Raw genomic sequence first — 230,686 nt, forward strand, 5'->3', positions numbered from 1 at the left:
GACGAGCGCGAGGACCGCGACCCACGGCGTGAGGGTCGCGCCCGGAACCCTGCTCAGGGCGCCGAACGACAGGTCGTTCGCGGCACCGACGGCGAGCGTGCCGCCGGTCAGGGTGGCGACGAGCGCGGCGACGCCGCCGAGCGTCCACCACGCGGCCGCGGCGGGAGCGATCCAGCGGCCTCGGGACGCGCGCCCGGGACGGGCGGGTGGCCCGCCGCGGGTCGACGGTCCACGGTCGCGGCCCGACGGCGCGGGTGCGGGCGTGCGGTCGGACAGGGGCGGGTGCGGTGTCGAGGTGGTCATGCCTCGACGCTCCCGGACCCCGCCCTGCGGCGGATCCCCCGGCACGGCGAGCCCGCTCCCCCGCGCGGGTGACCGCGCTCCGGCGCGAGCGGTCCGACAGCGACGGTCCGGCAGCGACCGGCCGGCGCGTCAGGGGATCAGTCGCGCGGGCGCGCCCGACGCAGCGCCCGGAGGGCGCCCGTGGACCACAACGCCCACGCCACGAGCACGGGCTGGAAGAACAGGCGCCCGAACCGCTTGGCGTCGGTGTCGAGGCCGAACCCGTCCTGGTGCTCGAGCCACTGCCCGACGTTGCCCGGGAAGATCACCACGAAGAACGCGGCGGCGACGAGCCCGACGGCGACGCGCCACCGGGGCAGCACGACGAGCGACCCGCCGAGCGCGATCTCGACGGCGCCCGACGCGAGCACCGTCACGTCGTCGTCCACGGGGAACCAGGACGGGACCTGCGCCTGGAACTCCTCGCGCGCGACCGTGAGGTGGCTGATCCCGGCCCCGACCAGGGCGAGCCCCAGCGCGACGCGCGCGACCGTCGCGACGGGCGGCACGGGCGGGGCGGGGCGGGTGAGCACGGAGAGGTCCATGGCGCGATCGTCGCACCGGGGCGGTCGGCGCGCGCGTCAGCCCGCCCGCACGAACCCCGACTCGTACGCGCGCACCACGGCCTGCGTGCGGTCCCGGACGCCGAGCTTGGCGAGGACGTTGCCCACGTGCGTGCGCACGGTCTCGACGCCGAGGTAGAGCTCGGCCGCGATCTCTGCGTTCGACAGCCCCTGCGCGACCAGCCGCAGCACCTCCCCCTCCCGCTCGGTCAGGCGCGCGCCGCGCAGCGCGTCGCCCGTGGGCGGGTGCGCCGTCGCGAGGCGTCGCACGGCGTCGGGGAAGAGCAGCGACTCGCCGCGCGCGACGACGCGCACCGCCTGCGCGACCTCCTCCGGGCGAGCGCGCTTGAGCAGGAAGCCGTGCGCCCCGGCCCGGAGCGCGTCGAGCACGTGGTCGTCGTTCTCGAAGGTCGTGAGCACGAGCACGCGCGGAGCGCCGTCGCGCGCGAGCAGCGCCCGCGTCGCCGCGATCCCGTCGACGCGCGGCATCCGCACGTCCATGAGCACGACGTCGGGCCGCGATCGCGCGACGACGCCCGGCACCTCCGCGCCGTCCCCCGCCTCGCCGACGACCTCCAGGTCCGGCTCCGCGTCGAGGATGACGCGCAGCCCCGCGCGCACGAGCGGCTCGTCGTCGACGAGCACCACGCGGACCGTCCCCGTCACGGGACCGCTCCTGCCGGGGCCCGCGCTCATCGCGACGACCCCGCGCGCGGGAACGTCGCGCGCACGACCCAGGCGCCGCCGTCGGGCGCGGGACCGGCCGCGACCTCCCCGCGCAGCAGGTGGGCCCGTTCGCGCATGCCCGCGAGGCCGCGGTGCTCGCGCGCGGCGCCGTCGGCTGCCCGACGCCGTGTCCCCGCCCCGAGCGGGTTGCGCACCTCGACGACCAGCGCGTCACCGGGACCGGGCGCCACCTCGACGGCGACGGGCTCGCCGGGCGCGTGGCGCAGCGCGTTGGTCAGCGCCTCCTGCACGACGCGGTACGCCTCCTGCGACACGGCGCGCGGGACGTCGGGCAGCGCGGCACCGTCCCGCGCGAGCCGCACGTCGGCGCCCGTGCCGCGCGCGTCGTCGAGCAGGGCGTCGAGGTCGGCGAGCGTGCGGGCCGGGGCGCGGGGCGGCGCCCCCGGGACGTCCGCGCGCAGGAGGCCGAGCACGTGGTCGAGGTCCGCCATCGCGCTGCGGCCCGTCTCCTCGATCGCGGCGAGCGCACGGCGCGCCGCGGGCGGGTCGGAGTCCAGCAGGCGTGCCGCCGCGGCCGCCTGGAGCGTCGTGACGGTCAGCGCGTGGCCGACCGAGTCGTGCAGCTCGCGCGCGAGCCGGCCCCGCTCGGCCGCACGGTCTGCGGCCGCCTCGAGCTCCGCGATCTGCTCCGTCTGGTCCGGGCCGAGCAGCGGGAGGGCCGCCTGGCGCAGCACGGCGCGCGCGAGCGCCACGACGTACGGGACGGCGAGTAGCACGAGCACCGCGGTGAGCAGCCACGTCCACGCGGGCAGCGCCTCCCACGGTCGCCAGTCGGCGAGCAGCACCGGCTCGACGCCCGTCGCGGACAGCACGAGCTGCGTCGCGACCGGGACCCCGAACAGCACCACGACCACGACCGCCGCCCCGAGGGCCAGGTGCAGCGCGTACCAGGCCGCGGCCCGCCAGCGCGTCGCCGCCCCCGGCGGGGCGGCGCCGGCTGCGGGGAGCGGCACGTCGACGTCGAGGAACGTCCGCGCCGCCGCGATCTCGAGCGTCCGCACGGGCGCGAGGAACGGGGGCGCGCTCGCGAGGACCGCCGTCACGAGCGCCAGGACGACCGTCGCGACGCGCGGCGTCTGGAGGGACGCGAACATCTGCGCGAACCCCGCGACGAGTGCCGCGTACGCCCCGGCGACGACGCCGCCGACCACGAGGAGCACCCCGGCGCGCACGGTGGCCGTGCTGCGCAGCGGGGCGAGCACCCGTCCCCACCCTCGCGGCGGGCGCGCGTCGGTCGTCATGGCCCCCAGTCTCACCGCGCCGCCCGCGCGGCACATCCCCTCGACGGGGGAACCGCGGCGTGCGCGACGCCGCGCGCCCCGGCACGCCCGCTGGTCCAATGGGAGCGTGATCGGGTTCTGGTGGGGCCTCGTCGGGGCGTCGTCGCTGCTCCTCGGGGCCGCGCTCGTCTTCTGGCGCCCGCCGGGCCAGCGGCTCGTCGGGCTCGTCATGGCGTTCGGCTCGGGCGTGCTCATCAGCGCGGTCGCCTACGACCTCGTGGAGGACGCGTCGACCCGCGCGAGCGGGCTCGTCCTGCTCGCGGGTCTCGCGGGCGGGGCGCTGACGTTCTTCGTCGGCGACCGGATCATCGACCGGATGGGCGGCGAGGGCCGCAAGCGCTCCACGGGCGTGCAGAAGGAGTCGGTCCAGGCCGCGGGCGGGACCGGCGGCGCGGCGATCGCGCTCGGCACCGTGCTCGACGGCATCCCCGAGTCCGTGGTGCTCGGCGCGACGCTCATCGGGGGCGGCGGGGTGAGCGTCGCGATGCTCGCCGCCGTCTTCGTGTCCAACCTGCCCGAGGCGATGTCGGCGACGGCGGGGCTGCTCAAGGCCGGCACGAAGCCGTCGCGGCTGTGGGTGCTGTGGGGGTCGACGACGCTCGTCTCGGCGCTCGCGGCCGGGATCGGCTACCTCGCGCTCGACGGCGCGTCGCCCGCCGTCGTGGCGGTCACCCAGGCGTTCGCCGCGGGGGCGCTGCTCACCATGCTCGTCGACACGATGATCCCCGAGGCGACGGAGTTCGGCGGCCCGGTCACCGGCCTCGTCACCGTGCTCGGGTTCGCGACGGCGTTCGGCCTGAGCTCGATCGGCGGCTGACCGCCGTCAGGCCGCGAGGTCCTGGCCGCTCATGCGGTGGATCGACGCCATGACCTCGTCCGTGAGCTCGCGGCGCGCCTGCGCCGGCTTGGTCCCGGCCGTGATCTGGCGCTGCGGGTCGATGGGCTTACCGAAGTGCACCTCGACGCGGTGCAGGCGCGGGATCCGCTTGCCGACCGGCTGGACCTTGTCCGTGCCGCGCACGGCGACGGGGACGACGGGCGCGTGCCCGGCGAGCGCGAGCCACGCGACGCCCGTGCGGCCCGGGTGCAGCTTGCCGTCGCGCGAGCGCGTGCCCTCGGGGTAGATCCCGAACGCGCCGCCGCGCTGGAGCACCTCGAGCGCGTCCTCGAGCGAGCGCTGCCCGGCGCGCGGGTCGTCGCGCTGGACGGGGATCATGCCGATCGTCGTGAAGAACCACCGCGACAGGCGGCCCTTGATCCCGCGGCCCGTGAAGTACTCGGCCTTGGCGAGGAACGTCACGTGCCGCGGCGCGACGATCGGGATGAGCAGCGAGTCGATGAACGACAGGTGGTTGCTCGCGAGGATCACCGCACCGTGGCGCGGGATGTTGTTGCGACCTGTCACCTGGGGCCGCAGCAGCACGTAGGCGAGCAGCGACAGGATGAGCCTCAGGACGCGATAGGTCATCCGTTCATTGTGCACCGTCCGGGGCGCACGTCCGTGCACGCCGTGGGCGACGGCTCACCCGTCGGCGCGCGCCCCCGCCGCCGCACCGCGCCCGGCCCCGCCGGGTGACGAGGTACACCGCGAGGATCACGACCACGAGCCCCGCGGTGGACACGAGCTGGGCGCGCGCGGCGGCGTCGGTCAGCATGAGGACGGCGAGCGCCGCGAGACCCACGAGCACCGCCCACGTGAGCCACGGGAAGCCCCACATACGCAGGGTCATCGGCTCGCCCGACGCGCGGGCCTGCGCCTCGATCCGCCGACGGAGCCGCAGCTGCGAGACGGCGACGAGGACCCACACGACGAGCAGCGCGGCGCCCACGGCGTTGAGCAGGATGCCCAGCAGCGCCTCCGGCAGGAGCCAGTTCAGCCCGACCGCGACGAGCGCGAAGAACACGGAGACCAGCACCGACACCCAGGGGACGTCGCGCCGCGACACGCGCCGCAGCGCGCGCGGGCCGTCGCCGCGCCCGGCCAGCGAGTAGGCCATGCGCGACGTGCCGTACACGTTCGCGTTGAACGCCGAGAGCAGCGCGACCACGACGACGACCTCCATGACGCGCGCCGCGCCCGGCAGCCCGGCGAGGTCGAGCACCGCGACGAACGGGCTCTCGGCGAGCAGCGGCGAGTCCCACGGGAGCACGAGCACCATGATCGCGACCGAGCCCAGGTAGAACACGAGGATCCGCCACACGATGCTGCGCGTCGCGCGCGCGACGGCGGTGCGCGGCTCGCGCGCCTCGGCCGCGGCGATCGTGACGATCTCGATGCCGCCGAACGCGAAGACGACGACGAGCAGCCCCGCCGCGATGCCGCCCCACCCCTCCGGGGCGAAGCCGCCCTGGCCGAGCAGGTTCGACGTGCCGACGGGCTCCGTCCCGGGCAGCAGGCCGAGCACGAGCAGCACGCCGACGACGAGGAACCCGACGATCGCCGCGACCTTGACGAACGCGAACCAGAACTCGAGCTCGCCGAACTGCCGCACGCCCCACAGGTTGATCACCGCGAACACGACGACCACGGCGAGCGCGACGCCCCACTGCGGCACGTCGGGGTACCAGCCGGTGACGATGCGCGCGGCCCCGGTGATCTCGGCGCCGAGCACCATGACGAGCATGAACCAGTACAGCCAGCCGAGCAGGAACCCGGCCCACGGCCCGAGCGCCTCCTCCGCGTAGACGGAGAACGACCCGCTCGCGGGGCGCGCGCTCGCCATCTCGGCGAGCATCCGCATGACGAGGATGACGACGACGCCCGCGATCGCGTACGACACGAGCACGGCCGGGCCGGCGGTGGCGATCCCGACGCCGGAGCCGAGGAACAGCCCGGCGCCGATCGCGGAGCCGAGGCCCATCATCGTCAGGTGCCGCGTGCGCAGCCCGCTGCCCAGGTGGTCGGCGCTCGGGTCCGCGCCGCTGTCGACGGTCGCGTCGCCGGTCGGCCCGGTCGTGGACGGTGCCCCGCTCGCGGACGGTGCCGGGCGTTCGGGCGTGGGGGTGCTCATGGTGCGGTCCTGCGGTCGGGGTCGGGACGCCGTGCTCGACGCCGACCCACGACGCTACACGGCCCGAGCGCGACGACACCCCGCACCCGGCGTGAGGGACGCTCGGGGTGCGGGGCGGCGTCGGGCACGACGCTGTGCCGTCGCTACGGGGTCGCGGTCCGCGGGAGCGGGGCGACGGCGTGCTGGCGCGGCGCGGCGGTGCCGTCGCCGGGCGCGGCCGGGTCGTCGGCGCGGTCGCCCGCTCCGGCGGCGGTGCCGGCCTGCCGTCCGTCGCCGTCCGGCGCCGGGGCGCCGGGCGTCGGCGCCGTGGCGTCGACGGCGACCGGTCGGCGCGTCGAGCCGTTGAGGACGCCGTCGTCCTGGAGGTCCTCCAGGTCCTCGTCGTCCACGGCGTTCGCACCGTGCTCCGCCCCGGCGGCGAACACCGACGGGTCGGGCGGCGTGCCGAACTTCAGGTGGTTGAAGAGCAGGTTGAGCAGGATCGCCATGACCGCGGCCGAGCTGATGCCCGAGTGGAAGATGATCCCGAACCACGTGGGGAACTGGTCGTAGAAGTCGGGCTTGGCGATGGGGATCATGCCGAACGAGATCGACGCCGCGACGATGATGAGGTTCATCGGGCGCGAGTAGTCGACCTTGGCGAGCGTGCGGATGCCCGACGCCGCGACCGAGCCGAACAGGACGACGCCCGCGCCGCCGAGGACCGGCGTCGGCACCGCGGCGACGACGCGGCCGAGGACCGGCAGCAGGCCGAGGATCACGAGGATCGCGCCGCCCGCCCCCACGACGAACCGCGACTTCACGCCCGTGATGGCCACGAGGCCGACGTTCTGCGCGAACGCCGACTGCGTGAACGACCCGAAGAACGGCGACACGATGGACGACGCCATGTCGGCCCGGAGGCCGTCCGCGATGCGCTTGCGGTTCACCTTGGTGCCGACGATCTCGCCGACGGCGATGATGTCGGCCGTCGTCTCGGTGAGGGTCACGAGGATGACGATGAGCATGGAGATGATCGCGGCGATCTCGAACGTCGGCGCCCCGAAGCCGAGGAACGACGGGAACGCGGCGACGGGGCCGTCGCCCACGCCGGAGAAGTCGGCCTTGCCGAGCGCGAGCGCGATGAGCGTCCCGACGACGATCGCGATGAGGATCGACAGGCGCGAGATCGTGCCGCTGCCGACCTTGGACAGCAGGATGACGATCGCGAACGTCAGCGCGGCGAGGCCGATGTTGCTCACCGAGCCGTAGTCGGGCGCGCTCGCGTTGCCGCCCATCGCCCAGTTGGCCGCGACGGGCATGAGCGTGAGCCCGATCGTCGTGATGACGACGCCCGTCACCACCGGCGGGAAGAACCGGATGATCTGCGCGAAGAACGGGGTGATGAGCAGGCCGATCACGGAGGCGACGAGCACCGCGCCCAGGACGCCCGGGATCCCTCCCCCGCCGTTGACGATCGCGACCATCGTGGACACGCCCGCGAAGGACACGCCCTGGACCAGCGGCAGCTGGGACCCGAAGAAGGGGATGCCCACCGTCTGCAGGATCGTCGCGAGGCCGCCGATGAAGAGGGACGCCGCGACGAGCATCCCGATCTCGGCGCCGGTCAGGCCCGCGGCGCTCCCCACGATGAGCGGGGGGGCGATGATGCCGCCGTACATCGTGAGCACGTGCTGGAACCCGTACCCGAACGTCGACCCGATGGGCAGCCGCTCGTCCTCGGGGCGTACCGGACGCCGTTCGGCGCCGTCCGTGGCCCTCGTGGCTCGCGCATTCATAGCGGACCTCCTCGTCAGCTATCGTTCCGCTTGGCGGAAAACTACTTCCACTATTCGAACGCCTCGTGTGACCTGTGTCAAGTCCCTGCCGCAACTCGTGCGTGGCCAGCAGGGACGGTCGCGACCGCCCGACGTCGCCCGTCCGCCGCCGCCCGTGACGTCGCCCGTGCGACGCGGCAAAGCGCTGGCACCGCGCCGCGCGTCCTCCCTACGCTCCACCGGTGACCACGACCCTGCGGCCCTACCGCCCCGCCGACCTCGACGCGGTCGTCGCGCTGTCGCTGCGCGCGTGGGAGGGCGCGTTCGCCTCCTGGCGCGAGACCCTCGGGGAGCGCCTCTACGACCTCGCCTACCCCGACTGGCGCCGCAGCCAGGCGGCGGAGGTGCGGGGCGCGTGCGAGAAGCACCCCGCGACGACGGTCGTCGCGGAGCGCGACGGCCGGGTCGTCGGGTTCGCCACCACGGTGCTCGGCGAGCCCGCGCCGGAGGGCGCGCGCACCGCCGACCTGGAGATCATCGCCGTCGACCCCGACGTGCAGGGCGACGGCATCGGCCGCCGGCTCGTGGACGCTGCCCTCGCGCTCATGCGCGACGCCGGGTGCGCCTACGCCAACGTCTGGACCGGCGGCGACCCGGGCCACGGGGCAGCGCGCGCCCTGTACGAGTCGAGCGGCTTCACCGCGCTGCCCGTCGTCCACTACTACCGCGAGCTCTGAGCCGGCGGGGGCGCCCCGGGCGTCGGCCCGGCCCGTCCCCGCCGGCCCCGGCTCACCCCGCGACGAGGCGCCGGGCCGCCGCCGAGTGCTCGGCCGCGAGGGCGCCGAGGTCGAGCCCGGGGATCGCGCCGTCGACGACGCGCCACGCGCCGCCCACCATGACGCGGTCCGCGCGGTCGGCGCCGCACAGCAGGAGCGCGGCGACCGGGTCGTGGGCGCCGGAGAAGCGCAGCTCGTCGAGCCGCCACAGCGCGAGGTCGGCCTGCTTGCCGACCGCGAGCACGCCGACGTCGTCCCGCCCCAGCACGCGCGCCGACCCGCGCGTGCCCCAGCCGAGCGCGCGGGTCACGGGGATGTCCGCGCCGTACCGGAGGCGCTGGAGGTAGAGCGCCTGGCGCGCCTCGAGGATCATCGTCGAGGCGTCGTTCGACGCCGAGCCGTCGACCCCGAGCCCGACGGGCGCGCCCGCGTCCTCCAGCTCCACGGCCCGGGCGATGCCCGACGCGAGGCGCATGTTCGACGTCGGGCAGTGCGCGACGCCGGTCCCCGCCGCCCCGAGGCGGCGCACCTCGTCGTCGTCGAGGTGGATGCCGTGGCCGAGCCAGGCGCGGTCCGTGAGCCAGCCGACGGACTCCAGGTAGTCGACCGTGCGCATCCCGAAGCGCTCGCGGCAGAAGTCCTCCTCGTCGATCGTCTCGGCGAGGTGCGTGTGCAGGCGGACGTCGAGCTCCTCCGCGAGCGCCGCGCTCTCCCGCATCGCGTCGGTCGTCACGGAGAACGGCGAGCAGGGCGCGAACGCGATCTGGACCTGCGCCCCGGCACCCCGCTCGTGGTACGTGTCCACGAGCCGCTGCGAGTCCGCGAGGATCGTGTCGAGGTCCTGGACGACCGACTGCGGCGGCAGGCCGCCGTCGTCCTGGCCGAGAGTCATGGAGCCGCGCGTGAGGGTCGCGCGCATCCCGAGCCGCCGGACGGCGGCGACCTGGAGGTCGATCGCGTCGTCGAGACCGGCGGGGAAGACGTAGTGGTGGTCGGCCGCCGTCGTGCAGCCGGAGAGCAGGAGCTCCGCGAGGGCGACGGTCGTCGCGAGCTCGTGGTCGCGCGGCGTGAGGCGCGCCCAGACCGGGTAGAGGCGCTGCAGCCAGGGGAAGAGCGGGGCGTCGGCGACCGGCCCCCAGGCCCGCGTGAGCGTCTGGTAGAAGTGGTGGTGCGTGTTGATCAGGCCCGGCGTGAGCACGTGCTGCGACGCGTCGAACGTCTCGTCGACGGGAGCGGACGGCTGCGCGCCGGCCGCGACGAGCTCGACGACCACCCCGCCCTCGACGACGAGGCCGCCGCGCGCGTCCGGGGCGCCCGGGGAGTCGTCGGCGGTGAACACGCCGAGCGGGTCGCGGACCCACGTCCTGGTCGCTGCGTCGGTGCTGGTCATGGTGCCTCCTGGTGGCTCGTCGCTCACCGGGGCGCGGCTCCGGCGCCACGGTGCGCCGGCTCAGTGGTCCTGTCTGCCGATCCAGGTGCCGCGCGTCACGCGGCCCGGCCGACGCTAGGCCGGGCCGCGACCGCCGTCAAGATGCGCCCGCCGCTTCCCGCGCGCGACCTCGGCCGCTGCGCCATCCTGGTGCTCGCCGCCGCCGACCACCGGGAGCCGTCCGTGAACGTCTACGCCCCGCTCGTGCCGGTGTTCGTCGTCGCCCTGCTGGCGCCGCTGCTCACGGGCCTCATGCCCGTGCGGTCGCGCGTCCCGCAGGTCGTCGTGCTGCTGCTGGGCGGCATCCTCGTCGGGCCGTCCGCGCTCGACCTCGCCACGCCCGACGACGTCACGCTCCTCTCGGACCTCGGCATGGGCTTCCTCTTCCTGCTGGCCGGGTACGAGCTCGAGCCGAGCCTCCTGCGCGAGCGCGTCGGACGGCGGGCCGGAGCGGCGTGGCTGACGTCGCTCGTCGTCGGCGCCGTGCTCGTCCTCGCGATCGTCGGTCACGACTCGCCGCACGCCGTCGCGGCGGGGGCGATCGCGCTCACGACGACGGCGCTCGGCGTGGTGCTCCCCATCCTGCGCGACGGCGGTCAGCTCGGCTCGCGGCTGGGCCGCGCGGTGCTCGTGGTCGGGGCGGTGGGCGAGCTCGGCCCGATCGTCGCCATGGCCGTGCTGCTCGGGACGCGCGAGAGCGGGGTCGCGGCGATCCTGCTCGTCCTGTTCGCGGTCGTCGCGGTCGCGCTGTCCGCGCTGCCGGGCCGGCTGGGGCGCCTCAAGGCCCTCGGCGGCGACCGCCTCTTCAGCGCGGCGGAGCACGGGACCGGCCAGAGCACGCTGCGCCTCACGGTGCTGCTGCTCGTCGTGCTGCTCGCGCTCGCCGCGGGGCTCGGGTTCGACGCGGTGCTGGGCGCGTTCGTCGGCGGCATGGTGCTGCGGCGCTGGGCGCCCGGCGACGTCGAGGCGCTGGAGAAGAAGCTCGACGCGGTCGCGTGGGGCGTGTTCGTGCCGGTGTTCTTCGTGAGCTCCGGCATGGGTCTGGACATCGACTCCATCGTCGCGTCCCCGCTGCTGCCGCTGACGTTCTTCGCGCTCATGGTGGTCGTGCGGGGCGGCCCGGTGCTCCTGTGGTTCCGGCGCGAGCTGCCGTCGGTCGAGCGCGTCCAGACCGCGCTCTACGCGGCGACCGCGCTGCCGCTGCTCGTCGCGCTCACGGAGATCGCCGTCGAGCAGGGCGCCATGACGTCGCAGGTCGGGGCGGCGCTCGTCGGCGCGGGCGTGCTGTCGGTGATCGTGCTGCCGATGGTCGCGAGCCGGTTCGGCCCGCGCGAGCCGGGCGGCCGCCCATCCGGACCGGGCGAGCAGGGCGAGCCGGGCCCGCGCGTCGACCCGCCCGACGACGCGGCGACCGCGCGCGGGTGACGCACCCCGGGGTGCCCCTCCCGCGCGGCCGGTCGCCGCGGTCGCCAGGTCAGCCGGCCGTCACACCGTCCACTGCTGCGCGGTCGTGCCGTTGCACGTCCAGGTCTGCAGCCGCTGGCCGTCGTGCAGGGGCGCGCCGCCCGTGGCGTCGAGGCAGAGCCCGGACTGCGGGTTGCGCAGCGCCTTGCTCCCCGCGTCGTACGCCCACTTCTGCGCGCCGGTCCCGTTGCACGTCCACACCTGCACGGCGGCGCCGCGCGTCGTCGCGCCGTCGCGCACGTCGAGGCACTTGCCGAGCGCACGGACGGTCCCGTCGGAGCCGCGCGTCCAGGTCTGCGCGGCGTTGCCGCTGCACGTGACGATCTGCACCTGGTTGCCGTCGGTCGGGTCCGCCCAAGGGACGTCGACGCACATGCCGTTCGCGGCGCGCACCGCGCCGGTCCCCGTGGGCAGGCCGGTGCCGGGGTTCCCCGGGTTCGACGAGCCCGAGCCGTTGTCGTAGACGCGCACGTAGTCGACCTTCATCTGCTGCGGGAGCTGGGTCGTGCCGTCGGGGTAGCCGGGCCACTGCCCGCCGACCGCGACGTTGAGGATGAGGAAGAACGGCTGGTCGAACACCCAGGCGTTCGCGCCGACGCTCGCGCGCGTGACGCGGTGGAACTGCTGGCCGTCGACGAACCACGTGATCTCCCCCGGCTTCCAGTCGACCGCGAACGTGTGGAACGTGTCCGCGAACGACCAGCCCTGCGGGTGCTGGTACATGCCCGTGATGCCGGAGCCGCCGGAGTACCCCGGGCCGTGCACCGTGCCGTGCACGCGGTGCGGCTCGAACCCGACGTTCTCCATGATGTCGATCTCGCCCGACGACGGCCACGGCGTCCCGGGGAAGCTCCCGCCGAGCATCCAGAACGCCGGCCAGATCCCCTGGCCGCGCGGGATCTGGATGCGCGCCTCGATGCGCCCGTACTGCGGCTGGTACTTGCCCTGGGTCGTCATGCGGGCCGACGTGTACGACCCGTCGCCCTCGCGACGCGCGGTGATGACGAGGTTGCCCTGGCCGTCGAGCGCGGAGTTGGCGCGCGAGGCCGTGTAGTTCTGGAGCTCGGCGTTGCCCCACCCGTGCGCGCCGGTCTCGTGGTTCCAGACGGCCGGGTTCGGCGCCGAGCCCGCCGCGCCGTCGAACTCGTCGGACCACAGGAGGTCGCCGGGTGCGGCGGCGGCCGACGTCGCGGGCACGGTGACGGCGAGCGCCGCGGCGGCCGCCGTGAGCGCGGCGACGAGCGCGCCCGCGAGGCGCCGCCGGGTGCGGGGTCGGGGCCCGGCCGGGGTGCGGGGCGGGGTCAGGGAGCGGTGACGTGCGAGGTCCATCGTTCCTCCAGGTCCGGCGGCGGTGCCGCCTGCGTCTCGCCACGGTGCGCGACGTGCTCTCGGCGCGACTCTGCACCGGGGCGGGGGCCGTTCCTCGGCCCTCCGTCGCGAACCTACGGCGGCGGGATCATGCCGAGCAAGCGCTCTCTCGGCGTGTCGTGGGATCGCTCCCATATCGCTTCTCCGACACCACGGGCGAGCGAGCGACCCGAACGCCCCCGGAAACGCCTCGGGACGTCACACCCTCGCAGGGACCGCCGCGTCGAGGATCGCCTCGGCCGCCCGGCGCGCCTGGCGCGCGACGTCGAGGTCCTGCGTGATGGCCGCCGTCGTCTGCGCGCCCTCGGCGAGCAGCACGACCTGGAGCGCGACGTCGTCGGGCAGGCCCGCCTCGCGCACGACGTCGCGCGCGTACCGCTGGAACGACTCCTTGTGCTCGCGCACCGCGGCGGCGACCCCGGGCGACGTCGCGCCGAGCTCGCCGAACGAGTTGATGAACGCGCACCCGCGGAAGCCGTCCTCGCGGAACCACGCGTCGAGGAAGTCGAACACCGCGAGGAGGCGGTCGCGGGGCGTGGCCGCTCCCGCGGCGGCCTGCGCGATCCCCTCGTCCCACCGGCGCGTGCGCTGGCGCAGCACGGCCACGACGAGGTCGTCCTTGGACGGGAAGAGCGAGTAGATGCGCTTGAGCGACACCCCGGCCTCGGCGCGGACGGCGTCCATCCCGACGGACTGCACGCCCTGGGCGTAGAACAGCCGGTCGGCCGCGGCCACCACGGCCGCGCGGGCGCTCACGTCGTCGAGCATCGCTCATCTCCTGTTCACGTCGTACCGCTTGCGCGGAGAACCATCGTTCTCTAGTGTAGCGACTCACGGGAGAACGACCGTTCTCCCGACGCCGCGAAGGGAGCACGACCATGGGGTACATCACCGTCGGGCAGGAGAACTCCACCGACATCGAGCTCTACTACGAGGACCAGGGCACCGGGCAGCCGGTCGTCCTCATCCACGGCTACCCGCTCGACGGCCACAGCTGGGAGCTGCAGAAGCGCGAGCTGCTCGACGCCGGCCACCGCGTCATCACCTACGACCGCCGCGGGTTCGGTGCGTCGAGCAAGGTCGGCAGCGGCTACGACTACGAGACGTTCGCAGCCGACCTCGACACCGTCCTCGAGACGCTCGACCTGCGCGACGTGATCCTCGTCGGCTTCTCCATGGGCACCGGCGAGCTCGCCCGCTACGTGAAGAACCACGGCCACGAGCGCGTCGCCAAGCTCGCGTTCCTCGCCTCGCTCGAGCCCTTCCTCGTCCAGCGCGACGACAACCCGGAGGGCGTCCCGCAGTCCGTGTTCGACGGCATCGTCGAGGCCGCGCGCTCCGACCGCTACGCCTGGTACACGCAGTTCTACAAGGACTTCTACAACCTCGACGAGAACCTCGGGACGCGCATCAGCGAGGACGCCGTGCACGCGAGCTGGATCACCGCGATCGGGTCCGCGCCCGTCGCCGCGTACGCGGTCGTGCCGACCTGGATCGAGGACTTCCGGGCCGACGTCGAGGCCGTCCGCGCGGCCGGCAAGCCGACGCTGATCCTGCACGGCACGAAGGACAACATCTTGCCGATCGACGCGACCGGGCGCCGCTTCCGCCAGCTCGTGCCGGACGCCGAGTACGTCGAGGTCGATGGCGCTCCCCACGGCCTGCTCGTCACGCACGCGGCCGAGGTCAACGAGGCGCTGCTCGCCTTCGTCGGCCGCTGACCGCGACGCCGGTCGGCAGGTCCGGGCGCCGCGTCCGGGCGCCGGGGTGGTCTCCGGCGCCCGGCGCCACGGGCGGGCGGGAGCGTCAGGCGACCGTCACGCGGTAGTCGTCGGCGTCGTCGTCCCACGCGAGGTCGACGGCGCCGGCGGCCTGCGCCGCCTTGCAGAACTGCAGGAACCCGCGGTACCCGAGCGCCTTCTCGCTGAAGTCGGGGCGCTTCTTGCGGATCGCGTTCTTCAGCCCGGACAGGACCGTCGAGCCGCCCTCCTCACGGACCACGTCGCGCACGAGCGCGAACGCCTGGTCCGTGTCGCCCTGCGCGGGCAGCGACACCTCCGGGTCGCCCGTCGCGGGGCCGGGCGCGAGCTCCACGAAGCTCCGGTCGGCGAGGAACCGCAGGAACTCGCCGAAGTTGCGGAACCCGTAGTCCGCCTCGCTGAACGTCGGGTCCTTGCGCAGCAGCGTGCGCTTGAGCACCGACGCGGTGACCGGGCCGCTCGTGGACGCCTCGAGGTCGGCCAGGGTCTGCGCGACGCGCACCTCCATGGGGACGTCCTCGCCCGACGGCGCGTCGTCGTCGGCCTCGGGGGTCGTCGCGACGAGCGCGGGCTCGTCGGCCGGCTGCTCGACGGGCGTCGTCTCGCCGTCGACCTCGGCGTTCTCGGTCACGACGGGCTCGCCCCGGCGCGACGAGCGCCCGACGGCCTCGCCGAGCTCCGCGAGCGCCGCCGCTGCCGGCGTCTCGACCTCCGGCTCGGCGATCTCGGTCGCCTTGCGGCGCCCGGACGTGCGCCCGCCGGCGCGCTTGGCCTTCGCGCCGCCCGACGCCGCCCCGGCGCGCCCGCCGCGGACCGAACGAGGCTCCGGCTCGTCGGGGACGTCGACGCCCTCGAGCCGGTCGTAGAAGAGGAACTCGTCGCACGCGGGCGGCAGGAGGCGGGACGTCGACTTCTCGACGCCGACGCCGATGACGCGCTTGTTCAGCTCGCGCAGCTTGTGGACGAGCGGGGAGAAGTCGCTGTCCCCCGTGCACATGACGAACGTCGAGATGTAGTCGCGCTCGAACGCCATCTCGATCGCGTCGACGACCATCTTGATGTCGGCGGCGTTCTTGCGGGACGCCCCCATGCGCTGGGGCATCTCGATGAGCTCGACCTGGTGGCGCGTGAGCGAGCGGCGGTCCTCGTCGAAGTACGACCAGTCCGCGTACGCCCGCCGCACGACGACGCGCCCGCGCACGGCGAGCGCGTCGGCGATCGGGCCGAAGTCGAACGTCATGCCGCCCAGGTGCTCGCGCGCCCCGAGCGCGAGGTTCTCGTAGTCGATGAAGACGGCCAGTCGCTCCTCGGTGTCCATGCCCGCCAGCCTAGGCGCAGACCACGGCCCCGACCCCGCGGGGATGTGTACGGGCGTACACATCGTGTGTACGATCGTCCGCATGCCGCCCCCCACCCTCGCGGGCCCGGCGCCGGACGTCCGGCGTGCGCGGGTCGCCGTCGCCGCGCTGTTCCTCACCAACGGCGCGCTGTTCGCGAACCTCGTGCCGCGGTACCCCGAGATCAAGGCCGGGCTCGACCTGGGCAACGCCACGTACGGGCTCGCCGTCGCGGCGTTCCCCGCGGGGGCCCTCACCGCCGGGCTCGCCGCCGCGGCGCTCGTCCGCCGGTTCGGGTCGGCGCGCGTCGCCGTCGCCGGCACCGTGCTCACCGCGGCCGGGCTGCTGCTCGCGGGCCTGGCGCCCGCCCTGCCGCTGCTCGTCGTCGCGCTGTTCGCGGCGGGGGCGATGGACGCGGTCACCGACGTCGCGCAGAACGCGCACGGCCTGCGCGTGCAGCGCCGGTACGGCCGCTCCATCATCAACGGCTTCCACGCGCTGTGGTCGGTCGGCGCCGTCGTGGGCGGCGGCATGGCGGCCGCCGCCATCGCGCTCGGCCTGCCCCTCGGCGTCCACCTCGCGATCACGGGCGCGCTCTTCGCGGTGGTCGCGCTCGTCGCGCTGCGCTGGTGCCTGCCCGGGCTCGACGGCGAGGCGCCTGACGCCGTCGCGGCGGAGGCCGTCGCGACCCCGGCCGGTGCCCCGGCAGGCGCGGAACCCGCAGGGGCCGGCGCAGCACTCGCGCGCACGTCCCGGGGCCGCACGGCCGCCGTCCTCGCCGCGCTCGTGCTCGTCGCCGTCGCGGGCACCCTCGTCGAGGACGCGGGCAGCACGTGGGCCGCGGTCTACCTGTCCGGGTCGCTCGGCGCCCCCGCGACGCTCGCCGCCGCCGGCTTCGTCGCGCTCGTCGGCGCCCAGTTCGTCGGGCGCCTCGTCGGAGACCGCCTCGTGGACCGCTTCGGCCAGCGCGCCGTCGCCCGGACCGGGGGTGCGCTCGTCGCGCTCGGCACGGGCCTCGCGCTCGCGTTCCCCTCCGTGCCAGGCACGATCGCCGGGTTCGCCGCCGCCGGGTTCGGCGTCGCGACCCTCGTCCCGGCCGCGATGCAGCAGGCGGACGAGCTCCCCGGGCTGCGCGCGGGCACGGGCCTCACGCTCGTCTCGTGGCTCATGCGGCTCGGGTTCCTCCTGTCGCCGCCGATCGTCGGGCTCGTCGCCGACGCCACGAGCCTGCGGACCGGCCTGCTCGTGCTCCCGCTCGCGGGCGTCGTCGTCGTGCTGCTCGCCGGCGTCCTCGCACCGCGCCGCGCCACCAGCTCGCCGCACCACCCCGCCCCCCACGACCGCACCCTCGAGTCCCAGGAGACCAGCGCATGACCACCGACTACTTCGCCGGCGACGACCGCACCAGCTACGAGCGCATGGCGGCGGGCGACCTCTACGTCGCCGACGACCCGGAGATCGCGCGCGGCGTCCAGCGCGGCCTGCGCCTCGTCGACGCCTACCACCGGGCGGTGCTCGACGGCGACGACGACGGCGCCCGCGCGATCCTCACCGACCTGCTCGGCTCGCTCGGCGAGGGCGCGTCGGTGAAGCCCCCGCTCGCGGTGGACTTCGGCAGCAACGTGCACCTCGGCGACCGGACGTTCGTCAACTCCGGGCTCACCGCGCTCGACGTCGCGGCGATCACCATCGGCGACGACTGTCTCCTCGGGCCGAACGTCCAGCTCCTCACCCCCACGCACCCCGTCGACCCCCAGCCGCGGCGCGACAAGCTCGAGGCCGCCGAGCCCATCACGCTCGGCGACAACGTGTGGCTCGGCGGCGGCGTCGTCGTGTGCCCGGGCGTGACGATCGGCGACAACACCGTCGTGGGCGCGGGGTCCGTCGTCACGCGCGACCTGCCCGCGAACGTCGTGGCCGTCGGCAACCCGGCGCGCGTGATCCGCGAGAACATCTGACCCGTGACCGAGACCCCCGCGCCTCCCGGCCCGACGGGCCGCGCGCGCCGCCACGACCCGGAGCGCCGCGACCGCATCATCGACGCGTGCCTCGACGTCATCGCGGAGCACGGGGTCGAAGGGACCTCGCACCGGCGCGTCGCGGCGGCGGCCGACGTCCCGCTCGGCTCCATGACGTACCACTTCGCCGGGATGGACGACCTGCTGCGCGAGGCGTTCGGCCGGTTCACGCGCGAGGCCGCCGCGCAGTTCGAGCGCCGCATGGGCGACGCGCGCACGCCCGAGGAGGCCGTCCAGGCCGTCACGACGCTCATCACGCACGACGTCTTCGCGACGCAGCGCGACCTCGTGCTCTCGCACGAGCTCTACACGCTCGCGGCGCGGGACCCGGCCTACCGGACGCTCACCAACGACTGGATGCGCCGCAGCCGCGCCGCGCTGGGCCGCCACTTCGACCCCGCGACATGCCGCGTGCTCGACGCGTTCATCGAGGGCATGACGATCCACCGCGCGCTCGACACCGAGCCGCACGACGAGGTCGACGTCCTCGGCGCGGTCCGCCGCCTCACGCGGGTCGGGCCGCCCGCGCCCTCTCCGCCGCGGTGACGTCGAACAGCTCGCACGTCACGCCGTAGTACGCGTCGGTCCTGCCGCGGGGGGTCATGCCGATCCGTCGGCACACCGCCTGGGACGCCGCGTTGTCGGGGTGCGTCACGGCGACGACCCGGTCGAGGCCCCGCGCGAACGCGTGCGCGAGGACGGCCGAGGCCGCCTCCGACGCGTACCCGCGGCCCCACGCGGCGGGGTGGAAGTGCCACCCGATCTCCGTGTCGCCCGACGGCTGCAGCGGCTCGCCCGTGCCCGACGCCGGGATCGACTTGAGCAGGATCGTCCCGACGGGTGCGCCGTCCGGCAGACCGGCACCGTCGTCCTCGCGCGGGACGACCGCCCAGACGCCGTGCGTGCCGTCGTCGACCTCGGCCCACGCGGCGACGCGCGCGAGCGCCTCGTCCCGGTGCTCCAGGACGCGCGGCGTCGTCCCGACGTACCGCATCACGTCCCAGCGGGAGTAGATGTCGAGGACGGCGTCGGCGTCGTCGGGCTGCCAGGGGCGGAGGGTCAGTCGGGGCGTCGTCAGCGTCTGCACCGCCCCAGGCTACGAGCCGGTGCGGGCCCTGGCCGAGGGCGTCAGACGATCTTGGGGAAGGTGAGGAGGAAACCCACGCCCACGACGAGCACCACGCACGCGAGCCCGACCATCGCCCACGAGGCGCGCTCCGAGCGGAACCGGCCGGCGAACGCCCCGAAGAACAGCACGAGCGCGAAGAGCACGGTCGTGAGGGTGTAGTTGTCGCCGCGCTGGTTGTTCACGAGCGCCTGCGCGAAGAGGGCGTCTGCCCGCTCGTCCGCCGCGGCGGCCTCGACCTCTCCCGGCGGGACGTACGCGTCGAGCGCGAACGGGCTCGGCGCCGCCGCGGGGTTCTGCAGCGGGCGGGACGCGAGCCACTCGTCGAACGCGGGCCGGAAGTGGTCGGTGAACCGCGCGCGCGTGAACTCCTCCAGCTCCGTGTCCCCGGTCGCGTACGCCTCCAGCCACAGGCTGAAGACCTGCAGGTCGATCGACCGGGCGGTGTCGGCGTGCGCGCGCTGCGTCGACGCCTCGATGCGCTGGGTCGACGCGCGCGAGAACGCGATCGACATCTCGCCGCCCCACTTGCTCGCCTCGAACCCGCTCCACGCGGTGAGCACGGCCGTCACGGCGAGCAGCACGACCGTCACGGTCTCCCGCAACGACCTGCCGCCCTTGCCCTCCGCGCCGTCGTCGGCCACGGCAGGACACTAGCCCTCCGCTCAGGGGTCCGCGCGGCGACGCCGCACGCCCAGCAGCACCCCGCCCAGGACCAGCGCGACGAGCGCCACCGCGAGCAGCGCCGCGACGGAGGAGCCCGTCGTGGCGAGGCCGTCGTCGGGGGGCGCGGCGGGGGCCGACGGTCCGTCGCCCCCGGGCGCGCCCGGCGTCGATCCGTCGGTGGGTGGGGTCGGAGGACCGGTCGGGGTCGGAGGGTCGGTCGGCGTCGGGGTCGGCGTGTCGAGGACGGTGTTCGTCACGGTGCAGACCGCGTCCGCCCCGTCGTCGACCCGGATCGTCGCGCCGTCGACGAGCTCGGCCCCGTCGCACGCCCACCCCACCTGGTCGTAGTCCCACGCGCTGTCGGACTCGGACAGGCGGTACGTGCCCGCGGCGACGGGCACGGCCGTCACGTCCGGGCTGCCGTCGTGGCCGGAGAGGGGCGTCGGCCCGACGGCGGTGAGCTCCCAGTCGTCGGCGGGCGCCACGTCGTCGACCACGTCCTTGTGGAGCGTGAGCGTGCCCGCGAGCCAGTGGTTCGTCACCGTGCACACGACGTCCGCCCCGGGCGGCACGATCACCGTCGACCCGGCGACGCGCGCCCCCTCGCACCGCCAGCCGAGCGCCGTCCAGCCGTCCGGGCCGCCGCTCTCGGCGAGCGCGTAGCGCCCGGGCTCCACGCTCACGTGCGAGACGGCGGCGCTCCCGCTCGGGCCCGAGGCCGAGAGCCCCGCACCCTCCGCCGACAGGGTCCAGTCGGTGACGTCCACCTCGCCGGTGAAGCCGCGGTCGTCGAGCGCCTTGACGAGCGTGAGGTGCGGGAGCTGCGCGACGTTCGTCACCGTGCACGTGGCGACGCCGCCGCGGGGCAGGGAGACCGTCGAGCCGGTGAGCGTCGCGTCGCCGGTGCAGGTCCAGCCCGCGCTGTCGTAGCCGCCGAACCCGCCCGTCTCCGCGAGGTCGTAGTCGCCCGCCGGAACGTGCCGTCCCGTCGTCGCGGGCGCGCCGCTCGCGCCCTCGACCACGACGTCGCCCGCGGCGCCCGTCGCGGTGAGCGTCCACGCGGCCGGGTCCGCGGACCCGCCCTGCACGTCCTTGACGAGCGTCAGCGTCGCGCCGACGTAGGTGTTCGTCACGCGGCAGACCACGTCGTCGTCGGGCGCGATCGTGACGACGGACCCGGACTGCCCCGTCGCCCCGTCGCACGCCCACTCGCCCGCCTCGTGGTCGGCCCGTTCCGTGAGCTCGGCGAGCGTGTGGTCACCGGCCCCGACGTGCACGTGGGACACCTCGACCCCGCCGGAGGGACCGCTGATCGTCCCCGTCCCGCCGTCGGGCTGCGGCCCCGTCGCGGCGAGCTCCCAGTCGGCGGGCTCGGTCGGCCCGCCGGCGAGCTCCTTGACGAGCGTGAGGTGCGGCAGCACGACGGCGTTCGTCACGGTGCACACGACCGTCGCGCCGGGCGCCACGGTGACGACCGCGCCGTCCAGCGCGCCCCCGGTGCACTGCCACGGACCCGGGTCGAACCCGGTCCACCCGGACTCCGACAGCGTGTAGCCGCCGGGCGGGACGGGCACGCCCGTGACCGCGGGCGAGCCGCTCGGCCCCGTGACCGTGGTCCCGTCGCCCGCGGCGGTGAGGGTCCAGTCCGCGGGGACGGCCGTCGTCGTGCCCTCGAGCTGCTTGACGAGCGTGAGGGTGCCGCCCTGCCACGTGTTGGTCGCGGTGCACGTGACGTCCTCCTCGAGTGCGAGGGTCACGCTGCCGCCGGCCCCGTCGCCCGCCGCCGCGCCCGTGCACGACCACGCCGCCGCGTAGCCCGCGGGACCCTGCTCCCCGAGCACGTACTCGCCCGGCTCGACCTCGGCCGCCGTCACGGCCGGGTCGCCGGTCGCCCCGGACACCTGCTCCGGCCCGACGGCGCTGAGCGTCCAGTCGGGGACGGCGGACGGACCGCCGACGACCTCCTTGACGAGCGTGAGCGTCGGGTCCGGCGAGCCGCCCCCGCCGCCGTCGAACACGTTGCGGACGGTGCAGGTGACCGACCGGCCGAGGTCGAGGGTCACGACGTCGCCGGACAGCGGCGCGCCGTCGCAGGTCCAGCCCTCGCTCCGGTAGCCGGGAGCGCCGCCCTCCTCCGAGAGCGTGTACTGCCCGACGCGCATCGGCACGTCCGTCACGGCGGCGCTGCCCGACGGCCCGGCGATCGACTCAGGGCCCTGCGCGCGCAGCGTCCAGTCCGCAGGCGACGCGACGCCGCCCACGACCTCCTTGACGAGCGTGAGCCCTGGACGGATCGCCTCGTTGTCGACGGTGCACTGGACGGTGCCGCCGGGCGGGACGACGACCTCGGGCGTCGGGTCGAGGATCTCCGCGCCGCCGCAGTTCCAGTCCTGGAAGCGGTAACCGGGCACTCCCCCGGACTCCGAGATGCGGTACGTGCCCGCGGGGACCTCGAGCGACTGCACCCCGTTGAGGCCGTCGCCCTCGATCGTGGCGCCCGTCGCGACGTTCACCGCGTGCATCGTCCACAGCTCGCGCCGCCCCTCCGAGGCGCCGGTGTCGAGGTTCTCGATCCGCTTGAACAACGACAGGCGACCGGTCTCGGCCTGCGCCGCGTCGGCTCGCGCACCCGTGACACCGAGCACGACGGCCACGGCGAGCACGAGCAGGGCGGCGAGGGCGGGGGCGGTCGCGCGCACGCGGGCGACGGAGCGAGGGGACGTGTGCACGGACACTCCTGCGAGCTCGGGGCGCGGTCGTCACCGACGCTAACCCGGCCCGACCCGCGGCGCCCGGCGACCCGGACGGCCCGACGGCGCGCCGTTCGTCGCACACCGACCACCGTTCGTCGCACACCTCGACCGCCCGCCGCCGTGACGTGGATCACGGTCCGCCGCGGTTCCTAGCCTTCCGTGGTCGGACCGCAACGACGCGACCCTGGAGAGGCTCGATGACGACAGACACCCGCGCGGCGCGGAACGCCGCGGACGACGACCCGGAGATCGTGCCGGACCCGTCCCTGCCCCCCACCGCGGTGCCCGAGGAGCTTCCCGGAGCACAGGCGCGCACCCGCTGGACGCCGCAGAAGATCGCCCTGTGGGCCGCGATCTCGCTGCTCGGCGGCATCGCGTGGGTCATGCTCGCGGTCGTCCGCGGCGAGACCGTGAACGCGATCTGGTTCGTGTTCGCGGCCGTGTGCACGTACCTCATCGGGTACCGCTTCTACTCCAAGGTCATCGAGCGCTACATCACGCGCCCCGACGACCGCCGCGCCACCCCCGCCGAGGCCCGCGAGGACGGCAAGGACTACGTCCCGACCGACCGGCACGTGCTGTTCGGCCACCACTTCGCCGCGATCGCCGGCGCGGGCCCGCTCGTCGGCCCGGTGCTCGCCGCCCAGATGGGCTACCTGCCCGGCACGATCTGGATCATCGTCGGCGTCGTGCTCGCCGGCGCGGTGCAGGACTACCTCGTCCTGTTCTTCTCCATGCGCCGCGGCGGGCGGACCATCGGCCAGATGGCGCGCCAGGAGCTCGGCCGCGTGGGCGGCACCGCCGCGATCGTCGCGTCGCTGCTCATCATGATCATCATCGTCGCGATCCTCGCGCTCGTGGTCGTCAACGCGCTCGGCGAGAGCCCGTGGGGGGTGTTCTCCGTGTCGATGACGATCCCCATCGCGCTGTTCATGGGCGTGTACCTGCGGTACATCCGGCCCGGGAAGATCACCGAGGTCTCGGTCATCGGCTTCGTCCTGCTGCTCGCCGCGATCGTCGGCGGCGGCTGGATCGCGGACACCGCCTGGGGCGCCGAGCTCTTCCACCTCGACCGCACGACCATCGCGGTCGGCGTCATCGTGTACGGCTTCGTCGCCGCCGTCCTGCCCGTGTGGCTCCTGCTCGCGCCCCGCGACTACCTCTCGACCTTCATGAAGGTCGGCGTCATCGTCGTCCTCGCGGTCGCGGTGATCGTCGTGCGGCCCGAGATCACGGTGCCCGCGATCAGCGAGTTCGCGAGCGGCGAGACGGGCCCGGTCGTGTCCGGGGCGTTGTTCCCGTTCCTCTTCGTCACCATCGCGTGCGGCGCGCTGTCCGGCTTCCACGCGCTCATCGCGTCGGGCACGACGCCGAAGCTCGTCGAGAAGGAGCGCCAGACGCGCTTCATCGGCTACGGCGGCATGCTCATGGAGTCGTTCGTCGCGATCATGGCGCTCGTCGCCGCGATCTCCATCGACCGCGGCATCTACTTCGCGATGAACTCGTCCGCCGCCGCCACGGGCGGCACGGTCGAGGGCGCGGTCGCGTTCGTCAACGGGCTCGGCCTCATGGGCGTCAACCTCACGCCGGACATGCTCACGTCGACCGCGGAGGCCGTCGGCGAGCCGTCGATCGTGTCCCGCACGGGCGGCGCCCCGACGCTCGCGCTCGGCCTCGCGCACATCATGCAGCAGCTCGTGGGCGGCACCGCGATGATGGGCTTCTGGTACCACTTCGCCATCATGTTCGAGGCGCTGTTCATCCTCACCGCCGTCGACGCCGGCACGCGCGTCGCGCGGTTCATGCTCCAGGACACCCTCGGCAACGTGTCGCCGAGGTTCCGCGACGTCACGTGGCGGCCAGGCGTGTGGTTGTGCACCGCGATCATGGTCGCCGGGTGGGGCAGCATCCTCTACCTCGGCGTCACCGACCCGCTCGGCGGGATCAACACGTTCTTCCCGCTGTTCGGCATCGCGAACCAGCTCCTCGCGGCCATCGCGCTCGCCGTCGTGCTGGCGATCGTCGCCAAGCGCGGGCGCAGCTACCAGCGCTGGCTGTGGATCGTCGCGGCGCCGCTCGCGTTCACCGCGGTCATCACCATCTGGGCGTCGATCGAGAAGATCTTCTCCCCCGTCCCCGCGGTCGGGTACTGGGCCAACCACAACGCGTTCAAGGACGCGCTCGCCGCCGGCGAGACGTCGTTCGGCACCGCCGGCTCGGTCGAGGCGATGGAGGCGGTCGTCCGCAACACGTTCGTCCAGGGCACGCTCTCGATCGTGTTCGTCGTCCTCGCGATCGTCGTCATCGTCGCGTCGGTCCTCGTGACCGCGAAGGCGCTGCGCGACGGCGGCGGCGCCAACCACGAGGACCCGCCCGTCGCGTCGCGCCGGTTCGCCCCGGCCGACCTGTTCGCGACGAAGGCCGAGAAGGCGATCCAGAAGGAGTGGGCGGCGCTGCCGCCCGAGAAGCGCCCTGCCGCGACGGGGCACCGGTGACGGTGCGGCAGGGGACGCAGGGTCCCGCCACGACGGTCCGTGCGACCGTCGTGGCGGGGCTCCGCACCGCGGCGGCCCGCGTGCACGACGGCGCGGCCCACGTCCGCTGGTACGTGCGGCAGGTGATGGGCGACGACGCGTACGCGACCTACGCCGCGCACCAGCGCGCGGTGCACCCGGGGGGCGTCGTCATGACCGAGCGCGAGTTCTGGCGCATGCGGCACGCCGAGCAGGACGCCAACCCGGGGTCGCGCTGCTGCTGACGGCCTAGGCTCGGCGCCGTGCTCCGCGTCCCCCTCGACCTGCTCCTGCCGCGGGTCTCCGTCGCCGACGTCCGGCAGCGCGCCGCGGAGCTGCCCCGCCGCGGGCAGGAGGTCCGGGTCCGCGTGCGCGACGACGTGCTCGTCGCCCGCCGCTGGGCCCCCGGCGCGCACGCGAGCGGGCACAGCGTGCTGCGCGCCCGGCTCACCGAGGAGCCCGACGGCGTCCGCGTGCGCGGGACGGTCGCCCCGAGCGGGCTGGACCTCGTGCTGGTGGCGATCTGGCTCGCCGCGGCCGCCGGGATCGCGACGCTCGGCGCCGTCTACCAGAACGGGGTCGCGTGGCTCGTCGCGCTCCTCCCGCTCGCCTTCGGCGCGGTCTTCGCCGCCTGGCTGCCCGGGGCCGCCCGGTCCGGTCACGACGTGCTGCTGCGGGGGCTCGCCGCCCTCGGCGAGGGGCCCGACCCCCACGGGCTACGGTGACGGGCGTGGCCCGCCCTCCCGTCCGCATCACGTCCGACCCGCCGCGGGGGACCTTCTCAGCGTGCACCCTCGTGCTCGGGACCGACCCCGAGACAGCGGCCGGGTGGGTCGCCGCCGCGTTCGGCGCGCTGCGCTGGAAGCGCCGGGCGTCCGACACCGCGCACCGCGAGGGCGCGTCGTTGTGGGAGGTCGGCGGCGCGGCCCGCGCGTTCTTCCTCGACGACCTCGACGTGCTCCGCCTCGTCACCCCGCGTGCGGCGGCGTTCTTCTCTCACGGGCGGGCCGTCGCGACGGTCCAGCCCGACGCCGCCGCGCACCGCACCGTCGTCACGCTCTCCCTCGTCGAGGGCCAGCTCTCGTGCCGCGAGAGCTTCGGCGCCGTCGCGCGGCACCTGCACGAGGCTGCGGTCCGCGCCGGGGCGCTCCCGCCCCACGACGTCCCGGTGTGGACGAGCGCCTACGACCTGCCGGCCGGCTCCCCCGGCCACCCGCGGTCGCGCAAGCGCCTGTTCCGCGGTTCCTGAGCACCCGTACCGACCAGATGGACACCGAGAAGGCGCCTCATCTTCAGACTAGAATTCGAGTCTGAATAGAGACTAGAATCATGGGGTGCAGACCTATCCCATGAGCGAAGCGAAGACCAACCTGTCCGCCCTGGTCGACGAGGTGGAGAGCACCCACCAACCGGTGACGATCACCCGTCACGGGAAGGCAGCGGCGGTGCTGATCGCGCCGGAAGACCTGGCGACGCTCATGGAGACGCTGGCATGGCTGTCCGACCCTGACCACGCGGCCGAGATGGCCGAGGCCGAGGAGGCGGTGGCGCAGGGCCGCACCCTGAGCCTCGCTGAGGTGCGCGAGCAGCTGGCCTCGCGACGGTGACCGACGTCGACGGTGGGTGGGAGGTGCGCCTGAGCCCACCGGCCGCGCGCATGCTCTACCAGCTCCCACCACGCCTGGCCGACGCCGTGATCCGCTTCTGCGACGAACCACTTGCGTCGAACCCCTACCGGGTGACGAAGGCGCTCGGGGCCGAGCTCGCCGGCCAGCGCGCCGGGTACGTCGGGATCGGGTTCCGCGTCCTGGTCCGCATCGACGACGACCAGCGTCTGGTCACCGTGATGCGGATGGCCTACCGGGCCGACGCCTACCGGTAGCCCAGGACGGGCGGTACGAGAGTCAGCCCCGTTCCAGCCGCGCGAGCTCGACGCCGTCGTGGTCGACCAGCACGAGCACGGCACCGTCGAGCCCGGCGCGGGAGGAGCGGGCCAGGAGATCCGGCACCGGCTCGCCCTCGCAGCCGATCTCGGTATGCCCGCCCGAGGTGACGAGCAGGCGCCCCTCGGCGCCGACTCGCCAGGTGCCGTCCGCGACGTTGCACCCGTCGGTCCCGGTCCACGAGCCGTCCTCCGCGAGCGCGACGTGCGGGTCCGTCACGTAGTCGGTCCCGGGCTGCCAGCGGCCGACCAGGTCGCCCGCGGTGGCGGGCGCCGTGCCGTCGGGCAAGGGTGCGGCCGTCGTCGGCGCCGGCCCGGCCGTCTCCCCCGGGCGGAGGGGCGCGTCGGCGCCCGGCCCGGCGCACGACGCGAGGAGCGCCACGGCGAGCACCGGGAGGGCCGTCGTCCTGCGCGGGGGACGTCGTCGGGTCATGTCTCGAAAGTGTCGCCCGGTGGGCGAACCTTGCACCGCCCGGGCGGGCCGCCCCGCGCGAGGACGCGGTGCCGTGGGACGATGCCGCCCGTGACGGAGCTGACCTTGCACGACGACGCCAAGCGCCGCGTGGTGCGCGCCAACCTCACGTTCGCCGCGGTCCTCGTGCCGATCCTCGGGCTCACGGCGGTCTCCCTGGGGATCAGCACGCGCAACCTCGCCCTCGCGCTCGGGTACGCGTGCGTCGTGCTCGCGATGATCCCGCTGACGTACGTGCTCGCGCGCCGCTTCACCGACCGCTCCCGCGTCACGTTCGGCGACGGGTCGGTGACGGTCCAGGGCTGGGGCCGACCGCGGCGGTTCACGGTGGCCGAGATCGAGCGCGTCGTCACGGTCGACAGCATGGGGTTCGGGGGCATGACGCCGACGCACCACCTCATCGTCGTGGGGCCGACGAAGCGCCTCGCCCTGCTCGTCGGGCAGATGTGGGACCGCGACCAGCTCTCGACCGTCGCGCTCGACCTCGCGCACCGCGGCGTCCCCCTCAACCCGGTCCACCAGCCGGTCACTCCCGTGCAGCTGCGGGCGATGGACCCCCGGCTCGTGCCGTGGCGTCAGGCGCACCCGGTCGCGCTGGGCCTGCTCGTCGGGGTCGGCGTGCTGCTGTTCTTCCTGGTCGCGTTCGTCGTCATGGTCGCGTTCCTCGTCTGACCGTCGCGTCCGGCCGGGCGCGGTCGTGCCAGTAGCCCTGGGCGTGCACGCGCGACCGCGCCACGCCCGCCGCCACGAGCTCGGCCCGGACGCGCGCGACCGTGGCGCTCTCCGTCGCGCACCACGCGTAGAAGCCGTCACCCGCGGAGGACGCGCACCGGCCGTGCTCCGCGACCCAGTCGCGGACGGCGCCCAGCACCGCCCGCTCGGCGCCCCGGCGTCGCGCGCGGGGCACGCGCTCGACGTGCACGGTCGCGGGCACCTCACCGAGCGGGGCGTCCGCCGGGTCGTCGGCCTCGACGAGCACGTGGGCCCGGACGTCGGGGCCGAGGCTCGCGAGGATCCCGCGCACCGCGGGCGCGGACGTCTCGTCCGCGACGAGGAGCACGTGCCCGACGGCGGGCCCCGGGTCCCACTGCGTGCCGTGGTCGGTCACGCCGTACCGCGCGTGCGGCGCGGACAGCAGGACGCGGTCCCCGGCCGCCGCCCGCCGCGCCCAGGCGCTCGCCGGGCCCGCGGGCTCGTGCAGGTACAGGTCGAGGTCGACCTCGGCGGCCTCCGACCGCACGGCCACGGGCGTGTACGAGCGCATGACGGGGCGCTCGTCGTCGTCGAGCGCGGACCACTCACGGCGCCACGTGCTCTCGTCCGCGAGGCGCGCCCGGCGCGCGAGGCGGTCCGCGCCCGGCCCCGGGAGCAGGATCTTCACGCGCTGGTCGAGCCCGACGTCGGCGCACCCGGCGAGGTCCGGACCGGCGAGCGTCACGCGCACGAGGCGCGGGCCGACGTCGTGCACGCGCGCGACCGTCGTCGGGAAGAGCACGTTGGGCGACCGGTGGAACCGGCACCCGGCGTCAGGAGCCGGCACGGTCCTTCAGGAAGCGCTCGACGTCGTCGAGCACGGCCTGCCCGCCGAGCGGCCCGACGCCGCTGATCCAGGAGGACTGGTCCACGACGCGCACGTCGGGGAACGACGCGGCGTTGAGCGGGATCTCCGCGGGCACCGCGGACGCGTCGTCGGGGTCGGCGGCCGAGACGAGCACGAGGTCGGCGGCGGCCTCGGTCACGCGCTCCGGGGACAGGTCCACGGAGATGTCCTCGCCCCACTCCTGCTCCGGCGTCGTGAACCCGACGCACTCGAGCGTGCTGCCCGCGAACGACCGCGGCCCGTACGCGGACACGATGCCGTCGCGCGGGCGCAGGAGCTGCGCCGTGCCGGAGACGCCGTAGTCCTCCTGGAGCTGGGCGCACCGCGCGTCGTAGGCGTCGAGCAGGGCCTGGGCGTCCGCCTCGCGGCCGAGCGCGCGGCCGACGAGCAGCACGTTCTCCTGCCACGGGTCGGTCTGGGTCGCCATGAAGACGGTCGGCGCGACGCTCGCGAGCTGGTCGTACAGGTCGGAGTGGCGCGACTCCGTGCCGAGGATGAGGTCCGGCTCGAGCGCCGCGATGGCCTCGAGGTTCGGCTCGGGGACGGTCCCGACGACCTCGATCGCCTGCGCCTCCTCGCCGAGGTACGCGGGCACGCCCGCCTCGACGCTCAGCACGGCGGCGCCCACGGGGACGACTCCGAGCGCGACGGCGGTGTCCGTCTCGACGGGCTCGAGCGTCACGACGCGCTGCGGCGCCGCGTCGAGCTCGGCGGTCCCCCGCGCGTGCTCGACGGCGTACCCCGCCGCGGTGTCGTCCGGCGCCGGCGCACCGGTCGCCGCGGGCTCGGGGTCGGACGAGCACGCCGCGAGGAGGGTCGCGGCGAGCACGAGGGCGGTGGTGGTGACGCTGCGGCGCACGCGCGGGCTCGACGTGGTCCGGGAGATCGGCACAGGAGGGTTCCTCCGTCGTGGGATAGGGTCGCCTAACCTTACCTGCCCACCGGGGCGGGTGACGCCGCGCTGGATACGATCACTGCATGTCCGGGCCCGTGTTCGCCGGCGCCGCCGCCGGTCTCGTCGTGGGCGTCCTGCTCACCCTCGGGCTCGTGCTCGCCTGGCGGCTCGCGCGCGGGTCGCGCGAGCTCGGGAGCGACTCCGACCGGGCGACGTTCCGCACCCTCCACCTCGCGTCGCGCGCCGCGACGCACCTGCGCGACGGGCTCGACGGCGACGACGTCGGCCGCGCGGCCCGCTCCCTGCGCCAGCTCCTCGGCGCCGACGCGCTCGCCGTCGTCACGGCGGACGGGGCGGTCGCCCTCGACGGGAGCTCGACGCTCGAGCCCGACGCGCGGCGCGTCGCCGAGCGCGTCCTCGCCACGGGGCGGCGCCACGTCGAGAGCGGCGACGTCGAGGACGCCGTCGGGGCGCCCGTCGTCGCGGGCGGGCGCGTCGCCGGTGTCGTCGTCGCGTTCGCCGACACCGTGCGGCCGCCGCTCGTGCGCGCGACGGGCGAGGTGGCGCAGTGGTGCGCGGCGCAGCTCGAGCTCGCCGAGCTGGAGGCGTCGCGCACGGCGCTCGCGCAAGCCGAGCTCCGCGCGTTGCGCGCACAGATCAGCCCGCACTTCGTCTACAACGCGCTCGGCGCCATCGCGTCGTTCATCAGCACCGACCCCGAGCGGGCGCGCGACCTCGTGCTCGACTTCGCCGACTTCACGCGCTACTCGTTCCGCGGGCGCGGCGACTTCACGACCCTCGCCGACGAGCTGCGCTCGATCCACTCCTACGTCGAGCTCGAGCGCGCCCGGTTCGGCGAGCGCCTCGCCGTCACCCTGCAGATCGCGCCGGAGTCGCTGACGGCCGTCATCCCCTTCCTCTCCGTGCAGCCCCTCGTCGAGAACGCGGTGCGCCACGGCCTGGAGCCGCGCGAGCACGGCGGCACGATCGTCATCACCGCGCGCGACGAGGGCACCCAGACGGAGATCACGGTCGAGGACGACGGCGTCGGCATGGACCCGGCCGTCGTGCGCGAGCTCCTCACGTCGCGCGACACGACGCACGTGGGCCTGCGCAACGTCGACACCCGCGTGCGCCAGCTCTACGGCGACGACCACGCGCTCGACATCGAGACCGCGCCCGGCTCGGGCACGCTCGTGCGGCTGCGCGTCCCGCGGTCGCAGCCGCTGCACGAGACGGAGGTGAGCGTGCCGTGACCACACCGGACCCGGCTCCGGCCGGCGGTCTCCCCGGCGGGGCGGGCGACGCCGTCGGGCTGGACGTGCTCGTCGCCGACGACGAGCGGCCCGTGCTCGACGAGCTCGTGGCCCTGCTCCGCCGGGACCCGCGCGTGCGCACCGTGCGCGGGGTCGCGAACGGCTCCGAGGCGCTGCGCGAGCTCTCGTCGCGCACGGTGGACGCGGCGTTCCTCGACATCCACATGCCGGGGCTGACCGGCCTCGACCTCGCCCGCGCGCTCTCGCGGTTCGCCGACCGCCCGGCGGTCGTGTTCGTCACCGCCGACGAGGCGCGCGCGCTGGAGGCGTTCGACGTCGAGGCCGTCGACTACGTGCTCAAGCCCGTGCGGCGCGAGCGGCTCACGCGCGCCGTCGACCGCGTCGTCGAACGGGTCGCGGAGCGCACCGCGGCGGGGCGCGCCCCCGCGACCGACGCGGCGGCACCGTCCGCGAGCGCCGCCGCTCCCCCGCCGGTTGCCGGCGACCCGGCGGGAGGTGCTGCCCCGGCCGACGAGACGCTCGTCGTGACGGTCGGCACGACGACGCGCCTCGTCCGGCGCAGCGCGGTGCGGTGGGTGCAGGCGCAGGGCGACTACTCCCGGCTCGTGACGGACACCGAGCAGTTCCTCGTGCGCGAGCCGCTCTCCGATCTCGAGGAGCGGTGGGCGCCCGCGGGGTTCCTGCGCGTGCACCGGTCGTACCTCGTGGACCGCGCGGCCGTGACGGCGGCGCGGTTCGGCGGGGCGCAGCCCGCGCTCGTCGTCGCCGGGCACGAGGTCCCGGTGAGCCGCCGCATGGTGCCCGCCGTGCGCGAGGCGCTCCTCGGGCCGCACCGGGGCGCGCCGTGACGGGCACCGACCCGCGTCGTGACGCGCGCGTGCGCGTCCGGTCCACCGACCTCCCCGCGGCGCGCCCCGGCCCTCGCCCCGGCCCCGGTGAGGGCGCCGTCCCGGAGGGCGGGGCGCCGTCGGGCACGGCACGGACCGGTGAGCCGGACGACGCCGCGACCGCCTACACGCGGGGGCTCGTGCGGGCCCAGCTCCGGCTCGGGCTGGCGTGCGTGGCGTCGTTCCTCGCGGTCGTCACGCTGCTCACGGTGACGATGAGCGGCGTGCCCGCGCTGGACGGCGTCGTGCTGCTCGGCGTGCCGCTGCCGTGGCTCGTGCACGCGTACGGCTTCTACCCGGTGATCGTCGCGTTCGCGGTCGTGTTCGCGGTCGCGGCGGCGCGCAACGAGCGCCGGTACCGCGCGCTCGCCGAGGGCGCGGGCGCGCCCGACGAGCCCGGCCCCGACGACGGCGGTGCGCCGTGACGAGCGCGCTGCCCCTCGTCGCGATCGCGCTGCTCCTGCTCGCGACCGGGCTCATCGGGTTCTACGGCCTGCGGATCTCGCGCACCACGAGCGACTTCTTCGTCGCGTCGCGCACCGTGCGGCCGGTCTGGAACGCGTCGGCGATCAGCGGCGAGTACCTGTCCGCGGGCACGTTCCTCGGGCTCTCCGGCCTCGTGCTGCTGTCCGGCGCGGAGGCGTTCTGGTTCCCCGTGGGGTACGCGGCGGGCTACCTGCTCGTCCTGCTGTTCGTCGCGGGCCCCCTGCGGCGCAGCGGCGCGTACACGATCCCCGACTTCGTGCACGCCCGGCTCGACTCCGTGGTCGCGCGCCGCGTGACGAGCGTGCTCGTGCTCGTCATCGGGTGGCTCTACGTGGTGCCGCAGCTCCACGGGGCGGCGCTCGTCATCACGAGCGTGGCCGCGGTGCCGCCGTGGGTCGGCTCGGTGGGGATCGCGGTCGTGGTGAGCGCCGTCGTCGCCGCGGGCGGGATGCGCTCCATCACGTTCGTCCAGGCGTTCCAGTTCTGGGTCAAGCTCACCGCGCTCGCGGTGCCGCTCGTCTTCGTGCTCATGGCGCTCGGCGGGGCGTTCGAGCCCGGCGGCGCCGTCGTCACGTTCGACCCCGCCGCCGTGTTCCCCCACGAGGCCGGGCCGGGCGGCCTCGACGCGTACGCCACCGTCTCGCTCCTGCTCGCCCTCCTGCTCGGCACGACCGGCCTGCCGCACGTCCTCGTGCGCTTCTACACCTCGCCCGACGGCGGCTCGGCCCGCCGCACGACCGTCGTCGTGCTCATCATGATCAGCGTGTTCTACATGGTGTCGAGCACGCTCGGGCTCGTGGCGCGGGTCGTCGCGCCCGACCTCGCGGCGCCCGGGGTGGCGGACACCGTCGTCCTCGCGCTGCCGACCCGCCTCGTGCCCGGGCTCGGCGGCGAGCTCCTCGCCGCGCTCGTCGTCGCCGGGGCGTTCGCCGCGTTCCTCGGGACGTCGTCGGGGCTCGTGGTCGCGCTGGCGGGCGTCGTGAGCCAGGACCTGTTCGGCGGCACCGTGCGGTCCTTCCGCTGGTCGGCGGTCGCGTGCACGCTCATCCCGCTCGCGTTCGCGCTCGTCACCATCCCGCAGGGCCTCGTGACGAGCGTCGGGACGGTGTTCGTCTTCGCGGCGTCGGCCCTGTCCCCCGTGATCCTGCTCGGCGTGTGGTGGCGCGGCCTCACCGCGCGCGGCGCGGTGGCGGGCATGGTCGTGGGCGCCGTCCTGTGCGCGACGGCGCTGCTCGCGTCGTCCGCGCTCGTCGCCGCGGGGTACGGGAGCCCGTCCGGCGACACGGCCGACGGCGTCCCCGGCGTCGTGCGCGCCCTGCTCGCCCAGCCCGCCGCCTGGACCATCCCGCTCGCGACGGCGACCGTCGTCGTCGTGTCGCTCCTCGACCGGCGCGGCCCGCCGCTGCGCACCGACCGGTTCCTCCGCCGCCTGCACGTGCCCGAGCGCCGTCGGGCCTGAGACTCGTCGCACCGGGAGCTCCGACGACCCTCCGCATCTCACCTGGCGGGCACTCTCGACCGCATGTCGGATGGGTCGTAGGATCGTGGCAACCATCCAGAGCGGTCGAGAGTCCTGGCTCGACGACACCGCAGCAACCCGCCGACGGAAGCCTCCCGAGGACAAAGGTGCTAACGCCAGGGTCGATGGAGTGACGCATGACCTCAGAGGCATCCTTCGCGCACCGTCCGGGCCGTCCTCGGCCGACGGTGTCGTTCGAGCTCATGCCCCCGCGCCGACCGGACGCGGCCCCGAAGTTCTGGGAGACGGCACGCCGTCTCGTCGCGACGCACCCCGACTTCGTGTCCGTGACGTACGGCGCCGCGGGCACCGACCGCGCGACCGCGCGCCAGGTCGTCGGACGCCTGCTCCAGGGCACGCCCGTGCTGCCGATCGCGCACCTCACGTGCGTCGGGGCGTCGCGCGAGGACGTCGAGTCGGTCATCACCGACTTCCTCGACGAGGGCGTGCGGAGCTTCCTCGCGCTGCGGGGCGACCCGCCGCGCGACCAGCCGGACTGGCAGCCCGCGCCCGACGGCGTCCGGTCGTCGACCGAGCTCGTCGCCCTGCTGCGCGAGGTCGAGGCGTCGCGCTGCGCGTCCGACCCGGCCGTCGCGCTGCGCGGCGCGGCCCGGCCGCTGACGATCGCCGTCGCGACGTTCTGCGACGGCAACCCCGCCGCCGGCACGACGCGCACCCAGGAGGTGCGCCGCCTCTGGCAGAAGCAGCAGGCCGGCGCGAGCTTCGCGATCACGCAGCTCTTCTACGACGCGTCGTCGTACACCGACTTCGTCGCCGAGGCCCGCGCGGCCGGCGTGACGATCCCCATCCTCGCCGGGCTGCTGCCCACGACGGAGCCCGCGCGGCTCCGTCGCGTCGAGGAGCTCACGGGCGTGCGCGCACCCCAGCACCTGCTGGACGCGCTCGACGCCCTGCCCGACCCGGAGGCGCAGCACGCCTACGGGATCGCGTACTCGGTCGACCTCGCGCAGCGCGTCCTCGACGCGGGCACGCCCGGTCTGCACGTGTACACGTTCAACAAGCACCGCGCCGCTCTTGACCTGCTCGAGGGTGTCCACCTCGGCGGCGGGTCGGTCGGGACCGGGGGCGGCGCCAGCGCCGCCGCCGCCCCGCTCGTCCCGGACCTGGCCAGCGGGCCGTGGGTCACCGGCACCTCCCTGCCCACGACGAGCGCCGCCACGCACGGCGCGCCCGTCTGACCGGTCCTCCGGACCAGCAAGAGGTTTCGATCATGGCCACTTCCGTACCCTCCCCTACCCAGAACCCGGTCGGCTTCCCCGCCGGCACCGTGCTCGGCTACCCGCGCATCGGCCGCCGCCGCGAGCTGAAGAAGGCCGTCGAGGCGTTCTGGGCCGGCAAGACCTCGGCCGAGGAGCTCGAGGCCACGGCCCGCGAGCTGCGCCTCGCGACCGTCCGCCGGCTCGTCGACCTCGGCCTCGGCGCCGACGACGCGTCCGTCCCCGGCTCGTTCTCCTTCTACGACCAGGTGCTCGACGTCGCCGCCTCCCTCGGGGCGGTCCCGTCGCGGTTCGCGTCGCTGACCGACGACGCCGGTCGCCTCGACCTCGCGGGCTACTTCACCGTGGCGCGCGGCCAGGGGGACGACGCCCCGCTCGAGATGACCAAGTGGTTCGACACGAACTACCACTACCTGGTCCCCGAGATCGGCCCGGACACCCCGATCCGCTTCGTCGACGACCGCGTCGTGCGCGAGTTCGTCGAGGCGAAGGACGCCGGCGTCGTGACGCGGCCCGTCGTCGTCGGGCCGGTGACGTTCCTCGCGCTGTCCAAGGCCGCGGACGACGCGCCCGCCGGGTACTCGCCGCTCGACCGCCTCGACGACGTCGTCGCCGCCTACGCCGACCTGCTGCGCGCGCTCGCCGCGGCGGGGGCGCCGTGGGTCCAGCTCGACGAGCCGATCCTCGTCACCGACTCGGTCGACGTGCCGTTCACCGAGCTCGCCGCCGCCGTGGGGTCCGCGTACCGCGCCCTCGCGACCGACCTCCGCCCGGTGCCGAGCCCGGGGTCTTCGGCGGCCTCGTCCGCAAACCCGGCGGCAACCCCTGGTTCGGCGCAGGACGCGCGGCCCGCGATCCTCGTCGCCACGCCGTTCGGCGGGCTGGAGACGTCGCCGGACGGCGACGGCGCGACCTTCGACTTCCTGGCGACCCTCGCGGGCACGGACGTCGAAGCGATCGCGATCGACGCCGTCCGTGCGGACCTTCCGGACTCGCCCTACGACGACCTCCTGACGAAGACGCTCGTCGTCGGCGCGATCGACGGGCACAACGTGTGGCGCGCCGACCTCTCGGCAAAGCTCGACACGCTGACCGCCGCGCGCAGCCTCGGTGCGGGCGCGGTCGCCGTCGGCACGTCGACGTCGCTGCTGCACGTGCCGCACGACGTCGAGGACGAGACGTTCGCCGAGCCCGGCACGGCGTCGGGCACGACGCTCGACCCGCGCCTGCGCGACTGGCTCGCGTTCGCGGACCAGAAGGTCGGCGAGGTCGCGACGCTCGCCCGCGCGCTGACCGAGGGTCGCGACGCCGTCGCGGAGGAGATCGAGGCGTCCCGCGCGGCGGTGGCGTCGCGCGCGGAGGCGAGCGGCGTCGTCGTGCCCGCGGTGCGCGAGCGTGCGGCCGCGCTGACCGACGCGGACTTCGCGCGCGGTGACTACGCCGAGCGTGCGGCCGCGCAGCAGGAGCGCCTGAACCTGCCGCCGCTGCCCACGACGACGATCGGCTCGTTCCCGCAGACGCCGGAGATCCGCCGCGCCCGCGCGCTGTGGACGAAGGGCGAGCTGTCGGACGCGGACTACACGACCGCGATGCGTGAGGAGATCGCGCGCGTCGTCGCGATCCAGGAGGAGCTGGGCCTCGACGTCCTCGTGCACGGCGAGCCCGAGCGCAACGACATGGTGCAGTACTTCGCGGAGCACCTCGACGGGTTCGCGGTCACGGCGAACGGCTGGGTGCAGTCGTACGGGTCGCGCTGCGTGCGCCCGCCGATCCTGTGGGGCGACGTGACGCGGCCCGCGCCGATCACGGTCGAGTGGTCCGCGTACACGGCGTCGCTCACCGAGAAGCCCGTCAAGGGCATGCTCACCGGGCCCGTGACGATCCTCGCGTGGTCGTTCGTGCGCGACGACCAGCCTCTCGGCGACACGGCGAACCAGGTGGGCCTCGCGCTGCGCGACGAGATCGCGGACCTCGAGGCCGCCGGCATCGGGATCGTCCAGGTCGACGAGCCCGCGCTGCGCGAGCTCCTGCCGCTGCGCCGCGCGGACCAGCCGGCGTACCTCGACTGGTCCGTCGGGTCGTTCCGGCTCGCGACGTCGGGCGTGGAGGCGGCAACGCAGATCCACACGCACCTGTGCTACTCGGAGTTCGGCGAGGTCATCGGCGCGATCGACGGCCTCGACGCCGACGTGACGTCGGTCGAGGCGGCGCGCTCGCGCATGGAGATCGTGCCGGAGCTGCGCGACGCCGGGTACTCGCGCGGCATCGGGCCGGGCGTCTACGACATCCACAGCCCGCGCGTGCCCTCGACGGAGGAGGTCACCGAGCTGCTGGAGCTCGCCGTGAAGTCGATCGACCCGCGCGTCGTCTGGGTCAACCCCGACTGCGGCCTGAAGACCCGCCGCTACGAGGAGACCGTGCCGTCGCTCGAGCACCTCGTCACCGCGGCGAAGGCCGTCCGGGCCACGCTCGGCTGACCCCGGAGACGCCGGAGGCCGGGTCCCGTCAGGACCCGGCCTCCGTGTCGAGGGTGTCAGCGCTCGGTCGTGCCCGTGCCCGCCATCGGGAGGGCGAAGGCGAGCGTCGCCGCCGCGAGGCCGCCCACGAAGAGCCACACACCGCCGTCGACGCCGGACATGCCCGACCCCATGAGCACGAGCCCGCCGACGAACAGCGCGAACGCCACGACGAACCGTGCGACCGCGCCCGCGTGACCGGGGATGTCGCGCCCTTCGGTCCCGGTGGGGAGGGGGCTGTGCGCCGCCTGCTCGCTGGACGTGGTCATGGGGTTCTCCTTCTGAGGTCGGAACGGGAGCCGGACGTCGCCGTCGGCGATCAGTCCAGGTAGTTCTCCACCGTACCGGGGTCTCGCACCGTCGCCGCATCGGGGTCGCCGCCGAACTCCCGGGCGGCGCCACGCTGGCGCAGCAGGTCCCAGCACTGGTCGAGCTCGACCTCGATCGCGCGGAGCCGCTCCTGCTCCTGCGGGCCCGAGATCTCGCCCCGGGCGAGCTGCCCCCGGAGCCGGTGCTCCTGCGCCACGAGCTCGCTGATCGTGCTGCGGATGCCGCCGTCGGTCGTCATGCCGTCCACGGTATGCCCGACGGCGCGGGCGCGCCCGGGAGGCCGGGCCCCACACGGGCGCGGCGTCGGCGGTGCGCCCTAGGCTCGTCGCATGACGACCACGATCGGGCGCACGGTCCTGCTCTGCCGCGACCTCGACGCGAGCGCCGCGTTCTGGGCCGACGGGTTCGGCTTCCGCACGTTGTTCCAGGGGGAGACGGAGGGGTTCCCCCTGCTCCACGTCGGCCCCGGACGCGTCGACGAGCCCGGCCTGTGGCTCGTGCCGCTCCCCGAGGGCGGCGCCCCGCTCGTGCGGCACGGCCTGCCCAACCTCGTGCTCTACGTCGACGACCTCGACGCGACCCTCGGGCGCCTCGCCGCGGCCGGGGTCGAGCCGTTCGTCGGGCCCGACGCCGACGCCGACACCGGCGACCGGTTCGCGCACGTCCACGACCCCGACGGGCACCGGGTCGTCGTCGTGCAGCTCGGGACGACGACCGACCCCGCGTAGCGGGCTAGCGGGCCGGCACCCACGTCGCGTCGTCGGCGAGGATCGTCACCTCGTCCTGGTCGACGACGAGGAACCCGCCCCCGATCCGCAGCTCGGCCGTCGGGCGGTCCGGGGTGCGCAGACGCACCCGGCCCGCCGTGAGCGACGCCGCGACCGGCTGGTGCCGCGGCAGGATGCCCAGCGTGCCCGACGCCGCGGGGACCGTCACGCTCCGCGCCTCCCCCGCCCAGAACACCCCGGACGGCACCACCACCTCCACGGACACCAGCCGCTCCCCGGCGGGTGCGGCGGTCTCGGACGGGGACGGCAGGGCGACGGGCACGGAGTTCCTCCCGGACGGTGGACGGCGGAACCCCCGAGTCTGGCCGGGCGACCCGCTCGCCGGGCCCGGCACTTCGTCACCCGGTCGGGGTCGAAGGTCACCGGGGAAGCGCCCGCCGCGGTGGTGCCTGCGAGCGGCCCGCGGGCGGCCCGCGCGGCGACCGTGGGTGGCCCACGTCACGATGGGCGCATGAGCACCCACGCGCACGGCATCCACCACTCGATCGACTACGTCGAGCTCCCCGTGACCGACCTCGCCGCCGCGCAGGCTTTCTACGGCGCGGCCTTCGGCTGGGAGTTCGTCCCCTACGGCCCCGGGTACTCCGGGATCCGCACGGCGGCGGAGTCCGGCGCGGACGAGGCCGGCGGTCTGCGTCTGGCCGAGTCCGACGGCGTGACCCGCGGCGGTCCGTTCGTCCTGCTGTTCTCCGAGGACCTCGACGCGACGCTCGCCGCCGTGCGGGACGCGGGCGGCGAGGTGGTCGAGGGCCCGTACGAGTTCCCCGGCGGCCGTCGGTTCCACTTCCTCGACCCGAGCGGCAACGAGCTGGGCGTCTGGGCGACGTCCTGAGGGACGGCGTCGGCCGGTCGAGCCAGCGGTGCGCGGCGGCCCGGGCGGCAATCACGTTGACGACGGCGGGTGCCGAGGCGCACCATCGAGGGTGACGGTTGCCGTGGGCAGCCGTCCGTCGTGCCGGACGGGCACGACCACGGATCAGGATCGCGCCGACGGCGCGCCGCACGGGACGAGGAGACGCGGATGCACGGCACCGCAGGCTGCGAGGTGGCCATGACGGCCTGCTCGGGCGCCCTCTCCCCCCGCACCGTCACCCGCTGAGACCACCGGGCCGCGGGCCGTCGTCCCCGACGGCCGCCGCGCTCCGGGGCGCACCGCCGTCCGACGACCCCGTCGTCGCCCGGCCGCGCCGGTCACGACGCGACGGCTGCGGGCACGCCGTCCTCCCCGCCCCCGGAGGCGCCGTCGTGCGCCCGGGCGAGCACGCGTCGTCGTGCACGCCCGCCGGGCCGCGGACCGTCCTGACACGGAAGCAGCGAACCCATGAACCCCCTGACCGAGAAGCAGATCCGCGCGTCGTTCGTCAACGCGTCCAAGCGCGAGGCCGCGCAGGCGACCCTCCCCGACCTCGACACGCTCGACTGGGACCGCCTCGACTACCTCGGGTGGCGCGACCGCAAGGCCCCGCTCCTCGCGTACGCCGTCGTGGAGGTCGACGACGATCCGCGCGGCGTCCTGCTGCGCTCGACCGACGCCAAGACGGGCGGACGGCGCAAGCGCGCCGTGTGCGCGTGGTGCGAGGACGTCGTCGTGACGGACGACGTCAGCCTCTACGTGGCGCGCCGCGCCGGGGCCGCCGGGCGCCGCGGCAACACCGTCGGCACCCTCATCTGCACGCAGTTCCTCTGCTCGCAGAACGTCCGCCGGGCGCCCACCCGCACCGAGATGGGCGACGACGAGTCGATGCGCGAGCTGTTCGTCGAGCTCCGCGTCGACGGCCTCCGCGAGCGCTCCGCGCGCTTCGTCACCGAGGTCATGCGCGACGTGTGACCGACCGCGGCTCTACCTCGGCGGACCCAGGCTCTCCCTCGGCGGACCCGGGGTCTCCCTCGGCGGACCCGGGCTCTACGTCGGCGGACCCGGGTTCTCCCCCGCGCCAGGAGGGCCACCAGTTCCACCGGCCCAGGAGCGTCATCGTCGCGGGCAGCAGCAGCCCGCGCACGACGGTGACGTCGAGGAGCACGGCGACGGCCATGCCGACGCCGACCTCCTTCATCGCGACGAGCTCGCCCGCCGCGAAGCCGAGGAACACGATGCCGATGGCGACGGCCGCCGTCGTGACGACCGGGCCGGACGCGGTGATGCCGCGGAGCGCGGCCCGGTCGTTCGCGACGCGCGGGTCTTCGCCGGGCGCGCGGGCGCGCCACTCCTCCGCGGTGCGAGACAGGAGGAACACCTCGTAGTCGGTCGAGAGGCCGAACACGAGCATGCCGACGAGCAGGGGCGTGGTGACGTCGAGCGCGCCCCACGGCTCGAACCCGAGGAGCGAGGCGCCGACGCCGTGCTGGAACACGGAGACGAGGACGCCGAGCGTCGCCGCGAGCGTGAGGAGGTTGAGCACGAGGGCCTTGAGCGGCACCACGAGCGAGCCGGTGAGCAGGAAGAGCAGCACGAAGGTCGCGAGCACCACGACCCCGGCGGCGAGCGGGAGCCGCTGCGCGAGGTGCTCCTGGGTGTCGACGACCTCGGCGGCCGGTCCGGCGACCCGCACCTCCAGGTCGGTGTCGAGGGCGCGCACGGCGTGCACGAGGTCCTGCGCCTCCTGGGCCGTCGCGTCGCCGCCCGGGCCGACGTCGGGCGTGAGGTCGACGACGGTGACCTCGGGCGGGTAGCCGGTGTCCTGCATGGCGTCCTCGACGCCGGGCAGGGCGGCGGCCCGGTCGAGCAGCTCGGGCACCGCCGGGTCGTCGACCGGGCCCTCCACGAGCACGGTGACGGGCGCGACGCCGAGGTCGGCGAAGCGGGAGGTGGTGGCGTCGGCGGCGAGGCGCGCCTCGGCGTCGGCGGGCAGCGAGCGGACCTCCGAGCTGCCGAGCGTGAGCGAGCCGAGGGGCGCCGCGAGGGCGAGCAGGAGCGCCGTCGCGCCGAGCGTGACGAGCACGGCGTGGCGCTGCGCGGTGCGCGCGAGCCGGCCCAGCGTGCCGGCGCCGCCGCGGCCCGTCCACGGGTGGGACCACGTGCGCGCGCCCGGCGCGGGGATCGCGCGGTGCCACGTCGCGACGAGCGCGGGGACGAGCGTGAGCCCGGCGACGGTCGCGACGAGCACGACGATCGCCCCGCCCACCGCCATGCCGGAGAGCAGGGAGTCGCCGAGCAGGAGGAGCCCGGCGAGCGAGATGGCGACGGCGAGGCCGGAGGCGAGCACGGCGCGGCCGGCGGTCGCCAGCGTGCGCCCGACGAGCTCGTCGAGCGGGAGGCCCGGAGACGCGGCGCGCTCCTCGCGGAAGCGCGCGAGCACGAGCAGCGAGTAGTCGACCGTGAGGCCGAGACCGAGCAGCGTCACGACGTTCACGGCGAACTCGTTGACGGGCACGACGCCGAGCAGCCCGCTGAGCACGAGCAGCGCGACCGCGATCGCGGCGAGCGCGGAGAGCAGCGGGACCAGGCCGGCCCGCAGGCCGCCGAGGACGACGACGAGCACGACGAGGAGCACCGCGATCGCGATCCCCTCGCCCACCGCGGCGTCGGTGATCGCCTGTTCGACGAACGCCTCCTCCGCGAGCAGCGCACCGCCCACGAGCACCTCGGGGGTGTCGACGGTGTGCAGCGCGTCGGCGACGCGGTGCGCGAGGGCGAGCGCCTCGTCGTCGGACAGCGCGGGGTCGAGCTCGACGACGACGAGCGAGCCCTGCGCGTCGTCGGCGATGAGCCCGCCGCCGGTGTAGGCGTCGGAGAGCTCCACGACGCCGGGCATCGCGCGGATGCCGTGCATGACCTCGCTCGCCTGGGCGATGAGGTCGGCGGAGAAGTGGTCGCGGCCGGACAGCACCGCGACGACGGTCTCCCCCTCGGGGGCGAGCTCCTCGAGGCGTTCCGCCGCGAGGGCGGACGCGCTGCCCGGCGGGGCGGGGTCGACGTCGGAGGTCTTGTCGAAGACCGCCCCGCCGAGCACGGCGCCCGCGACGAGGAGGACGGCCCAGACGACGAGGACCACGCCCCGGCGGCGGGCGGCGAACCGTCCGGTCCGGTGCAGGAGGCGTCCGAGCGTCATGGGGGCTCCCCTCGTCGGGAACTCGTCGGGGAGTCGTGGGGTCGGCCTCGGCCGGCTCGCCCACGACGTTCGTGCGGTGCGTCCGTGCGGCAGCGCGCGGACGTGAGCACCCTACGCGAGGGTGGGAGCGCCGTCGGACCGCGCTCCGCCCTGCGGGGACGCCCTGCCGGGCGCCGGACGAGACGGGTCGGGCGGGGGCGGCTCGTGCCGCCGCCCCCGCCCGGTGCGACCCGGGGCGGACGGCTCACGCCGCCCGCCCCGGGTCATCGGCTCAGCCGCAGCTGACGGCCTCGTAGGCGGCGTCCGCCTCGAACGTCCGGCCGTCACCGGTCGCGGAGACCTGCGCGACGCCGGCCTCGACCGACGTGGCACGCGTCGCGAACGACTGGTACGCGGAGGCACCCGGCTGGACGCCGGTCACCGTCTTCGTCCCGAACGGCGTCGTGAGCGTGACGTCCGCCGGCACCGTGTCGTCGTTCGTGGCACGGACCGCGACGTAGACCTTGCCCGCGAGGCAGCGGGTCTGGACCGTCGTCGAGATCGCGAGCTCCTCGACGGGCTCGTCGGTCAGCTCCTTGAACCGGATGTTCCGGTAGTTGACCATCTCGCCGTTGCCGTGGTTCTGGATCCCCACGAAGCTGTTGACCAGGCGGGCCGGGTCGCTGCTCGTGAAGTCGTTGACGAGCACGTCGTTGAGGTAGACCCGGATGCGGTCGCCCTCGACGCGGATGTCGTACGCGTTCCACTGGCCGACCGGCTTGAGCGAGGCCTCGACGGCCGCGGCGTCGGCACCCTGGAACGTGTAGATGGCACCCGTGGTGCGGTCGGCGGCGTCCGTCGCGTCGATCTGGATCTCGTAGCCCTTGTTGACGGCCACCCACGGGTCGTCGCCCGGGTTCGGGAACCCGACGAACACGCCGCCGTTGTCGTCCTTGAGGAGCTTCCAGTCGAGCTTCAGGCTGTAGCTGTCCCCGAGCTCCTGGTTGAACCAGAGCAGGCCCATGCCGCCCGCGCCCTGGATCGAGCAGTCCTCCTGGCGGCCGAAGCCACCCGGACCGGCCATGCGCCAGCCCGCCTGGAGGCTCGCGAGGGTGCCGTCGAAGAGGGCGGTGTAGCCGTCCTCGACCTCGCCCGGGGTGCAGATGTCCGGGTTCTCGCCGATCGAGAGCACGTCGATGTTGATGTTGCCCTGGTCGCCCGTCTCGTACGCGAGCGTGATGGTGTTCGTGCCCGCCTGGAGCTCGAGGTCGCGCGTCTGCACGCCCCAGTCCTTCCAGCTCCCCGTGGTCGGGAAGTTCCACTGGCCGAGGTCCTGGCCGTTCACGTGGAGCGAGACGTTCTTGGACCGCAGCTCGGTATACGGGTGGATGCCGTTGGCGTAGCGCACGTTCACCGGGTAGGTGCCCGCCTCGGGGACGGTCACGGAGAACGTGCGGCCGGAGCCGACGCTCGTCATGCCCGCGGCGAAGCCGGAGCCGGAGTAGTTGCTGTGGTCCGAGCCGATGCTCGAGCCGCCGAGGGGCTGGGCCAGCTCCGCCTCGTACCAGCCGCGGTCGGCCGGGGCGACGTAGCCGGGCAGCGAGTTGAGCGTGTACCAGGCCTCGGTGCTGAGGAGCTCCGCGCCGTCGGCCGAGGCGAACGGGCGCGGGGACCGGACGTAGACGACGTGGCCGGGCTTGAGACCGTCGATCTTCAGCGTGACGGTCGTGCGGTCCTCGGACACCTGGGCGTCCGTGACGAAGAGCGGCTGCTCGTCGACCTTCGGGCCGCCGTACTGCTGCGTCGGCACGTAGCGCCACTGCTTGATCTGGTACGCGTCGGCGAGGTTCTCGACGACCTCGTCGGAGACCGGGTCGGTGTACTCGATCTCGAAGCCGCCCTCGACCACGCGCATCTCCTTCATGTCGAAGGAGTCCTCGTTGACGGGGACGAGCTTCTGGAGGCCGAACCGGAGCTTGCCGGACTCGCCCCAGTTGCCGCCCTCACCGGTGCCGCCGGCGTAGAGCGCGCCGTCGGGGCCGTAGATGACGCGGTTCACGCCGACCTCGAGGCCCGCGGTGTGGCGGAAGACCGCACCCTGGAACTCGCCGTCGACCTTCTCGAGGAACGCGCGCTGGATGCCGCCGTACGTGACGTCGCCGAGCAGCATCTGGCCCGCGAACTCGCCGTCCTCGACGAGGATCGGGTTGCCCGGGGAGTTGGCGATCTCGTTCTGCGGCAGCCACACGGCCGGCGGGGCGACGGGGTTCGAGTCGAACGGCCCGGCCGGGTTCGTGTAGTGGTTGTAGAACTTGTCCTGCTGGATGTGGATGAGCTTGTTCGACGGCAGCCAGGCACCCTGGTTGTCCGTCGCGAAGATCTCGCCCTCGGGGCCGAAGCCGATGCCGTTCGGCGTGCGGAGGCCGCCCGCGACGTAGCTCACCTCGCCCGTCTCGCGGTCGATCTTGATCGACGTGCCGCGGTTGGCCGCGGGCTGCGGGTTGGTGGTCGCGCCGCCGTTGTTGATGGCCACGGAGAGGTTGACGTAGAAGTAGTCCTCGTCGTGGATCAGGCCGAACGCGAACTCGTGGAAGTTGCCGCCGTCGGGCCACTCCGCGATCTTCGTGTGGGTGTCGTAGAAGCCGTCGCCGTCGGGGTCGGTGAGCTGCGTGAGCTGGTACCGCTCCGAGACGAAGATCGAGTCCTCGACGACCTCGATGCCCATAGGGTTGAGCAGCTCGTCCGCGACGAGCGTCGCCGTGACGTCCTCGGGGCCGTCGGCCGTGGTGACGCCGTCGAGGAAGTAGACCTCACCGGACACCGGGTCGGGGCGCCAGCCGCCGGAGCTGACCTCGCCCGTCGTCACGACGGCGAGCTGCTCGTCCGGCGTGAACGCCAGGCCGGAGACCTTGGGCTCGAAGCCCGCGGGGCGCAGGTCGACGAGCTCGTAGTTGGGGTTGACGGAGTCGAGCCGCAGGCCGTCGCCGGCCGTGTCGGTCGCGCCCTCGCAGTACTTGTAGCCGGGCGCGGTCACGCGCACGACGCCGGCCTCGGTGCTGAGCGCCGAGGTCGGGATCACCTGGAAGGAGGAGCTGCCCGGCGTCTTCCACGCGAGCGTGAGGCGCTGCTTGTCGCTGCCCTCGTAGTAGTCGACCCGCAGGTCGTGCACGCCTGCGGTGAGCGTCGCGCTGCCCTCGACGGAGGTCGAGTCGTTGGGGCCGTCGTTCTCGAGGACGAGCTGGCCGTCGATGTAGACGAGCGCGCCGTCGTCGTTGGTCACGCGGAACTGGTACTGGCCGTCCGCCGGGACGTGCAGGTTCGCGCTCACCTGCGAGATGAAGTTGTCCTCGGCGCCGAACTGCTCGGCCGTGGACCAGTCGATGGTCGGCATGAGCTTGTCGACGTTGGGCGTCTGCCCGGACTTCAGGGTGCAGACCCCGCCGGGGTTCTGCGCGAGCTGGAAGGTCCGCAGCGTGACGCCGGGCTCCTGCTCGGGGAGATCGGCCGCGGCGGGGACGGCCCAGCCCGCGACGACCAGGGCGCCGAGGGTGAGGGCGGCCGCGCCGCGTCGGTACCTGATCCGGCGGGACACCGGCAGGCTGGTGCGTTCGAGCATCGTTGCTCCTTACTCGGTCGGACTACGAGTCCACGGAGCGTAACCCCTGCCTGGCCCCGTCGATGACAACGCTGGACAGGCTAGCCCCCGTTCTATCGATGTGTCTACAACTTCCGTCGCACCGTCGACAAAAGTGCTCCCATCAGCGGGGACGTACGCTCACGGCATGACCGCACGCCACGGAGACATCGCCGACCGGACCGCGTCCCGCCCGTTCGCCCAGGTCGACGTCTTCACCCGCACGCCGACCCTCGGGAACCCCGTCGCGGTCGTGCTCGACGCCGTCGGCCTCACGGACGAGCAGATGGCCGCCTTCGCGCGCTGGACCAACCTCTCCGAGACGACGTTCCTCCTGCCGCCCACGCCCGACGGCGTAGCGGGCGGCGCCGACTACCGCCTGCGGATCTTCACCCCGGCGGGCGAGCTGCCGTTCGCGGGCCACCCGACGCTCGGGTCGTGCCACGCGTGGCTCGAGGCGGGCGGCAGCCCGCGCGCGGGGGACGTCGTCGTGCAGGAGTGCGGCGTCGGGCTCGTGACGATCCGGCGCGAGCAGGGCACGGAGCGGCTCGCGTTCGCCGCGCCCGCGCTGCTCGCCGACGAGCCGGTCCCGGCCGACGACCTCGCGGCGATCGTCGCCGCGCTCGGCGTCCCCGACGAGGCCGTGCTCGACCACCGCGTGCTCGACAACGGGCCGGGCTGGCGCGTCGTCCTGCTCGACTCCGCCGCGCGCGTCGCGCGGCTGACGCCCGACTGGACCCGGCTGCGCGCGGAGCACCCCGACCTCTCGGTGGGCGTCGCCGGCCTGCACGGGGACGACGGCGGCCCCGACGGCACCGCCGTCGAGGTGCGCGGGTTCGCGCTCGCCATGGGCATCCCCGAGGACCCGGTCACCGGGAGCCTCAACGCCGTCGTCGGGCAGTGGCTCACGCGCGACGGCCGCCTCCCCGGGCGCTACGTCGCCGCCCAGGGCGCCGCGCTCGGCCGGGCGGGGCGCGTGCACGTCGAGCGCGACGGCGCCGGGACCGTCTGGGTCGGCGGGTCGAGCGTCACGTGCGTCGCGGGGACCGTCCGCCTCTGACGGGTCGCCGCCGCGGAAAACGGAGGCCCGGAGGCCCGCCCGCTCCGTAGACTCGGGCAAGTGTCAACAAACCCTCCGGTTTCCGGACCGGCGCGCGCCCTGACGGACCGCGCCGTGGTCTCGCGCGCGCGGTGGGCGCTCATGGTGCAGTTCGCGCTGTTCGGCGTCATCGGCACGTCGTGGATGAGCCGCCTGCCGTCGGTGCGCGAGGCGCTCGGGCTGAGCTCGGGCCAGCTCGGCGCGCTGCTCGTCGTGGGCGGGGTCGGCACCCTCACGGCCGTCGTCGTGACGGGCGCGGTCGTCGCGCGCTTCGGCAGCCGCACGACGCTCGTCGTCGCGACGTCCGCGAACGTCGTCGGGTTCGGCCTCGTCGCGCTCGGCACGGCGACCGGCAGCGTCGGCGTGTTCGCGGCGGGCGCGTTCCTCAACGGCATGTGCGGCGCGTTGACCAACGTGCCCATCAACATCTGCGCGGCGTCGGTGGAGCAGCACGTCGGGCGTGCGATCCTCCCCCACTTCCACGCGGCCTTCTCCATCGGGGCGGCGTGCGGGGCGCTCGTCGCCGCGGCGTTCTCGTGGGCGCACGTGGGCATCGCCACGCAGGTCGTCGTCGTCACGCTCGTCGTCACGGCGGCCCGTGCGCTCCTCATCGCGCCCGCGACGGCGATCGCGCCCGAGCGTGCCGCGGCGCGCACGGCGGCGGCCCACGGCGCCCCCGCACCCCGGCGCGGCGCGGGCGTCCGGGCGGCGCTCGCCGCGTGGCGCGAGCCGCGCACCCTCCTCATCGGGCTCGTGCTGCTCGCGTCGTCGCTCTCCGAGGGCTCGGCGGGCAACTGGCTGTCCATCGCCGTGGTCGACGGGTTCGACGTGCGCGAGGCGCTCGGCGCGGTGGCGTACGGGACGTTCGTCGGCGCGATGACGGTGTTCCGGTTCGCGGGCACCGGGCTCATCGACCGGTTCGGTCGCGTCGCGGTGCTCCGGGCGTCGGGCGCCTCCGCGCTCGTCGGGCTCCTCGTGTTCGGCCTCGCGCCCACGCTCCCGCTCGCCTGGGTCGGCATCGTCCTGTGGGGCTGCGGTGCGGCGCTCGCGAACCCCGTCGCGATCGCCGCGGCGTCCGACGACCCCGCGCACGCCGCACCCCGCGTCGCGGTCGCGACGTCGTTCTCCACGGTCGCGATGCTGAGCGCTCCCCCGCTGCTCGGCCTGCTGGTCGACGGCGTCGGGGCCCGCCACGCGCTCCTCGTGATCTGCGCCGCCACGGTGCTGTCCCTCGCGGTCGCGGGCCAGGTCCGGCCCCTGCCGCGTCCGGCGGCGCCCGCCCCGGCCGACGACCTGCCGGAGCCCGGCCGGGAGCGCCCGGTCGGGTCCCGCTAGGGGGACGCGTCGCGCGCCCGCCGCGGCCCCGGCGCACACTGGCGGGTGTGAGCCTGGCAGCCCGTGCCCCGCGCCGAGCGCCCGCTGCCGCGCGGTGGGGGTGGGTCGTGGCCGCCGTCGTGGCGGGCCTGGCGTTCCTCGTGCGGTGGCACCTCGTCGGCGGCTCGGCCGGGATCGGCGGGTACCGCGGCTACGACGACGGCGTGTACTTCTCGGCCGCGGTGGCGCTCGTGCACGGCCGCGTGCCCTACCGCGACTTCCTCCTGCTGCACCCGCCCGGCTCGACGCTCGCCCTGACGCCCTTCGCGGCGCTCACCACGTGGACGAGCGACGACCACGCCCTGGTCGCAGCGCGCGTCGGCATCATGCTCGTCGGCGCGGCCAACGCCGTGCTCGTGACGCGCGTGGCGCGCCGGTGGGGCACGACGGCGGCCGTCGTGGGCGGCGTCCTCTACGCGCTGTCGTACGCCGCGGCGTGGGCCGAGCGGCTCACGCTCCTCGAACCGCTCGGCTCCCTGTGCCTGCTCGGCGGGGTCGTGCTGCTGCTCCGCGGCCTCGACCGGCGCCAGGAGGGCACCGGCCGCGAGCGCCCGTGGCTCTGGGCGGGCGGGGCCGTCCTCGGGCTCGGTGCGACGGTCAAGATCTGGGGCGTGGTGCCGCTGCTCGTCGTGCTCCTCTGGCTGCTGCTCGCCGCCGGGTGGCGCACCGCGGCCCGTGCGGCCACGGGCGCTGTCGTCGCGCTGGTGGCGGTCCTCGGCCCGTTCCTCCTCGCCGCGGGGTCGGACATGGTCCGCATGGTCGTGCTCGACCAGCTCACCCGGCCCCCGGCGACGACGGACCTCGAGCAGCGGCTCGTGTGGCTCACGGGGACCGGCGGCCTGCGCGACCTCGTGCCGGAGCAGGAGCAGCTCGCCGTGGCATGGACCGTGCTGGCGCTCGCGACGGTCGCCGCGGTCGCGGCGTGGGTCGGGCGGCGCGGGCGGCTGTGGGTCGTGCTGCTCGCGGTGCAGGTCGGCGTCCTGCTGCTCTCGCCGTCCGCGTACCCGCAGTACGCGGCGTTCTCGGCACCGGCGCTGGTCCTCGTCCTGGCCGCCGCGTGCTCGCTCCTGCCCCGCCCGGGCAGGGTCGCGGCGGGGGCGCTCCTGAGCATCGGCGCCACAGCCCTCCTCGTGGCCGCGGTGCAGACCGCACCGCGCCTCGCCCCGTTCCCGACGGCCGAGGTGGCGGCGGCGCTCCCCGACGACGGCTGCGTCCGCGCCGACTCCCCCGGGGTCCTCGCCGTCCTCGACGTGCTGAGCCGCGACCTCGAGCGCGGCTGCGAGCTCCCCGTGGACCTGTCGGGGTACTCGTACGACCACGGCGCTCGGGACGCCGCCGGCGAGCCGGTGCCGCGCCGTCGGAACCTCGCGTGGCAGGAGGAGGCGCTGCGCTACCTGACGTCGGGGTCGTCCGCCGTGCTCGTGCGGTCGACCGGCAACGGGTTCAGCGACGAGACCTGGCAGACCCTCGACGCCACGACGACGACCGTCGTCGACCGGCCGGGGGTGCAGGTGCTCGTCCCGCACGACGACGTCACGCGGCCGGGGGACTGAGCTCGCGACCTCGCACGCAGCAGGCACGTGCGCCACGTGCCGGTGACCGAGCCGAGGAGGCGCCGCCGGTCGGCCTAGTCCGCTCGCCCTCCGCCCTTCCTCCGCCCTTCCGGGGGGGCTCCTCAGTGGTTCCGACGCCGAGCCGTCCGGAGCGCACCGGCGCCGGTGAGCAGCAGAGCGGCAGCGAGGGCGAGAGCGGGCACGGCGTCCCCACCGGTCATCGGTAGCGTCCTGGGCGACGCGCCAGGCCGGCCAGGCTCACCGGGGCTCGGGGGCGCGGGAGGACCTGGGACGGTGGTCGTCGTCGTGCAGGTGAGGTCGGGGTCGCACAGGCCGCCGTCGCCGGGGACGACGACGTTGGCCAGGGTGCGGTCGCCGGCGTCGGGAGAGCTCACCGTCACCGAGAAGGTGATCGTCGTCGTCGCACCGACGTCGAGCGGGCCGGACCAGGTGAGGTCCGTCCCGTCGAGCACGGCTCCCCCGGTCGCGTCCTCGTTGTAGGTCGCGTCGTCGAGGACCCCGCTGAGGTCGTCGACGAACCCCGCGGGATCCTCGGCGGTGTACGCGACCGCACCGGTGTTGCGGACCGTCACCGTGTAGGTCACCGTGCTCCCGACCTCGGCCGTCGCGGTGGAGACCGTCTTGGACACCACGAACCCGGCGACAGGTGTCTCGGTCGTGCAGGTGAGGTCGGGGTCGCACAGGCCGCCGTCGCCGGGGACGACGACGTTGGCCAGGGTGCGGTCGCCGGCGTCGGGAGAGCTCACCGTCACCGAGAAGGTGATCGTCGTCGTCGCACCGACGTCGAGCGGGCCGGACCAGGTGAGGTCCGTCCCGTCGAGCACGGCTCCCCCGGTCGCGTCCTCGTTGTAGGTCGCGTCGTCGAGCACCCCGCTGAGGTCGTCGACGAACCCCGCGGGATCCTCGGCGGTGTACGCGACCGCACCGGTGTTGCGGACCGTCACGGTGTAGGTCACCGTGCTCCCGACCTCGGCCGTCGCGGTGGAGACCGTCTTGGACACCACGAACCCGGCGACGGGGGTGTCCGTCGTGCAGGCTGCAGCGGGCGCGCACTGGCCGTGGTCACCGGGGACGACCAGGTTCGTCAGGGTGGCGGGGCCCTCGATCTCCGGGTCGACGGTCACGGAGTACGTCAAGGTCGCGCTCGCGCCGACGGGGAGGTCGATCGCCCAGGAGAGCACGTCACCCTCGAGCGTCCCGCCGCCGGTCGCGTCGCCGTTGTAGGTGGCAAAGGGCAGGACACCCGCGAGGGAGTCGGTCAGCTGTGCCTGGCTCGTCGACGGGTCGGTCGATCCGCCGAACGCGACCTGCCCGACGTTGGTCACCGTGACGGTGTACGTCACGGTGTCGCCGGGATCCGCCTGCGCGGCCGAGGCCGTCTTCGTGACCGTGAACCCTGCGACCGGCGTGACCGCCTCGCAGGCCGAGTCGCTCGCGCACTCGCCGTTGGCGCCGGGCACGACCGCGTTCGTCAGGAGATGGTCACCGGTGTCCGGGTCCGAGACGGTGACGGTGTAGGTGACGGTGACCGTCCCCCCGACGGGCAGGGGCCCGGACCAGGCCACGGCGCCCGCCGCCGAGTCGTACGTCGCGGCCCCTCCCCCGGAGGTGACCGTCGGGCCGTCGGTGACGGTCGCGTCGTCCAGGACGTTCCCGAGGTCGTCGGTGAACGCGGCCGGGGCGTCGTCGGTGAACGCCGTCGCCCCCGTGTTCGTGACCGTGACCGTGTACGTCACGGTGTCACCGGGGTCGACGAAGGCCGGTGTCGAGACGCTGGCCGCCTTGGACACGCTGAACGTGGGCGGGATGGCGTCGGGCGGGCACACCGTGACGTTGTCGGTGTTGTTCGCGAGCGACGGGTCGGCCTCGTTCCCCGTCACGGTGGCCGCGTTGGCGAAGCATGCGGTCACCGTCCCGACGAGGCCGGTGACCTGGATCGTGGTGCTGGCACCCGACGCCAGCGCACCACCAGCACACGTCAGCTGCTGGCCCGTGATCGTGCAGCCGGTGGTCGTGGTGTTCGGGCTCGTCAGCTGGTCGGGGAGCGCGTCCGTGACGACGTACCCGGAGGAGTCGCCAGGGCCGTCGTTCGTCACCGTCAGCGTGTAGGTGAGGGTGCCGCCGGGCGAGACGGTAACGGGGGCGGCGGTCTTCGAGATCGACAGGTCGACCGGGAGGCCTCGGTAGGAGGCACCGTCGTTCTGCGTGTTCGCCGGTCCTGGCTGGGAGGACACGATCGTGATCGACGGCGCCGAGGACGTGGGGTCGTTGATCGTGAACTGGTAGACGCGCCCCGTGACGTTGTTCGAGACGCCCACGTTCCCGTTGCCGTACACCCACTGGGCGCCGTACGGATTGGCCGGCAGGCCGGTGACGGGCACGGACAGCACGGCCCCGGTCACCGGATCGATCCGGTACAGACGGTTTCCCTCCCCGTAGAGGCCCCAGAGGTACCCGCCCGACCACACCATGTCCGACATGTTCGGGACGTTGGCGGAGAGCTGGATGCGCGTCGTCGTGCGCGAGACGACGTTGACCGCGTAGAGGCTCTGGTCCGTCTGGGCCAACCGGGTGAAGAGGATGTCGGACGCCGCACCCTCGCCGAACGCCGCCTGGTTGAAGTTCAGCGCCGTGTTGAGCGGGAGCCCCACGAGCCCCAGGTTCGTCACCACGCCGCCCTGCCCGATGCGGACCAACCGGTTGTTGTCGTTGATCGCGTACAGGTACATGTCGGACTCGTGCAGGCTCATGGCGTTGTAGCCGACCTGGTACGCCGGCCCCTGCGGCACGAAGGTGACCGCCCCGCCGCCCTGCACCGCCTGGTAGAGCGTCGTCGGCTCACCACGCGCGGTGCCCTGCGCCACCCAGACCAGTCCCGGCCCCGTCGGGAAGGGATCTCCCGGGGCGGCCTGGGCCGAGGAGGCCACCCCGACCATCGAACCGAACGCCAGCAGCACAGCCAGTACGGCACCCCAGCGGCGCATCGCAGTCCCCTTGCACGTCGACTGTCGCGACCGACCCCGGCCGCGTCGAACCGGACGCCCTGCATCCGGAGAAGAGGCGCGACCGTGCCACCTCCTGGCCACCACAACCTGATCAGTGTGATACGTGTCACACCAGGTGGCAAACGATCCGCGGAGGGGCGTCGCGCCGCAGATCACCCCTCGTGCACCGGTCCGGTCGTCTCGCGGCCGGGTGCGCCCACGACCTCGGTGGCGCCCGACGAGACTCCGGCCGAGGAGTCGTCCGCCCCGTCTGCGGCACGTTCGGCGAGCGCGGCCGCGACGGCGGTGTCCACCGCGCGCTGCTGGGCGGTACGCGCCCGGCGCCGCGCGCGGACGCGCCAGACGACGAGCAGCGCCACGAGGACGAGGAGGCCGAGCGCGACCCACGGCACGGCCCAGGTGGCGGCGGTCGCGACGACGCCCGGCACGACGACCTCCGGGTCGGGCACCGTCCCGGGCAGCGGCACGACCTCTCCGCCGACCGTCAGCGTCGCGACCTCGCGACCGAGCGGCCAGAGGCCGTCGACCTCGACGGTCCGCTCGACGGACGAGCCGGGGAGGAGCTCGGGCACGTCGACGTCGGTCGCGGCCGTCGCGCCGAGCCCGAACGGGCCGGCGACGCGGACAGCGGTCGCCGGGGCGACGCGCGCGTTGCCCTCGTTCGTCACGGTGAACGTGACGGTCGCGCTGCCGGGCGCGAACGGGTTGAGCGTGCCGTCGTAGGCGAGCCGCACGTCGTCGACCGCGAGCGCCGGGGCGAGCTCGCCCTGGACCCGCAGGTGCACACGCGAGCCGAGCCGCCGGTCGGTCGTGACGCCGTCCTCGGCGACCACGACGAGGGACGACACGACTCCGGCGGCGTAGTCACCCGGGGTCGCGTCGTCGGGCACGGTGACGGTGAAGGGGACCTCGACACGCTCCTGCGGGGGGATCTCGACCTCGGCCTGGTCGAGGGCGATCCACGACCCGAGCGCGGTCGACTCCTCGCCCGCGGGGAGGAGGTCGAGCGTGCCGTCGTCGGTGAGGAAGCCGTCGGCGGCGTAGACGGCGAGCGCGAGCGGGGTGTCGCCGTGGTTGGAGACGACGAGGCTGTCGCGCAGCGAGCCGCCGGGCGCGAGCGAGTACGCGAAGTTGGGCCGGTCGACGCCCTGGGCGGTGTCTCCCGGGCGCACGCCCCACTGCACGGTCTGCTCCGGGTCGGGCGCGGGGGCGTCGTCAGTCACGACGGCGGTCCGCGCGGCGGGCGCGACGTGGCCGGGGGCCGCGGCGTCCCCGGGGAGCGCGGCGGCGGCGGGCGCGCCGAGGAGCGCGAGCGCGAGCAGGGGCCCGGCGAGCGCGCGCAGGGCGCGGGACGCGGGGGCGGGAGAGGTGCGGCGGTGGGTCATGCGCTCGGTCCTTCGTCGGTGCAGGTGGGGCGGCTCGGACGAGAGCCGCCGGACCGGCCGGCCACCACGGCGTGCGTGGTGGCCGACCGGTCGCCCGGCCCGTGCCGGGCCGGGGTGCGGTGTCCCGCGGGATCAGCCCAGTGCGGTGAGCGTGATCGTCGCGGTGTAGGTGCCGCGCGGGGTGTCGAGCGGCATCTTGAGGTCGAGCTCGGCCCCGACCACGGACGCGCCGCGCGCGTGGCCCTCGTCGGCCCGGGCGAGGGTGCGCGCCTGCTTGAGGCCCTCGCCCTCGTCGAACCCGGACGCGACCGGGGCGCCGGCGACCGCGTCGCCGCCGTTCTCGATGACGCCCGGCGTCCAGCCGAGGTGCTTGCCGTCGACCGTCTGGCCACCCGCCGTGAAGTCGGACACCTGGCCGGTGACCGACCACGCCGGGTCGCCCGCGCGCGTGTCCTGCACGCGCACGGGGACGAGCTGGCCCTGGGCCTGGTAGTAGCTGAGCTCCTCGTCGGCGACGCCGAGGTCGACGAGGCGCGACGAGCCCTCGAGCGACCACGTGAGCTCGCCCCCGGACTGCTGCGGCACGGTGACGGCCACGGCCTGGTCGCCCTCGGGCGCGGCCCCCGGCTCCTCGCCGGTGTGGTCGCCCTCGACGCCGCCCGCGGTGTTCCCGGGCCCGAGGACGGCGGCCGGGTCGTTGCCCGTCGCGCGGATCGTGCCCTGGACCGCCGTGCCCGCGACCCGCAGGTTGCCGGCGTTGCCGCTGAGCACGAGGTCGCCCGCGACCGCGTTGCCCCACTCGTCGGCCTCGCCGGACGCCGTCGCGCCGACGAGCAGGTCGCGCGCACCGTTGCTCACGGTGAGCGTGCCCCCGACCACGGCGCCCGCGACCGTCACGCCGAACGCGGAGCCGTCGAGCGTCGCGTCGCCGCGCACGGACGTGCGCAGCAGGTCGACGTAGGTCGCCTCCTGCGTGAGCAGCCCGCCGGAGACGGTCGAGTCGCTGATCTCGACGTCCACGCCCCCGGCCGCGACGTCGCCCCCGACGGTGAGGTCGTTGAGGTACAGGAACCCGTTCCGGGTGCCTGCCGAGTAGACGCTGACGTCCCCGGTGACGCTCGTGCCGTCGAGCAGCACGCCGTACGCGTCGGTCGCGACGACGTCGCCCCCCACGGTTACGGACGTCGCGTCGAGCCAGCCGCCCGGCTGGACCACGATGTCGCCCTCGACGGTCGCGCCGCCGAGGACGCAGTCCGCGCCCCCGGGGACGACGAGGTCGCCGCTGACGGTCCGGTCGCCGAGGTCGGTCGTGCACTCGACGTCGGCGGCCTGCGCCGCGGGCGCGACCGCCGTGGCCGTGGCCACCGCGAGCAGCGCGGCGGCCGGGACCTTCCACTTCCACTTCATGTGATGCTCCTTGTCAGGTGTGGTCGGTCCGCGTCAGCCGCGGAGCGAGGAGATCTCGCCGTAGCTGCGGCGGGCGTTGCCCAGGGAGTTGAGGGCGTTGCCGGGCTCGGCCACGGTCGCCGCGTTGTCCTGCTCGTACAGCCCGAACCGCTGCCCTCGGTCGCGGAGCTGGGAGAGGAACGCCTGGTAGGGGATGTCGCCGGCGCCGAACTCGATGATGTCGTAGCCGTTGCCGCTGGACTCGTTCGTCTTGCCGTCCTTGAGGTGCAGGATCGGGAAGCGGCGCGGGTCGCGCGTGACGTAGTCGATCGGCTCGAACCCGGGGTACAGGTGGCGGCCCACGTACGCCCAGTAGACGTCCATCTCGAAGAACACGAGCTCAGGGTCGAGGTTGTCCCACAGCAGGTCGTAGACGCGCTGGTTCGGGTCGTCGCTGGTGAACGCCCACTCCTGGGCGTGGTTGTGCGAGTAGAGCTTGAGCCCCGCCGCGCGGGCCTTCTCGCCCATCTGGTTCCAGGTCTCGCAGGCCTGGAGCCACTGCGCCTTGGGGATGGGTCCGCCGTAGCCGCCCGCGATGGGGCCGCCCTGACCGAGGTGCGGCATGCCGAGCGCGAGCGCCTTCTCGATCTCGGCGTCGATGTTCGCCGGGGTGAGGTTGACGTGCGCGCCGACGGCCCGCAGGCCGTTGTCGTCGAGCAGCTGCCGGATCTCCGGCACCGTGATCGCGCCGACGCTCCCCTGCGTGTAGCCCGCGAACTCGATCTCGGAGTAGCCGATGTCGGCGAGCTCCTCGAACACGGCTCGGAACCCGAGCGAGCTGACCTTGTCCCGCACGGTGTAGAGCTGGATGCCGATGCGGTTCACCGGCACGAGCCGGTTGCGCCCGCCGGACGGCGCGACCGCCGTCGGGAGGGCGCCGCCGAGCGCGTTCGCCGCCGACGGACCGAGGGCGGCCCCCACGCCCACGGCGACCGACGACGCCGCGAGCGCCTTGAGCAGGTTGCGACGGGTCATCGGCTTGGCCGAGACCGTCGGGTGGTGGTGTGAACTCATGTCTCTCCTTCGAGGTGAGCCGCCCCGGGACCGCACCCGGGGACGCCTGGGGGCCGGTGGCCCGGGCGGTTCGCCCGGGCCACCGGTGGGACGGTCAGCTGCGGACCGTGAGGGTGAGGTTCACCGTGCTGGGCGCGACCCCGGCGGACCCCTGGTAGCGGGCCTGCACCTGGTAGGTGCCGGTCGCCGCGAGCTTGGGGAGCGTCACGACGACGTCCCCCGCCTCGTCGAGCGTCCCGGTGAGCGACGCGACGGTGCCGTTGTTCTTGCGCACCGTCACCTGCACGTCGCCCGTGGGCACGACGCCGGTCGACGACTCCACGTGGAGCGTCGCCTTCGCCGCGACGGCGGGCTTCACCGGGTTCGGCGCCACGCTGCCCGTCGTGGTCGACCGGGCCTGGGCCACCGTGAGGCGCACCGTCCCCGCCGACGCCGTGTAGACGCCGTCGGCGCCGTACGTCGCGGTGAGGGTGTGCGTCCCGACGGCGAGCGACGGGTCGATCGCGATCGTCGCCGTGCCGTCCGCGAGCGTCCCGCGCCCGACCTCGGTCTCGCCCGTGGTGAGCACGACCTCGCCCGTGGGCGTGCCACCCTCGCCCGTGACCGTGACGACGGCCTCGCCCGGCGCGCCGTAGGAGACGCGCGCGGCGCCGACGGAGACCGTCGTGGCCGAGGCGACCGTCGGCTCGTCCGGAGCGTCGAGGTCGATCGTGAACGACACCGCGCCGGCCTCGGAGACGTTGCCGCCCGTGTCGGTCGCGCGGTAGAGCAGGTCGTACGCGCCGTCCTGCGAGAACGTCACGCCGTACTGCTGGTTCGCCGCGAGGTTCGTCCACGTCGCGCCCGCGTCGCGCGAGTACTGCACGCTCGCGACCGCGCCGTCGTCGGTGGCCTGCACGGAGAACCGCACCGGCTCGTTGAACACGCCGCCGACGCCCGTGGGCGTCTCCGGCGCGAGCGTGTGCGCGACGGTCGGGGCGGTGACGTCGGCCGCGCCCGCGCCCACCATGGTGATCGCGTCCACCGCGAGCTCGTCGGACGACGTCACGAACAGCGTGCCCGAGCCCTCGGGGGCGTCGAACGTGATCTCCACGTCCTGCCAACCCTCGCCCGCGGGGACGACGGCGGTCGCGAACGGCTCGGCGTCGGCCGCGCCCCAGCGGAGCTCGAGCTCGCCGCCGCCGCTCGCGCGGACCACGGCGCCGTCGATCCCGGCGAAGCTCACCGGGTCGTACCGCAGGAAGTCGCCCGCGCCGAGCCCGCGGACGGCGTTGCCACCCCGTGCGGTCGCGTCGGCGAACACCTCGACGCCCTCTCGCCCGATCGCGTGCTCGCCCTGCTGCTCCTTCGGGTTGAGGCGCAGCGTCGCCTCGCCCGTGGCCGGCGGGAGGCCGTTGTGGCCCGCGTCGGTGTACGTGACGACGACCGCCCCGTACAGGAGCGCGCCCGGGCCGTGCTCGGGCGAGTTGGGGTCGGTGCGCCACGCGCCCGTGCAGCCCGTGCCCGTGGACTCGGGGTGCGCGTGCTCGTCGTGCCCGAGGCCGTACGTCCACGCGACGCGCGAGCACACGGTGCCCGAGCCCGCCTGCGGGTCCTCGAACGCGGCGGCGTACGCCTCGAGCACGTCCGCCACCATCTGCGCGGTGACGGCGCCGCCGGAGATCGCGACGAGCTCGTCGAGGGTGAAGCCGGAGGCCTCGCCCAGCGTTTCGGCGTCGACCCCGAGCGTCTCGACGAGGACGTCGTGCCCGATCGCGTCCGCGAGCCACTCCCCGATCTGGTCGCCCGACGTGAGGTGCGGCGTCGGCGCCTCGCCGCCGCCGAGGTCGTCCTCGGCGTCGGTCGTGGTCACCTTGTACGGGACGGCCTGGCCCCAGTCGAAGAACGCGCCGTCGGCCGGGTACTCGATCGTGACCTCGGGCGCCTGGTTCCCGACGGAGATGACGCGCGACGTGAGGGAGAACTTGCCCGACGCGTCGGTGACGCGCAGGCGCGCGGTGTACGCGCCGATCTCCGTGTACGTGTGCGTCGTCCGGACGCCCTCGGCGTCGAACGTGCCGTCCCCGTCCACGTCCCACGCGTAGGTGAGGTCGTCGCCCTCGGGGTCGGACGACGTCGACGCGTCGAACGTCACCTCGAGCGGCGCCTGCGAGGACGACGTGGGCGTCGCGGTGAAGCGCGCCTGGGGCGCCTTGTTGCCCTCGGCGTAGTCGATCCGGTACAGGCCCGCGTCGGGGTTGGCGCGGAAGAAGCCGTCGCCGTAGTCGAGCACGTAGAGCGAGCCGTCGGGACCGAACTCGAGGTCCATCGGGTTGTCGTGCGGCGGCTGGCCCGCCGCGGCGAGCGCGGCGTTCGGCAGGAAGTCCTCGATGTGCGTGACGTCGAACGTCTCCCAGTCGACCGTGAACGCGGCGAGGTAGTCCTGCGAGAACTCGCCGAAGAACGCCTTGCGGTCCCAGTACGCGGGGAGCTTCGTGGTCGACGGGTTGTCGGCGTCGTAGTGGTAGACGGGGCCGCCCATCGGCGCCTGGCCGGAGCCGGAGCCGAAGTTCACGAGCTCGTCCCACGGCTGGTCGCCCGGGTTGTCGCCGTACCAGAGCGTCGCGGCGCGGGCCGGCGGCAGCTCGCGCAGGCCCGTGTTCCAGCGGGAGTCGTTGACGAGGTTCTCGGGGTCGAAGAACTCCCCCGGCGTGCCTGTCGCGAAGTCCCAGTCGTTGTAGGCGAAGTTGTCGCCCTGGACGTAGGGCCAGCCGGCGTTGTGCGGGTCGTCGAGCGAGACGACGTTCCACTCCACGAGGCCCATGGGCCCGCGGCCCGCGGTCTCCGCGACCGCCTTCGTCGCGTCGGGGCCGTAGTCGCCCCACGAGAGCGAGTTCGTCTCCGGGTCGACCTCGAACCGGAACGGGTTGCGCACGCCCATGACGAAGATCTCGGGGCGCGTGCCCTCGGTGCCCGGCGCGAACAGGTTGCCCTCGGGGATCGAGTACGAGCCGTCGTCCTCGACGTGGATCCGCAGGATCTTGCCGCGCAGGTCGTTCGTGCTCCCCGCGCCACGACGCGAGTCGAAGCCGGGGTTCATGCCGGGGGCGTCGTTGTTCGGCGCGAAGCCGTTCGCGCCCGGGGTGCTCGCGGGCGTGTTGTCGCCGGTCGTGAGGTAGAGGTTGCCGTCGCCGTCGAAGTCGATGTCCGCCCCGACGTGGCAGCACTGCCCGCGCTGCACCTCGACGTCGAGGATCACCTGCTCGCTCGCGAGGTCGATCGTGTCGCCCGTCCACTGGAACCGGGCGAGGCGGTTCACGCCCACCCAGCGGTCCCAGTAGCTCTCGTCCTCGCCCGCCGGGAGCGAGTTGGGCGCGTTGCCCGTCGGGGTGTCCGCGACGCCGTCGCCGTCCGCGTCGCGCGGCGCGTAGACGAGGTAGACCCACCCGTTGTCCTCGAACTCCGGGTCGAGCGCGACGCCCTGGAGACCGTCCTCCGAGTTCGCGTAGACGTCGAGCGTCGTGATCACGCGCGTCACGCCCGTCGCCGGGTCCGTGAGCCGCACGTCGCCGTTGCGGGCCGTGTGCAGGACGCGCGAGTCCGGGAGGATCGCGAGGTCGATGGGCTCGCCCACGTCCTTCGTCAGCAGCACGCGCTCGTAGTTGGACCAGTCGAGCGCCGCCTCGGCGCCCGGTTCCGCGCCGTGGTCGACGCCGTCGTGCGCGACGGCGGGTGCCGTCGCCGCGCCCAGGCCCGTGAGCGCGAGGGCGCCGGCGGCCAGAGCCGCGGTCACCCGCCGGTTCCGGCGCGTACGCCGGTCGATATCCTTCATCTGATGCCGCTCCTGTGAGGTTCAGTCGCCTGTGAGGGGTCATCCGGACCGGGTCGCCCCCGTCGCGCCAACGACGGAATCAGGGCGGCTCGGTCTGTCTGTGCTGGTGGGAGGGCTGCGCGCCCCCTGCCCGGTGGTCCTCCTCGTCTCGTCGTCGAGCGCGATCCCCCCGCACGTCGTCGTGCGGACGGAGAGTGCCACCACGTGCACCGGGGCACGCGCGGAGGCGGTCGGGCCGTAGCGGTCGGGTGAAATTCACCTACCACTCGGTCGTCATCCTACGAGGCTTCTGTCGGGTGTCAATCAAAAGTCGAAAGTCCGCCGATGCACGGACTACAGGCAGGAACGCAGCCGAATCCTGACTGCGCTGTCGGGTTCGGGAACTGACCTCGAGCGCGCAGAGATCCCGCCAACGATCCGCCGTCGAGCACGTCGAGGCCGACGGCCTGCACGCCCGCTGCGCGGGCCTCCCGGCGTCCCGTGGGCCGAGAAGGCCGCGAGCACGGGAAGAAGGGGGTGCCTCTTTGGCAAGAATGAGGCTATTCACAGGCTCGTAGTCCGGACAGTATGAGCGCATGAAGTCGGTAGCTCTGAGCGAGGCGAGGGACAGGCTGTCGGCCCTGGTGGACGAGGCCGAGCGAGAGCTCCAGATCATGCGGATCACCCGGCAGGGGCGCGGTGCCGCGGTGCTGATGGCCGGGGACTACCTCGAGTCGCTGCGCGAGACGCTGTTCTGGCTGTCCGAGCCCTGCGTGCTCGACGACGTCGACGGGGCCCGTCGCGCCGCCGCCGAGGGCGCGACGACGTCCGGTGACGACCTGCGAGCACGGTCGGGGCTGCCGGCCCGGTGACCGCCGACCAGACCCCCAGCGTGGCGGCTCGAGGTCGCGACCGCGGCCGAGCGGTTGTTGCGACGCCTGCCGCACAAGGTCGCGACCGCGGTGGTCAGGACCGGTACACCCAGTGCCACGGTTCGCGCGGGGTGTCCTCGACGAAGCCGAAGCGGCCGCCGTTGGTGCGCATCCACGCCTGGGCCCGGTCGTCCAGGTCGAGGTCGACCGCGATGCCCCAGCCGTGCGGGCTGGTCCCCGGCTCGGCGGCGAGCCCGCCCTGGGAGTACAGGCCCTTGCGCGCGGCGACGTCGACCTGCGCGTCGTAGGACCGGTAGGAGTCCGTGATGCCGATGCGGACGCCGTCCCGCGCCGCCTCGGCGAGCAGGCCCTCGAGCGCCTGGCCCGCGGGCGCCCAGAGGCGGTGGCCGGTCGTCCCGACCTCTTGCAAGGCGGTCCGGGGGATCTTCCCGTTGCCGTAGGCAGCGAGGTCGCCGGGGACACCGTCGACCGTGTGCGTCCGGTCGGGACCGGTCGCGCCCGCCACCGGGGTGCTGCCGGTGCCGGTCGAGCCCGCCAGCACCGTGCTGAGGAGCTCGTCGAAGCGTGCGCCGGAGCCGCTCGCGACCGCCTGCGCCGCACCGGGATCGACAGCACGGACGTCGGCGGCACGGGCCGGGGCGAGGGTCGCCTCGATGGCAGCCACGCGCTGCGCGATCGCGGTGATGCCGTCCATCCGGTCGTCCTCCTGGGGGGCGGTGCCGGCGGTGGCGTCCACCGGTCAGCACTCCCTATGCACCGCGACGAGCGGTCTGCCGCCTCCCCGCGTCGCAGCGACCGCGCCGAGCGCGCCGACCCGGGCGCGACCGCGCGCTGCTCAGAGGGCCGCGCCGGGGCGCGTGGCCGCCTCGAGGAGCTCGAGCACGTGGACGTAGTCCTCGCCCGTGGCGCGGGACATGCCCATCTCGCACGTCCGGTTGCTCGACACGTACGCGTCGAAGCGCCCCTCGGGGAGCGTGCCGGCGCGGTGCGCGACCTCGTCCGCCTCGGCGCGCGTCGCGCCCGCGGTGAGCTCGGGGTGCAGCATCCCGCGGTCGCCCGCGAACCCGCAGCAGCCCCAGGCCGTCGGCACGGTGGCGCGCTCGGCGACGGCCTCCGCCACGGCCCGCAGGTCGTCCACGGCGCCCAGGTGCACGGTCGCGCACGTCGGGTGCACGACGACGTCCCCCGCCCGCGCGACGTCGACCCCGCGGGCCGCGAGGCCGGGCAGCACGTCGGTGCGCACGAACGTCACGGCGTCGACGACCCGCAGGCGGGCGAACCGGTCGCGCGCCCGCTCGTCGCGCGGGTCCGTCCCGGTGAGGTGGCGCGCCGTCTCGGCGAGGCCGTGGGTGCAGCTCGACGCGTCGCACACGACCGGCAGCTCGCCCTCGCGCGTGGCGACCCACAGCGCGTCCACGACCTTGCGGGCCATGGCGGCCGCGCCGTCGGGCAGGCCCTTGGACGACCACGGGGTGCCGCAGCACAGCCCGCCGATCCCGTCGGGGACCACGAGCCCGACGCCCGCCCGCTCGCACAGCGCCCGGAACGCGGCCTCGGCCCCGACCGGGCGGCTCGCGCCGTCCCCGCCGCACGCGCCCGCGGGCAGGCCGGCCCCGGCGGGCGCGAAGAGCTCGCCCATGCACGACGCGAACAGCACCGCGCGCGCGGAGGTGGCGCCGCCGTCGGGCACGACGGCCGTGCTCCCGCGGCGCGGCCCCGGGCCGGGCAGGTCGGCGTCGACGCGCGGGACGACGTCCGTCCCGACGACCCCGCGGGCGACGTCGGACGCGACGCGCACGAGGGGCGTCGGGAGCGCTTCGACGACGCCGAGCGCGGCGCGCAGGCCCGTGACCACCGGCCCCCAGTGCTCGGCGGCGGCCGCTCCCCCGCGCTGCACGAGCCGCGGCTGCGACCGCGCGCGGTGGCCCTTCATGACGACGCCCGTGTCGATGCCCACGGGGCACGCCTCGACGCACAGCGAGTCCGCGGCGCACGTCGCGACGCCCTGGTAGGCGTACTGCCGCTCGAGCTCGCGCCGCTCGGCGGGCGGCGCGGCGGCCATCTCCTTGAGCAGCGCGATCCGCTGGCGCGGCGTGGTCGTCACGGTGCGCGACGGGCAGCCCGGCTCGCAGTACCCGCACTCGACGCAGCGGTCGACGAGCGCCGCGTCGTCCCCGCCCGCCGACGACTCGACCTTGAGGTTGCGCAGGTGCTCGTGGTCGTCGTCGGTGAGCACGACGCCCGGGTTGAGCAGGCCGTGCGGGTCGAGCAGCCGCTTGACCTCGCGCATGACGGCGTAGAGCTCGTCGCCGTACTGGCGCCGCACGAACGGCGCCATGATGCGGCCGGTGCCGTGCTCGGCCTTGAGCGTGCCGCCGTGGCCGAGCACGAGGTCGACGAGGTCGTCGCTGAACGCCGCGTACCGGTCGAGCTCGGCGCGGTCGCCGAGGCGCGGCGTGATCATGAAGTGCAGGTTGCCGTCCTTGGCGTGCCCGAACGTCACCGCGTCGCCGTAGCCCCGGCGCTCGAAGAGCGCGCCGAGGTCGCGCACCGTCGCGGTGAGGTCGGCGACGGGGACGGCCACGTCCTCGAGCAGCGCGGTGCTGCCCGCGGGCCGCGCGCCCGCGACGGCGGTGTAGAGGCCTTTGCGCACGCGCCACAGGCGCTCGCGCGTTGCGGCGTCGGTCGTCACCGTGGCGGGGACGGCCAGGGAGCCGGCGAGCGAGCCGACGACGTCGCGCGCCGCCTCCTGGAAGGGCGCGAGAGCGTCGGGGGTCGCCGCGCGGTACTCGACGAGGAGCGCGGTCTGCCGGTGGATGCCCGCCCCGGAGGCCAGCGAGCGCATCGAGGGATCGGCGGCCGGGTCCGCCGCGGCGACGCGGAGCGACGCCGCGTCGAGCAGCTCGATCGCCTCCGCGCCCGACGCGACGAGCGGCACGAGCGCGTCCGTGGCGTGCTCCAGCGAGTCGAGCACGAGGAGGGTCGTCGCGGCGTGCGCGAGGAGCGGCACCGTCCGGAACGTCACGTCGGCGACCCAGCCGAGCGTGCCCTCGCTCCCGACGAGCAGGTGCTCGAGGATCTTCACGGGCTCGTCGTGGTCGAGGAACGCGTTGACGGAGTAGCCCATCGTGTTCTTCATCGCGAACTGGCGCTCGATCTCCGCGCGCATCGCGGCGCTGCCCCGCACGCGGTCGCGCAGCTCCGCGAGACCGCGGTGGATCGCGGGCTCGGCGTCGCGCAGGCGCGCGTCGGCGTCGGGCGCGCCCGTGTCGACGACCGTCCCGCTCGCGAGCACGACCGTCATCGCCTCGACCGTCCGGTACGCGGTCCGCGCCGTCCCCGACGACATGCCCGACGAGTTGTTCGCCACGACCCCGCCGATCGTGCACGCGATTTCGCTCGCCGGGTCCGGGCCGAGCCGGCGCCCGTGCCGCAGCAGGTGCGCGTTGACGAGCCGCAGCGTCGCGCCGGGCTCGCAGCGCACGCGCTCGCCGCCGTCGAGCACCTCGACCCGGGTGAAGCGCGTGCGCGTGTCGACGAGCACGCCCGCGCCCGACGCCTGGCCGGACAGGCTCGTGCCGCCGGAGCGGAACGTCACCGGCAGCCCGCGGCGGGTCGCCTCGCGCATCGCGGCGACGACGCCGTCGCGGTCGTGCGCGCGCACGACGACCTCGGGCCGCAGGAGGTAGTGCGACGCGTCGTGCGCCTGCGCGACGCGCGTGAGGAGGTCCGTGCGCAGCTCGAGGCCGGGCGTCTCGACGGCGGTCACGGGCGCGTCCGGCGGTCGTAGCCGAGGCGGTGGGGCTGCACGGCCTCGTACGTCGCGCGCAGGTTCGCCGTCGTGCGGTCGTACAGGCGCTGCGCGACGCGTACGAACAGGAAGTCGACGAGCGCGAGCTGCGCGATGCGGCTCGACAGGGCGCCGGACCGGAACTGCGTCTCGCGCGCCGTCGTCGTCAGCACGAGGTCCGCGTGCTCGACGAGCGGCGACTCGGGGAAGTTCGTCACGGCGACGGTCGTGGCGCCGCGGTCGCGCGCGATGCGCAGGGCGTCGTTCGTCTCGACGGTGAGCCCGGAGTGCGAGACGCCGACCGCGACGGCGCCCTCGGCCAGGAGCGCCGCGGACTGGAGCTGGACGTGCGGGTCCGGCGACGCGAAGCACAGCAGCCCGATGCGCTGGAGCTTCTGCGCGAGGTCCTGCGCCGTGAGCCCGCTCGACCCGACGCCGAAAAGGTCGATCCGCGTCGCCTGCGCGACCGCGGCGGTGACCTGCTCCAGCGCGTCGAGGTCGAGCATGCGCGCCGTCTCCTCGATGGTGCGCGCCTCGTGGAACGCGATCTTCGTGACGACGTCGTGCAGCGTGTCGTCGGGGTCGATCTCGCCGTGCGCGACGTTCGCGCGCTCCTGCTCGACGGCGCGGCGGCTCGTCGCCTGCGCGAGGTCGATGCGGAACTCCGGGTACCCGGCGTACCCGACCGCGCGGCAGAACCGCACGACCGTCGCCTGCGACGTCCCGACGAGCGCGGCGAGCTCCGTGATCGTCTTGCCCACGACGGCCGCCGGGTCGGCGAGCACGGCCTCGGCGATGCGCGCCTCGGCGGGCCGCAGGCTCGGCAGGGCCTGGCGGATGCGGACGAGGCCGTCGGCGGTCATGGGGTCTCCTCGGCGGTGGTCGGGTGCTGCGGGGCGGTGCCGGGCGCGCCCGGCGGCAGGGCGGTCGGTGGCGCGGCGGTCGGTGGCACGGCGGTCGGTGGCGCGGCGTGGTCGCCGAGCGTGAGCCAGGGCGCGTGCTCGACGACGGAGCCCGGCTCGGTCGCGAGGCGCGCGGCGAGGTGCAGCGCGCCGTCGAGCGGCGTGCCCGCAGGGTCGACGAGCGCGACGTCCGGCCGCAGCACGGCGAGCCGCGCCCGGAACGCGTCCGTCAGCAGCGGGCCGATCCCCAGCACCCCGCCGGTCGCGGCGGCGAGCGGCGGGACGCCGTCGACGAGCGCGGCGGCGAGCGTCGTCGCGAGGTGGGTCCCGGCGCCCGCGAGGACCTGCCGCGCGACGGTGTCGTCCGCACGGGCCGCGGCCGCGACGTCGGGCGTGAACGACGCGAGCACCTGGGCGCGGTCGGGGCGCGTGTAGAGCTGCCCGGGCCACGACGGCACCGGGCCGAACCGCGCGACGGCGGCGGCGAGCAGCGCCGGCGAGCCGCCGGAGTCGCGGCCGTCGTGCGCGGCGACCGCGGCCCGCAGCCCCTGCGCGCCGATCCACGACCCGGAGCCCAGGTCGCCGAGCAGGTGGCCCCACCCGTCGACGCGGTGCCACACGGTGCGCAGGTCGGTGCCGAGCGCGATCGCCCCGGTCCCGACCGCCACGACGGCGCCGGGACGGCCACCCAGCGCGCCGAGGTGCGCGGTGAGCGCGTCGGCCGCGACGGCGGTACGCGGGCCGGGCCGGACGGACGGGTCGCCGTCGACCCCGAGACCTTCGGCGGGAGGCAGGCCCGTGCGCAGCGCGGCGTGCAGCTCGGCGGGGTCGCGCACGAGGGACGCGAGGCCGGTCGCACCGACCGCGGCCGCGGCGACGCCGTCCGCGGCGAGGGTGGGGACCGCGTCCCGGAGCCGGTCGAGGAGGTCGCGCACGACGTCCGCGGCGTCGCTCCCCGTGGGCCCGATGGCGGCCGGTCGGCCGGTCAGCGCGACGTCGTCCGCTTTCGCACCGGAGCCTGCCGCAGCGGGCAGGCGACGGGCGAGGAGGCGGCTCCCCGACCCCCCGACGTCGAGCCCGACGACCCACGGGCTCTCGGGCGTGCTGCTGCTCACGGGGCCAGTGTGGCACAAAGTTTCACAGCAGAGAGGCAAAAGGGAGATTCTTGCCAGGGCGTCCGGGCTGCGTGCGCTCACCGTACGCCGCCCGGTCCACCGCGGGAACCCCCGCCGCGGTCATTCGTGCTCCGGGTCGTTCCGCAGCACGAGGGCGGCGACCTGGGTGCGCGACTCCACGCCGAGCTTGGCGATCACCCGGCTGACGTGCGTCTTCACGGTGGCGAGCGAGATGAACAGCGCCGCGCAGATCTCCGCGTTCGACATCCCCCGGGCGAGGGCGCGCGCGATCTCGCGCTCGCGCGGGGAGAGCGTCGCGAGGGCGTCGACCGCGGCGCTGTCCGGCGGGCGGGTGTTCTCGGCCGCGAGCGTCATCACCCGCCGCAGCACCGCGGGCGCGAGGACGGGCCGCCCCTGGGCCGCCGCCCGGACGGCGTGGGCGAGCTCGTCCGGCGGCGCGTCCTTGAGGAGGAACCCGCACGCCCCGGCACGCAGGGCACGCACGACGTGGTGGTCCGTGTCGAAGGTCGTCAGGACGATGATCGCCGTCTCCGGCCGGAGCGCGGTCTCGCGCGCCGTCGCGACCAGCCCGTCGCAGCGCGGCATGCGCAGGTCCATGAGCACGACGTCGGGCCGGCAGGCCTCGATGACGTCGCGCGCGTGGTCCCCGTCGACCGCCTCGCCCACCACGGCGATGTCGGGCTCGCCGCCGAGCATCAGGCGCAGCGCCGAGCGGACCTCGGGCTGGTCGTCGACGGTGACCACCCGGACGACGTCGGACGACGGGGGGCTCACGCGGCCGGCCAGGGGATCGTCACCGACACCACGTGCTCGTCGGCGCCCGGACGGACGCTGACGGACCCGCCCACGGCGCGCGCCCGTTCCTGCATCCCGATGACGCCGAGGCCCGGTCGCGGCGCGCCCTCCCGCGGCCCCGCAAGAGGGTTGCGCACGACGATGGCCAGCTCACGGCCGGGAGCGCCGCTGATGGCGACGTCGACGCGCTGCCCGGGGGCGTGCCGCCGGGCGTTGGTCAGGCACTCCTGGACGATCCGGAACGAGTGCCGGCTGACGGTCGGGGGCAGGCGCTCGAGGTCGACGGCGCAGTCCGTCCGGGCGAGCGGCGTCTCGGCCACGAGCTCGTCGAGCCGGTCCAGGGTCGGCTGGGGCCGGTCGTCGTCCGACCGGCTCGGGCCCCGCGCGTAGGTGAGGAGCTCGCGCAGGTCGGCGAGCGCCTGACGGCTGCTGTCGTGCAGGGCGGCGACGGCCTCGTCCCGGTCCGCGGCGTCGAGGTCCGTCCGGTGCCGCAGGACGCTCGCGTGCATCGCGGTCACCGAGAGGCGGTGTGCGAGGGCGTCGTGCATCTCCCGGGCGATCTGCGTGCGCTCCTGGTGGCGCGCGCGCTCCTCGCCGAGGCGCTGCTCCTCCGCGGTCAGCCGGACCCGCTCGTGCAGGGTGGCGACGAGGTCCCGCCGCGCGCCGACCGCGAGGCCCGCGGCGAGCGCGGCGGCGAGGACGACGGCGGTCGCGCCCACCGCGGCCACGACCTCCCACCACGGCAGCGCCACGCCCACCAGGTCGATCCCCAGGGCGGCCACCGCCAGGACGCCGACGAGCCAGACCGCCGCGACCGGCGCCAGCTCGCGCACCCGGCGCCGGGTGGCGAGCGACCCGAACGCGAAGAGGGCCGCCGGCACCGCCGCGGTCGAGACGACGGCGAGCACGGCGAGCAGCAGGGCGACGAGGAAGGGCGCGCTGCGGCGCCAGAGCACGACGACCCACGCGGCGACCCCGAACGCGAGGTCGAGGAACAGGAGCGCGGCGAACCGCACGGGGTCGTCCTGCGCTCCCGGCGTGTCGACGCTGAGGGCGAAGTTGCCGAGGAACAGCAGGGCACCCGACAGGGCGACCGCGGCCAGGAGGCCGGTCTCGCGGAGGACCCGACGCCACGCCGGGCGCTGCGCGAACATGCTCACCGGAGCACTGTAGGCACCGACGAGCCCGGCCCCCCGGCTGGGGACGAGAAATCAGACCGATGACCGATACCGCGGCCCGAGCCGCCCGACCAGGCTCGACACATGCACCCCTCGCTCGACGAGAGCCCCGCCCCGACGGCACCCGTGCCCGGCCCGCCGCTCTTCGGTCCCGTGCCCCAGCCCACGCTCGACAGCACGACCGCGACCACGTTCCCCTACCACCGGGCGGCCCGCGTCGACCTCCGCCCCGCACGGTGGTGGACCCCGCTCACCACGTTCGGCGCGACGGCGCTCCTCTACCTCGCCTTCCTCGCCCCGGTCGCCGTCGTCGCGGTCGCCTACGCCGTGCTGGTGCCCTACCGGCCCGGGCTGCCGATGCCGTCCGACGACTTCTCCGACCCGCTCAACCCGCTGGACTGGGCGATCGGCCTCGGGCTCATCGCGCTCCTGCTGCCCGCCGTCGTGCTCGGCGTGCGCTGGGGCGGTCGACGCCGCGGCACGATCCACTCGGTCACCGGACGGTTCCGGTGGGGGCTCGTCGGCAGCGCGGTGCCGCTCGTCGTGCCCCTCTACGGCGTCGTCACCGTGGGCGGCTTCCTGCTCCGGCCGCCGTCCGACCTGGCGACCCCGGCCGTGACCCCGGCCCTGCTGCTGAGCCTCGGGTGCGTCCTGATCCTCGGGCCGCTGCAGTGCGCCGCCGAGGAGTACGCGTTCCGCGGCCTGCCCCAGCAGATGCTCGGCACCTGGCTGCGCTCGCCGGTGTGGGGGATCGTCCTTCCGGTCCCGTTCTTCGTCGTCGGCCACGGGTACGACGGGGTGGGGCAGATCGGCATCGCGGCGTTCGCACTCTGCACCGGGTTCCTCGTCTGGAAGACGGGCGGGCTCGAGCTGGCCGTGCTCGTGCACGTCGCCAACAACCTCTTCCTGTTCCTCCTCGCGCCCTTCAGCGCCTCGTCGATGGAGCAGGGCGCGATCGAGCCGCTCGTGCTGCTCGTCGACCTCGGGCTCCTCGGCAGCGCCACCGTCGTGCTCGCGGTCTGGTTCTCCCGCCGCGAAGGGCTGCGGTTGCGCGAGCCCTTCTGCGGCCGGGTGCCCGCAGCGGGCGCGGGGTCGTCGCCCGGCCACTCCTCGGGGACCCCTTGAGGCGGCTCCCCTAGGATGCGGGCGTGCCCCGACGACGCCGTCCCGACCATGCGCGGATCACGTTCGCGCTCGACGACGTCGCGGGCGACGCGGGACCGGACCGGCACCCGGAGCCGGAGCCGAGCCCGGGCCCGGCTCCCGAGGAGGCCACCCCGCCTCGCGCGGGCGGCGCCCGGCGTCGGCGCCTGCGTCTGGCGCTCGCGGGCGCGACCGCCGTCGGGGTCGTCGTCGCCGGCATGGCGGTCGTGGACGCCGCGTCGTCGCGCGGGTCGCTGGAGACGCTGCGCCGCTCCGTCGGGGGTGTCGAGCCCGTCGAGAGCACGCCGCGGGAGCTCTGGTCCACGGACGCGCAGACGAGCGGCGCCCTCGCCGCGCTGCCCGGCCTCCTCGTCGTCGTGCGCGACGACGAGGCGGTCGCCCACGACCTCGACTCCGGCGCGGTCCGCTGGACCGTGCCCCTCCCGCGCACGTCCCGCTGTGGCGGCGAGCTCGAGCTCGCGCTGACGTCCCCGGTGCCGGACGAGACGCTCGTGTGCGTCACCGACGACGTCCCCTCGCCGCTCGCGAGCCGGATGCTCCTCACGACGACCACCGGCGAGGCGGTCGACGGGACGGCGCCCTTCCCCGCCCCGCAGGTGACCGTGATCGACGCCGACGGCACCGCCACGACCCGGCCCCTGGACGCGTCGCGCGGCTGGTCGGCGCCGGGACCGGACGGCACGGTCGCCCGCTTCCGTCGCGTCGGCGACACGCCCGCCGCCCCGGTGCCGACCGACCCCTCGACGGGCCTGCCCACCGACCTGTCCGGGGGGCGCGCGGCCGTCGTCACGCTGGAGGACGCCCGGACCGGCGCCGTCCGCTGGGAGCACGAGCTGCCCTTCGTCGCCGAGGAGGGCGGGTGCGACCAGTACTCCGTCGCCGAGGACGCCACCTACGCCGACCTCGACGGCGGGACCGTCGTCCTCCAGGGCATGGGTTCGGTCCTCGTCGGGGTCGACGTGGAGACCGGGCGCACCCTGTGGACCCGCACGATCGACGAGCTGGTCGACGACGGCGCGGGGCCCGCCGTGGGCCCCGGGATGCTGCACGTCGGGCAGGCGTTCACCGACGGCGCCCGTGCACTCCTCGCCGTCTCGGCGTGGGAGGACGAGGAACACAGCACGACACGGCTCGTCGCGCTCGACCTCCGTGACGGCGAGATCGGCTGGAGGAGCGACGCGGCGTCCAGCACCCGGTACGCCGCGGTCCAGGGCCGGCTGCTGCGGCTCGACCTGGGTGACGACCCGACGGTGACCCGCCTGGGCTGAGGCGCCGGACCGACGCTCAGCGCGCGAGCCACTCCTTGCGCTCCGCGGGCGGCAGCTTCTCGACGGCGGCGCGCAGCACGTCGCGCGACATCGTGGCCGCCCGCTCCTCGAGGAACGCCCGCAGCCGCTCGGGCTCGACGTCGCCCGCGTGCCGGAGCATCCAGCCGACACCCTTCTGGACGTACGGCTCCGGGTCGTCGAGCAACATCGCCGACAGCCGGAACGTGTCGTCGACCTGGCCGCGCCGCAGGAACGCCGCCGTCGCGACGACGGCGGAGCGACGGCGCGGCCAGTCGGGCGCGCGCGCCAGGTCGTCGAGCACGTCGCGGGGTCGGTCGAGCAGCCACGTCCCCAGCACCTGGGACGCGGTGAGGTCCACGAGGTCCCACGTGTCGATGCGGTCGTGCCGGCGCAGGAAGAGCTCGACGAGCTCCGCGTGCCGCTCGACCGTCACGCGCCGGGCGGTCGCCGCCTTGCCCATGATCGAGCACCCGCCGGCCCGCACCTCGTGGACCCGGTCCTCGAGCAGCAGCTCGATCTGGTCGACCGGCAGGTCGAGGGCGTTCTTCGCGAGCACGAACACGTCGCCCATGCGCACCCCGGCGACGGTGCCGTCGCCCGAGAAGCTCCGGGCGGACGCGCGGCGCTGGGCCGCCGTCGCGCGGGCGAGCAGGTCGGCCCGGAAGTCGGTCGCCGTCGTGTACGGCGGCATCGTCCCTCTCCTCTCCTCCGGGCGCGTGCCCGGGGTCCTGTCGGCGTCGGGCGGCCCGTGGCCCCCGGCGGTCCTGCGGCTCAGCGCGGCGCCATACGGATGGCGCCGTCGAGACGGACCACCTCGCCGTTGAGCATCGGGTTCTCCACGATCGCGCGCACGAGGTGCGCGTACTCCTCCGGGCGCCCGAGCCGGCTCGGGTGCGGCACCTGCGCCCCGAGCGACTCCTGCGCCGCCTCGGGGAGCGACGCCATCATCGGGGTGCGGAAGATCCCGGGCGCGATCGTCATGACGCGGATCCGGTGCTGGGCGAGGTCGCGCGCGAGCGGCAGCGTGAGGCCGGCGACCCCGGCCTTGGACGCGGCGTAGGCCGCCTGCCCGACCTGGCCGTCGAACGCCGCGACCGACGCCGTCTGCACGACGACGCCGCGCTCCTCGCCGTCGGGGTCGGGGCCGTCGGGACCGAGCGGGTCGAGGGCGAGCATGCGCTCCGCGGCGAGCCGGACGACGTTGAAGGTACCGACGAGGTTGACGTCGACGACGCGGCGGAACGCGTCGAGCGCGTGCACCCCGGACCGGCCGAGGACCCGCTGCGCGAGCACGATCCCGGCGCAGCTCACGACGACGCGCGCCCCGCCCAGGGCGTCGGCGGCGTCCAGGGCCCGCGCGACGTCGTCCTCGCTCGTCACGTCCGTGGGGACGAACCGCGCCGAGCTGCCGAGACCCTCGGCGACCGACGCGCCGTCGGACGACGCGAGGTCGGCCAGCACGACGCGCGCGCCGGCCGCCACCAGGCCCTCCGCCGTCGCGCGCCCGAGGCCCGACGCCCCGCCCGTCACCAGCGCGACCGCGCCCTCGATCCGCATCTCTCATCCTCCGTCAGCCGTGCGGGCTCCGTCGCCCGCCCCGCTGACCGTACCCAGGTGGAGCCGCAGGTCGCGAGATCGACCCGCCCCGGCGGCCTCCCGGACCGCCCGGGCCGGGCCGCGCGGCCGCAGGCGCCCGGCACGAGGGGCTCAGTGCGCCGGCATCTCCAGGCAGCCGCCGTCCGCGATCGGGCCGCCGGCCTCGAGCGCCACGGCGTCGGGCGCGACGCCCCCGAACACGCAGCCGCCCGGGACGGCGACGCCCACGCCGACGGTCGTCGCGACCTCGCCGGACGCCGTCGTGCCCACGACCTGCACCGTCTCGAACCCCGCGGCGGCGAGCGCCGCCGCGACCTCGTCGGCGTCGACCGCCGAGCCGTCCGCGACCGGGTCGAGCGCGGCGCGGACGGCGGGCACCGAGCGGGCCGCCTCGGCGTCGCGCTCGGGCGTGCCCTGGCGCTGGCGGTACGCCTCGTTCGACGCGTCGAGCGTCGTCTCGCGCCCGGTCCCGGCGCCGGCCGAGGTGCTCGCCGGGGCGCTCGCGACCGACCGCTCGGCGGAGGCGCCCCGCTGGTCGGCCCACGACCGCATCCCGACCGTCACGACGGCGAAGTACCCCACGACGCCGACGAACGCGAAGATCGCGATGCCCACGACCACGCCGACCACCGCCCGGGTCACGGGCGAGGTGGTGTCGGGGCCGTCGTCCGGTCCCCCGTCGTGTCCGTGGCCCGGGCCGTCGTCCGGCAGCCGCGTCGTCATGCCCCGAGTCTGTCCCGCGCGGGCGCGGGAGGCCACCGAGATTCCGCCGCTCCTACTGCTCGCGCGCGGCGCGGACGCCCTCGAGCCAGCGGTCGAACTCCTCCGCGAGCTCCTGCGGGGACATCCGGAGCGCCTCGGCCGGGCTCGTCGCCTCCCGGCCTGCGACGTACAACCGGCGCACCATGTCGGTCTTCGGGGTCCACGGGCGCATGGAGGCGTCCCTTCTCTCGGCTGCTGGCATCGCGCACATACTTCAGCACGCCACGGGCAGGCTCGCGCGCGCTCGACCGGGGGTCGGGACGGGTTCCGCACGACGTCACACCCGCGGTGCGAGGATGGGACGGGCCCGGACGCGCCGGCGCCTCGCCCGAGGAGGTCCCATGAGCCTGTACGACATCCCGTTCGACGCCATGGACGGGACGGCGCACACCCTGCGCGAGCACGCGGACGACGTCGTGCTGGTCGTCAACGTCGCGTCGCGGTGCGGGCTCGCGCCGCAGTACGCGACGCTCGAGGCGATGCAGGAGAAGTACCGCGACCGCGGGTTCACCGTGATCGGGTTCCCCAGCAACCAGTTCCTCCAGGAGCTCGGCAGCAACGAGGCGATCCAGGAGTTCTGCTCGCTCACCTACGGCGTGACGTTCCCCGTGGTGGACCGCGTGCGCGTCAACGGCCGCCACGCGCACCCGCTCTACACGGAGCTCAAGAAGACGCCCGACGCCGACGGCAAGGCGGGGCGCGTCACGTGGAACTTCGAGAAGTTCCTCGTCCTGCCGGGCGGTGAGGTGCACCGGTTCCGGCCGCGCACGCTGCCCGACGACCCGGCGATCGTCGACCTCGTCGAGACGCACCTCCCCCGCTGACCGCGCCCGCTCCGGCCCGCCCCGCCAGCGGTGGCTCAGCGGATTACGAGCGCCGGGTGCCGCGGGTCGTCGACCCGCACGACGACGTCCGCCACGTCCTCGGGACGGACCTCCTGCGCGTACCGGCCGTAGGCGGCGAGCGTCCACGCCGCGTCGGGCGCGGTGCGGCGCGCGAGCGTCGCGGGGCGCAGGGCGAGGTGCACGGTGAGGTCGAGCGCGAGGCCGAGGCCCAGGCAGAGCGCGCCGTCGAGCACGACGACGAGGCCCGGCTCGGCCTCGACGTACGCGGCGCGCGTCGACCGGCTCGTCGCGGGGTCGCGCAGGCTCGGCAGGTAGCGGCCGGTACCACCCGGCCCGACGGCGTCCAGCACCTCGCGCCGGAGCCCGGCCACGTCGACCCACTCGTCGAGGAGCGCGTCGGGGTCCTCGCGCCCGCGCTCGAGGCGCAGCGACGCGGGGCGCCAGAAGTCCTGCACGCGAACGCGCGCGACCGGGCGGCCCGCCGCGCGCAGCGGCGCGACCAGACGATCCGCGAGGTCCTCGGGCCGCGTAGAGGGGTGGCCGTCGACGAGGAGGCGGACCGCCCGGGGCTGCTCACGCCCGACGGCGAGCACGCGCTCGACCACCCGGTCCACGAGGACGTCCTCGCTCAGCGGCTCGACGCGCACCGGCTCGACCCGCCTCGGTTCGGCCCGCACCGTTCGACCCGCCCCTTCGACCGCACCGCGTCAGGATGCCACGGGCGGCGCGACCGGGTCCGCGCGCTCGGCCAGCCACGCGCGCGGCGAACGGCCGACCCGGTGGCTGAACGCGCGCGAGAACGCGGCGGGCGTCGCGTACCCGAGCTCGGTCGCGGTCCGGCTCACCGAGGCGCCCGCCCGGAGCCGGCCCTGCGCGACGGTGAGGCGCCACCCGGTCACGTAGTCGCCGGGCGGCTGTCCGACGACGGCGGTGAACCGGGCCGCGAACGCGCTCCGCGACAGGTGCGCCGCGCGCGCCATCGACGCGAGCGTCCACGGCTCCCCCGGCGCCTCGTGCACCGCGACGAGCACGGGCGCGAGGCGCTCGTCGGCGAGGCCGGGGAGCAGCCCCGGCGGGAGCGCGAGGTCGTCGGCGTGGTCGAGGATCCACCGGAAGAGCTGCACGAGCACGACCTCGAAGAGCCGGTCGGCGAGGACGCGACGGCCGCAGCGGACGTCGTCGATCTCGCGGAAGAGCAGGTCGAGCGCGGGCTCGAGCCCCGCGACGTCGGCGAGCGGCAGCACGAGCACGGGCGGCAGCGTGCGCACGAGCGGGTGGGTGGCGCCGCCCTCGACGTCGAGCGTCGCGCACGCGAAGTCGGAGTCCGCGGTGGGTGCGTTGTGGAACGCGTGGTCGAGCGGGCGCGGGTAGAAGAGCAGGCTCGGGCGGTCGACGCTGCGGCGCTCGACCCGGCCGTCCGCGCCGACGTGGGTCATGTCCATCTCGCCCCGCCGGAGCACGTGCAGGAACCCGCGCCCGGGCCGCGCGTCGAACGTCGTGACGCCGCACAGCGGCCCGGTGTGGAAGAGGTGCGTGCGCACGCGGAACCGCTCGAGCAGGTGCGAGAGTCGGTCGACGGGAGCCATCGCCCCAGGATGCCAGACGATCGGACACGTTCCGAGGACGATTCGTTCCCCGTCGTCCGACGCGACCGACCAGGCTGGACGGCGTCGGCCCCGCCCGGGACCGGCGTCCCCGCACCCGGAGGAGATCCCCGTGTCCCGTGTCCCCCTCGTCAGCCCCGAGTCCGCCACCGGCCCCGTCGCCGACGGGCTCGACCAGATCCGTGCCGCGTTCGGCGGCGTCCCGGCGATGTTCCGGGCGGTCGCGAACTCGCCCGCCGCCCTGCAGAGCATGTGGGGTGCGTTCGGCGCCCTCGGCACCGGCACGCTCGGCGCGGCCGTCGGCGAGCAGATCGCCGTCGCCGTCGCGAACCGGAACGCGTGCGAGTACTGCCTCGCCGCCCACACCGCGCTCGGGCGCAAGGCCGGCGTCGCGCGCGACGACCTCACCGCCGCGCAGGACGGCACCGCGTCCGACCCGCGCGTCGAGGCGCTGCTGCGCTTCGCGCTCGCCCTCGTGGACGAGCGCGGTCACGTGACCGCGCAGGACGTCCAGGCGGTGCGCGACGCGGGGTGGACCGACGAGCAGGTGGTCGAGGTCGTCGCGCACGTCGCGCTCAACCTGTTCACCAACTACGTCAACGTGGCGCTCGACGTCCCCGTCGACTTCCCCGCCGTCGGCCTGCGCCGCGCCGCCTGAGAGGAGCCACCGTGCCGTCCCGCCCCGCCGCACCGTCCCGCCCCGCCGCACCGTCCCGACCTGGCGACCCGCGCTCCCCCGTGCCGGCCCCGGGGCCCGCAAGCGCCGTCGTGCTGGAGGTGCGCACCGGCGAGGTGGGCACGGTGGCCCACCGCGGGCGCGACGTGCCGACGGCGTTCCGCAAGCAGCCGCGCCTCGGCCCCGTCGCGGTGGGGACGGAAGGGCTGGAGGGCGACGCGCAGGCCGACCGGCGCGTGCACGGCGGCCCCGAGAAGGCGGTGTGCGTGTACCCGGTCGAGCACTACGCGGCGTGGCGCGACGAGCTCGGCGCGGACCTCCCGCCCGGCGCGTTCGGGGAGAACCTCCTGACGCGCGGGCTCACCGAGGACGACCTGCTGCTGGGCGACGTGCTCACGCTCGGGACGGCGACCCTCCAGGTGAGCATGCCGCGCCGCCCCTGCTACAAGCTCGCGGCCGTGCACGGCCTCGTCGACCTCCCGGACCGGGTCCAGGCGTCGGGTCGCACGGGCTGGTACCTGCGCGTGCTCACGCCCGGCACGGCGCGGGCGGGCGCGACCGCCGTCGTCGTCGACCGGCCGGCCCGGAGCGCGACGGTGCGCGAGGTCAACCGCGTGATGAACCTCGACCGCGACGACCTCGCGGCCGCCGCGGCGCTCGCCGCGCTCCCGACGCTCCCCGCGCGCTGGCGCGACACGCTCGCGCGCCGGCTCCGGGGCGGGACCGAGGACGACCGGGCGCGGCTGCGGGGGCCGCTCGCCGAGGGTCCGTAGCGCCCGCCGCTCAGGCGTGGGGCGGCGCACCGCCGTCGGATGCCGCGGCCTCGTCCCCGCGCGGCAGGCGGACGACGAGCAGGCACGTGTCGTCCTCGTCGCTGCGGCCCCCGGCCTGGTCGAGCAGGTGGTCCCGAACGGTCGCCGCGTCCGCGTCCGCCGGGGCGCGGCCGAGGGCCCGCGCGAGCTCCGCGACGCCCTCGCGCTGGCCCCGGGCGCGGGACTCCACGAGGCCGTCGGTGTACAGCACGAGCACGCTCCCGGCACGCGGTCGCAGCCGGGCGGCCGTGACGGGCCGGGGCGTGACGACCCCGATCGGCGTGGTGAGCGACTCGTCGAGCGGGCGGACGGCGCCGTCGGGCGTGCGGAGCAGGGGCGGCGGGTGGCCGGCCCGGCAGTAGACGAGCTCGCGCCCGCCGTCCGCGTCGGGCGGCCCGAGCGTCGCGACGACGCACGTCGCGACGTCCGCGAGGCCGAAGCGCTTCACGAGCCCGTCCAGGCGCTCGACGACCTCCTCGGGCGTCGTGCCGTCCGCCGCGACGGTGAGGAGCGCCGACCGGATCTGACCCATCGCGGCGGCGGCGTGCATGTCGTGCCCGACGACGTCCCCGACCACGAGCAGCACGCGGCCGTCGGGCAGCTCGATCGCCTCGAACCAGTCGCCGCCGACCGCCGCGGCGCCCACGGACGACCCACCTCCCGCGGGCCGGTAGACCACGGCCACGTCCAGCCCGTCGAGGGATCCGAGCCGCGGCAGCATGCGCTCCTGCAGGGTGTGCGCGGCGTCGCGCTCGCGCTCGTAGAGCCGCGCGTTGTCGAGCAGGAGGCCGATCCGGTGGCCGAGGTCCTCGAACATCACGGCGTCCTCGTCCTCGAAGAACCCGGGCTGCGCGCTGACCACGGCGAGCACGCCGACGATCCGGCCGCGGGCCCGCAGCCCGACGGACATCGCGGAGCCGAGCCCGAGCTCGTGCATGGCGGCGAGCTCCTCCTCGTCCGCGTGCGGCGAGACGAGGTCGGGCGTGACGTCGAACGGCCGCGCGAACTGCGCGCCGCCCCCGAGCACGTCGACCGCCGCGAGCGAGCGGTCCGCCCAGCCCGGTGTCCGGGACAGGCGCCGGGCGGCATCGGCGAGCGCCGGGTCGTGCGACGCGACGTCGGTGCGCGAGCGCCCACCCGGGTACGTCACGACGACCGCCCAGCACGAGAACACCTCGGCCACGGCCTGTGCCGCCTCGGCGAGCACGTCCTCCGTGCCGAGCAGCTCGCCCAGCCGCTCGACGAGCCGGGTGGTCGTGGTCAGCCGGTGGTTCGCGGAGATCGCGGCGTCGAGGGCGGCCTCGCGCGAGCGCGCCGTCTCCACCCGCGCCGTGACGTCGGCCTGGACGCCCACGAAGTGCGTGAGGGTGCCGAGCTCGTCGTGCACGGGCGAGAGGGTGAGCTGGTTCCAGAACGGCGTGCCGTCCTTGCGGTAGTTGAGCAGCGTCTCGCCCGCCGTGGTGCCGCCGTCGACCGCGGCCCGGATCCTCGCGACCGCGTCGCGGTCGGTACCCGGGCCCTGGAGGAACCGACAGTTGGTGCCGAGCACCTCGTCCGCGGCGTAGCCGGTGGTCGCCGTGAACGCCGGGTTGACCCAGACCAGAGGCACCCCCGGGGCGCGGGCGTCCGCGATGGTGAACGAGACCTCGCTCGCAGACATCGCGCGCCGCTCGAGCGCGGCGGCGAGGCGCTCCGCCTCGGCCGGTGCGAGAGCGGCGCGCGCGGGGTCGGAGGGTGCGGAGGACGCGACCACAAGACGCCTCTCGGCTCGACGACGGGCGTCCTGTGCTCGAACGCCCGGAACACTCTCGCACGCGACGGTCGCTCGCGAGGACCGCACCCCGACGCGCCGGCACCCGTGCCACCCGCGCGCGGGGCGGGTGGACGTCGGGTGTCAGCGGGTCAGACGACCGGCAGGCGCAGCGCCTCCCCGAGCGGGACCGACGGGCCCTGGAACGGCACGACGTCCTGCTCGCACGTGGCGCCGTCGGTCGCGTCGAGGTCCACGAGGTACCGCGCGACGGCGTCGTCCGCGCACGCGCTCTTGCCGATGATCGTGTGGCCCCAGCCCTCGACGGTGAGCACGCGGGCGTCGGGCCAGCGGTCCGCGTAGGGCTGCGTGAACCCGTACGGCGTCGCGGGGTCGAACCGGGTGCCGACCACGAGGACGGGAGTCTCCGTCGTCTGGTCCCACGGGCCCGTGAACGCGTCGCGGTCCTCGACGGGCACGAACTCGCACTGGACGCCCACCCAGCCGCGGAAGCGCCCGAAGTGCGGGTACTGCGCGTCGAGCGCGTCGACCTTCGCGGGGTACTGCCACGGCCGGCCGGGGGTCGTCGTGTCGACGCACAGGCTCGCGAGCGCGCCGCCGACGGACGCGTAGTCCTCGGCGAACCCGGCGCGGCGGAGCAGCTCCCCGAGCGAGGGCAGGGCGCCGAGGGTGCGCTGACGGTCCGCCGCGGGCGGCTCGACGGCGCCGCTCAGCACCGCGAGCGACGCGAGCGTGAGGTCGAGGTCGCCCCACGCGACGGGCTCGTACAGGTACTGGAAGACGAGCGCCACCGTGTCCGGGTACCCGACGCGCACGCTCGTGCCGTCGGGGAGCGGCACGTCGACGGGCGCCTCGCGGAGCGCGGCGTAGGTCGCCTCGACGACGTCGGCCGGGTCGCCGAGCGACGCGAGCGCGCACGCCGACGGCCCCGCCTCGGAGCACAGCCGCGTGAACTCGCCGAACGTCTCGGTCGCACCGGCGGCCTGCCCGATCCGAGCGCCGATCAGCTCGCGCGACCCGACGCCCGACCACGCGTCGACGTCCATCGTGCCGTCGAGCACCAGGGCGCGGACGCGGTCCGGGAACAGCGCCCCGTACGTCGCGCCGAGCACCGTGCCGTAGGAGTACCCCACGTAGCTGAGCTGCTCGTCGCCCACCGCCTGGCGCAGCAGGTCCATGTCGCGCGCGACGTTCGCCGTCGACGCGTGCGCGATCCGGTCGCCCGAGAACAGCGTGCAGGACGCCCCGAACGCCGCCATCTGGCCGAGGTAGCGCGTCTCCTCGCGGTCGGTCACGGGGAACGCGGGCAGGCCCGCGAGGAACGCGTTCTCCCGCTCCTGGTCGCGGAAGCACGTCGCGGGGTCGGACGTCCCGACGGCGCGCGGGTCGAACCCGATGACGTCGAACCGCGCGAGCACGTCGTCGTCGAAGAGCGATCCCCCGAGCAGGTGCAGCGTCTCGACGCCCGGACCGCCGGGGCCGCCGAAGTTGGTGAACAGGCTCCCGATCCGCTGCTCGGGGTCGGACGCCGGGAGCCGCGTCAGGCCGATGGTCGTCGTGCGGCCGTGGGGGCGGTCGTAGTCGGTCGGCACCTGCGCCGTCGCGCACTCGAACGCCTCGAGGCCGTCGCCGTCGCACGGCCCCCACGCGATCTCGGGCACGGGGGCCTCGACCTGGGCGGCCGTGGTCGTGGCGGGTCCGGTGCGGGCCGACGCCGTGGCGGCACCGGTGCGGGCTGGCTCACCCCCCGGGCCCGCGACGGCCGCGGCGGGTACCCCGCCGAGCAGGAGGACCGCCGCCAGCGACGAGGCGGCGGCGCGGACGGTTCGTGTCGTCATCGATCGCGAAGTCATCGCTCCCCATCCGACCACGGGCCCACGGGGAGCGCACCCGGACCTCCGCCGTCGAGCACGGTGGGCCGCCTTTCCCGGAGGCTGCGGCCGGGGAGCGCCCGCCGGACAGCGTCCTGGTACTGGTGTGCCATAGTCTGCCCAGGAGTTCGCCTGCAGGGGGAGACCGAGATGAGCAGATGCGTGAACGCGGACGACGGTCACGTCGGTGCCGTCGACCGTGTGCACACCCATCGGCCCATCGGTGTCGTGGAGGTGACACCATGACGACCTCCTCTCCCCGACCTGCCCCGATGCGCCCGGTGCCCGTAGAGGCGCACCGCGACATCCCGGAGGACACGTCCCGGGCGGGCGCAGGGATCTTCGCAGACGGCTACGGGGTCTTCTTCTGGGGTGCGGTGGTCGCACTCGTCGCATACCTCTCTGCGACGTTCACGTGGGCGAGCTGGCTCTTCGTCCTCGGCGCACCGCTCGCCGCCGTCGTCGTCGGGTCGCTCTTCGCGTGGCGCAGCACGCGACGGTAGCCCCCGCGCTCTGAGGCCCGTTCACGTCGGTCGGGTCAACGCCACGACGGCGACCCCCGCCGCGACGGCGAGGGGTGCGAGGACGAGGCCCTGGCGGATCACGTGCCACGCGGGCGGCGCCTCCTGCCCGAACGTGTGGCGGCGGTACTGCTGCCACCACAGCACCGTCGCGAGCGACGCCCACGGCGTGATCAGCGGCCCGGCGTCGACCGCGACGAGCAGGGTCGCGAGCCGCTCGACGTCCTCGCCCGCCGCGGGGAGCAGCGCGAGGAACGCGGGCAGGTTGTTCACGAGGTTCGCCGCGACGACGCCCGTCGCAGCGAGGCGGGCGAGGTCGCCCGGCCCGGTCCCCGTGCCCGCGACGGCGGCGAGGAGGTCGCCGAGCCCGTGCGCGTGCCAGGTCTCCACGACCACGAACAGCGCCGCCACGACCACCGCGGACCTCCACGGCAGCATCTCCCGCACCGGCACGAGCGGGCGCACGCGCCGCCACCACGTCGCGAGCGCGAGCACCGCCGCGCCCGCGAGCGCCGTCGGCGCGACGGGCAGCTCGAGCGCGAACGCGACCGCGAGGAGCACGACGACGGCCCCGGTGACCCGCAGGAGCACCCGGTCGGGCGGCGTCGGGCCGGGGCCCACGAGGTCGAACCGCCCGCGCAGGTGGCGTCCGTGCAGCACGAGGAGCACGACGACCGTCACGGCGAGCACCGCGAGCGCCGGCGCCCACATCACCCCGACGTACCCGGTGCCGAACCGGTCCGCCGCGAGCAGGTTGGTGAGGTTCGAGACAGGCAGGAGGAGCGACGCCGTGTTGGCGAGCGCGAGCACGGTGAGCGCGAGCGGCAGCGGTCTGGTGCCCGTGCGACGCGCGAGGGCGAGCACGACGGGCGTGACGAGCACCGCCGTCGTGTCGAGCGACAGCACCACGGTGCTGGCCGTCGCGAGCAGCACGACGAGCACCCACAGCACGATCCGCCGACCCCCGGCGAGCCGCGCCGCCCGGGCGGCGACGGCGTCGAACAGGCCCGCGCCCGCGCACAGCTCCGCGACCACCGTGATGGCGAGGAGGAACACGAGGACCGGCCCGATGCGCACGAGCAGGTCGCGCGCGTCCGCCGCGGGGAGCAGCCCCGTCGCGGGGAGCGCGACGACGACCACCGCGGCGAGGAGCCACGGCGGCAGACGACGGCGGCGTCGCCGGTGAGCCGTGCCCGCGGCGGCGCCGGAGTCCGCGCCGACATCAGGGGGAGGCTCGGTCGTCACGGCGGTCACTGTACGACCGGTGCACCTCGCTCGGCGGTCGAGGGCTCGTGTCGGCAGCAGTCGCAGGACGGGGCGGCGGCGTCCGTGGGGGCGGCGTGCACGACGGCGGTCGGGGCGCAGCACGCGTCGCCGCGCCAGGCCTCGACGCCCTCCTTGACCGCGACGGCGGCGATGACGAGCGCGGCGAGCGGGTCGGCCCACGACCACCCGAGGGTCGCGTCGAGGACGAGCCCGACGAGCAGGACCGCCGACAGGTACGTGCACAGCAGCGTCTGCTTCGAGTCCGCGACGGCGGACGCCGAGCCGAGCTCGCGTCCGGTGCGGCGCTCGAACCACGACAGGAACGGCATGACGGCGAGGCTCACCGCGGCGAGCCAGATGCCGACGACCGAGTGCTCGGGTTCCGCCGCGCCGAGCAGCGACCGGACGGCGTCGACGGACACGAACACCGCGAGGCCGAGGAACGAGACCGCGATGACGCGCATCGCGGCCCGCTCGCGCCGGTGGGGGTCGGGCGCCGCGAACTGCCAGGCGACCGCGGCAGCGGAGAGGACCTCGACGAGCGAGTCGAGCCCGAACCCGACGAGGGCGGCCGACGACGCGACCCGTCCTGCCGTGATCGCGACGACGGCCTCCACGGCGTTCCACGCGATCGTCGCGGCGACGACCCACCGCACGCGCCGCTCGAGGACGGCGCGGCGCGCGGCCGTCAGGGCGGGGGCGGACGGCGGTGCACCGACGGGGACGGAGGTCATGAGCACGTGCACCCGTCGGGGCCGCAGCAGGTCGGGTCGACCTGGACGACGAGCCGCAGCAGGTCGTCGAGCGCGGGCGCGAGGTGCGGGTCGGCGAGGCGGTACCAGGTGCGGCGCCCGTCGGGGATCGCCTCGACGAGCCCGCACCCGCGCAGGCACGCGAGCTGGTTGGACATGACCTGGCGGGAGACGCCGAGCGCGTCGGCGAGGTCGGACGGGTAGGCGGGCGCCTCGCGCAGCGCGAGCAGGACGCGGGCGCGCGTCTCGTCCGACAGGGCGTGCCCCAGCCGCGCGAGCGCGGCGGTGTGGGTGAGGGTGACCGTCTCGACCATGGGTGCGACAGTACACGGACTCGTGTATTCACAAAAGGATGTACCGCGGAGGGGCGCCCGGCGGGCGGGGCGTGGGTGGTCGGCGTGAGGATGGGGCATGCTGCTCGCCGAGGTCGCCGCCACGTCCGACGCCGTCGCCGCCACGCGTTCGCGCCTCGCCAAGCGCGCGGCCATCGCCGACCTGCTGCGGCGCGTCGCGGACGACGCCGAGGCCGGGAGCGCGGAGGTGGAGATCGCCGTCGCGTACCTCGCGGGCGAGCTGCGCCAGCGCCGCACCGGGCTCGGGTGGCGGTCGCTGCGCGACCTCCCCGCCCCTGCCGAGGAACCCGGCCTCATGCTGACCGACGTCGACGCCGCGTTCGCCCGCATGGCGGACCTCTCCGGCCCCGGGTCGTCGACCGCGCGCCAGGCCGAGGCCGCCACCCTGTTCGGCGCCGCGACGGCGCGCGAGCAGTCGCTCCTCGCCGGGCTCGTCTCGGGCGAGCTGCGCCAGGGCGCGCTCGACTCGGTGGTGGTCGACGCCGTCGCCGAGGCGGCGGGCGTCCCCGCCGACGCGGTGCGGCGCGCGGTCATGCTCGCGGGCGCGACCGGGCCGGTCGCCCGCGCGGCGCTCACGGCGGGCGGCCCGGAGGCCGCGGCGGAGGCGCTCGCGACGTTCCGGCTCACCGTCGGCCGCCCGGTGCGGCCGATGCTCGCGCAGTCCGCACCCGACGTCGGCGCCGCGCTCGACAAGCTCGGGGCCGCGCCGGGCGGCGAGGACGCGTCGGGCACCGCCGTCGCCGTGGACGTCAAGCTCGACGGCATCCGCATCCAGGTGCACCGCGACGGCGACGACGTGCGCGTCTTCACGCGCTCGCTCGACGACATCACCGAGCGCGTCCCCGAGATCGTCGCGGCCGTGCGGGCGCTCCCCGGCCGGGCGCTCGTCCTCGACGGGGAGGCGCTCGTCGTCGGGCCCGACGGCGTCCCCCGCCCGTTCCAGGAGACCGCCGCCCGCTCCGCGACCCAGGGCGAGCGCAGCGCCGCCGAGGAGGCGGAGCTCGCGGCCTCGCTCGAGCTCTCCCCCTTCTTCTTCGACGTGCTCCACGCCGACGGCCGCGACCTGCTGGACGAGCCGCTGCGCGACCGGCTCGCCGTGCTCGACGACCTGCTCGCCGACCTGCTCGCCGACGCCGCCGGGCCGCTCGCCGTGCGCCGGCTCGTGACCGACGACGCCGCGGCCGCGACCGCGTTCTTCGACGCCGCCGTCGCGGAGGGCCAGGAGGGCGTCGTCGTGAAGTCGCTCGACGCGCCCTACGCGGCCGGGCGGCGTGGTGCGGGCTGGGTGAAGGTCAAGCCGCGGCACACGCTCGACCTCGTCGTGCTCGCCGTCGAGCGGGGCTCCGGCCGGCGCAGCGGGTGGTTGTCGAACATCTGGCTCGGCGCGCGCGACCCCGAGGGCGGGTTCGTCATGCTCGGCAAGACGTTCAAGGGCATGACCGACGAGATGCTCGCGTGGCAGACGCAGCGCTTCCGCGAGCTCCAGACCGCCGACGAGGGGTATGTCGTGCACGTGCGCCCCGAGCAGGTCGTCGAGATCGCGTTCGACGGCCTCCAGCGCTCGACCCGCTACCCCGGCGGCCTCGCGCTGCGCTTCGCGCGCGTCGTCCGGTACCGCGACGACAAGACGGCGGCCGAGGCCGACACGATCGACACGGTCCGCGCGCTCGCACGCCCGCTCGGGGGCGGCGGAGGCGCCTGACGCGGAGGGCTGAGCGGGCGGCGCGTCGAGCGCGGCAGGAAGTCGTCGGCGGTGGGTGCATCCGCGGGCGGCGGTCCGGGTGAAGGAGAGGTGGACGCCGCCCGGCGTCCGACGGCGCACCGCCGTCCCGTGCACGACGAAGGGACTCGACGATGAACCTCCGACGCACGCTCACCGCAGCAGGAGCCGCGCTCCTCGCCCTGACCGCCGCGGCCGCACCGGCCGTCGCGGCACCGGCCCCCACGACGGCGCCGCCGACGGGCACCACGAGCCTCGCCTCCGTGCTCGCGGCCGACGGCGACACCTTCGACCGCAACTGGTACGACTTCGACATCGTCGACCAGGCCGTGGCCGCGGTCCTCGCCGCCAAGCCGGACAGCCCCGTGGCGGTCCTGGCCGACGGCACGGTGCCGCTCACCGCGTTCCTGCCGAACGACCGGGCGTTCCAGCTCCTCGCGTTCGACCTCACGCACCGCTGGCAGCCCACGGAGGAGCGCGTGCTCACGTCGCTCGCGGGGGCGGTGGGCATCGACGCGATCGAGCAGGTGCTGCTCTACCACGTCGTCCCCGGCGCGACGATCGACTCCGGCACCGCGCTGCGGTCCGACGACGCCGTCCTCACCACGGCGCAGGGCGCGACGTTCCGGGTCGACGTGCTGAGCGAGCGCCTCGCCCTGGTCCGCCTCGTCGACCAGGACCGCAACGACCTCGACCCGTTCCTCGTGAAGAGCAAGCTCGACCTCAACAAGGGCAACGTCCAGATCGCGCACGGCATCAGCGCGGTGCTGCGGCCCCAGAACCTCTGACCGGTCCCCCGTGCCCGGCCCCGCACCGCGGGGCCGGGCACTTTTTTTGATGCGTGTGCATCCAGATCCGCACCTGCGGGGGAAGAGGGGGTGTCAGCAGATCGAGCGCCCGGGACGGACCGGGCTCGACCACCGGAGGACACCATGCACCGCACCGCACGACGCACCGCCGCGCTCGCGGGCGCAGCGACCCTCGTCGCGCTGGGGGCCGTCGCGCTCCCCGCCCAGGCCGCCACCGACGACGGCGCCTCGCTCTCCGTCCTGCACGGCGTGCCGGACACGCCCGTGGACGTGTGGGTGAACGACGAGCTCACCCTCGACGACTTCCAGCCCGGCGACCTCGCGGGTCCGCTCGACCTCCCCGCCGGGACGTACACGGTCGCGATCACGGCGCCCGACGCGACGGACACGAGCTCCCCGGTCATCGGCCCGGTCGACCTCCAGCTCGCGGGCGGCACGAGCTACACCGCCGTCGCGCACCTCGACGCGGGCGGCCAGCCGACCGCGACGCTCTTCACGAACGACACGAAGCCCACGGCCGCGGGCCAGGGCCGGCTCACCGTGCGCCACGTCGCCGCGGCGCCCGCGGTCGACGTCCTCGCCGGCGGGACCGCCGTCGTCACGGGGCTGGAGAACCCGAAGGAGGCCGTGCTCGACCTGCCGGCCGGCACGATCTCGGCGACCGTCGCCGCCGCGGGCACCACGGAGCCCGTGCTCGGCCCGGCCGACCTCACGGTCGCCGAGGGCGTCAACACCATCGCCTACGCGTGGGGCAGCCTCGAGGACGGCAACCTCGCCCTCGCGACGCAGACGGTCGAAGGCCTGCACTCGTCGCCGTCGGGCGTCCCGGCCGGGCTCTCGGGCCTCGCGGCCGACGCGCCGAGCAGCACCGCGACGGGCGTCGCCATCGCGTTCGGTGCGTCGCTGTTCGGCCTGCTGCTCGTCGCGGCCACCTTCATGCTGGCGCGCGCGTGGCGCCAGCAGCACGCGGCCCACGCCGTCCGGAGCGACCGGACGGCATGACGCAGCGCACGACCGCCGGTCCCGCGCGCCCCGCCCGGGGCGCGCGGGCCGGCCTCCGGACCCTCCTGGGGGCGGTGCTCGTCACCGCAGCGGTCGTCGGCGGATGCTCCCTGCCGTCCGCCGACGGGTCTGCCGACGGACTCGGACCGTCGGCCGACCCCCTCCCCACCCCGGCCCCCCACCAGGGCGGGGAGGCGACCGCGGGGACGCCCGGGCCGGCCCGGGACGCACCGGTGCCGGTGCGCCCGGCCCGGGACGTCCCGTCTCCCCCGCCGCCGGCACCCGCACGGGTCGTCGTCGGTGATCTCGGGATCGACCTGCCCGTCGAGCCGGCGGGCGTCGACCCCGAGGGGCGGATGGCGCTGCCGGGCTCCGGCGACGTCGCCGCGTGGTACCGGTTCGGACCGGCCCCGGCGAGCCCCACCGGGACGACCCTGGTCGCGGCCCACGTGGACGACCCGGACGGGGTCGGGCCGTTCGCGCGGCTCCGCGAGATCACGACGGGCGCGATCGTCGACGTCGTCGACGCGACGGGCACCTCGTACACCTACACAGTGACCGACATCAGGAGCATCGCGAAGCCCGACGTCCCGCTCGACACGCTGTTCGACCGCTCCGGCGAGCGCCGACTCGTGCTCGTGACGTGCGGCGGCCGCTGGGACGCCGAGCGACGCTCGTACTCGGACAACGTGATCGTGACCGCGGTCCCGTCGCGGTGACGGCCCGCACGGGCGCTACGATCGCTGCTACCCGCTCGCCGCTGCCGCTCCGGGCGGTCGGCACCGACCCTCGAGGACCCGCCCTGAACGTGACCGAGACCGGGACCACCGACCCGGACCTGTGGCGCCTCGGCCGCGACTTCGCCGACGGCGACGAGCAGGCGCTCGCCGAGGCCTACCGGCGCTGGTCCGCGCTCGTGCACACGATCGCGCTGCGCTCGCTCGGCACGCGCGCCGACGCCGAGGACGTCACCCAGCAGGTGTTCGTCGCGGCGTGGCGCGGCCGGGGCCGGTTCGACCCCGACCGGGCCCGGCTCCCGGCCTGGCTCGTCGGGATCACGCGGCACACGGTGGCCGACGCGCACGAGGCCCGGTCGCGGGTCCGCCGGTCGGAGGAGGCCGCGGCCACGACCGCCCCGGACCCGGGCCGCGCGGCGAGCGAGGACACCGACGTCGGGCGCGTCGCCGACCGCGTGCTCCTCACCGAGGAGCTGCGACGGCTCGGCGACCCGGGGCGGACGATCCTGGAGCTCGCGTTCTTCCGCGACCTGACGCACGTGCAGATCGCCGAGGAGCTCGGCCTGCCGCTGGGTACGGTCAAGAGCCACGTACGACGAAGCCTGATCCGGCTGCGCGACCGATTGGAGGTGGACGGTGCAGCACATCGATGACGAGACCCTCGCGCTCCTCGCGCTCGGCGAGGACGTGCTCGACGACGACGCGCGCGCGCACCTCTCCTCCTGCCCGGAGTGCGCCGACGCCGTCGCCCGGCTCGCGCGCGTCGTCGACGCGTTCGACGGCGCGGACGCGGCGGACGAGCTCGTCGCCCCCGACGCCGCGGTGTGGTCGCGAATCCAGGCCGAGCTCGGCCTGACGAGCGCCACCGCCGCTCCGCCCGTCGTGGCCCCCGCGGCGGTCACCGACGCTCCGACCGTGCCAACGCTCCCGCGGGACGCGGCCGGGACGGGTGCGGAGGCACCGGACAGCACGACCGGCGCGACCGGCACGGCCGTCGTCGTGCCGCTCGCGTCGCGGCGCCGGCGGGTCTGGGTCCCGGTCGCGGCGGCGGCCGCCGCCGCGCTCGTCGTCGGCGGCGTGGGCGGCATCCTGTGGGAGCGTCGCGAGGTCGAGCCGCCCGAGACGACGGTCGCGAGCGCGACGCTCGACCCGCTGCCCGACTGGCAGGGCGCGAGCGGCGACGCACGCGTCGAGGAGCGACCCGACGGGCGGCGCCAGGTCGTCGTGACGGTCGACGCGCCGGTGCCCGAGGGCACGTACCGCGAGGTGTGGCTCCTCGCGGAGGACCTGAGCGGCCTCGTGAGCCTCGGCGTGCTCGACGGCACGGAGGGTCGCTTCGACGTGCCCGACGGCCTGGACCTCGCCGAGTTCCCCGTGGTCGACGTCTCCGAGGAGCACTTCGACGGCGACCCGTCCCACTCGGGCGACTCGGTCGTGCGGGGACCGCTCGACGTCTAGGCGCACGGTCGTCGCCGCGGGACCGGCCCTCAGGCCCGCGCGTACTCCGCGAGCGTGACGCCGGATCGGAACGTCTGCGTGCCCGTCGATCGCCAGGAGAGGGGCGCGTAGTCCCGCTCGCCGAACAGCGGGACCCCGGTGCCGAGCATCACCGGGTTCACCTTGAGCGCGAGCCGGTCGATCTCGTCGACGAGCACGGCGGCGAGCGCTCCCCCGCCGCACAGCCAGATCCCCCGGCCGCCCTCCCGCTTGAGCGCGCGGACCGTCTCGACCGGGTCGGCGCCCGTGAGCTGCACCCCCTCGCTCCCCTCGGGCGCCTCGTGCGTGCGGGTGAAGACGATCTGCCGCAGGTGCCGGTAGGGGTTCGGCAGGTGGTGGTCGGGAAGGCCGACGGCGTAGGTGTTCCAGCCCATGAGGACGGTGTCGAAGGGGCCGTCGGCGACCGGCAGCCCGGCGGCCCCGGCCAGGTCCGTCGGCGCCGTGCCGCGGTACCGGGACCAGATGGGCGCCATGTGGTCGCCCTCGGCGAGGAAGGCGTCGAACTCGCCCCCCGGCCCGGCGATGTACCCGTCGAGGCTCACGGCGACGTAGTAGGTCAGCTCGCGCATCATGTCTCCTGACAACTACAGATGAAGTGGTTGTTGGAGACTACAACAGGTGCAGTGGTTGCGATAGCCTCGACGCATGGCGAAGAACACCGCACGGCGCAGCGCCCTGGCGGACGCCGGGATCGCCGTGCTCGCTCGCGAGGGGTCGCGCGGCCTGACGCACCGCGCGATCGACGACGAGGCCGGGGTCCCGACGGGCACGACGTCGAACTACTTCCGGAGCCGAGACGCCCTCGTCGCGGGGCTCTTCGAGCGCATCGGGGAGCGGCTCGCGCCGACACCCGAGGACCTCGCCCGACGCGCGACCCAGACGCCCGACCGCGCGCTGTTCGCGGACTACCTCCGCGACATCGTGCGCCGGTTGTCGACCGACGCCGACGTCACCCGAGCCCTGTTCGAGCTGCGGCTCGAGTCCGGCCGTCGGGGCGAGCTCGCGGCCGTTCTCGGGCCGTGGCTGCGCGCGGGATTCGAGGCCGACGTCGCGTTCAACCGGTCGGCCGGCCTGCCCGGCGGGCGCCGGGAGATCGCCTTGTTCCACTACGCGATCGACGGGCTGCTCCTCGACCGTCTCACCACGCCGATCGACCCCGACATCCCGACCGACGACGTCGTCGACGCGCTCGTGGCGGGGTTGCTCCCGGAGCGCTGAGCGGCCTCACACCCACCCCGGACGGCCGCTCCTACGACGCGCGCCGCCCGTCGAGCCGGTCGAGCCAGCCGCGCACGGGCCCGAGCGAGACCAGGCCCGACCCGGCCCCCGCGAGCTCGTCGGGGGTGCGGGCGAGCGCGCGTCGGGCCTGCCCGGCGAGGGCGCTGTCGCCGAACCGCAGGGCGATCTCCGCGCGCAGCGCCCACAGCAGCTCGCGCAGGTGGTCCGCGGGCGGCTCGGGCGCCGCGCGCGCGAGCCGCGCCGCGGCGTCGGGGTCGCCCGCGTCGAGCACGAGCAGCGGCTCCGCCCACGGGGCGTACGGGCCGAGGTCGGCGGCCTCGATCCCGGCGAGCGGGCGCCCGTGCCGCACGCGCACGGTGAGGAGCGCGAGCGGGAGCAGCCCGTCGCGCACACCGGGCATGCGCACCCCGGCGAGCCGGTCGTCGGCGGCGCGGTACGCGCGCGCCGCGGCGTCGGGCGGGGCGGTCTCGGCGTCGCGCATCGCCCGGTACCAGGCGGTGAGCATCGGGACCACGGGCGACTCGTAGCCCGCCGCGACGTCCTCGGCCGCGGCGGCGTGGGCGTCGGCGTCGGGGAACCGGCCCGCGCCCGCGGCGGCCTGCATCCGGACGAGGTGGCCGAGGATCGCGAAGGTCGGGAGGTCGTGGTCCTCCGCCAGGGCGACGAGCTCGGCGCCGGTCCGGTCCCGCTCGGGACCCGCGCCCGGCCGCTGGAAGGACTGGAGGAACCGCGCGTTGAGCGCGAGCGCGAGCGTCGCCGGGTCGCCGAGGTCGCGCGCGATCCCGACGGCGTCCTCCGCCGCGGCCCACGCCCACGCGTCGCGCGTCCCGCGGTGCTCGATGCCGACCACCGCGAGCAGACGCGCGCGCAGCACCGGCGCCGCGCCCGGACCGAGGCGCCCCAGGGTCCGCCGCGCGACGCCGACGAGCGCGTCGGCCGCCGCCGGGTCGTCGCTCCGGGTCCAGACGGCCGGGACGTCGTACGCGGTGACGGTCCGGGCGGCGAGCACCGGGTCGCCGGTCGCCTCGGCCGCGAGCGTCGCGGCGACGCGCTGCTCCTGCGCGGTCGCGAGGTGGTCGCCCCCGGCTACGGCGAGCGTGCGCGCGACGTCGACCGTGGACCGCAGGTGCGTGCGCGAGCCGGTGGGGGCCGTCACGGCGAGGCGCGGCCCCGGCGTCGGGCCGTCGAGCGACGCCGCGTGGCCGAGCACGTCGCGCTCGAGCCGGACGAGCTCCGGGCCCGGGTCGAGGCCGAGCTCGTCGGCGAGGCGGCGGCGCGCGCGCCGCAGGACGTCGAGCGCGTCCGTCTGTCGCCCGTCGCGGTACAGCGCAAGCGCGAGCAGCGCCCACGCGTGCTCGCGCCACGGGTGCGCGGCGGCGTGCGCGTCGAGCACGACGACCGCCTCCGCGGCCCGGCCCTCGCCGAGCAGCGCGTCCGCGAGCAGCTCGACGGCGCGCGCGTGCACCTCGCCGAGGTGCCGGCGCTCGGCCCGGACCCACTCCCGCTCCGGCAGGTCGGCGTACGGCTCGCCGCGCCAGGCGGCGACGGCGTCCGCCAGCGCGCGCGTCGCGCCCGACGCCGCGTCCCCAGCCCCGGGAGACGCGCTCGCCCGGGCGACGGCCGCCTCCAGGCGCGCCGCGTCGAGCGCGTCGTCCGGGAGCCGCAGCGCGTAGCCGCCGTGCGCGGTGACGAGGACGCGCGGGGGCGTGCGCGGCGCGCGCCCGGGCTCCAGGCGCCGCCGCAGGTCGCCGACGAACGTCGCGAGCGCGCCGCGCCGGTCGCCCGTCCCCGCGCCGGGCTCGTCCCACAGGTCGTCGGCGAGGCGGTCGAACGGCACCGGGCGCCCGCGCGCGGCGGCGAGGCGCGCGAGGAGCTCGCGCTGGCGCGGTCCGCCGGGGTCGACGTCCGCGCCGTCGCGCAGCACGCGGACCGGCCCGAGCACCTCGACGCGCAGCTCCACCACCCCGCCATTGTCGCCGCGCCGGGGCACTGATCGGACGGCACTGATCGGACGGCACTGATCGGACGCTGATCCGCCGCTCGGAGGATGGCGACGAGCCGGCCGGGCACGACCCGGCACGGCCGAGAACCGCCCCGAGAGAGGACACCCCATGCACATCCCCGGCTTCGAGACCCGCACCGTCGAGGTCGCGCCCGGCGTCGCGCTGCGCGCCGAGACCGCGGGCGAGGGCACGCCCGTCGTGCTCCTGCACGGCTTCCCGCAGACGCGCCACATGTGGCGGCACGTCGCGACCGACCTCGCGCGCGACCACCGTGTCGTCGTGCCCGACCTGCGCGGCTACGGCGAGAGCGCGAAGCCCGCCGCCACGACGCCCGACGTCTGCGCCAAGCGCACCATGGGCGCCGACGTCGTCGCGCTCGCCGACGCGCTCGACGTCGACCGGTTCGTCCTCGTCGGCCACGACCGCGGCGCGCTCGTCGCGTTCCGCGCGGCGCTCGACCACCCCGACCGCGTGAGCCACCTCGGCATCCTCGACGTGGTGCCCACGCTCGACACGTGGGCCGTGCTGCACGGCGTGGACGCGGCCGTCGCGTTCCACCTGTACCTCATGGCGCAGCCTCCGGGCCTGCCGGAGACGATGATCCGCAACAGCGCCGACGCGTTCTTCGGGTCCTTCCTCGACGCGTGGACGCAGGACCCGGCCGCGATCCCCGCCGACGTGCGCGCGCACTACCTCGCGTCGAGCCGCGACGCGGTCGACTCGATCGTGGCCGACTACCGCGCGACCGCGACGATCGACGTCGAGCACGACCAGGCGTCGCTCGACGCGGGCGACCGGCTCGCGATGCCCGTCGCCGTGGTGCAGCAGGACTGGGGCGCGCAGCTCGGGTACGACGCCGCGGGCGTCTGGCGGCGCTGGGCGCCCGACCTCGAGCACCTCACGACGACGGCCGGCCACTTCCTGGCCGAGGAGGCGCCGGGAGACGTGGCCGCGGTCGTCCGGTCGCTCGCGCGGCGCTGACCGCCCGGCCCGGCGCCTACCGCAGGAGGGACACGACGCGCCGGGCCCGGTCCGGGCTCGGCGCGGTGCCCTCCTCGACGACCCGCCGGGCGAGCTCCCGGAGACGCACGTTGCGGTCGTTCGAGACGCGCTTGAGGAGCCCGAACGCCTGCTCCGTCCCCACCCCGAGCGCGGCGGCGACGACTCCCTTGGCCTGCTCGATCGGCCCGCGGCTGCGGGCGGCGGCCGCGATGTCGCGCTCGGCCTGCCGCTCCGCCCGGTCCCGGACGGCGACCGTGACGTCGACGAAGCTGCCCATGAGCTCGACGAGCCGGCCGGTGTCGCGGTCGCGACGGCCGTGCCCGACGAGCACGAGGACCCGCTCCGCGCCGCGCGCGTCCATGATGCGGTGCAGGCTCGAGAACGGCTCCCCGTCGACGCGGGCCCGCTCCAGCAGGTCGCGGACGCGGTCGCGGTCCTCGGGGTGCTTGTGGGCGAGCACGAGCGACGTCGTCGGCACGACCTCACCGGGCTCGAAGCCGTGCAGGCGGTACGTCTCCGGCGACCACCACCAGGCGTCGGTCGCGAGGTCGACCCGGAACTGCCCGGGCGTCGCGCCGTCGCCGAGCGAGACAGGGTGCAGCGGTGCGGGGTTCTCCACGGACATGGGTCGTCTCCGTCGTCGTTCAGCGGGGTGGTGAGCCAGGTCCAGACTCGACTCCGGGGACTCTAGCCCGGCGTCGGTTTCCTGCAACCGGTCCGGGGACTGCCCGTGACGGAGTGCGTCGGAGCGTCGGCCCATCGCCGACGAGCGAGTGCGGGGTGCGCTGTCAGACTGACCGTGCGCGAGGTAGGGAGGCACACCGTGGGCGCCGCGCCGGATCTGTTGGAGCTGCTCTCGCGCGCGCTCTCCCGGGCCGACCGCAGCCTGCCCCTGGCCACGCGGTTGTGCCAGGCGTCCGCGACCGTCCTCGGAGCCAGGAGCGCGGCGCTGACGGTCGCGCCGACGGCGGACGACCGGCTCACCGTGTCCACGGCGGACGGCCTCGCGGCCCGGATCGAGGGGCTGGGCGAGGTGATCGGCGAGGGCCCGGTCCAGCGCGCCCTCTCGGAGGACCACATCGTCGTCAGCGGGGCCGACGACAGCCGCGACGAGCACGACTTCCCCGTCTTCTCCCACGCGGTCGAGGCGATCACGGGCCCGGGCGCGTACCACGCCGTGCCGATGCACGCGGGCGGGAGGGTCGTCGGCGTGCTGAGCCTCGTCACCTCCTCCCGGACGCTGGCGCGGGGACCGGAGGACGTGCAGCTCCTCGCCGACACCATCGGGCTCTCCCTGCTGGGCGACCTGGACTCGTTGGACTGGGCGCCCCGCGCGGAGGTCCACCAGGCGACCGGCATGGTCACCGCCCAGCTCCGCATCCCGCCCGGCGACGCGCTCGCGGTGCTCCGCGCGCACGCCTACGCCCGGTCCACGACGCTCGACGACGTCGCCGAGGAGGTCGTCACGAGGCGGCTCAGCTTCGCCTACGACGAGGAGCACGCCGTCCAGACGCTCCGGACCGATGACGGCTGACCTCAGGCTCTCGACAGCCGCACAGGCCCCGCGCCACCGGTCGCCGTAGGCTCGACGACGTCCCGACCGCCACCCGCCCACCCCGAGGAGCCCCCGTGCGCGCGACCGTCATCCACGCCCCGTACGACGTCCGCGTGGAGCAGCGCGACGACCCGCGCCTGCTCGCGCCGACCGACGCGATCGTGCGCGTCGAGGCCGCGTGCGTGTGCGGGTCGGACCTGTGGACGTACCGCGGCGTCAACCGGGTCGAGCACCCCGTCGCGATGGGGCACGAGTACGTGGGCACGGTCGAGGAGGTCGGCGCGGACGTGCGGACCGTGCGCCCGGGACAGCTCGTCGTCGGGTCGTTCTTCGCGTCCGACAACACGTGCCCGATCTGCCGGGCCGGGTACCAGACGTCGTGCGTGCACCGGGAGCCCGTGCGCGGCGCCCAGGCCGAGCTGCTGCGCGTCCCGCTCGCGGACGGGACGCTCGTCGCGACGCCGGAACGCCCCGACGACGACCTCCTGCCCGGCCTGCTCACGGCGTCGGACGTGCTGGGGACCGGGTGGTTCGGCGCCCGTGCGGCCGAGGCGGGCCCGGGCAAGACGGTCGTCGTGGTGGGCGACGGCGCCGTCGGGCTGCTCGCGGTCCTCGCCGCCGCGCAGCTCGGCGCCGAGCAGGTGATCGCGATGAGCCGGCACGCGCCGCGCCAGGAGCTCGCGCGCGCGTTCGGCGCGACGGAGTTCGTCGCGGAGCGGGGCGACGAGGGCGTGGAGCGGGTCCGCGAGCTGACCGACGGGCTCGGCGCGCACAGCGTCGTCGAGGCGGTGGGCACGCAGGACTCCATGAACCAGGCGCTCGGTGCCGTCCGTGCGGGCGGGCACGTCGGGGTCGTCGGGCTGCCGCACGGCGTCGACCTCCCGGCGGTCGACATGTTCTACCGGCACGTGCACTGGTCCGGCGGGCCCGCGCCCGTGCGCCGGTACCTGCCCGAGCTGCTCGACCTCGTGCTGGAACGGCGCATCGACCCCGCGCGCGTGTTCGACCTCGAGCTCTCGCTCGACGACGCGGCCGAGGGCTACGCCGCGATGGACGAGCGGCGCGCGATCAAGGCGCTGCTGCGCCCCTGACGGTGGGCGACCGCGGCTGCTAGGGTGCCCGCGTACCGCATCGCGTGGCGGCCTTCCCAGCTCATCACTTCGCCTGGAGGCAGCCGCATGTCTGCACGTCCCCGTGTCCGGACCTTCCGTCGCGACGACCGCGACCAGCTCACGGACCTCGTCAACTCCCACCTCTCCGCCGTCGTGCCGGGAGCGCGGCTCTCGGTCAACAGCGTGCTCGGGAGCCTGGAGCGCCAGCCCGACGAGCACGTCGTCGACCCGTGGGTCGTCGAGCGCGCGACGTTCGTCGTCGAGTCCCGGCACCGGGTGGTGGGCGCCGCGCACCTGCACCGGTTCACGGCCGGGCCGGAGGCGAGCGACGACTACCGCGACGCCGGTCTCGTGCAGTGGCTCCTCGTCACGCCGCCCGACGACGAGGACCCGGAGCAGTCCGTCGAGGCCCGCGCGGCCGCGGACGCGCTGACGGCCGCGTGCCACGCCCAGCTCGCGGCGTGGCAGGTGCGCGTCGCGTACGCGGACGGGCAGCTCCCGTTCGCGGGCGTCTACGGGGTCCCGGAGCAGTGGCCGCACGTCCGCGAGGCCCTGGAGCGCGCGGGCTTCCGTCCCGGAGAGCACGCCGAGACGGTGCTGCTCGCCCCGACCTCGGCGCTCCCCCACGCTGTCCCCGTGCCGGACGACGTCGCCCTGCGGCGCACGCTCGGCCCCGGCGGGGGCGTGCGGTTCACCGCGCACCGCGGCACGGAGACGGCCGCGTACGTCGAGATCGACACGACCCTCGGCCGCGCCGAGCGGCAGGCCGCGACGGGAGGCACCGCCGAGCTGGTGGACCTCGCGCCCGGCCCGGGGTCCGACGACGCCCTGCTGGCCGGGGTGCTGGCCGAGGCCCGGGCGTGGCTCGAGCTCGCCGGGGTGCACCGTGTCCTGGCCGGCACGGACGCGACGGACCACGAGGAGATCGCGCAGCTGCGCGCCTGGGGGTTCCGCGAGCTGACGACCGTGAGCCGCGGCTGGCGGCTGGCAAGGCCGAATGTGGTACTTTAGTACCAGAGTTGCGTCGAGGTAGCTCTGCGGACGAGGGAGCAGTACCCGCACGGACAAGACTGACTCAGAGGGGTTGCTTGTCATGGCTTGGCTCGTCCTGGTCCTCTCGGGCCTGCTCGAGGCGGTGTGGGCCACCGCGCTCGGAGCGTCGGAGAACTTCCGCCGCTGGCGCCCGACCGTCGTCTTCTTCGTCGCCATGTCGCTGAGCATGGTCGGTCTCGCCTGGGCGATGACCACGCTCCCCACCGGCACCGCGTACGCGGTGTGGGTCGGGATCGGCGCGACGCTGACCGTCGTCTGGGGCTTCGTCACGGGCAAGGAGCGTGCCACCGTGGCGCGCGTCGGCCTGCTCGTGCTGCTCGTCGGCTCCGTCATCGGGCTCAAGGCGGTGAGCTGACCGTGCCGTGGATCGTCCTGCTCGTCAGCGCCGTCTTCGAGGCCGTCTGGGCGACGGCGCTCGGCAAGTCCGACGGGCTGTCCGTCCTCGGGCCGTCCGTCGTCTTCTTCGTCGCGCTCGCGCTGAGCATGCTCGGCCTCGGCTGGGCGACCAAGCACATCCCGATCGGCACCGCGTACGCGGTGTGGGTCGGGGTCGGCGCGGCGCTCACCGTCACCTACGCCATCCTCACGGGCGACGAGTCCGTGAGCGTGGGCAAGGTGGTCTTCATCGCCGGGATCATCGCGGCGGTGGTGGGCCTCAAGCTCGTGCCGTCGCGCCCGGGGCGGGCGGCCGAGAGGGCTTCCGGCCCGGAGGCCGACGCGTCGGCCGACTCCGCGCGGGCGCCCGCGGGAACGGCCCCGGACCGCCCGTAGCGCGGCGTCGAACCGCTCCGCCGCGCCCCTGAGCACGGGATTCGTCGCTCGGGGGCGCGGTGCGGGAGCATGTGCGCCGGGGCGACGGGGTCATGCAGCGGCCCGGACGCCGCCCTCGAGGCCGCAAGGAGCAGAAGTGAACGGTTCGGCCGACGCCGCCCTCTCGACGTGGGTGCCCTCTCCCGGCGCCGTCGCCGCCGGGGAGTTCCGGTACTACCCGGAGGAGGACCGGTGGTGGTGGTCGGACCCGCTCCTCGAGCTCTTCGGCTACTCCCCCGGTGAGGTCGTCCCCACGACGGAGCTGCTCCTGTGGCACCACCGGGCCACGGGCAAGGACCGTGCGCAGACGCTCACCGCCATCGCGCGCGCCGTGTCCGGCGAGGCGCCGGTGCAGGTGCAGGTCATGCGGGACGCGAGGGGCCGGGAGTGCGCGGTCATCGTGCTCGTCGACGTCGCCTGGACCGACCCGACCGGCGTACCCGTCGCCCGGGGCGTCGTGCTCGACGTGACGAGCGTCGTCGGCGTCGGCGCACGGGCCCAGGCGAACGAGCAGATCGGCCTGTGGGCACAGTCCCGCGCCGCGATCGAGCAGGCCAAGGGCATCATCGCGCTCGCCTACCGCGTCACCCCCGACGCCGCGTTCGCGTCGCTCCGCCGCTCGTCGAGCCTCGCCAACGTCAAGGTGCGCGACATCGCCGAGTCGATCGTCGCCGTCGCGCAGGACCTGCCGGCCGGGGTCGACCCGCGACCGGCGCTCGACCGCGTGCTCGCGGGCGTCCAGGCCGCCTGAGGCGACGCCCGGGCACGACGACGCCCCGGCCCCGCACCGTGTCGGTGCGGGGCCGGGGCTTCCTGTCGAGGACCGGTCGACCGGGGTCGTCGCCGGGCTCAGCGGGCGTCGGGCGACCGGCGGCGGGAGGCCAGGACCAGGCCGGTGCCCGCCAGGACGATGAACGCACCGGCGGCGAGGACGCTCGCGTCCGTCCCCGTCGTCGCGAGGGCGTCCCGCTGGGCGGCCTGCTCGACGTCCGCGACCGGCTGCGTGCCCGTCAGCCCGAGGTTCGTCGGGTCGGTCGTGTCGGCCACCTCGACGACCGTCCCCGTCGAGCCCGCGTAGACACCGTCGGTCGGATCGGCCGGCTGGACCGGGTCGGTCGGGTCGACCGGCTGCACCGGGTCCGTCGGGTCCGTCGGGTCGGTCGGGTCCACCGGGTCGGTGGGGTCGACCGGTGCCTCCGGCTCGTCGGCCAGCGTCACGCCGATCCAGTCCCACGCGGTCGACGGGCGGTCGAGCTCACCGAGCCCGATGAACCAGTGCTGGAACGTCGACGGCGTCCAGAGCCCGGTCTCCGGGTCGACGGAGCCCTCGCCGTGGTTGTTGTGGTCCCAGCCCGTGTAGAAGTGCGGGCTGCCCTGCTGCGTGCCCTGGGCCGAGCCCCACAGCTGGAACTGCGGCAGGTCGGCGACGTTCGTCCCGGCCGGGACGCGGACGAACACCTTCTGGCCCGGCGTCACGCTGTCGACGACCCGACCCTGCGCGTCCACGAGCACGACCCCGGCCGGCATCGCCGAGCCGTCCGCCGTGCGGAGCTCGACGTGCACGTTCCCGGAGCCCCCGGCCAGCGAGGCCGTGAACCCGTAGTCGGTCGACCCGTCGGTGTTGCGCACGAACCCGTTCGAGACGAAGCCGGGCTGCGGCATGACGACGTTGGTCGTGAGCGCCTTCTCGATGAGCCACGCGGCCGTCTGCAGGGTCGCACCGCGGTCGCTGGAGTAGCCGTTGCCCGAGGAGGCGAACTGCTGCTGCGCGAAGTCGCTCACCGTCACGTGGTTCGACGCGTCGACGTCGAAGAACAGGCCCATGACGTCGTGCCCGGTCGAGAAGTACCAGACGGCGAACTGCGTCGCCTCGTACGCGGTGTAGTCGAGGCTCCGCTGCTGCTGCTCGTCGTACCACCCGCGCACGTCGTCGACCGTGTACCAGCCCTGGTCGATGGACGGCTGGTACCAGCCCAGGTACTCCTCCCAGGGGGTGCCGACGGTCGTCACGCCCGCGCTGTCGAGCAGCGCCCGCGCGTCCGCGGCCCGGGCGGCCGCGTCGTTGCCGCCCTTGTAGCCGTTGACAAGGATCGTCTGCTGGGCCGACGTGTTCTGCCAGTGGATGCCGTCCGGGTCCGGGGCGACCGACTCGTCGCCGGACCACGCGTGGTACCAGTACCCGGCGATGTCGCGGTCGTAGACCATGTGCAGCGCGCCGTCGTCGTCCACCAGCGTGTGGTGGAGGATGTGGAGCTGCGGCTGCCCGTTCCACCCCGACCAGTCCTTGCCCGACCCACCTTCGGCGGGCTCGGTGAAGTACCAGTAGTCGCAGGGGTAGCCGTGGTAGTACCCGTCGTGCCAGTGCGGCTGGTACTCCGCGTCGGGGTACGCGGCCTGCGTCGCGCCGAGCAGGCCGACGCCCAGCGCTGCCTGGAACGTCGCCGTCAGGTCGGACGTCGCGAGCTCCTCGGCAGGAACCGCCTCGTCCAGCGACACGGCGTCCTCCGATGCCTCCGCGGCGCCGTCCTCGACGGCGGGCGCGGGCGACACGGCGTCGTCCGTCGCGGGGGCCTGCGAGGGCGCAGCCTCCGTGGCGGGCTCGGCACCCTCCGAAGAGGCCTCGACGGCGGGCTCCTCCGGCGCGGGTGCCGCGGTCGCGGGCGCCTCGGGTGCCGGGGCGACGACCGGGTCGGTCGGTGCGGGCGCCTGGGCGGCGGGAGCCTCGGCGGGTGCCGACGCCTCGCTCGCGGCGGGAACCGTCGCCTGGGCCGCCTCGGGGGCCTCGGGAGCCGTCGCCTCGGGCGCGGCCGCCTCGCCGTCGTCCGCGAACGCGGCGAGCGGGGCGCCCAGCAGGAGCGCGGCGGAGACGGCGGTCGTGGTGGCGGTGCGAAGAACCTTCATGGTGGAGCTCCTCTTGTCCTCGTGGCGGGTGTTTCCCGATGACTCCACGCTCCGCCCCGGGAGGGGTCCTCCGGCACGCCCGAACGGAGGCGACCGCTACCGCCGAAAGTCGACTCCTCGCGCTCGCGCCGCCGGGCCGGGACGGCGGCCGGTGGCTAGCCTGAGCGGCGTGGGGGTCCAGGTCACGCGGGCCGACGTCCTCGTCGCGGTCTCGAGCGCGGCCGCCGGGGCGCTCCTCGTCGTGCTGCGGGCGTCGTCCGGCCTGGGCTGGGCGACGTGGGGGGCGGAGACCGCCGCCCAGCTGGTGGCGTCCGGCGTGCTCCTGGCCCGGCGGCGGCACCCGATCGCCGTCCTGGGCGCGTGCGTCGCGCTGTCCTTCGTCTCCCCCGCCGTCGCGACGCTCGCCGCTCTCTACGCCGTGGGGACCGAGGTCCGCTCCGCGCGCACCAGCGGGGCCGCGGTGCTCGGCGTCGTCGTCGCGACCTGGCCGGTCTGGCGCACGACGGCGGAGGGCTCGGGGCCGACGACGCTCTGGGTCGCGACGGTCATGGCCCTCTTCGCTTACCTCGCCGGGCGTGCGGAGCGCGCGCGCGCCGAGGCCGACCGTCGGGCGGCGACAGCCTCCGAGGAGGCCGCCCGGACCGCCGAGCGGGCCCGGCTCGCGCGCGAGCTGCACGACGTCGTCTCGCACCGCGTGAGCTACGCCGTCGTCGAGGCCGAGGTGCTCGCGACCACCACGCACGACGACGAGGTCCGCCGGGTCGCGGACGAGATCGGGGCGAGCGGCCGCGCCGCCCTGGCGGAGATGCGGCAGGTGCTCGGCGCGCTCACCGCGGCCGGTCCTGCCACCATCGCCCCATCCCGGGCGCCGGACGGCGACGAGGTCGAGACCCTCGTCGCCGAGGCCCGCTCGGCGGGCCAACCCGTCGAGGCGCACGTCGCGGTGCGGCCGTCGTCGCCGCCCGACCTCGTCGACCGGACCGTCGTGCGCGTCGTCGGCGAAGGGCTGACGAACGCCGTCCGGCACGCGCCCGGCGCGCGCACGGTCGTGTCGGTGACCCCCGTGCCCGACGGCGTCGCGGTCGCCGTGGACAACGACCCTCCGGACCGTCCCCCGACCGGGCTGACGACCGGTGGCTACGGGCTCGCGGGCCTGCGCGAGCGCGTCGGCCTCCTGGGCGGCACGCTGGAGGCCGGGCCCACGCCCGCGGGCGGCTACCGCCTCCGCGCCACGCTCCCCAGGAGGACGACATGATCCGCGTGGTCGTCGTCGACGACGAAGCGCTCCTGCGCACCGGGATCGTGCGGCTCGTGGAGACCGCGCCGGACCTCGAGGTGGTCGGCGAGGGGGCCGACGGCGCCCGCGCCGTCGAGCTCGCCCGCGAGCTCGACCCGGACGCCCTGCTCCTCGACATGCAGATGCCCGTCATGGACGGGCTCGACGCGCTCGTCGCGATCCACCGGGAGCGGCCACGCACCGCGGTCGTGGTCCTGACGAGCTTCCTCGCGGACGAGTACGTCCTCCCCGCGCTGCGAGCCGGTGCCGCGGGCTACCTGCTCAAGGACTCGACGCCGGAGGAGCTCCACCACGGCATCCGCGCCGCGGTCGCCGGCGACTCGATCCTGTCCCCCGCGGTCGCCCGGCACCTGCTCGCGGCCGCAGGAGGCGACGGGACCGCGCGCCGCGCCGACGCGCGACGCCGTCTCGCGCGCCTGGCGCCGCAGGAGCAGGAGGTCGTCGCCGCGCTCGCGGGCGGGCTGTCCAACGCCGAGATCGGGCGCCGCCTCTTCCTCGCGGAGTCGACGGTCAAGGCGTACCTCGCGCACGCGATGACCAAGCTCGGCACGACGAACCGCACCCAGACCGCGATCCTCGCCCACGAGGCAGGCCTCGCCGCGGAGTGACGTCCGGGGCTGCGGTCACCCCCGAGGCCGCCGGGGTGCGGGCTCCGCGAGCAGCGGCACCATCGCTGACGTGGGACGTCGTGCGCGCATCACCCGGTCCGGGGCCGCGCTCGGGCTGCTGCTCGGGCTCGCGCTCGGCACGACGGCGGGCTGCACGGCGAGCCGGCAGGAGCCGGGCCAGGCGACCGCCGCCGTCGCCGACGCGGTCGCGCAGGCCGGGTCGGCGGTCGAGACGACGCGGCTCACCGTGCGCCTGCTCGACACCGACCGCGTGACGACGCCCGTCGCGGACGCCGCGGTGCTCGACCAGGTCCGGGTGCTCGAGGAGTCCACGACCGCCCTGACCACTCTGGTACCGCCGGACGACGTCTCGTCCGCGCAGCGCGACGCGGGCCTCGCGGCCGTCGCCGACGCGACGGCCGAGGTCGTCACCGCGCGCGCGTGGGTCGCACGGGAGGCGGGCGGCGACCTGTCGGCCGCCGGGGCGGTGCCGCTCACGGCGTCCGAGCTCCAGGCCGACCTCGCGCGCGCGGCCGACGACCTCGACACGGTGCTCGCCCTGGCGGGTGGCGCGTGAAGCAGCTGCTCGGTGTCGCGCTCGGCATCCTCACGGCGATCGGCGGGTTCGTCGACATCGGCGACCTCGTCACGAACGCCGTCGTGGGCTCGCGGTTCGGCCTGTCGCTCGTGTGGGTCGTGGTCGTGGGCGTCGTCGGGATCTGCCTGTTCGCGTCGATGTCGGGCCGCGTCGCGGCGGTGAGCGGGCGCGCGACGTTCGAGATCATCCGCGAGCGCCTCGGCCCACGGGCGGCGGGCGCGAACCTGGCGGCGTCGTTCGCGATCAACCTCCTCACGCTCACCGCGGAGATCGGCGGCATCGCGCTCGCGCTGCACCTCGCGAGCAGCGTCGAGCCGCGCCTGTGGATGCCGGTCGCGGCGCTCGCCGTCTGGCTCGTGCTGTGGCGCGTGAAGTTCCAGGTGATGGAGAACGTCGCGGGCCTGCTCGGGCTGCTGCTCGTGGGGTTCGGGGTCGCGCTGTTCCTGCTGGGACCGGACTGGGGCGAGCTGCTGCGCCAGGCGGTGCCGCCGTCGCCCCCGGAGACGGAGCACGTCGCGACCTACTGGTACTACGCCGTCGCGCTCTTCGGCGCCGCGATGACGCCGTACGAGGTGTTCTTCTTCTCCTCCGGAGCCGTCGAGGAGGGCTGGACCGCGAAGGACCTCGCGCAGAACCGCGTCAACGTGCTCGTCGGCTTCCCGCTCGGCGGGCTGCTGTCGGTGGCGATCGCGGCGTGCGCGGCCGTCGTGCTGCTGCCCGCGGGCATCGAGGTGTCGTCGCTGTCGCAGATCGTGCTGCCCGTCGCCGAGGCCGGGGGGACGCTGCTGCTCGCCGTGGTGATCGTCGGGATCGTCGCGGCGACGTTCGGCGCCGCGCTCGAGACGGCGCTGTCGAGCGGGTACACGCTCGCGCAGTACCTCGGCTGGTCGTGGGGGAAGTTCCGCCGCCCGGCGCGCGCCGCGCGCTTCCACCTGACGATGGTCGTCGCGCTGCTGCTCGCCGTGGCGATCCTCATGACGAGCGTCGACCCGGTGGCGGTCACCGAGATGTCCGTCGTGTTCTCCGCGGTCGCGCTGCCCCTCACGTACGTGCCGATCCTCCTCGTGGCCAACGACCCGGAGTACATGGGCGAGCACGTCAACGGGCGCGTGACCAACGCGCTCGGCATGGTCTACCTGGTGATCGTCGTCGTCGCGGCCGTGGCGGCGATCCCCCGGATGATCGCGACGGGAGCAGGGTCATGAGCCGGGACGCCACCCCGCCGACGGGGGTGCGCGTCGTGGACGCGCGCCTGCACCTGCTGAGCCGTCAGGTGCTCGACGTCGACGGCGAGCCGGTCACACCGTCGACGACCTGGAGCTCGTCGCCTCCCCCGCCGCGGACGACGCCGCGGCCGACGGCTCGCCCGACCGACCGCCCGACCGACCGCCGGACGACGGCCCGCGGGACGCGGTGCCCGGCGAGCCGGCGGAGGTCGGCGCGGTGCTCACCGGGCCGGTGCTCGTGACGCGCCTCCTCGGCGGCCGCCCGCCCGCGTCGCGCTGGGAGCGCGTGCCGTGGTCCGACGTCGGGCACGTGGGCACGGCGCTCGAGCTCACCGTCCGCGCGGACTCGCTCGACCTGCACTGGACCGAGGACTGGCTGCGCGAGCACGTGGTCGGCCGCATCCCGGGCGGCCGGCACGACCCCGAGGAGGAGTCGTGATCCTCGGCGACCTGCTCGACGCGCGCGTCCTCGGGCCCGGCGGGGAGGACCTCGGGTTCCTCGTCGACGTGCGCCTCGCCCTCGACACGCTGCCCGACGACGGCCCGCCCGCGGGCGGGACCGACCCCGACGACGCGCACCCCGAGGACCGCGCGCTGGCCGAGACGGTACGACGGCGCAGCCGCGTCGGGCGCGCGCGGGTCGTCGGGATCCTCGTGAGCCCGCGGACCGGGACGTCGCTCCTCGGGTACGAGCGCACGGGCGTCACGGCGCCGTGGCCGCTGCCGCAGCTCGTGCGGCGCCGGCACCGCGGCACGTTCCTCGTGCCGTGGGACGACGTCGCGGCCGTCGGGCAGGGCGAGGTCCGGCTCGCGCAGGGCTACCGGCGCGAGGACGCCACCCTCCCCTGACGACGCCGCGCGTTGCGAGCGGCACGCGGCCCCGTGACGCTGGACGGGACGGTGGAGCCAGCCGCCGCCGGCCGTCCCGGGCGGCACGACCGCCCGGCGCCACGGGAGGACCCCATGAAGGCGCTGTTCGTCAGCTGCACGCTCAAGAGCTCTCCGGAGCCGTCCAACACCGAGGCGCTCGGGCGCGTGGTCGCCGAGGCGCTCCAGGACCGCGGGGTCGAGGTCGAGCACGTCCGCCTCGTCGACCTCGCCGTACCGCCCGGCGTCGTCACCGACGTCGGGGAGGGCGACGAGTGGCCGCGCGTGCACGAGAGCCTGCTGGCGTCGGAGATCCTCGTGGTCCTCACGCCCACGTGGCTCGGGCGCCCGTCGTCGCTCGCGCAGCGCCTGCTCGAGCGCATGGACGCGATGATCTCCGAGGAGGGGCCCGACGGGATACCGGTCGCGTACAACCGGGTCGCGGGGGTCGTGGTCACGGGCAACGAGGACGGCGCGCACCACGTCATCTCGGAGGTGAGCGGGGCCCTCGCAGACATCGGCTACACGATCCCGGGGCAGGCGTGGACCTACTGGAACCAGGGCCCGGGGCCCGGGCCGGACTACGTCCAGACCGGCCACGGCCACGAGTGGGCGCGCGAGACCGGGCGCCTCATGGCGCACAACCTGCACGCCGTCGCGTCGGCGCTCGCGGCGCACCCCGTCCCCGCTCCCGGCTCCTGACCGACGACCGCTACGCCTCCGCGATCCGCTTGATCGCCGCGAGCCGGCGGTCCCACGCCGCGCCGATGGCCTCGAGAGCGCGCGCGGTCTCGCCGAGCCGCGTCCCGACGGCCCGGTGCCGGACCTCGCGCCCGACGCGCACCGACTCGACGAGCCCGACCTCCGCGAGCACGGCGAGGTGCTTCGCGATGGCCTGCCGGCTCACGGGGAGCCGCTCGGCGAGCGCGGACGCCGAGAGGTCCGCGCTGCCGAGCTCCTGGAGGATCCGCCACCGGGTGTCGTCCGCGAGCGCGGAGAACACGGGGGCGAGCTCCGTCGCCGCTGCGCTCACGCGTGCCCGCCCTCGGCCGCGAGAGCGCCCTCGAGGAGCTCGACGAGCTCGTCGAGCTCGCTCGTCCACCCCTGCCGGTGGCTCTCGAGCAGCTCGTCGGGGTCGGCGGTGCGCTCGAACCCGGTCTCGACGACGCGCAGGACGGTCGTCGGGCCCTGCGGCTCGAGCGTGAAGCGCGCGACGGTGGACGTGGTCTCGTCCAGGGGCTGCCCCACCGGCGTCCCCCACCGGAAGGCGAACGTCGTCGTGGGGTCGTACTCCTCGATCCGCACCTGGACGTCGGGGACGTCGGGCCAGCTGAACACGCCCTCGCCGCCGACGCGCAGGTCGGGCAGAGAGGTGCGCTGACCGAACCAGCGGCTGATGAGGTCCTCCTGGGTGAGCGCCGCCCAGACGCGGGCGGCCGGGGCGTCGATCGTCACGGTCCGGGAGACGGTGTACGACGCCGCGTCGACGACGGCCGGCTCGTTCGTGGTGGTCATGGTGCGTCCTCTCCGTGGGGAAGGTCTCGCTGTGCAACTCCACAGTTGCACAGCGCTCGGTCGAGCGCAACCTTCAGGTTGCACCTGGCCCGCGACACCTCACCCACCCCCGAGCGCGATCCCCGCCACGGCGGCCGCGAGGCACACGAGCAGCATCCCCAGCGCGTGCACGACCGCGACCGCGCCGCGGCCCGCGAGCAGGAGCCGCGCCCCCTCGACCGACGCCGTCGAGAACGTGGAGTACCCGCCGAGGAACCCGACGCCGAGCACCGCCACGACGTCCCCCCGGCCCGGGTGCGTCGCCCCCCACCCCGTGAGCAGCCCCAGCAGGAAGCACGCCGTCACGTTGACCACGAGCGTGCCGAGCGGCGTCGACGAGCGGTTGTGCCGCGCGACCACCGTGTCGAGGAGGAACCGGGACGCCGCGCCGAGACCGCCCGCGACGGCGACGAGCAGCAGGTCGGGGACCCCCGTCACCGGGCGCCACCGCCCCGGGCGACGCGCCGCCGTCGGGCCGCGGCCGCGAGCGCGACGCCGCCCACCGCCGCCGCGACCCCCAGCGCGACGCTCCCCAGCGCGTAGGCCGCGCCGAGGGCGGCGTGCCCGCCGCTCGCGAGGCGCTCGACCTCGACGACGAACGTCGAGTACGTCGTGAAGCCCCCGAGCACGCCGGTGCCGCACCCGAGCCGGACGGCCCGGCGCCGGCCCGAGTCGGGGCCCGCGCGCAGCAGCGTCTCGAGCAGCGCGCCGAGCACGAACGAGCCGACGAGGTTGATCCAGAACGTCGTCCAGGGCCACGCGCCCGGCCGGGGCGCGAACGCCTGCTCGAGCAGCGCGCGCGCCGTCGTGCCGACCGCTCCCCCGGCCGCGACGAGGCCCGCGAGCGCGAGCAGCGGGGTCCGGCGCGTCACCTCTCCCACGGGGTGCGGATCTCCTTCCAGTCCACGACGGCGAGCGGGACCGTGAGCACGGGGCGGTGCTGGTGGTGGGCCAGGTGCACCGCGACCGACCCCTCGACGAGCTCGCGCACGTGCGCGAGCGAGCCCGGCGCGCGCGACCCGACGACGATCACCGCCGCGTCGACGGCGCGCGCGAGGTGGGTCAGCGCGCGGTCGGGCCGCCCCGCGAGGTAGCGCAGCTCCCACGGCACGCGTGCTCCCGCGAGCTCCGCGCCGACCTCGACGCGCAGGCGCTCGGCGGTGCCCTGCCAGGCGTCGTCGGCGGAGTCCGGGTCGAGGGACGCGTGCGTCACGGACCCGTCCGGGTGCTCCTCGACCACGGCGCGCGACGCGTCGGCGTACGCCGCGACGAGGCGGGACCCGGCGGCGTCCGCCCAGGCCGCCGCCGTGCGGACGACGAGCGGGTCACCGCCCGGGACGACGCCCACCACCACGGCGTGCCCCGCGAACGGAACCATCCGGTCGAGCGCGGGCTGGGGCACCGGCCCCGCGTGCGGCCGTGCTCTCATGCGGCCTCCTCCCGCGGGCAGCGCCCTGCCCGCCGACGTGCGACGAGTCAGGAACCATCAGCCCTGGCGGCGGTTCGGGCGGCTGCGCCCCGGCGGGATCCATCACCGCTCCCAGCGTAGCCAGCGCCGGGACCGTCCGCTCAGCCGGCCTTGGGCTTCGCGAACTTCTTCTCGTCGAACGACTTCGCCAGCTCGTGGTCGGTGACGACGAACCCGACCGCCTGCGCGACCGGGAGCACCTGGTCGCGCTCCAGGCCGTCGTCGATCCCGAGCCGGTACATGATCACGACGGTGCCCGTGCTCAGCATCACCGACGGCGCGTCCCCGTCGTCGAGGATCGCGTACGAGCCCTGGAACCCGGGCTGCGGGACCGCCGCGGCGAGGGTCGGGTGGGCCGGGCCGGTGGTGTCGGCCAGGGGGTCGCCCTCCGGCGCGTCGTTGAACGCCGCGGCGGCGCGCTCGGCCTCCTCCTTCGAGCCGACGTCCAGCACGACGACGTCGAGCGCGACGGTCGGGCCGTCGTCGGACACGACGCGGGCCTCGAACCCTGCCTGGCACGAGCCCGCGAGGGCCTGGATCGCGGGGATCGCGGGGACGTCGTCGCACGCGAAGTCCCGCCGCGCCACGAGGGCGATGCGGTCGCCGTTGACGAGGTAGTCGTTGTCGGAGAAGTACGCCCACGACATCGGTGCGAGCTCGGGGCCCTTCTCCGGGTCCATCTCCGCGCCCGCGCGGTACTCCTGCGCGAGCCACGGCTCGTCGTCCGTGACGTCGGTGTCCGCGGGGTCCTCGGTCTCCTCCGGCTCCGGCTCCGGCTCCGTCGGCGCGTCCGACGTCGCGGGCGCCTGCTCGGCCGTGGTCGGCCCGGGGTCGGGCGCGGCGTCGTCGCGCAGCCCGAGCCACACGCCGAGCGCGCCCGCGACGAGCCCGAACGCGCCCAGGCCGGCGAGCACCGGCACGAGCCACGGGCGACGGCCGCGGCCCGGCGGCGTCGCGTACGGGGAGAAGCCGTACGGGTCCGACGGCGGCGCGGTCGCCGTCGGGACGACCGTCGCGTCGTCGGGCGCGCCGTAGCCCGGGCCCGACGGCGCCCCGTACGGCGCGGACGGGCTGCCGTACGGAGCCGTGGGGTGGGTGCCGTGCGGCGGGGCGCCGTAGGGCGCGCCGGGCGCGCCCGCGTACGCCCCGGGCGGCGGCGGTGCGGTGTGGCCGGACGACGTCGCGGCGGGCGGCCACGTCGCGCCGGTCTCCGCGGGAGGCCAGGTCGCGCCCGTGTCCGCCGGCGGGAGCGTCGCGTGCGGGTCCGGGCCGCGGTACCCCTGGGGCGCGGGCGGCGCCCCGCGCTGCCCGTACGGGTCCGTGCCGTACGGGACCTGGGCGTGGGGCTGCCCCGGTCCGGGCGGGGGCGGCGGGGGCGGCGTCCCGCCCGGGGTCGCGGCGCCGTCGTCCCCGTACCGCCGCGGCGGCCGCATGACGGTCTGGTCGTCGACCGGCTCGTACGGCTCGGTGGGGTCGGACATCGGGCGGGTCCTCTCGTCGTGGGCGGCTCGTGCAGGGTATCCCGGGAGCCGCGCCGCGCCGGTGGTCCGCCGAGCGGCGTCTCAGTCGAGCGGGTCGCGCGCGACGGGGCACGTCATGCAGTGCCCGCCGCCCCGGCCGCGCCCGAGCTCCGCCCCGACGATCGTCACGACCTCCACGCCCGCGCGCCGCAGCGCCGCGTTGGTCAGGGTGTTGCGGTCGTACGTGACGACGACGCCCGGCTCGATGGCGACGGCGTTGTTCCCCGAGTCCCACTGCTGCCGCTCGGACGCGTACGCGTCGCCCGCCGTCTCCACGACGCGCAGCGCGGGCAGACCCAGCGCGCGCGCCACCACGTCGACGAACGGCGTGTCGCCCTCGTCGGTGATCTCGACGCCCGGCGCGCGGTCCGACGGCCGCAGCGTGAAGGTGTGGATGCCGTCGACGATCGCCGGGTGCACCGTGACGAGGTCGCGGTCCGCGAACGTGAACACGGTGTCGAGGTGCATCGCCGCGCGCAGCCGCGGCATGCCCGCGACGACGACCTGCTCCGCCGCGCCCGCGTCGAACAGCGCCTTCGCGAGCTGCGAGATCGCCTGGCGCGACGTGCGCTCGCTCATCCCGACGAGCACCGCGCCGTTGCCCACCGGCATGACGTCGCCGCCCTCCAGCGTGGCCTGGCCCCAGTCCTGCTCCGGGTCGCCCCACCACACCGTCGACTCCCGGTACTCGGGGTGGAACGCGTAGACCGCCTTCATGAGGAGCGTCTCCTCCTGGCGCGCCGGCCAGTACAGCGGGTTGAGCGTCAGGCCGCCGTAGACCCAGCACGTGGTGTCGCGCGTGTACAGGGTGTTCGGCAGCGGCGGGAGCAGGTACTCGAACCCGCCCGTCGACTCGCGCGCGAGGTCCACGTAGCCGGTGCGGTAGTCGTCGGGCAGGTCGGTCGTCGCCAGGCCGCCCACGAGGAACCGCGCGAGCTCGCGCTCGCTCAGCGAGTCGAGGTAGGCCCGCGTGCCCTCGACGAGCCCCAGGCCCACCTGGTTCGGCACGACCTTGCGGTCGAGCACCCACGCCCGCGCCTCGGGGATCGCGAGCGTCTGCGCGAGGAGGTCGTGCAGCTCGACGACCTCGACGCCCCGGTTCGTCAGCTTGTTGACGAAGTCGAGGTGGTCGCGCTGAGCGGCCTCCACCCACATGACGTCGTCGAAGAGGAGGTCGTCGGAGTTCGTCGGGGTCAGCCGCTCGTGCGCCAGCCCCGGTGCGCAGACGAGGACCTTGCGCAGGCGCCCCACCTCCGAGTGGACGCCGTGCTGCGCGGGCGGGACGGTGGACGGGACGGCGGACGCGACGCTCATGGGTGCTCCCTCTCGGTGGTGCGGTCGGTACGGTCCGGTGGTCTCACAGCGACACCCACCCCGCCGCGAGGCCGACGACGGCGAGCACCGCGAGCGCCACGACGACGCCGAGCAGCGCGAGCTCCGCGGGCCCGAACGCCCGCCGCCCCTGCTCGCGGCGCGTCATGACGAAGAGGACGGTGACGGGCGCGTAGAAGACGAACGCGAGCAGCGCGAGGTCGAGCCCGGCCGCGAAGAGCAGGAACGCGGTGTACGCCGACGCGAGGACCGCCACGACGAGGTCGCCCGTCAGGGTGCGGGCGGGGGCGCCGCCGTACGTCTCGCGCGTGAGCCGCAGCCGCAGCGCGTAGAGCGCGGCCAGCAGGAACGGGATGAGGGTCATCGACGCGGTGAGGTCGAGCGCGAAGTCGAACGCGTCGTCGGAGAAGTACGTGACGACGAGGACCACCTGCGAGAGCGCCGTGCTGAGCAGCAGCGCGTTCACCGGGACGTCCTCCCGGCGCGTGCGGGTGAGGAACCGCGGCATGTCGCGGTCCTTGGCCGCGACGAACAGGACCTCCGCCGCCATGAGGGTCCACGCGAGGTAGGCGCCGAGAACCGAGACGATCAGCCCGACGCCCACGAAGACGCTCCCCCACGGCCCGACCGCGGCCTCCAGCACGCCCGCCATCGACGGCTGGCGCAGCTCCGCGATCTCAGCCATCGGCAGGATCCCGTAGGACACGATCGTCACCGACGCGAAGATCGCGAGCACGCTCGTGAACCCGAGGATCGTCGCCCGCCCCACGTCCTCGCGACGGCGCGCGTGCCGCGAGTAGACGCTCGCGCCCTCGACCCCGAGGAAGACGAACACGGTGACGAGCATGGTGTCGCGCACCTGGTCGAACAGCGACCCGGTGTACGAGGCGCCGTGGAGGTTCTCCGCGAAGACCGCGGGGTCGAACGCGAGCACGGCGAGCAGGACGAAGACGAGGATGGGCACGAGCTTGGCGATCGTGACGATCCGGTTGATCGCCGTCGCCTCCCGGATCCCCTGCCGCACGAGCGCGAAGAAGAGCCACAGCCCGACCGACGAGAGCACGAGCGCGAGCACCGTGTCCCCCGCGCCCAGTGCGGGGATCCACGCCCCGAGCGTCGACATGATGAGCACCCAGTACGTCACGTTGCCCACGCACGCGCTCGCCCAGTACCCGGCGGCGGCGTAGAAGCCCGTGAACTCCCCGAAGCCCGCCTTCGCGTACGCGTAGACCCCGGCGTCGAGCCCGGGCTTGCGCACCGCGAGCCGCTGGAAGACGAGCGCGAGCGTGAACATGCCCGCGCCCGCGACGACCCACGCCACGAGCGCGCCCGCGACCCCGGTCTCCTGCGCGAAGCGGCGCGGGAGCGAGAAGACGCCAGCCCCGACCATGGAGCCCACGACCATCGCCGTGAGGGTGAGCACGGTGACCTTCGTAGTGCCGGACGTCATGCCCTGCGCCGTGCCCTCAGCGGTCATGCCCCACGCCCCTCGCGCTCGCGCGCCGGCCCGCGCCGCGCGGGTCGGCGGCGCCGTGCTGACCCGGTCGATGATGGCAGCGTCGGGGTCGGGCCGCGCGCCGGGCGGTCGGCGCACGCCGGCGGCGCGGGCCGTCGGCGACGACCCGCCCCGCGTCGGCGTCCGGGGAGCGCGGCCGGCTACCCGGCCGCGTCGTAGGCGACGGTCCGGGACGACGTGACGTCCTCGCCGTCGACCGTCATCGTCGCCGCGACGGTCACCTCGCCCGCCTCGATCGCGGCCCGACGGGTCGCGAACGACTGGTACGCGCTCCGGCCGGGTGCCACGTCGGCGAACGTCCGCTCGCCGTACGGCGTCGTCACCGTGACGTCGACCGGGACGTCCTCGTCGTTCATGACGCGGACGGCGAGGTAGACCTTCCCGGCCAGGGAACGCGGCTGCGCCTCGGCCGAGAACGCGACCTGCGGGGCGTCGTCGGCGCACGCGAACCGGGCGTCGCCCCACACGCCGTGCGCGCCGTTGATCGACCCGGGCGCCTCGACGACCAGGTCGACGTACTGCGCGCCCGTGACGTCGAGGTCGATGTGCTCCGTGGGGAAGCCGGCCTGGAAGGTCGAGCCCTGGTAGCGGTTCACGTCGTCCACGTCGACCTTGAAGACCACCGACCCGGTGAAACCGTCCTCGAGGCCCGTGTCCGCGGTGAACCGGGTGCACCGGCCGCCGAGGTAGTAGGTGACCTTCGACGCGGCGTGGACGCCCAGGCCCTTCGCGTACGTCTTCTTCAGCGCGGGCGTGGTGTTGATGACGAGGGGCACGTCGGGCGAGGACGCGGAGTCCTTGTTCGCGACGTCGATCCCGATGACGCCCCACCCGTTCGTCGCCGCCGTCCACTCGAGGTCGGACGCCCACACGTCGCCCGACGGCGCCTCGGGCAGGGCGAGGTCCACGGGGCGCACGTCGAAGAGCTTCGCCGTGGTCCCGGCGGGGAACGTCACCGAACGCAGCTCCTTGGTGGGGTTGAGCGGCACCGCGTTCGCGTAGACCGAGTACGTCCCGTTCGGGTACTCGTACCCGTCGGGGTTGGCCTTGTTGTTGCGGCCCTTGCTCCCGACGGCGACGACGGAGTCCTTGAGCGGGCCCGAGGGCTGGATGATCCAGTTCGGGAAGTACACCGACTGCTCCGACGTCGTGCCGTCGGCGTACGTGATCACGACGCGCTGGTCGACGCCTGCGGCGCTCGCCGCCGACCCGAGGAACGCGAGGTGGGTGCCGCTCCCGCCGATCGCGACGGTCTGCCCGCTCGGCGCGAGCGAGTTCGGCACGCCGGGCGCGGCGTCCGGCCACCGCATCTCGAAGGTGTCCTCGCCGCGGCGGACCGTGACGGGCTCGCCCCACGTCGCCCCGGCAGCCGCGAGCGCGTCCTCGGAGAACGACGCGCCGCCGCCGTCGAAGTTACCGGCGTCCTTGGTCGCGACCGACGTGATCGAGACGTGGTTGAGAGCCGCCGCGAGGCTGCCGTACGCGACGTCGACCTGGCTCGTGCCCGTGACCGAGCGCTCGCCGCCGGACGCGTCGCGGTACGTCGCCGTGCCGCCGACGCTCTGTCCGCCCGCGGCCGACCCCGCACCCGGGGACACGACGAACGTCGCCGTGAGCGAGCCGCCCGGCTCGACGGACGCGGCCGTCGTGCCCTCGCCGTGCACGACCGTCCAGCCCTCGGGGACCGTGGGCGTGATCTCGACGTCGTCCTTCGCCCGCGTGCCCGTGTTGTGGAACGTGACGCGTGCCGTCGTCTCCTCGCCCTGGAACACCTGGTCACCCGCCGCGACGGACACGTGCGCGCGCTGCGCGTCCGAGTCCTCGCCACCGACGGCGCTCGTCCCGGTGAGCGTGATCGTCGCCGTCGCGTCGGACCCGACGGCGGCGATCTTCACCCGGACGACCCCGCCCCGGTCCTCGGCGTCATAGAACCAGCCGGTCTCGGCCGCCTCGAACGCGGCGGCGTCCGCGACCTCGTCGAGCGGCGTGCCGTCGACACCCACCGCGTCGGGCGCCGAGCCCGTGTGGACGTCGAGGGCGTACGGGCGTGCGTCGGCCTTGCCGGCGTAGTCGCCCGCGCGCTCCCCGATCGTCACGGCGACGTCGCCGCCGTCCTGCTCGGGCGCGGCGACGGAGAAGACCTGGCGCGAGGACGCACCGTCGGCGTAGGCGCGCGTGACCTCGTCGTCCTCGTAGAGCTCGAAGCTGCTCTCGCCCTGCGGGTAGACGTCGAGCGTGATCGGCGAGTCCTCCGCGACGAGCGAGGCGTTGCGTGCGACCTCGGCCTGCGGGACGACGGCCCCGGCCCGCACGAACAGCGGGAGGGTGTCGAGCGGGGCGGCGTACCCGTCGACCACGCGGCCGCCGTCGTACAGGGCACCGGTCCAGTAGTCGAGCCACTGCCCCTCCGGGAGGTAGATCCCGTCGCGCACGTCCGAGTCGGTGAAGACCGGTGCGACGAGGAAGTCCTCACCGAGGAGGAACTCGGCGTTCGCCTCGGCCCCGTAGGAGTACGGGTCGTCGGGGTGCTCGAGCGCGAGCGAGCGCATCATCGGCGTGCCCGACGCGTGCGACTCGGCGGCGAGGGTGTAGATGTACGGCATGAGCTGCTGACGCAGCCGGAGGTACTTCCGGTTGATCTCCGTGGCCTCCTCGCCGTAGAGCCACGGACGCTTGTCGACCGACGCCCAGCCGCTCATCGAGTACAGCGCGGGCGCGAACGCCTTCCACTGCAGGTCGCGGACGTAGGACTCGGTCGAGCCGCCGAAGATGCCGTCGACGTCGCCCGTCGTGAAGGCCTGGCCCGAGTTCCCCGAGCTGAGGAGCGCGGGGACCTGCCAGCGGACCGCGTCGAGGTTGCCCGCGTGGTCGCCCGTCCACTGCATGCCGCAGCGCTGCGACCCGGCCCAGCCCTCGACCATGAGGGCCGTGCCGCGCGCGTCCGAGTTCGCCTCGATGCCGTCGTGAGCGGCCTCGCAACCGGTGAGGGCGAGCCGGTAGCCCGACCCGACCCACGCGACGTCGAGCTTGCGCAGGCGGATGCCCGCCTCGCCGACCTCGAAGGCCTGGTTGGTCAGCGAGCGCTCGGTCCACAGGCCGGTCTTGATCCCGGTCTCGGCCTCGATCTGGGCGACCGTCTCGGGGAGCTCGACGTACTCGCAGCCGTAGCCGTCGTTGACGAGCATCCAGCCGCCCGGCATGTCGTGCTCGACGAAGTCGCGCGCGACCTCGAGCGCGTCCGGCGTGCGCAGCTTGCCCGGGACGTTCCACGAGCCGGGGTTGCGCGACTTGTAGCTCTCGGACGACCGGTTGTAGCAGTCGGCGTCGCCGTACTCGAGAGCGTAGACCGGCGGCATGTGCGGCCGACCGGTGAGCTGCGTGTAGCCGTCGAGCGACTGCTTGTAGTCCCCGACGAAGTAGTAGGCGTCGAAGCGGCGCTCCTCGTGCGTCGTCGTGGCGTCCTGGGTGAACGCGTACGTGCCGCGCGCGAACGTGTTGCGCAGCACGCCGTAGCCCGCGCTCGTCATGTAGTACGGCACGGCGTTGGGGTAGCCGTCGTCGTCCCAGTCGTACGAGCGCGCGACGTTGATCGTCGCGCCCGTGTGGACCGAGCGGCCGTTCTGCATGCCGCCGCCGAGGAACTGCTCGCCCTCGCGCGGGGTCAGGTGCTGGGTCGCGCTGTTCGCTCCGAAGGTGATCGGCGCCGACTCCTCCCACACGACCGAGCCGTCCGCCCGCGTGAGCGTCATGCGGCTCGTCGCGCGGTCCACCGTGAGGGTCACGGCGTCGGTCGCGAGCGTGATCGTGTCGCCCTTCTCGACGACCGGCGTCGCGCCGGGGAACTCGTCCGCCCCGACGACGATGTTCGCGGTGCGGGCGGGGTCCCCCTGCGGCGTGTTGGCCGGGTCGGTGAACGACCCGCTCGGGTCCGCCTCGACCCGCAGCGTCGTGGCGTCGAGGAACGTCACGCGCGCGGCGCCGTCCGCGGCGCGCAGCGTGACGACGTTCCCGTCCTGCTCGACGGCGGTGATCCCCCCGATCGGCGTGCCGTCCGCCGCGACCGGGACCTCCGGCGTGACGGGCTTCGGCGTGACGGGCGTCGGACCGTCGGCGGCGGCCGTCGCAGCGGGGCCGGATGCCGGGTCGGTCCGCGTGCTCTCCGCGGGCGCGGCACCCGCGGGGGGCGCGAGCAGACCGGTGAGGAGGAGCGCGGCGGCGGCCAGCCCGGCCGCCGTGGCTCGTGCGTGCGTCCCGCGAGCGCGGCTCGCGGCGTGTCGCTGACGTGCTGGCTTCATGGAGCTCCCTTGCCCGGGTCGCCCGTCGCAGAGGTGCGGCGCACGGGCGAACGGTGGTCAGTGATCCGGCAGACTCTGCATGATTCTGCGCGATTCATCGTTGAATCACGCAGCAAGCATCACCCACTCGCGGCGCGAGCACAAGAGGGCTGGACGAAGTCGTCCGTGCTGCGGACCCGTCCGCCGTCGGTGCCGACCGGCGGGCGTCCGGGCGCGCCGAGCGGGCGGTCCGGGTGCGGCCGCCAGAGCGCGACGCACCGGACCGCCCGCTCGGTCGGAAGGGCAGGAAGGGTGGGGCGGGACGCGAGCCCGGTGGCGGCGGTCGCCGGCCCCGGGTCAGGCGGCGCGGAGGACCCCCAGGAGCCGGACCACCTCGTCGCGCATCGCGTCGCGGCCGGCCCCGAGGTACTTGCGCGGGTCCACGACGGCAGGGTTCTCGTCGAGGAACGTGCGCAGCGCCGTGGTGAGGGTGCTGTTGAGGTGCGTGGAGACGTTGATCTTCGTCATCCCGGCCTCGACGGCGCGCGTGAGCTCGGCGTCGGGCACGCCGGAGGAGCCGTGCAGCACGAGGGGCACGGGGACGGCGGCGCGCAGCTCGGCGACACGGGCCAGGTCGAGCGACGCGGTGCGGTCCGTCATCGCGTGCGACGACCCGACGGCGACGGCGAGGGCGTCCACCTCCGTGGCCTCGACGAACGCGACGGCCTCGGCGGGGTCGGTGCGCACGCCCGGGGCGTGCACGCCGTCCTTGCCGCCCACCTTCCCGAGCTCGGCCTCGACGAACGCCCCGACGGCGCGCGCCTGGGCGACGACCGCGGCGGTCGCGGCGACGTTGTCGTCGTAGTCGAGCGCGGAGCCGTCGTACATGACGGAGGTGAAGCCGAGGTCGAGGGCCTCGGTGACGAGGTCGCGGTCCTCCGCGTGGTCGAGGTGCACGGCCACCGGCACCTCGGCCGCGCGTGCGACCGCGAGGGTCGCGGCCGCGAGCGGCTCCAGCGCGCCGTGCCAGCGGGCGGCGTTCTGGCTGATCTGGAGCACGACGCCGCAGCCGACGCGCGTGGCGGCCGCGACGAACGCCTCGGCGTGCTCGATCTGGATGACGTTGAAGGCGCCGACGCCGCGGTGGGCGGCGCGCGCCGGATCGAGCAGACGGTCGGTGGTGACGAGGGGCATTCAGGACTCCGGTTCGGTGAGGACGTGGGCGAGCAGGCGGTCGACGTCGGCGCGGTCGACGGCGCCCGCGACAGGCTGGAGGACGGCCGCCGCGGAGGTCGCGGCGGCGAGCGCGAGCCGGCGCGCCCAGGGCTGGTCGGGGTCGACGGCGAGCGCTGCCATCGCCGCGTCGCCGGCCCCCGTCGGGTTGCCCGCGACGGGCGTCCCCAGGCGAGCACGGCCGACGACGACGGGAGCCCCGGCGTCAGGCCCGGGCTCGTACGCGGTGAGCCCGCGCTCGCCGTCGGTCACGACGACCGCTCCCGCGCCCCGGCGCAAGAGCTCCGCGACCGCGAGCGACGGGTCGTCGACCCCGGTGCCCTCGACGAGCTCCGAGCGGTTCGGCTTGAGCAGGTCGGCGCCGGCGTCTGCGGCCCAGAGCAGGCCGGGGCCGGACACGTCGACGTGGACGCGTGCGCCGGCCTCGCGCAGCGCGGCCACGAGCCTGCCGACGCGCTCGCGCGTGGTGCCCGGCGGCAGCGAGCCCGACACGGTGGCCACCACGGCGCCCTGCCCGCGGTCGGGCGACCCGGGGGCGACGTCGGGCGCGCGGACCTGCGCGACGCACGCGGTGACGAGCGCGGCCCACTCGGCGTCGTCGAGCGCGGCGCCCGGCTCGTTGAGGACCGTCGGGTGCCCGCCGTCCTCGCCCCCTGCCTCGGCCGGGACGACGGCGACGGACTGACGCACGGCGCCGGCGACGGGCACGACGGCGGACGGCTGGCCGTCCGCGTCGAGGTCCGCGGCGAACGGACCGGCGAGGGGCCCGCCGAGCGGGCACACCGCGACGCTGGGCGCGCCGAGCGTGCGAGCGACGCGCGCGACGTTGACGCCCTTGCCGCCCGCGCGCGCGACGACGCTCCGCACGCGCAGCGACGCCCCGGGCAGGAGCCGGTCGACCCCGTAGGTGACGTCCCAGGCGGGGTTCGGCGTGAGGGCGACGACGCGGACCGGGACGAGACCGGTCCGCGGGCCCGCCGTCACGGCACGACCCCGTCCGCCGTGACGAGCCCGCGCGGCCCGGTGCCCGTCGGGACCGGCACCGCGTGCTGCCGCGGGGCGTCGACGCCCGCCGCCCGCGCAGCGTCCCAGCCGAGCAGCGCGGCGCCGTGGACGCCCGCCGCGGAGCCGAGCTGGGCCGGCACCAGGCGCGGCGCGGGGTGGATCGTCAGGTACGAGCGCACGGCGGCGTCGAGCGGGCGCAGCAGCGCGTCGCCCGCGCGGACCAGCCCGCCGCCCACGACGACCGTGGGCAGCGCGAGCAGCCGGGTCATCTCCGCGACGAGCTCGCCCAGCCGGTCGACGCCGCGCTCCCAGACGTCGCGCGCGACCGCGTCCCCGGCCTGGGCGCGCGCGAGGACCTCGCGCGCGCCGGGCACCGCGGTGGCCGGCGCCCCCGTTCGGCGGCGGTACGTGCGGGCCATGCCCGCCGCGGAGGCGAACGTCTCCGCGCAGCCCCGGCCGCCGCACGGGCACGGCTCGCCCTCGCGTGCGCCGCCGTGGCCGACCTCGCCGGCCCAGCCGTGCGCGACGTACGGCTCCCCGCGCAGCACCACGGCGGCGGCGATCCCGGTCCCGACCGCGAGGAAGGCGTGGTCGTGCGCCCCGCGGGCGGCTCCCAGGCGCCACTCCGCGAGACCGCCCGCCCGCACGTCGTGGCCGAACCCGACCGGCAGCCCGGTCGCGTCCTCCACGAGCGCCCGCACGGGCAGGTCGACCCAGTCGAGGTTCTCGGCGCTCCGCACGACGCCGGTCTCCTCGTCGACCGTCCCCGGCACCGCGAGCCCGACCGCGGCGACCCGGCGCCCCGCCGGGACCTGGTCGCGCACGTCCGCGACGGCCGCGAGCACGGCCGCGAACGACGTCCTCGGGCCCTCGGCGGCGCGCGTCGGCGTCACGCGCTCGAGGAGCACCCCGCCCGCGTCGAGGAGCGCCGCCTTGATGTCGGTGCCGCCGACGTCCAGCGCGACGACGACCGGGCCGTCCGTCTCGCCGTCCCGCCCGCCGACGGTCGCGTCGGCGGGCGGGACGGGCAGGGTGGTCCGCTCGCTCACGGCGCCGGGGCGTCGAGGATGATCGAGCGCGTGAGGTTGCGCGGGGCGTCCGGGTCGAGGCCCTTGCGCTCGGCGTTGGCCACGGCGAGCCGCTGGAGGCGCACGAGCGTGACCTGCGGGTCCTCGTCGAACCGGACGGCGAGGGCGCCGGTGCGCTCGACGTCGTCGACGAGCCCCGGGACCTCCTCGCCGAGGAGGTACACGACGCTCGTCGGGTCGGAGATGCTGATCGGTCCGTGGCGGTAGTCCATGGCCGGGTACGACTCGGCCCACGCCAGGGACGCCTCGCGCATCTTCAGCGCTGCCTCGTTCGCGAGGCCCACGGAGAAGCCGCGGCCGAGGAACGTGAACTGCGAGCGCTCCAGGTGCTCGGTCGGCACCTCCCACGTCACGGCCTCCTCGGCCGCGAGCGCGAGCTTCTCGACGTCGTCCCCGAGGGACGCGCGGAGCAGGCTCAGCGCGGCGGTCGCGAACCGGGTCTGCACGACGGAGCGCTCGTCGGCGAACTCCATGACGACCGCGTCGTCCGCGGCGCTCGCCCCCGGGGAGCCCGGGTCACCGACGATCGCGAGGGTGCGCTGCTCACCGCGGACCGCCTCGAGGAGCTGGAGGATCTCCGTCGTCGTGCCGGAGCGGGTGATCGCCACGACGCGGTCGTAGCGGCGGTCCACCGGATACTCGCTGCCCGCGAACGCGTCCGTCTCGCCGAGGCCGAGCGCCTCACGGCGGGCCGCGTACGCCTGCGCCACGAACCACGAGGTCCCGCAACCCACGACCGCGACGCGCTCACCTGCCTGCGGGAGGACGTCGGTGCTGGAGCCCGCGAGCTCGGCCGCCCGGCGCCACACCTCCGGCTGGCTCGCGATCTCTGCGCTCACGTGGGTCGTTCTCATGGTGCGTACGTACCTTTCTGCGATGCCGCGGCCGGCGGGTGCCGGCCACGCGTGCCGACGCCGCTACACGACGACGACCTCGACGCCCGCCTCGCGGAGGGGGTCGAGGGCGTCGGCGGTCGCGCCGCTGTCGGTGACGAGGGTGGTGACCTGCGAGAGCTCGCAGATCTGGGCGAAGGACCGGGTGCCGACCTTGTCGGACGTGCCGACCGCGACGACCGAGCGCGACCGCTCGACGAGCGCCGTCGTGACGCCCGCCTCGTCGGGGTCGCCGCACGTGAGGCCGGCGGTCGCGTCGATCCCGAGCATCCCGAGGACGAGGACGTCGAGCCAGAGCGTGCGGGCCATCTGGATCGCGGCGGGCCCGGTCAGCTCGTAGGACTGCGCGCGTGCCGTGCCGCCGAGGCACACGGTGCGGACCTGCGGGCGCAGCACGAGCTCGGTCGCGATGTTCAGCGCGCTCGTCACGACCGTGAGCGCGTGCCCGCTCTGCTGGAGCGCGTCCTCCGACGTCTCCTCGGTCTGCTCGCCGAGCGCCTTCGCGACGAGCGTCGTCGTCGTGCCGCCGTTGAGCCCGACGACCGGCGCGGTGAACCGTTCGAGCACGAGCGCGGCCGCCGCGGCGGCGACTCGCTGCTTGTCCTCGACCTGCTTGCTGTACCGGCGCGGGAGCCCGTACGCGACCGACGCCGCGACGACTCCGCCGTGGGTGCGGTGCGCGAGCTGGCGCGCGGCCATCTGGTCGAAGTCTCGCCGGACGGTCGACTCGGAGATGCCGAACTCGTCGGCGACCTCCGTCACCGACAGGCGGCGCCGGTCGGCGAGGAGCGCGAGCATGCGCTCCCACCGGACGGACTTGCTGAGGCCGGCGAGCCCGACGTTGTCGGCGAGGTCGTCGTGGGTCGTGGTCATTTGATACTCCCTGCGGTCAGGCCTCCGACGAGGCGCTTCTCGATGATCGCAAAGAGGACGACGACCGGGACGATCGCCACGATGGAGACCCCGAACACGTACTGCCACGCGGAGTCGTACTGGCCGATGAACTTCGTCAGCGCGACCGACAGCGGCTGGTTGCCGGCCGTCGACAGGATGACGAGGGAGGCCGCGAACTCGTTCCACGCGGCGACGAACGTGAAGATGACCGCGGTGACGATCCCGGGCCACACGAGCGGGAGGTTGATGCGGAACAGCACGGTCCAGCGACCGGCGCCGTCGATCTGGGCGGCCTCGTCCACCTCCCGGGGGACGCTCGCGAAGAAGCTGTGCATGATCCACACGGCGAAGGCCAGGTTGAACGCGGCGTTGACGAGGATCATCGCGAGCCAGGTGTCGACGATCCCGAACGCGAGGAACTGCCGGAACAGGCCCGCGACGAGCACCGCCGGCTGGAGCATCTGGGTGACGAGCACGAGGAACAGGAACGCGAGCCGCCCCGGGAAGCGGAACCGCGCCGTGTAGTAGGCCGCGGGGACGGCGACCACCAGCACGAGCAGCGTCGCCGCCACGGAGATGACGACCGTGGACACGAGGTTCTGCGGGAGCGGCGTCTCCGGCGTCGACCACATGGTCACGTAGTTCTCGAGGTGCCACTCGTCCGGGAGGTAGGTCGGCGGGATCCGCAGGATCTCGGGCCGGCTCTTCAGCGAGCCGAGCAGCATGACGAGGTACGGGACGAGGAAGACGGCGGCGACGAGGAAGCCGGCCACCGTGCGCCCGACGACCGACCCGTGGGCACCGGGCCCGCCCGTGCGGTATCGCGACGGCTTCCGCAGGGGTCCGGGCGTCCGGGTGGCGGCGGGCGCGGCGGACGCCGCCGGCCCCCGCTGGGTCGTGGCGCTCACTCGTCCACTCCCTTCATCGGCTTGACGATCCGCAGGTAGGCGACGATGACGAGCACGACGATCGCGAAGTTCACGACCGACAGGGCGGACGCGAGGTCGACCCGGCGGTCGGACTGGATGAGCTTGAAGATGAGCGTCGTCGTGGTGTCGGCGTCGTAGCCGGGGATGGACCCGGTCATGATCCGCAGGATCGGGAGGGAGTTGAAGACGTTGATGATGTTGATGAGCGCCGCCACGGACAGCGCGGGCTTGAGCTGCGGCAGGATCACCGAGAAGTAGGCGCGGGCGCGGGAGGCGCCGTCCATGCGGGCCGCCTCGACGACCTCGTGCGGGACGGCCTGGAGCCCGGCGAGGATCGTGTACGTCGTGAACGGCAGGGACACGAACACCGCGACGACGATCGCCACGAGGAACGCCGACGTCGCGTTCTTCGTGAACCCGTAGTCGGCGACCTCGAGGATCCCGACGTCCGCGAGGAGCTGGTTGAAGATCCCGTAGTTGGGCTGGAGCCCGTAGTACACGACCGTCGTGGTCATGACGACGCTCGCCGCCCAGGGGACGATGACGGCGAGGCGCACGAGCTGGCGACCGGGGAACTGCTTGTCGAGGAGGTTCGCGAGCGCGAGCGAGATGACCACGGTCAGCCCGACGACCACCACGACCCACACCACGGTGTTGAGCAGGACGCGCGGGAGGGCTTCGATCGCGAGGACGTCGGCGTAGTTCTCGAGCCCCGCGCTCCCCCGGTCCACGCCGGACTGGGAGATGTCGCGTGTCGAGTTGACGATCATCACGCCCGCCGGGAAGAGCACGATCAGGGCGATGAGGGCGAGGCTCGGGCCGATCCACGGGAGGGCGGAGAGCGTGCCGCGCCAGGTGCGGCGCGAGCGGTCGGCCGCACCGGGCGGCGCGGCGTGCTGGTCCGACGGCGGCGCGGGGCTCGCCGTCGCGGCACCCGCCGGGGTGCCGGTCGTGTCGGTGGTCATCGGGGTGTCCTCCGGGTGCCGGGGAGAGGTCGCGGACGGGAGCCGACGGCGGCCGAGCGGCGGGAGGGTGTCCCGCCGCCCGGCGGCGGTCAGCGCGTCGTCACTGGTCGGCCTTCGCCTGGATCTCCGTCAGGACCGCCTGGGCGTCCTTGCCCTGCGCGACCTGGCCGACGAGGGACTGGACCGCGCCCTGCGTCGCCGACCACTGCGGGTTGGTCGACGGGTAGAACTGCGCGTCGGGCAGCAGGTCGAGGAACGGCGCGATCGACTCCTTGGTGGCGAGCTCCTCGCCGCCCGACTTCGTCACCGGGATGAAGCCCTCGGCGTCGACCCACGGCACGTAGACCTCGGGCGAGTAGAAGTAGTCGAGGAACGCCGTGATCGCGTCCTGCTTGTCGCCCTCGTTCGTGAAGGCCATGAGGTGGTCCGCGACGCCCAGCGTGACGGGCGAGCCGTCCTTCGTCGCGACCGGTGCCGTGCCGTAGCTCAGCTCCGGGTTCTTCTCCTCGATCTGCCCGATCGTCGGCGGGAGACCGACGATCATGCCGATCTTGCCCTGGATGAAGACGTCGATGAGCGGCGTGCGGTCGGTCGCCCCGGCGTCGGGCTGGGTGAGGCCGTCGACGGCGAGGCTCTGGAAGAACTGCGCGGCCTCGACGTTCTCGGGGGTGTCGACCGTGATCTCGGACGCGTCGCCGTAGCCACCGCCGTTGCCGAAGAACCAGATCGCCGTCTCCGCCTGGGCCTCCTCCGAGCCGAGCGGGAGCCCGTAGCCGTACGTGCCGCCGCCGAGCGCGGAGATCTTCGTCGCGGCGTCCTTGAGCTCGTCCCACGTCTTCGGCGGCGCTTCGGGGTCGAGGCCGGCCTGCGTGAACAGGTCCTTGTTGTAGAACATGGTGCGCGCGGACGCGATGAGCGGGAGGCCGTACTGCGTGCCGTCCATCGACGCGTTCTCGACGAACGACTCCTGGAAGTCGGCGATCGTGTCGGGCGAGAGCACCTCGTCCGCGGAGTACAGCAGGTCGTCCTCCACGAAGCCGGCGAACGCGTCGATGTTGAGGATGTCCGGCGCCTGGTCGGACTGGACCTTGGTGCGGACCACGTCGTTGATGTTGTCCCAGGACTGGACCTCGAGGTTGACCGTGATGTCGGGGTTCTCGTCCTCGAAGCCCGCGATGACGTCCTCCCAGAGCGACTTCGTCTGGTCCGAGTACGTGGGGACGAGCAGGTCGATCGTCGTGCCGTCGCCCTCGCTCTCGCCGCCGCCCCCCTGGCCGCCGAAGCCGCACGCCGAGAGCGCCAGCCCCGCCAGCGCCGTGAGTGCCACCAGACGCAGGGGCCGGCTCGCCGTCGAGGTCGTGCGCCGCGTGTTCGGGTCCTTCATGTCCTTGTCCTCCGCTTCGTTGCCATGAGGTCGATCGGTCCGGTCCGCGTGAGGCACACGGCCGGCAGGAGCGACCGGATCTGTCATCACCATTGATAGATCACGATCACTTCCCGCTCGTTACGATCACATAGAAGCACGTTACGGGAGATTGCGTCCAGAGTCGATCAGACTCCGTCATCGAACCGTCACCTTCGAGCAACTGCCTCGCCGCGGGCATGACGACGCCCCGGGCCCGCCGTTCTCCACGGGTCGCCGGGGCGTCGTCGGCGGCAGTGTCGGCCGCCCGTCGTCAGCAGCTCAGCGCGCCGTACGGCACCACCACCCGCGTGCCGGCCACGACGACCGTCGCCTCGCCCGCCACGACGGACGAGGAGCGCGTGCTGAAGGACCCGGACGCCGCACGGCCGGGCGCGACGGCCGCGACCTCGCGCGTGCCGTGGGCGGTCTCGATCGTCATGTCGACGGGCGCGTCGCCGTCGTTGTCCGCGCGGACCGCGACGTACGCGGTCCCGGCGAGGCACCGGGACACCGCCGTCGCGGTGACGGGGACGTCCCGGACGGGCACGCCGCCCACGGCGATCTCGGCCGCTCCGCCGAACGCGTTCCCCGAGACCGAGCTGAGGCCCACGAGCCGCAGGTACCGGCCCGTCCCCGTGAGGTCGACGGTCTGCGGCGCGAGCGTCGCGGTGAAGGACCCGCTCGCGACCGGGTCGCCCCACTCGACGCCGTCCGCCGAGACGTAGACCTCGTACGCCGCCATCCGGCCGTTCGCCGCGTCCTGCCGGGTCGTGTACTGCAGGCCCGTCACGTCGTACGCGGCCCCGAGGTCGAGCGTGACGTGGTGCGGGTACGGCTGCGCCGCCCCGGACCACCTCGTGTGCCAGAACGTGTTCGGGTCCCCGTCGATCGCGTTCGTCGCCGGAGCCTGCTCGGCCGCGGTCTCCTCGCTCGAGACGTCGTGGACCCGCAGCGTCGACCGGTCGATCGGGTTCGCCAGCGGCCGCTGGTCCGAGTCGACGACGCGCGTGGTCGAGACCTCGCGCTCGCCCTGCCGCGCCGTGAACACCCGGTCCCCCGCGAACGTCGCCGCGGGGACGGGCACGTGCCCGGTGAAGGTGCCGTCGGCGAGGGCGCGCACGGTGAACTTCACCGCGCCGTCCACGAGGAGCTCGACGTGGCCGGGGGCGAACCCGGTGAGCGCGAGCGACTCCCAGGCGCCGGCCTCGACGCTCGCGCCGGAGCCGAGCGACACGGTCGGGTCGCCGGGCTCCGCCGTCGGGCCCGGCGGCAGCGGGTGCCCCGGGTCGACGTCGACGCGCACCCTGCCCCGGTCGCCGCGGGACGTGACGAGCTCGCAGTCGGCGTCCGCGTCGAACGCCGCCGCGACCGTCGCCGTGTACACGCCCGCCGGGTGCAGCGCGTCGCGCGGCGCGTCGGTCGTGAACGTCACGGGCAGCGTCCGCGCCGGGCAGACGAGCTCGGCCGTGAGGGGCCCCGTGAGCACGCTGCGCGTGGCGGGGTCGCCGTCGGCCGCCGTCACGTCGGGCGCGATCCGCGCGCCGTCCGCGGCGAGCTTGGTGCCCGGAGCGGCGACGTAACCGACCGGCCATGCCGCCGTCGCGCCCGAGCGCGCGTCGACGTCGGCCGAGACGCTGGTCGCCGCCCACGTGGTGCGGGGCGACTCGTAGAAGCCGTGCCCCTGCACCGTCAGGCGCGGACCGAGGTCGCCGAGACGCTGCATGAACGAGGCGACGTCCTTGTCCTCGCGGGCGGTCCACCCGGTCTCGAGGACGGACGCGGCGCGCGGCAGGAGCAGGAACTCGAGCTGGTCCCCGCCACGGACGGTCTCCGACCACAGCGGAGCCTCGACGCCCAGCACGGACTCCTCGTCGATGCCGCCCGGCACCGTGGTGGTGGGCTCCCAGTCGTAGTAGCGGTCCGCGTCGCACGTGCCGCCGCACGCCCAGCTCAGCCCGATCGGGGTGTCCGAGGTGTACTTCTGGTCGAGGTAGGCGCCCGTGGCGTTCGAGACGATCGCCTTGCCGCCCTTGGCCACGAAGTCGCGCAACGGGTCCGCGGAGCCCACCCAGTACTGGGCGATCGAGCCCTCCCAGAAGTCGTCCGGCTGCCCGGCGCCCGCAGCGGCGTACTCGTTCCAGCCGATGACGCCGCGGCCCGTGACCTCCTGGATGTCCGGGACGGCGCGCGTCACGAAGTCCACGAAGCGGTCGTGGCCCATGGCGTGGGTCTCGTCGCCGCCCATGTGCACGTACGGCCCGCCGGTCATCTCGGCGAGCTGGCGGAACACGTGCCGCACGAACGTGTACGACGCCTCGTTCTGCTCGTCGAGCGCGGAGTAGCCCACGTTGCCCGTGCCGTTCCACGGCACGACCCCGGTCGCCGGGTCGGGCGCCGGGAGCGAACGGCTCGTGTTGAGCTCGGGGATCGCGTGCAGGGCGGCGTTCGTGTGGCCCGGGACGTCGACCTCGGGGACGACGGTGACGAAGCGCTCGGCGGCGTACGCGACGATGTCGCGGTACTCGTCCTGCGTGTAGTAGCCGGTGCGCCCGACCTCGTCGCGGTAGCCGCGGCTGTCCATCGCGGTGCGGCCGGAGACGTCGACGAGCCGCGTGTAGTCGATCGTGTCGCCCTCGACGCGACCCTCGTTGGTGATCTCGATGCGCCAGCCCTGGTCGTCGGCGAGGTGCAGGTGCAGGACGCTGAGCTTGAGCTGCGACAGGACGTCGATCTGGCGCTTGATCGCCTCGACGGTCTGGAACGACCGAGCCGGGTCGAGCATCACGCCGCGGTAGGCGAAGCGCGGGGCGTCCTCGACGTGGATCGCGGGGACGGCCCAGTCGGCGGCGACCGGGACGTCGGACTCGACCCATGCCGGGAGGAGCTGGCGCAGCGTCTGCACGGCGTTGAACGCGCCGTGCGCGGTGGTGGCGACGATCCGGACGCCGCCCTCGTCGACGTCGAGCACGTACGACTCGTCCGCCGCGGGTCCGCCCTCGACGGTGTAGCCCGCCTCCGGGTCGACCGTGACCGCGATCGCACCCCGGTCGTCGCCGCCGTCCACGACGGGCAGGGCGTAGCCGGTGGCGGGACGCAGGAGCTCCGCCACGAGGTCCGCCGTGCCGCGCCCGGCACCGTGCGCGACCACCGCGGTCTCCGGGGTGATCCGGAACGCCGACGCCGTGTCGCCCTGCTCCACGAGCGCGGGCCGCGGGACGAGGGCGGGCTCGCGCTGCGGGGTGGGCTCCGTGCCGTCCCAGACCTCGAGCTCCCAGAGCGACACCCCGTACTTCTGGTTCCCGACCGGGGTCCGCTCGATCGTCTGCATCCGCACGAACCGGTAGGCGGCCGCCGGGTCGGCCTGCGCCCCGACGGTCTGCCGGTCGAGAGCGCCGCACGCGGGCGACACGGTCGGGGTCGCGTCCGTCCACGAGGTCCCGTCGTGCGAGACCTGGAGCACGTACCTCGCCGCGCACGCCGTCTCCCAGTAGATGTTCACGTGGTCGATCACGGTGGGCTCGGCGAGCTCGACCGTGAGCCAGGCCGCGTCGGAGGCGTCCGAGGACCACCGGGACGTGTGCTGCCCGACCGGTCCGCTCGTGATCCCGTCGATCGCCTTGTCCGGCGTCCAGCCATAGGTGCCGCCGCCCTCGCTCCCGGACGCCGTGACGACGCCGCCCGCCGAGGCGAGCGCGACGTTCGACCCCGGCGCGACAGCCGTCGCGGCGGCCGCGTCGTCGGGCGGGGCGACGGACCCCGTCGCCGGGGTGGCCGTGGCGAGCGCGAGCGCCGCCCCGGCGAGGGCGACGAGCCGGCGTCGGGCCCGGCCTCGGTTCGCTGGTGAAGGACTCGCTGGTGAAGGTGGCACGGCGTCGCTCTCCTCGTCATGGTGCGGTCGTGGTCCCGCTGCCTCGGGGGCCCGGCACGCCGTGCGGCGTCCCGGTGCGCGGCTCGTCGCGCGGGTCGTGGTTGCAGCGCCGTCGCTCCCCCTCCGATGTCCGGCAGCGCCTCGTCGCGCTCCCGTCCACGGCCCGTGCGTCCCTGGCAGACACCCCATCGTGGCATTTCATGATGTATTTGGGAAGGATCCAGCCAAACTCTTTCAGAAATCTCGCCGGGGAGACGGCAGAGCCCTGCCCCGCCGTCGCCGGCGGGACAGGGCTCCGGCCCGACGACCGTCAGGCGCAGCCCAGCGCGTCGTACGACGCCTCGACGCTGCGGGTGACCTCCCGCCCGCCGACCGTGCCGACGACGTCGACCGTCACGCTGCCGGCCTCGACCGCGCCGGCGCGGGTCGCGAACGACTGGTAGGCGGCCTTCCCCGGTTCGACGGCGTCGAACGCCTTCTCGCCGAAGCCCGTCACCAGGCGCGCCGACACCGCGACGTCCGCCCCGTTCGTCGCGCGCACCGCGAGATACGCCTTCCCGGCGAGGCACCGCGGCTGCGCCGTCACGTCCACGGGCAGCTCCGGCTCCGGCTCGCCCCCGCCCGAGCACGTGACCCGCGCGGACGCCCAGTCGGCGTGGTCGTTGCCGTTGCCGTCGCCGCCGTCGGTGACCTGGAGGTCCAGGTAGCGCACCCCGGTCACGTCGAGCGCGAGGTCCTGCGTCGCGCCGCCCCCGCGGAGCACGGGGGTCCGGACGAGCGACGTCCCGTCGCCGAGCACCTCGAAGGCGACCGAGCCCCGCGTCCTCTGGACGTCGTCGACGCCCACGGTCGCGGTGAACGACTCGCAGCGCTCGCCGAGGAAGAGCCGCACGGTGCTCGCGGCGTGCGTGCCCAGCCCCTTCTCGTGGACGGTGCCGCGAAGCGTCAGCGGCGTGCCGTCACCCTCGCCCTGCTCCCCGTTGGACAGGTCGCGCTCGACCGGCCCCCACCCGTTGCCGGAAGACACGAACGGCAGGTCGGAGACCCAGTGCTCCCCCGCGGACGGCGGCACGACGACGTACACGTCGCGCGACGCGTCGACCGAGCGCCCGCCGACGGGGTCGGCGGTCGTGGCGTAGGTCGCGCCGGCGTCGAGACGGTAGGCCTGCGCGGACAGCTCGCCGCGCGGGGTGACCTGCCACGTCGTGGTGAGCACGCCGCCGGACGGCAGGCTCTCCGCGGTGGTCGCGCCGGTGGCCTCGACCTCCCAGCCCTCCGGCACGTCGAGCCGCACGACGACGTCGCGCACCTCCGCGGGCTCGAACACCTGGAGCCGCGTGGTCACGGTGTTGGCGGTGTCCGGCTCGAGCGCGGACGTGCCGTCCGAGACGGTGAGGGACGCGCACGCCGGGACCGTGCCCGCCGGGCCGAGGTCCTCGACGAGGAAGTCGTCGACGACCAGGTCGGCCTGGTCACCGCCGCCGCTGCCCTTGCGCAGACCCACCCAGGTGTCGCCGCACGAGCTCGCCACGACCTCCTCGGAGAACCGTGCCGTGGTGCGCTGCTCGCCCAGCGGCGTCGCGCGCGTCTCGACGGAGACGGGCGTGCCGCTCGCCACCGAGTCGTAGCCCGTGACCCACGTGTAGAGGCCTCCACGCCCGCTCTGGTGGTCGAAGCTCACCCGGTAGCGGTGCCCCGCCTCGAAGCGCACGGTGTGCGGCACCGTCCGGTACACGAGGCCCTGGTTCTCCTCGTGCGCCTTGAGCGACCGGTCGCCGGTGATCACGTCGTCGACGAGCTTCCCGTTCCAGCCCGCCTGCGTGTACGGGGCGTTGCGCTTCGCGAGGTGGGTGCGCGGGTCGGTCACGCCGCCCGCGTCACCCTTGACGAACGGCCCCCAGCCCTGCGGGACGGACTCGAAGTCCTCGAACGCCACGACGTCGGCGCCCTCCTCCAGGAGGTCCGTCGGCACGTCGGCACGCTCGGTCGGCACCACGCGCAGGTCGTCCACGCGCACGACGGCGTCGCCCGACCCGGCCTCGACGCTCAGGACCGGTCGGGTCGTCGCGGTGACGTCCACCTCGACCTGGACGCGCTGGAAGTAGCGGCTGTGCTTGTCGTCGGCCGCGACGAGGTTCTTCGCCGTCGACCGCTCGACGACGACGCTCGCCTCGACCACACCGTCGCCCCTCACCCGCAGCGTCGTCGGGCGGGACGCGCCGGGCGCGACCTCGACCCACGCGCTCGCGGCGTAGGTGCCGGGCTCGAGCTCGCCGAGCTCCTGCGACAGCGTCGCCTCGCCCGCCCCGAGCGCTGCGACGTGCTGGCCGTTGGAGAGCCGCTCGACGCTCACGGCGCCCGTCGTGCCGTAGGCGTCGAGGTCGCCCGCGTTGAAGCCCGGGTCGACGATGCCGGTCCCCTGCCCCCAGCCCGCGTCGACCGCGTCGGCCTGCGGCACCCCCACCGGGTAGAGCACGTACGGCTGGCCCGCGTCGGCCTGGACGGTGACCTCACCGTCCGCGACCGGGACGGACCCCACCTCGACGCGACCCGTGTCCGTGAGGCGGTACTGCACGAGCGAGGTCGCACCCGCGAGGGACGCCGGGAGCGTCCAGGTCGTCGCACCGCCGGTGGGGTTGTAGTGGTAGAGCTTCTGGCCGTCCGCGGCCTCGCCCTCGACGCCGGGAGCCTCGGCGGCCGACCACGGCAGCAGGTACGTCCCGCCGCGCGCGACGACCGCGTCGCCCACGAGGATCTCGCGGTCCGCGGCGCTCGTGCCGCGCGCGGTGACGTCGTCCGTGAAGGCGATCTCGTCGTCGGCCCACCGCAAGATCTCGTGATGCTGGAGGAACTTCGTCGGGACGTTCGTCTGCCACACGTTGCGGTAGAACGCGTTCCAGTCGACCTGGCCCGTCCAGCCCTCGAACTCGACGATGCGCGCGTTGCCCAGGAGCGGGTGCGGGTTCCACGTGTCCTTCTCCGCGTTGCGGACGAAGCGCACGATCTGCGAGTTCAGGCCCTTGTTCGTCGCGCCGCCGTAGTTCTCGTCCGCCGACCAGTGGCTCCACAGCGAGTCGGCCTCGAACTTGTCCGACCACTCCGTCGCGAGCTGGAAGTCGTTCGCCCGCGCGGTGTCCGCGAGCGCCCGGGCCTGCCAGCCGTAGTTGTAGTAGACGTCGACGTACAGCAGGTCGAGGTCGCCGCCCGTCTCGTCGGCGAGCTGCCCGATGCGCGCCGCGAGGTCGCCGCTGGTGATGTCCCGGCGCTGGTCGATGTAGTACGACTGCCCGAGCCAGTTCCAGCCCTTCGCGCCCGCGTCGACGAGCTCGTCGGAGAACGCGTCGGCCTCCGCGTAGGCCTCGGTCGCGTTGACGTGCACGCCGAAGTCCGCGTTCCACGCGCCGCCCTCGGCGAGCAGCTCCCGCAGGTCCTCGAGACCGCCCGCACGCTCGTTGTAGTTGCCGCCGTAGTCCGGGTGCGCGGAGTCGTGCCCCTCGGAGCCGTAGCCCTTGAGCAGCGCCATCTGGCCGAGGCCGTCGGTCGCGAGCGAGATGCGCTTCACGTCGTCGAGCGTGCGCAGGAACGGGTGGGTCGCCTGCGACGCGAAGTTGAACGGGATGTGCGACACGACGCGGTCCGGGACATGGTCGGCCCCGAGCGCCTTCGGCGCCACCGTCCGGTAGGCGATCGCGCCGTCCTGCCAGTCGACGGCACCGTCGCCGTTCGCGTCGGGCGTCACGACGACCGTCGCGCGCGGCAGCTCCTCCGTCGTCGACGAGCCCTTCGCCCGGTAGGTCCACGCCCCCGACCAGACGCCGACGCGCACGCCGTCCGCGGTCGCGAACGCCTGCCGCTGGAGCCGGTTGCCCTCGTTGGCGGCCTTGCCGGACGCCTCGTCGTACACGCTGTTCGTGACGACCGACGCGGCGAGGCCCGACGTCGACACGATCGCGTACGCCGAGCCCACCGGGTTCGCGTTCGTCGGGGTCTGCGCCGACACGGGGGTGAAGGTGTCGCCCACGGTGTTGCGGTTCGGGCTGATCACGGCGCTCGCCACGCTCGCGCCTGCGTCGGTCGACGCGACGGAGAGCAGGTCGTGGCCCGGGATCTCGAGGCTCGCGACGCGGAACGTCTCGGTGTCCTCGATCCTCGTGACCTCGAACGTCACGGTGCGGCCCTCGACCGTGAGGGACGCGTCGAGCGTCACGCCCGGCAGGTCGGCGAACGTCAGGCGGTAGGACGTCGCGGCGTCGGACTGCGCGACGACCTCCCCGGTCACGGCGTGCGCCGTGCCGTTGAGGAGGACCTGCGTCACGGGGCGCGTCGAGCCGGCGAGGCTCGCCCCCGTCCCGCGGTCGGTGTAGGTGAGGACGCGCGGGAAGTCGTCCGCGACCTGGACCTCGAGCTCGTCGGACGCGATCGTGACCGCGCCGTCGACGGCGCCCTGCACCGCGAGCGCCGCGGCGGCGAGGCTCGAGCCCGCCGAGGCCGTGCCGGGCAGGGCGTGCGCGGGCAGCGCGACGAGCGGCAGGCCGAGGACGGGGACGGCGGCGAACGCGACCATCCCGCGCACACCGAGCGTGCGCCGTCGGGGCGGTGGCCCCGGGACGGGGGGTGGACCGGACTGTCGAACCATCTGAGCTCCTTCGATCAGGGCAGGCGGCACCGTGCCGCCGGCCGGTGGTGGTCGTGCGGTCGTGGGACGTTCTGGTGGCAGCGGGGTTCCGGTGGCAGCGGGGTCAGAGGACCTCGACGTACTCCTCCCGCTCGCCCAGGTCGGGCTCCGCGCGCAGCTCGACGTGCTCGCCCGGGGCGTGCTGCTCGAGCACCGTGACGGTGTTCGCCCCCGTGCGCAGCAGCGGCGCGGGGACGTAGAGCGTGCGCTGCGGTCCGCGGCGCCAGTACCGGCCGAGCAGCACGTCGTTCACCCAGACGAACCCCTTGGTCCAGCCGGGCAGCGCGAGGAACGTGTCGGCCGGCTCGTCGACGTCGAGCTCGAACGTCGCGATCGTGTCGGCGGGCCGCCCACCGGTCGTGGGGGGTGGAACCGCCCCGCGCCGCAGCTCCCCCGCGTCGAGCAGGTCGAGCGGGAGGGCCCGCGACTCCCAGGTGTGGACGATGCGCCGGTCGACCAGCACGTCGCCGAGGATCCCCTTGTGCTCGCCGAGACGTGGCCCGTAGTTGACGCGGCCGAGGTTCTCGACCAGCAGCTCGAGCACGACCTCGCGGCCGTCGCCGCGCACGCGCACGCCCTGCTCCGCGGTACGACGCTCGAGCGTGCCCACGAGGACACCGTCGACGTACACCGTGGCGCGGTCGTGCAGGCCGAGGACGCTGACCGTCGAGTCGCCCGGCGGCAGGACGGGGTGCGCCCGGTGGAGAACGAGCCCGGCGTCCTGGCCCAGCTCCTCGAAGGTGAGGGGGCCGGGCGCGGCGACCGCGTCCCCGAGCGTCCGCAGCACGGGCAGCGCCGGTCGTGCGGACGCGACCGCGAGGGTGCGGGGGGCGAGTCGCGGAGCCGGGACGGTCCAGCGCTCGTCGAGGGCGTCGGGCGGCAGGTGCGGCGACGGGTACCGCGAGAAGACGTCGCGCAGCGCCCGGAACTTGGGGGTCGCCGTGCCGTCCTCCGCGACGGGCGCGTCGGAGTCGTAGCTCGTCACCGTCGGCTGCAGGTCGGTGCCGTCGTGGTTGGCTCCCGCGGTCAGGCCGAAGTTCGTGCCGCCGTGCGCCATGTAGAGGCTCACCGAGCCGCCGAGCTCGAGGAGGCGCTCGACGTCGCGCGCGGCGTCGAGCGGGTCGCGCACGTGGTGGCGCTCCCCCCAGTGGTCGAACCAGCCGTTCCAGAACTCGGCGCACAGGAACGGCTCGTCGCGGCGCTCGCGGAGCATCTTCAGCGCCTGCTCGGGGCGCGACCCGAACGTCGCGGTCGTCAGCGCGCCGGGCAGCGTGCCGCCGTCGAGCATGAGGTGCGTGGGTCCGTCCGCGGTGAACAGGAGCTCGTCGACCCCGCGCGCCACGAGCGCGTCGCGGACCCACGCGAGGTAGGCGTGGTCGTCGCCGAAGCTGCCGTACTCGTTCTCGACCTGCACCGCGACGACGGGGCCGCCACGGTTCGCCTGCAGCGCCGCGAGACGCGGCACCACCTCGTCGAACCAGCTCGCCACCGCGTCGAGGTACACCGGGTCCGACGAGCGCAGCCGCACCCCGGGCGTGCCCGTGAGCCACGCGGGCAGCCCGCCGTTCGACCACTCGGCGCAGATGTACGGGCCGGGACGGACGATCGCGTCCATGCCGAGGTCGCCGACGAGGTGCAGGAACCGCTCGACGTCGCGATCGCCGTCGAACACGGTGCGCCCGCGCACGGCCTCGTGCCAGTTCCACGGGACGTAGGTGTCGACCGTGTTGAGCCCCATCGCCCGGACGCGCCGCAGCCGGTCCGCCCACAGGTCGGGGTGCACCCGGAAGTAGTGCACCGATCCCGAGAGGACGCGGTGCTCCGTGCCGTGCCGCAGGAGGCGGAGCCCGTCGGGGACGAGCGTGGGCCGTCGCGCCGGGCCGCTCACTTGATGGCCCCGGCCGCGAGGCCCGAGCGCCAGAAGCGCTGGAGGCAGAGGAAGGCGACGACGAGCGGCACGACGGCGACGAACGCGCCCACGATGACCATGTGGCGCTCGATCTGGCCGGCCTGGACGAGGGCGTTCCAGCTCACGAGCCCGACCGTCACGGGGCGCAGCTCGCCCGAGATGAGGACCTGGGACGGCAGGAGGAAGTTGTTCCAGATCTCGACGAACTGGAACAGGAAGATCGTCACGAGCGCGGGCGCCATCATGCGCAGGCTCACGCCGAAGAAGATCCGGCCCTCGTGCGCGCCGTCGAGGCGTGCCGCCTCGATGACCTCGTCCGGCACGGAGCTCGCGGCGAAGATCCGGCCGAGGTAGACGCCGAACGGGCTCACGACGCTCGGGAGGAGGACCGCGAGGTAGGTGTCGATGATCCCGGTCTGCGAGAACATGAGGAACAGCGGGAGGGTGAACAGGACCTTCGGGACGAGGACCGCGCCGAGCACGACCGCGAACAGCAGGTTGCGCCCCCGGAACTCGTACTTCTCGAGCGCGTACCCGCACGCGACGGCGACGAGGGTGCCTACCCCCGCGCCCACGAGCGAGTAGAGCGCCGAGTTCGCCATCCAGACGCCGAAGATGCCGTTCTGGTAGCCGAAGAGGTCCTGCAGGTTGCCGACCAGGTCGAAGTGCGAGAACCACAGCGGGCTGCCCGCGAACGTGTAGCCGGCGTCCTTGGTCGCCGCGACGAGCAGCCACCACAGCGGGAAGAGGAAGTAGACGGCCGTGAGGACGAGGACGGACGTGACCGCCCAGCGGCTGCGCGCCGTCGTCTCGAGCGTGTCGGGGCGCAGGCCGGGCGTCCCGGCCGTCCGGTGCCGACGCGGGCCGACGGTGGCGGGCGCGGTCGTCTCGGCCTCGACGGGGAGGTTCCTCGTGGTCATGAGGCCCTCCGGGAGGTGAGGCGGAAGAACAGGACGGACAGCACGGCCACACCCAGGGCGAGGATCACGGACTGTGCGGCGGCGTAGGGGTAGTTCGCGGACTGCAGCGACGCCTGGGCGGCCATGATCGGCGTGAAGCTCGCGTCGATCGCTCCGGTGCTCTGCTTGAGCACGAACGGCTCGTTGTAGAGCTGCGCGGACCCGATGATCGAGAAGATCGTCGTGAGCAGGATCGCCGGCCGCACGAGGGGGATCTTGACGCTCCACGCGGTGCGGAACGCGGACGCGCCGTCGAGCTTCGCGGCCTCGAGCACCTCGCCCGGCACCCCCTGGAGGGCCGCGTAGATGATGATCATGTTGTAGCCCGTCCAGCCCCAGGTCACGACGTTCGCCACGGCCCACAGCGCGAGGTTCTCGCTGAGGAGGTTCACGTCGAGCCCGAAAAGCCCCAACGCTGCGTTGAGGGGGCTGCTGTCGGACGCGTAGAGGAACGACCACACGAGCGCGGACAGCACCGTGGGGACGGCGTACGGCGCGAAGCTCGAGAGCCGGAAGAAGCCCTTCCAGCGGGCCGACGCCGAGTCGACGAGCAGCGCGATGCCGAGCGCGAGCACGAGCATCACGGGGACCTGCACGACGCCGAACAGCAGGACCCGACCGATCGAGGCGAGGAACGCGCTGTCGCCGAACGCGTAGGCGTAGTTGGCGAGCGGGTCGAACACCTCCTGCGTGCCCCCGAGGCCCAGCGCGTCGCGCTGGATGCGGAACAGGCTCTTGTAGATCGCGAACCCGATGGGCGCGACGTACATCGCGAGGAACAGCAGGACGAACGGCCCGACGAACCAGACGGCGTAGCGCGCCGTCCTGCTCCGCGGTCGGCGCAGCGGCGGCGCCTGCCGGTCCGGGTCGTCCGTGCCGGCGGCCGCCGGCAGGGTCTCAGTGGTCATGGCTCTTCCTCGCAGGTGACGTTCTCGTGGAGGGGGTCCCGGCGCCGCGCCCGGGTGCTGCGAGCACCCGGGCGCGGCACCGGCCGCGGTCACTCGTTGACCGCGATGCCCTGCTGCGCGAGCTCGGCGGCGGTCGCGTCGCCGGCCGCGGTCAGGGCGGCCTCGACGGTCGCCCCGGGCTCCTTCGCGAAGGCCTTCTGCATGTTCGTCGCGAGCGTGCCGACGAGCGTCGAGACGCCCGGGCCCCACGCCCAGTCGGGGTTGACCTGGCCGGAGGCGGTCTTGAAGACGTCCGCGACGACCTGGCCGCCGAAGTAGTCGTCACCGGTCGTCAGGAGCTCGGACTCGAGGCCCGCGACGGACGCCGGGTACGTCCCGGCCGCCTCGATCTGCGCGTCGACCGCCGCGAGGTCGGTGCTCAGCCAGTGCGCGACCTCCCACGCCGCCTCGGGGTCGTCGCAGCCCTTGAGGACCGCCGACAGCGACCCGCCGACGTTGCCCGTCAGCTCGTCCCCGGCCTCCCACTGCGGCAGCTCCGCCACGGCCCAGTCGCCGGCTGACGCCGCCGCGGAGTCCTTGAGGATGCCTGCGAACCAGGCGGCACCGACGATCGTCGCGATCGAGCCGTCGCCGAGCCCGGCGGACCAGTCGTCGCTCCAGATGTTGGACCCGATGAGGTCGGCGTCGATGAGGCCCTGCCAGTAGTCGGCGACCGCGACGTTCTCCGGGGAGTCCGGCGTGATGGACCATGCGCCGTCCTCGACGGCGTACCACGGGGCACCGGCCTGCCACGCGAAGCCCGTGTAGTCGTAGTCCTCGTAGGTGCCGGTGAGCTTCACGCCCGCGGCCTTGAGCTGCTCGCCCGCGGCCTGGTACTCGGCCCAGGTGGTCGGCACGGCGACGCCGTTCGCCTCGAAGACGGCCTTGTTGTAGAAGAGGACCATCGGACCCTGGTCCTGCGGCGCGCCGTACACCTTATCGCCCACCGTCACGCCGGCCCAGCCCGCCGCGGTGTAGGCGTCCTTGTCCGGGGAGGCGTACTCGGTGACGTCGACGACGTTCCCCTCGGCCACGAAGCTCGGGAGCGTCTCGTAGCCGACCTGCGCGAGGCAGGGCGCGTTGCCCGCGGCGACGGAGTTGCGGATCTTGTCGTAGCCGCCCTTGTTGCCGGCCTCGATCTGCGTGTACTCGACCTGGACGTCGTCGTGCGCCGCGTTGAACGCCGCAGCGGCCTCGTCGTAGCCGGCGGCCCAGGTCCAGAGCTGGATCGTGGTGGGCTCGCCGTCGGAGGACCCGTCCCCGGAGCCGCCGCCGTCCGACGAGCTGCACGCGGTGAGGCCGAGGGCGAGGGCGACGACGGACGCGACTCCCGCGGACCGGACGATCGATGACTTCATGACACTCCTTCTGACGACGCTGTGCTGAGGGGGGCGACCGTGCCCGGTTGCTCGCCACACTCTGGCACAGGTTGATATCCATAACAAGCCTTAGTTCCGAACGCGCATCGCGAGCACGGAAACGTGCACGTTTCTCGTGTTCGTGCCGACTGTTATGGTCAACAACGGGCGTCGGGACGCGCGCTCGTCACCCGGTGAGCACGTGCGGGGACCGGCCGGCACCGGCCCCCGCACGTGGTCCGTCAGCCGCAGCGCAGTGCGGCGAACTCCGCGCGCGCCGTGCCCGACGCGGACGCGACCTCGGCGCTGCCGGCGTCGACCGCCGTCGTGCGCGAGGCGAACGACTGGTAGGCGGAGGCCCCGGGCGCGACACCCGTGACGGTCCGCTCACCGAAGGCGGACCGCAGCGTGAGGTCCGCGGGTGCGCTCCCGGTGTTCCGAGCCGTGACGGCCACGTAGGCCTTGCCCGCGAGGCAACGGGCGCTCGCGTGCGCCGTGATCGTGGGCTGGGCGACGACGGGCGCGCCGTCGACCGCGATCTCCGCGGCCGTCGTCCACGGGTTCCCGTTCACCTCGCGCAGCGCCACGAGCTTCACGTACCGGCCGACGGTCGGGGCGAACCCGATCGTCGAGGGGGTCGCGACGTTCGGGAGCGACCCGGCCGCGACCGGCTCGCCCCAGCTCTCCCCGTCGGTCGACACGTAGATCTCGTACGCGCCGATGCGTCCGTTGGCCGCACCCGTGCCGGTCCCCGTGCGCGGGGTGTACGTGAGCCCGAAGAGCTGCTGCTCGGCGCCCGTGTCGAGCGCGACGTGGTGCGGCGGCGTGGGGGCGGACCCGCTCCAGCGCGTGTGCCAGAACGTCGCGGGGTTGCCGTCGATGGCGTTGGCCGCTCGGCCGTCCTCCCCCTGCGTCTCCTCGCTGTCGACGTCGATCACCGCGACCGGCCGCGACGGCTGGGCGGTGCTCACGGCGACGAGGTCCACGGTGGCGCCGGCGGAGCGCTCCTGCCCGCCGACGGTCCACGTCACCGCCACCGGCACGCGGCCGAGGCCCCACGTGCCCGTCGCGGGTGCGAGGGCGATCGTCACGGTGCGGTCGGCACCGGGCGCGAGGTCGCCGACCTGGGTCGCGGCCGGGGCCGTCCAGCCCGCGGGCGCCTGCGCCGCGACCGCGACGCCCTCGAGCGTGGCGTCCGTCGTGTTCTCGACGGTCACGGTGGCCGTCGCCGACGCGCCCGGCAGCACGCGCCGGGTGTCGACCGCGACGTCGACCGCCACGGCGGGCTCGACCGTCCAGACCGTGCCGGTCATGTCCGGCGGGAGCTGGACCACGGTGCCGTCCTCGTCGACGGAGAGCAGCTGGCGCGTCGACGCGTTGACGACCGCGAAGCCGTCGTCGGTCGCGAGGAGCTGCCACTTCTGGATGTTCGACGAGCCGCAGGCCGAGGCGACGACCGGCACGCCGATCTCGACCGGGACACCCAGGCGGCGCTTGCCGTCGACCACGTCGAGGCACAGGCCCGTGGCCGTCGAGCGAACCGTGTGGTACCCGTCGGCCGTCGCCGTGAGGACCCAGCCGTCGCGCACGTCCGGACCGGCCGCGAGGGACCCCGCAGGCGTCGTGCCGAGACCGTCGCCGTCCGTCGTGGTGAGCGTGTACGCCCCGTCCTCGACGGGCGTGCGGTCGACGTTCTCCCAGCCGGCGGGGCGGCCGATGGAGCGGGCCAGCGCCTCGAACTCGGCGTACGTGCTCTTCGCGTACCCCGCGGTCCACGTCGTCTGCGCGATGAAGCGCAGCGGCATGAACATCTCCTCCTCGACCGAGTTCTCGGTCTGCGCGGCGGCGCTGTCCGGCCACAGGCTCACCTTCGCGCCGGTGAGGCCGGGGTGCGCCGGGTCGACGGTCGAGCCGTAGAACCGCCCGACGTCCCAGCGCTGGTCGTACAGGTTCCTGGTGTTCATCTTGAGCCCGCCGCGCACCAGGTAGAGCGCGTAGGACGAGTTCATCACCGGGTGGCCGGCGTCGAGCAGCGCCTGCGGGCTGACCGGGGTGCCGAGCCAGTGCTCGACGACGATGTCCGTGTCGACCGGCTGAGTGTTGCGGCCCACGAGACCGTCGTTCCAGATGCGCAGCGTCTTGCCGTGCGTCTCCTTGACGTACGCGTTGACCTTGTTCACGAAGGCCACGAACGCGTCGTCCGGCGTCGCCGACGGGCCGTACAGGGACTTCGCGTACGCCTCGATCTGCGGGAAGTTCTGGAAACCGGTCGTGATCATGTACTCGTCCGCGCCCATGTGCCAGTAGTCGGACGTGAACACGTCGAGGTACTCGTCGAGCAGGTCGGTGTAGAAGTCGAAGGCCTCCGGCCGGGTGATGTCGAGCCGCACCTCGTCCCGGACCCCGTTGCGGTCGACGAGCTGCAGCTCCGGCTTGTTCTCGAGCCAGATCTCCATGTGCCCGGGCGAGTTGATCTCCGGGATGACGTCGATCCCGAGCGCGTCCGCCTTCTCCACGACCCGGCCCAGCTGCTCCGGGGTGTAGTAGCTCCAGGTCGCCGTCTCGGGGTGCGCCGTGCTCTTGAGCTTGAGCTCGACGAGCAGGTAGTTGAGCTTGAGCGAGGCCATCTCCTCGAGGAGCCGGTCGATCCACTCCTCGGAGACGTTGATCTGGCAGGCGCACAGCGTCACGCCGCGCTCGGCGTACCGCGGCACGTCGACCGCCGAGCCGGCCGGCAGCACGGTCTGCTGCGCGAGCATCTGGGCGAGGGTCCGGGTCCCGTAGAAGGCGCCCTGCGGTGTCGCGCCGACGATGGTGACGCCGCCCGCGTGGACGGTCAGCGCATACCCCTCCTTCCCGAGGTCGGTGCGGCCGTCGTCGACGGCCAGGTCGACGACGCTCGCGGCGGTGGGGTCGGCCACGACCGGGACGTCCTCGTCCAGCAGCGCGCCGAGCTCGTCCGCCAGGACGTCCGCCGCGCCGGCGAGCCCGTCGTCCCCCCCGGTGGCGACCTGGGTCCCGGCCGCGAGGCTCCACGAGCCCGCGGCGTCGGCCCAGTCACGCAGCGACGGGATCACGTCCGGCAGCGGCGGGTCGGCGGCCGCACGCTCGACCGCGGCGGGTGCGGACGCAGGCGCCCCGGTGGGCGCCGCCGACGCGGCCGGGACGGTGAGCGCCCCGACGAGCGCGACCGCGAGCGCCGCCGACACGGCGACCCTCCTCGGCCGCTGATGGTGGGTTGGTCGGTGCATGTGTCGATCTCCTTCGATCCGGTGAGGCCTCAGCCGCGTGCGCGGCGAGGACGGTAGGGCGTCGGGAGGGTTATCTGACGTCAGACAACCTAGCGCCGACTGCGGTGTGGACGTCGTGCGGTGCGAGCAAGGATCGGGGCAGGTGCCGATCAGGGCGAGCCGGTGCCGGTCACCCCCAGTAGTGACCGGGACCGGCCCCGCCGGGACCGCGTGCGGTCCCCGTCCCCGGCACCCAGCGAGCCGGTGACGACGTGCGACGGCTCCTGGACGGAGCTCGGGGCGGCGCACCCTCGCCCCGCGACGCCCTCGATCCGGGTGGCCCGCGGAGCAGTCATGGCACTCCTTCTGACGACGTCGTGCGGAAGGGGGCGTCCGTGCCCCGAGTGCGCGGCTCACTCTGACACAAGGTGATATCCATAACAACCCCCGCAGCGAACCAAGAGGCCGCGACCATCCGCCCAGCGACCTCACCCGAGCCCTCGTGCCTGTTATCGTCAACACGAGATCTGCGCGGCGTGCGGTGGCGCGGCGCAGAGGCACGGTCCACCGCGTCCACTACGCTGCCGGGCACGCGCCCGTGCACCGACGAGGAGGTCCCGTGGTCCCAGCGTCACCGCCCGAGCCGTCGCCCCGCGGCCGCGGGCCTGCGATGGCCGACGTCGCGCGCGTCGCCGGCGTGTCCGCGCAGACGGTGTCGCGCGTGCTCAGCGGGCACCCCAACGTCAACGCGGTGACCCGCGCCCGGGTCCGCGCCGCGATCGAGGAGACGGGCTACCGGCGCAACAGCCTCGCCCGGGCGCTCGTCACGGGCCGCACCCGCACCCTCGGCGTCATCACGCACGAGACCGACTTCTACTCCGCGAGCGCGCTCATGCTCGGCATGCAGACGGCCGCTCGCGCGGCCGGGTACTTCGTCAGCACGGCGTCCACCTCGTCCCTCTCCTCCGCCGCGATCGAGCAGGCCGCCGCACGTCTGCTCGACCAGGGCGTCGACGGCCTCGTCATCGCGGTGCCCGTGCGGGACGAGGGCGCGCTCGCGCAGGTGACGCGCGACGTCCCCACGGTCGTCGTGGACGGCATGCGGTCCCTCGCGACCGAGATCGTCGCCGTCGACCAGGTCGAGGCGGGCCGCGTCGCGACGGAGCACCTCCTCGGCCTGGGGCACGCGACCGTCTGGCACGTGTCCGGGCCGGAGTCGTGGAACGACGCGCTCGGCCGGTCCACGGGCTGGCGCACCACCCTGGAAGAGTCGCGTCGCGACGTCCCCCCCGTGCTCTACGGGGACTGGACCCCGGAGTCCGGCTACCGCAACGGGCTCCTCCTCGGTCGCCTCCCCGAGGTCACTGCCGTCTTCGTGGCGAGCGACGAGATGGCGTTCGGCGTCGTCCGCGGGCTCACCGAGCTGGGCCGACGCGTCCCCGAGGACGTGTCCGTGGTCGGCATGGACGACATCGCGCTCGCGCCCTACGCCGCCCCTCCCCTGACCACGGTCCGTCAGCCGTTCCACGACATGGGGCGGCGCGCCGTCGAGCACGTGGTCGCCCTCGTCACCGACCCGCAGGCCGTGCACGAGCCGGAGGTCGTGCACCCCGAGCTCGTCGTCCGGGCGAGCACCGCGCCGCCCGCCTGAGGGCACGGCCCGACGCCGCCCGCACCCGAGCGGGCTGTCGGGCGCGTCCGTCGCTCGGCCTACGCGGACGCCGTACCCGCCGCCCGATCTCCTCCTCAGGGTGGACACGCGCGCGCGATCGGTACGCGTACGCTGCCCGTGGGTCGCCGGACACGGCAGGGGGGAACTGCTCGACCGACGAGTGACCGACCGTCGTCCGACCCACCTCACCGCACATGAACATGCTCACCTGGACCGCCGTCGACCACCGGACCTGGCGTGCCCGCAGCGCCTCGCGCGAGTACGTCGTCCGGCGCGACGACACCGGCACCTGGACCCTCGACGGCCCCGGCCACACGTGGGGCGCGCTGCCGAGCCTCGAGATCGCCCAGGAGGTCGCCGCGCTCGCCGACGAGGTCCACCACGACGACGACCGGATGACGAGCTATCGCGTCGTCACCGCCACGGGTGCGCGGCGCGGCGAGCCGTTCGGCGCGGAGACGGACGAGGAGGCGCTCGACGTGCTGCGGGCCCGGCGCCGGGCCGGCAACCTCCCGCTCGCACCGTTCCGCCTGGAGACCTCCGACGGCCGCCTGGTCGGCGCGTGGGACAAGGCCGTCCAGATCCCGGCCCGGTCGGTCGGCGACGGGACGTCCGGACCGGTCTGACGCGCCGGTCCGACGCGCGGTCCGACGCGCCGGGCCCGTCGGGTGCCGGGGAGAGGGCGCCCGAGGGTCAGGCCCGCGACGCGGCGCGACGCGCCGCGAGGGCGGCCCGCCGCCGTCGGCTGCTCTCGACGTGGGCCGCGGCGAGCTCCGCGGCCCGGTCGCCGTCCCGGGCACGCACCGCGTCGAACAGCGCCACGTGCTCGTCGGTGACGTCGGCGAGGTCGTCGTGCTGCGACAGCGCCCAGCGCATCCGGCTGCGGATGCCCTGCATCATGTCGTCGAGCAGCCGGTTGCCCGCGAGCGCCGTGACGATCTCGTGGAAGTCGGCGGCCGAGCGGCGCGACCCCACCGGGTCGGCCGCGCGCGCGCCCTCCTGCTCGCGGTCGAGCGCCGCGCGCAGACGCTCCAGCCCCGGCGGCTCGTGGCGCTCGGCGGCGAGGCGGAACGCGAGCGGCTCGAGCACGGCGCGGACCTCGTCCAGGTCGGCGAGGTCGGCGTCGGTGAACGCCCGCACGACGGCCCACGTGTGCGGGCGCAGCGCGACGAGCCCCTCCCCCTCCAGGACCTTGAGCGCGTCGCGCACGGGGATGCGGCTCACGCCGAACCCGGCGGCGAGGTCGCGCTCGACGAGGCGCGAGCCGGGCTCGCGCACGCCGTCGAGGATCTCGTCCCGCAGCCGGGACGCGACCCGCGCGGACTCCAGCACTCGCTCCTCGGCTCCGGCCACGCGTCGATTCTCGCACCGGCCCGGGTGCCGTTGAGAGCCCGCGCGGACCGTGCGAGGGTGGACGGGACCGCGTCGAACGAGGGAGTTCCGATGACGAGCACCACCCGTACCCCCGCCCGCGCGACCCAGGGCAGGGTGCGCCGCGCCCGGATCGCCGGGGCGACGGCCCTGGCCGCGGGGATCGCGCTCGCGGCGCCCGCGGCGGCGGTCGTGCCCGCCGCGGCACCCGCCGACGACGGCTACGAGGTGATCCTCGACGGCACCCCGGAGTCGTTCGACGCGTGGGAGTACGCGGGCGACGGCGGGTTCGACCGTCTCGACGACGGCACGGTGCGCAGCCGCGCCGGCGCGGGCGGCGGGTTCGGGACCCTCTGGTACCCGGTGCGCCAGTACGGCGACTTCTCGATGGTGGTCGAGTTCCGCGACGACGCCCCCGGCGACGCGCGCGCGAACAGCGGGATCCAGGTGCGGTTCCCCGACCTGTCCGGTCCGGTCGAGGGCTGCCCGACGACGTTCAACGGCAACGAGACGGGCAACCTGTCGTGGATCGCGGTCAACTGCGGCCACGAGATCCAGGTCAACGACTCCCCCGAGGGCGGCTCGAACGACCCCCGCAAGACGGGCTCGGTCTACGGCTTCGCCGACCTCGGCCTCGACGAGGCCCGGCCCACCGCCAAGGGCACGTGGAACGAGCTGGAGGTGCGCGTCGTCGGGCAGCACTACACGGTGATCCGCGACGGCGTGGTGATCAACGAGTACGAGAACCTGCCGGGCGTGCCGTTCCCCGACCGCCCCCTCGACCCGGACTCGAGCTCGCGCGGGCCCGTCGGGTACGTCGGCCTGCAGGCGCACGGCTCCGCGCCGGACGTCGTGTCGTTCCGCGAGGTGCGGGTCCGCGAGCTGCCGCCCGTCCACGTCGAGGCCGACGCGCGGTGCCTCGGCGGGACGGCGCACGTCGCCGTCCGCGCCGAGAACGTCGGGAGCGTCCCGCTCGACGTCACGCTCGGCACGCCGGCCGGCGAGCGCACGTTCGACGCCGTGGCGCCGGGGCGCAACGCGTACCGCGCGTTCAGCGCCCGTGCGGCGTCGGTCGACGCGGGGACCGCGACGCTCACGGTCCCCGGCGCCGACGGCCCGGAGGTCGTGGAGACGCCGTACGAGGGCGTCGACTGCTAGCTGCGGGACGTGCGCCCGACGAGCGCGCGGAACGCGAGCGTGAAGCTGACCACCGCGACGAGCGCGATCGCGGCGACGCCCTGCCACAGCGCCGTGGCGTCCCAGCCCTCCATGATCAGCGAGCGCAGCGCGGCGAGGAGGTAGGTCACCGGGTTGTACCGCGCGATCGTCGCGAGCCATCCCGTGAGCGCGTCGAGCGGGAGGAACGTCGTCGTGAGGAAGGCGAACGGGAAGAACAGCAGGAAGCTCGAGTTCACGGCAGCCGGGTTGCCGGTGCGGAGCGCGATCGCGTAGGGGAAGCCCGTGAAGGCGAGGCCCCAGAGTCCGGCGAGCAGCAGGAAGAGCAGGACGCCGGGCACCCCGGTCGCGAACTCGACCCCCAGCGCGAAGCCGAGCACCAGCACGGGGACTGACAGCGCCACGACGAGCACGAGGTCGGCGACCATGAGCCCGAGCAGGAGCGCGGTGCGGTGCATCGGGGTGAGCAGGAGCCGGTCGAAGTACCCGTCGGTGATGTCGGTGACCAGCGCGCTGGCACGGGACACGCCGGTCACGGCGAAGACGATGGCCACCGGGATCTGGAACGCCTGGAAGTCGCTCACCCCCGTCGCGGTGGCGACGTCGGACAGCGCGCCGACGTTGACGACGAAGAAGAACAGGGGGATGACGAGCGCGGGGACGATCGCCTCCGGCTCCCGCGGGATCTGCCGCAGCGCGCGGATCGCGACCGAGGTCAGGTCGCGCCAGAACCCGGCGGGTCGCCCCGTGATGGTGCGGGCGGTGGTCGCGGCGCGCGACGTCGTCCCGGTCATGAGGGCTCCTCCTCGCCGTCGAGGATGCGCTGGCCGGTGACACGGAAGAAGACGTCGTCGAGGGTGGGGCGGCGCAGCGTGAGCCCGTCGACCGGCACCCCTGCGCGGTCGAGCGCGAGGGCGACCGGGCTGATGGCCTGCGCGCCGTCGGTGACCGCGACGACGAGCCGCCGCTCGTCGACGTCGATGGAGTCGATGCCGCCGAGACCGTCGAGCGCGGCGCGGGCGCGGTCCGGATCGGCAGAGGTCTCGACGACGACGAGGTCCGTGCCGACCGTGCTCTTCAGCTCGGTCGGCGTGCCCTCGGCGACGATCCGACCCCGGTTGATGATGCCGACGCGGCGAGCGAGGGCGTCGGCCTCCTCCAGGTACTGCGTGGTGAGGAAGACCGTCATGCCGAGCTCGCGGTTGAGCCGGCGGACCTCCTGCCACACCGCGGCGCGGCTCGTGGGGTCGAGGCCCGTCGTCGGCTCGTCCAGGAAGAGGACCTCGGGGTTGTGGACGAGCGCGAGCGCAAGGTCCAGGCGGCGCTTCATCCCGCCCGAGTACGTGCCGACGCGCTCGTCCAACGCGTCCCCGATGTCGATGAGCTCGCGCAACGCCGCCACCCGCTGGTCGACCTCCCGGGAGGTCAGCCCGTAGAAGCGTCCTTGGAGGCGCAGCATCTCGACGCCGGTCTGCTTGTCGTCGAGCGCGGCCTCCTGGAGGGCGGCACCGATCCGCAGCCGGACGGCGGTGGGGTCGCGCGCGACGTCGTGCCCGGCGACGACCGCGGTCCCGGCGGTCGGGGCGAGGAGGGTGCACAGGATCCGGGTCACGGTGGACTTCCCCGCCCCGTTGGGGCCGAGGAACCCGTATACCTCCCCGGCCGCGATCTCGAGGTCGACGCCGTCGACGGCCTGGTGCTGGCCGAAGCGGCGCTCCAGGCCCCGCGCGGCGATGGCGGCGTCCGGCATGGTCTCCTCCTCCGTGCCCGGCGGCGGCCGCACCACGGACCCCGCACATCCCTCAGTCTGCTGAGGAATGTGCGGGAGCGCTCGGGGAGCGCACGGCGCGCGCGCCCCACGACCCCGGGTCAGATCTCCGAGCCCGCACCCACCGAGACCTCGACGTGCGCGGCGTCCCCGAGGTCGCGCGTCGCGACGACGACGCCGCGCTGCCGGTAGTCACCGGTGCGCAGGGTCGCCGGCACGGGCGCGAGCGCGTCCGGGCCGCTCCCGGCGCGCACCTGCACGCCGTCCCCGGTCGCCGTGACGCGGTAGGCCACGCGGCGCGTGCGGCCGCCGAGGTCCAGGTCGACGGCGAGGCCGTCCGCCGCCGCGGGCAGCACCGGGTCGACGACGATCTCCCCGCCGCGCTCGGTCAGCCCGAGGACGCCCTGGACGAGCTGGCGCAGGTAGATGCCCGGGCCGCTGGAGTACACGCGCCACCCGCCGCGCACCCCGACGCTCCCGTCGCGGAGCCCGTCGAAGTCGCGCGCGAAGCTCTCGCGGTCGGGGAAGTCCGCGTCGCTCGACGAGAAGTAGGCGTTGCGCTGGCGCGGGGCGGCGTGCGCGAGGCGCCGGCCGAGGTCGACCGGGCTGATGCGCAGCAGCTCGTCGAGCGCGCGGCCGCGGCCCAGGGCCGCGAGCGCCTCGACGTAGCGGATGTGCGCGTGCACGTACATGAGGCCGATCTCGCGGCCGACGTTCGCGGCCTGCTCGGCGCGCAGGAACGTGTGCGGCACACCCTCGTCGAACGCGGCCGGGTGGTCCATGAGGCGCACGCCGTCGGGGAAGTGCAGGTGCTCCAGCACGAGGCGCTCGTGGTCCGCGGCCTCCTCGGGCGTGAGGATGCCCGCGATGATCGACTGCGTCATGGGGATGAGGCGGTACCGCATCCCGGAGACGGTGTCCGACGGGTGGATGACGAGCTCGTCGCCGTCGGCGCCGTGGCGCACGTACCCGGCGAGGACGCCGTCCACGAGGGCGCGCTCGCGCAGGTCCGCGCGGACCTCCGCCGCGAGCGCGCCCGCGCGCCCGGAGAGCGCGGCGAGTTCGTCGCGGCCCGCGGTCGTGCGGGCGAGCAGCTCCGCGGCCTGCACGAGCAGCGCGGAGGTCCACGTCGACGCCAGGTCGGTGCGCATCCGCGGGTCTGCGGGCTGCAGCGTGTCGTCCCAGTCGCCCTCGCCGTAGGCGGGCAGCGCGGTGCCGGGCAGGCGGTCGCGGTCGAGGTGGTCGAGCAGGCGGGCCACGTGGTCGCGGACCGTCGCCGCGGCGTCGGGCCCCGAGGCGGCCGAGCGGCGCTGCTCGTGGTCCCAGAACGGGACGTGCTCGTCGAGCACGGCGAGGTCGCCGCTCGCCTCCAGGTACTGGGCGAGCGCGAACAGCGGCCACACGACGACGTCGCCGTGCGAGGAGTCGTTGTACCGCTCCGCGTAGGCGTCGAACATGAACCACTGCGGGAACTCGCCCCACGTGTGCTGGTGGGCCAGGACGCGCAGCACGATCTCGCGCGCGACGTCGTGGCGCCCGCCCGCGAGCGCGAGCTCGAACGGGCCCTGGCACACGTCGCGCGTGCCCCACGCCGCGCCCGAGTACTGCTCCAGGCCGTGCGGCACGAGGAAGTGGATCAGCGCGTCGTGCGCGTACCAGGGCACGAGGAGGTCAAGCTCCTGCGTCTCGACCGTCGCGTGCGGGACGAACCGCAGCCCGCGCACGACGCCACGGACGGTCTCGACGTGGCGCGCGAGGGTCGCGTCGACGTCCGCCAGGGGGTCGTGCGCGCCCGCGAGGAGCCCGACCGAGGCGTCGGTCCCGCGCAGCGAGCCGGTGAGGGCGAGCGTGAGCGACCCGGTGCCGGTCGTGCTCGTCAGGCGGCGGGTCGTGCCGGACGCGGCGTCCCCGGCGCCCGCCTCCTCGACGACGAGCCGCGCGGACGACGCCAGGGCGTACCGCAGGTCCGGGTAGTGCGCGTCGACGTCGCCGCCCGGCATGGGCCGCACCACGACGGCGTCGCCCGGGGCCGCGGGGACGTGCTCGGCGAGCCAGCCGCCGGCCTCGTCCTCGAGCTCGAGGGTCGCGGTGACGTGCAGCGGGCGCTCGCAGCGCACGGCGACGTCGATGCGGTTCTCGCGGTCGTGCGCGACGGTCCGCACGTCGACCCGCCCGAGCGGCGTCTCGTAGCGCCAGCGGACGCCGCCGACGTCGAGCACGAGCGCGGACGGCAGGCCGAGGAGCCGGGGCCCGCGGCCGTCGTCGACGAGCACGCGCAGGCCGCTGCTGCGCATCAGGTTGAGGTGGTGGCGGTGCACGGTCGCGAGGCGGTTCGCCGTGGTGTTGCCGAGCACGACGTGCGACGCGAAGACGCCGGGCGCGAACGCCGTCGTGGAGAGGACGTCGTCCGTGGGCAGCACGTCGTCGCCCGCCTTGAGCACGTGCCCGTGCGAGCGCTCGGTCACGGTGTCCTTGCGCGCGTCGACGACGTGCGTCCCCGTCGCGGTGAAGAACGACAGGAGCGTGCCGTCGGCGTCGCGCTCGGGCAGGAGCACGTCGTCGGCGGCGAGGCCGACGGCGGCGAGCAGCCCGGCCTCGTCGAGCTCGTCGCCCGCGAGGAGCGGCGCGTCGCGCAGCGCGGAGGCGGTCGGCGTGAAGGGCGCGGTCGGGCGGTCGGCGGCTGCGGCCGCGACCGCGGCGGCGGCCCAGCCGGACACCTCGTCGAGGTGGGCCGCGAGCGGCCCGGGCGCGTCGGCGTCGACCACGGTCACGGCGTGCACGACCGCGGTCCCGGTCGAGAGGTCGAGCGGACGCGAGACGAGCGTCGGCATCGCGTACTCGTACTGGAGCACGCCCGGCTGCACGGGCCCGAGCAGGCCGTGCGGCAGCCCGTCGCGGCGCGAGCGGGCGGTGAAGACCTGGAGCGAGTCCGTGAGGTGCGCGACGGCGCCCTCGACGAGGAACGCGACGGCGAGCGGGAGGCGCGGCTGCGCGGACATGGTCTGCCGGCTGACGAGCACGGTCCCGGCGTCGGGGTGCTCGAGCGCGCGGTGCAGCAGGTACTGGCACACGTACGGCTCGCTCGACAGCGCCGCCGCGGGCGGCGCGAGCGCGAGGTCCTGCGCGTGCACGACGTCGTAGCGCGTGCCGTCGTCCGTCGCGGGGCCGACCGTGAGGTCGACGCGCCAGACGAGCGCGCGCCCGTCGAGCGTGAGCGCGACGCGAGTGGCGAGCCCGAGCGCGGCGCCCGACCACACGACGCGGTCGGCGCCGACCTCGACCGCCGTCACAGCGGGGGCCGAGCCGGTGAGTCGCGCGACCTCGACCGTGCCGTCCGGGCGCGTGGCGCGCAGCAGGATCCCGCCGGGCATGCGGTCGTGCTCGCCCGGCAGGTACTGGTTCACGAGCAGGCCGTCCGTGCTGACGGCGCGCACGTCGCCGCCGCCGGTGAGCTCGACGGTCAGGCCGCCCGAGGTGAGCGTGGCGCGGGCGGGGGTCTCGGTCGCGGTGAGGGTCACGCGGTCTCCTGCTCGGTGGTGCGGGGCTCGGGTGCTGCGGGCGACGTGCCGTCGGGGCGCAGCAGCGCGAGGAACTGGTCGAAGAGGGCGACCATGTCGACGTTGTCGGGGTCGAGCAGCCACTGGAGCTGCAGGCCGTCCATGACGGCGGAGAAGAGCTGGCCGATCGCGGCCGGGTCGACCTCGGGGCGCAGCTCGCCCCGGGCGACGGCGTCCTGGAAGCGGGTGTCGTCCTGGTGGCGCAGCGCGCGGTAGCGGTCGCGGACGACGTCGTGCGCGGGATGGGTCGCGTCGGTCGCCTCGGCGGCGACCACCACGTGGAGGGACACGAGGCCGGGGGTCTCGGCGTTGCGGCGCACCTGGTCGCGGATGGTGGTCAGCAGGTCGGCGCCGGCCGCCTCGTCCTCGCCGCGGCGCACCCGGTCGCGCCGGTCGCGCTCCTCCAGGGTCGCCGTGAGGAGGCCGGCCTTGCTGCCGAAGTGGTGCAGCAGCCCGGCCTCGGAGATGCCCACGCGGGCCGCGATCTCGCGCAGCGAGCTCCCGCGGAAGCCCTGCTCGCCGAACACCTCGACCGCCGTGCGGAGGATCTCGCGCCGGCGCTGCTCGCCGCGGACGATGCGGCGGTCGGGGAGGCCGGCCGCCGTCGTGCCGCGAGCGCCCGTCGCGGTCGTCGTCCCCGGGCCCCCGGCCGTCCCCGTCGTGGCGCCGCCACCTGCGGGGTCGCTCTCGTTCATCACCGTCTCCTTCGGCAGGTCTGTCGGCGCCAACGGTACGGCCTGGACGCCCCGGTTGAAAATACTAACCGAGCGCACGCTAAGGTAGTTTCCACAGCGGCTCACACGGACGAGCCGACTGCTCGATGAGGAGGATTGCTCATGAAGCTCGGACGCAAGGCGGTCGCCATCGGCGTCGTCGGACTCCTGGCCCTGACCGCGTGCGGTCGCGCGGACGACGACTCCACGGGTGGTGAGACCAGCGCCGGCTCCACCACGACGGTGGACGACGCGCCCGCGGAGGGTGACATCACGATCTGGGCGATGGGTGAGGAGGGCGAGAAGCTGCCCGACTTCGTCCAGGGCTTCACGGAGGAGAACCCCGACGCGAACGTCGAGGTCACCACGATCCCGTGGGCCGACGTCATGACGAAGTTCCAGACCGCCGTCGCCGCGGGCACCGTGCCCGACGCGATCATGATCGGCTCGTCCTTCATGCCGACGATGGTCGCCACCGGCGGCCTCGCCCCCGTCCCCGAGGGCCTCGTCGACAACGACGACTTCGTCGAGGGCGCCGCCGCGTCGACCGTCGCCGACGGCGTGGCGTACGGCGTGCCGTGGTACGTCGAGACGCGCGTCCTGTACTACCGCTCCGACCTCGCCAAGGCCGCGGGCGTCGAGGCTCCCACCAGCTGGGAGGAGCTCACCGCGTTCGCGGAGGCCATGAAGGCCAACGGCTCGACCTACGGCCTCCAGCTCCCGATGGGCGACGCCGAGGACTCGACGCAGGTCATCCTGCCGTTCTACTCGCAGGCCGGCGGCTCCGTCCTCAACGAGGCCGGCGACGGGTTCGACCTCGACAACCAGGCCATGGTCGACGCGCTCGACTACTACGCGTCGTTCTTCACCGAGGGCCTGTCGCCGCTGTCCGGCTACGGCGACTCGCAGAACAGCGCGTTCGTCGACGGCTCCGACCCGGCGTTCATCTCCGGCCCGTGGATGGTCAACGTGCTCGCCGACCTCCAGGGCGAGGACTGGGTCGAGCAGAACGTGGCCACCGTGCCCGTGCCCGCCGGCTCCGCCAACAACGACTCCTACATCGGCGGCGCGCACCTCGGTGTCTTCGCCGAGGCCAAGAACGCCGACGGCGCCTGGAAGCTCATCCGCTGGCTCTCCGAGCCCGAGACGCAGCAGGCGTGGTTCGACGCGACGAGCGACCTGCCCGCGCTGAACAGCGCGTGGGACTACGAGGCGCTCACCTCGAACCCCCGCACCCAGGTGCTCCAGGAGCAGCTCGAGAACACGATCGCCCCGCCGACCGTCCCGAGCTGGGACGAGCTCTCGGCCACCATCGAGACCGAGGCCGAGAAGGTCGCGAACGGTCAGGTGACCTCCGAGGACGCGGCGAAGGCCATCCAGGCCAAGGCCGACACGCTCGGGCTCGGCTGGTAACAGGGCCCGTCAGTCATGACCACCACCACCGAGGGACGGCGCCGGCGTACGGCCGGCGCCGTCCACCGGCGACGGCAAGCGCTCGTCGCCTGGCTGTTCGCGCTCCCGTTCGTCGCGGTCTTCACGGTCTTCATGCTGGGGCCGCTGCTCGCGTCGTTCGGGATGTCGTTCTCGGACCTCACGATCCGTGACATCAAGACCCCGTTCGCGGTGAACTTCGTCGGGATCGAGAACTTCACCGGCGTCTTCCAGGACGAGCTGTTCCGCAAGGCGCTGGTCAACACCTTCTACTTCGTCCTCGTCGGCATCCCGCTGACGATGGTGCTCGGCCTCGCCCTGGCCGTCGCGCTCAACTCGGGCATCGAGAAGTTCCGCAGCGTCTTCCGCGTCGGCTTCTACACGCCCGTCGTGACGTCGATCGTCGCCGTGGCGGTCGTCTGGCGGTTCATCCTCCAGGACTCCGGCCTCGTCAACACCGTGCTCGGCTGGGTCGGGATCGACGGCCCCGACTGGCTCAACGACAGCACGTGGGCGATGCCGTCGATCATCCTCATGGCCGCGTGGCGCAACATGGGCACGCTCATGATCATCTTCCTGGCCGGCCTGCAGGCGATCCCGCGCGACGTCTACGAGGCGGCCGAGGTCGACGGCGCCGGCTCGTGGCGGCGCTTCCGCTCCATCACGGTCCCGCTGATGCGCCCGACGCTGCTGCTCGGCGCGGTGCTGCTGTCGGTCGGCTTCCTCCAGGTGTTCGAGGAGCCCTTCGTCATGACCAAGGGCGGTCCGGTCAACTCGACGCTGACCATCAGCTACTACGTCTACAACCAGTTCGGGTACGGCAACTACGCGTTCGCCTCCGCAGCCGCGTACGTGCTCTTCGCGCTGATCGCCGCCCTCGCCGCCGTCCAGTTCCGCCTGCTGCGGTCGAAGGAGGATTGACATGACCGTCACGTCCTCGCGGACCCCCTCCGCGACGTCGGCCCCCCAGGACGCGCCACGTCGTCGCGCACGACGCCCGATCCGCTGGTCGCGCGGCGCCACGTACACCGCGCTCGTCGTCGGGCTGCTCCTGACGCTCATGCCGTTCATCTGGATGGCGCTCGGCAGCTTCAAGACGCAGGGCGAGCTCCTGCAGCGGCCCATCACCTGGTGGCCCGAGAACCCGACGCTCGACAACTACGAGCGGTGGCTGTCCCAGCTCAACTACGGGCAGTACTTCACCAACTCGATCGTCGTCGCCGTCGCCGTGGTGCTCGGCAACATCGTCTTCTGCTCGATGGTCGGCTACGCCCTCGCGAAGATGCAGTTCCCCGGCAAGAAGGTGCTGTTCGCGCTCGTCATGCTCACGCTCATGGTCCCGGGCGTCGTCACGCTCGTGCCGATGTTCGTGCTCGTGTCCAACATGGGGCTCGTCAACACCTACCCGGCGCTCATCCTGCCGTTCCTCGCCGGCCCGCTCGGCGTGTTCCTCATGCGGCAGTTCATGCTCGGCATCCCCGACGCGCTCATCGAGGCCGCCCGGATCGACGGCGCGGGCGAGTTCCGGGTCTTCTTCCGGATCGTGCTCCCCCAGTGCGGCCCGCCGCTCGCGACGCTGAGCATCCTCACGTTCCTCGGGTCGTGGAACAACTTCCTGTGGCCCCTGGTCGTCGCGCAGACGGAGAACATGTACACCCTCCCCGTCGCGCTCTCGCTGTACTCGGTCGGCTCGAACGGCACCTACTACGGCCTGCTCATGGCCGGGTCCGTGCTCGTCGTGACGCCGATCCTCATCCTGTTCCTGTTCCTGCAGCGCTACTTCGTGCAGGGCATCGCCATGACCGGCATCAAGTGACCGGCGACCGACGAGGAGAGCCTGTGTCGATCACCTTCCCCGAGTCCTTCGTCTGGGGCGCCGCCACGGCGGCCCACCAGATCGAGGGCAACAACGTCAACAGCGACTGGTGGGCGCGCGAGGTCGACCCGGCCTCGACCCTCGCCGAGCCGTCGGGCGACGCCGCCGACTCCTACCACCGGTACGCCGAGGACATCCGGCTCCTGGCCGAGTCCGGGCTCACCTCGTACCGGTTCTCGATCGAGTGGGCGCGCATCGAGCCGGCCGAGGGCCGCTTCTCGCGGGCCGAGGTCGACCACTACCGCCGCATGATCGACTGCTGCCTCGAGCACGGGGTCACGCCGCTCGTCACGCTGCACCACTTCACGTCGCCGCGCTGGTTCGCGGAGGACGGCGGCTGGACCGACCCGCGGTCCGTCGAGCGGTTCGCGCGGTACGTCGAGCACGTGCTGCCGCTGCTCGACCGCGCGTCGCACGTGTTCACCATCAACGAGCCGAACATCCTCGCGATGATGATCACGGCCGCCAAGGGCACCGAGCAGCTCCAGGCCGGCACCATGCACGCGCCCGACCCGGTCGCGACGGAGCACCTCATCGCCGCGCACCGCCGCGCCGTGGAGCTCGTGCGGACCGTCGGGGTGCCCGTCGGGTGGCCCGTCGCGCCGCAGCAGTTCTTCGCCGACCCGGGCGCCGAGGAGGTCCTGCGCGAGTACGCCTACCCGCGCGAGACCGTCTTCCTCGAGGCCTCGCGCGGCGACGACTTCGTCGCCGTCCAGGCCTACACGCGCACGCGCATCACCGTGGACGGGCCGCTGCCCGCCCCGGAGGACTCGGAGAAGACGCTCACCGGGTGGGAGTACTACCCGGCCGCCATCGCGGAGGCCGCGCGCCTCGGGCACGAGATCACCGGCCTGCCGGTCCTCGTCTCGGAGAACGGCATCGCGACGGCGGACGACGCGCGCCGCATCGACTACACGCGCGACGCCCTGCGCGCGCTGCACGCCGAGATGGAGGCGGGCCTCCCGCTGCTCGGCTACCTGCACTGGTCGCTGCTCGACAACTACGAGTGGGGCTCGTACGCCCCGACCTTCGGGCTCGTCGCGTGGGACCCGGAGACCTTCGAGCGCACGCCCAAGCCCAGCCTCGGCTGGCTCGGCGGCGTCGCCCGCGGGACCGTCTCGCTCGTCGACTGAGCGCACGCACGGCGGCCCGGTCCGGACCTCACGGTCCCGGCCGGGCCGTCGTCGTCCGGGGAGGTCCGGTCGCGACCCGGGGCCTCGCTACGATCCGAGGTCGGGGCACGCTCCCCGGCCGGACCGGCCGCGGGTCGCACGACGGACGGAGGGCTCGGATGGCGGCGTCGCAGCCGGGTCGGCAGGGCGTTCCCCTCGCCCGGGTCGCGGCCGACGCCGGGGTGTCCGTCCCCACGGTGTCGAAGGTGCTCAACGCGCGCCCGGACGTCTCGGCGGCGACGCGCGAACGGGTCGCGGGCGTCCTGCGGCGGCACGGCTACGAGATCCGGCCCCCGACGTCCCGGCGGACGGGGCTCGTCGACGTCCGGATCGTCGACTTCGAGGGGCCGTGGTCCGAGGCGGTCGTGCGCGGGGCGGTCGCCGAGGCGCGGCGCCTCGGGCTCGACGTCGTGCTGTCCGTCGAGCTGGACCCCGACGACTGCGGCGCCTGGGTCCGGCACGCGCTCGCCCGGGGTACGGACGGTCTCGTGAGCGTCGTCGCCGTGCCCGACGCCGAGGCGCGCGCCGCGCTCGCCACGGCCGGGGTGCCGCTCGTCGTCGTCGACCCGCGCCGCCGTCCGCCCGAGGACGTGCTCAGCGTCGGGGCGGCCAACTTCCAGGGCGCGCTCGAGGCGACGGCGCACCTGCTCGCCCTGGGGCACCGACGCATCGCGACGATCACGGGCGTCCCCGAGCAGGACAACGCGCTCGCCCGCCTCGCGGGCTACCGCGCCGCGCTCATCCAGGCGGACGTGCCCGTCGACGACGACCTCGTGCGCCTGAGCACCTACGGGGTCGCCGCGGGCTACGAGGAGACGCAGCGGCTGCTCGCCCTCGACGACGCCCCGACGGCGATCTTCGCGTGCAGCGACGACACCGCGCTCGGCGCGCTGCGGGCGCTGCGCGAGGCGGGGCGCTCTGTGCCGGACGACGTCTCGCTCGTCGGGTTCGACGACCTGCCCGTCGCGCCCTGGACCGACCCCCCGCTCACCACGGTGCGTCAGCCGCTCGTCGAGATGGGCGCCTCGGCCGTCGCGCTCGTGCACCGGGCACGCAGCGCGAGCGGCCGCACCCTGCGCACGGAGCTCGCGACGAGCCTCGTCGTGCGCGCGTCGACCGCCGTGCGTGGGGTCAGCCGCAGGAGACGCCCGCGTAGCGGTACGGCAGCTCCTGGACGGTCGCGCCGTCGTCGGACGTCACCGTCACGGTCGCGGTGCCCGACGGGATCTCCGCCGTGCGCGCCGAGAACGCCCGGTAGGTGCTGCGGTGCGGAGCGACGTCGTCGTACGACCGCGTCCCGTACGGGGTGGCGAGCTCCACGGTCGTGCGGCCGTCGGACGTGCTGGTGGCGCGCACCGCGACGGCCGCCCGGTTGCCGAGGCAGCGCGCCTCGACCTCGACGTCGGCGCCCACGCCGGGCGTGAGGTCGGCGACGGCCGAGAAGGTCTCCGCCTCCATGAGCGGGCGCAGCGCCTGCTCGAGCCGGTCGTCGACGAAGTAGTCCTTGAGGCGCGAGTCGTCGAGGACGTTGCCGATCGCGGCGACGATCATCGCCTGGTCGAGCGACAGGTAGCGCTCGGCGACCGTGCCCGAGCGGACCGCGACCGAGTCGTAGAACCCGCCCGGCCCGTACGCGTCGAGGTCGTCCGCGAGGTGGGCCAGGTTGTCGAGCACGCCCTCGGTGTCGTACGCGAGCCCGAGGAACGACGCGTGCGGCGTCACGACGCCGTCACCGAACTCCGGCGCCGGGTTCGTGGCCTCGCGGCAGCCCTCGAAGCCGAGGTCGACGTCGGTCTCGCCGTCGGACAGGTAGCCGTCGGATCGCAGACCGATCGCGTCGACGCCGTACTCCGCGTACCCGCCGAAGGGGTTGCTCGCGGGCGAGAAGCCCCAGGCCCCGTACCCGGCCTCGTCGAGACCGTGCTCCTTGTGCGCGCGCACCACGAGCGGGTGGTTGACGCCCCACGACGTCGGGCCCCACTCCGCCTCGGGGACGAGCATGTCCGGCATGAGCGCCTCGAACATCGAGCCGCCCCAGCCCGGCACGACCGCGAGGTCGCGGTAGCGGTACGCCCCCTCGAACACCGGGACGCCCAGGTGCTCGCGCGTCTCGCCGACCGGCTTCTGCTCCTGCCAGGACCAGTCGCACGTGTCCGGGAACGTCCGGTAGCTCGCGTAGTAGGCCTCCGGCGGCACCTCGCCCTCGGCGATGCCGAGGTAGGTCGCGATGCGCGTCTCCGAGACCGTCGTGTCGTAGTTGTGGCACGTGTAGTAGACGTCGGTCCCCGTGCCGAGGTAGTCCCCGGCGACCGAGCACCCGGGCGGCTCCTCGTCCCAGAACCCGCCGCGCAGCAGCCCGACGCCGAGGTCCGGGCGCGCCTCCGCGTTGTAGAACGCGCCGAAGTGCATGCCGTCGTAGACGGCCAGCGCCTCCTCCGCGAGGCTCGGCTCCGCCTCCGCGACGACGCGCAGGCCCGCGGCGAGCCAGCCGTTGTCCACCGAGCTGAGGAACTGGTGCACCGGGTTGCCGTCGTCCGGCCACGTCTCCACCCGGTCGCCCGTCGCCGGGTCGTACCAGTTGTAGAACATGCCGCTCGCGTCGTGCCGGTCGAGGGACGCGACCGTGTCGATCGTCGTCGCGAGGCGGTCGCGCGCCTCGGCCTCGTCGACCAAGCCCAGGTCGCGCGCCACGACGGTGGACCACAGCCAGCCGCCGATGTTCGTCGGCGACGTGTACGCGCTGCTCGACGCCGGGTCCAGGTCGCCCTCGATGTTGTCCGCGGGCAGGCCGGTCTCCTCGTCGGTCATGGCCTCCAGCGAGGTGTAGGTGTCCTCCAGGTACGTCTCCAGCGTCGCGCGCTGCGCGCCCGTCAGGGCGGGCTGCCCGACGGCGGGCGTCGCCGTCGCCGGGACGCTCGCCGTGCGCGGGGCGCCCTGGGCGGCGGCCGGGGCGCTCTCGGCCGCGGCCGGGACGGCGAGGCCCGCCGCGAGCGCCAGCCCGCCGACGAGCCCACCGGCGACGAGGCCCGTCGCCCTGCGTCGGCGCCGCGTCGTCTCGCACGCGCGGTCGGTCGATCCATCCATCAGGCACTCCTTCGTGTCGCGGCCCCGAAATTTCGGCCGAACTTTCCGAATGGGGGCGGAGAGAGTAGCCCTCGGTCGAGCAGGGGTCAACGGCTCGCCCGGAGCCGGCGCACGACGGCGGAGGCGTGGCGGGCGGCGGCCCGAGCGGAGCGGGTACACGAACGTATAACGCGGGGTATACACGCCTGAAACGCGGGCGCGACAGGATCGCGGCCATGCACCTGACGCCCGCCGACACCGAGAAGCTGCTGCTCGCCGTCGCGGGCATGGTCGCCCGTGACCGGCGCGAGCGCGGCGTCTTGCTCAACTACCCGGAGACGGTCGCCCTCCTGACGACGTGGGTGATCGAGCGGGCCCGCGAGGGGGCCGCCGTGGAGGAGCTCATGGTCTCCGGGCGCGCCGTGCTGGGCCGCGACGAGGTGATGGAGGGCGTCGCGGAGATGCTGCCCGACGTCCAGGTCGAGGCGACGTTCCCCGACGGGCGCAAGCTCGTCACCATCCACCAGCCCATCGCCTGAGCCGGTCCCGGCGACGCGACGCACGACGAGAGGACGGCGAGGCATGGCAGGCATCAGCACCTCGGGACCGGGCGCGATCCGGCTCCGGGAGGGCGCGGAGGACGTGCCGCTCGTCCTCAACGCCGACCGCTCGGACGACGAGCGCGTGACCCTCGTCGTGACGAACACGGGCGACCGGCCCGTGCAGATCGGCTCGCACCTCCACCTGCCCGACGCCAACGCGGCGCTCGACCTCGACCGCGCGGCGGCGCACGGCTTCCGGCTGGACGTGCCGTCCGGCACGTCGCGGCGGTTCGAGCCCGGCGCGTCCGCCGAGGTCCAGGCCGTCGCGCTGCGCGGCCGACGACGCGTCCCCGGTCTCCAGCGCGGCAAGCCCGACGGCGGCGCCCTGGACCCCACCGCACCCGAGGAGGACTGACGCATGGTCGCGATCTCCCGCGAGCGCTACGTCGCGCTCTACGGCCCGACGACGGGCGACCAGGTGCGCCTCGGCGACACCGACCTGTGGATCGAGGTCGAGGAGGACCGCACGTTCGGGGGCGAGGAGGTCGTGTTCGGCGGCGGGAAGTCGCTCCGCGAGTCGATGGCCCAGGGCACGACGACCCGCGCCGAGGGCGCGCTCGACACGGTGATCACCAACGCCGTCGTGCTCGACTGGTGGGGCATCGTCAAGACGGACGTGGGGATCCGCGACGGGCGGATCGTCGCGCTCGGCCGCGCGGGCAACCCCGACGTCGCGGACGGCGTGCACCCCGACCTGCACATCGGCCCGAGCACGGACGTCGTGAGCGGCGAGGGCAGGATCCTCACCGCGGGCGGCATCGACTCGCACGTGCACCTCATCTCGCCGTCGCAGGTCGTCGAGGCGCTCGCCACGGGCATCACGACGGTCGCGGGCGGCGGCACCGGCCCGAGCGAGGGCACGAAGGCCACGACGGTCACGCCCGGCGCCTGGCACCTGGAGGCGATCCACCGCTCGCTCGACCGGCTCCCCGTGAACGTGCTGCTGCTCGGCAAGGGGAACACCGTGAGCGCCGAGGGTCTGCGCGAGCAGGCGATGGCCGGCGCGGGCGGCTACAAGGTGCACGAGGACTGGGGGTCCACGCCCGCGGCGATCGACGCCGCGCTTCGGGCCGCCGACGACTGGGGCCTGCAGGTCGCGCTCCACTCCGACTCGCTCAACGAGGCGGGGTTCGTCGAGTCGACCCTCCGGGCGATCGGCGGCCGCTCGATCCACGCGTTCCACGCCGAGGGCGCGGGCGGCGGGCACGCGCCCGACATCCTCACCGTCGCGAGCCACCCGAACGTCATCCCCGGCTCGACGAACCCCACCCTCCCGCACACGGTGAACACCGTCGCCGAGCACCTGGACATGCTCATGGTGTGCCACCACCTCAACCCGCAGGTGGCGGAGGACCTCGCGTTCGCCGAGTCCCGCATCCGCGGGACCACGATCGCCGCCGAGGACGTGCTGCACGACCTCGGCGCCATCTCGATCACGTCGTCCGACGCTCAGGCCATGGGGCGCATCGGCGAGGTCGTGACGCGGACGTGGCAGGTGGCGCACGTCATGAAGGCGCGGCGCGGCCCGATCCCCGGCGGCGCCCCCGGGCCCGTCCTGCCGGCCGACAACCTGCGCGCCCGGCGCTACGTCGCGAAGTACACGATCAACCCGGCCGTCGCGCACGGGATCGACGCGCACGTCGGGTCCGTCGAGCCCGGCAAGCTCGCCGACCTGGTGCTGTGGGAGCCGAAGCTGTTCGGCGTGCGGCCGAGCGTCGTCATGAAGGGCGGGGCGCTCGTGTGGGGCGCGCTGGGCGACCCCAACGCGTCCATCCCGTCGCCGCAGCCCGTGCTCATGCGGCCCGCGCTCGCCGACGCGATCGGGGCCGACGTGTCCGTGTCGTTCGTGTCGCCCGCCGCGCTCGATGACGGCCTCGCGGAGCGGCTCGGCCTGGCCCGGACGCTCCTGCCCGTGGCCGGGACGCGCGACGTCGGGAAGGCGCAGATGCGCAACAACGACTACCTGCCCCGGATCGACATCGACCCCGAGTCCTTCGCGATCGAGGTCGACGGCGAGCTCGTCGTCCCCGCCCCCGCCGACCGGCTGCCCCTCGCGCAGCTCTACTCGCTGTTCTGACATGGACGGCCTCTCCCGCCACGACGCCGACGGGCGCGCCGAGCTCATGCTCGCGCTCCTCGCCGACGCGCGGCTGCCGACCGGCGGCCACACGCAGTCCGCGGGCCTCGAGCCCGCGCTGCGCGCCGGGATGCCCGCCGCGCGCGTCCCCGACTACGTGCGCGCCCGCCTGGCCACCGTCACGCGCACCGAGGCCGCGACCGCGGTCGTCGCGCGGCACGCGGCGCTCACGCCCGACGACGACCTCCCGCCCGTCACGGTCGCCCTCGCCGACACCTGGGTCGCGTGGGCGGCGCGGACGCCGTCGCCCGCGCTCCGCGAGACGTCGCAGCGGCTCGGCCGGGGCTACCTCCGGCTCCTGCGCCGCCTGTGGGCGGGGCACCCCGCGGTCGCCGCGCTCGACGCGGCGGCGGCGCTCGTCGCCGCCGCGCGCCCCGCGGACGAGGGACGCGGCGGTCCGGGCGACCGACCGCCGTCGGGCCGCCGGGCGCCGCAGCCCCCGCGCCCCCTGGTGCTCGGGGTGACGGCCGCCTGCGCGGGGCTGTCCGCGCTGCAGGTCGCGCGCCTCGTCGGGTACGAGGACGTGCAGACCGTCGCCGCGGCCACGCTGAAGCTCGAGCCCGTCGACCCGGTCGTCGCGACGAGCTGGGTCGTCGCGTCGCAGGCCGCGATCGACGCGCTCGCCCACGACGTCGCCCCCCTGACCGACCCCCGCGCGATCCCCGCGCACGGCGCACCGCTCGTCGAGCAGTGGGCCGAGACCCACGCCCGCACCACCGAGAGGCTGTTCAGTGCCTGAGAACCTGCCCGACGCTCCGACCTCCACGACCCCCACGACCCGCTCGCTGCGCCTCGGCGTCGCCGGCCCCGTCGGCACCGGCAAGAGCTCGCTCATCGCGCTCCTGTGCCGCGAGCTGTCCGAGGTGCTGCGCCTCGGGGTCGTCACCAACGACATCTACACGGACGAGGACGCGCGGTTCCTGCGCTCCGCGGGCGTGCTCGACCCCGAGCGCATCCGCGCGGTCGAGACCGGCGCGTGCCCGCACACCGCGATCCGCGACGACGTCACCGCCAACCTCCTCGCCGTCGAGGACCTCGAGGAGGACTTCGCGCCGCTCGACGTCGTGCTCGTCGAGTCCGGCGGCGACAACCTCACCGCCACCTTCTCGCCCGCGCTCGTCGACGCGCAGATCTTCGTGCTCGACGTCGCCGGGGGCGGCGACGTCGCGCGCAAGGGCGGGCCGGGGATCGCCCGGGCGGACCTGCTCGTCGTCAACAAGACCGACCTCGCGCCGTACGTGGGGGTGGACGTCCCGCGCATGGTCCTCGACGCGACGGCCGCGCGCGACGGCGCCCCCGTGCTCGCGCTCTCGCGCCTCGACCGCGAGTCGATCGACACGCTCACGACGTGGGTGCAGACGCTGCTCGCGGCGCACCGGGCCGGTGCGCACGTGCCGCAGGACCCGGGCCCGATGGCGCCCCACTTCCACGCCGACGAGGACGGCGGCGGGTTCCTCCACACCCACGGTGAGGGCGACGCCCCGCACGACCACTCGCCCGCCCACGACGACCACTCCCCCGCCCACGTGCACGACGCCGCAGCCGCGGAGCCGGTGACCGCGCCCGGGCGCGGCTGACCCCGGGCGACGAGCCGCACGTGGACGACGTGACGCGCGTCGGGGCGTACCGCGAGGGCGGCCGCGTGCGTTGCGACCTGCGCCCCGGCGCGCTGAGCCCGCGCGTGCTGTCCGCGAGCCCCACGAGGGTGCGCGTCGCGCTCGTCGCGACGCGCGCGATGCTCCTGGGCGGCGACCGCGTCCGGGTCGAGGTGCACGTCGGGCGCGGCGTCGAGGTCGAGCTCGTCGAGGTGTCGGGCACCGTCGCGTACGCCGGGCGCGGCCGGTCCGCGTCCTGGGACGTCGCGGTCCGGGTGGACGACGACGGCCTCCTCGTCTGGGACGCGCTGCCGTTCGTCGTCGCGGACGGGGCCGACGTCGACCGGCGCACCGACGTGCGCCTCGGCAGGAGCGCCGTCGCGCTGCTCCGCGAGACGCTCGTGCTCGGCCGGACCGGGGAGCGGGGCGGGCGCCTGCGCTCGCGCACCCGGGCCACCGACGAGACCGGGGCCCCGCGAGAGTCACCAGATGCAGGGGGCACGCCCCGGCAGGCGCGCGAGCTCTTCGTCGAGGACCTCGACCTCGGCGACGACCGGGCGCTGCCCGGGATCCTCGGTGACGCCCGCGTCGTCGACTCGGTGCTGTGCCTGGGCGCCCGGCCGCCCGCGGCGCACGCCGCCGCCCCGTCCGGCCCCCTGCGGCTCGACCTCGACGGCCCGGGCGCCGTCGTCCGCCACCTGGGGGCGAGCACCCACGACGCCGGCACCGACGGCGTCGTCACCGCCTGGGCGGCGGCCGTGCGCGGCACGCGCGGCCTCCCCGACCTCGGCCTCCCCGACCACCGCACCGCACTGCTGACGACAGGAGCCTGACATGCACGTCCCCGACCACTTCCTCGACGACCCCACGTCGGCGACCACCGCCGTCGTGTCCCTCGCCGCCGTCGGGTACGCCGCGTACCGGGCACGCGAGGACCTCACCCCCCGGCGCGTCGCGCTCACGGCCGCGACGACCGGGTTCGTCTTCGCCGTGCAGATGCTCAACTACCCCGTCGCCGCCGGCACGAGCGGGCACCTCATGGGCGGGGCGCTCGCGGCGGCGCTCGTCGGGCCGTGGCTCGGCGTGCTGTCCGTGACCGCCGTGCTGCTCGTGCAGGCGCTCGTGTTCGCCGACGGCGGGCTCACCGCCCTGGGCACGAACGTGCTCCTCATGGCCGTCGTCGGGACGCTCGTCGGCTGGGCGGTGACGCGCGGGGTGCTCCGCGCGACGCGCGGCCGGGGCGCCGCGGCCGCCGCCGGCGCCGGCGCGCTCGTGAGCGTCCCGGTGTCCGCCGCGGTGTTCGCAGGCCTCTTCGCCGTCGGCGGGACCGTGCCGGTCCCGGTCGGCGAGCTCGTCGGCCAGATGCTCGGCGTGCACCTCCTCGTCGGGCTCGGCGAGGCGCTCATCACCGCCGGCGTCGTCGGCCTCGTGCTCGCCGTCGCACCGGGCGTCGCGGCCGTCGAGGACCGCCGGGCCACCGCGCTCGCGCCGTCCGCCCCCCTCGCCGCGGTGCGGCGCGCCGTCCTCGCCCTCGGCACCGGGGCGCTGCTCGCCGCCGTCGTCGTGTCGTCGTTCGCCGCGGCGACGCCCGACGGGCTCGAGGCGACCGCCGAGTCGGTCGGGTTCGCCGACGCCGCACGCGACCACGCGTTCGCGGGCGCACCCCTCGCGGACTACGGCGAGGTCGGCGGGATCTTCGTCGGCGTCGCAGGGCTCGTCGGCGTCGCGCTCGTCGTCGCGCTGACCGTCGGCGTGCTGGGCGCGGGCCTGCGCGCCGCCGGCCGTCGCACCGCCCGGGCCGGCGTGACCGGATCGTGACTGCCTGACACGCCCCGTTAACAACCCGGGCAGAACGCCCGAAACACGCCGTCACTAGCGTCGACGACCGTGGGCACCGCGCAGGGCGCACGGCCGTATACGCGCCCGTACCCGGAGCCCGCGAGGAGCGGCCGCCCGTCCGGCAGCCGTCGGCACCCGCCGAGAACCCCGCTGTGAGAACCCGCTGAAAGGACCCTCGTGACACCTTCACGCGCCACGACCCGTCTCGCCCCGGCCGCCGCCCTCGTCGCGCTCGCGCTCACGCTCACCGCGTGCGGCGCGAGGACGGAGGCCGGCGAGGGCGGGGGCTCCACGACCAGCGCCGCCGAGAGCTGCGTCGACACCTCCGGCGACACCGTCAAGATCGGCTTCCTCAACTCGCTCTCGGGCACGATGGCCATCTCCGAGCAGACCGTCGCGGACTCGCTCGCCCTCGCGGCGGAGGAGATCAACGCCGACGGCGGCGTGCTCGGCAAGCAGCTCGAGATCGTCCAGGAGGACGGGCAGTCCGAGCCCACCGTCTTCGCGGAGAAGGCGGAGAAGCTCATCACGAGCGACTGCGTCGCCGCGGTGTTCGGCGGCTGGACCTCCGCGTCGCGCAAGGCGATGCTCCCCGTCTTCGAGGCGCAGGACTCGCTGCTGTTCTACCCCGTCCAGTACGAGGGCCTCGAGTCGTCGCCGAACATCTTCTACACCGGCGCGACGACGAACCAGCAGATCGTCCCCGCGCTCGACTACCTCAAGGAGCAGGGCGTCACGTCGATCTTCCTCGTCGGCTCCGACTACGTCTTCCCCCGCACCGCGAACAAGATCATCAACGCCTACGCGGAGGCCCACGGCATCGAGGTCCTCGGCGAGGAGTACGCGCCCCTCGGCCACACCGACTTCTCCACCATCGTCAACAAGGTGAGGTCCGCCGGGGCCGACGCCGTGTTCAACACGCTCAACGGCGACTCCAACGTCGCGTTCTTCAAGGAGTACAAGAACGCCGGGCTCGGCCCGGACACGATGCCCGTCGTGTCGGTGTCGATCGCCGAGGAGGAGGTCGGCGGCGTCGGCATCGAGAACGTCGAGGGCCAGCTCACGGCCTGGAACTACTACCAGACCATCGACAGCCCGGAGAACACCACGTTCGTCGAGGCGTTCCAGGCGAAGTACGGCGCCGACCGCGTGACGTCGGACCCGATGGAGGCCGCGTACACGTCGCTCTACCTGTGGAAGGGCATGGTCGAGAAGGCCGAGTCGTTCGACGTCGCCGACGTCCAGGAGGCCGCCGACGGCGTGACCTTCGACGCGCCGGAGGGCTCCGTCACCGTGGACGGCGACAACCACCACGTCGCCAAGACCGCGCTCATCGGCAAGATCGGTCCCGACGGCCTCATCTACACCGAGTGGAGCTCGGGCGAGCCGATCGAGCCCGACCCGTACCTCGAGGGCTACGACTGGGCCGAGGGCCTCTCGTAGTCGGGGAGGCCCGCCGGGCTTGAGCCCGGCGGCAACTGGGGTGTGAGCGCCGGGTCTACCATCCGCCCGCTCGTTCCTCGCGGGCTCCCGCCAGACCCGCCACGACCCGGCGCTCACACCCCGCTCCCCGCCTCTCCCGTCACGTCGCCGCACGCGGCACCCTGCCCCCTCGCACGCACCCACCGGAAGGCGTACCGCCCATGGACGTGCTGTTCTCGCAGCTCTTCGCGGGCCTGAGCCTCGGCTCGGTCCTGCTCCTCGCCGCCCTCGGGCTGGCGCTCACGTTCGGTCAGATGGGCGTCATCAACATGGCGCACGGCGAGTTCATGATGGCGGGCGCCTACACGGCGTTCGTCGTGCAGGGGGTCGTCGGGAACGCCGGGCTCTCGCTCCTCGTGTCGCTGCCGCTCGGGTTCCTCGTCGGCGGGCTGCTGGGCCTGCTGCTCGAGGCGACGCTCATCCACCGCATGTACAAGCGGCCGCTCGACACCCTGCTCGTGACCTGGGGCGTCGCGCTCGTGCTCCAGCAGGTCGCGCGCGACGTGTTCGGCGCCCCGAACGTCGACGTGCGCGCCCCCGCCTGGCTGAGCGGCGCGGTCGACCTGTTCGGCCTCGCCGTCCCGAGGACGCGCGTGTTCATCCTGGCGCTCGCCGTCGTCGCCGTCGTCGCGCTGGCCGTCGTGCTCAAGGTGACGCCGCTCGGGCGGCGGATCCGCGCCGTCGTGCAGAACCGGGACCTCGCCGAGGCGAGCGGGGTCTCCACCCGTGCGACGGACCGCCTCACGTTCTTCGTCGGCTCGGGCCTCGCGGGGATCGCGGGCGTCGCGCTCACCCTGCTCGGGTCCATCGGGCCCACGCTCGGCACGAGCTACGTCGTCGACGCGTTCCTCGTCGTCGTGGCGGGCGGCATCGGGCAGATCAAGGGCACGGTCGTCGCCGCGTTCGCGCTCGGGCTGCTCCAGGCCACCTTCGAGTACTCGACGACGGCGAGCATCGCCAAGGTGCTCGTGTTCGTCGTCATCGTCGTCTTCCTCCAGGTGCGACCCCAGGGCCTCGTGTCGGTCCGGACGAGGAGCCTCGCATGACCGCCGTCACGACCGGGAGCCCGTCACGGCTCGCCGCCCTGTACCGCTCGTCGCGCGCCCGCGTGGTCGTCGGGTTCGCCGTCGCCGCGGTCCTGCTGTTCGCCGTCGCGCCCGCGACGCTGTCCACGTTCCGGCTCGGCCTGCTGGGGAAGTTCCTGTGCCTCGCCATGGTCGCCGTCGGCATCGGGCTCGCGTGGGGCCGCGGCGGGATGCTCACGCTCGGCCAGGGCGTGTTCTTCGGCCTCGGCGCGTACCTCATGGCGATGCACCTCAAGCTCGCGGACGCCGGGCCGGACGGCGTCCCGGACTTCATGATGCTCTACGGCTCGGGCGAGGTCCCGGGCTGGTGGGAGCCGTTCCGGTCGCCCGTCGTGACGATCCTCGCCATCGCGGTCGTACCCGCGGGCCTCGCCGCGCTGCTCGGGTTCGCCGTCTTCACGCGACGCGTGCGGGGCGCGTACTTCGCGATCCTCTCGCAGGCGCTCGCCGCCGCGTTCGCGATCCTCCTCGTCGGCCAGCAGGCGACGACGGGCGGCACCAACGGCCTCAACGGGTTCCGCTCGTTCTTCGGGTACGACCTCGCCGACCCCGTGAACAAGCGGATGCTCTTCTTCCTCGCCGCCGGGGCCCTCCTCGTCATGGTCGCGGTCGCGCGCCAGCTCATGGTGTCGCGGTTCGGCGAGCTGCTCGTCGCCGTGCGCGACCAGGAGAACCGCGTGCGGTTTCTCGGCTACGACCCCGCGAAGGTCAAGGTCGTCGCGTACGCCGTCGCCGCCTTCATGGCCGCCGTGGGCGGTGCGCTGTTCGTGCCGATCGTCGGGATCGTCTCGCCCGCCGACGTGGGCGTCGTGCCGTCGATCGGCTTCCTCATCGGGGTCGCGATCGGCGGCCGGGCCACCCTGCTCGGGCCGGTGCTCGGGTCCGTCGCCGTGAGTTGGGCACAGACGAGCCTGTCCGAGACGTTCCCGTCCGGCTGGATCTACGCGCAGGGCGCGCTGTTCATCCTCGTCGTCGCGTTCCTGCCCGGCGGCCTCGCCGAGCTGTTCACGCGACGGCGCCGGTCGCGCGCCACCCCCGTGCCCGACGGCGGCCCCACCCCGGCCGGCGACGCCGCCTCGGAGGACGCTCGCCCGGGCGGCGGCACCACCGCGGGCGGGTCGGCCACCGCGGGGACGACCGCCGTCGACCACGACCCCGCGACCACCGGGAGGACCGCATGACCACCCGACCCACCGAGCCCGCCGCGGACGCGGCGGCCGCGGCGACCGACCTGGAGGCGCTCGGCGCCGCCGTCCTCGAGACCGGCGTCGCGGGCGACGGCCTCGACCTGGAGGCCGCGCAGGCCGTCCTCGGCGTCGACGACTCGCGCTTCCGCCACGACTACCTCCAGGTCCGGGGGCTGCGCGTCGAGTTCGACGGGTTCGTCGCCGTCCAGGGCGTCGACCTCACCGTCACCGCGGGCGACCTGCGCTTCCTCATCGGGCCCAACGGCGCGGGCAAGACGACGATCGTCGACGCGATCACCGGTCTCGCCACGGCGTCCGGCTCGGTGCAGTTCGGGGGCGTCGAGCTCCTCGGGAAGAAGACGCACCGCATCGCGCGGGCGGGCGTCGGGCGCACGTTCCAGACCGCGAGCGTCTTCGAGGAGCTGAGCGTGCTGCAGAACCTCGACATCGCGGCCGGCGCCGGCCGGGGCCCGCTCACGCTGCTGCGCCGCCGGTCCTCGACCCCCGCGGCCGTCGAGCAGGCGCTGGAGACCGTCGGGCTCGCCCACCTGCGCGACGTCCAGGCGGGGATCCTCGCGCACGGGCAGAAGCAGTGGCTCGAGATCGGCATGCTGCTCGTCCAGGACGCGCGGCTGCTGCTCCTCGACGAGCCCGTCGCCGGCATGAGCCAGGCCGAGCGCGAGCAGACGGGAGAGCTGCTGCGACGCATCGGCGCCCAGCGGACCGTCGTGGTCGTCGAGCACGACATGGAGTTCCTGCGGGCGTTCGCGTCCTCGGTGACCGTGCTGCACCTCGGGCAGGTGCTCGCCGAGGGCACGTACGCCGAGGTCCAGGCCGACCCGCGCGTGCAGGAGGTCTACCTCGGCAGCGCGGGCGCGACCCGCGGTGCCCGACGACGGGGTGCGGCGCCGACGTCGTCGGCCCCGACGACCGACGAGAAGGAGGCGTGATGCTCGAGCTCACGGGCCTGCACGCCGGCTACGGCCGGACCATGGTGCTCCACGGCGTCGACGTCACCGTGCCCGCCGGTGGCGTCGCCGCCGTGCTCGGGCACAACGGCGCCGGCAAGACGACGCTCCTGCGCACCGCGCTCGGGCTGCTCAAGGCTCGGTCGGGGAGCGTCGTGCTCGACGGCGAGGACCTCACCCGCCTCCCGACCCACCAGCGCGTGCGGCGCGGTCTCGCGTACGTGCCGCAGGGGCAGCAGTCGTTCGGCGACCTCACGGCGCGGGAGAACCTCCAGCTCGTCGCCGACACGTCGCGCGAGGGGCCGCGCCGCCTCGACGAGGCGCTCGACCTGTTCCCCGCCCTGCGCGGGCTGCTCGGCCGGCGGGCGGGGCTCCTGTCCGGCGGGCAGCGCCAGCAGCTCGCCATCGCGCGCGCCCTCCTCACCGGCCCGCGCGTGCTCGTGCTCGACGAGCCCACCGAGGGCATCCAGCCGTCCGTCGTCACGGAGATCGAGGACGCGATCCTCACGCTCACCGACGCGGGCGGGCTGTCCGTGCTGCTCGTCGAGCAGCACGTCGGGTTCGCGCTCGGCGCGGCACGCGACTACGTCGTCCTGCAGTCCGGGCGCGTGACGAGCCGCGGCGCGGGCGGCGAGGCCGCCGAGCACAGCGTGCGCGCGGCGATGGCGGTGTAGGCACCGTGCTCGCGGGGCGGTGGGTGGCCACCGGCGACCGACGGCACGGCGCGTGCGGACGGTGAGAGCACGGACCGGGGCCCGGGCCGACGACCCGGGCGCCCGCACGGACGTCGTCACCGCGTCGGAACGGGCCACCACCTCGCTGCGTGACGCCGTGTACGGACGCCTGCGGGGCGAGATCCTCGACGGGCGCGTCGACCCCCGCGAACGGCTCACCGAGCCCAAGCTCGGCCGACGGTTCGGCGTGTCGCGCACCCCCGTGCGCGAGGCGCTGTCCCGCCTGCTGTCCGACGGCCTCGTCGAGCGCACCGACTTCGGGTACGCCGTCGTCGTGCCGAGCCTGGCCGAGCTGCGCGACCTCGACGAGCTGCGCGCGACCCTCGAGCTCCGAGGCCTCGACCGCGTCATCGAGAACCCGGGGCTGCGCCACGACACGGACGTGCTGCGCGCCGAGCTCGCGCGGTGGGTCGAGCTCCGCGCCACCCCTCCCCGGCCGGACCCCGGCTTCGTGCTGCTCGACGAGCGCTTCCACACGGCGCTGTCCCGCGCGGCCGGGAACGAGCGGATGACGCAGGCGCTCGTCGAGGTCAACGAGAAGGTCCGCGCCGTGCGGCGGTACGACTTCGTCGAGGACGAGCGCGTGCGCAGCACCGTCGACGAGCACGTCCGGATCCTCGAGCTCGTGCTCGCCGACCGGCTCCCCGAGGCCCGCACCGCCCTGCACCACCACGTCGGCGCGTCGCTCGCCGTCGTCACGGAGCGCGCCGCCCGGGCGCTCGCGCGCATGGCGGTCGCGGGCTGACGGCGGACGACGACCCGCCGTCCCGACCGCACCTCGTCCGCAGCAGCGACCGGACGGCCGCGCCCACCGACGACGTGCGGCTGTCGTCCGGGCCCCTCGCGCCGACGTCGAGCCGCGCTCCTGGACGAGCGGCGTCCGCCTGCGGTGCCGGCCCTATCGTTGCGGGGTGACGGACGCACGGATCGCTCGCCAGTTCGTGACGCTCACGTTCCTGATCGCCTACGGGCTCTCCGGCGGTCTGATCGTGGCGGCCCGCTCCGGCTACGAGGTGCACAACGTCGTCACCACGGTTCCCGAGCTCCTGGCGAACGTGCCGTTCGCGCTCTACATCCTCTCGCCCGCGATCGCCTCCTACGTCGTCCTGCGAGCGAACCGGAGGGTCTCAGGCCTCCGGGAGTGGCTGCGGCTCGTCTTCGCCGTCCGTGGCCGTCCCGCGGGGTTTCTGCTCGCCCTCTCCGCGCTCGCGCTGTACTTCGTGCTCCACCTGCTGGTCTCCGGACCGTCAGCGCACGCGCTCCCGTGGTTCATGTTCTTCCTGTCCCTGCCGGGCAATCTCGTCATCGGCGGCATGGAGGAGGCCGGCTGGATGACCGCGCTGCAACCCGGGCTCGATCGGCGGTGGGGGTTCGTCCCGTCCTCGCTGGTGGTCGGGATCGTCTGGCTCCTCTGGCACGTGCCGCTCTTCTTCATTCCCGGCACGAACCACGAGTCCGGTCAGATCGACTTCTGGATGTTCGCGGTCCAGGTCATGGCGTTCCGCTTCCTCTACGGCGCGATCTTCCGGGTGGCGGACACGAACGGGGTGCTCCTGTGCATCCTCACCCACACGGTGTTCAACGCCGCCAGCTTCACCCTCGGCATCCCGCCGACGACCTGGGCGGGCACCCTCGCCGCCAACGTGGGAGTGGTGATCCTTGCCCTCGTGTCGGTGACGCTCTCCCCGCGGGCTCAGGCGACTCGTCGATGGCGCGTCGAGCCCTGAGCGGCACTGTGGAGAGGCAGCCCAGCGACAGAACGCCACGGCCGCGGATCGCCGATCTCTCTCGAACCACCGGCTTGAGCCCGCAGGTTGCGTCGAGAGGGGCCCTCGTTGTCGGTAGCTCCCGGCTGTGTTCTACCGAACGAGGCGGAGCGGTGATGCGACGAACTCCATGGCATCTCGACACCCGCGAGCATCGGAGCGGCGTCAGGGTGTACTCCACGCAGGATCGATCAGAGTGGCCTACATCTCGGCAACAACACGTCACTACATCTGCATGTCGGCGAAGCGCTGGTAGTGGCCCTGGAACGCGACGGTGATCGTGTCGGTGGGACCGTTACGGTGCTTGGCCACGATGAGATCCGCCTCGCCCGCGCGTGGCGACTCCTTCTCGTAGGCGTCCTCGCGGTGGAGCAGGATCACGACGTCGGCGTCCTGCTCGATGCTGTTGTGTGCCGCGATGCCGTTCGCGACGAAGTTGTGCCCGTCGAGGACTGTGGCGTCGTAGACCTGTTTCTCCCCCATCGGCTCGATCGAGACGACCTCGTCCCACAGGAGGTCGTTGACGGCCATGATCTCCAGCTCCTCGCTCTCGAGCACAGCCGCGATCTTGCCGAGGCGGTGCCTCGACGGGGAGTTCTTCCACAGCGCGCTGCCGCAGAACTCGGTGCCGATCGCTGCCGCGAACTCGCGGTGCGTCATGCCGCGCTCGACGAGGATCTCGCGGACGTCGTCCCAGACCCGGCGCGGGACGGTGTCGACGTTCGTGTTGGCCCGCGTCTCGCGGATGATCGTCAGCAGCTTCTCGGCGACATCGCCGCGGTCGCCGTGCACGCCGATCTCCTGGAGGAAGCGGCGCTGGTCGTCCACCCCGCTCACGTCGAGCGTGTACCCGGGGCGGTACGACCCCTTGGGTGTCGCCGCGCGCACGCGCGTCGAGATGCCGAAGCGGAGCAGGAGGCGCGACAGCCCGTCGACGACCTCACGGGACGTCGAGGCGTAGTAGATCCGACCGCTGCGCCCGTTCTTGTTGATCGTCACCGAGCCGTCCGTGGCCCAGATGTGCTTGATGAAGAGCGCGATCTGACGCTTGGGCAGGTGGAAGACGCTCGTCGGGATGAACTTCTCGTGGCTGCGCGCCCCGAACAGGCCCAGGTCGTCGAGCCACTCGGCGATGGGGTTCCGGCGGCCGCGAGCGAGACGGTAGGGCGCCGGGAGGCGCAGGGTCGTGACTCTTGCGGCGGCATATTCATCGCGGATCGGGGTGATGCCGAAAGCGCCTGCGGCCTCGGAGACGGTCGCGAGGTTCCGCTCGTCGATCGAGGCGTAGCGGATCGGCTGGCGCTTCACGAACGACCCGTCACCGAGGAGGTGCGCGAGCATGACGACCTTGCGGTCGTCCCACTCCAGGTTCCGCTCCGGCCCCGGTACGTGGCGCGGCACACCGATGCGCGAGCCCACCTCCAGGTCCCCGAGCGCCGTCCAGCCGTCGTAGGTGAGGAACGGGTGGTTCGCCGTCGCCTCGATCTCCTTGCCCGACGCGAGGCGCATCCTGAACACCGGCTTCACCCCGGTGGGGAACACGTGGGTGAGGTGACGGCGCACGTACTGGAGCCGGTCGTTGAGCGCCCACACGGGGACGTCCTTGGCGTTGAGCGCGAACAGCTCACCGAGACTGGTCTCCGCACCGGTGTCCGCGCGCAGGATCTTCGTGTCCTCGGTGAGGCAGCCCGACTCACGCAGGTCGCTCATCTGCGGCTTCTTGTCGCCACGCTGTTCCGGACCACGGTTCAGCTGCGAGATCGCGATGACAGGAACCTCGAGCTCCTTCGCGAGCAGCTTGAGCGCACGCGAGAACTCCGAGACCTCCTGCTGGCGCGACTCGACGCGCTTGCCGGAGCTCATGAGCTGGAGGTAGTCGATGACGACGAGCTTGAGGTCGTGGCGCTGCTTGAGCCGACGGCACTTGGCGCGGATCTCCATGAGCGACATGTTCGGCGAGTCGTCGATGAACAGCGGAGCCTCGGCGACCTTGCCCATCGTCGAGGCGAGCTTCTGCCAGTCCTGCTCGTCCATCTTCCCGGAACGCATCCGCGTGAGCGGCACCTTCGCCTCGGCGGCGAGCAGACGCATCGTGATCTCGTTGCGGCTCATCTCCAGGGAGAAGATGACGGCCGCCATCTGGTGGTGCACCGCGGCGTGCGTCGCGACGTTGATGCCGAGGACGGAATTGTGCGTCGGCACCATCGACCGTCCCGCGAGGTACAGGTGCGACGGGTGGTCCACCTCGACGCAGCGCACCGGCACCGGGTCGACGCGTCGGACGTCGACCACGAACCGCGAGGTGAGCCGCGCCGTCCCAGGGCGACGGCGCTCCTTGTGGACGAGCCGCTTGCGCTCCAGCCAGAAGACGTCGTCCTCGGTCGTGAAGGTGATCGTGTACGCCGTGGACGAGGACTCGGTCCGACCCTGGACGGCCTTCGTCGACCACCCCGTGCGGTATCCCAGGGACAGGACCAGCTCTCGCGTCTGCAACGCGAGGCGCTCGCTCGTCAGCGAGATCTGGACGCTTCCCTGCGGCGTAACCGTCCCGTCGGTGTCGAGCAGACCCGCGAGAAGCTCGCGTCGTTGCGTCTCGCTCGCGCGCAGATACGCCGCGGGGATGTGCTTGTTCGACAAGACTCCGAGCGCGCGGAGCCGTCCACCCATGGTGCCGTTCGTCGCGTGGCACCTCTGGCACCGTCGGAAGCCCCACCCGGGCTCGCCGCAGTCCGGGCACGTCGGAGGCGCAGGCCGCTCCATGCCGCGCGACCGCGCTGCGCAGGCCTTCCCGCACGCCAGGAGAGTCGCGCGCTTCGGGGTGAACTCACCGCCGCACGCGATGCACGCTCGAACAACGGGCTCTGGCTCGGGCAGGAGCATGTTGTACGCCCGCGCACGCCCCTCCGCCTTCCCCTTCGGCTGTGCGACGTAGCCCAGCCCTTCGATCCGCATCGCGATCTCGGGGTCGGCGGACGTGAACTCGGCGCGCCGAGAGCTACCGTCGCCCAGCCAGACCCCGAGCGCATACGGGTGGATCGGGAGGTCGGCCTCGGGAAGGTCCAGCGGTGCCGTCGTGGCGATCGAGTGGTTCGCACGGTTGTCCGCCGTGACACAACGGACCGTGGCCGCGAGCTCCTCGGTCGTGCGGACGGACGACTCGGGCGTCTCGCCGGCGCGGACCGCGCGTCGCTGGGCACGGGTCGAGGTCACCCACTGGTGCTGCGCGTCCGCGACGATCACGGTGCCGTCGTCGAGTTCGACCTCGTAGCAGGGGCGGTCGACCATGACCTCGGTCGCCGCGACGACGCGTGTGGGCGTCCCGTCCGCGGAGACCAGCAGATCACCGACCGCGACCTCGCCCATCGTCGTCCAGCCCGACGGCGTGGGCAGGGGCGTGTCGAGCGCGAGCGCCTTGCCGATGGCCGGCCGCGCCGCGACGACGATCATCTGGCCAGGGTGCAGGCCGTTGGTGAGCCGGTCGAAGTCGGAGTAGCCGGTGGGGACGCCGGTCATGCCCTCGCCGCGCCCCTGGGCGGCCTCGATCTCGTCGAACGTGGGCCCGAGGATCTCGGCGAGGGGGAGGTAGTCCTCCGTCGTGCGCCGCTCCGTGACGGCGTAGACCTCGGCCTGGGCGTTGTTGACGATCTCGTCGACGTCGCCGCCGTCGGTCGCGTAGCCGAGCTGCACGATGCGCGTGCCCGCCTCGACGAGGCGGCGCAGGACCGCACGCTCGCGGACGATGCGCGCGTAGTACCCGGCGTTGGCGGCGGTCGGCACGCCGGCCATGAGGTCGTGGATGTAGGGCGCGCCGCCGATGCGCTGGAGCTCGCCGCGCTTGGTCAGCTCCGCGACGACGGTGATGGCGTCGGCGGGCTCGCCGCGACCGTAGAGGTCGATGATCGACTCGTAGACGATCTCGTGCGCCGGACGGTAGAAGTCGGAGCCGCGGATCTGCTCGATGACGTCCGCGATGGCGTCCTTCGACAGCAGCATGCCGCCGAGCACGCTCATCTCGGCGGCGACGTCCTGGGGCGGCGTCCGGTCGAACCCCGACGGCCCCGGTCCCCCGTAGCTCTCCTCGAGCTCCTCGATCGACATGCGCCCCTCGCTCCCCCGGGACTGGAACGGCCCTTGCGGGACCGCACGACCGGGACCACTCTTCGTCGTACACGTGTTCTACCGCGGGCCACCCACACGACTGTCCCGGTGGCCGCGCCCCCCGCCTCCGACAGGCACGACCCCGCGACACTAGATCGCCACCGGACGCCCTGCAAACGGCCCTGTGCACGCCCGGTGGACAGGGACCCCCGTTCCTGTGGACACAGTCCCCCACACTGTGCACACCCGGTGGAAAACGGTGTGGACAACCTCACGATCTTCCTGTGTACATCGCCGTGAGCGGCCTCTGACCAGCCTCATCACTACCCTCAGGGGTGTGGAAGAAAGAAAGTCGGGCGACACGCCGACGACACGCCGGACACCGTCCGGCCACCCCGACGACACCGGGCCGCCATCCGGCCCCGGTGCGTCGTCCACAGGTCCCCGCGCACGGTCCCGGCTCGACCGCGAGATCCTGGCCCTCGCCGTCCCGGCGCTCGGCGCGCTCGTGGCCGAGCCGCTGTTCGTGCTCGTCGACAGCGCCGTCGTCGGCCACCTCGGCACCGCGCAGCTCGCGGGCCTCTCCCTCGCGTCGACCCTCCTCGTGACCCTCGTCGGCCTGTGCGTCTTCCTCGCCTACGCGACCACGGCCGCCGTCGCGCGCCGCATCGGTGCGGGCCACACGCGGGAGGCGCTCCAGTCCGGGATCGACGGCCTCTGGCTCGCCGTCGGGCTCGGCGCGCTCCTCGCCGCCGTCCTGTGGACGACCGCCCCGTGGGCCGTCGGCGCGATGGGCGGCACGGGCGAGGTCGCCGAGCACGCCGTGGTCTACCTCCGCTGGTCCGCGCTCGGCCTCCCCGGGATGCTCCTCGTCCTCGCGTCCACCGGCGTGCTGCGCGGCATGCAGGACACCCGGACGCCCCTGTGGGTCGCCGCGGGCGGCGCGACGTTCAACGCGGTCCTCAACGTCGTCCTCGTCTACGGGGCAGGGCTCGGGATCGCCGGGTCCGGCATCGGGACGGCCGTCGCCCAGCTCACCATGGGCGCGGTGCTCGTCGTGGTCGTGGTGCGCGGCGCCCGGCGCCACGGCGCGTCGCTGCGGCCCGCCGCAGGCGGGATCTGGGCCAACGCGCGCGCCGGCGCGCCGCTCTTCGTGCGCACGCTCTCGCTCCGCCTCGCGATCCTCCTCACCGTGTTCGTCGCGACCGGGCTCGGGGAGGTCACGCTCGCGGGCTACCAGGTCGTGAACTCCGTCTGGGGGCTCGCGGCCTTCGCGCTCGACGCGCTCGCCATCGCGGCGCAGGCGCTCGTCGGGCACGGGCTGGGGGCCGACGACGTCCCCCGCGTCCGCGCCGTCCTGCGCCGCACCCTCCAGTGGGGCGTCGCCGCCGGGGCAGGCCTGGGCGTCGTCATGGCCGCGGGCGGCTGGTGGTTCGCGCTCCTCTTCACGTCCGACCCCGAGGTCCGCACCGCCGTCGCCGTCGGCATGGCGGTGTGCGGCGTCCTCCTGCCGATGGCAGGGTGGGTGTTCGTGCTCGACGGCGTCCTCATCGGCGCCGGGGACGGCCGCTTCCTCGCCTGGGCGGGCATGCTCACGCTCGTGGTCTACGCGCCGTTCGCGCTCGCCGTCCGGCACTGGGCGCCCGACGGCGCGGCGGGCCTCGCGTGGCTCTGGCTCGCCTTCGCAGGGGTCTTCATGGCGGCACGCGCCGTCACCACCGGGCTCCGCGCGCGCGGGAGCGCCTGGATGGTCACCGGCACCGCCTGAGGGCTCGGCGCGCGCAGCCGAGCACGACGGGGCCGGACGCGACGAAGGCCCGGCCCCTCCGAGGAGGGACCGGGCCTTCGTGGACTGCTCAGCAGCAGATCAGGCAGCGACGACCTTCACCGCGAGGGTCGCGGAGACCTCCGGGTGGAGGCGGACGGAGACCGTGTAGTCCCCCGTCGCCTTGATCGGCTGACCGATCTCGATCTTGCGCTTGTCGACCGACGCACCGGCGGCCGTCACGGCGGACGCGATGTCCGCCGTCGTGACGGCGCCGAAGAGGCGACCGGCAGCGCCGGCCTTCGCCTCGACGACGACCGGCTTCGCCTGCAGCGAGTCGCGGATCGCCTTCGCGTCGTCGAGCGACGCGATCTCGCGGGCCTTGCGCGCCTTGCGGATCGCAGTCACCTGCGACTCGGCGCCCTTGGACCACGGCGTGGCGAGCTTGCGCGGGACGAGGAAGTTACGGGCGTACCCGTCCTTCACCTCGACGACGTCGCCGGGCTCACCGAGACCGGTGACCTCGTGGGTCAGGATCAGCTTGGCCATGAGTTCTCTCCCTTCCCGCTCAGCGAGCCGTCGACGTGTACGGCAGCAGCGCCATCTCGCGCGCGTTCTTCACCGCACGGGCGATCTGGCGCTGCTCCTGGACGGAGACGCCGGTCACGCGACGCGCGCGGATCTTGCCGCGGTCGGAGATGAACTTGCGCAGCAGCGCCGTGTCCTTGTAGTCGACCGACTCGATCTTGGCCGACTTCAGCGGGTTGGACTTCTTCTTGGGCTTGCGCACCACAGGCTTCGCCATGGTGTTGCTCCTCTACAAGGTGCGATCCCCGCGCGCGGACCGCGCCGACGAGCGGCGCGGCACCCGCGGGGACGGGTGTGTGTTCTGGGAGTGGCGGACGATCAGAACGGGGGCTCGTCGGAGAACGAGCCACCGGACGACGCGGGACCAGCCGTGGCCCACGGGTCGTCGCTCTGCTGCTGACCGCCGCCGGAGCTGAATCCGCCGCCGGAGGCGCCGCCGGAGTTGGCGCCACCTCCGTAGCCGCCACCGCCGCCGAAGCCGCCGCCACCGCCACCCGAGCGCTGAGCGCGGGTGACCTTGGCAGAGGCGTAGCGCAGGGAAGGACCGATCTCGTCCACCTGCAGCTCGACGACGGTGCGCTTCTCCCCCTCACGGGTCTCGTACGAGCGCTGGACGAGGCGACCCTGCACGATGACGCGCATGCCCTTCGTCAGCGACTCCGCGACGTTCTCCGCGGCCTCGCGCCAGATCGAGCAGCGCATGAACAGGGTGTCCCCGTCCTTCCACTCGTTCGACTGGCGGTCGAAGGTCCGCGGCGTGGACGCCACCGTGAAGTTGGCCACCGCCGCACCCGAGGGGGTGAAACGCAGCTCCGGGTCTCCCGTGAGGTTCCCGATCACCGTGATGACGGTGTCACCTGCCATGGCCAGCTCCTTCGTGTGTCGTCTGTGTCGTCGACGGCGCCGCGCGCCTCGCTCGTAACGTTCTCGCGTCGCTCATCCCACCACGCGGCGCCCACACGCGCTACGGCGTGCAGCATCCCGGTGCAGGACGGTCGAACGGGGGAGACGGGGAGGATCAGCGAGCGTCCGTGCGCAGGATCTTGGTCCGCAGGACGACCTCGTTGAGGCCGAGCTGACGGTCCAGCTCCTTGGCGGTGTCGGAGGTCGACGTGAAGTCGACGACCGCGTAGATGCCCTCGGACTTCTTGTTGATGTCGTACGCCAGGCGGCGACGACCCCAGATGTCCACCTTGTCGACGGAGCCGCCGTCAGTCTTGATGACCGACAGGTACTTGTCGAGCGACGGGGCGACGGTGCGCTCCTCGATCTCGGGGTCGAGGATGATCATCAGTTCGTACTGACGCATGCGGATAACCCACCTCCTCTGGTCTTCGCGGTCACGGTCTCTCCGTGACAGGAGGGTTCATGCTTCATGCTGCTGCCGTCCGACGGGCGGACGGCAGCTCCCCAGGGTACCCGCTCGGCGCGGGCGCCCGGAAATCTGCGGCCGACGGGCAGGTCAGCCCCGGCCCGGGATGATGCCGCCGACGTTGCCGTTGCCCCCGCCGGCGTTCCCTCCCCCGCCCGGGTTCCCGGGTTCCGTGGGCGACGGGTCCGGGTTCTCCGGGTCCGTGGGATCGGGAGGCGGTTGCTGGCCCGGGTCGGCGCCCTTCGAGACGACGAGCGCGATGGTCGACCCCGGCGGGACCTCGCTCATGGACGACTGGCTGATCACGTAGCCCCGGGGCTGCTGGTCGGAGAACTCCTCGGTGATCCGCACCTTGAGGCCGGCGCCCTCGAGCTGGGCGCGCGCGGCGCGAGCCTCCATGCCGACGACGGACGGGACTGCCACGTTCGCCGGCTGCTGCGGCTCCTCCGGCTCCTCGGGCGGCGCCTCCTCGGTCGGGGTCTGCGTCGGGGTCTCCGTCGGGGTCTCCGTCGGCTTCGGCTTGGGCGGGCTGTAGGGCAGGAACTCGCCCTCCGGGAGGTTCGCCGCCGCGACCTGCATGTAGGACGCCCAAGCCTCGACGGGCCACGAACCACCGGTGATCTCGGGGTTGCGCATGTCGGCCCAGCGCCCGAACGGCGTGATCTGCTCCTCCTCGCCGTTCGGTCCGACCTGGTAGAGGCCGACGACCGTCGCGAGCCCGGGGGTGAATCCCGCGAACCACGCCGACTTGTTCTCGTTCGACGTACCCGTCTTGCCGGCGGCGGGCCGCCCGATCTCCTGCGCGGGCTTCCCCGAACCCTGCTTGACGACCTCCGCGAGCGCGTACTGCGTGGCCGACATGGTCTCCGTGGTGAACTCCTGGGTGCGCTTGTCGGCACCCGGCGCCTGGTACACGAGGTTGCCGCGCGAGTCCGTGACCGACGCGACGATGTGCGGGGTGGACCGCAGGCCGCCCGAGGCGATGGTCGCGTACGCGTTCGTGAGCTCCAGCGGCGTCACGGTCGCGGTGCCGAGGACGTTGGCCGCGTTGCCCAGCACCTCCGTGCGGTCCGAGATGCCGAGGCGGTGGGCGACCTCCGCCGTCTTCTCAGGGCCGGTCTCGATGTTGAGCGCCGCGTACACGGTGTTCACGGAGTTGGCGGTCGCCTTGACCAGGTCGATGTCGCCGTAGGGCACGTCCCCGAAGTTCCGGACCTTCCAGTCCTCGCCGTTGTTGGCGTCGGGGAACGTCTTGGGCGAGTTGCCGTCGTAGCGCTCGTCGAGCGTGTGCCCGGCCTCGAGCGCCGCGATGAGGGTGAACGGCTTGAACGTCGAGCCTCCCTGCGCTGCACCTCGCGTCGCGTTGTTGTACGCCTGGGTGACGTAGTCGGGACCCCCGTACAGGGCTCGGATCGACCCGTCGTTGGGGTCGATCGACACGATCGCGGGGCGCAGGTTGGGCGAGACGGGGTTCTCGTCGCCTCGCGCCTCCTGCGGGAGGGAGTTCGCGGTGTCGACCGCGGCCTGCTGCATCGTCGCGTCGATGGTCGTGGTGACCTTGTAGCCCTTGGTCTGGAGGGCGTCGAACGAGATGTCGTTCTTCGCGAGCTCGTCCTCGACCATGCCGAGCAGATAGCCGGTGGGCCCCTCGTACTTCTGGGACTTGACGTACGGGATCGCCTCGGGGAAGCCCGCGTCCACCGCCGCCTGGCGCTCCGCGGCGGTGATGTGGCCGTCCTCCTCCATGTTCCGCAGCGTCCGCTTCCACCGCTCCTCGGCCTGGGCGTGGTTGACGGCCGGGTCCCAGTTGCTGGGGCTGGGGATGATGCCGGCGATCATGGCCGCCTGCGAGACCGTGAGGTCGGCGGCGTTCACGCCGTAGTACTTCTGCGCCGCCGCCTGGATGCCGTAGGCGCCGCGACCGAAGTAGATGGTGTTGAGGTAGTTGCCGAGGATCTCCGACTTGTCCTGCTGCTGCGTGATCTTGACGGCGAGGATCGCCTCGCGCGCCTTGCCCGCGTAGTCCGTGACCGAGTCCGTGTAGTACCGCTCGACGTACTGCTGTGTCAGCGTGGACGCGCCCTGACGGCCGCCGCCCTTGATGTTGTTGTAGAAGGCGCGCGCGATGCCCTTGACGTCGACGCCGGAGTTCGTCCAGAACGTGCGGTCCTCGGAGGCGACGACGGCGTTGCCGACGTACGGCGGCAACGTCGCGTAGTCGACGATCTCGCGGTTCTCGACCGCGTACTTGCCCATCTCCGTGGTGCCGTCACCCCAGTAGACGGTGGACGTCTGGGCCCCCACGCTCGGCAGCTTCGTCGGCACCTCGGTCGTGAACCACGCGGCGACGGCGACGCCCGCGACGAGCGCGATGCCCGTCAGCATGGTCCCGACGACCACGCGCCACGACGGCAGCCAGCGGCGGACGCCCTTGACGTGCGAGCGTGGGTAGTTGAAGAACCGACGGCGCCCGCGCGGGGTCGGCCGTCCGTTCGTCCTCGTGGATCGCGCCACGGTCTACCTTCCTCTGGGGGGCATCGAGGAGCCGGCTCGCGTCGACCGCGGGCCTGCCCGTGGGCCGCCGTGCGGGGACCACCTGACCGATGGGACGGGCCCTGCCTCGGGGGCGGGCCGCCGTCGGGCACGAGGTCGGCGCACGCCGGACCACCCTGAACAATAGGGCGTCACCCTGTCCCGACAAGGGTTCAGCGCACCGTGAGCGGGATCGTCCGCCATTGATTCGCCCGGGCGTCCCGCCGCCTCCGCGGGTTCTTCACATGCCCGGCGACGTGTGTCACAGTCCGGTCAGGATTGCACGACACATCGGGACGACCTAACCTGTCGATGTATCGACTCGATACATCGGGTCGAACCAGATCCCAGCGAGTCCCTCCGGGGCTACGCCGAGGAGCGTCAGGAGGTGGGATCGTGCGGAGCAAGACACCTGTGCTCGAGACCGCGATCCTGGGTCTCCTCAAGGAGGCGCCGCTGCACGGGTACGAGCTGCGCAAGCGGCTCAACATCATGCTCGGCTCCTTCCGCGTGCTGTCCTACGGCTCGCTGTACCCCGCCCTCAAGTCGCTGGTGGCCCGCGGGCTCATCACCGGCACGGAGCAGTCGGCCGCGCAGTCGACCCTCGCGCCCGCCCTCTCGGGCAAGCGCGCGCGGATCGTCTACGAGCTGACGGCCGAGGGCAAGGAGCACCTCCAGACCGTCCTGGCCTCCTCCGGGCCGGCGGCGTGGGAGGACGAGAGCTTCGACGTCCGGTTCGCGTTCTTCGCGCAGACCGACGCCGAGACCCGCATCCGCATCCTCGAGGGCCGGCGCACCCGGCTCACCGAGAGGCTGGAGGCGGTCAGGGAGTCCGCGGCTCGCACGCGCGAGCGGCTCGACGAGTACACGCTCGAGCTGCAACGTCACGGACTCGAGCAGGTCGAGCGCGAGGTGCGCTGGCTCGACGGTCTCATCACCACCGAGCGCGACAGGAGCTCCGGGCACCCCCGGGGCGCCGCCCGCGCGCGGTCCAGCAGCACCCCGCATCCTGCGGAACCATCCGAGCAGGAGCCCGACGGCGCGAGGCGTCCCGAGGACCCTGGAACAACGAACACCAAGGAGCGAGGATGACCTCCATCCGCGTCGCCATCGTCGGCGTAGGCAACTGCGCATCGTCCCTCGTCCAGGGCGTGCACTTCTACCGTGACGCCGACCCGAGCAGCACCGTCCCGGGCCTCATGCACGTCCAGTTCGGCGACTACCACGTGTCGAGCCTGGAGTTCGTGGCGGCGTTCGACGTCGACGCGAAGAAGGTCGGCTTCGACCTCTCGGAGGCCATCAACGCCTCCGAGAACAACACGATCAAGATCGCCGACGTCCCGCCGCTCGGCGTGACCGTCCAGCGCGGCCCGACCCTCGACGGCGTCGGCAAGTACTACGCGCAGACGATCGAGGAGTCGGACGCGGAGCCGGTCGACGTCGTCGCCGCGCTGCGCGAGGCGCAGGTCGACGTGCTCGTCTGCTACCTCCCCGTGGGCTCGGAGCAGGCCGCGAAGTTCTACGCGCAGGCCGCGATCGACGCCGGCGTGGCGTTCGTCAACGCGCTCCCCGTCTTCATCGCGTCCGACCCGGAGTGGGCCGCGAAGTTCGAGGAGGCCGGCGTCCCGATCGTCGGCGACGACATCAAGTCGCAGGTCGGCGCGACGATCACGCACCGCGTGCTCGCGAAGCTCTTCGAGGACCGCGGCGTCGTGCTGGACCGCACGTACCAGCTCAACGTCGGCGGCAACATGGACTTCAAGAACATGCTCGAGCGCGAGCGCCTGGAGTCCAAGAAGATCTCCAAGACACAGGCCGTGACCTCGAACCTCGAGGGCCCGCTCGGCGGCAAGACGGAGGACCGCAACGTCCACATCGGCCCGTCGGACTACGTCGCGTGGCTCGACGACCGCAAGTGGGCGTACGTGCGCCTCGAGGGCCGCGCGTTCGGCGAGGTCCCGCTGAACCTGGAGTACAAGCTCGAGGTGTGGGACTCCCCCAACTCCGCCGGCATCATCATCGACGCCGTCCGCGCCGCGAAGATCGCCAAGGACCGCGGCGTCGGCGGCCCGATCCTCTCGGCCTCGACGTACTTCATGAAGTCCCCGCCGGTCCAGATGGAGGACACGAAGGGCCGTGCGCAGCTGGAGGCCTTCATCGCCGGTGAGGTCGAGCGCTGACCTGGAGCGCAGTGGAGGGTGAGGGCCGAGGTACGAGGCGCTCGACCGTCACGGAGCGCAAGGTCAGCGCGACCGGAGACGTCGAGCGCTGATCCGGAGTGCAGCGAAGGTCGGGAGCCCGGCACGCTTTTCGCCGGGCTCCCGGCCGTAGCGGAGCGCAGGACCAGCGCGACCGAAGAGTCGAGCGCTGAGCGCTGAGTAGGCAGCGGTAGAGCCCTGGTCGTCCGGCAGGAGGACCAGGGCTCTACCTCGCTCGGCCGGGTTCGTCGTCGGCCCCGACCAGCGCCGTCGGCCCCCGACCCGCCGCACGACGCCCCACGGGGGACAACCGCATGTCCGACCGCACGACGACGAACGTAGGGTGACCGCGTGGGTGTGATCTCCGAGCTGCGGGCGCTGCTGCGCCTGGACGGCTTCCGCAAGCTGTTCGCCGTCCGGCTCGTGTCGCAGGCCGGGGACGGCATGTTCCAGGTCGGCCTGGCGTCGCTCCTGTTCTTCTCCCCCGAGTCGCAGGGCACGGCGGCGGCCATCGCGGGCGCGTTCGCGGTGATGCTCGCGCCGTTCACGATCGTCGGCCCGTTCGCCGGGGTGTTCCTCGACCGGTGGCAGCGTCGTCAGGTCCTCGCGTGGGGCAACGCGGTGCGCGTCGTCATCACGCTCGGCATGGCGGTGCTCATGCTGACAGGCGGGGTGAGCGGCTGGATCTACGCGCTGGGCCTGGCCGCGCTGTCCGTGAACCGCTTCCTGCTCGCGGGGCTCTCGGCGGGCCTGCCGCGGGTCGTCGACGGCCCGCTGCTCCTCACGGCGAACTCCCTCACGCCGACGCTCGGCGCGGGTGCGGCGTTCGTCGGGGGCGGGATCGGCGTGGTGCTCGGGCTGGCGTTCGAGCCGGGCCGGGTCAAGGACTCGTCGGCGCTCGTGTGCGCGGCGCTGGTCTTCGGCGTCGCGTCGCTCCTGGCGCTGCGCCTCGGGCGCACGCAGCTCGGCCCGGAGCGCCCGGCGGAGTCCGCGATCCGCTCGGAGATCGCGCGGGTCGCGCGCGGTCTGGCCGACGGCGCCCGGTACCTCGTCGCGCGCCGCACGCCGGGGCAGGCGCTGCTCGCGATGGCGACGCACCGCTTCCTCTACGGCGTGGTGTTCATCGCGTCGATCCTCATCGCGCGCAACCTCCTGAGCCCCGGCGACCAGGACGCGGGCTTCGTGACGTTCGGGCTCGTCGTGGGGCTCACCGGCGTGGGGGGTGCCGCGGCGGCGGTCATCACCCCGTTCCTGTCGCGCCGCACCGGTCCCCAGGTGTGGATCGCGATCATGCTGCTGCTCGCGGCGGCGAGCCAGCTCCTGCTCGTCACGACGCCGTCGCGCGCGGTGGTGTTCACGGGCGCGACGCTGCTGGGCCTGGCCGCCCAGGGCACGAAGATCGCGGTGGACACGATCGTCCAGCGCGACACGGACGACGAGTTCCGCGGCCGCGCGTTCGCGTTCTACGACGTGCTCTACAACGCGGCGTTCGTGGGCGCGGCGGCCCTCGCGGCCTTCACCCTCCCGGACACGGGCTGGTCGCGCGGCGTGTTCGCCGTGCTGGCGGTGGCGTACTGCGTCGCCGCCCTGGTCCTGTGGACGCGGGGCGCTCGCACGCCGTCCGAGCCGGGCGACGCCGTCGTGCCCGACGCCGGGGCGTCCCCCCGCACGCCGCACGCCTGACGCGCCGTCCCCTCGACCGCCTGCGCGACGCGCGCGGGCCTCCTTCTGCCCTCGGCGTACCGATGAGTCCGGGGCGGAAAAGAGGTCGTCACCGTCGGCGGGAATAACGCAGGATGGTGAATGGTCGTACAGGGTACGGATCTCGCGGCGAGCGCCGCGCGGGCCGTCCCGGGTCGGGTCACCCTGCTCGTGGCCCCGCCGACCGAACCGACACCGTCGTCGCGTGCCCCCGCACGCGACCGTCGCGCTGCCCTGCAGCGCACCCTGCCCCCCGACCGGGTCCGACCCTGCGCCCGGGACGCCACCGACGCGAGCGGAGACACACCGTGACAGCCTCCCCCACCCACGACACCTCGGCCGCCGTCGACCGCCTCCCCCGGGCGGACTTCCTCGTCATCGCGCTGCTGCTCGGCTCGGCGTTCGTCGTGATCCTCAACGAGACGACGATGAGCGTGGCGCTCGCGCCGCTCATGGCGGACCTCGGGATCACCGCGAGCACGGGCCAGTGGCTCACGACGGCGTTCATGCTGACCATGGCCGTCGTCATCCCGGCGACCGGGTTCCTGCTCCAACGGCTCGGGACGCGCGGCGCCTACCTGCTCGCGATGTCGCTGTTCAGCGCGGGCACGCTGCTCGCCGCGCTCTCCCCCGGCTTCGCGTGGCTGCTCGTCGGGCGCGTCGTCCAGGCGTCGGGCACGGCCATCATGATGCCGCTGCTCATGACGACGATCATGACGCTCGTGCCGCCGGCCATCCGCGGCAAGGTCATGGGCAACATCTCGATCGTCATGGCCGCCGCGCCCGCGCTCGGTCCGTCGCTCTCGGGTCTCATCCTCAACTCCCTGAGCTGGCGGTGGGTCTTCGGCATCGTGCTGCCCATCGGCCTCGTCGCGCTCCTCCTCGGCTTCCTGTACATCCGGGACGTCGCAGACCGTACGCACTCGCGCCTCGACCCGTTCTCCCTCGTCCTCGCGGCGTTCGCGTTCGGCGGGCTCGTCTACGGGCTCTCGAGCATCGGGGAGGCCGCGCGCCACACGCCCGTCGTCCCGCCGGCCGTGCCGCTCGCTCTCGGCGTCCTCGCGCTCGCCGCGTTCGCGTGGCGGCAGATCGTCCTCCAGCGCGAGGACCGCGCCCTGCTCGACCTGCGCGTGTTCACGCACCGCGGGTTCAGCGTGCCGCTCGGCATCATGGCCGTCGGCATGGTCGCGATGTTCGGCTCGCTCATCCTCCTGCCGCTGTTCCTCCAGGACGCGATGGGCCTCGAGCCGCTCGCGACCGGGCTCATCGTGCTCCCGGGCGGGCTCCTCATGGGTCTGCTCGGCCCGACCGTCGGCCGGCTCTACGACCGGGTGGGACCGCGTCCGCTCGTCATCCCGGGCGTGAGCGTCGTCGCGGTGGCCCTCGCGGCCTTCACGACGATCCACGCCGACTCGTCGCCGTGGTTCGTCCTGGCGCTGCACGTCACGCTGAGCCTGGGCCTCGCGTTCATGTTCACGCCGCTGTTCACGTCGGCGCTCTCGTCGCTCGAGCCGCACCAGTACTCGCACGGCTCCGCGTCGATCGGCACGGTGCAGCAGCTCGCGGGTGCCGCGGGGACCGCGATGTTCGTCGCCGTCATGACGTCGCGCTCGATCGCGTACGGCGAGGCGGGCGCGTCGCCCCGGGTGGCGCTGGCCGAGGGCGTCGGCGACGCGTTCGTCTGGGGCACGGCGGTCATGCTGGTCGCCGTCGGCCTGTCGTTCCTCCTGCGCCGCAGCGCGCCGCCGGCGCACGGGCACGGCCCGGCGCAGCCCGGCACGCAGGACGCCCCGGTCGAGGACGCCCGCACCGGGGACTCCCGCGCCACGGACGCCCGCACCGCGGACGTGAAGGTCGAGGCCGCCCTGGCCACCGACGACGTCTGAGGCGACCGGCACGACGTCGCACCCGCGAGCACGGCGAGGGGTGCCGCTCTCATCAGCCCGAGAGCGGCACCCCTTCGGTGTCTTCGCTCCTTCTCACCCCCGAGGGCTCACCCGCGCGCCGGGGGTACGCCACGCTCAGGACGCCGACGACTCCGGCTGCTCGGCCCACCACCGCAGGAGGTCCGCGCGCGCCGTCTCCTCGTCGACGGGGCCCCGGTCGAGGCGCAGCTCCAGCAGGTGCTTGTACGCCTTCCCCACCACGGGCCCGGGGCGGATCCCGAGGATCTCCATGATCTGCTGCCCGTCGAGGTCGGGGCGGACGGCGTCGAGCTCCTCCTTCGCCTGGAGGTCGGCGATGCGGCGCTCCAGGTCGTCGTACGACTCGCGCAGCCGCTGGGCCTTGCGCCGGTTGCGGGTCGTGCAGTCGGCGCGCGTGAGGCGGTGCAGGCGCTCGAGCAGCGGGCCGGCGTCGGTCACGTAGCGGCGCACGGCCGAGTCGGTCCACGCGCCGTCGCCGTAGCCGTGGAACCGCAGGTGCAGCTCGACGAGGCGCGCGACGTCCTTGACCACCTGCTTGTCGTACCGCAGCGCCTTGAGGCGCTTGGCGACCATCTTGGCGCCGACGACCTCGTGGTGGTGGAAGCTCACGCCGCCCCCGGCCTCGAACCGGCGCGTGGGCGGCTTGCCGACGTCGTGCAGGAGCGCCGCGAGGCGGAGCACGAGGTCGGGCGAGGGGACGGCGCCGTCGGGCCCGGTCTCCTGCGCGATGGCCTGGTCGAGGACCGTGAGCGAGTGCTCGTACACGTCCTTGTGCCGGTGGTGCTCGTCGATCTCGAGCTTGAGCGCGGGCAGCTCGGGCAGCACGTGGTCGGCGAGGCCCGTGTCCACGAGGACCTCGAGCCCGCGCCGCGGCGCGGCGCCGCACAGCAGCTTCGACAGCTCGTCGCGCACGCGCTCGGCCGAGACGATCTCGATGCGCTCGGTCATGAGGACCAGCGCGGCGAGCGTCCCGCCGTCGACGTCGAACTCGAGCTGCGCGGCGAACCGCGCCGCGCGCATCATGCGCAGCGGGTCGTCGTCGAACGACTGCTCGGGGGCGATCGGGGTGCGCAGGACGCGGCGGGCGAGGTCGCCCAGGCCGTCGAACGGGTCGACGAACGTCATGTCCGGCACCCGCACGGCCATCGCGTTGACGGTGAAGTCGCGGCGCGACAGGTCGCCCTCGAGCGTGTCGCCGAACGCGACGACGGGCTTGCGTGACGTCGGGTCGTACTCGTCCGTCCGGTACGTCGTCACCTCGACGACGAGGTCGTCACCGGGGCCGCTGCGCCCGAAGCGCTTCGCGCCGATCGTGCCGAACTCCTTGCCGATGTCCCAGTGCGCGTCGCCCCACCGCGCGAGGATCGCCTCGGTCTCGTCGGGCGACGCGGAGGTGGCGAAGTCGAGGTCGTTGCTCGCCCGCCCGAGGAACGCGTCGCGGACCGGTCCCCCGACGAGCGCGAGCTCGTGGCCCGCGGCCCGGAACGCCTCGCCGAGCTCGATCGCCGCGGGCGCCATCTCGGTGAGCACCGCGAGGGCGCGGCGCTGCAGCTCGAGCGCGTGCGGTGTCGCGGGCGGTGTCGGCTGGGGCGACGGCGAGGGGGACGAAGGCTGGGGCACGACACCCAAGCCTGCCAGATGCGGCGCCCGCGCCGGGGAGCCGGTCCCGGGGAGGTGGGTGCCCACTCGGTAAAGTTGAACCCATGTCCACCCCCGCGCACGCCGACGACCCCCGGAGGGATCCGGCGGGCGGGCGTGGCGACGGCCGCGGCCAGCCCGCCCCCGTCCCGGCCCCGCCGGGCGGCCACGCCCTCCGCATCGACCCGCGCTCGCGACCGGGCCCCGCGCCGGCGCCGCTCCCGGTCGTCGACGAGGTCTCCGCGGGCGGCCTCGTCATCACCGTCGCCGGTGGCTACCCGTGCGCGGCGATCATCGCGCGGCGCAACCGCGGGGGCCGCCTGGAGTGGTGCCTGCCGAAGGGCCACCTCGAGGGCGACGAGACGCCCGAGCAGGCGGCCGTCCGCGAGATCGCGGAGGAGACGGGCATCCGCGGCGCGGTGCAGGAGCCCCTCGGCGTCATCGACTACTGGTTCACGGGCGACGACCGGCGCGTGCACAAGGTCGTCCACCACTTCCTGCTCCGCGCGACGGGCGGGCACCTCACGGTCGAGGGCGACCCGGACGGCGAGGCCGAGGACGTCGCCTGGATCCCGGTCGTGGACCTTCCGGCCCGGCTGGCGTACCCGAACGAGCGGCGCATCGCCGTCGTCGCGCAGGGCGTCCTCGAGGGCCGTCGCACGCGGTTCCACGGGGTGGTCGAGAGTAGGGTGACCCGGACGATCGTCCGCCCGCACGGCCACCCGCACGACGGCCGCGGCGGCCCGGCACCGCCCGCCCCACGGAGCTCGACCGACCACTCATGACGCCCTCCTCCCGCAGCGGTGCGCGCCCCCCCGGCGCCGCGCCGGCCTCGCTCCGCGGTCCGACCGCACGGCTGCTCGTCACCCTGCTCCTGGTGCTGGTCGTCGCGGCCGGCGTCCTGCTCGGCGGCACGACGGCGGCCCCGCCCGCCGCGGCCGACACCGTCCCGGAGGGCGAGGACGCGGTGACGCTCGAGCTCACGTCGTTCGCACCGACCGTCCTCGCGCCGGACAGCACCCTCACCGTCACCGCGCGCGTGACGAACGGGACGGAGCAGACGCTCGGCTCGCCCACCGTGACCCTCGGCGTCGACCGCCGCGCGCTGGGCACGCGGTCCGCGCTCGAGAGCTGGACGACGACCGGTCTCGACGGGCGTGTCGGCGCCACCGTCGCCGCCGAGGACGTCGGGCGGCCGCTCGCGCCCGGGGAGAGCGCCGACGTGACGCTCTCCGCGTCGGCCGCCGAGCTCGGCCTCGGCACGGGCAACGACCCGGGCCCGCGCGGCCTGGCGGTCGCCGTGTCCGACGGCGGTACGCGCCTCGCCGTGCAGCGCACGTTCGCGCTCCGGGCCCCGGCGGACGACGTGTCTCCCGTGCGGCTCAGCGTGGTCGCGGCGGTGACGGGCCCCCCGGTCGACCCCGACCCGGTCGCGTACGACGACGCGCTCTCGGCCGCGGTCGCGAGCGAGGGACGGCTCGGCCGCCTGCTCGCCGCGACGGGCGGGACGTCCGACGTGGGCTGGGTCGCCGACCCGGCGCTGCTCGCGGCCGCTGCCGTCGCCGCCGACCCGGCGGTGAACGCCTGGGCGGACGCCGTGAGCGGGGCGACCGCCGGGCGCTCCACGTTCGCGCTGCGCGCCTACGACCCGGACGTCGCGGCGTTCGCGCACGCGGGCCTCGCGCTGCCCGAGGGGACGCCGCTGCCGTCGTCGGGCACCTCGTCCGACCCGGCGTCGGGCACGGCGGCCGACAACACGGCCGACGGCACGACCGACGGCGACGACAACGCCGCGGACACGGGGACCCCCGCGCCCCCGGACCCGACGAACGGGTGGCGCACCGACCTCGCCTGGCCGGCCGACGCCGTCCCCGACCTCGCGACCACGACGCTCGCCGTCGCGTCGGGAGCGACCGCGACGGTCGTCGGTCCGGGCGGCCTCGCGCCGGCCGACTCGCTCACGTACACGCCCTCGGGCGTCGCGACGGTGACGACGTCCGCGGGACCGGCCACGGCGCTCGTCGCCGACCCGGTGCTCACCGCGCTGCTCTCCGCCGGCGACGGCTCCGGCGTCTCCGCGACGCAGCGCCTGCTCGCCGAGACGGCCGTGATCGCGCGCGAGCGCCCCGCCGACCAGCGGCACGTCCTCGCGGCCCTGCCCCGGTCGTGGGAGCCCGAGCCCGGCCTGTTCACGGCGCGGCTCGACGCGCTGCGCGATTCCGGCTGGGTCGACCTCGCACCCGTGGACCAGCTCCTCGCGGTCGAGCCGCCCGCCGTCGACCGCGCGTCGCTGCCCGAGGACGCGCCCGCCGACGGCGAGATCGGTGCCGCCGAGCTCCGGTCCCTCGACCGGTCGCGCGCGGAGCTCGCCGCGTTCGCGACGGTCGCGGCGGACCCGACGGCACTCATGCGCCCGCTCGAGCCGGCGTTCGTCACGCCGACGGCCGTCGCCTACCGCGCGGCGCCGCCGTCGCGCACGCTCGCCGTCCAGCAGGCCGAGCAGCGGTCCGCCGCGGTGCGGGGCGGGCTCTCGGTGGAGACGCGCTCGTCGTTCTTCTTCGTCGCCGAGCAGGAGGACCTGCCGGTCCGGGTGCGCAGCACCCTCACGCAGGACGCGACGGTCCAGGTCGTCCTCCGGCCGGACGACCCCCGCCTGCGGGCCCCGGAGCGCACGACGGTGACGATCCCGGCGGCGACGCGCGACGCGGACGGCGACCTCGTCCCGACCGAGGCGAGCGTCGGGGTGCCGGTCGAGGGCTTCGGGAGCGGCAACGTCACCGTCGAGGTGGAGCTCGTCAGCGCCGCGCAGCCCCAGGTCCGGGTCGCGGAGCCGCAGCAGTTCGTGGTCCGGGTGCGGGCCGACTGGGAGTCCGTCGGCACGGTCGTCGTCGCCGTCCTGCTCGTCATCGCCCTGTTCGCCGGCATCTGGCGCACCGTGCGTCGTGGTCGCTCGCCCCGCCGTCTGGCCGGCGCCACGCTCGACCAGCCGTCGCCGCAGGACCCGCCGGCCGCGGCGCCGAGCGGGCCCGACGGACCGCCCCGCCGCGACGAGGAGCGCGTCGAGTGAGCCCCGGACAGCCGCGGCACGTCCGTCCCGCGGGTGCCGGGCGAGGTTCTCGCCCGGGGACGACGCGCGACGCCGTCCCCAGGATCGAAGGCGCGCTCCCGGGCGACCCCGCGGCGTCGGGCACCCCCGACGAGACCGCGGAGGCGGGCGCCACCGAGGCCCCGGCACCCCGTACGGGGAGTCTCGGCCGGTCGTCGGCGCTCATGGCGTCCGGCACCTTCGTCTCACGCGGCCTGGGCCTCGTGCGCAACGTGCTGCTGGTCGCCGCGATCGGCACGACGGGCCTCGTGGCGGACGCGTTCGACGTCGCGAACAAGATCCCCAACGTCCTCTTCGCGATCCTCGCGGGCGGCGTGCTCAACGCCGTCCTCGTCCCGCAGATCGTGCGCGCCTACCGCGCGCGCAACACGCAGGAACGGCTCGACAAGCTGCTCACGCTCTCGGGCGTGATCCTGCTGGCGCTGTCCGCGCTGCTCACGGCCGGTTCGAGCATCCTCGTCGCGCTGTACACGGGGCCGGGCTGGACGGCGCCGCAGACGTCGCTCGCCGTCGCGTTCGCGTTCTGGTGCACGCCCCAGCTCTTCTTCTACGGCCTGTACACGCTGCTCGGGCAGGTCCTCAACGCGCGGGGGCAGTTCGGCCCGTTCATGTGGGCGCCCGTGCTCAACAACGTCGTGTCGATCGCCGGGTTCGCGGCGTTCATCGCGCTGTACGGCCCCGCGGCGACCGGGAACGTCGACGACCTCACGCAGTGGGACGGGACCAAGATCGCGCTCCTCGCAGGCACCGCGACGCTCGGCGTCGCCGCCCAGGCGCTCATCCTCGTCGTGCCGCTGTGGCGCGCGGGCTTCCGCTGGCACCTGCGGTTCGGCCTCCACGGCATCGGCCTGCGGTCCGCGGGCCAGGTGGCCCTGTGGACCTTCGCCGCCGTCCTCCTGGAGCAGGTCGGCGTCCTGTTCACGACGCGCTTCGCGAGCGAGGCGCCCCGTGCGGCGCTCGCGCAGACCTTCGGGGCCTACCGCGACGACCCCGGGACCCTGGGCGCCGTCACCGGGCTCGTGACGGGCGCCCCCGACGCCTTCTCGGGCGCGCTCGCCGTGGCGGGCAACGCGGCCTACACGCAGGCGCTGATGATCTACCTCCTGCCGCACTCCCTCGTGACCGTCTCCATCGCGACGGCGCTGTTCACGGGCATGAGCGCGGCCGCCCACGCGGGCGACCTCGCGCGCGTGCGGCACGACCTCTCGCGCGGCGTCCGCACCGTGGGGGTGTTCACGGTGTTCGCGACGGCGGTCCTCGTCGTCCTCGCCCTGCCCGTCACCAAGCTGCTCGTGCCCTCGGTGGACGCCGCCTCGGGCGAGGCCGTGTCCATGGTGCTGCGCGCGATGGCGCTCGGGCTCGTGCCGCTCGGCGGCATGGTCCTCATGAAGTGGGTCTACTACGCGTTCGAGGACGGGCGCACGGTCTTCTGGATCCAGGTGCCGGGCACGCTCGTGCTCGTCGGCGTGTCGTGGCTCGGCACGCAGGTCCTCCCGCCCCAGCTGTGGGTCGTGGGCATCGGCCTGGCGATGAGCCTGTCCAACCTCGTGGCGGTCGGGCTGCGCACCGTCGGCCTGCGGCGCACCCTCCACGGGCTCGACGGTGCACGGATCCTCCGCCTGCACGTCAAGGCCGGCCTCGCCGCGCTCGTGAGCGCCGTCGCCGGGTGGGGCGTGCTGCGGGCCTTCGTCATGCTCTCGGGCGACCCCGCCGACGGGATCTACGGGCTCTCGTGGTGGCAGTCGGTCGTCGTCGTGGCGGTCGGCGGCACCGTGATGGGCCTCGTCTACGCGGGCGGCCTCAAGCTCATGCGCGTGCGGGAGCTCGACCAGCTCGCGGGACCGCTCGTGGGCCGCGTCAGACGCCTCGTCCGCCGGTGACGCGACACGTCTGACGTGCGGGTATCCGGTGATACGGGGGCAATCCGGGCCCGCGTACCATGGGGTCTCGACCACGAGTCCCACACGGAGGAGGTCCGGTGAACGGCGTGGCCCCAGGAACGTTGCTCGTCGCGCGCTACCGGCTCGACGAGCAGCTCGCGTCCGACCTGTCGGACGTCACGGCATGGTCGGCCCACGACCAGATCCTCGACCGACCGGTGCGGCTCTCGGTCGTCACCGGCGCGCACGTCGCCGAGGCGCTCGACTCCGCACGACGCGCGGCGCTCGTCGTCGACCCGCGCCTCACGCGGGTGCTCGACGTCGGGTCCGAGGACGGCGTGGCGTACGTCGTGACCGAGCGCTACACGGGCATCACGCTGAGCGAGGTCGTCGCCGGCGGGATCGTCGACCCGCAGCAGGCGCGCGCCATCGTCGGCGAGGCTGCCGCAGCGCTCGAGGTCGCCCGGCGCCGCGGTGTCCACCATCTCGCGCTGCGCCCGGACGCGGTGCGCGTCGACGGCGGCCGCGTGCTCGTCACGGGCCTCGGGCTCGACGCGGGCGTGGCCGGCCACGACCAGCACGACGCCGAGCAGACCTCGCGCGCGGACGCCGTCGGGCTCGTCGCGCTCCTCTACTACGCGATGACGGCCCGCTGGGCCGGGCCGTCCCTCGACGCCCCCTGGATCGCCGCGGACTCCATCCACCCGCTGCCCGCGCAGCGCGCGGGCGACAGCGTGCTCGCCCTCTCGGACGTCCGTCCCGACGTCCCCGCCGAGCTCGACGAGCTGTGCGCCGAGACCTTCGCCGGCACCCACGGCACCGCGGCGGAGTGGACCGCGACGCCCCGGGGAGAGGGCCCGCGCTCGCCCGCCGACGTCGTGGGTGCGGTCGAGCCCTGGGGCGAGGTCTCCGTCGTCGCGGCGCTGCCCGCGTTCGTGCAGCCCGCCGCCGGTGTGAGCCGCCAGTCGGTGCGGACGGCGTTCGACGGCGCGGCCAGCGCGCCGCCCGGGACGCCGCCGCCCGCGCCGCCCGTCCGCCGTCCGACGACCGGACGCATCCACCGTGTCGGCGCGGTGCCGGGGTCGGCCGGTGCGGGCGCGGGGGCTGCGTACGCCGCCGGGGCGGCGACCGGGGCCACCGCCGCCGTGCCGCCGCCCACCGCCGAGGCGTACTCGGTCCCGCCGCCGCCCGTCGGCTACGACGCGGGCACCGTTCCCCTGCCGTACGACCCGGCGTCCGCGCCGCCCCCGCCCGCAGGTCCCGACGCCGCGCAAGCGTGGAGCGAGCCCGTCCCGTCGCGGCGCGGGCCGCGACGGTTCAACGCGACCCCCATCGTCCTCGTGCTCGTGCTGGCCCTCGTCGTCGGCGGTGTCGTCTGGGCCGTCAACACGGCATTCGACGGCTTCGGCCCCGCCGTGCAGACCAACGAGCCCACCGCGGGCGGGTCGGAGGCGCCGGCCGAGGGCGGTGAGGGCACGGGCTCCGCGGGCGAGGAGGCACCGCCCGCGCCCGAGGTCCGCCCGATGATCGCGTCCGGCACCGCGCTCGATCCCGAGGGCGACGCCGCCGGCAACAACGACGGCGAGCACCCCGAGCTGGCGTCGCTGGCCTACGACCAGCAGCCGGACACGACGTGGATCTCGCGGCGCTACAACGCGGCAGACTTCGCCGGGCTGCGCTCGGGGATCGGTTTCGCCGTCACCCTGGAGGAGAAGGCTCCCGTCTCGTCGATCGTCATCGACACCGCGACGAACGGCGGCAACGTCGAGATCCGCGCGACGAGCCCGGACACCCCCACCGAGGGCACGGTGCTCGCCTCCGGGCCGCTCTCCCCCGGTGCGACGTTCACGTTCGAGCAGCCGGTCGAGGCCGAGTCCATCGTCCTGTGGTTCACCGAGCTGCCGCAGAACCCGGCCGGCGAGTACCGCGCGGAGATCAACGAGATCCTCGTCTCCTGACGTCGTGGGGGCCCCGACGCCGGGTCCCCCACGGCCCGCGACGTTGCTTGCCGCTGTGCTCGTGCCCGCGGTGCGGTGCTCGTCGCGGACACGTGCGACGTCGCCGGCCGCCCGTCGCTCTGCCGACACGGGGCCGTGGAGCGCCCGCCCACGGCACCGTGTCGGCGGGCACGGCCGCGGGCCGGCGCCGGGACCATCGCCGCGGCGAGCCGGGTGCCGGTCGGTTCGCACCCACGGTGAGCCGAGCACCCGCCAGCCCGCGAACCCCCGTACCGTGGAACAGAAGCCGCCCCGGCGGCGTTCACACTCTCGCGTGGTCGGCCGCCACGCACCGAGCATCCGAGGAGCAGCACGTGACCGAGCAGTCAGCCGTCCAGAACCTGATCATCGTCGGGTCCGGTCCCGCCGGGTACACCGCGGCGATCTACGCGGCGCGCGCGGGACTGTCCCCGCTGGTGCTCGCGGGGTCGGTCACCGCCGGCGGTGCGCTGATGAACACGACCGAGGTCGAGAACTTCCCCGGGTTCCCCGACGGGATCATGGGCCCCGAGCTCATGGACCACATGCAGAAGCAGGCCGAGCGGTTCGGCGCGCGCATCGAGTGGGACGACGCCACGCTGCTCGACCTCCAGGGGCCGGTCAAGACCGTCGTGACGGGCAACGGCGACACCTACCGCGCCCGCGCCGTCATCCTCGCGACCGGGTCCGCTTACCGCGAGCTCGGCCTGGACGACGAGAAGCGCCTGTCCGGCCGCGGCGTGTCCTGGTGCGCGACGTGCGACGGCTTCTTCTTCCGCGACCAGCACATCGCGGTCGTCGGCGGGGGCGACTCGGCGATGGAGGAGGCCACATTCCTCACCCGGTTCGCCGAGAAGGTGACGCTGGTGCACCGTCGTGACGAGCTGCGGGCGTCGAAGATCATGGCCGACCGCGCGCTCAACGACCCGAAGATCGAGTTCGCCTGGAACAGCGAGGTCGCGGGGATCGAGGGCGACAAGAAGGTCGAGGGCGTGACGCTGCGCGACACCGTGACCGGCGAGGAGCGCGAGCTCCCCGCGACGGGACTGTTCGTCGCGATCGGCCACGAGCCCCGCACCGAGCTCGTCAAGGGTCAGATCGACCTGGACGACGAGGGCTACATCCAGGTCGTCGGGCGCACCACCGCGACCAACCTCGAGGGCGTGTTCGCGTGCGGCGACGCCGTCGACCACACCTACCGCCAGGCCATCACCGCCGCCGGCTCGGGGTGCTCCGCCGCCCTCGACGCGCAGCGCTACCTCACCGAGCTCGCGGACGCGGCGGGGCTCGCGGACCTCGCCGGCACCCCGCAGACGCCGAACCCCGACGAGCTGCCCGAGGCGCTCGCCGAGCTCCAGGCCTGACCCCGCACCGCAGCCACCGACGACCCCAGGAGGTTCACCATGTCGACCGTCCCCGTCACCGACGCCACCTTCCGCGCGGAGGTCCTCGAGTCCGACGTCCCCGTCCTCGTCGACTTCTGGGCGACCTGGTGCGGCCCGTGCCGCCAGGTCGCGCCGATCCTCGAGGAGCTCGCCGAGGAGTACGACGGCAAGATCAAGATCGCCAAGCTCGACACCGACGCGAACCCGGAGACGACCGCCGCCTACGGCATCGTGTCGATCCCGACGCTCAACGTCTACGTCGGCGGCGAGCTGCAGAAGTCGATCATCGGTGCGCGCCCCAAGCGTGCGCTCACGGAGGAGATCGACGCGGTCCTCGCCACGACCGTCTGAGCCGTCGCTTCCGCGACCGCTCGGCACTCGGAGCTCGGACCGGGAGCGACGTCGGACCATGCACGCCGGAGGGCGGGCCACCAGCACGGTGGTCCGCCCTCCGGCGTCTTCACGCGATCCCCCGATCCTCCGTGCCACACTGGGGATCGTGACTGGACCGACGACTCCCTCGCAGCAGCCCGCTCCCAGCGGCACCCGCCTCGACCCGTGGTTCGGTGCCTACGCAGAGCGAGCGCACGGGATGCGAGCGTCGGAGATCCGAGCGCTGTTCTCGGTCGCGAACCGGCCCGAGGTCGTGTCGCTCGCCGGCGGGATGCCGTACCTCGAAGGCCTCCCTCTCGACCAGATCGCCGACACCATGCAGCGCCTCGTCGCGACGCGCGGTGCCACGGCGCTGCAGTACGGCTCCGGCCAGGGCGACGAGACCCTGCGTGAGCGGATCCTCGACGTGGTGCGGATGGAAGGCATCGAGTGCCACCCCGACGACGTCGTCGTGACGACCGGCTCGCAGCAGGCGCTCGACCTCGTCACGCGGATCTTCGTCGACCCGGGCGACGTGGTCGTCGCGGAGGCGCCGAGCTACGTCGGGGCGCTGGGCGTGTTCCGGTCGTACCAGGCCGACGTCGTGCACGTGCCCCTCGACGAGCACGGGCTCGTCCCGGAGGCGCTGGAGGAGACGCTCGCGCGCCTCGCCGCCGACGGGCGTCGCGTCAAGCTGCTCTACACCGTCCCGAACTTCCACAACCCCGCCGGCGTGACCCTCACCGCCGAGCGCCGCCCGCGCATCCTCGAGATCGCGCAGCGGTACGGCGTCCTCGTCATCGAGGACAACCCCTACGGGCTCCTCGGCTTCGACGGCCAGACGCTCCCCGCGCTGCGGTCGCTCGACGAGGACGGCGTCCTCTACCTCGGGTCGTTCTCGAAGACCTTCGCCCCGGGATACCGCGTCGGCTGGGTCGTCGCACCGCACGCCGTCCGCGAGAAGCTCGTTCTCGCGAGCGAGTCCGCGATCCTGTGCCCGTCGAACGCGTCGCAGCTCGCCATCGCCGCCTATCTCGACACGTGCGACTGGAAGGGCCAGATCAAGCAGTTCCGTGAGCTCTACCGTGAGCGTCGCGACGCCATGATCGGCGCCCTCGCCGAGCACCTCCCCTCGGCGCGCTGGACGGTGCCCGACGGCGGCTTCTACACCTGGGTCCAGCTCCCCGACGGGCTCGACGCGCGGTCCATGCTCCCCCGCGCGGTCACCGCGCGCGTCGCCTACGTGCCCGGGACCGCGTTCTACGCCGACGGCACGGGCGCGAGCCACGTGCGCCTCTCCTACTGCTTCCCGACCCCGGAGCGGATCCGCGAGGGTGTCCGTCGCCTCGCGGGCGTCGTGAACGCCGAGCAGGAGCTCGTCGAGATCTTCGGCACCAACGCCGAGCTCGACCCCGACGTCACGGACGTCGAGAACCCCTCGCCGAACCTGGCCTGAAGCCCCTCACCACACGACGCCGCGGCCGCCCCACCGGGCGGCCGCGGCACCGAACAGGAGTCCGTCACCAGTGGACACGACCACGGGCAGCCCCACGACGAGCGGCGTCGCCGACAGCACGACCTCGACGGACGCGCAGCGCCCTGACCAGCACCTTCACCTTCTTCGGCCCGACGACGACGTCCCCCCGGGCGGGCACGTCGCCATCCTCGCCGGCGGCCTCTCGCACGAGCGCGACGTCTCGCTCCGCTCCGGGCGCCGTGTCGCGGAGAGCCTCCGCGCCGCCGGTCTCGAGGTGACCGTGCACGACGTCGACGCCGACCTCCTCCCCTTCCTCGAGTCCGCGCGACCCGACGTCGTCTGGCCGCTCCTCCACGGTGCCAGCGGAGAGGACGGTTCCATCCGCGACGTCCTCGAGCTCGTCGGCGTGCCCTACGTCGGAACCGGTCCGCGTGAGAGCCGTGCAGCCTGGAGCAAGCCCGTCGCGAAGAACGTCGTCCTCGGCGCCGGCCTGTGCACCCCGGAGTACGTCACTCTCCCCCAGAGCCTGTTCCGCGAGCTCGGCGCCCAGCCCGTGCTTGACGCGGTCGTCGCACGCCTCGGGCTGCCGCTCGTCGTGAAGCCGACGCACGGCGGGTCCGCGCTCGGCGTCACGCTCGTCGAGCGAGCCGACCAGCTTCCTCGCGCCATGGTCGACTGCTTCGCGTACGGAGAGGTCGCACTCATCGAGCAGGCCGTCCGCGGTGTCGAGCTGGCCGTGAGCGTCGTCGACCTGGGCCGCGGTCCGGAGGCCCTGCCGCCGGTCGAGATCGTGACGACGGGTCCGTACGACTTCGACGCACGCTACAACCCCGGCCGCACCGAGTACTTCGCACCGGCGCGGCTCGACGACGACGTCCTCGGCGTCGTCCGCGAGGTCGCCGTTCGAGCCCACTCCGCGCTCGGTCTCCGCGACCTCTCCCGGACGGACGTCATCCTCGACGCTGACGGGGTCGTGCAGTTCCTCGAGGTCAACGTCGCGCCGGGGATGACCGAGACGTCCCTCCTCCCCCAGGCGGCACGCGCTGCCGGACTCGATCTCGGGCACCTCTACCGGTCTCTCGTCAACGCGCACGTGCGGCACTGATCCCTCCTCCGCCTGGCTGACCGGCGTCGCTGTTTCACGTGAAACGGCGGCGCCGTTCGTTTTCGGCCCACTCCGGGGGGTTCGTTCTCGGCCCACTCCGGTGGCACTGGTGAGCGAGAGACACGGCGATGCCATGGTCTGCCGCGACGGAGTTGGCGGTGTGGTGGCCTGACGGGATAGCACCGACTGATGCGACCCATCCCGACCGTGGCGCGGATGCTCGTTCCCGGCCCGACCCACGTTCCCGTCATGATCTCGAACGGTGCACCTTCGCGCCCCACCCACAGGGTGGCTCAGGATCGCCGACAGGAGCGTCGTTTCACGTGAAACACGCCTGATGGGACCGGCCGACTTCGCGCGGGGCCACTCTCCGGGCGAACGGCCCCGCGTCGTGAACGCGCAGTCCCCGGCCGGCGTCCCGGGTCCGCGCCCATGGACTGGGCGACGCACGGCGTCGCGCTCGCGAAGCGCGTAGACGTCTGGTTCGCGTGGACGCACCCGTGCTGACTCATTCTCCGAAGGCGGAGAGCTTTCCCACCCACGCGACGCGCACGGTGCAGCAGAGCCACGGAGGCGAAGGTCTCGGGTGGACGGGGGTTCGCCCGTACCGATGTGTGATGGCACTGCCCGCCCACGACTGCCGCGGGGCCAGGATGGTCGCGAGGGGGAACAGCGAGCCTCACGCGGCGGGCGTCCCGAACGGCACTCCTGACCTCCCCTGTATCCAGGTCCACTCCTGGTGGTCCTGGCGGCGCATCACGGGAGCCCCTCCCCTCCCCCGGTGCCGGGCTGTAGCCTCCAAAGCCCCGCCGACGCGTCGCGCACCCGAGCGCTTCACATGCGGAGTCCGACGGCGCAGTGCGGGCGAGTGCGTGGCGTCCGGCACAGCCGCGTCGGGCGCTGCCACGACCTTCCGATGTTCCACGTGAAACAGCCGGTCACGGCGCGTGAGCGAAAGACGCCGCGTTGTCAGGCCCCTCCGCGTACGGGCCCACCGCTACACCGCTGTGTGCGCACAACGGGACTCCACCGGACCGTCAACCGGCACCCGAGGTCGGCCGGCGGTGCACGGCAACGGCATCGAAACGCTGTGGCCACGAACCCGCGAGGGACAGCTCTGCGGCCCATCGTCGAAGGCCCGCCCCGCTCGACGGCCATCCCGTTCTCAGAGAATCCGCATCGTGTCGGGGTGCTCGGCCTCTGCCACAGGGAACAGCCGACAGGCCGCCCCGCACATCGACCCGGGGGCGGGGTGACAGAGTGGCGACGTCACACGGGCGCCTTGATCTGCCCAGCGCTTCCGGGCACCGTCGGCCTCTCCCCCTCCGCGAGCGTCTCTGAGCGGAGAGCGCCGCGACCTCCGCTGCCTCGACGGTGGACTGGCGCTGCACGCGCATGAGGAGGTCGGCGTCAACCGTCTGCTCGCTTGCCGTCATGGAACTCACTGACCAAGGGCCACGTCGTCCCTGACGTGTTCCACGTGAAACACGGCGCGACAACACCATGCTCCCTGCGGAGGGCCCCTGGCCTGCCGTTCACGTGAAACACCCGCCCTTCCCTCCGGGGAGCGATCATCGCAGTCGGGTGCGCGCAGTGCTCGAATGGCGTAGGCGAAAGCCGCTCATCGCGACGCGGCCCTCCTCGGCAGCGAGGCGGTCCAGCACTCGCCGAAGAACCTCGTGCTCCAGACGGCGGTCTTCCTCCTACCTGTCTCGAGGCGGGCCTGCGGCAGATGCACAGCTCCCACACCACGCACCATGGGCACAGCGCGTTGTGGCGACCGGCCGACACAGGGGTTGCTGGTCATGCGACTCAGACGCGTGCCGGTGAGGCCGGCCAGGCGTCTCACCGTAAGAATGCGGAGGAGACGAGGTGCGGTCCGTCCTCCAGACAGGCCAGCGGGGCGGGCGCACTCGCCGTATGGCGTGCGCGCCCGCCCCGCTGGGTGATCCCGCGAGCCGACGCTGGTCGCCGCAGATGCGCCGACAACACCGGCACGAGCGTCGTCTACTTCCGCAACAGACCCGGGTCGTCGGGCGCCATGACATCGAGGATGCGGTTGAGGTCCTCGACGGAGGCAAACTCCACAGTGAGACGGCCCTTGTTCTTGCCGAGGTCGACCTTGACCCGCGTCTCAAAGCGGTCGGACAACCGATGTGCGAGCTCGTCGATCGCCGCGGAACGCTGTCCCGCCCGTGGAGTTCTCGGCGCGCGACGCTCGCCGTCAAGACCGCCCATCGCGACGATCTCCTCCGTCGCCCTCACGGAGAGCCCTTCGGCGACGATGCGCTGCGCCAGACGCTCGATCTCCGCACCGTCCGTGAGCCCCAGGAGCGCGCGGGCGTGTCCTGCCGAGAGCACTCCGGCAGCGACCCGACGCTGTACCAGCGGCGGCAGGCGCAGCAGGCGCAGGGTGTTCGAGATCTGCGGACGGCTTCGCGAGATGCGGTCCGCCAGCTCCTCGTGGGTGCAGCCGAAATCGTCCAGAAGCTGCCGGTACGCGGCCGCCTCTTCGAGGGGATTGAGAGCACTGCGGTGCAGGTTCTCCAGGAGCGCGTCGCGCAGCAGGTCGGCATCGTCGGTCTCACGGACGATGGCCGGGATGACATCAAGACCCGCTGCCTGCGTCGCCCGCCAGCGGCGTTCGCCCATGATCAGCTCGTATGCAGCGGACTCCCCTGGCACCGGGCGCACGACGATCGGCTGGAGCACGCCGATCTCACGGATGGAACCGATGAGCTCGTCGAGCTCGCCCTCGTCGAAGACGGTCCGCGGCTGCCGCGGGTTGGGCCGGATGGACGAGGTCGGGAGCTCGGCGAACCGCGCGCCCGGAACGGGCACCAAGTCGTCGGCGGCCCCGCCTGTCCACTCCTCCACGCTGGTCGATCCCGCAGGTGAAGGGCCACCGGACTCCGTTGCGGAGATCTGCTTCGTGCCCGTCTTCGGGCTGGAGTCCGACGTCGTTTCACGTGAAACCGCGGCCGTCGTCGCCGAGTCAGTCGTCGCCGAATCGGTCGTCGCCGAGTTGATCGTCGCTCGGTCTGTCTTCGCCTGGTCTGTCGTCGACGAGCCGCGAGTCGGCGCGGAGTTCGCGCTCGAGTGGGCGGTGTCCCCTGCCGCCACAGCGTCCAACTCGGCGAGGTCCGCGTCCGAGAGCGACGTGAGCGACGCGAGGTCAGCGGGCCCGGCGTCCGCGTCCGCCACCAGGGTCGTCACACTCGTCGTGGCTGCGTCCTCCCCGGCCTGCTGGTCGACAGAACTCTCTGCAGCGTTGCTCGTCTCGTGGTGCTTCGCCTCGTCCGTGGAGGGGCTCGGGAAGAAGACGTCGACGGGCCGCCTGCCCTCGGAGCTCGTCGGGATCAGGGCACCTAGTCCTCGACCGAGCCCTCGGCGCTTCTCGCTCATCGCTGTTCCTCCTGCCGCAGGCCGGGACCACCGATGGTGCCGGCGAACTCATGATCGTGGTGAGACGTGGAACCGGTGTGTGCTGATGCTGGAGGGTCCTGGGGTGGCGGCGATTCGGCGTTGCGCTGAAGGCCCTCGCTGGTCCCCTCGTCGCTACGGTTCTCCGCGCGTTGCGTGAGTTCGCGGGCCGCTTCGAGGTACGCGAGGGCCCCCGTCGACCCTGGGTCGTAGGTCATGACCGTCTGCCCATGGCTCGGGGCCTCCGAGATCCGCACGGATCGCGGGACCGTCGTGCGCAGCGTCTGCTCCGGGAAGTGCTCGCGGACTTCGCTGGCGACCTGCTGCGCGAGGTTCGTCCTGCCGTCGTACATGGTGAGCAGGATCGTCGAGACATGGAGCCCGGGGTTGAGGTGCGCCTTGATCAGCTCGATCGTCTTGAGGAGCTGGCTCAAGCCTTCCAGGGCGTAGTACTCGCACTGGATCGGGATGAGCACTTCCCGACCGACCACGAAGGCATTCACCGTCAGGAGGCCAAGGCTCGGGGGGCAGTCCACCAGGACGTAGTCGATGGGTTCGAGCCCGTCACGCTCACGCTGGGCGAGATACTCGTCGAGCGCACGACGAAGCCGTGTTTCACGTGAAACGAGCGACACGAGCTCGATCTCCGCACCCGAGAGATCGATGGTCGCCGGGACGCACCAGAGCGTGGGGATGTCGGGACACTGCTGCACCGCGCTCGCCAACGGGTCACCATCGACGAGAACCTCGTAGACCGACGGCGTCCCTGCACGATGCTCGACGCCGAGAGCGGTCGACGCATTGCCCTGGGGATCGTTGTCGATCACCAGGACGTTGAGCCCGGCCATCGCCAGCCCGGCGGCAAGGTTCACTGTCGTCGTGGTCTTCCCGACGCCGCCCTTCTGGTTCGCGACGGTGATGATCCGGGTCGTCACCGGTCGAGGGAAGCGTCGCCCGTGAAGGTCGATCCGACGGCGGGCGTCCTCCGCGAGCTGGGCCGCCAGCGGCGTCGACTCGTCGGCGACGGGAAGACTCGCCATCAGCGCTGCCCGGCGGTCGTCCTCGGTTCCCATGCTCCGTGCGCCCTCCCCGTCGTGGGAGAGCGCCACCTGCTCCTCGGAGCCGTCGGGGCCCACAGGGCTCTGCGTCACGCGTCTCATCCTCTCCGTCGTCGCCTCTCAGCATCCGCCGTGCGCCATGGCTTTCGACGGATCTCGGGGCCGAGAGCGGGCGTGTCGCTCACGTCCTCGGCACCCGTTCCCTAGATCAGCGTGAACCAGTCTGCCGCACGATACGAACGACCGTCGTGGTCTCCACACCGGGGAGCGTCGGTGCCTCGATGATCTCCGGCTCCGACCCCTTGAGCTTGCGCAAAACCTTCCGTGCCGGATCGATCTCGCGACTCACGTTACGACCCTTGAGAACGATCATCTCCCCGCCTGGTCGAACCAGCGGGAGCGACAGGCGCGCGAGCTTGTCGAGTGCCGCGACGGCACGCGACGTCACCGCGTCGCACTCGAACGCACCGTGATACTCCTCGGCTCGGCCCCGCTTGACCTCGATGTTCGGCAAGGAGAGGTCCTCGGCGATCTCCGTCAGCCAGGCGCAGCGTCGCTCCATCGGTTCGATGAGGTAGACAGTCGCTTCCGGACGCATGGCGGCGATCACGACGCCCGGCAGACCAGCGCCCGACCCCACGTCAGCGATCAGCCCGGTCCTGGGCAGGAAGGGCACGACGGCGGCCGAGTTCAGGATGTGACGATCCCAGATGCGCGGAACCTCCCGCGGTCCGATGAGACCGCGCAGCTCGCCTTCGTTCCGCAACCGTTCGGCGAACTTCTCGACGGCGACGAACGAGTCACCGAAGTACTCGATCAACGCCTCCCGGGGGATGTCCGGCTCCTCGTTGCCTGCGGCCTCGTGCTGCATCGGGTCGTCTGCCTCCTCGTGTGCGAACGCCTCATCGTTTCACGTGAAACGACGTCGAGGGTGCGCGGCCCACCGAGCGTCGAGCGAGGTTCGACGAGCTTCGACCATGTCGCCAACGTTCCGGGAATCGTCGTCACACCTCTCCTCGCCGACCCGAGGAACGGCGGTCGTCACGACGTGGCGAACGCCGTCGAGCAGGGCATACGCACAGGACTGCACACGCCCCGCCACCCGGCGCTCGTCCCACTCCGCAGCTCCCGTGCGGTTCCCGTACCAGCGAACCCGTCAGCACCCCCGCACCCAGAGTCGCGCGGAACTCCTGAGTACCAGCACCCTCAGCAACGCACTTCGCCCCGCGTTTCACGTGAAACGCGGGGCGAAAAAGCGGGGGTTCGTCTCCGGCGGTGTCAGTCTGCCGGGTAGATGACGACGTAGCGCTGAGGCTCGACACCCTCCGAGTCGCTCCGCAGCCCCGCTGCGGCCACGGCGTCGTGGACGACCTTGCGCTCGAACGCGTTGAGCGGATCGAGCGAGACCTTGGCTCCCTCGGCACGCACGCGCTCGATCGCCTCTGCGGCCTGCGCCGTGAGCTCACGACGACGGCCCGCTCGGAAACCGGCGACGTCGAGCATGAGGCGGCTCCGCTCCCCCGTCCTGGCCTGCACGGCGAGGCGCGTCAGCTCCTGCAGCGCATCGAGCACCTCGCCGTCGTCGCCGACGAGAGAGCTCAGCGCGGCGGGGTCGTCCGCAACGATCTCGACAGCGGCCCGGTCGTGCTCGACGTCGATGTCGATGTCACCGTCGAGGTCCGCGATGTCGAGGAGCTCCTCGAGGTAGTCCGCCGCGATCTCCCCTTCTTCCTCGAGTCGGGTGGTCTCCGGGGCGGATTCCTCGGTGGACGTCGCGTCGGACGCGGGCGTCTCGGTAGGCGTCATGCGTTGCTCCTCACGGCACGTGCGCGCTCGGGCGCAGGTCTACTTCTGCTTCTTCTTCTTGGGCGCGGGCTTCGATGCGCCGGTCCCGGACCCGCCCTTCGCGGCACCGCCCGGTGCCGGCTTGTCCGCCGGGGCATCCTCCGCCGGGGCATCCTCCGGGGTGGTCGCGGACACCGTCCCGACGGGACGAGGGGCGCTCTTCTGGCGGTCCTTGCGCTTGGGCTGCTGGCGCTGGCCGCGAGGCTGCTCGATGACCGGCGTCGCGTCCTCGACGACGCCCTTCGCCGCACGCTTGCGCGCCTGGCGCTCCTTGAGGAGGCGCTCCGCCTCCGAACCCGGGGCCGGCATGCGTCGGATCGTGTAGAACTGCTGCCCCATCGACCAGAGGTTCGTCGTGGTCCAGTAGACGAGGACACCGACGGGGAAGTTCACGCCGGAGACGGCGAAGATGAAGGGGAAGACGTAGAGCATCATCTTCTGCGTCGAGGCCATCGGGCCCTCGAGAGCCGCCTTCGGCATGTTCTTCATCGTGAGCTGACGCTGCGTGAAGAACGTCGTCGCACACATCGCGACGATGAGGACCGCGATGACGATCTTCGTCTGCAGGTCATCGGTGCGGAGGAAGACGTCGGACAGCTGCGCACCGAACACGGACGAGCTCTCGATGTCGGACGCCACGGAGGCGTCGATAGGACCGATCGGCTTCGAGGAGCCGTCGGAGATCGGCACGAGCCCGTTCAGCACCCGGAAGAGCGCGAAGAAGATCGGCGACTGGAGCAGGATCGGCATGCACGAAGCGAAGGGGTTCGTGCCGTGCTTGCGGTAGAGCTCCATCGTCTCGCGGCTCATGGCCTCACGGGACGCGGGGTCCGTCTTGCCCTTGTACTTCTTCTGGATCGCCTGCATCTCCGGCTGCAGCATCTGCATGCCGCGCGAGGCCTTGATCTGCTTGAAGAACAAGGGGATCAGCAGGATACGGATGATGATGACCAGGCCGACGATCGACAGGACCCACGCCGGGCCCGGGCCGTCGGAGAACCCGAGGAACACGAGACCCTGGTGGCAGAGGTACATGATCCACGCCACGACCCACTCGATCGGGGCGAGGAACGCGAAGAAGTCCATCGGTGACTGCTCCCTCAACTTCAGACAAAGCGTGTGAATCGCCCGGTATCGGGCTACGGACTAGTGCGTGTGTCGTGCCGGCGGAACGTCGTCGACCCCACCGAGGCTCCAGGGGTTGCAGCGCAGCAGCCGCCAGAGGGCGAGGCCCGTTCCGCGCAGGGCGCCGTGACGACGCACCGCCGTGAGGGCGTACTGGGAGCAGGACGGGTAGTACTTGCACGTGGGCCCGGTCATCGGGGAGATCACCGACTGGTAGGCCCTGATCATGCCGATCAACGTGAGCGCGGGGACCCGGCGCAGCAGGTCGGCGACGCGGCGGACGACGCCGCGCTCGTCGGGTGCCGGCTCCTCGGACGAGGGCGGCGCCGGGACGCGCGGCGGGTGGGTCGTCGTCATCGACGCTCGCCCGCTCGCTCGTCGAGCCGACGGGTCGCACGCACGAGACCGCTGTCGAGGTCGGCGCTGAGCTCCTCGAAGGAGGCGAGCGCCGCGCCGGGAAGCGCGCGGACGACAGCGCGCCCGTGCGCGGGCAGCACGAAGAGACGCGACGCCGTGGCGGCGCGCAGTCGGCGCTTCACGAGGTTGCGGTGCACCGCGTTTCCCACTGCCTTGGAGACGACGAAGCCGACCTGCGGCTGAGCAGCGCCCTCGGGATCCTCCGAGAGGTGCACGACCACGGTCGACCTACCAGCACGCACGCCGCGGCGCACCGCCCGCTCGAAATCGACGGAACGGCGCAGTCGGTGCGCCGCGGGGAGCACGTGCGATCAGGCAGAGAGCTCGGTGCGGCCCTTGCGGCGGCGGGCAGCCAGGATGGCGCGGCCGGCGCGGGTCCGCATGCGCAGCCGGAAGCCGTGGGTCTTCGCCCGGCGCCGGTTGTTCGGCTGGAAGGTCCGCTTGCTCACGAGGTACTCCAAGAACGTCGGGGAGGTACACCGTCTATGTCCTCGACGATGCAGTGACAGGCTCCGGTTGGCTCCTGCCGATGGTTCGGGTCGTGCGCCGGACGGTCGCCCGCCCGGTCACCGCTCAGGCGCGCGGACCGGATGACCATTGCTGGGGGCATCGGGTCCTCGCAGGCAGATCCTGACGTGAGGCCTCGCGTCGAGTTTCCTCCACGCGGGCGCGCCAAGAACACCTGGAACGGCTGTCTGACGTTACGCTGCGCGACCCCCCCGGGTCAAACCGCGACGGGTGACCTTCACCGCGTGCGACGATGGCGCGGCGTCGTCCCGGATCCCGGCATCCTGCCGGTGAGAGCATCCTCACCCTACAACCCACAGCCTGTGGACAACTATGTGGATGAGGGGTTCCCGTGGCACGATCGACCCCAGCATCACCCCATCCGTGACCTTCTCCTCGTCGGCGCACCCCCGCCCGGCCCGTCAGCGTGCTCGACGGCCGGAGCTCTGCCCGGCGCACGCTGTCGACCCCGTGAGGAACTGCCCGTGGCCAACCCGGACGAGAACATCGCCGACGTCTGGGCGCAGACCCTGAGCATCCTCGAGGCGAGCCCGGACATCACTCCGCGGCAGATCGCGTTCATCCGGCTGGCCAAGCCGCTCGCGATCCTGGACGACACCGTCTTCATCGCGGTCCCCCACGAGCAGACCCGCACGTACCTCGAGACGCGGGTCCGCGACGAGCTGGTGACCGCGATGTCCTCCTGCCTCGGGCGCGACGTCCGGTTCGGCATCACCGTCGACCCGGAGCTCAGCTCCGACCCCGTCCTCGCGCCCGCGTCGCGGCCGGCGGTCGAGCGGCCCTACATCGAGCCCGACGACGTGCTCCTCCCGGACCTGCCGGCGCCTCCCCCGCCCCGTCCCCAGGCCGAGCCGAGCCGGCTGAACCCCAAGTATGTCTTCGAGACGTTCGTCATCGGCTCCTCCAACCGGTTCGCGCACGCCGCCGCGGTCGCGGTGGCCGAGGCACCCGCCAAGGCCTACAACCCGCTGTTCATCTACGGGGACTCCGGGCTCGGCAAGACGCACCTGCTGCACGCGATCGGGCACTACGCCCACAACCTGTACCCCAACGTGCGCGTGCGCTACGTGAACTCGGAGGAGTTCACGAACGACTTCATCAACTCCATCGGCGAGGGCAAGGCCGGAGCGTTCCAGCGGCGCTACCGCGACGTCGACGTGCTCCTCATCGACGACATCCAGTTCCTGCAGGGCAAGGAGCAGACGATGGAGGAGTTCTTCCACACCTTCAACGCGCTGCACAACGCCAACAAGCAGGTCGTCATCACGTCCGACCTGCCCCCCAAGCAGCTCAACGGGTTCGAGGACCGCCTGCGGTCCCGGTTCGAGTGGGGCCTCATCACCGACGTCCAGCCGCCGGACCTCGAGACGCGCATCGCGATCCTCCGCAAGAAGGCGTCGAGCGAACGCCTCGCCGCTCCGGACGACGTGCTGTCCTACATCGGGTCGCGCATCTCGACGAACATCCGGGAGCTCGAGGGCGCGCTGATCCGTGTCACCGCGTTCGCGAACCTCAACCGCCAGCAGGTCGACCTCCCGCTCGCGGAGATCGTGCTCAAGGACCTCATCACCGACGAGGACAGCGCGGAGATCACCCCCGCCGCGATCATCGCGCAGACCGCCGCGTACTTCGGCCTGACGATCGACGACCTCTGCGGCAGCTCGCGATCGCGCGTCCTCGTCACCGCTCGCCAGATCGCGATGTACCTGTGCCGAGAGCTCACCGACCTGTCGCTCCCGAAGATCGGGCAGCAGTTCGGGGGCCGCGACCACACGACGGTCATGCACGCGAACCGCAAGATCACCGAGCAGATGGCCGAGCGTCGCTCCACGTACAACCAGGTCACGGAGCTCACGAGCCGGATCAAGCAGCAGCACCGCGGCTGAGGCGGCGAGGCCGTGCCCGGACGGTACTGCTCGTCGGCTCGACGCCGCGCTGACCGCGGCTCTCCCCCTCACGGTGCGGTCCGGTCCCGGACGAAGCGGGTCGCCCCCGCGCACCGGCGCTTCCTGAGCCCATGGCGGGTGCGCCGTACGGGGAGGCAACCGCACATCCCCGCCGTTCTGCCTCGCACCCGGGCCGGACGCAGCCCTCGGCACGAGCCGCGGTCAGGCGCCTCGGCCGGGCTCTCTCGCGTCGCCCCTCACACCACCGGTGGCCCCCCGTCACGCGCCCCGGCGGCCCTCCTCGGCCTGCGTCGAGCTCGGACGATCCATGTCCATCACGTTCCAGGTCTCTGCCCGGGAGATTCTCGTCGTCCCTCGCCGGAGCGCCTCCGAGATCACCGAGATCCCTCGTCGACCATGCCGATCTTCTTCTGGCTGTCCACTCTCGTCGCGCGACGAGACGCCGTCCGACGCCCCGGGACGGACCAGACGCGCCCCTCCCCGAGCGGTCTGCCATCGGGGTTGTCCACCGCCAGTGGACGGTCTCACCAGCTCGTCGCCGACCCCGAAGACCCTTCCCCACCTGTCCCGCGTGCTGTCCACAGGGTTACCCACCGTGGTGCTCTATTCTGTGGAAATCGGCGTCAAGCACCGACGCGCCTCTCCAGCCACGGGCAGGTACGACACTCGTACACAGCTTGTGGGTGGAGTTGTCCACAGTCATCCACAGGTCTCCTGTGGGTATTCACATCCGCGGAATGCAGACGACGACGGTGGACCACAGGGTCTCGTGCGGCGCGACAAATCCTGACAACATCATGGTTTTCCCCCCGAAACCTGTGGACGGCGGCCTCGTACACACCCTGTGGACGGCTCATCCGGAGGGGCTCTGTGCACAGTTCTGTGGACAGCTGTGGACGAAGGCCGTCTCAGTGTGGACGGGCCACCCTCGATCAGTGGACGACGTGTGGGGACAGATCGGCCGCCCACAGGCGCCGCGACTTTCCCACACTGGGCCCACCGGTTCGTCCACACGCATTTGTGCCCTCTGACCTGGGCGGACACCGGTTTTCCACGAGATCCACAACCCCTATGACGACGACGAAAGTTTTCTTAGAGGGGAAATTCCACACGCCTTCATCAGGCTCCGGCGGCCGACGGTGCGACCTGTGCTCCACGAGCCCGCTCCCGATCCTGGCCGAGCCGTGGTGAGCGCGCGACGTCGGCGGAGACCGCCGTCGGGCCTCCGTCCCCAGGCCCGCCGTTCCAGTTCCTCCCACCCGCCTCCTCGCGTAGGGTTCATGCACGACACGTGTGCGCGGACCTGCGACCCGGCACCTCGTGTCCACAGAGGCAGACCTGCCCGGTGGACGAGCGAGGACGAGCGGCCCCGACGGCGAGCCCGGCGTCGCGGCGAAGCAGGACGGCACATGTGAAGATCGGGTCCGACCGAGACGTGGGGACGAGAGGGTGTGGGATGAAGTTCCGGGTTGAGCGTGATGTCCTGGCCGACGCGGTGACCTGGACGGCGCGAACCCTGCCGACCCGCCCGCCCGCGCCCGTCCTCGCCGGGGTCCGGCTCGAGGCCGACGCGTCGGGGACCATCGGGCTGTCGAGCTTCGACTACGAGGTCTCGGCCCGTTCGGAGATCCCCGCCGAGGTCAGCGAGCCCGGCACGGTCCTCGTCTCCGGCCGGCTGCTCGCCGAGATCTCCCGGGCGCTGCCCGCGAAGCCCGTGGACGTCGTCCTGGAGGGCAACAAGGTCACGGTGACGTGCGGCGCGAGCCGGTTCACGCTCCTCACCATGCCGGTGGACGAGTACCCGGCGCTGCCCGCGATGCCCGAGCTCTCCGGCACGGTCTCGGGCGACGAGCTGACGAACGCCGTCGCGCAGGTCACGGTGGCGGCGAGCCGCGACGACACGCTCCCCCTCCTCACGGGCGTGCGCGTCGAGATCGAGGGCGAGAAGATCACGCTCCTCGCGACGGACCGGTACCGCCTCGCCCTGCGCGAGCTCACCTGGACGCCCGTGACCCCGAGCTACTCCGCCGTCGCCCTCGTGCGCGCGCGCACCCTCAACGACGTGGCGAAGTCCCTCGGCGGCTCGGGCCTCGTCAACGTCGGGCTCAACACGGGCGCCGGCGTGGACCTCATCGGCTTCGAGGCCGGGGGTCGTCACACGACGTCGCAGCTCGTCGACGGGGACTACCCCGCCGTGCGCCGGCTCTTCCCGGACGAGACGCCCATCCACGCCGTCGTCCCCACCGCCCCGCTCATCGACGCCGCCAAGCGCGTGTCCCTGGTCGCCGAGCGCAACACGCCGATCCGCCTGTCGTTCACGGACGGCCAGGTCGTCCTGGACGCGGGTCAGGGCGACGACGCGCAGGCGTCCGAGGCGCTGGAGGCGGTGCTCGTCGGCGAGGACATCTCGGTGGCGTTCAACCCGCAGTTCCTGCTCGACGGCCTGGGCGCGCTCGGCACCGACTTCGTGCGCCTGAGCTTCACGCACCCGAACAAGCCGGTCGAGTTCACGGGCCAGGACTCCCTGGACGGCGAGGACTCGTCCCACTACCGCTACCTGCTGGTGCCGATCCGCTTCGCCGGCTGATCCCGACGGAGCCGGACGGCTCGCACCGCACCACCGCACCCCGGAGGACTCGTATGGTCACGCGCATCGGCCTCGTCGGCCTCGGCAAGATGGGCAACAACATGCGGGCGCGCGTCCGCGCCGCCGGCATCGAGGTCGTCGGGTACGACCCTCGCCCCGAGGTGTCGGACGTCGCGACGCTCGCCGACCTCGTCGCAGCGCTGCCCGACGACGGCCCGCGCATCGTGTGGGTCATGGTCCCGGCGGGCGACGCGACCCGCGGCGTGGTCACCGAGCTCGGCGGCCTGCTCGGCGAGGGCGACTTCGTCATCGAGGGCGGGAACTCCTACTACGCCGAGGACCAGGCGCGGGCCGCGGAGCTGGCCGAGAAGGGCGTCGGCTACCTCGACGTCGGCGTCTCGGGCGGCGTCTGGGGCCTCGAGAACGGCTACGGGCTCATGGTCGGCGGGGACCGGACGTACGTCGAGGCGGCCATGCCGGTCTTCGACGCGCTGCGTCCCGACGGCCCGCGCGAGGAGGGCTTCGTCCACGCGGGCGAGGTCGGCGCCGGGCACTTCGCGAAGATGGTCCACAACGGCATCGAGTACGGGCTCATGCAGGCGTACGCCGAGGGCTACGAGCTCCTCGCCGCGAAGAGCGAGCTCGTCAAGGACGTGCACGGCACGATGAAGGCGTGGACCCGTGGCACGGTCGTGCGCTCGTGGCTCCTCGACCTCTTCGTCAAGGCGCTCGAGGAGGACCCGCAGCTCGCCGCGATCGACGACTGGGTCGACGACTCCGGCGAGGGCCGCTGGACGGTCGACGAGGCGATCGACAACGCCGTCCCGCTGCCGGTGATCTCCGCCGCCCTCTTCGCGCGCTTCGCCTCGCGCCAGGAGCAGTCGCCCGCGCTCAAGGCCGTCGCCGCGCTGCGCCAGCAGTTCGGCGGGCACGCCGTCAAGGCGGCCGGGCCCGCCTCCCCGGGAGCCGGGCCGCTCGAACCCCCGGCCTGACCGCTCCCCGCCGACCTCCTCGACCCTCGCCGCACCGATGTACGTCTCGCACCTCTCCCTGGTCGACTTCCGCTCGTACGAGTCCGTCGACGTCGAGCTCGTCCCGGGCGTGAACGCGCTCGTCGGGCAGAACGGGCAGGGCAAGACGAACCTCGTCGAGGCGATCGGGTACGTCGCGACGCTCGCGAGCCACCGCGTCGCGGGCGACGCCGCGCTCGTCCGTGCGGGGGCCGCGCGCGCCGTCGTGCGGACGCGCGTCGTGCGGGGCGACCGGGCGAGCACCGTGGAGCTCGAGATCGCGTCGGGGCGGGCCAACCGGGCGCGGATCAACCGGTCCCCGGCCCAGCGGCCGCGCGACGTGCTCGGCATCGTCCGGACGGTGCTCTTCGCGCCGGAGGACCTCGCGCTCGTCAAGGGCGACCCGGACGGGCGGCGTCGCTTCCTCGACCAGCTCGCGGTGCTCCTGGTGCCGCGCGTGGCGGCGCTCCTCGCGGACTACGACCGGGTGCTGCGCCAGCGCGGCGCGCTGCTGAAGTCGGCGACGGCGCTGCGCGGCCGCGGCCGGCGGAGGCCGTCCGTCGTCGACCCGCCACCCGACGACGACGCGCCCGAGTCCGCGGCCTCGCCGCTCGCGACGCTCGAGGTGTGGGACGCGCGTCTCGCGAGCCTCGGCGCGGAGATCACGGCGCTGCGCCTGCAGCTCGTCGCGGCGCTCACGCCCTACGTCGCGGAGGCGTACGAGCAGGTCAGCGCGGGGCAGGGCGAGGCACGCATCGCGTACCGCTCGTCCGTGGACGAGGCGCTCGACGCGGACGACGGCCCGGCGGGTGGGTCCACGACGGGCGACGTCGCGGACCTGGGCGAGGCACCGGCGTCGGGCATCCCCGACGCGGGGACGCTCGAGAGGCGCATGCTGGAGGCCATGGAGGCCGTGCGCGCGAAGGAGGTCGACCGCGGGGTGAACCTCGTCGGTCCCCACCGCGACGACCTCGTCCTCACCCTGGGCGGCCTCCCGGCGAAGGGCTACGCGAGCCACGGCGAGTCGTGGTCGTTCGCGCTCGCGCTGCGGCTGGCGTCGTACCGGCTGCTGCGCGACGGCGCCCCCGCGGGCCTCGACTCGCTCCTCTGGGCGGACCAGTGGGGGCCCGACGGCGAGCCGATCCTCGTGCTCGACGACGTGTTCGCCGAGCTCGACGTCCGGCGGCGCGAGCGGCTCGCCGAGCTCGTGGCCGACGCGGGCCAGGTGATCATCACCGCGGCCGTGCCCGACGACGTCCCGAGCCGGCTGGACGGCGCGCGGTTCGCCGTGCACGACGGGACGGTGCACCGTGTCGAGGACTGAGCCCGCGGACCGGGACGGGGCGGACCGCCAGGACGACGACGCGCGCCCCGGCCCGGCCGACGACCTCCCGGAGCGACGCACGACGGGGCTGCCCGTCGGCCACGTCGTGGAGCTGACCCCACCGGCGGAGGTGGCGCGGCAGGCCCTGAACCGCGCCAAGGCGGCGGCGCGCGCGAAGGGGCTCCGGCCCGGGCAGGAGCCTCGCCGACGCATCCTCGCGGACCCGCTGACGTCGGGCGCGCGCCCGGGCGGCCGCGACCCGCAGCTCCTGGGCGACGTCGTCGCGCGCCTGCTGCGCGAGCGGGACTGGGTCGCGGACGTGTCGGTGGGGGGCGTCGTCGGGCGGTGGCGGGAGGTCGTGGGCGACCAGGTCGCCGACCACTGCGAGCCTGAGACGTTCGAGGACAAGGTGCTCGTCGTGCGGGCCGACTCGACGGCGTGGGCGACGCAGGTGCGGCTCCTCACGCCGCAGCTGCTCGAGCGGCTCGCGCGCGAGGTGGGCGAGGGGGTCGTCGAGACGGTGACCGTGCTCGGGCCGGCGGGTCCGAGCTTCCGCCGGGGGAAGAAGTCCGTCCGGGGGCCGGGTCCCCGCGACACCTGGGGCTGAGAGGGTCCGGACCGACGACGAGGCCCGCCGTGCAGGGGGCACGGCGGGCCTCGCGGGTGGTGACCGGGGCGTTGGTCACCACGTCAGGGGGGTCAGGCCTGGGCTCGGCGGCGCAGCCAGAGCACCAGGGCCCCGCCGCCGACGAGCAGCGCGGCGAACGCGGCCGCGCCGGCGACCGTCGCACCGGTCGTGGCGAGCGCGGGGCCGGTCGGCTCCTCGGGTCCGGCGACGTCCTCGACGGCCACGGGGGCGACGGGCGGGTTCGCGCACGCGCTCGTCGCCGGCGGGTACTCGACCACGGTGGAGTACGACGGGTTGACCTCGAACAGCACCTTGGCGCCGTCGCGGGTCCAGGCGTAGTTGCCGTCGGTCTGGGTGTACGAGCCGTCCTCGTTCCGGACGAACCCGGGCCACTGCTTCGGCTCCTCGGCGGAGGCTCCCGGCCACAGAAGGGTCCCGCTGAGCGGCTGGTCCGGCACGACGTAGTTCTCGCCGCCGCTCGGGTGCAGGAAGGTGATCGTCAGCGGGGTCTCCGAGTCGACCGTCGCGCCCTCGGGCAGGCCGATCTCGTAGCCGAGGTACGGGACGTCGCCCTGGCAGACGGCGCCGATCTCGCCGGGCACGAGCGCGCACGTCTCGTCGGAGGGCAGCAGATCGACGAGCGGGAGCAGCGCGCTGCGGCCGTTCGTGGCCACGACGTAGCCGAGCTTCGCCGTCTCCGAGGAGAAGGTCGCCGCGGCGCTCTTCGGGACGGCGACGACGCCCTCCGCCGTGAGCTCGTACCGGACGTCCTCCGACTCGGCCGGGAGGTCCTGCTTCGTGAGCTCCGTGCCACAGACCTCGACGGCGGCCGGCACGGCCGGCGTGACCACGTCGACCTCCGGCGCGACCGGCGTGGCGGGAGTGCCGGGCCTCGGGGTGTCGCACGCGTCCTCGGGGAGGAGGTCGGCGAGGTCCTGGTGGTCCCACGCGACGAGCGTGCCCTCGGGGAACTCGCCGAGGTGCTCGCCGTCGGGTGAGTAGCGGATGTCCGCGGGGAGGTCGTCGAGACCGCCGGGGAGGTCCACGAGGTCCTGCTGGACTGCCCACGCGGTGCAGAGGTCGGCCGTGTCGACGTCCGGCTGGATCGCGCGGGCGACCTCGCTCACGTCCTCCAGGTCGAGGGGCTGCACGACCCAGGCCCTGTCCCACGGCTTCTCGGGCAGGGCGACCTCGGTGCCCGTGACGATCTTCTGCGGGCCGGAGTTCTCCCACGCCGCGGGCTGTGCGGGGTCGATCTTGGGGTACACGTAGACGCCGACCTGGACGGGGGCGTCGGGCGTCTCGCAGGCCCGGGTCGAGCCGGACTGGTCGTAGTCGTACTGGCGGCCGTCGGACGCGTCGACGGAGACGGTCCAGGTGTGGTCCTGCGTGGGGTCGAGGTCGTAGGAGCGCGTGAGCTCGCGCTGGAAGGTCGTGGACTCGACCTCCTTGCCGTCCACGGTGACGGTCAGGTCGTTGCTCTTCTTCGAGTAGGCCCAGAGCTTCACCGAGAGCGTCGTGCAGTCGGCCGTGACGACGGGCGTGTGGGCGGAGGCGGGTGCCGCGGTGGCCACGATCAGGCCACCGAGCGCGAGCGCCGTCGCCGCAGCGCTCGCGAGGAGTCTCTTCACTGAGTGGGGTCCCTTCGGGGTCGAGCCGCCCGCGTGCGATCGCTGCTGCGCGGACGACGCGCGAATCAGGATGGTGTGTGGTATTAGACCACTTTCCGCGTGAAACGCCGATTCCCGACTTGTCGGTTGCGGTAGCGCTCCCACCAAGGAGCGCGCGACGGTTGCTGCGGGCACTTTTTCGACGGCCGTCGACGGCCACCTGCGCGTCGTGAACAGAGCCTGTGGACAACCGTGTGGAGAACTTCCGCCGAGACGGCGCGGATCGCGTCGCGGATGTCCTGCGAGATGTCCTCAGGACGGCCGAGATCCGCGGAATTCGGCTCGTGGCGGGTAGACTGGGGAGGTCATTCCGGGTCTTGTCACCACCCGCTCGCGCAGCCCGTCCGCGGCGCCTCCACCAGCCGTCCGCGGCAGGTCGGACGCTCCCTCGCGGAGCCGGCGCAGGCGGCGGTGCGGGCCCGGAACCTTTGAGCAGCGGCGGCCGGTCCGGCACGGACACGGCGGCCGCGCGCACGACGACGAGGAGCAGTCCTGCCCGTGGCAGAGCACACCGACACCGCCATCCCCGACCCGACGGCGTCCGCGGAGGCGACACCCTCGGCGGGCGGCGGCTACGACGCGAGCAACATCACCGTCCTGGAGGGCCTCGAGGCGGTCCGCAAGCGTCCGGGCATGTACATCGGCTCGACGGGTGAGCGAGGCCTCCACCACCTTGTGTACGAGGTTGTGGATAACTCTGTGGACGAGGCCCTCGCCGGGCACGCGGACACGATCGACGTGACGCTCCTCGCCGACGGGGGCGTGCGCGTCGTCGACAACGGGCGCGGCATCCCCGTCGCGATCCACCCCACCGAGGGCCGGCCCACGGTCGAGGTCGTCATGACGATCCTCCACGCGGGCGGCAAGTTCGGCGGTGGCGGGTACGCCGTCTCGGGGGGTCTGCACGGCGTCGGCATCTCGGTCGTCAACGCGCTCTCGTCCCGTGTGGTCACCGAGGTCCAGCGTGACGGCTACGCCTGGCGCCAGGAGTTCGCCGACGGGGGCAAGCCCGTGGGCGAGCTGCACCGCGGCGAGGCGACGCAGGCGACGGGCACGACGCAGACGTTCTGGGCCGACCCGACGATCTTCGAGACCACCGAGTACGACTTCGAGACGCTGCGTGCGCGGTTCCAGCAGTACGCGTTCCTCAACAAGGGGCTGCGGATCACGCTCACCGACGAGCGCCCTGCGCACCTCGACACCGGGGACGAGGTCACCGGCGAGGCCGAGGACGGCACGCCCGCGAGCGGCGACGCGACGTCGTCGGGCGCGTCGACCGCGGCGCGCACGGTGAGCTACAAGTACGACGGCGGCCTCATCGACTACGTGAAGCACCTCAACGGCGCGAAGAAGGTCGAGCTCGTCCACCCCGACGTCATCGACATCGAGTCGGAGGACACCGAGCGGCGCATCTCCGTCGAGATCGCGATGCAGTGGACCAGCGCCTACTCGGAGTCCGTCCACACGTTCGCCAACACGATCTCCACGACCGAGGGCGGCACGCACGAAGAGGGCTTCCGTGCGGCGATGACCTCGCTGGTCAACCGCTACGCGCGCGACAAGGGCATCCTCAAGGACAAGGACGAGAACCTCACGGGCGACGACATCCGCGAGGGCCTGACGGCGGTCATCTCCGTCAAGCTGGGCGAGCCGCAGTTCGAGGGCCAGACGAAGACGAAGCTCGGCAACACCGAGGCGAAGACGTTCGTCCAGCGCGTCGTCAACGAGCGGCTCAACGACTGGTTCGACTCGCACCCGAACGAGGCCCGTGACGTCCTGCGCAAGGCGATCCAGGCGTCGCAGGCGCGCCTCGCCGCCCGCAAGGCGCGCGAGGCCACCCGCCGCAAGGGCCTGCTCGAGTCCGGCGGCATGCCGGGCAAGCTGCGCGACTGCCAGTCGAACCGCGCGGAGGAGTGCGAGATCTTCATCGTCGAGGGTGACTCCGCGGGCGGCTCGGCCGTCCGCGGGCGCAACCCCCGGACGCAGGCGATCCTGCCGATCCGCGGGAAGATCCTCAACGTCGAGCGCGCGCGCCTCGACCGGGCCCTGTCCAACCAGGAGGTCCAGTCGATCATCACGGCGTTCGGCACCGGCATCGGCGAGGACTTCGACCTCGCCAAGCTCCGGTACCACAAGATCGTCCTCATGGCCGACGCCGACGTCGACGGCCAGCACATCGCGACGCTCCTGCTCACGCTGCTGTTCCGGTACATGCGCCCGCTCATCGAGAACGGGCACGTCTACCTCGCGCAGCCGCCGCTCTACCGGCTCAAGTGGTCGAACGCCCCGCACGACTACGTGTACTCCGACAAGGAGCGCGACGCGTTCCTCGCCGCCGGGCAGGCCGCCGGCAAGCGGATCCCCAAGGAGAACGGGATCCAGCGCTACAAGGGTCTGGGCGAGATGGACTACTCGGAGCTGTGGGACACGACCATGGACCCCGAGCACCGCACCCTCAACCAGGTGACCCTCGACGACGCCGCGGCGGCCGACGAGATCTTCTCCGTCCTCATGGGCGAGGACGTGGAGTCCCGCCGGAGCTTCATCCAGCGCAACGCGAAGGACGTGCGGTTCCTTGACATCTGAGCCGCTCCTCGCGGAGCCGGGGGGCGGCAGGACCGGACGCCCCGGCGCGGCCCGCCCTCCCGGGCGGGTCCGGAGGTCTTCCAGGACGACGACGCACGAAGAGACGAACGAACGAGGTAGACCGTGACCGACGAGCAGAACCCCGAGAACGAGCCCACGGCTCCCGGCGACGGGTCCGAGGAGACCGTGCACGCCGACGGGACGGCGGTCGCGGTGCACCACGGGCGCATCGAGCAGGTGGACCTGCAGCTCGAGATGCAGCGGTCGTACCTCGACTACGCGATGAGCGTCATCGTGGGTCGTGCGCTGCCGGACGTGCGCGACGGCCTCAAGCCCGTGCACCGGCGCGTGCTGTACGCGATGTACGACGGCGGCTACCGCCCCGACCGCTCGTACTCGAAGTGCTCGCGCGTCGTCGGCGACGTCATGGGCAAGTTCCACCCGCACGGCGACAGCGCGATCTACGACGCGCTCGTGCGCCTCGTGCAGGACTGGTCGCTGCGCTACCCGCTCGTCGCCGGCCAGGGCAACTTCGGCTCCCCCGGCAACGACCCGGCGGCCGCCCCGCGGTACACCGAGTGCCGCATGGCGCCGATCGCCATGGAGATGGTCCGGGACATCGACAAGGACACCGTCGACTTCCAGGACAACTACGACGGCCGCACGCAGGAGCCGTCGGTCCTGCCGGCGCGGTTCCCGAACCTGCTGGTCAACGGCTCGGCGGGCATCGCCGTCGGCATGGCGACCAACATCCCGCCGCACAACCTCCGCGAGGTCGCGGCGGGCGTGCAGTGGCACCTCGACCACCCGGACGCCTCGCGCGAGGAGCTCCTCGCGGCGCTGCTGCAGCGCATCAAGGGCCCGGACTTCCCCACGGGCGCCACGATCCTCGGCCACAAGGGCATCGAGGAGGCGTACCGCACGGGCCGCGGTTCGATCACCATGCGCGCCGTGGTCAACGTGGAGGAGATCCAGGGCCGCGTGTGCCTCGTCGTCACGGAGCTCCCCTACCAGGTGAACCCGGACAACCTGGCCGCGAAGATCGCGGACCTCGTCAAGGAGGGCCGCGTCCAGGGGATCGCGGACATCCGCGACGAGACGTCGGGCCGGACGGGCCAGCGCCTCGTCGTCGTGCTCAAGCGCGACGCGGTGGCGAAGGTCGTCCTCAACAACCTGTACAAGCACACGCAGCTCCAGGACACGTTCGGCGCGAACATGCTGGCGCTCGTCGACGGCGTGCCGCGCACGCTGAGCCTCGACGCGTTCGTCCGGCACTGGACGACGCACCAGCTCGACGTCGTCGTGCGCCGCACGCGGTACCTGCTGGCGGAGGCCGAGCGCAGCATCCACATCCTGCGCGGGTACCTCAAGGCGCTCGACGCGCTCGACGAGGTCATCGCCCTGATCCGGCGCTCGCCCGACGTCGAGGAGGCCCGCACGGGCCTCATGGAGCTGCTGGGCGTCGACGAGGTCCAGGCGACCGCGATCCTCAACCTCCAGCTGCGCCGGCTCGCGGCCCTGGAGCGGCAGAAGATCCTCGACGACCACGACGCGCTCGAGCGCCAGATCCTCGACTACCAGGACATCCTGGCCAAGCCCGAGCGGCAGCGGTCGATCGTGGGCGACGAGATGGGCGAGATCGTCGCGAAGTACGGCGACGAGCGTCGGACGACGATCCTCCCGTTCGACGGCGAGGTCTCCATCGAGGACCTCATCGCCGAGGAGGAGATGGTCGTCACCATCACGCGCGGCGGGTACGTGAAGCGGACGCGCAGCGACAGCTACCGTGCCCAGAAGCGCGGCGGCAAGGGCGTGCGCGGCACGCAGCTGCGCGAGGACGACATCGTCGACCACTTCTTCGTGACGACGACGCACCACTGGCTGCTGTTCTTCACGAACCTCGGCCGCGTCTACCGGGCGAAGGCGTACGAGCTCCCCGAGGGCGGGCGCGACGCCAAGGGTCAGCACGTCGCGAACCTGCTCGCGTTCCAGCCGGGCGAGAAGATCGCGCAGGTGCTCGACCTGCGCGACTACGACGCGGCGCAGTACCTGGTGCTCGCGACGCGTCGCGGCCTGGTGAAGAAGACGCGGCTGTCGGAGTACGACTCGCCGCGCTCGGGCGGACTCATCGCGATCAACCTGCGCGAGGACGAGTCCGGGACGCCCGACGAGCTCGTCGCGGCGCTCCTCGTGGACGCCGACGACGACCTCATCCTCGTGTCGCGCAAGGGCCAGTCCATCCGTTTCCCCGCCGACGACGACACGATGCGGCCGCTGGGCCGCGCGACGTCGGGCGTCACGGGCATGAAGTTCCGCGACGGCGACGAGCTGCTCTCGGCCGACGTGGTCGAGGAGGGCTCCGACCTCTTCGTCGTGACGGAGGGCGGGTTCGCGAAGCGGACGCGGATCGACGAGTACCGCGTCCAGGGCCGTGGCGGTCTGGGCATCAAGGTCGCCAACCTGGTGGAGGCTCGTGGAGATCTCGTGGGGGCTCTGGTGACGGAGGCCGACGACGAGGTGCTGGTCATCATGGAGCGCGGGAAGATCGTGCGGTCCGCGGTCGGCGAGGTGAACCTCACCGGTCGGAACACGCAGGGGGTGACGTTCGCGAAGCCCGACAAGGGCGACCGCATCATCGCGGTCGCGCGGAACGTCGAGCGTCGTCTCGGAGAGGATCGGGATACCGTGGAGGGCGAGGACGGGACCGGCACGGCCCCGGGCGTCACCGACACGAGCAGCGCACCGACCACCGACGCGACCGCCTCGTCCGACGGGGCGGGCGGGACCGACCCGGCCCCCGGAACCACCGAGGAAACCAGATGAGCAGCGAGAACAACGCACCGCCGACCATCACGCCGCGGCTGACCGTGCCGCGGCCGGACACGGACGCGTCGGCACGCCCCGGGGCCGCGTCCCCGAGCCGGCACGGCGAGGCGGACGGGACGTCGTCGAACGGCTCGTCGAAGAAGGGCTCGTCGAAGGGCGCCTCGGCGGCGGCGACCCCGCGTGACGGGGCGACGGCCGCCGTCCCGCCGCCGCCTCCGCCGCCCCCGGGCCCGTCCGCCCAGGCCGCGCCCGCGCCGGGCACGGTGGACGACGACGGCATGGAGCGCGCGTCGGGCGAGAGCCGTGTCGCGGTCGCGCGTGCCGGGGCCGTGAAGGCGGCCGCCGCGGCGATCGCGGCGGCGAAGACGGCCGCGAAGAAGGTGTCGGCGGCGGTCCCCGCCGCACCCGCAGAGACGGAGCCCGAGCGCGGGCACGACGAGATCGACGACGAGACGGTGAGGCGCGTGCCCACGACCACCTCGGCCCCCACGAGCGCGGCGGCCGCCGGCGCTCCCGCCGGGGCCTCCATGCACTACTCCGCCGCCGGGGTGACGGGCACCGCGAGCCCGCTCACCGGCGCCACGCCGGCCGTGGGGACCGCGACGGGCGCGACGCCCGCCGTCCGGCCCGACGGCGGCCCGCGCCGTGTCCGGCTCGCGGTCTCGCGCATCGACCCGTGGTCCGCGATGAAGCTCGGCTTCCTCCTCGCGGTCGCCATCGGGATCATGACCGTCGTCGCGACCGCCGTCGTCTGGTACGTGCTCGACGGCATGCAGGTCTTCTTCAAGATCGAGGAGCTGTTCACGCAGATCGTCGGCACGGAGACGGACGTCGACATCCGCCAGTACGTCGCGTTCGGTCGCGTGATCTCGATCGCCACGCTGCTCGGCGTGGTGAACGTCGTCATCATCACGGCGCTCTCGACGATCATGGCGTTCCTGTACAACATCGTCGCGGCGCTCGTGGGTGGCGTGCACCTCACGCTCACCGACGACTGACCGCGCACCGGCTCCTCGACCGGGAGCACGGGCCCTCGGTTTGGGTCTGCGGCTCCCGGTGGGGTAACCTCAATCGCTGCCTGCGAGCGGAGCAGCCCTCCTGGGGCTGTCCGACGAGGCGCGTGCGGGCCTATAGCTCAGACGGTTAGAGCGCTTCCCTGATAAGGAAGAGGTCAGAGGTTCAAGTCCTCTTAGGCCCACTGCCAACCCACTCGAGGGGGAACATCATGAAGAAGCTTCTGCTCCTGCTCCTCGCCGCCGGCGCCGGGTACCTCGTGTGGCGCAAGTACACGGAGGACAACGCCGAGCGCGACCTCTGGGCAGAGGTCACCGACACCTTCGAGTGAGCACCTCTCGCCGCTGACCGGCCCCGGCCGCGTCACCCGGGGCCATGGCGCAATTGGTAGCGCACCTGCTTTGCAAGCAGGGGGTTGGGGGTTCGAGTCCCCCTGGCTCCACATCAGATGACCTGGTCCGATGCGTTCGGACCAGGTCATCTTCTTTGCGTTCAAGGAGCGGAGTCTGTCTATCGTTCCGGATCCTGTGGCTGACTGGGCATCTTTGGGGGTCGGTCGTTCGTCGGCGTCGGCGGCTGTCGGGACGTACCGGAAGACGTCGTCCATGACGTTCGCTGCTGACTGGATGACAGGTCTGAGCTCGTGGCGGTAGACGACCTCGGTGAAAGCGGATGCCGAAGTGACCCATGAGGCATGAGATCTTTTCGATGGGGACGCCGCGCTGCGACAGGATCGAGACGAACGAGTGCCGGAGGTCTCGGGGCGTCCCCTCCTGCGGGTCGAGTCCGGGGACGAGCGCGAGGGCCGAGCGGAACATGCGCAGCACGCTGTAGCGGTCCTGTGGAGTACCGATCTCCGACGGGAAGACCAGGCCGTGGTCCTTCCAGTGCTCGCCAGCCTCGCCGGCAGCGGTGGTCTGTTCCTGCTGATGCCTCCTCAGGACGCCGACGACGAGCTCGGAGAGCGCAAGGGTGCGCCGCGACTTCGGGGTCTTGGCGTCCCCGCCGACGCGAACCGATCTCCAGGCCTCGGTGTGTTGCGGCGCCTCGAGAAGTTCGACGGGGATCACGTCCTGTGCACCCGCGGACCCCACCCGCGTGACGGCGTCAGCGGTGATCGATTCGACCAACACCCGGCTGGCGTGGATCATCGCCCGCTCGAGCACGGCCGCGAACTCCGGATCGCGCGCCGCGAGGATGCTCAGTTCCTTCGCGACGTTGACCGTCTTATCGAGCGCGAGGACCGAGTCGGCCCGCTGTACCCCACGGTTCTCGAAGTCGTCGAGGCGACGCCAGTCGAGGAGTGATGCGAGTTTCTTCGACCGTGATGTGCTGCTACCGCGACGCGGCGCCCGGCGTGACTGCGAGGTGGAGAACAGCTCCGGTGCCCTCGGCCGCGTACAGTGCGTAGGCGTCGGCCGGGCCAGAGAGGACGGCTTCGCCGGGGGCGGGCACAAGTCCGTCGCAGCGGCGTGCGAATGGGGCAGGCGAGGCATGCAGTCCGCCCGCCCTCGGCCCGATCTTGGCGATCTCGCCGGCGGTCATGCAGGCACGCTAACCCGGGGCCAACGGAGCCCTGTAGTATGCGTGCCTTGCGATTCCGCATGGGCTGACCTTGGCATACATGCACCAACGTCAGTCCTTGGGAAAACCGTCTGACCACCAGGCCGCCGTCACGGCTCGGCCGCTCGTCCAGTCACCTGTCGCCCGTCATCCTTCGACTCGCGCCTTCGGTTCGTGACTCACTTTCACCCGGCCGATCCCAGGTGTCATCTCGGTCATTGTCGGCGCTTATCGGTAGCCTCTGGATGTCCGGCGATGAGGTCGGCAGTTGACATGAGCAAGCAGGTGACGCTTGGGTAAAGCGACCCGGAACTGGACGACGACCCAGGACCGCGATCGGCAGATCTACGAGATGCGCCAAGCAGGCGCCATGCTCGACGAAGTGGGGCAAGAGTTCGGCCTCACCCGCGAGCGTGTCCGGCAGATCGTCCGCAACATGGGTGGAGTCGACCGCGCAGCTGTGCGGGCTGCGCGCTTCACCGAGCGGGAGGAGCGCGATCAGCGGGTTCGAGACCGCGTGTTCTCCGTCGTCGCGACCGGACTTGCCCGCTCGACGGCAGAGGTCGCCATCATGTCGGACGTCGACGAGGAAACCGTGCGACGGATTGGCGGGAAGGAAC

General features: G+C 74.0%; 192 protein-coding genes, 2 tRNA genes, 2 pseudogenes and 2 riboswitches (2 of these 198 running past the window's edge). Of the genes and pseudogenes, 102 read left to right on the plus strand and 94 right to left on the minus strand.

Annotated features, from left to right (window positions below; genetic code table 11):
• From GWJ10_RS03390 to GWJ10_RS03405, 4 genes are all read right to left on the minus strand, one after another.
• Positions 1–303 carry the beginning of a hypothetical protein gene (locus GWJ10_RS03390; protein WP_206158321.1) on the minus strand. It extends 867 nt beyond the left edge of the window, so the window shows 303 of its 1,170 coding nt (coding positions 1–303); its start codon is at positions 301–303; its stop codon lies off the left edge, out of view.
• Between the two features lie 137 nt (positions 304–440).
• Positions 441–887, minus strand: a complete 447-nt coding sequence (locus tag GWJ10_RS03395; RefSeq protein WP_163185167.1) for a MauE/DoxX family redox-associated membrane protein — start codon at positions 885–887, stop codon at positions 441–443.
• A gap of 36 nt (positions 888–923) precedes the next feature.
• Positions 924–1,571, minus strand: coding sequence for a response regulator transcription factor (locus GWJ10_RS03400; protein WP_240696558.1), 648 nt, complete (start codon positions 1,569–1,571; stop codon positions 924–926).
• Between the two features lie 26 nt (positions 1,572–1,597).
• Positions 1,598–2,893: a histidine kinase gene (locus GWJ10_RS03405; protein WP_163185170.1), complete on the minus strand. Its 1,296-nt coding sequence runs from the start codon at positions 2,891–2,893 to the stop codon at positions 1,598–1,600.
• A 106-nt stretch (positions 2,894–2,999) separates the two neighbouring features.
• On the opposite strand from GWJ10_RS03405, the gene GWJ10_RS03410 reads away from it, so the two are divergent.
• Entirely contained in the window at positions 3,000–3,749 is a 750-nt protein-coding gene (locus GWJ10_RS03410) for a ZIP family zinc transporter (protein WP_034654794.1), read from the plus strand.
• 6 nt (positions 3,750–3,755) lie between these two features.
• On the opposite strand, the gene GWJ10_RS03415 is transcribed toward GWJ10_RS03410, so the two are convergent.
• The 3 genes from GWJ10_RS03415 to GWJ10_RS03425 form a co-directional block, all read right to left on the minus strand.
• A complete protein-coding gene (locus GWJ10_RS03415; protein ID WP_061268954.1) occupies positions 3,756–4,400 on the minus strand; it encodes a lysophospholipid acyltransferase family protein in 645 nt (214 codons plus the stop codon).
• A 4-nt stretch (positions 4,401–4,404) separates the two neighbouring features.
• Entirely contained in the window at positions 4,405–5,943 is a 1,539-nt protein-coding gene (locus GWJ10_RS03420; protein WP_163185173.1) for an amino acid permease, read from the minus strand.
• Between the two features lie 143 nt (positions 5,944–6,086).
• Positions 6,087–7,721 carry a nucleobase:cation symporter-2 family protein gene (locus GWJ10_RS03425; RefSeq protein ID WP_240949247.1) on the minus strand — a complete coding sequence of 545 codons (1,635 nt, stop codon included), beginning with the start codon at positions 7,719–7,721 and terminating at the stop codon, positions 6,087–6,089.
• 221 nt (positions 7,722–7,942) lie between these two features.
• Here GWJ10_RS03425 and GWJ10_RS03430 point away from each other — a divergent pair, with 221 nt between their 5' ends.
• Positions 7,943–8,437, plus strand: a complete 495-nt coding sequence (locus GWJ10_RS03430) for a GNAT family N-acetyltransferase (protein ID WP_009864533.1) — start codon at positions 7,943–7,945, stop codon at positions 8,435–8,437.
• Positions 8,438–8,489: 52 nt separating this feature from the next.
• Here the strand turns inward: GWJ10_RS03430 and GWJ10_RS03435 are convergent, their stop codons facing one another.
• Complete coding sequence (locus GWJ10_RS03435) at positions 8,490–9,866, minus strand: 8-oxoguanine deaminase (protein WP_163185176.1); 1,377 nt, start codon at positions 9,864–9,866, stop codon at positions 8,490–8,492.
• Positions 9,867–10,007: 141 nt separating this feature from the next.
• Here GWJ10_RS03435 and GWJ10_RS03440 point away from each other — a divergent pair, with 141 nt between their 5' ends.
• Positions 10,008–11,330, plus strand: a complete 1,323-nt coding sequence (locus GWJ10_RS03440) for a cation:proton antiporter (protein WP_163185179.1) — start codon at positions 10,008–10,010, stop codon at positions 11,328–11,330.
• 60 nt (positions 11,331–11,390) lie between these two features.
• Here GWJ10_RS03440 and GWJ10_RS03445 read toward each other — a convergent pair whose 3' ends face one another.
• Positions 11,391–12,698 (minus strand): glycoside hydrolase family 16 protein, encoded by a 1,308-nt coding sequence (locus tag GWJ10_RS03445; RefSeq protein WP_163185182.1) that lies wholly within the window; start codon positions 12,696–12,698, stop codon positions 11,391–11,393.
• A 237-nt stretch (positions 12,699–12,935) separates the two neighbouring features.
• Positions 12,936–13,505: a TetR/AcrR family transcriptional regulator gene (locus tag GWJ10_RS03450; RefSeq protein ID WP_076404254.1), complete on the minus strand. Its 570-nt coding sequence runs from the start codon at positions 13,503–13,505 to the stop codon at positions 12,936–12,938.
• A 110-nt stretch (positions 13,506–13,615) separates the two neighbouring features.
• Between GWJ10_RS03450 and GWJ10_RS03455 the strand changes: the two genes are divergently transcribed.
• Complete coding sequence (locus tag GWJ10_RS03455; protein ID WP_163185185.1) at positions 13,616–14,458, plus strand: alpha/beta hydrolase; 843 nt, start codon at positions 13,616–13,618, stop codon at positions 14,456–14,458.
• A gap of 85 nt (positions 14,459–14,543) precedes the next feature.
• On the opposite strand, the gene GWJ10_RS03460 is transcribed toward GWJ10_RS03455, so the two are convergent.
• Entirely contained in the window at positions 14,544–15,815 is a 1,272-nt protein-coding gene (locus tag GWJ10_RS03460; RefSeq protein WP_163185187.1) for an NYN domain-containing protein, read from the minus strand.
• 82 nt (positions 15,816–15,897) lie between these two features.
• Between GWJ10_RS03460 and GWJ10_RS03465 the strand changes: the two genes are divergently transcribed.
• Genes GWJ10_RS03465 through GWJ10_RS03475 form a run of 3 tightly spaced genes read left to right on the plus strand, consistent with a single transcriptional unit; the run spans position 15,898 to position 18,398 of the window.
• Positions 15,898–17,208, plus strand: coding sequence for an MFS transporter (locus GWJ10_RS03465; protein ID WP_163185190.1), 1,311 nt, complete (start codon positions 15,898–15,900; stop codon positions 17,206–17,208).
• Positions 17,205–17,792 (plus strand): sugar O-acetyltransferase, encoded by a 588-nt coding sequence (locus GWJ10_RS03470; protein WP_163185192.1) that lies wholly within the window; start codon positions 17,205–17,207, stop codon positions 17,790–17,792. Before GWJ10_RS03465 ends, GWJ10_RS03470 begins: the two co-directional genes overlap by 4 nt.
• 3 nt (positions 17,793–17,795) lie before the next feature.
• Complete coding sequence (locus tag GWJ10_RS03475; RefSeq protein ID WP_137281291.1) at positions 17,796–18,398, plus strand: TetR family transcriptional regulator; 603 nt, start codon at positions 17,796–17,798, stop codon at positions 18,396–18,398.
• Here GWJ10_RS03475 and GWJ10_RS03480 read toward each other — a convergent pair.
• Genes GWJ10_RS03480 through GWJ10_RS03490 form a run of 3 tightly spaced genes read right to left on the minus strand, consistent with a single transcriptional unit; the run spans position 18,358 to position 22,373 of the window.
• The gene (locus tag GWJ10_RS03480; protein WP_137281292.1) at positions 18,358–18,939 is read right to left on the minus strand and encodes a GNAT family N-acetyltransferase; all 582 of its coding nucleotides are present in this window, start codon (positions 18,937–18,939) and stop codon (positions 18,358–18,360) included. The two genes, GWJ10_RS03475 and GWJ10_RS03480, sit on opposite strands and share 41 nt — an antisense overlap.
• Positions 18,940–18,980: 41 nt before the next feature.
• Entirely contained in the window at positions 18,981–19,622 is a 642-nt protein-coding gene (locus tag GWJ10_RS03485; protein ID WP_163185196.1) for a hypothetical protein, read from the minus strand.
• Between the two features lie 21 nt (positions 19,623–19,643).
• A complete protein-coding gene (locus GWJ10_RS03490) occupies positions 19,644–22,373 on the minus strand; it encodes a hypothetical protein (RefSeq protein WP_163185199.1) in 2,730 nt (909 codons plus the stop codon).
• 221 nt (positions 22,374–22,594) lie between these two features.
• Here GWJ10_RS03490 and GWJ10_RS03495 point away from each other — a divergent pair, with 221 nt between their 5' ends.
• The 6 genes from GWJ10_RS03495 to GWJ10_RS03520 all read left to right on the plus strand — a co-directional run bounded on the left by GWJ10_RS03495 (position 22,595) and on the right by GWJ10_RS03520 (position 26,792).
• Positions 22,595–24,892 carry a carbon starvation CstA family protein gene (locus GWJ10_RS03495; protein ID WP_163185201.1) on the plus strand — a complete coding sequence of 766 codons (2,298 nt, stop codon included), beginning with the start codon at positions 22,595–22,597 and terminating at the stop codon, positions 24,890–24,892.
• Positions 24,889–25,155, plus strand: a complete 267-nt coding sequence (locus GWJ10_RS19980) for a YbdD/YjiX family protein (RefSeq protein ID WP_308821110.1) — start codon at positions 24,889–24,891, stop codon at positions 25,153–25,155. The genes GWJ10_RS03495 and GWJ10_RS19980 overlap by 4 nt, the downstream gene beginning before the upstream one ends.
• 18 nt (positions 25,156–25,173) lie before the next feature.
• The gene (locus GWJ10_RS03505; RefSeq protein ID WP_163185204.1) at positions 25,174–25,635 is read left to right on the plus strand and encodes a hypothetical protein; all 462 of its coding nucleotides are present in this window, start codon (positions 25,174–25,176) and stop codon (positions 25,633–25,635) included.
• 5 nt (positions 25,636–25,640) lie between these two features.
• Positions 25,641–26,159 (plus strand): hypothetical protein, encoded by a 519-nt coding sequence (locus GWJ10_RS03510; RefSeq protein WP_163185207.1) that lies wholly within the window; start codon positions 25,641–25,643, stop codon positions 26,157–26,159.
• Between the two features lie 85 nt (positions 26,160–26,244).
• Positions 26,245–26,517, plus strand: coding sequence for a type II toxin-antitoxin system Phd/YefM family antitoxin (locus GWJ10_RS03515; protein ID WP_034653834.1), 273 nt, complete (start codon positions 26,245–26,247; stop codon positions 26,515–26,517).
• Complete coding sequence (locus GWJ10_RS03520) at positions 26,514–26,792, plus strand: type II toxin-antitoxin system RelE/ParE family toxin (protein WP_034653831.1); 279 nt, start codon at positions 26,514–26,516, stop codon at positions 26,790–26,792. Before GWJ10_RS03515 ends, GWJ10_RS03520 begins: the two co-directional genes overlap by 4 nt.
• Before the next feature lie 22 nt (positions 26,793–26,814).
• Here GWJ10_RS03520 and GWJ10_RS03525 read toward each other — a convergent pair whose 3' ends face one another.
• Positions 26,815–27,285, minus strand: a complete 471-nt coding sequence (locus tag GWJ10_RS03525) for an META domain-containing protein (RefSeq protein WP_163185210.1) — start codon at positions 27,283–27,285, stop codon at positions 26,815–26,817.
• A 90-nt stretch (positions 27,286–27,375) separates the two neighbouring features.
• Between GWJ10_RS03525 and GWJ10_RS03530 the strand changes: the two genes are divergently transcribed.
• Positions 27,376–27,996 (plus strand): hypothetical protein, encoded by a 621-nt coding sequence (locus GWJ10_RS03530; RefSeq protein ID WP_163185213.1) that lies wholly within the window; start codon positions 27,376–27,378, stop codon positions 27,994–27,996.
• On the opposite strand, the gene GWJ10_RS03535 is transcribed toward GWJ10_RS03530, so the two are convergent.
• Positions 27,974–28,864: a siderophore-interacting protein gene (locus GWJ10_RS03535; RefSeq protein ID WP_163185215.1), complete on the minus strand. Its 891-nt coding sequence runs from the start codon at positions 28,862–28,864 to the stop codon at positions 27,974–27,976. The genes GWJ10_RS03530 and GWJ10_RS03535 overlap by 23 nt on opposite strands.
• Positions 28,851–29,816, minus strand: coding sequence for an iron-siderophore ABC transporter substrate-binding protein (locus GWJ10_RS03540; protein WP_241005648.1), 966 nt, complete (start codon positions 29,814–29,816; stop codon positions 28,851–28,853). The genes GWJ10_RS03535 and GWJ10_RS03540 overlap by 14 nt, the downstream gene beginning before the upstream one ends.
• A gap of 86 nt (positions 29,817–29,902) precedes the next feature.
• On the opposite strand from GWJ10_RS03540, the gene GWJ10_RS03545 reads away from it, so the two are divergent.
• The 6 genes from GWJ10_RS03545 (at position 29,903) to metE (ending at position 37,703) form a co-directional block, all read left to right on the plus strand.
• Positions 29,903–31,075: a histidine kinase gene (locus GWJ10_RS03545; protein ID WP_034653820.1), complete on the plus strand. Its 1,173-nt coding sequence runs from the start codon at positions 29,903–29,905 to the stop codon at positions 31,073–31,075.
• Between the two features lie 59 nt (positions 31,076–31,134).
• Complete coding sequence (locus GWJ10_RS03550; protein WP_241005668.1) at positions 31,135–31,944, plus strand: LytTR family DNA-binding domain-containing protein; 810 nt, start codon at positions 31,135–31,137, stop codon at positions 31,942–31,944.
• Positions 31,941–32,408 (plus strand): heavy metal transporter, encoded by a 468-nt coding sequence (locus GWJ10_RS03555; RefSeq protein WP_206158322.1) that lies wholly within the window; start codon positions 31,941–31,943, stop codon positions 32,406–32,408. The genes GWJ10_RS03550 and GWJ10_RS03555 overlap by 4 nt, the downstream gene beginning before the upstream one ends.
• On the plus strand, positions 32,405–33,928 hold the full coding sequence (locus GWJ10_RS03560) for a cation acetate symporter (protein WP_163185218.1): 1,524 nt from the start codon (positions 32,405–32,407) through the stop codon (positions 33,926–33,928). The genes GWJ10_RS03555 and GWJ10_RS03560 overlap by 4 nt, the downstream gene beginning before the upstream one ends.
• Before the next feature lie 89 nt (positions 33,929–34,017).
• Positions 34,018–34,120, plus strand: a riboswitch (SAM riboswitch).
• A gap of 5 nt (positions 34,121–34,125) precedes the next feature.
• Entirely contained in the window at positions 34,126–35,187 is a 1,062-nt protein-coding gene (locus GWJ10_RS03565; RefSeq protein WP_043655337.1) for a methylenetetrahydrofolate reductase, read from the plus strand.
• A gap of 32 nt (positions 35,188–35,219) precedes the next feature.
• Positions 35,220–37,703, plus strand: coding sequence for a 5-methyltetrahydropteroyltriglutamate--homocysteine S-methyltransferase (metE, locus tag GWJ10_RS03570; protein WP_163185221.1), 2,484 nt, complete (start codon positions 35,220–35,222; stop codon positions 37,701–37,703).
• A 56-nt stretch (positions 37,704–37,759) separates the two neighbouring features.
• Here metE and GWJ10_RS03575 read toward each other — a convergent pair whose 3' ends face one another.
• Together GWJ10_RS03575 and GWJ10_RS03580 are read right to left on the minus strand one after the other, a co-directional pair.
• The gene (locus GWJ10_RS03575) at positions 37,760–38,011 is read right to left on the minus strand and encodes a hypothetical protein (RefSeq protein ID WP_021483231.1); all 252 of its coding nucleotides are present in this window, start codon (positions 38,009–38,011) and stop codon (positions 37,760–37,762) included.
• A gap of 50 nt (positions 38,012–38,061) precedes the next feature.
• Positions 38,062–38,310 carry a DUF2630 family protein gene (locus tag GWJ10_RS03580; protein ID WP_163185224.1) on the minus strand — a complete coding sequence of 83 codons (249 nt, stop codon included), beginning with the start codon at positions 38,308–38,310 and terminating at the stop codon, positions 38,062–38,064.
• Between the two features lie 91 nt (positions 38,311–38,401).
• Here GWJ10_RS03580 and GWJ10_RS03585 point away from each other — a divergent pair, with 91 nt between their 5' ends.
• Positions 38,402–38,800: a VOC family protein gene (locus GWJ10_RS03585; protein ID WP_163185227.1), complete on the plus strand. Its 399-nt coding sequence runs from the start codon at positions 38,402–38,404 to the stop codon at positions 38,798–38,800.
• A 4-nt stretch (positions 38,801–38,804) separates the two neighbouring features.
• On the opposite strand, the gene atpC is transcribed toward GWJ10_RS03585, so the two are convergent.
• Complete coding sequence (atpC, locus tag GWJ10_RS03590) at positions 38,805–39,122, minus strand: ATP synthase F1 subunit epsilon (RefSeq protein WP_206158323.1); 318 nt, start codon at positions 39,120–39,122, stop codon at positions 38,805–38,807.
• 189 nt (positions 39,123–39,311) lie between these two features.
• On the opposite strand from atpC, the gene GWJ10_RS03595 reads away from it, so the two are divergent.
• Complete coding sequence (locus GWJ10_RS03595) at positions 39,312–39,692, plus strand: VOC family protein (protein WP_163185229.1); 381 nt, start codon at positions 39,312–39,314, stop codon at positions 39,690–39,692.
• Between the two features lie 489 nt (positions 39,693–40,181).
• A complete protein-coding gene (locus tag GWJ10_RS03600) occupies positions 40,182–40,688 on the plus strand; it encodes an FBP domain-containing protein (protein ID WP_163185232.1) in 507 nt (168 codons plus the stop codon).
• Here the strand turns inward: GWJ10_RS03600 and GWJ10_RS03605 are convergent.
• Positions 40,672–42,909 (minus strand): efflux RND transporter permease subunit, encoded by a 2,238-nt coding sequence (locus tag GWJ10_RS03605; RefSeq protein WP_163185234.1) that lies wholly within the window; start codon positions 42,907–42,909, stop codon positions 40,672–40,674. The genes GWJ10_RS03600 and GWJ10_RS03605 overlap by 17 nt on opposite strands.
• A 271-nt stretch (positions 42,910–43,180) precedes the next feature.
• Complete coding sequence (locus tag GWJ10_RS03610; protein WP_076404239.1) at positions 43,181–46,504, minus strand: family 16 glycoside hydrolase; 3,324 nt, start codon at positions 46,502–46,504, stop codon at positions 43,181–43,183.
• A gap of 166 nt (positions 46,505–46,670) precedes the next feature.
• Between GWJ10_RS03610 and GWJ10_RS03615 the strand changes: the two genes are divergently transcribed.
• From GWJ10_RS03615 to GWJ10_RS03625, 3 genes are read left to right on the plus strand one after another with little or no spacing between them, the layout of a single operon-like run.
• Positions 46,671–47,582 carry a PhzF family phenazine biosynthesis protein gene (locus GWJ10_RS03615; RefSeq protein ID WP_163185236.1) on the plus strand — a complete coding sequence of 304 codons (912 nt, stop codon included), beginning with the start codon at positions 46,671–46,673 and terminating at the stop codon, positions 47,580–47,582.
• Positions 47,583–47,642: 60 nt separating this feature from the next.
• Positions 47,643–48,956 carry an MFS transporter gene (locus GWJ10_RS03620; RefSeq protein ID WP_163185239.1) on the plus strand — a complete coding sequence of 438 codons (1,314 nt, stop codon included), beginning with the start codon at positions 47,643–47,645 and terminating at the stop codon, positions 48,954–48,956.
• Positions 48,957–49,003: 47 nt separating this feature from the next.
• The gene (locus GWJ10_RS03625) at positions 49,004–50,548 is read left to right on the plus strand and encodes a glycosyltransferase 87 family protein (protein ID WP_163185242.1); all 1,545 of its coding nucleotides are present in this window, start codon (positions 49,004–49,006) and stop codon (positions 50,546–50,548) included.
• Between the two features lie 122 nt (positions 50,549–50,670).
• Here GWJ10_RS03625 and GWJ10_RS03630 read toward each other — a convergent pair whose 3' ends face one another.
• The 5 genes from GWJ10_RS03630 to GWJ10_RS03650 all read right to left on the minus strand — a co-directional run bounded on the left by GWJ10_RS03630 (position 50,671) and on the right by GWJ10_RS03650 (position 61,191).
• Positions 50,671–53,496 (minus strand): DUF11 domain-containing protein, encoded by a 2,826-nt coding sequence (locus GWJ10_RS03630; RefSeq protein ID WP_163185245.1) that lies wholly within the window; start codon positions 53,494–53,496, stop codon positions 50,671–50,673.
• 230 nt (positions 53,497–53,726) lie between these two features.
• Positions 53,727–54,959: a DUF916 domain-containing protein gene (locus tag GWJ10_RS03635; protein ID WP_163185248.1), complete on the minus strand. Its 1,233-nt coding sequence runs from the start codon at positions 54,957–54,959 to the stop codon at positions 53,727–53,729.
• A gap of 132 nt (positions 54,960–55,091) precedes the next feature.
• Complete coding sequence (locus GWJ10_RS03640) at positions 55,092–56,366, minus strand: hypothetical protein (RefSeq protein WP_163185251.1); 1,275 nt, start codon at positions 56,364–56,366, stop codon at positions 55,092–55,094.
• A gap of 33 nt (positions 56,367–56,399) precedes the next feature.
• A complete protein-coding gene (locus tag GWJ10_RS03645; RefSeq protein WP_034651214.1) occupies positions 56,400–57,419 on the minus strand; it encodes a sugar phosphate isomerase/epimerase in 1,020 nt (339 codons plus the stop codon).
• A 94-nt stretch (positions 57,420–57,513) separates the two neighbouring features.
• The gene (locus tag GWJ10_RS03650; RefSeq protein WP_241005649.1) at positions 57,514–61,191 is read right to left on the minus strand and encodes a PQQ-dependent sugar dehydrogenase; all 3,678 of its coding nucleotides are present in this window, start codon (positions 61,189–61,191) and stop codon (positions 57,514–57,516) included.
• Positions 61,192–61,805: 614 nt separating this feature from the next.
• Here GWJ10_RS03650 and GWJ10_RS03655 point away from each other — a divergent pair.
• Positions 61,806–62,081, plus strand: coding sequence for a type II toxin-antitoxin system Phd/YefM family antitoxin (locus tag GWJ10_RS03655; protein ID WP_021483283.1), 276 nt, complete (start codon positions 61,806–61,808; stop codon positions 62,079–62,081).
• Between the two features lie 94 nt (positions 62,082–62,175).
• Here GWJ10_RS03655 and GWJ10_RS03660 read toward each other — a convergent pair whose 3' ends face one another.
• From GWJ10_RS03660 to GWJ10_RS03685, 6 genes are all read right to left on the minus strand, one after another.
• Positions 62,176–62,796, minus strand: coding sequence for a M15 family metallopeptidase (locus GWJ10_RS03660; protein ID WP_163185258.1), 621 nt, complete (start codon positions 62,794–62,796; stop codon positions 62,176–62,178).
• A 141-nt stretch (positions 62,797–62,937) separates the two neighbouring features.
• Positions 62,938–65,871, minus strand: coding sequence for an FAD-binding and (Fe-S)-binding domain-containing protein (locus GWJ10_RS03665; RefSeq protein ID WP_163185261.1), 2,934 nt, complete (start codon positions 65,869–65,871; stop codon positions 62,938–62,940).
• Entirely contained in the window at positions 65,868–66,755 is an 888-nt protein-coding gene (locus GWJ10_RS03670; RefSeq protein ID WP_021482220.1) for a MurR/RpiR family transcriptional regulator, read from the minus strand. Before GWJ10_RS03670 ends, GWJ10_RS03665 begins: the two co-directional genes overlap by 4 nt.
• Positions 66,752–67,909, minus strand: a complete 1,158-nt coding sequence (locus GWJ10_RS03675; RefSeq protein WP_163185264.1) for a BadF/BadG/BcrA/BcrD ATPase family protein — start codon at positions 67,907–67,909, stop codon at positions 66,752–66,754. The genes GWJ10_RS03670 and GWJ10_RS03675 overlap by 4 nt, the downstream gene beginning before the upstream one ends.
• A gap of 120 nt (positions 67,910–68,029) precedes the next feature.
• A complete protein-coding gene (locus GWJ10_RS03680; RefSeq protein ID WP_163185267.1) occupies positions 68,030–68,704 on the minus strand; it encodes a response regulator transcription factor in 675 nt (224 codons plus the stop codon).
• Entirely contained in the window at positions 68,701–69,879 is a 1,179-nt protein-coding gene (locus GWJ10_RS03685; protein WP_241005669.1) for a histidine kinase, read from the minus strand. Before GWJ10_RS03685 ends, GWJ10_RS03680 begins: the two co-directional genes overlap by 4 nt.
• 108 nt (positions 69,880–69,987) lie before the next feature.
• Here GWJ10_RS03685 and GWJ10_RS03690 point away from each other — a divergent pair, with 108 nt between their 5' ends.
• A complete protein-coding gene (locus tag GWJ10_RS03690) occupies positions 69,988–71,028 on the plus strand; it encodes a CPBP family intramembrane glutamic endopeptidase (RefSeq protein WP_163185272.1) in 1,041 nt (346 codons plus the stop codon).
• A 23-nt stretch (positions 71,029–71,051) separates the two neighbouring features.
• Positions 71,052–72,335, plus strand: a complete 1,284-nt coding sequence (locus GWJ10_RS03695) for a PQQ-binding-like beta-propeller repeat protein (RefSeq protein WP_163185275.1) — start codon at positions 71,052–71,054, stop codon at positions 72,333–72,335.
• Between the two features lie 16 nt (positions 72,336–72,351).
• Here GWJ10_RS03695 and GWJ10_RS03700 read toward each other — a convergent pair whose 3' ends face one another.
• The 4 genes from GWJ10_RS03700 to GWJ10_RS03715 form a co-directional block, all read right to left on the minus strand.
• Positions 72,352–73,047 carry a DNA alkylation repair protein gene (locus tag GWJ10_RS03700; RefSeq protein ID WP_076404226.1) on the minus strand — a complete coding sequence of 232 codons (696 nt, stop codon included), beginning with the start codon at positions 73,045–73,047 and terminating at the stop codon, positions 72,352–72,354.
• An 80-nt stretch (positions 73,048–73,127) separates the two neighbouring features.
• Entirely contained in the window at positions 73,128–73,913 is a 786-nt protein-coding gene (locus tag GWJ10_RS03705) for an SDR family NAD(P)-dependent oxidoreductase (protein ID WP_163185279.1), read from the minus strand.
• Between the two features lie 150 nt (positions 73,914–74,063).
• The gene (locus GWJ10_RS03710; RefSeq protein WP_163185282.1) at positions 74,064–74,675 is read right to left on the minus strand and encodes a hypothetical protein; all 612 of its coding nucleotides are present in this window, start codon (positions 74,673–74,675) and stop codon (positions 74,064–74,066) included.
• 52 nt (positions 74,676–74,727) lie between these two features.
• Positions 74,728–74,886 (minus strand): hypothetical protein, encoded by a 159-nt coding sequence (locus GWJ10_RS03715; protein ID WP_021483806.1) that lies wholly within the window; start codon positions 74,884–74,886, stop codon positions 74,728–74,730.
• 169 nt (positions 74,887–75,055) lie between these two features.
• Between GWJ10_RS03715 and GWJ10_RS03720 the strand changes: the two genes are divergently transcribed.
• Positions 75,056–75,538, plus strand: coding sequence for a glutathione peroxidase (locus GWJ10_RS03720; protein WP_163185285.1), 483 nt, complete (start codon positions 75,056–75,058; stop codon positions 75,536–75,538).
• A gap of 35 nt (positions 75,539–75,573) precedes the next feature.
• Here GWJ10_RS03720 and GWJ10_RS03725 read toward each other — a convergent pair whose 3' ends face one another.
• Both GWJ10_RS03725 and GWJ10_RS03730 read right to left on the minus strand, forming a co-directional pair.
• Positions 75,574–76,236: a uridine kinase gene (locus tag GWJ10_RS03725; RefSeq protein WP_241005650.1), complete on the minus strand. Its 663-nt coding sequence runs from the start codon at positions 76,234–76,236 to the stop codon at positions 75,574–75,576.
• A 30-nt stretch (positions 76,237–76,266) separates the two neighbouring features.
• Positions 76,267–77,145: an AraC family transcriptional regulator gene (locus GWJ10_RS03730; protein ID WP_163185288.1), complete on the minus strand. Its 879-nt coding sequence runs from the start codon at positions 77,143–77,145 to the stop codon at positions 76,267–76,269.
• A gap of 130 nt (positions 77,146–77,275) precedes the next feature.
• Between GWJ10_RS03730 and GWJ10_RS03735 the strand changes: the two genes are divergently transcribed.
• Together GWJ10_RS03735 and GWJ10_RS03740 are read left to right on the plus strand one after the other, a co-directional pair.
• A complete protein-coding gene (locus tag GWJ10_RS03735) occupies positions 77,276–77,821 on the plus strand; it encodes a peroxidase-related enzyme (protein WP_061268163.1) in 546 nt (181 codons plus the stop codon).
• 143 nt (positions 77,822–77,964) lie between these two features.
• Positions 77,965–78,612 (plus strand): MOSC domain-containing protein, encoded by a 648-nt coding sequence (locus GWJ10_RS03740; protein WP_206158324.1) that lies wholly within the window; start codon positions 77,965–77,967, stop codon positions 78,610–78,612.
• A 10-nt stretch (positions 78,613–78,622) separates the two neighbouring features.
• Here the strand turns inward: GWJ10_RS03740 and GWJ10_RS03745 are convergent, their stop codons facing one another.
• Positions 78,623–80,404 (minus strand): SpoIIE family protein phosphatase, encoded by a 1,782-nt coding sequence (locus GWJ10_RS03745; RefSeq protein ID WP_163185290.1) that lies wholly within the window; start codon positions 80,402–80,404, stop codon positions 78,623–78,625.
• A gap of 149 nt (positions 80,405–80,553) precedes the next feature.
• A complete protein-coding gene (locus GWJ10_RS03750; RefSeq protein ID WP_163185293.1) occupies positions 80,554–82,260 on the minus strand; it encodes an alpha/beta hydrolase in 1,707 nt (568 codons plus the stop codon).
• Positions 82,261–82,535: 275 nt separating this feature from the next.
• On the opposite strand from GWJ10_RS03750, the gene GWJ10_RS03755 reads away from it, so the two are divergent.
• Positions 82,536–82,796 carry a cobalamin biosynthesis protein gene (locus GWJ10_RS03755; RefSeq protein WP_163185297.1) on the plus strand — a complete coding sequence of 87 codons (261 nt, stop codon included), beginning with the start codon at positions 82,536–82,538 and terminating at the stop codon, positions 82,794–82,796.
• 21 nt (positions 82,797–82,817) lie between these two features.
• On the opposite strand, the gene GWJ10_RS03760 is transcribed toward GWJ10_RS03755, so the two are convergent.
• From GWJ10_RS03760 to GWJ10_RS03770, 3 genes are read right to left on the minus strand one after another with little or no spacing between them, the layout of a single operon-like run.
• Complete coding sequence (locus GWJ10_RS03760; RefSeq protein WP_241005651.1) at positions 82,818–84,059, minus strand: SLC13 family permease; 1,242 nt, start codon at positions 84,057–84,059, stop codon at positions 82,818–82,820.
• 5 nt (positions 84,060–84,064) lie between these two features.
• Positions 84,065–84,814, minus strand: a complete 750-nt coding sequence (locus tag GWJ10_RS03765) for a cation transporter (RefSeq protein ID WP_144722942.1) — start codon at positions 84,812–84,814, stop codon at positions 84,065–84,067.
• On the minus strand, positions 84,811–85,146 hold the full coding sequence (locus GWJ10_RS03770; RefSeq protein WP_043652840.1) for a metalloregulator ArsR/SmtB family transcription factor: 336 nt from the start codon (positions 85,144–85,146) through the stop codon (positions 84,811–84,813). Before GWJ10_RS03770 ends, GWJ10_RS03765 begins: the two co-directional genes overlap by 4 nt.
• Before the next feature lie 97 nt (positions 85,147–85,243).
• Here GWJ10_RS03770 and GWJ10_RS03775 point away from each other — a divergent pair, with 97 nt between their 5' ends.
• From GWJ10_RS03775 to GWJ10_RS03800, 6 genes are all read left to right on the plus strand, one after another.
• Complete coding sequence (locus tag GWJ10_RS03775) at positions 85,244–86,887, plus strand: ATP-dependent DNA ligase (protein WP_163185300.1); 1,644 nt, start codon at positions 85,244–85,246, stop codon at positions 86,885–86,887.
• 152 nt (positions 86,888–87,039) lie between these two features.
• Positions 87,040–87,693: a fasciclin domain-containing protein gene (locus GWJ10_RS03780; protein ID WP_163185303.1), complete on the plus strand. Its 654-nt coding sequence runs from the start codon at positions 87,040–87,042 to the stop codon at positions 87,691–87,693.
• Positions 87,694–87,837: 144 nt separating this feature from the next.
• Positions 87,838–88,716 (plus strand): DUF4397 domain-containing protein, encoded by an 879-nt coding sequence (locus tag GWJ10_RS03785; protein ID WP_043652848.1) that lies wholly within the window; start codon positions 87,838–87,840, stop codon positions 88,714–88,716.
• Entirely contained in the window at positions 88,713–89,435 is a 723-nt protein-coding gene (locus tag GWJ10_RS03790; protein ID WP_163185306.1) for a class F sortase, read from the plus strand. Before GWJ10_RS03785 ends, GWJ10_RS03790 begins: the two co-directional genes overlap by 4 nt.
• A gap of 89 nt (positions 89,436–89,524) precedes the next feature.
• A complete protein-coding gene (locus GWJ10_RS03795) occupies positions 89,525–90,106 on the plus strand; it encodes a sigma-70 family RNA polymerase sigma factor (protein ID WP_051027776.1) in 582 nt (193 codons plus the stop codon).
• On the plus strand, positions 90,090–90,911 hold the full coding sequence (locus tag GWJ10_RS03800; RefSeq protein ID WP_009861754.1) for an anti-sigma factor: 822 nt from the start codon (positions 90,090–90,092) through the stop codon (positions 90,909–90,911). Before GWJ10_RS03795 ends, GWJ10_RS03800 begins: the two co-directional genes overlap by 17 nt.
• A gap of 29 nt (positions 90,912–90,940) precedes the next feature.
• Here the strand turns inward: GWJ10_RS03800 and GWJ10_RS03805 are convergent, their stop codons facing one another.
• The gene (locus tag GWJ10_RS03805) at positions 90,941–91,519 is read right to left on the minus strand and encodes a dihydrofolate reductase family protein (protein WP_163185309.1); all 579 of its coding nucleotides are present in this window, start codon (positions 91,517–91,519) and stop codon (positions 90,941–90,943) included.
• A 76-nt stretch (positions 91,520–91,595) separates the two neighbouring features.
• Between GWJ10_RS03805 and GWJ10_RS03810 the strand changes: the two genes are divergently transcribed.
• A complete protein-coding gene (locus GWJ10_RS03810) occupies positions 91,596–92,168 on the plus strand; it encodes a TetR/AcrR family transcriptional regulator (RefSeq protein ID WP_061268151.1) in 573 nt (190 codons plus the stop codon).
• A gap of 31 nt (positions 92,169–92,199) precedes the next feature.
• Here GWJ10_RS03810 and GWJ10_RS03815 read toward each other — a convergent pair whose 3' ends face one another.
• Entirely contained in the window at positions 92,200–94,152 is a 1,953-nt protein-coding gene (locus GWJ10_RS03815) for a BTAD domain-containing putative transcriptional regulator (protein ID WP_241005652.1), read from the minus strand.
• Between the two features lie 148 nt (positions 94,153–94,300).
• Between GWJ10_RS03815 and GWJ10_RS03820 the strand changes: the two genes are divergently transcribed.
• Entirely contained in the window at positions 94,301–95,173 is an 873-nt protein-coding gene (locus tag GWJ10_RS03820; protein ID WP_163185312.1) for an alpha/beta hydrolase, read from the plus strand.
• 16 nt (positions 95,174–95,189) lie between these two features.
• Here the strand turns inward: GWJ10_RS03820 and GWJ10_RS03825 are convergent, their stop codons facing one another.
• Positions 95,190–95,819, minus strand: coding sequence for a PAS and ANTAR domain-containing protein (locus GWJ10_RS03825; protein WP_082774554.1), 630 nt, complete (start codon positions 95,817–95,819; stop codon positions 95,190–95,192).
• Between the two features lie 198 nt (positions 95,820–96,017).
• Between GWJ10_RS03825 and GWJ10_RS03830 the strand changes: the two genes are divergently transcribed.
• From GWJ10_RS03830 to GWJ10_RS03855, 6 genes are all read left to right on the plus strand, one after another.
• The gene (locus tag GWJ10_RS03830) at positions 96,018–96,728 is read left to right on the plus strand and encodes a GAF and ANTAR domain-containing protein (protein ID WP_163185315.1); all 711 of its coding nucleotides are present in this window, start codon (positions 96,018–96,020) and stop codon (positions 96,726–96,728) included.
• Between the two features lie 95 nt (positions 96,729–96,823).
• Entirely contained in the window at positions 96,824–97,840 is a 1,017-nt protein-coding gene (locus GWJ10_RS03835) for an alcohol dehydrogenase catalytic domain-containing protein (protein WP_163185318.1), read from the plus strand.
• Positions 97,841–97,927: 87 nt separating this feature from the next.
• A complete protein-coding gene (locus GWJ10_RS03840; protein ID WP_163185321.1) occupies positions 97,928–98,872 on the plus strand; it encodes an N-acetyltransferase in 945 nt (314 codons plus the stop codon).
• An 82-nt stretch (positions 98,873–98,954) separates the two neighbouring features.
• Positions 98,955–99,269 carry a multidrug efflux SMR transporter gene (locus GWJ10_RS03845; protein WP_021482216.1) on the plus strand — a complete coding sequence of 105 codons (315 nt, stop codon included), beginning with the start codon at positions 98,955–98,957 and terminating at the stop codon, positions 99,267–99,269.
• 2 nt (positions 99,270–99,271) lie between these two features.
• Entirely contained in the window at positions 99,272–99,685 is a 414-nt protein-coding gene (locus GWJ10_RS03850) for a multidrug efflux SMR transporter (protein ID WP_061268145.1), read from the plus strand.
• Between the two features lie 136 nt (positions 99,686–99,821).
• Positions 99,822–100,475, plus strand: coding sequence for an ANTAR domain-containing protein (locus GWJ10_RS03855; protein ID WP_061268144.1), 654 nt, complete (start codon positions 99,822–99,824; stop codon positions 100,473–100,475).
• Positions 100,476–100,573: 98 nt separating this feature from the next.
• On the opposite strand, the gene GWJ10_RS03860 is transcribed toward GWJ10_RS03855, so the two are convergent.
• Positions 100,574–102,625: a Cys-Gln thioester bond-forming surface protein gene (locus GWJ10_RS03860; RefSeq protein WP_163185324.1), complete on the minus strand. Its 2,052-nt coding sequence runs from the start codon at positions 102,623–102,625 to the stop codon at positions 100,574–100,576.
• Between the two features lie 169 nt (positions 102,626–102,794).
• On the opposite strand from GWJ10_RS03860, the gene GWJ10_RS03865 reads away from it, so the two are divergent.
• The 7 genes from GWJ10_RS03865 (at position 102,795) to GWJ10_RS03895 (ending at position 107,923) form a co-directional block, all read left to right on the plus strand.
• Positions 102,795–103,880, plus strand: a complete 1,086-nt coding sequence (locus tag GWJ10_RS03865; RefSeq protein WP_163185327.1) for a histidine kinase — start codon at positions 102,795–102,797, stop codon at positions 103,878–103,880.
• Complete coding sequence (locus GWJ10_RS03870) at positions 103,877–104,530, plus strand: response regulator transcription factor (RefSeq protein WP_061268141.1); 654 nt, start codon at positions 103,877–103,879, stop codon at positions 104,528–104,530. The genes GWJ10_RS03865 and GWJ10_RS03870 overlap by 4 nt, the downstream gene beginning before the upstream one ends.
• Positions 104,531–104,600: 70 nt before the next feature.
• Entirely contained in the window at positions 104,601–105,107 is a 507-nt protein-coding gene (locus tag GWJ10_RS03875; protein WP_163185330.1) for a hypothetical protein, read from the plus strand.
• Entirely contained in the window at positions 105,104–106,333 is a 1,230-nt protein-coding gene (locus tag GWJ10_RS03880) for a divalent metal cation transporter (RefSeq protein ID WP_163185333.1), read from the plus strand. The genes GWJ10_RS03875 and GWJ10_RS03880 overlap by 4 nt, the downstream gene beginning before the upstream one ends.
• A gap of 238 nt (positions 106,334–106,571) precedes the next feature.
• Positions 106,572–106,793, plus strand: a complete 222-nt coding sequence (locus GWJ10_RS19730) for a hypothetical protein (RefSeq protein WP_241005653.1) — start codon at positions 106,572–106,574, stop codon at positions 106,791–106,793.
• The gene (locus GWJ10_RS03890; protein ID WP_163185336.1) at positions 106,790–107,203 is read left to right on the plus strand and encodes a PRC-barrel domain containing protein; all 414 of its coding nucleotides are present in this window, start codon (positions 106,790–106,792) and stop codon (positions 107,201–107,203) included. The genes GWJ10_RS19730 and GWJ10_RS03890 overlap by 4 nt, the downstream gene beginning before the upstream one ends.
• A gap of 114 nt (positions 107,204–107,317) precedes the next feature.
• A complete protein-coding gene (locus tag GWJ10_RS03895) occupies positions 107,318–107,923 on the plus strand; it encodes a flavodoxin family protein (RefSeq protein WP_163185339.1) in 606 nt (201 codons plus the stop codon).
• Between the two features lie 10 nt (positions 107,924–107,933).
• Here the strand turns inward: GWJ10_RS03895 and GWJ10_RS03900 are convergent, their stop codons facing one another.
• The 24 genes from GWJ10_RS03900 to GWJ10_RS04015 form a co-directional block, all read right to left on the minus strand.
• Positions 107,934–108,254 (minus strand): metalloregulator ArsR/SmtB family transcription factor, encoded by a 321-nt coding sequence (locus GWJ10_RS03900; protein ID WP_034652607.1) that lies wholly within the window; start codon positions 108,252–108,254, stop codon positions 107,934–107,936.
• Positions 108,251–108,736 carry an SRPBCC domain-containing protein gene (locus GWJ10_RS03905; protein ID WP_163185342.1) on the minus strand — a complete coding sequence of 162 codons (486 nt, stop codon included), beginning with the start codon at positions 108,734–108,736 and terminating at the stop codon, positions 108,251–108,253. Before GWJ10_RS03905 ends, GWJ10_RS03900 begins: the two co-directional genes overlap by 4 nt.
• A gap of 99 nt (positions 108,737–108,835) precedes the next feature.
• Positions 108,836–109,213 (minus strand): CrcB family protein, encoded by a 378-nt coding sequence (locus GWJ10_RS03910; protein WP_163185345.1) that lies wholly within the window; start codon positions 109,211–109,213, stop codon positions 108,836–108,838.
• Complete coding sequence (locus GWJ10_RS03915; protein WP_241005654.1) at positions 109,210–109,656, minus strand: CrcB family protein; 447 nt, start codon at positions 109,654–109,656, stop codon at positions 109,210–109,212. The genes GWJ10_RS03910 and GWJ10_RS03915 overlap by 4 nt, the downstream gene beginning before the upstream one ends.
• On the minus strand, positions 109,644–110,204 hold the full coding sequence (locus GWJ10_RS03920; protein WP_163185348.1) for a universal stress protein: 561 nt from the start codon (positions 110,202–110,204) through the stop codon (positions 109,644–109,646). Before GWJ10_RS03920 ends, GWJ10_RS03915 begins: the two co-directional genes overlap by 13 nt.
• 41 nt (positions 110,205–110,245) lie before the next feature.
• Positions 110,246–110,320: riboswitch (Fluoride riboswitch) on the minus strand.
• Between the two features lie 24 nt (positions 110,321–110,344).
• Positions 110,345–111,724, minus strand: coding sequence for a hypothetical protein (locus GWJ10_RS03925; protein ID WP_163185351.1), 1,380 nt, complete (start codon positions 111,722–111,724; stop codon positions 110,345–110,347).
• An 81-nt stretch (positions 111,725–111,805) separates the two neighbouring features.
• Positions 111,806–113,077: an arginine deiminase gene (locus tag GWJ10_RS03930; protein ID WP_061268131.1), complete on the minus strand. Its 1,272-nt coding sequence runs from the start codon at positions 113,075–113,077 to the stop codon at positions 111,806–111,808.
• Between the two features lie 43 nt (positions 113,078–113,120).
• Positions 113,121–114,572 (minus strand): basic amino acid/polyamine antiporter, encoded by a 1,452-nt coding sequence (locus GWJ10_RS03935; RefSeq protein ID WP_163185354.1) that lies wholly within the window; start codon positions 114,570–114,572, stop codon positions 113,121–113,123.
• A gap of 179 nt (positions 114,573–114,751) precedes the next feature.
• A complete protein-coding gene (locus GWJ10_RS03940) occupies positions 114,752–118,906 on the minus strand; it encodes an NPCBM/NEW2 domain-containing protein (protein WP_163185357.1) in 4,155 nt (1,384 codons plus the stop codon).
• Positions 118,907–119,242: 336 nt separating this feature from the next.
• Positions 119,243–120,079 (minus strand): class II fructose-bisphosphate aldolase, encoded by an 837-nt coding sequence (locus tag GWJ10_RS03945; protein ID WP_076404197.1) that lies wholly within the window; start codon positions 120,077–120,079, stop codon positions 119,243–119,245.
• A complete protein-coding gene (locus GWJ10_RS03950; protein ID WP_076404196.1) occupies positions 120,080–121,102 on the minus strand; it encodes a PfkB family carbohydrate kinase in 1,023 nt (340 codons plus the stop codon).
• Entirely contained in the window at positions 121,099–122,172 is a 1,074-nt protein-coding gene (locus GWJ10_RS03955; protein ID WP_241005655.1) for an ROK family protein, read from the minus strand. The genes GWJ10_RS03950 and GWJ10_RS03955 overlap by 4 nt, the downstream gene beginning before the upstream one ends.
• Positions 122,169–123,065: a sugar isomerase gene (locus GWJ10_RS03960; RefSeq protein ID WP_163185359.1), complete on the minus strand. Its 897-nt coding sequence runs from the start codon at positions 123,063–123,065 to the stop codon at positions 122,169–122,171. The genes GWJ10_RS03955 and GWJ10_RS03960 overlap by 4 nt, the downstream gene beginning before the upstream one ends.
• Before the next feature lie 63 nt (positions 123,066–123,128).
• Positions 123,129–123,977 carry a DeoR/GlpR family DNA-binding transcription regulator gene (locus GWJ10_RS03965; protein WP_083711497.1) on the minus strand — a complete coding sequence of 283 codons (849 nt, stop codon included), beginning with the start codon at positions 123,975–123,977 and terminating at the stop codon, positions 123,129–123,131.
• The gene (locus tag GWJ10_RS03970; RefSeq protein ID WP_241005656.1) at positions 123,974–124,906 is read right to left on the minus strand and encodes a carbohydrate ABC transporter permease; all 933 of its coding nucleotides are present in this window, start codon (positions 124,904–124,906) and stop codon (positions 123,974–123,976) included. Before GWJ10_RS03970 ends, GWJ10_RS03965 begins: the two co-directional genes overlap by 4 nt.
• Entirely contained in the window at positions 124,903–125,892 is a 990-nt protein-coding gene (locus GWJ10_RS03975; protein ID WP_163185362.1) for a sugar ABC transporter permease, read from the minus strand. The genes GWJ10_RS03970 and GWJ10_RS03975 overlap by 4 nt, the downstream gene beginning before the upstream one ends.
• A gap of 100 nt (positions 125,893–125,992) precedes the next feature.
• The gene (locus tag GWJ10_RS03980) at positions 125,993–127,276 is read right to left on the minus strand and encodes an extracellular solute-binding protein (RefSeq protein WP_076404193.1); all 1,284 of its coding nucleotides are present in this window, start codon (positions 127,274–127,276) and stop codon (positions 125,993–125,995) included.
• Positions 127,277–127,568: 292 nt separating this feature from the next.
• On the minus strand, positions 127,569–131,165 hold the full coding sequence (locus GWJ10_RS03985) for a family 20 glycosylhydrolase (RefSeq protein WP_163185365.1): 3,597 nt from the start codon (positions 131,163–131,165) through the stop codon (positions 127,569–127,571).
• 310 nt (positions 131,166–131,475) lie between these two features.
• Complete coding sequence (locus GWJ10_RS03990; protein WP_206158326.1) at positions 131,476–135,729, minus strand: endo-alpha-N-acetylgalactosaminidase family protein; 4,254 nt, start codon at positions 135,727–135,729, stop codon at positions 131,476–131,478.
• Between the two features lie 175 nt (positions 135,730–135,904).
• Complete coding sequence (locus GWJ10_RS03995) at positions 135,905–137,728, minus strand: beta-galactosidase family protein (protein WP_163185368.1); 1,824 nt, start codon at positions 137,726–137,728, stop codon at positions 135,905–135,907.
• Positions 137,725–138,669 (minus strand): carbohydrate ABC transporter permease, encoded by a 945-nt coding sequence (locus GWJ10_RS04000; RefSeq protein ID WP_163185371.1) that lies wholly within the window; start codon positions 138,667–138,669, stop codon positions 137,725–137,727. The genes GWJ10_RS03995 and GWJ10_RS04000 overlap by 4 nt, the downstream gene beginning before the upstream one ends.
• Positions 138,666–139,616, minus strand: a complete 951-nt coding sequence (locus GWJ10_RS04005) for a sugar ABC transporter permease (protein ID WP_076404189.1) — start codon at positions 139,614–139,616, stop codon at positions 138,666–138,668. The genes GWJ10_RS04000 and GWJ10_RS04005 overlap by 4 nt, the downstream gene beginning before the upstream one ends.
• An 89-nt stretch (positions 139,617–139,705) precedes the next feature.
• The gene (locus tag GWJ10_RS04010) at positions 139,706–141,013 is read right to left on the minus strand and encodes an extracellular solute-binding protein (protein ID WP_076404188.1); all 1,308 of its coding nucleotides are present in this window, start codon (positions 141,011–141,013) and stop codon (positions 139,706–139,708) included.
• 242 nt (positions 141,014–141,255) lie between these two features.
• A complete protein-coding gene (locus tag GWJ10_RS04015) occupies positions 141,256–144,222 on the minus strand; it encodes a family 20 glycosylhydrolase (RefSeq protein WP_163185374.1) in 2,967 nt (988 codons plus the stop codon).
• Between the two features lie 640 nt (positions 144,223–144,862).
• Here GWJ10_RS04015 and GWJ10_RS04020 point away from each other — a divergent pair.
• Both GWJ10_RS04020 and GWJ10_RS04025 read left to right on the plus strand, forming a co-directional pair.
• A complete protein-coding gene (locus GWJ10_RS04020) occupies positions 144,863–145,894 on the plus strand; it encodes a LacI family DNA-binding transcriptional regulator (RefSeq protein ID WP_241005657.1) in 1,032 nt (343 codons plus the stop codon).
• 215 nt (positions 145,895–146,109) lie between these two features.
• The gene (locus GWJ10_RS04025) at positions 146,110–146,541 is read left to right on the plus strand and encodes a hypothetical protein (RefSeq protein WP_163185377.1); all 432 of its coding nucleotides are present in this window, start codon (positions 146,110–146,112) and stop codon (positions 146,539–146,541) included.
• Between the two features lie 67 nt (positions 146,542–146,608).
• Here the strand turns inward: GWJ10_RS04025 and GWJ10_RS04030 are convergent, their stop codons facing one another.
• Positions 146,609–147,268 (minus strand): GntR family transcriptional regulator, encoded by a 660-nt coding sequence (locus GWJ10_RS04030; protein WP_206158327.1) that lies wholly within the window; start codon positions 147,266–147,268, stop codon positions 146,609–146,611.
• Positions 147,269–147,358: 90 nt separating this feature from the next.
• On the opposite strand from GWJ10_RS04030, the gene GWJ10_RS04035 reads away from it, so the two are divergent.
• A complete protein-coding gene (locus tag GWJ10_RS04035; protein ID WP_163185380.1) occupies positions 147,359–148,444 on the plus strand; it encodes a DUF1080 domain-containing protein in 1,086 nt (361 codons plus the stop codon).
• On the opposite strand, the gene GWJ10_RS04040 is transcribed toward GWJ10_RS04035, so the two are convergent.
• From GWJ10_RS04040 to GWJ10_RS04055, 4 genes are all read right to left on the minus strand, one after another.
• A complete protein-coding gene (locus tag GWJ10_RS04040; protein WP_076404184.1) occupies positions 148,441–149,256 on the minus strand; it encodes an ABC transporter permease in 816 nt (271 codons plus the stop codon). The two genes, GWJ10_RS04035 and GWJ10_RS04040, sit on opposite strands and share 4 nt — an antisense overlap.
• Positions 149,253–150,212, minus strand: a complete 960-nt coding sequence (locus GWJ10_RS04045) for an ATP-binding cassette domain-containing protein (protein WP_076404578.1) — start codon at positions 150,210–150,212, stop codon at positions 149,253–149,255. The genes GWJ10_RS04040 and GWJ10_RS04045 overlap by 4 nt, the downstream gene beginning before the upstream one ends.
• Before the next feature lie 119 nt (positions 150,213–150,331).
• Positions 150,332–153,748 (minus strand): hypothetical protein, encoded by a 3,417-nt coding sequence (locus GWJ10_RS04050; protein WP_163185383.1) that lies wholly within the window; start codon positions 153,746–153,748, stop codon positions 150,332–150,334.
• Entirely contained in the window at positions 153,745–154,482 is a 738-nt protein-coding gene (locus GWJ10_RS04055) for a TetR/AcrR family transcriptional regulator (RefSeq protein WP_082774551.1), read from the minus strand. Before GWJ10_RS04055 ends, GWJ10_RS04050 begins: the two co-directional genes overlap by 4 nt.
• Positions 154,483–154,623: 141 nt before the next feature.
• On the opposite strand from GWJ10_RS04055, the gene GWJ10_RS04060 reads away from it, so the two are divergent.
• The 5 genes and pseudogenes from GWJ10_RS04060 to GWJ10_RS19735 form a co-directional block, all read left to right on the plus strand.
• A complete protein-coding gene (locus tag GWJ10_RS04060; RefSeq protein WP_061268126.1) occupies positions 154,624–155,913 on the plus strand; it encodes an extracellular solute-binding protein in 1,290 nt (429 codons plus the stop codon).
• A 15-nt stretch (positions 155,914–155,928) separates the two neighbouring features.
• On the plus strand, positions 155,929–156,852 hold the full coding sequence (locus GWJ10_RS04065; RefSeq protein WP_021481814.1) for a sugar ABC transporter permease: 924 nt from the start codon (positions 155,929–155,931) through the stop codon (positions 156,850–156,852).
• A 1-nt stretch (position 156,853) separates the two neighbouring features.
• On the plus strand, positions 156,854–157,747 hold the full coding sequence (locus tag GWJ10_RS04070; protein ID WP_163185386.1) for a carbohydrate ABC transporter permease: 894 nt from the start codon (positions 156,854–156,856) through the stop codon (positions 157,745–157,747).
• 23 nt (positions 157,748–157,770) lie between these two features.
• Positions 157,771–158,940 carry a family 1 glycosylhydrolase gene (locus GWJ10_RS04075; protein ID WP_346773819.1) on the plus strand — a complete coding sequence of 390 codons (1,170 nt, stop codon included), beginning with the start codon at positions 157,771–157,773 and terminating at the stop codon, positions 158,938–158,940.
• 158 nt (positions 158,941–159,098) lie between these two features.
• A pseudogene (locus GWJ10_RS19735) lies at positions 159,099–160,085 on the plus strand (LacI family DNA-binding transcriptional regulator); the annotation flags it as partial.
• Between the two features lie 25 nt (positions 160,086–160,110).
• On the opposite strand, the gene GWJ10_RS04085 reads toward GWJ10_RS19735, so the two are convergent.
• Positions 160,111–162,063: a glucoamylase family protein gene (locus GWJ10_RS04085; RefSeq protein WP_163185390.1), complete on the minus strand. Its 1,953-nt coding sequence runs from the start codon at positions 162,061–162,063 to the stop codon at positions 160,111–160,113.
• A gap of 215 nt (positions 162,064–162,278) precedes the next feature.
• Between GWJ10_RS04085 and GWJ10_RS04090 the strand changes: the two genes are divergently transcribed.
• From GWJ10_RS04090 to GWJ10_RS04155, 14 genes are all read left to right on the plus strand, one after another.
• Positions 162,279–162,581 (plus strand): urease subunit gamma, encoded by a 303-nt coding sequence (locus GWJ10_RS04090; RefSeq protein ID WP_043654671.1) that lies wholly within the window; start codon positions 162,279–162,281, stop codon positions 162,579–162,581.
• Between the two features lie 43 nt (positions 162,582–162,624).
• Positions 162,625–162,999: an urease subunit beta gene (gene ureB / locus GWJ10_RS04095; RefSeq protein WP_086150101.1), complete on the plus strand. Its 375-nt coding sequence runs from the start codon at positions 162,625–162,627 to the stop codon at positions 162,997–162,999.
• A gap of 3 nt (positions 163,000–163,002) precedes the next feature.
• Positions 163,003–164,721, plus strand: a complete 1,719-nt coding sequence (locus tag GWJ10_RS04100; protein WP_163185392.1) for an urease subunit alpha — start codon at positions 163,003–163,005, stop codon at positions 164,719–164,721.
• Between the two features lies 1 nt (position 164,722).
• Positions 164,723–165,520: an urease accessory UreF family protein gene (locus GWJ10_RS04105; RefSeq protein WP_206158328.1), complete on the plus strand. Its 798-nt coding sequence runs from the start codon at positions 164,723–164,725 to the stop codon at positions 165,518–165,520.
• A complete protein-coding gene (ureG, locus tag GWJ10_RS04110; protein WP_163185394.1) occupies positions 165,513–166,358 on the plus strand; it encodes an urease accessory protein UreG in 846 nt (281 codons plus the stop codon). Before GWJ10_RS04105 ends, ureG begins: the two co-directional genes overlap by 8 nt.
• 20 nt (positions 166,359–166,378) lie before the next feature.
• The gene (locus GWJ10_RS04115) at positions 166,379–167,209 is read left to right on the plus strand and encodes an urease accessory protein UreD (RefSeq protein WP_061268121.1); all 831 of its coding nucleotides are present in this window, start codon (positions 166,379–166,381) and stop codon (positions 167,207–167,209) included.
• 1 nt (position 167,210) lies between these two features.
• Entirely contained in the window at positions 167,211–168,194 is a 984-nt protein-coding gene (locus GWJ10_RS04120) for an energy-coupling factor ABC transporter permease (protein WP_163185396.1), read from the plus strand.
• A 198-nt stretch (positions 168,195–168,392) separates the two neighbouring features.
• Positions 168,393–169,658: an urea ABC transporter substrate-binding protein gene (urtA, locus tag GWJ10_RS04125; protein ID WP_021479860.1), complete on the plus strand. Its 1,266-nt coding sequence runs from the start codon at positions 168,393–168,395 to the stop codon at positions 169,656–169,658.
• Positions 169,659–169,858: 200 nt separating this feature from the next.
• Positions 169,859–170,743, plus strand: a complete 885-nt coding sequence (gene urtB, locus GWJ10_RS04130; RefSeq protein ID WP_043653602.1) for an urea ABC transporter permease subunit UrtB — start codon at positions 169,859–169,861, stop codon at positions 170,741–170,743.
• Complete coding sequence (urtC, locus tag GWJ10_RS04135; protein WP_163185398.1) at positions 170,740–171,963, plus strand: urea ABC transporter permease subunit UrtC; 1,224 nt, start codon at positions 170,740–170,742, stop codon at positions 171,961–171,963. Before urtB ends, urtC begins: the two co-directional genes overlap by 4 nt.
• Complete coding sequence (gene urtD, locus GWJ10_RS04140) at positions 171,960–172,919, plus strand: urea ABC transporter ATP-binding protein UrtD (RefSeq protein ID WP_163185400.1); 960 nt, start codon at positions 171,960–171,962, stop codon at positions 172,917–172,919. Before urtC ends, urtD begins: the two co-directional genes overlap by 4 nt.
• The gene (gene urtE / locus GWJ10_RS04145) at positions 172,919–173,611 is read left to right on the plus strand and encodes an urea ABC transporter ATP-binding subunit UrtE (protein WP_061268117.1); all 693 of its coding nucleotides are present in this window, start codon (positions 172,919–172,921) and stop codon (positions 173,609–173,611) included. Before urtD ends, urtE begins: the two co-directional genes overlap by 1 nt.
• A 61-nt stretch (positions 173,612–173,672) precedes the next feature.
• Positions 173,673–174,416 (plus strand): GntR family transcriptional regulator, encoded by a 744-nt coding sequence (locus GWJ10_RS04150; protein ID WP_163185402.1) that lies wholly within the window; start codon positions 173,673–173,675, stop codon positions 174,414–174,416.
• Positions 174,417–174,582: 166 nt separating this feature from the next.
• Positions 174,583–175,398, plus strand: coding sequence for a CPBP family intramembrane glutamic endopeptidase (locus GWJ10_RS04155; protein ID WP_163185404.1), 816 nt, complete (start codon positions 174,583–174,585; stop codon positions 175,396–175,398).
• A 264-nt stretch (positions 175,399–175,662) separates the two neighbouring features.
• On the opposite strand, the gene GWJ10_RS04160 is transcribed toward GWJ10_RS04155, so the two are convergent.
• Positions 175,663–179,535, minus strand: coding sequence for a replicative DNA helicase (locus tag GWJ10_RS04160; protein WP_163185407.1), 3,873 nt, complete (start codon positions 179,533–179,535; stop codon positions 175,663–175,665).
• Between the two features lie 472 nt (positions 179,536–180,007).
• On the opposite strand from GWJ10_RS04160, the gene GWJ10_RS04165 reads away from it, so the two are divergent.
• A complete protein-coding gene (locus GWJ10_RS04165) occupies positions 180,008–181,303 on the plus strand; it encodes an MATE family efflux transporter (protein ID WP_034650875.1) in 1,296 nt (431 codons plus the stop codon).
• Positions 181,304–181,402: 99 nt separating this feature from the next.
• On the opposite strand, the gene rplI is transcribed toward GWJ10_RS04165, so the two are convergent.
• The 5 genes from rplI to GWJ10_RS04190 all read right to left on the minus strand — a co-directional run bounded on the left by rplI (position 181,403) and on the right by GWJ10_RS04190 (position 185,774).
• Positions 181,403–181,849: a 50S ribosomal protein L9 gene (gene rplI / locus GWJ10_RS04170; protein WP_021481585.1), complete on the minus strand. Its 447-nt coding sequence runs from the start codon at positions 181,847–181,849 to the stop codon at positions 181,403–181,405.
• Between the two features lie 19 nt (positions 181,850–181,868).
• Positions 181,869–182,105 carry a 30S ribosomal protein S18 gene (rpsR, locus tag GWJ10_RS04175; RefSeq protein ID WP_021481584.1) on the minus strand — a complete coding sequence of 79 codons (237 nt, stop codon included), beginning with the start codon at positions 182,103–182,105 and terminating at the stop codon, positions 181,869–181,871.
• Positions 182,106–182,206: 101 nt separating this feature from the next.
• Positions 182,207–182,752 carry a single-stranded DNA-binding protein gene (locus tag GWJ10_RS04180; RefSeq protein ID WP_021481583.1) on the minus strand — a complete coding sequence of 182 codons (546 nt, stop codon included), beginning with the start codon at positions 182,750–182,752 and terminating at the stop codon, positions 182,207–182,209.
• A 154-nt stretch (positions 182,753–182,906) separates the two neighbouring features.
• Positions 182,907–183,197, minus strand: coding sequence for a 30S ribosomal protein S6 (gene rpsF, locus GWJ10_RS04185; protein WP_009863694.1), 291 nt, complete (start codon positions 183,195–183,197; stop codon positions 182,907–182,909).
• Between the two features lie 153 nt (positions 183,198–183,350).
• Positions 183,351–185,774 carry a penicillin-binding protein gene (locus tag GWJ10_RS04190; RefSeq protein WP_163185413.1) on the minus strand — a complete coding sequence of 808 codons (2,424 nt, stop codon included), beginning with the start codon at positions 185,772–185,774 and terminating at the stop codon, positions 183,351–183,353.
• A 414-nt stretch (positions 185,775–186,188) separates the two neighbouring features.
• Between GWJ10_RS04190 and GWJ10_RS04195 the strand changes: the two genes are divergently transcribed.
• The 4 genes from GWJ10_RS04195 to GWJ10_RS04210 all read left to right on the plus strand — a co-directional run bounded on the left by GWJ10_RS04195 (position 186,189) and on the right by GWJ10_RS04210 (position 191,577).
• Complete coding sequence (locus GWJ10_RS04195) at positions 186,189–186,884, plus strand: PadR family transcriptional regulator (RefSeq protein ID WP_163185416.1); 696 nt, start codon at positions 186,189–186,191, stop codon at positions 186,882–186,884.
• Positions 186,881–187,972 (plus strand): inositol-3-phosphate synthase, encoded by a 1,092-nt coding sequence (locus GWJ10_RS04200; RefSeq protein WP_074803974.1) that lies wholly within the window; start codon positions 186,881–186,883, stop codon positions 187,970–187,972. Before GWJ10_RS04195 ends, GWJ10_RS04200 begins: the two co-directional genes overlap by 4 nt.
• Positions 187,973–188,341: 369 nt before the next feature.
• Entirely contained in the window at positions 188,342–189,673 is a 1,332-nt protein-coding gene (locus GWJ10_RS04205; RefSeq protein ID WP_061268288.1) for an MFS transporter, read from the plus strand.
• A 326-nt stretch (positions 189,674–189,999) separates the two neighbouring features.
• Complete coding sequence (locus GWJ10_RS04210; protein WP_232322668.1) at positions 190,000–191,577, plus strand: MDR family MFS transporter; 1,578 nt, start codon at positions 190,000–190,002, stop codon at positions 191,575–191,577.
• Between the two features lie 135 nt (positions 191,578–191,712).
• Here the strand turns inward: GWJ10_RS04210 and GWJ10_RS04215 are convergent, their stop codons facing one another.
• The gene (locus GWJ10_RS04215; protein WP_277394939.1) at positions 191,713–193,167 is read right to left on the minus strand and encodes a CCA tRNA nucleotidyltransferase; all 1,455 of its coding nucleotides are present in this window, start codon (positions 193,165–193,167) and stop codon (positions 191,713–191,715) included.
• Positions 193,168–193,319: 152 nt separating this feature from the next.
• Here GWJ10_RS04215 and GWJ10_RS04220 point away from each other — a divergent pair.
• From GWJ10_RS04220 to GWJ10_RS04255, 8 genes and pseudogenes are all read left to right on the plus strand, one after another.
• Positions 193,320–193,901, plus strand: a pseudogene (locus tag GWJ10_RS04220) (NUDIX hydrolase); the annotation flags it as partial.
• Between the two features lie 134 nt (positions 193,902–194,035).
• Entirely contained in the window at positions 194,036–196,321 is a 2,286-nt protein-coding gene (locus GWJ10_RS04225; RefSeq protein ID WP_163185418.1) for a DUF6049 family protein, read from the plus strand.
• Positions 196,318–198,240 carry a murein biosynthesis integral membrane protein MurJ gene (gene murJ, locus GWJ10_RS04230; RefSeq protein WP_346773820.1) on the plus strand — a complete coding sequence of 641 codons (1,923 nt, stop codon included), beginning with the start codon at positions 196,318–196,320 and terminating at the stop codon, positions 198,238–198,240. The genes GWJ10_RS04225 and murJ overlap by 4 nt, the downstream gene beginning before the upstream one ends.
• A gap of 98 nt (positions 198,241–198,338) precedes the next feature.
• Complete coding sequence (locus GWJ10_RS04235; RefSeq protein WP_241005658.1) at positions 198,339–200,198, plus strand: protein kinase family protein; 1,860 nt, start codon at positions 198,339–198,341, stop codon at positions 200,196–200,198.
• 353 nt (positions 200,199–200,551) lie between these two features.
• A complete protein-coding gene (gene trxB, locus GWJ10_RS04240) occupies positions 200,552–201,580 on the plus strand; it encodes a thioredoxin-disulfide reductase (protein ID WP_021479913.1) in 1,029 nt (342 codons plus the stop codon).
• A 39-nt stretch (positions 201,581–201,619) separates the two neighbouring features.
• Positions 201,620–201,952: a thioredoxin gene (gene trxA, locus GWJ10_RS04245; protein ID WP_021479912.1), complete on the plus strand. Its 333-nt coding sequence runs from the start codon at positions 201,620–201,622 to the stop codon at positions 201,950–201,952.
• A 148-nt stretch (positions 201,953–202,100) separates the two neighbouring features.
• Positions 202,101–203,429, plus strand: coding sequence for a PLP-dependent aminotransferase family protein (locus tag GWJ10_RS04250; RefSeq protein WP_061268283.1), 1,329 nt, complete (start codon positions 202,101–202,103; stop codon positions 203,427–203,429).
• A 205-nt stretch (positions 203,430–203,634) separates the two neighbouring features.
• Positions 203,635–204,555 carry a D-alanine--D-alanine ligase gene (locus GWJ10_RS04255; protein ID WP_076404571.1) on the plus strand — a complete coding sequence of 307 codons (921 nt, stop codon included), beginning with the start codon at positions 203,635–203,637 and terminating at the stop codon, positions 204,553–204,555.
• A gap of 2,007 nt (positions 204,556–206,562) precedes the next feature.
• Here the strand turns inward: GWJ10_RS04255 and GWJ10_RS04260 are convergent.
• From GWJ10_RS04260 to rpmH, 8 genes are all read right to left on the minus strand, one after another.
• Positions 206,563–207,960 (minus strand): ParB/RepB/Spo0J family partition protein, encoded by a 1,398-nt coding sequence (locus GWJ10_RS04260; protein ID WP_163185424.1) that lies wholly within the window; start codon positions 207,958–207,960, stop codon positions 206,563–206,565.
• Positions 207,957–209,051, minus strand: a complete 1,095-nt coding sequence (locus tag GWJ10_RS04265; RefSeq protein ID WP_163185607.1) for a ParA family protein — start codon at positions 209,049–209,051, stop codon at positions 207,957–207,959. The genes GWJ10_RS04260 and GWJ10_RS04265 overlap by 4 nt, the downstream gene beginning before the upstream one ends.
• A 193-nt stretch (positions 209,052–209,244) precedes the next feature.
• Positions 209,245–209,907, minus strand: coding sequence for a 16S rRNA (guanine(527)-N(7))-methyltransferase RsmG (rsmG, locus tag GWJ10_RS04270; RefSeq protein ID WP_061268281.1), 663 nt, complete (start codon positions 209,905–209,907; stop codon positions 209,245–209,247).
• Between the two features lie 407 nt (positions 209,908–210,314).
• Positions 210,315–210,842 carry a R3H domain-containing nucleic acid-binding protein gene (locus GWJ10_RS19740; protein ID WP_061268280.1) on the minus strand — a complete coding sequence of 176 codons (528 nt, stop codon included), beginning with the start codon at positions 210,840–210,842 and terminating at the stop codon, positions 210,315–210,317.
• Positions 210,843–210,881: 39 nt separating this feature from the next.
• On the minus strand, positions 210,882–211,967 hold the full coding sequence (gene yidC / locus GWJ10_RS04280) for a membrane protein insertase YidC (RefSeq protein WP_061268279.1): 1,086 nt from the start codon (positions 211,965–211,967) through the stop codon (positions 210,882–210,884).
• A gap of 60 nt (positions 211,968–212,027) precedes the next feature.
• A complete protein-coding gene (yidD, locus tag GWJ10_RS20065; protein WP_082774590.1) occupies positions 212,028–212,363 on the minus strand; it encodes a membrane protein insertion efficiency factor YidD in 336 nt (111 codons plus the stop codon).
• The gene (gene rnpA / locus GWJ10_RS04290; RefSeq protein WP_061268278.1) at positions 212,360–212,728 is read right to left on the minus strand and encodes a ribonuclease P protein component; all 369 of its coding nucleotides are present in this window, start codon (positions 212,726–212,728) and stop codon (positions 212,360–212,362) included. Before rnpA ends, yidD begins: the two co-directional genes overlap by 4 nt.
• 6 nt (positions 212,729–212,734) lie before the next feature.
• Positions 212,735–212,872, minus strand: coding sequence for a 50S ribosomal protein L34 (gene rpmH, locus GWJ10_RS04295; RefSeq protein ID WP_034225701.1), 138 nt, complete (start codon positions 212,870–212,872; stop codon positions 212,735–212,737).
• 543 nt (positions 212,873–213,415) lie between these two features.
• On the opposite strand from rpmH, the gene dnaA reads away from it, so the two are divergent.
• The 5 genes from dnaA to GWJ10_RS04320 all read left to right on the plus strand — a co-directional run bounded on the left by dnaA (position 213,416) and on the right by GWJ10_RS04320 (position 220,386).
• The gene (gene dnaA / locus GWJ10_RS04300; RefSeq protein WP_043651559.1) at positions 213,416–214,837 is read left to right on the plus strand and encodes a chromosomal replication initiator protein DnaA; all 1,422 of its coding nucleotides are present in this window, start codon (positions 213,416–213,418) and stop codon (positions 214,835–214,837) included.
• Between the two features lie 1,477 nt (positions 214,838–216,314).
• Positions 216,315–217,445 carry a DNA polymerase III subunit beta gene (gene dnaN, locus GWJ10_RS04305; RefSeq protein WP_144679288.1) on the plus strand — a complete coding sequence of 377 codons (1,131 nt, stop codon included), beginning with the start codon at positions 216,315–216,317 and terminating at the stop codon, positions 217,443–217,445.
• Between the two features lie 53 nt (positions 217,446–217,498).
• Positions 217,499–218,437, plus strand: coding sequence for a phosphogluconate dehydrogenase (NAD(+)-dependent, decarboxylating) (gene gnd / locus GWJ10_RS04310; protein ID WP_034651935.1), 939 nt, complete (start codon positions 217,499–217,501; stop codon positions 218,435–218,437).
• A 37-nt stretch (positions 218,438–218,474) separates the two neighbouring features.
• Positions 218,475–219,779: a DNA replication/repair protein RecF gene (recF, locus tag GWJ10_RS04315; RefSeq protein WP_163185427.1), complete on the plus strand. Its 1,305-nt coding sequence runs from the start codon at positions 218,475–218,477 to the stop codon at positions 219,777–219,779.
• A complete protein-coding gene (locus GWJ10_RS04320) occupies positions 219,766–220,386 on the plus strand; it encodes a DciA family protein (protein ID WP_241005659.1) in 621 nt (206 codons plus the stop codon). Before recF ends, GWJ10_RS04320 begins: the two co-directional genes overlap by 14 nt.
• A 92-nt stretch (positions 220,387–220,478) precedes the next feature.
• Here the strand turns inward: GWJ10_RS04320 and GWJ10_RS04325 are convergent, their stop codons facing one another.
• On the minus strand, positions 220,479–222,038 hold the full coding sequence (locus tag GWJ10_RS04325; RefSeq protein ID WP_163185430.1) for a hypothetical protein: 1,560 nt from the start codon (positions 222,036–222,038) through the stop codon (positions 220,479–220,481).
• 561 nt (positions 222,039–222,599) lie between these two features.
• Between GWJ10_RS04325 and gyrB the strand changes: the two genes are divergently transcribed.
• From gyrB to GWJ10_RS04360, 8 genes are all read left to right on the plus strand, one after another.
• Positions 222,600–224,663 (plus strand): DNA topoisomerase (ATP-hydrolyzing) subunit B, encoded by a 2,064-nt coding sequence (gene gyrB, locus GWJ10_RS04330; protein ID WP_061268302.1) that lies wholly within the window; start codon positions 222,600–222,602, stop codon positions 224,661–224,663.
• Between the two features lie 186 nt (positions 224,664–224,849).
• The gene (gene gyrA / locus GWJ10_RS04335) at positions 224,850–227,486 is read left to right on the plus strand and encodes a DNA gyrase subunit A (RefSeq protein WP_061268301.1); all 2,637 of its coding nucleotides are present in this window, start codon (positions 224,850–224,852) and stop codon (positions 227,484–227,486) included.
• The gene (locus tag GWJ10_RS04340; protein ID WP_240696549.1) at positions 227,483–228,487 is read left to right on the plus strand and encodes a DUF3566 domain-containing protein; all 1,005 of its coding nucleotides are present in this window, start codon (positions 227,483–227,485) and stop codon (positions 228,485–228,487) included. Before gyrA ends, GWJ10_RS04340 begins: the two co-directional genes overlap by 4 nt.
• A 126-nt stretch (positions 228,488–228,613) precedes the next feature.
• Positions 228,614–228,687: transfer RNA gene (locus GWJ10_RS04345), tRNA-Ile, on the plus strand.
• A 27-nt stretch (positions 228,688–228,714) separates the two neighbouring features.
• Positions 228,715–228,834 (plus strand): DLW-39 family protein, encoded by a 120-nt coding sequence (locus tag GWJ10_RS19750; RefSeq protein ID WP_021483216.1) that lies wholly within the window; start codon positions 228,715–228,717, stop codon positions 228,832–228,834.
• A 38-nt stretch (positions 228,835–228,872) separates the two neighbouring features.
• Positions 228,873–228,945, plus strand: a tRNA-Ala gene (locus GWJ10_RS04350).
• Between the two features lie 433 nt (positions 228,946–229,378).
• Positions 229,379–229,810, plus strand: a complete 432-nt coding sequence (locus GWJ10_RS19755) for a hypothetical protein (protein WP_241005660.1) — start codon at positions 229,379–229,381, stop codon at positions 229,808–229,810.
• A 626-nt stretch (positions 229,811–230,436) separates the two neighbouring features.
• Positions 230,437–230,686: the 5' end (the start) of a Z1 domain-containing protein gene (locus tag GWJ10_RS04360; RefSeq protein ID WP_163185433.1), read on the plus strand. Its footprint extends 2,516 nt past the window's final position; 250 of the gene's 2,766 nt are visible here — the first part of the coding sequence; its start codon is at positions 230,437–230,439; its stop codon lies off the right edge, out of view.

Source organism: Cellulosimicrobium sp. SL-1, assembly GCF_011033075.1.
Taxonomy (GTDB): domain Bacteria; phylum Actinomycetota; class Actinomycetes; order Actinomycetales; family Cellulomonadaceae; genus Cellulosimicrobium; species Cellulosimicrobium funkei.

Excerpts from the sequence above, each read along its gene's own strand:
- GWJ10_RS03395 (WP_163185167.1), bottom strand. The coding sequence starts at position 887 with ATGGACCTCTCCGTGCTCACCCGCCCCGCCCCGCCCGTGCCGCCCGTC.
- GWJ10_RS03405 (WP_163185170.1), bottom strand. The coding sequence starts at position 2,893 with ATGACGACCGACGCGCGCCCGCCGCGAGGGTGGGGACGGGTGCTCGCC.
- GWJ10_RS03415 (WP_061268954.1), bottom strand. The coding sequence starts at position 4,400 with ATGACCTATCGCGTCCTGAGGCTCATCCTGTCGCTGCTCGCCTACGTG.
- GWJ10_RS03420 (WP_163185173.1), bottom strand. The coding sequence starts at position 5,943 with ATGAGCACCCCCACGCCCGAACGCCCGGCACCGTCCGCGAGCGGGGCA.
- GWJ10_RS03425 (WP_240949247.1), bottom strand. The coding sequence starts at position 7,721 with ATGAATGCGCGAGCCACGAGGGCCACGGACGGCGCCGAACGGCGTCCG.
- GWJ10_RS03435 (WP_163185176.1), bottom strand. The coding sequence starts at position 9,866 with ATGACCAGCACCGACGCAGCGACCAGGACGTGGGTCCGCGACCCGCTC.
- GWJ10_RS03440 (WP_163185179.1), top strand. The coding sequence starts at position 10,008 with ATGCGCCCGCCGCTTCCCGCGCGCGACCTCGGCCGCTGCGCCATCCTG.
- GWJ10_RS03445 (WP_163185182.1), bottom strand. The coding sequence starts at position 12,698 with ATGGACCTCGCACGTCACCGCTCCCTGACCCCGCCCCGCACCCCGGCC.
- GWJ10_RS03450 (WP_076404254.1), bottom strand. The coding sequence starts at position 13,505 with ATGCTCGACGACGTGAGCGCCCGCGCGGCCGTGGTGGCCGCGGCCGAC.
- GWJ10_RS03455 (WP_163185185.1), top strand. The coding sequence starts at position 13,616 with ATGGGGTACATCACCGTCGGGCAGGAGAACTCCACCGACATCGAGCTC.
- GWJ10_RS03460 (WP_163185187.1), bottom strand. The coding sequence starts at position 15,815 with ATGGACACCGAGGAGCGACTGGCCGTCTTCATCGACTACGAGAACCTC.
- GWJ10_RS03465 (WP_163185190.1), top strand. The coding sequence starts at position 15,898 with ATGCCGCCCCCCACCCTCGCGGGCCCGGCGCCGGACGTCCGGCGTGCG.
- GWJ10_RS03470 (WP_163185192.1), top strand. The coding sequence starts at position 17,205 with ATGACCACCGACTACTTCGCCGGCGACGACCGCACCAGCTACGAGCGC.
- GWJ10_RS03495 (WP_163185201.1), top strand. The coding sequence starts at position 22,595 with ATGACGACAGACACCCGCGCGGCGCGGAACGCCGCGGACGACGACCCG.
- GWJ10_RS03525 (WP_163185210.1), bottom strand. The coding sequence starts at position 27,285 with ATGACCCGACGACGTCCCCCGCGCAGGACGACGGCCCTCCCGGTGCTC.
- GWJ10_RS03545 (WP_034653820.1), top strand. The coding sequence starts at position 29,903 with ATGTCCGGGCCCGTGTTCGCCGGCGCCGCCGCCGGTCTCGTCGTGGGC.
- GWJ10_RS03565 (WP_043655337.1), top strand. The coding sequence starts at position 34,126 with ATGACCTCAGAGGCATCCTTCGCGCACCGTCCGGGCCGTCCTCGGCCG.
- metE (WP_163185221.1), top strand. The coding sequence starts at position 35,220 with ATGGCCACTTCCGTACCCTCCCCTACCCAGAACCCGGTCGGCTTCCCC.
- GWJ10_RS03575 (WP_021483231.1), bottom strand. The coding sequence starts at position 38,011 with ATGACCACGTCCAGCGAGCAGGCGGCGCACAGCCCCCTCCCCACCGGG.
- GWJ10_RS03580 (WP_163185224.1), bottom strand. The coding sequence starts at position 38,310 with ATGACGACCGACGGCGGCATCCGCAGCACGATCAGCGAGCTCGTGGCG.
- GWJ10_RS03585 (WP_163185227.1), top strand. The coding sequence starts at position 38,402 with ATGACGACCACGATCGGGCGCACGGTCCTGCTCTGCCGCGACCTCGAC.
- GWJ10_RS03595 (WP_163185229.1), top strand. The coding sequence starts at position 39,312 with ATGAGCACCCACGCGCACGGCATCCACCACTCGATCGACTACGTCGAG.
- GWJ10_RS03600 (WP_163185232.1), top strand. The coding sequence starts at position 40,182 with ATGAACCCCCTGACCGAGAAGCAGATCCGCGCGTCGTTCGTCAACGCG.
- GWJ10_RS03605 (WP_163185234.1), bottom strand. The coding sequence starts at position 42,909 with ATGACGCTCGGACGCCTCCTGCACCGGACCGGACGGTTCGCCGCCCGC.
- GWJ10_RS03610 (WP_076404239.1), bottom strand. The coding sequence starts at position 46,504 with ATGCTCGAACGCACCAGCCTGCCGGTGTCCCGCCGGATCAGGTACCGA.
- GWJ10_RS03615 (WP_163185236.1), top strand. The coding sequence starts at position 46,671 with ATGACCGCACGCCACGGAGACATCGCCGACCGGACCGCGTCCCGCCCG.
- GWJ10_RS03635 (WP_163185248.1), bottom strand. The coding sequence starts at position 54,959 with ATGACCCACCGCCGCACCTCTCCCGCCCCCGCGTCCCGCGCCCTGCGC.
- GWJ10_RS03640 (WP_163185251.1), bottom strand. The coding sequence starts at position 56,366 with ATGAAGTGGAAGTGGAAGGTCCCGGCCGCCGCGCTGCTCGCGGTGGCC.
- GWJ10_RS03645 (WP_034651214.1), bottom strand. The coding sequence starts at position 57,419 with ATGAGTTCACACCACCACCCGACGGTCTCGGCCAAGCCGATGACCCGT.
- GWJ10_RS03655 (WP_021483283.1), top strand. The coding sequence starts at position 61,806 with ATGAAGTCGGTAGCTCTGAGCGAGGCGAGGGACAGGCTGTCGGCCCTG.
- GWJ10_RS03660 (WP_163185258.1), bottom strand. The coding sequence starts at position 62,796 with ATGGACGGCATCACCGCGATCGCGCAGCGCGTGGCTGCCATCGAGGCG.
- GWJ10_RS03670 (WP_021482220.1), bottom strand. The coding sequence starts at position 66,755 with ATGACCGCCGACGGCCTCGTCCGCATCCGCCAGGCCCTGCCGAGCCTG.
- GWJ10_RS03685 (WP_241005669.1), bottom strand. The coding sequence starts at position 69,879 with ATGTTCGCGCAGCGCCCGGCGTGGCGTCGGGTCCTCCGCGAGACCGGC.
- GWJ10_RS03690 (WP_163185272.1), top strand. The coding sequence starts at position 69,988 with ATGCACCCCTCGCTCGACGAGAGCCCCGCCCCGACGGCACCCGTGCCC.
- GWJ10_RS03700 (WP_076404226.1), bottom strand. The coding sequence starts at position 73,047 with ATGCCGCCGTACACGACGGCGACCGACTTCCGGGCCGACCTGCTCGCC.
- GWJ10_RS03705 (WP_163185279.1), bottom strand. The coding sequence starts at position 73,913 with ATGCGGATCGAGGGCGCGGTCGCGCTGGTGACGGGCGGGGCGTCGGGC.
- GWJ10_RS03710 (WP_163185282.1), bottom strand. The coding sequence starts at position 74,675 with ATGACGACGCGGCTGCCGGACGACGGCCCGGGCCACGGACACGACGGG.
- GWJ10_RS03715 (WP_021483806.1), bottom strand. The coding sequence starts at position 74,886 with ATGCGCCCGTGGACCCCGAAGACCGACATGGTGCGCCGGTTGTACGTC.
- GWJ10_RS03720 (WP_163185285.1), top strand. The coding sequence starts at position 75,056 with ATGAGCCTGTACGACATCCCGTTCGACGCCATGGACGGGACGGCGCAC.
- GWJ10_RS03730 (WP_163185288.1), bottom strand. The coding sequence starts at position 77,145 with ATGGCTCCCGTCGACCGACTCTCGCACCTGCTCGAGCGGTTCCGCGTG.
- GWJ10_RS03750 (WP_163185293.1), bottom strand. The coding sequence starts at position 82,260 with ATGACGACACGAACCGTCCGCGCCGCCGCCTCGTCGCTGGCGGCGGTC.
- GWJ10_RS03755 (WP_163185297.1), top strand. The coding sequence starts at position 82,536 with ATGACGACCTCCTCTCCCCGACCTGCCCCGATGCGCCCGGTGCCCGTA.
- GWJ10_RS03765 (WP_144722942.1), bottom strand. The coding sequence starts at position 84,814 with ATGACCTCCGTCCCCGTCGGTGCACCGCCGTCCGCCCCCGCCCTGACG.
- GWJ10_RS03770 (WP_043652840.1), bottom strand. The coding sequence starts at position 85,146 with ATGGTCGAGACGGTCACCCTCACCCACACCGCCGCGCTCGCGCGGCTG.
- GWJ10_RS03775 (WP_163185300.1), top strand. The coding sequence starts at position 85,244 with ATGCTGCTCGCCGAGGTCGCCGCCACGTCCGACGCCGTCGCCGCCACG.
- GWJ10_RS03780 (WP_163185303.1), top strand. The coding sequence starts at position 87,040 with ATGAACCTCCGACGCACGCTCACCGCAGCAGGAGCCGCGCTCCTCGCC.
- GWJ10_RS03785 (WP_043652848.1), top strand. The coding sequence starts at position 87,838 with ATGCACCGCACCGCACGACGCACCGCCGCGCTCGCGGGCGCAGCGACC.
- GWJ10_RS03790 (WP_163185306.1), top strand. The coding sequence starts at position 88,713 with ATGACGCAGCGCACGACCGCCGGTCCCGCGCGCCCCGCCCGGGGCGCG.
- GWJ10_RS03805 (WP_163185309.1), bottom strand. The coding sequence starts at position 91,519 with ATGCGCGAGCTGACCTACTACGTCGCCGTGAGCCTCGACGGGTACATC.
- GWJ10_RS03810 (WP_061268151.1), top strand. The coding sequence starts at position 91,596 with ATGGCGAAGAACACCGCACGGCGCAGCGCCCTGGCGGACGCCGGGATC.
- GWJ10_RS03820 (WP_163185312.1), top strand. The coding sequence starts at position 94,301 with ATGCACATCCCCGGCTTCGAGACCCGCACCGTCGAGGTCGCGCCCGGC.
- GWJ10_RS03825 (WP_082774554.1), bottom strand. The coding sequence starts at position 95,819 with ATGTCCGTGGAGAACCCCGCACCGCTGCACCCTGTCTCGCTCGGCGAC.
- GWJ10_RS03840 (WP_163185321.1), top strand. The coding sequence starts at position 97,928 with ATGTCTGCACGTCCCCGTGTCCGGACCTTCCGTCGCGACGACCGCGAC.
- GWJ10_RS03845 (WP_021482216.1), top strand. The coding sequence starts at position 98,955 with ATGGCTTGGCTCGTCCTGGTCCTCTCGGGCCTGCTCGAGGCGGTGTGG.
- GWJ10_RS03860 (WP_163185324.1), bottom strand. The coding sequence starts at position 102,625 with ATGAAGGTTCTTCGCACCGCCACCACGACCGCCGTCTCCGCCGCGCTC.
- GWJ10_RS03870 (WP_061268141.1), top strand. The coding sequence starts at position 103,877 with ATGATCCGCGTGGTCGTCGTCGACGACGAAGCGCTCCTGCGCACCGGG.
- GWJ10_RS03895 (WP_163185339.1), top strand. The coding sequence starts at position 107,318 with ATGAAGGCGCTGTTCGTCAGCTGCACGCTCAAGAGCTCTCCGGAGCCG.
- GWJ10_RS03905 (WP_163185342.1), bottom strand. The coding sequence starts at position 108,736 with ATGACCACCACGAACGAGCCGGCCGTCGTCGACGCGGCGTCGTACACC.
- GWJ10_RS03920 (WP_163185348.1), bottom strand. The coding sequence starts at position 110,204 with ATGAGAGCACGGCCGCACGCGGGGCCGGTGCCCCAGCCCGCGCTCGAC.
- GWJ10_RS03925 (WP_163185351.1), bottom strand. The coding sequence starts at position 111,724 with ATGTCCGACCCCACCGAGCCGTACGAGCCGGTCGACGACCAGACCGTC.
- GWJ10_RS03930 (WP_061268131.1), bottom strand. The coding sequence starts at position 113,077 with ATGAGCGTCGCGTCCGCCGTCCCGTCCACCGTCCCGCCCGCGCAGCAC.
- GWJ10_RS03935 (WP_163185354.1), bottom strand. The coding sequence starts at position 114,572 with ATGACCGCTGAGGGCACGGCGCAGGGCATGACGTCCGGCACTACGAAG.
- GWJ10_RS03940 (WP_163185357.1), bottom strand. The coding sequence starts at position 118,906 with ATGAAGCCAGCACGTCAGCGACACGCCGCGAGCCGCGCTCGCGGGACG.
- GWJ10_RS03945 (WP_076404197.1), bottom strand. The coding sequence starts at position 120,079 with ATGCCCCTCGTCACCACCGACCGTCTGCTCGATCCGGCGCGCGCCGCC.
- GWJ10_RS03960 (WP_163185359.1), bottom strand. The coding sequence starts at position 123,065 with ATGAGAACGACCCACGTGAGCGCAGAGATCGCGAGCCAGCCGGAGGTG.
- GWJ10_RS03965 (WP_083711497.1), bottom strand. The coding sequence starts at position 123,977 with ATGACCACGACCCACGACGACCTCGCCGACAACGTCGGGCTCGCCGGC.
- GWJ10_RS03975 (WP_163185362.1), bottom strand. The coding sequence starts at position 125,892 with ATGACCACCGACACGACCGGCACCCCGGCGGGTGCCGCGACGGCGAGC.
- GWJ10_RS03980 (WP_076404193.1), bottom strand. The coding sequence starts at position 127,276 with ATGAAGGACCCGAACACGCGGCGCACGACCTCGACGGCGAGCCGGCCC.
- GWJ10_RS03990 (WP_206158326.1), bottom strand. The coding sequence starts at position 135,729 with ATGGTCGCGTTCGCCGCCGTCCCCGTCCTCGGCCTGCCGCTCGTCGCG.
- GWJ10_RS04000 (WP_163185371.1), bottom strand. The coding sequence starts at position 138,669 with ATGACCACGAGGAACCTCCCCGTCGAGGCCGAGACGACCGCGCCCGCC.
- GWJ10_RS04005 (WP_076404189.1), bottom strand. The coding sequence starts at position 139,616 with ATGACCACTGAGACCCTGCCGGCGGCCGCCGGCACGGACGACCCGGAC.
- GWJ10_RS04010 (WP_076404188.1), bottom strand. The coding sequence starts at position 141,013 with ATGAAGTCATCGATCGTCCGGTCCGCGGGAGTCGCGTCCGTCGTCGCC.
- GWJ10_RS04025 (WP_163185377.1), top strand. The coding sequence starts at position 146,110 with ATGAACATGCTCACCTGGACCGCCGTCGACCACCGGACCTGGCGTGCC.
- GWJ10_RS04035 (WP_163185380.1), top strand. The coding sequence starts at position 147,359 with ATGACGAGCACCACCCGTACCCCCGCCCGCGCGACCCAGGGCAGGGTG.
- GWJ10_RS04040 (WP_076404184.1), bottom strand. The coding sequence starts at position 149,256 with ATGACCGGGACGACGTCGCGCGCCGCGACCACCGCCCGCACCATCACG.
- GWJ10_RS04045 (WP_076404578.1), bottom strand. The coding sequence starts at position 150,212 with ATGCCGGACGCCGCCATCGCCGCGCGGGGCCTGGAGCGCCGCTTCGGC.
- GWJ10_RS04055 (WP_082774551.1), bottom strand. The coding sequence starts at position 154,482 with ATGAACGAGAGCGACCCCGCAGGTGGCGGCGCCACGACGGGGACGGCC.
- GWJ10_RS04060 (WP_061268126.1), top strand. The coding sequence starts at position 154,624 with ATGAAGCTCGGACGCAAGGCGGTCGCCATCGGCGTCGTCGGACTCCTG.
- GWJ10_RS04065 (WP_021481814.1), top strand. The coding sequence starts at position 155,929 with ATGACCACCACCACCGAGGGACGGCGCCGGCGTACGGCCGGCGCCGTC.
- GWJ10_RS04070 (WP_163185386.1), top strand. The coding sequence starts at position 156,854 with ATGACCGTCACGTCCTCGCGGACCCCCTCCGCGACGTCGGCCCCCCAG.
- GWJ10_RS04085 (WP_163185390.1), bottom strand. The coding sequence starts at position 162,063 with ATGGATGGATCGACCGACCGCGCGTGCGAGACGACGCGGCGCCGACGC.
- GWJ10_RS04090 (WP_043654671.1), top strand. The coding sequence starts at position 162,279 with ATGCACCTGACGCCCGCCGACACCGAGAAGCTGCTGCTCGCCGTCGCG.
- ureB (WP_086150101.1), top strand. The coding sequence starts at position 162,625 with ATGGCAGGCATCAGCACCTCGGGACCGGGCGCGATCCGGCTCCGGGAG.
- GWJ10_RS04100 (WP_163185392.1), top strand. The coding sequence starts at position 163,003 with ATGGTCGCGATCTCCCGCGAGCGCTACGTCGCGCTCTACGGCCCGACG.
- GWJ10_RS04105 (WP_206158328.1), top strand. The coding sequence starts at position 164,723 with ATGGACGGCCTCTCCCGCCACGACGCCGACGGGCGCGCCGAGCTCATG.
- GWJ10_RS04120 (WP_163185396.1), top strand. The coding sequence starts at position 167,211 with ATGCACGTCCCCGACCACTTCCTCGACGACCCCACGTCGGCGACCACC.
- urtB (WP_043653602.1), top strand. The coding sequence starts at position 169,859 with ATGGACGTGCTGTTCTCGCAGCTCTTCGCGGGCCTGAGCCTCGGCTCG.
- urtC (WP_163185398.1), top strand. The coding sequence starts at position 170,740 with ATGACCGCCGTCACGACCGGGAGCCCGTCACGGCTCGCCGCCCTGTAC.
- urtD (WP_163185400.1), top strand. The coding sequence starts at position 171,960 with ATGACCACCCGACCCACCGAGCCCGCCGCGGACGCGGCGGCCGCGGCG.
- urtE (WP_061268117.1), top strand. The coding sequence starts at position 172,919 with ATGCTCGAGCTCACGGGCCTGCACGCCGGCTACGGCCGGACCATGGTG.
- GWJ10_RS04160 (WP_163185407.1), bottom strand. The coding sequence starts at position 179,535 with ATGTCGATCGAGGAGCTCGAGGAGAGCTACGGGGGACCGGGGCCGTCG.
- rplI (WP_021481585.1), bottom strand. The coding sequence starts at position 181,849 with ATGGCCAAGCTGATCCTGACCCACGAGGTCACCGGTCTCGGTGAGCCC.
- rpsR (WP_021481584.1), bottom strand. The coding sequence starts at position 182,105 with ATGGCGAAGCCTGTGGTGCGCAAGCCCAAGAAGAAGTCCAACCCGCTG.
- GWJ10_RS04180 (WP_021481583.1), bottom strand. The coding sequence starts at position 182,752 with ATGGCAGGTGACACCGTCATCACGGTGATCGGGAACCTCACGGGAGAC.
- rpsF (WP_009863694.1), bottom strand. The coding sequence starts at position 183,197 with ATGCGTCAGTACGAACTGATGATCATCCTCGACCCCGAGATCGAGGAG.
- GWJ10_RS04200 (WP_074803974.1), top strand. The coding sequence starts at position 186,881 with ATGACCTCCATCCGCGTCGCCATCGTCGGCGTAGGCAACTGCGCATCG.
- GWJ10_RS04225 (WP_163185418.1), top strand. The coding sequence starts at position 194,036 with ATGACGCCCTCCTCCCGCAGCGGTGCGCGCCCCCCCGGCGCCGCGCCG.
- trxA (WP_021479912.1), top strand. The coding sequence starts at position 201,620 with ATGTCGACCGTCCCCGTCACCGACGCCACCTTCCGCGCGGAGGTCCTC.
- GWJ10_RS04260 (WP_163185424.1), bottom strand. The coding sequence starts at position 207,960 with ATGAGCGAGAAGCGCCGAGGGCTCGGTCGAGGACTAGGTGCCCTGATC.
- GWJ10_RS04265 (WP_163185607.1), bottom strand. The coding sequence starts at position 209,051 with ATGGGAACCGAGGACGACCGCCGGGCAGCGCTGATGGCGAGTCTTCCC.
- rsmG (WP_061268281.1), bottom strand. The coding sequence starts at position 209,907 with ATGCAGCACGAGGCCGCAGGCAACGAGGAGCCGGACATCCCCCGGGAG.
- GWJ10_RS19740 (WP_061268280.1), bottom strand. The coding sequence starts at position 210,842 with ATGACGCCTACCGAGACGCCCGCGTCCGACGCGACGTCCACCGAGGAA.
- yidC (WP_061268279.1), bottom strand. The coding sequence starts at position 211,967 with ATGGACTTCTTCGCGTTCCTCGCCCCGATCGAGTGGGTCGTGGCGTGG.
- yidD (WP_082774590.1), bottom strand. The coding sequence starts at position 212,363 with ATGACGACGACCCACCCGCCGCGCGTCCCGGCGCCGCCCTCGTCCGAG.
- dnaN (WP_144679288.1), top strand. The coding sequence starts at position 216,315 with ATGAAGTTCCGGGTTGAGCGTGATGTCCTGGCCGACGCGGTGACCTGG.
- gnd (WP_034651935.1), top strand. The coding sequence starts at position 217,499 with ATGGTCACGCGCATCGGCCTCGTCGGCCTCGGCAAGATGGGCAACAAC.
- recF (WP_163185427.1), top strand. The coding sequence starts at position 218,475 with ATGTACGTCTCGCACCTCTCCCTGGTCGACTTCCGCTCGTACGAGTCC.
- GWJ10_RS04340 (WP_240696549.1), top strand. The coding sequence starts at position 227,483 with ATGAGCAGCGAGAACAACGCACCGCCGACCATCACGCCGCGGCTGACC.
- GWJ10_RS19750 (WP_021483216.1), top strand. The coding sequence starts at position 228,715 with ATGAAGAAGCTTCTGCTCCTGCTCCTCGCCGCCGGCGCCGGGTACCTC.